The 230686-nt window shown below is 52.0% G+C and carries 189 protein-coding genes (2 of these 189 running past the window's edge); 66 read left to right on the top strand and 123 right to left on the bottom strand.

All coding sequences use genetic code 11. From position 1 onward, the window contains the following. A protein-coding gene (locus LX87_RS19040; protein WP_111629840.1) for a hypothetical protein crosses the window boundary here: on the top strand, positions 1-95 show its final stretch. 196 nt of this gene lie to the left of the window's left edge; 95 of the gene's 291 nt are visible here — the last part of the coding sequence; its start codon lies beyond the left edge, outside the window; the stop codon is at positions 93-95. 73 nt (positions 96-168) lie between these two features. On the opposite strand, the gene LX87_RS19035 is transcribed toward LX87_RS19040, so the two are convergent. The 8 genes from LX87_RS19035 to LX87_RS18990 form a co-directional block, all read right to left on the bottom strand. Continuing rightward, a complete protein-coding gene (locus LX87_RS19035) occupies positions 169-648 on the bottom strand; it encodes an FKBP-type peptidyl-prolyl cis-trans isomerase (RefSeq protein ID WP_111629839.1) in 480 nt (159 codons plus the stop codon). Positions 649-772: 124 nt separating this feature from the next. Continuing rightward, positions 773-1705, bottom strand: coding sequence for a caspase family protein (locus tag LX87_RS19030; RefSeq protein ID WP_111629838.1), 933 nt, complete (start codon positions 1703-1705; stop codon positions 773-775). 33 nt (positions 1706-1738) lie between these two features. Further along, positions 1739-2671, bottom strand: a complete 933-nt coding sequence (locus LX87_RS19025) for a caspase family protein (protein ID WP_111629837.1) — start codon at positions 2669-2671, stop codon at positions 1739-1741. A gap of 15 nt (positions 2672-2686) precedes the next feature. Then, positions 2687-5059: a hypothetical protein gene (locus LX87_RS28830; protein ID WP_170139391.1), complete on the bottom strand. Its 2373-nt coding sequence runs from the start codon at positions 5057-5059 to the stop codon at positions 2687-2689. Positions 5060-5094: 35 nt separating this feature from the next. Continuing rightward, a complete protein-coding gene (locus LX87_RS19005; protein ID WP_111629834.1) occupies positions 5095-7368 on the bottom strand; it encodes a hypothetical protein in 2274 nt (757 codons plus the stop codon). 83 nt (positions 7369-7451) lie between these two features. Continuing rightward, the gene (locus LX87_RS19000; RefSeq protein ID WP_111629833.1) at positions 7452-9668 is read right to left on the bottom strand and encodes a hypothetical protein; all 2217 of its coding nucleotides are present in this window, start codon (positions 9666-9668) and stop codon (positions 7452-7454) included. A gap of 245 nt (positions 9669-9913) precedes the next feature. Then, positions 9914-12571 (bottom strand): hypothetical protein, encoded by a 2658-nt coding sequence (locus tag LX87_RS18995; protein WP_111629832.1) that lies wholly within the window; start codon positions 12569-12571, stop codon positions 9914-9916. A 41-nt stretch (positions 12572-12612) separates the two neighbouring features. Beyond that, positions 12613-14829 carry a hypothetical protein gene (locus LX87_RS18990; RefSeq protein ID WP_111629831.1) on the bottom strand — a complete coding sequence of 739 codons (2217 nt, stop codon included), beginning with the start codon at positions 14827-14829 and terminating at the stop codon, positions 12613-12615. 568 nt (positions 14830-15397) lie between these two features. Between LX87_RS18990 and LX87_RS18985 the strand changes: the two genes are divergently transcribed. Next, complete coding sequence (locus tag LX87_RS18985; protein WP_111629830.1) at positions 15398-16051, top strand: DUF4142 domain-containing protein; 654 nt, start codon at positions 15398-15400, stop codon at positions 16049-16051. Between the two features lie 132 nt (positions 16052-16183). Here LX87_RS18985 and clpB read toward each other — a convergent pair whose 3' ends face one another. Beyond that, the gene (clpB, locus tag LX87_RS18980) at positions 16184-18829 is read right to left on the bottom strand and encodes an ATP-dependent chaperone ClpB (RefSeq protein ID WP_111629829.1); all 2646 of its coding nucleotides are present in this window, start codon (positions 18827-18829) and stop codon (positions 16184-16186) included. 227 nt (positions 18830-19056) lie between these two features. Between clpB and LX87_RS18975 the strand changes: the two genes are divergently transcribed. Continuing rightward, the gene (locus LX87_RS18975; protein WP_111629828.1) at positions 19057-19839 is read left to right on the top strand and encodes a hypothetical protein; all 783 of its coding nucleotides are present in this window, start codon (positions 19057-19059) and stop codon (positions 19837-19839) included. Positions 19840-19874: 35 nt separating this feature from the next. Here LX87_RS18975 and LX87_RS18970 read toward each other — a convergent pair whose 3' ends face one another. From LX87_RS18970 to pheS, 4 genes are all read right to left on the bottom strand, one after another. Beyond that, a complete protein-coding gene (locus tag LX87_RS18970; RefSeq protein WP_111629827.1) occupies positions 19875-20774 on the bottom strand; it encodes a TspO-related membrane protein in 900 nt (299 codons plus the stop codon). Between the two features lie 38 nt (positions 20775-20812). Beyond that, positions 20813-21790 carry an SDR family NAD(P)-dependent oxidoreductase gene (locus LX87_RS18965; protein ID WP_111629826.1) on the bottom strand — a complete coding sequence of 326 codons (978 nt, stop codon included), beginning with the start codon at positions 21788-21790 and terminating at the stop codon, positions 20813-20815. A gap of 217 nt (positions 21791-22007) precedes the next feature. Beyond that, entirely contained in the window at positions 22008-23273 is a 1266-nt protein-coding gene (locus LX87_RS18960; protein WP_111629825.1) for a DUF937 domain-containing protein, read from the bottom strand. A gap of 216 nt (positions 23274-23489) precedes the next feature. Next, positions 23490-24542, bottom strand: coding sequence for a phenylalanine--tRNA ligase subunit alpha (gene pheS, locus LX87_RS18955; RefSeq protein ID WP_111629824.1), 1053 nt, complete (start codon positions 24540-24542; stop codon positions 23490-23492). Positions 24543-24758: 216 nt separating this feature from the next. Between pheS and LX87_RS18950 the strand changes: the two genes are divergently transcribed. Next, the gene (locus tag LX87_RS18950) at positions 24759-25190 is read left to right on the top strand and encodes a LytR/AlgR family response regulator transcription factor (RefSeq protein WP_111629823.1); all 432 of its coding nucleotides are present in this window, start codon (positions 24759-24761) and stop codon (positions 25188-25190) included. A gap of 272 nt (positions 25191-25462) precedes the next feature. Continuing rightward, entirely contained in the window at positions 25463-25876 is a 414-nt protein-coding gene (locus LX87_RS18945; RefSeq protein ID WP_111629822.1) for a LytR/AlgR family response regulator transcription factor, read from the top strand. A 150-nt stretch (positions 25877-26026) separates the two neighbouring features. On the opposite strand, the gene LX87_RS18940 is transcribed toward LX87_RS18945, so the two are convergent. Together LX87_RS18940 and LX87_RS18935 are read right to left on the bottom strand one after the other, a co-directional pair. Continuing rightward, positions 26027-26707 (bottom strand): porin family protein, encoded by a 681-nt coding sequence (locus tag LX87_RS18940; protein WP_111629821.1) that lies wholly within the window; start codon positions 26705-26707, stop codon positions 26027-26029. Between the two features lie 155 nt (positions 26708-26862). After that, positions 26863-27555 carry a porin family protein gene (locus LX87_RS18935; protein WP_111629820.1) on the bottom strand — a complete coding sequence of 231 codons (693 nt, stop codon included), beginning with the start codon at positions 27553-27555 and terminating at the stop codon, positions 26863-26865. Positions 27556-27757: 202 nt separating this feature from the next. On the opposite strand from LX87_RS18935, the gene radA reads away from it, so the two are divergent. Together radA and LX87_RS18925 are read left to right on the top strand one after the other, a co-directional pair. Next, entirely contained in the window at positions 27758-29131 is a 1374-nt protein-coding gene (gene radA, locus LX87_RS18930; protein WP_111629819.1) for a DNA repair protein RadA, read from the top strand. Between the two features lie 97 nt (positions 29132-29228). After that, positions 29229-30077, top strand: a complete 849-nt coding sequence (locus LX87_RS18925) for a sugar phosphate isomerase/epimerase family protein (protein ID WP_111629818.1) — start codon at positions 29229-29231, stop codon at positions 30075-30077. A gap of 64 nt (positions 30078-30141) precedes the next feature. Here the strand turns inward: LX87_RS18925 and LX87_RS18920 are convergent, their stop codons facing one another. After that, positions 30142-30528, bottom strand: a complete 387-nt coding sequence (locus LX87_RS18920; protein WP_111629817.1) for a T9SS type A sorting domain-containing protein — start codon at positions 30526-30528, stop codon at positions 30142-30144. Positions 30529-30840: 312 nt separating this feature from the next. On the opposite strand from LX87_RS18920, the gene pgeF reads away from it, so the two are divergent. Both pgeF and LX87_RS18910 read left to right on the top strand, forming a co-directional pair. Further along, complete coding sequence (gene pgeF, locus LX87_RS18915; protein ID WP_111629816.1) at positions 30841-31605, top strand: peptidoglycan editing factor PgeF; 765 nt, start codon at positions 30841-30843, stop codon at positions 31603-31605. 78 nt (positions 31606-31683) lie between these two features. Then, positions 31684-31941: a GlsB/YeaQ/YmgE family stress response membrane protein gene (locus LX87_RS18910; protein ID WP_111629901.1), complete on the top strand. Its 258-nt coding sequence runs from the start codon at positions 31684-31686 to the stop codon at positions 31939-31941. A 49-nt stretch (positions 31942-31990) separates the two neighbouring features. On the opposite strand, the gene LX87_RS18905 is transcribed toward LX87_RS18910, so the two are convergent. Further along, on the bottom strand, positions 31991-32758 hold the full coding sequence (locus tag LX87_RS18905) for a biotin--[acetyl-CoA-carboxylase] ligase (protein WP_111629815.1): 768 nt from the start codon (positions 32756-32758) through the stop codon (positions 31991-31993). Positions 32759-32859: 101 nt separating this feature from the next. Here LX87_RS18905 and rsfS point away from each other — a divergent pair, with 101 nt between their 5' ends. Beyond that, on the top strand, positions 32860-33243 hold the full coding sequence (gene rsfS, locus LX87_RS18900; protein WP_111629814.1) for a ribosome silencing factor: 384 nt from the start codon (positions 32860-32862) through the stop codon (positions 33241-33243). A gap of 190 nt (positions 33244-33433) precedes the next feature. Next, positions 33434-35464, top strand: a complete 2031-nt coding sequence (gene ftsH / locus LX87_RS18895; protein ID WP_111629813.1) for an ATP-dependent zinc metalloprotease FtsH — start codon at positions 33434-33436, stop codon at positions 35462-35464. A 90-nt stretch (positions 35465-35554) separates the two neighbouring features. Here the strand turns inward: ftsH and LX87_RS18890 are convergent, their stop codons facing one another. After that, entirely contained in the window at positions 35555-36325 is a 771-nt protein-coding gene (locus LX87_RS18890; RefSeq protein WP_111629812.1) for a hypothetical protein, read from the bottom strand. A 115-nt stretch (positions 36326-36440) separates the two neighbouring features. Between LX87_RS18890 and LX87_RS18885 the strand changes: the two genes are divergently transcribed. Then, complete coding sequence (locus tag LX87_RS18885; protein ID WP_111629811.1) at positions 36441-37217, top strand: UDP-2,3-diacylglucosamine diphosphatase; 777 nt, start codon at positions 36441-36443, stop codon at positions 37215-37217. A 31-nt stretch (positions 37218-37248) separates the two neighbouring features. Here the strand turns inward: LX87_RS18885 and LX87_RS18880 are convergent, their stop codons facing one another. Both LX87_RS18880 and LX87_RS18875 read right to left on the bottom strand, forming a co-directional pair. Then, positions 37249-37980 (bottom strand): carboxypeptidase-like regulatory domain-containing protein, encoded by a 732-nt coding sequence (locus LX87_RS18880; RefSeq protein ID WP_111629810.1) that lies wholly within the window; start codon positions 37978-37980, stop codon positions 37249-37251. 78 nt (positions 37981-38058) lie between these two features. Then, positions 38059-38892, bottom strand: coding sequence for a phosphatidate cytidylyltransferase (locus LX87_RS18875; RefSeq protein ID WP_111629809.1), 834 nt, complete (start codon positions 38890-38892; stop codon positions 38059-38061). Between the two features lie 168 nt (positions 38893-39060). Here LX87_RS18875 and LX87_RS18870 point away from each other — a divergent pair, with 168 nt between their 5' ends. After that, positions 39061-39585 carry a hypothetical protein gene (locus LX87_RS18870; protein ID WP_111629808.1) on the top strand — a complete coding sequence of 175 codons (525 nt, stop codon included), beginning with the start codon at positions 39061-39063 and terminating at the stop codon, positions 39583-39585. Between the two features lie 10 nt (positions 39586-39595). Here LX87_RS18870 and LX87_RS18865 read toward each other — a convergent pair whose 3' ends face one another. Beyond that, positions 39596-39805: a DUF2007 domain-containing protein gene (locus tag LX87_RS18865; protein ID WP_111629807.1), complete on the bottom strand. Its 210-nt coding sequence runs from the start codon at positions 39803-39805 to the stop codon at positions 39596-39598. Further along, positions 39798-40712 carry a CPBP family intramembrane glutamic endopeptidase gene (locus LX87_RS18860; RefSeq protein WP_229310723.1) on the bottom strand — a complete coding sequence of 305 codons (915 nt, stop codon included), beginning with the start codon at positions 40710-40712 and terminating at the stop codon, positions 39798-39800. Before LX87_RS18860 ends, LX87_RS18865 begins: the two co-directional genes overlap by 8 nt. A 171-nt stretch (positions 40713-40883) precedes the next feature. Here LX87_RS18860 and dusB point away from each other — a divergent pair, with 171 nt between their 5' ends. After that, entirely contained in the window at positions 40884-41873 is a 990-nt protein-coding gene (gene dusB, locus LX87_RS18855; RefSeq protein ID WP_111629805.1) for a tRNA dihydrouridine synthase DusB, read from the top strand. A gap of 70 nt (positions 41874-41943) precedes the next feature. Here dusB and LX87_RS18850 read toward each other — a convergent pair whose 3' ends face one another. Next, positions 41944-42750: a glycosyltransferase family 2 protein gene (locus tag LX87_RS18850; RefSeq protein WP_111629804.1), complete on the bottom strand. Its 807-nt coding sequence runs from the start codon at positions 42748-42750 to the stop codon at positions 41944-41946. Continuing rightward, positions 42747-43712 (bottom strand): glycosyltransferase family 2 protein, encoded by a 966-nt coding sequence (locus LX87_RS18845; protein WP_111629803.1) that lies wholly within the window; start codon positions 43710-43712, stop codon positions 42747-42749. The genes LX87_RS18850 and LX87_RS18845 overlap by 4 nt, the downstream gene beginning before the upstream one ends. Positions 43713-43962: 250 nt before the next feature. Here LX87_RS18845 and LX87_RS18840 point away from each other — a divergent pair, with 250 nt between their 5' ends. From LX87_RS18840 to frr, 4 genes are all read left to right on the top strand, one after another. Beyond that, a complete protein-coding gene (locus LX87_RS18840) occupies positions 43963-44886 on the top strand; it encodes a DMT family transporter (RefSeq protein ID WP_111629802.1) in 924 nt (307 codons plus the stop codon). A gap of 20 nt (positions 44887-44906) precedes the next feature. Next, the gene (locus LX87_RS18835) at positions 44907-45407 is read left to right on the top strand and encodes an acyl-CoA carboxylase biotin carboxyl carrier protein subunit (RefSeq protein WP_111629801.1); all 501 of its coding nucleotides are present in this window, start codon (positions 44907-44909) and stop codon (positions 45405-45407) included. A 119-nt stretch (positions 45408-45526) separates the two neighbouring features. Beyond that, on the top strand, positions 45527-46243 hold the full coding sequence (gene pyrH / locus LX87_RS18830) for a UMP kinase (protein ID WP_111629800.1): 717 nt from the start codon (positions 45527-45529) through the stop codon (positions 46241-46243). A gap of 117 nt (positions 46244-46360) precedes the next feature. Continuing rightward, a complete protein-coding gene (frr, locus tag LX87_RS18825) occupies positions 46361-46921 on the top strand; it encodes a ribosome recycling factor (protein WP_111629799.1) in 561 nt (186 codons plus the stop codon). Between the two features lie 66 nt (positions 46922-46987). Here frr and LX87_RS18820 read toward each other — a convergent pair whose 3' ends face one another. The 6 genes from LX87_RS18820 to LX87_RS18795 form a co-directional block, all read right to left on the bottom strand. After that, the gene (locus LX87_RS18820) at positions 46988-47188 is read right to left on the bottom strand and encodes a hypothetical protein (RefSeq protein ID WP_111629798.1); all 201 of its coding nucleotides are present in this window, start codon (positions 47186-47188) and stop codon (positions 46988-46990) included. A 55-nt stretch (positions 47189-47243) separates the two neighbouring features. Further along, a complete protein-coding gene (locus LX87_RS18815) occupies positions 47244-47645 on the bottom strand; it encodes a hypothetical protein (protein WP_111629797.1) in 402 nt (133 codons plus the stop codon). Between the two features lie 7 nt (positions 47646-47652). After that, positions 47653-49152, bottom strand: coding sequence for a RagB/SusD family nutrient uptake outer membrane protein (locus LX87_RS18810; protein WP_170139390.1), 1500 nt, complete (start codon positions 49150-49152; stop codon positions 47653-47655). A gap of 11 nt (positions 49153-49163) precedes the next feature. After that, a complete protein-coding gene (locus LX87_RS18805) occupies positions 49164-51983 on the bottom strand; it encodes a SusC/RagA family TonB-linked outer membrane protein (RefSeq protein ID WP_262511089.1) in 2820 nt (939 codons plus the stop codon). A gap of 262 nt (positions 51984-52245) precedes the next feature. After that, the gene (locus tag LX87_RS18800) at positions 52246-53226 is read right to left on the bottom strand and encodes a UDP-glucuronic acid decarboxylase family protein (RefSeq protein ID WP_111629794.1); all 981 of its coding nucleotides are present in this window, start codon (positions 53224-53226) and stop codon (positions 52246-52248) included. Positions 53227-53355: 129 nt separating this feature from the next. Then, positions 53356-54687: a UDP-glucose dehydrogenase family protein gene (locus LX87_RS18795; RefSeq protein WP_111629793.1), complete on the bottom strand. Its 1332-nt coding sequence runs from the start codon at positions 54685-54687 to the stop codon at positions 53356-53358. A gap of 309 nt (positions 54688-54996) precedes the next feature. Here LX87_RS18795 and LX87_RS18790 point away from each other — a divergent pair, with 309 nt between their 5' ends. From LX87_RS18790 to LX87_RS18780, 3 genes are all read left to right on the top strand, one after another. Continuing rightward, positions 54997-56154, top strand: a complete 1158-nt coding sequence (locus LX87_RS18790) for an acyl-CoA dehydrogenase (RefSeq protein ID WP_111629792.1) — start codon at positions 54997-54999, stop codon at positions 56152-56154. Positions 56155-56530: 376 nt separating this feature from the next. Beyond that, positions 56531-57448: an SPFH domain-containing protein gene (locus LX87_RS18785; protein ID WP_111629791.1), complete on the top strand. Its 918-nt coding sequence runs from the start codon at positions 56531-56533 to the stop codon at positions 57446-57448. A gap of 86 nt (positions 57449-57534) precedes the next feature. Continuing rightward, positions 57535-57984: an NfeD family protein gene (locus tag LX87_RS18780; RefSeq protein WP_111629790.1), complete on the top strand. Its 450-nt coding sequence runs from the start codon at positions 57535-57537 to the stop codon at positions 57982-57984. Positions 57985-58059: 75 nt separating this feature from the next. Here LX87_RS18780 and pafA read toward each other — a convergent pair whose 3' ends face one another. Next, a complete protein-coding gene (pafA, locus tag LX87_RS18775) occupies positions 58060-59721 on the bottom strand; it encodes an alkaline phosphatase PafA (RefSeq protein WP_111629789.1) in 1662 nt (553 codons plus the stop codon). Positions 59722-59820: 99 nt separating this feature from the next. On the opposite strand from pafA, the gene LX87_RS18770 reads away from it, so the two are divergent. Then, a complete protein-coding gene (locus LX87_RS18770) occupies positions 59821-60552 on the top strand; it encodes a fatty acid desaturase (protein ID WP_111629788.1) in 732 nt (243 codons plus the stop codon). Positions 60553-60616: 64 nt separating this feature from the next. On the opposite strand, the gene LX87_RS18765 is transcribed toward LX87_RS18770, so the two are convergent. Further along, positions 60617-61591 carry a polyprenyl synthetase family protein gene (locus tag LX87_RS18765; RefSeq protein WP_111629787.1) on the bottom strand — a complete coding sequence of 325 codons (975 nt, stop codon included), beginning with the start codon at positions 61589-61591 and terminating at the stop codon, positions 60617-60619. 171 nt (positions 61592-61762) lie between these two features. Between LX87_RS18765 and LX87_RS18760 the strand changes: the two genes are divergently transcribed. Continuing rightward, positions 61763-62680 carry a patatin-like phospholipase family protein gene (locus LX87_RS18760; RefSeq protein ID WP_111629786.1) on the top strand — a complete coding sequence of 306 codons (918 nt, stop codon included), beginning with the start codon at positions 61763-61765 and terminating at the stop codon, positions 62678-62680. Between the two features lie 51 nt (positions 62681-62731). Here the strand turns inward: LX87_RS18760 and LX87_RS18755 are convergent, their stop codons facing one another. The 3 genes from LX87_RS18755 to LX87_RS18745 all read right to left on the bottom strand — a co-directional run bounded on the left by LX87_RS18755 (position 62732) and on the right by LX87_RS18745 (position 70544). Next, the gene (locus LX87_RS18755; protein WP_111629785.1) at positions 62732-63598 is read right to left on the bottom strand and encodes a glycerophosphodiester phosphodiesterase family protein; all 867 of its coding nucleotides are present in this window, start codon (positions 63596-63598) and stop codon (positions 62732-62734) included. A 61-nt stretch (positions 63599-63659) separates the two neighbouring features. Beyond that, positions 63660-67052, bottom strand: a complete 3393-nt coding sequence (locus LX87_RS18750) for a TonB-dependent receptor (RefSeq protein WP_111629784.1) — start codon at positions 67050-67052, stop codon at positions 63660-63662. Between the two features lie 192 nt (positions 67053-67244). Further along, entirely contained in the window at positions 67245-70544 is a 3300-nt protein-coding gene (locus tag LX87_RS18745; RefSeq protein ID WP_111629783.1) for a TonB-dependent receptor, read from the bottom strand. A 386-nt stretch (positions 70545-70930) separates the two neighbouring features. Here LX87_RS18745 and selD point away from each other — a divergent pair, with 386 nt between their 5' ends. Together selD and LX87_RS18735 are read left to right on the top strand one after the other, a co-directional pair. Continuing rightward, positions 70931-71965, top strand: coding sequence for a selenide, water dikinase SelD (selD, locus tag LX87_RS18740; RefSeq protein ID WP_111629782.1), 1035 nt, complete (start codon positions 70931-70933; stop codon positions 71963-71965). A gap of 107 nt (positions 71966-72072) precedes the next feature. Further along, positions 72073-72843 (top strand): alpha/beta fold hydrolase, encoded by a 771-nt coding sequence (locus LX87_RS18735; protein ID WP_111629781.1) that lies wholly within the window; start codon positions 72073-72075, stop codon positions 72841-72843. A 52-nt stretch (positions 72844-72895) separates the two neighbouring features. On the opposite strand, the gene LX87_RS18730 is transcribed toward LX87_RS18735, so the two are convergent. Then, positions 72896-73474: a nitroreductase family protein gene (locus LX87_RS18730; RefSeq protein ID WP_111629780.1), complete on the bottom strand. Its 579-nt coding sequence runs from the start codon at positions 73472-73474 to the stop codon at positions 72896-72898. Between the two features lie 217 nt (positions 73475-73691). Here LX87_RS18730 and LX87_RS18725 point away from each other — a divergent pair, with 217 nt between their 5' ends. The 4 genes from LX87_RS18725 to LX87_RS18705 all read left to right on the top strand — a co-directional run bounded on the left by LX87_RS18725 (position 73692) and on the right by LX87_RS18705 (position 79515). Next, entirely contained in the window at positions 73692-74393 is a 702-nt protein-coding gene (locus LX87_RS18725; RefSeq protein WP_111629779.1) for an SAM-dependent methyltransferase, read from the top strand. A gap of 17 nt (positions 74394-74410) precedes the next feature. After that, a complete protein-coding gene (locus tag LX87_RS18720; RefSeq protein ID WP_111629778.1) occupies positions 74411-75052 on the top strand; it encodes an MBL fold metallo-hydrolase in 642 nt (213 codons plus the stop codon). Between the two features lie 127 nt (positions 75053-75179). Beyond that, positions 75180-76121 (top strand): RNA polymerase sigma factor, encoded by a 942-nt coding sequence (locus tag LX87_RS18715; RefSeq protein WP_111629777.1) that lies wholly within the window; start codon positions 75180-75182, stop codon positions 76119-76121. Between the two features lie 241 nt (positions 76122-76362). Next, positions 76363-79515, top strand: coding sequence for an NHL domain-containing protein (locus LX87_RS18705; protein WP_111629775.1), 3153 nt, complete (start codon positions 76363-76365; stop codon positions 79513-79515). Between the two features lie 84 nt (positions 79516-79599). Here the strand turns inward: LX87_RS18705 and LX87_RS18700 are convergent, their stop codons facing one another. Beyond that, complete coding sequence (locus tag LX87_RS18700) at positions 79600-80892, bottom strand: alpha/beta hydrolase family protein (RefSeq protein ID WP_211325329.1); 1293 nt, start codon at positions 80890-80892, stop codon at positions 79600-79602. 194 nt (positions 80893-81086) lie between these two features. Continuing rightward, positions 81087-81281: a hypothetical protein gene (locus LX87_RS18695; RefSeq protein ID WP_146624504.1), complete on the bottom strand. Its 195-nt coding sequence runs from the start codon at positions 81279-81281 to the stop codon at positions 81087-81089. A gap of 151 nt (positions 81282-81432) precedes the next feature. Between LX87_RS18695 and LX87_RS18690 the strand changes: the two genes are divergently transcribed. After that, complete coding sequence (locus LX87_RS18690) at positions 81433-82368, top strand: alpha/beta fold hydrolase (protein WP_111629773.1); 936 nt, start codon at positions 81433-81435, stop codon at positions 82366-82368. 2 nt (positions 82369-82370) lie between these two features. Beyond that, positions 82371-83399 (top strand): glycoside hydrolase family 130 protein, encoded by a 1029-nt coding sequence (locus tag LX87_RS18685; RefSeq protein ID WP_111629899.1) that lies wholly within the window; start codon positions 82371-82373, stop codon positions 83397-83399. Here the strand turns inward: LX87_RS18685 and LX87_RS18680 are convergent, their stop codons facing one another. From LX87_RS18680 to LX87_RS18670, 3 genes are all read right to left on the bottom strand, one after another. Further along, entirely contained in the window at positions 83400-84683 is a 1284-nt protein-coding gene (locus tag LX87_RS18680) for an MFS transporter (protein WP_111629772.1), read from the bottom strand. It abuts the gene before it with no gap. A 27-nt stretch (positions 84684-84710) separates the two neighbouring features. Then, complete coding sequence (locus tag LX87_RS18675; RefSeq protein WP_111629771.1) at positions 84711-85292, bottom strand: TetR/AcrR family transcriptional regulator; 582 nt, start codon at positions 85290-85292, stop codon at positions 84711-84713. Positions 85293-85362: 70 nt separating this feature from the next. Beyond that, positions 85363-86031 carry a DUF6624 domain-containing protein gene (locus tag LX87_RS18670; RefSeq protein ID WP_111629770.1) on the bottom strand — a complete coding sequence of 223 codons (669 nt, stop codon included), beginning with the start codon at positions 86029-86031 and terminating at the stop codon, positions 85363-85365. Between the two features lie 95 nt (positions 86032-86126). Here LX87_RS18670 and LX87_RS18665 point away from each other — a divergent pair, with 95 nt between their 5' ends. After that, on the top strand, positions 86127-89126 hold the full coding sequence (locus tag LX87_RS18665) for a S9 family peptidase (protein WP_111629769.1): 3000 nt from the start codon (positions 86127-86129) through the stop codon (positions 89124-89126). Between the two features lie 139 nt (positions 89127-89265). Then, a complete protein-coding gene (locus LX87_RS18660) occupies positions 89266-90537 on the top strand; it encodes a beta-propeller fold lactonase family protein (RefSeq protein ID WP_111629768.1) in 1272 nt (423 codons plus the stop codon). Between the two features lie 78 nt (positions 90538-90615). On the opposite strand, the gene LX87_RS18655 is transcribed toward LX87_RS18660, so the two are convergent. After that, positions 90616-90909 carry a hypothetical protein gene (locus LX87_RS18655; protein WP_146624503.1) on the bottom strand — a complete coding sequence of 98 codons (294 nt, stop codon included), beginning with the start codon at positions 90907-90909 and terminating at the stop codon, positions 90616-90618. A gap of 763 nt (positions 90910-91672) precedes the next feature. Here LX87_RS18655 and LX87_RS18645 point away from each other — a divergent pair. The 3 genes from LX87_RS18645 (at position 91673) to glgX (ending at position 95251) form a co-directional block, all read left to right on the top strand. Continuing rightward, positions 91673-92404 carry a YiaD family glycine zipper/OmpA-like lipoprotein gene (locus LX87_RS18645; RefSeq protein WP_510186291.1) on the top strand — a complete coding sequence of 244 codons (732 nt, stop codon included), beginning with the start codon at positions 91673-91675 and terminating at the stop codon, positions 92402-92404. Between the two features lie 77 nt (positions 92405-92481). Next, positions 92482-92937: a ferritin-like domain-containing protein gene (locus tag LX87_RS18640; RefSeq protein WP_111629764.1), complete on the top strand. Its 456-nt coding sequence runs from the start codon at positions 92482-92484 to the stop codon at positions 92935-92937. Positions 92938-93154: 217 nt separating this feature from the next. Next, positions 93155-95251 (top strand): glycogen debranching protein GlgX, encoded by a 2097-nt coding sequence (glgX, locus tag LX87_RS18635; RefSeq protein ID WP_111629763.1) that lies wholly within the window; start codon positions 93155-93157, stop codon positions 95249-95251. A gap of 33 nt (positions 95252-95284) precedes the next feature. Here the strand turns inward: glgX and LX87_RS18630 are convergent, their stop codons facing one another. The 5 genes from LX87_RS18630 to LX87_RS18605 all read right to left on the bottom strand — a co-directional run bounded on the left by LX87_RS18630 (position 95285) and on the right by LX87_RS18605 (position 99765). Then, the gene (locus LX87_RS18630) at positions 95285-96013 is read right to left on the bottom strand and encodes a DUF3891 family protein (protein ID WP_111629762.1); all 729 of its coding nucleotides are present in this window, start codon (positions 96011-96013) and stop codon (positions 95285-95287) included. A gap of 76 nt (positions 96014-96089) precedes the next feature. Continuing rightward, positions 96090-96593, bottom strand: coding sequence for a pyridoxamine 5'-phosphate oxidase family protein (locus LX87_RS18625; protein WP_111629761.1), 504 nt, complete (start codon positions 96591-96593; stop codon positions 96090-96092). Positions 96594-96954: 361 nt separating this feature from the next. Continuing rightward, positions 96955-97359: a four-helix bundle copper-binding protein gene (locus tag LX87_RS18620; protein ID WP_111629760.1), complete on the bottom strand. Its 405-nt coding sequence runs from the start codon at positions 97357-97359 to the stop codon at positions 96955-96957. Between the two features lie 509 nt (positions 97360-97868). After that, complete coding sequence (locus LX87_RS18610) at positions 97869-99332, bottom strand: hybrid sensor histidine kinase/response regulator (protein ID WP_111629758.1); 1464 nt, start codon at positions 99330-99332, stop codon at positions 97869-97871. After that, entirely contained in the window at positions 99316-99765 is a 450-nt protein-coding gene (locus tag LX87_RS18605; protein WP_211325328.1) for a response regulator, read from the bottom strand. The genes LX87_RS18610 and LX87_RS18605 overlap by 17 nt, the downstream gene beginning before the upstream one ends. A gap of 334 nt (positions 99766-100099) precedes the next feature. Here LX87_RS18605 and LX87_RS18600 point away from each other — a divergent pair, with 334 nt between their 5' ends. Next, entirely contained in the window at positions 100100-100729 is a 630-nt protein-coding gene (locus LX87_RS18600; protein WP_111629757.1) for a porin family protein, read from the top strand. 64 nt (positions 100730-100793) lie between these two features. Here LX87_RS18600 and LX87_RS18595 read toward each other — a convergent pair whose 3' ends face one another. Together LX87_RS18595 and LX87_RS18590 are read right to left on the bottom strand one after the other, a co-directional pair. Further along, a complete protein-coding gene (locus LX87_RS18595) occupies positions 100794-102245 on the bottom strand; it encodes a sigma-54-dependent transcriptional regulator (RefSeq protein ID WP_111629756.1) in 1452 nt (483 codons plus the stop codon). Between the two features lie 49 nt (positions 102246-102294). Next, positions 102295-102660, bottom strand: coding sequence for a response regulator (locus LX87_RS18590; RefSeq protein ID WP_229310720.1), 366 nt, complete (start codon positions 102658-102660; stop codon positions 102295-102297). 492 nt (positions 102661-103152) lie between these two features. Between LX87_RS18590 and LX87_RS18585 the strand changes: the two genes are divergently transcribed. From LX87_RS18585 to LX87_RS18560, 6 genes are all read left to right on the top strand, one after another. Further along, positions 103153-103320, top strand: coding sequence for a lmo0937 family membrane protein (locus LX87_RS18585; RefSeq protein WP_111629755.1), 168 nt, complete (start codon positions 103153-103155; stop codon positions 103318-103320). Between the two features lie 463 nt (positions 103321-103783). Further along, positions 103784-104071, top strand: a complete 288-nt coding sequence (locus LX87_RS18580; RefSeq protein ID WP_111629754.1) for a YtxH domain-containing protein — start codon at positions 103784-103786, stop codon at positions 104069-104071. 54 nt (positions 104072-104125) lie between these two features. Next, entirely contained in the window at positions 104126-104467 is a 342-nt protein-coding gene (locus LX87_RS18575) for a YtxH domain-containing protein (RefSeq protein ID WP_111629753.1), read from the top strand. Positions 104468-105212: 745 nt separating this feature from the next. Further along, complete coding sequence (locus tag LX87_RS18570) at positions 105213-105890, top strand: response regulator (RefSeq protein WP_111629752.1); 678 nt, start codon at positions 105213-105215, stop codon at positions 105888-105890. A gap of 57 nt (positions 105891-105947) precedes the next feature. After that, a complete protein-coding gene (locus tag LX87_RS18565) occupies positions 105948-107369 on the top strand; it encodes an ATP-binding protein (protein WP_111629751.1) in 1422 nt (473 codons plus the stop codon). A 92-nt stretch (positions 107370-107461) separates the two neighbouring features. Then, a complete protein-coding gene (locus tag LX87_RS18560; RefSeq protein WP_111629750.1) occupies positions 107462-109147 on the top strand; it encodes a proton-conducting transporter transmembrane domain-containing protein in 1686 nt (561 codons plus the stop codon). A 109-nt stretch (positions 109148-109256) separates the two neighbouring features. Here LX87_RS18560 and LX87_RS18555 read toward each other — a convergent pair whose 3' ends face one another. The 4 genes from LX87_RS18555 to aroQ are packed head-to-tail and all read right to left on the bottom strand — an operon-like array spanning position 109257 to position 111736. Then, the gene (locus LX87_RS18555; RefSeq protein WP_111629749.1) at positions 109257-109721 is read right to left on the bottom strand and encodes a pyrophosphohydrolase domain-containing protein; all 465 of its coding nucleotides are present in this window, start codon (positions 109719-109721) and stop codon (positions 109257-109259) included. After that, a complete protein-coding gene (locus tag LX87_RS18550; protein WP_111629748.1) occupies positions 109721-110284 on the bottom strand; it encodes a MarC family protein in 564 nt (187 codons plus the stop codon). Before LX87_RS18550 ends, LX87_RS18555 begins: the two co-directional genes overlap by 1 nt. Continuing rightward, on the bottom strand, positions 110271-111290 hold the full coding sequence (locus LX87_RS18545; RefSeq protein WP_111629747.1) for an aminotransferase class V-fold PLP-dependent enzyme: 1020 nt from the start codon (positions 111288-111290) through the stop codon (positions 110271-110273). Before LX87_RS18545 ends, LX87_RS18550 begins: the two co-directional genes overlap by 14 nt. 17 nt (positions 111291-111307) lie before the next feature. After that, on the bottom strand, positions 111308-111736 hold the full coding sequence (aroQ, locus tag LX87_RS18540; RefSeq protein ID WP_111629746.1) for a type II 3-dehydroquinate dehydratase: 429 nt from the start codon (positions 111734-111736) through the stop codon (positions 111308-111310). Between the two features lie 111 nt (positions 111737-111847). On the opposite strand from aroQ, the gene xerD reads away from it, so the two are divergent. Further along, entirely contained in the window at positions 111848-112744 is an 897-nt protein-coding gene (gene xerD / locus LX87_RS18535; protein ID WP_111629745.1) for a site-specific tyrosine recombinase XerD, read from the top strand. Positions 112745-112829: 85 nt separating this feature from the next. Here xerD and LX87_RS18530 read toward each other — a convergent pair whose 3' ends face one another. The 4 genes from LX87_RS18530 to LX87_RS18515 form a co-directional block, all read right to left on the bottom strand. Beyond that, positions 112830-113366 (bottom strand): DUF8685 domain-containing protein, encoded by a 537-nt coding sequence (locus LX87_RS18530; RefSeq protein WP_111629896.1) that lies wholly within the window; start codon positions 113364-113366, stop codon positions 112830-112832. A gap of 93 nt (positions 113367-113459) precedes the next feature. Further along, entirely contained in the window at positions 113460-114059 is a 600-nt protein-coding gene (locus LX87_RS18525) for a class I SAM-dependent methyltransferase (protein ID WP_111629744.1), read from the bottom strand. Between the two features lie 29 nt (positions 114060-114088). Continuing rightward, a complete protein-coding gene (locus tag LX87_RS18520; protein WP_111629743.1) occupies positions 114089-114307 on the bottom strand; it encodes a hypothetical protein in 219 nt (72 codons plus the stop codon). Continuing rightward, positions 114304-114807, bottom strand: coding sequence for a SixA phosphatase family protein (locus LX87_RS18515; RefSeq protein ID WP_111629742.1), 504 nt, complete (start codon positions 114805-114807; stop codon positions 114304-114306). The genes LX87_RS18520 and LX87_RS18515 overlap by 4 nt, the downstream gene beginning before the upstream one ends. A gap of 180 nt (positions 114808-114987) precedes the next feature. On the opposite strand from LX87_RS18515, the gene LX87_RS18510 reads away from it, so the two are divergent. After that, entirely contained in the window at positions 114988-116583 is a 1596-nt protein-coding gene (locus LX87_RS18510; RefSeq protein WP_111629741.1) for a peptide chain release factor 3, read from the top strand. A gap of 241 nt (positions 116584-116824) precedes the next feature. Next, positions 116825-118063: a peptidase T gene (gene pepT, locus LX87_RS18505; RefSeq protein ID WP_111629740.1), complete on the top strand. Its 1239-nt coding sequence runs from the start codon at positions 116825-116827 to the stop codon at positions 118061-118063. A 74-nt stretch (positions 118064-118137) separates the two neighbouring features. Here the strand turns inward: pepT and LX87_RS18500 are convergent, their stop codons facing one another. The 9 genes from LX87_RS18500 to LX87_RS18460 all read right to left on the bottom strand — a co-directional run bounded on the left by LX87_RS18500 (position 118138) and on the right by LX87_RS18460 (position 125616). Further along, positions 118138-118932 carry an SDR family NAD(P)-dependent oxidoreductase gene (locus LX87_RS18500; RefSeq protein ID WP_111629739.1) on the bottom strand — a complete coding sequence of 265 codons (795 nt, stop codon included), beginning with the start codon at positions 118930-118932 and terminating at the stop codon, positions 118138-118140. A gap of 13 nt (positions 118933-118945) precedes the next feature. Then, entirely contained in the window at positions 118946-120634 is a 1689-nt protein-coding gene (locus tag LX87_RS18495; RefSeq protein ID WP_111629738.1) for a D-alanine--D-alanine ligase family protein, read from the bottom strand. 175 nt (positions 120635-120809) lie between these two features. Next, a complete protein-coding gene (locus LX87_RS18490) occupies positions 120810-121076 on the bottom strand; it encodes a NifU family protein (RefSeq protein WP_111629737.1) in 267 nt (88 codons plus the stop codon). Between the two features lie 65 nt (positions 121077-121141). Continuing rightward, on the bottom strand, positions 121142-122251 hold the full coding sequence (locus LX87_RS18485) for an Mrp/NBP35 family ATP-binding protein (RefSeq protein WP_111629736.1): 1110 nt from the start codon (positions 122249-122251) through the stop codon (positions 121142-121144). Positions 122252-122282: 31 nt separating this feature from the next. Next, on the bottom strand, positions 122283-123296 hold the full coding sequence (locus LX87_RS18480) for a GSCFA domain-containing protein (RefSeq protein ID WP_111629735.1): 1014 nt from the start codon (positions 123294-123296) through the stop codon (positions 122283-122285). Positions 123297-123378: 82 nt separating this feature from the next. Further along, positions 123379-123819 carry a 50S ribosomal protein L9 gene (gene rplI / locus LX87_RS18475; protein ID WP_111629734.1) on the bottom strand — a complete coding sequence of 147 codons (441 nt, stop codon included), beginning with the start codon at positions 123817-123819 and terminating at the stop codon, positions 123379-123381. A 69-nt stretch (positions 123820-123888) separates the two neighbouring features. Continuing rightward, a complete protein-coding gene (gene rpsR / locus LX87_RS18470; protein WP_111629733.1) occupies positions 123889-124140 on the bottom strand; it encodes a 30S ribosomal protein S18 in 252 nt (83 codons plus the stop codon). Positions 124141-124142: 2 nt separating this feature from the next. Continuing rightward, a complete protein-coding gene (gene rpsF, locus LX87_RS18465) occupies positions 124143-124526 on the bottom strand; it encodes a 30S ribosomal protein S6 (RefSeq protein WP_111629732.1) in 384 nt (127 codons plus the stop codon). Positions 124527-124671: 145 nt separating this feature from the next. Further along, on the bottom strand, positions 124672-125616 hold the full coding sequence (locus tag LX87_RS18460; RefSeq protein WP_111629731.1) for a cell division protein ZapB: 945 nt from the start codon (positions 125614-125616) through the stop codon (positions 124672-124674). 178 nt (positions 125617-125794) lie between these two features. Here LX87_RS18460 and LX87_RS18455 point away from each other — a divergent pair, with 178 nt between their 5' ends. From LX87_RS18455 to LX87_RS18430, 6 genes are all read left to right on the top strand, one after another. Beyond that, positions 125795-126457: a YggS family pyridoxal phosphate-dependent enzyme gene (locus tag LX87_RS18455; protein ID WP_111629730.1), complete on the top strand. Its 663-nt coding sequence runs from the start codon at positions 125795-125797 to the stop codon at positions 126455-126457. A 14-nt stretch (positions 126458-126471) separates the two neighbouring features. After that, the gene (locus LX87_RS18450; protein ID WP_111629729.1) at positions 126472-126858 is read left to right on the top strand and encodes a DUF423 domain-containing protein; all 387 of its coding nucleotides are present in this window, start codon (positions 126472-126474) and stop codon (positions 126856-126858) included. A gap of 7 nt (positions 126859-126865) precedes the next feature. Further along, positions 126866-127273, top strand: a complete 408-nt coding sequence (locus LX87_RS18445) for a hypothetical protein (RefSeq protein ID WP_111629728.1) — start codon at positions 126866-126868, stop codon at positions 127271-127273. A 9-nt stretch (positions 127274-127282) separates the two neighbouring features. After that, positions 127283-127948, top strand: a complete 666-nt coding sequence (locus tag LX87_RS18440; protein WP_111629727.1) for a hypothetical protein — start codon at positions 127283-127285, stop codon at positions 127946-127948. 109 nt (positions 127949-128057) lie between these two features. Continuing rightward, positions 128058-129398 carry an ethanolamine permease gene (gene eat / locus LX87_RS18435; protein ID WP_111629726.1) on the top strand — a complete coding sequence of 447 codons (1341 nt, stop codon included), beginning with the start codon at positions 128058-128060 and terminating at the stop codon, positions 129396-129398. 209 nt (positions 129399-129607) lie between these two features. Next, on the top strand, positions 129608-131014 hold the full coding sequence (locus LX87_RS18430) for a hypothetical protein (protein ID WP_111629725.1): 1407 nt from the start codon (positions 129608-129610) through the stop codon (positions 131012-131014). A gap of 87 nt (positions 131015-131101) precedes the next feature. Here LX87_RS18430 and LX87_RS18425 read toward each other — a convergent pair whose 3' ends face one another. Next, the gene (locus LX87_RS18425; RefSeq protein WP_310587919.1) at positions 131102-131764 is read right to left on the bottom strand and encodes an NIPSNAP family protein; all 663 of its coding nucleotides are present in this window, start codon (positions 131762-131764) and stop codon (positions 131102-131104) included. Between the two features lie 252 nt (positions 131765-132016). Here LX87_RS18425 and LX87_RS18420 point away from each other — a divergent pair, with 252 nt between their 5' ends. Further along, a complete protein-coding gene (locus LX87_RS18420; protein ID WP_111629723.1) occupies positions 132017-132979 on the top strand; it encodes an alpha-E domain-containing protein in 963 nt (320 codons plus the stop codon). A 67-nt stretch (positions 132980-133046) separates the two neighbouring features. Here the strand turns inward: LX87_RS18420 and LX87_RS18415 are convergent, their stop codons facing one another. From LX87_RS18415 to LX87_RS18395, 5 genes are all read right to left on the bottom strand, one after another. Further along, positions 133047-133814 carry a hypothetical protein gene (locus LX87_RS18415; protein ID WP_111629722.1) on the bottom strand — a complete coding sequence of 256 codons (768 nt, stop codon included), beginning with the start codon at positions 133812-133814 and terminating at the stop codon, positions 133047-133049. Between the two features lie 118 nt (positions 133815-133932). Next, positions 133933-135927, bottom strand: coding sequence for a 1,4-alpha-glucan branching protein GlgB (glgB, locus tag LX87_RS18410; RefSeq protein WP_111629721.1), 1995 nt, complete (start codon positions 135925-135927; stop codon positions 133933-133935). A 79-nt stretch (positions 135928-136006) separates the two neighbouring features. Next, the gene (locus tag LX87_RS18405; RefSeq protein ID WP_111629720.1) at positions 136007-137680 is read right to left on the bottom strand and encodes a putative maltokinase; all 1674 of its coding nucleotides are present in this window, start codon (positions 137678-137680) and stop codon (positions 136007-136009) included. Positions 137681-137760: 80 nt separating this feature from the next. Next, entirely contained in the window at positions 137761-138363 is a 603-nt protein-coding gene (locus tag LX87_RS18400; RefSeq protein ID WP_111629719.1) for a hypothetical protein, read from the bottom strand. 94 nt (positions 138364-138457) lie between these two features. Next, positions 138458-138847, bottom strand: a complete 390-nt coding sequence (locus LX87_RS18395) for a hypothetical protein (RefSeq protein WP_146624502.1) — start codon at positions 138845-138847, stop codon at positions 138458-138460. A 440-nt stretch (positions 138848-139287) separates the two neighbouring features. Here LX87_RS18395 and LX87_RS18390 point away from each other — a divergent pair, with 440 nt between their 5' ends. Continuing rightward, positions 139288-139767, top strand: a complete 480-nt coding sequence (locus LX87_RS18390; RefSeq protein WP_111629717.1) for a response regulator — start codon at positions 139288-139290, stop codon at positions 139765-139767. 56 nt (positions 139768-139823) lie between these two features. Here LX87_RS18390 and LX87_RS18385 read toward each other — a convergent pair whose 3' ends face one another. From LX87_RS18385 to LX87_RS18315, 15 genes are all read right to left on the bottom strand, one after another. After that, complete coding sequence (locus LX87_RS18385) at positions 139824-140654, bottom strand: response regulator transcription factor (RefSeq protein ID WP_111629716.1); 831 nt, start codon at positions 140652-140654, stop codon at positions 139824-139826. A 116-nt stretch (positions 140655-140770) separates the two neighbouring features. Then, positions 140771-142810, bottom strand: coding sequence for an alpha-1,4-glucan--maltose-1-phosphate maltosyltransferase (locus LX87_RS18380; RefSeq protein ID WP_111629715.1), 2040 nt, complete (start codon positions 142808-142810; stop codon positions 140771-140773). A gap of 271 nt (positions 142811-143081) precedes the next feature. Next, positions 143082-144260, bottom strand: a complete 1179-nt coding sequence (locus LX87_RS18375; protein ID WP_229310719.1) for a DUF3179 domain-containing (seleno)protein — start codon at positions 144258-144260, stop codon at positions 143082-143084. Positions 144261-144270: 10 nt separating this feature from the next. Then, positions 144271-144828, bottom strand: a complete 558-nt coding sequence (locus LX87_RS18370; RefSeq protein WP_111629713.1) for a carboxymuconolactone decarboxylase family protein — start codon at positions 144826-144828, stop codon at positions 144271-144273. Between the two features lie 92 nt (positions 144829-144920). Continuing rightward, positions 144921-145481, bottom strand: a complete 561-nt coding sequence (locus LX87_RS18365) for a carboxymuconolactone decarboxylase family protein (protein WP_111629712.1) — start codon at positions 145479-145481, stop codon at positions 144921-144923. A 14-nt stretch (positions 145482-145495) separates the two neighbouring features. Then, on the bottom strand, positions 145496-146722 hold the full coding sequence (locus LX87_RS18360) for an MFS transporter (RefSeq protein WP_111629711.1): 1227 nt from the start codon (positions 146720-146722) through the stop codon (positions 145496-145498). Position 146723: 1 nt separating this feature from the next. Beyond that, a complete protein-coding gene (locus LX87_RS18355) occupies positions 146724-149522 on the bottom strand; it encodes a TonB-dependent receptor (protein WP_111629710.1) in 2799 nt (932 codons plus the stop codon). Positions 149523-149669: 147 nt separating this feature from the next. Then, complete coding sequence (locus LX87_RS18350; protein WP_111629709.1) at positions 149670-150230, bottom strand: carboxymuconolactone decarboxylase family protein; 561 nt, start codon at positions 150228-150230, stop codon at positions 149670-149672. A gap of 59 nt (positions 150231-150289) precedes the next feature. Beyond that, a complete protein-coding gene (locus tag LX87_RS18345) occupies positions 150290-152503 on the bottom strand; it encodes a TonB-dependent receptor family protein (protein ID WP_111629708.1) in 2214 nt (737 codons plus the stop codon). A 10-nt stretch (positions 152504-152513) separates the two neighbouring features. Then, positions 152514-154061, bottom strand: coding sequence for a vanadium-dependent haloperoxidase (locus LX87_RS18340; protein WP_111629707.1), 1548 nt, complete (start codon positions 154059-154061; stop codon positions 152514-152516). Positions 154062-154134: 73 nt separating this feature from the next. Continuing rightward, positions 154135-155025, bottom strand: coding sequence for a hypothetical protein (locus tag LX87_RS18335; protein ID WP_111629706.1), 891 nt, complete (start codon positions 155023-155025; stop codon positions 154135-154137). A 57-nt stretch (positions 155026-155082) separates the two neighbouring features. Beyond that, positions 155083-156204 carry a hypothetical protein gene (locus LX87_RS18330; protein WP_111629705.1) on the bottom strand — a complete coding sequence of 374 codons (1122 nt, stop codon included), beginning with the start codon at positions 156202-156204 and terminating at the stop codon, positions 155083-155085. A 271-nt stretch (positions 156205-156475) separates the two neighbouring features. Then, positions 156476-157027, bottom strand: coding sequence for a hypothetical protein (locus LX87_RS18325; protein ID WP_111629704.1), 552 nt, complete (start codon positions 157025-157027; stop codon positions 156476-156478). 83 nt (positions 157028-157110) lie between these two features. Next, positions 157111-157905 carry a hypothetical protein gene (locus LX87_RS18320; RefSeq protein WP_111629703.1) on the bottom strand — a complete coding sequence of 265 codons (795 nt, stop codon included), beginning with the start codon at positions 157903-157905 and terminating at the stop codon, positions 157111-157113. A gap of 42 nt (positions 157906-157947) precedes the next feature. Further along, positions 157948-159411 carry a sodium:solute symporter gene (locus LX87_RS18315; protein ID WP_111629702.1) on the bottom strand — a complete coding sequence of 488 codons (1464 nt, stop codon included), beginning with the start codon at positions 159409-159411 and terminating at the stop codon, positions 157948-157950. Positions 159412-159545: 134 nt separating this feature from the next. Between LX87_RS18315 and LX87_RS18310 the strand changes: the two genes are divergently transcribed. Then, positions 159546-159824: an ATP-dependent Clp protease adaptor ClpS gene (locus tag LX87_RS18310; protein WP_111629701.1), complete on the top strand. Its 279-nt coding sequence runs from the start codon at positions 159546-159548 to the stop codon at positions 159822-159824. Positions 159825-159929: 105 nt separating this feature from the next. Then, entirely contained in the window at positions 159930-160541 is a 612-nt protein-coding gene (gene recR, locus LX87_RS18305; RefSeq protein WP_111629700.1) for a recombination mediator RecR, read from the top strand. A gap of 63 nt (positions 160542-160604) precedes the next feature. On the opposite strand, the gene LX87_RS18300 is transcribed toward recR, so the two are convergent. Beyond that, a complete protein-coding gene (locus LX87_RS18300; RefSeq protein ID WP_229310718.1) occupies positions 160605-161570 on the bottom strand; it encodes a c-type cytochrome in 966 nt (321 codons plus the stop codon). 201 nt (positions 161571-161771) lie between these two features. On the opposite strand from LX87_RS18300, the gene LX87_RS18295 reads away from it, so the two are divergent. The 4 genes from LX87_RS18295 (at position 161772) to LX87_RS18280 (ending at position 166495) form a co-directional block, all read left to right on the top strand. Next, positions 161772-162482, top strand: coding sequence for a superoxide dismutase (locus LX87_RS18295; protein WP_111629699.1), 711 nt, complete (start codon positions 161772-161774; stop codon positions 162480-162482). A 138-nt stretch (positions 162483-162620) separates the two neighbouring features. Beyond that, positions 162621-163577, top strand: a complete 957-nt coding sequence (locus LX87_RS18290) for an isopenicillin N synthase family dioxygenase (RefSeq protein ID WP_111629894.1) — start codon at positions 162621-162623, stop codon at positions 163575-163577. A gap of 257 nt (positions 163578-163834) precedes the next feature. Further along, complete coding sequence (chrA, locus tag LX87_RS18285; protein ID WP_111629698.1) at positions 163835-165046, top strand: chromate efflux transporter; 1212 nt, start codon at positions 163835-163837, stop codon at positions 165044-165046. Positions 165047-165103: 57 nt separating this feature from the next. Next, complete coding sequence (locus LX87_RS18280) at positions 165104-166495, top strand: Gfo/Idh/MocA family protein (RefSeq protein WP_111629697.1); 1392 nt, start codon at positions 165104-165106, stop codon at positions 166493-166495. A gap of 44 nt (positions 166496-166539) precedes the next feature. Here LX87_RS18280 and LX87_RS18275 read toward each other — a convergent pair whose 3' ends face one another. Continuing rightward, positions 166540-168399, bottom strand: a complete 1860-nt coding sequence (locus LX87_RS18275; protein ID WP_111629696.1) for an ABC transporter ATP-binding protein — start codon at positions 168397-168399, stop codon at positions 166540-166542. Positions 168400-168779: 380 nt separating this feature from the next. On the opposite strand from LX87_RS18275, the gene LX87_RS18270 reads away from it, so the two are divergent. Further along, positions 168780-169271: a low affinity iron permease family protein gene (locus tag LX87_RS18270; protein WP_111629695.1), complete on the top strand. Its 492-nt coding sequence runs from the start codon at positions 168780-168782 to the stop codon at positions 169269-169271. On the opposite strand, the gene LX87_RS18265 is transcribed toward LX87_RS18270, so the two are convergent. The 27 genes from LX87_RS18265 to LX87_RS18135 all read right to left on the bottom strand — a co-directional run bounded on the left by LX87_RS18265 (position 169263) and on the right by LX87_RS18135 (position 212579). After that, the gene (locus LX87_RS18265) at positions 169263-170135 is read right to left on the bottom strand and encodes a glycosyltransferase family protein (protein WP_111629694.1); all 873 of its coding nucleotides are present in this window, start codon (positions 170133-170135) and stop codon (positions 169263-169265) included. The two genes, LX87_RS18270 and LX87_RS18265, sit on opposite strands and share 9 nt — an antisense overlap. Positions 170136-170159: 24 nt before the next feature. After that, entirely contained in the window at positions 170160-171083 is a 924-nt protein-coding gene (locus tag LX87_RS18260) for a PorP/SprF family type IX secretion system membrane protein (RefSeq protein WP_111629693.1), read from the bottom strand. A 39-nt stretch (positions 171084-171122) separates the two neighbouring features. Then, positions 171123-173504, bottom strand: coding sequence for an OmpA family protein (locus LX87_RS18255; protein ID WP_111629692.1), 2382 nt, complete (start codon positions 173502-173504; stop codon positions 171123-171125). A 76-nt stretch (positions 173505-173580) separates the two neighbouring features. Further along, positions 173581-174570 (bottom strand): PorP/SprF family type IX secretion system membrane protein, encoded by a 990-nt coding sequence (locus LX87_RS18250; protein ID WP_111629691.1) that lies wholly within the window; start codon positions 174568-174570, stop codon positions 173581-173583. 5 nt (positions 174571-174575) lie between these two features. Further along, on the bottom strand, positions 174576-183380 hold the full coding sequence (locus tag LX87_RS18245; RefSeq protein WP_170139388.1) for a T9SS type B sorting domain-containing protein: 8805 nt from the start codon (positions 183378-183380) through the stop codon (positions 174576-174578). A 521-nt stretch (positions 183381-183901) separates the two neighbouring features. Further along, complete coding sequence (locus LX87_RS18240) at positions 183902-187126, bottom strand: hypothetical protein (RefSeq protein ID WP_111629689.1); 3225 nt, start codon at positions 187124-187126, stop codon at positions 183902-183904. Between the two features lie 81 nt (positions 187127-187207). Then, positions 187208-188284, bottom strand: coding sequence for an NAD(P)/FAD-dependent oxidoreductase (locus LX87_RS18235; RefSeq protein ID WP_111629688.1), 1077 nt, complete (start codon positions 188282-188284; stop codon positions 187208-187210). Then, positions 188281-188997 carry a (d)CMP kinase gene (cmk, locus tag LX87_RS18230; RefSeq protein ID WP_111629687.1) on the bottom strand — a complete coding sequence of 239 codons (717 nt, stop codon included), beginning with the start codon at positions 188995-188997 and terminating at the stop codon, positions 188281-188283. The genes LX87_RS18235 and cmk overlap by 4 nt, the downstream gene beginning before the upstream one ends. Positions 188998-189026: 29 nt before the next feature. Beyond that, positions 189027-189590: a GNAT family N-acetyltransferase gene (locus LX87_RS18225; RefSeq protein ID WP_229310717.1), complete on the bottom strand. Its 564-nt coding sequence runs from the start codon at positions 189588-189590 to the stop codon at positions 189027-189029. Positions 189591-189646: 56 nt separating this feature from the next. Then, entirely contained in the window at positions 189647-190237 is a 591-nt protein-coding gene (locus LX87_RS18220; protein WP_111629685.1) for a LutC/YkgG family protein, read from the bottom strand. 70 nt (positions 190238-190307) lie between these two features. Then, a complete protein-coding gene (locus tag LX87_RS18215) occupies positions 190308-191675 on the bottom strand; it encodes a lactate utilization protein B (RefSeq protein ID WP_111629893.1) in 1368 nt (455 codons plus the stop codon). A gap of 97 nt (positions 191676-191772) precedes the next feature. Further along, positions 191773-191973 (bottom strand): helix-turn-helix transcriptional regulator, encoded by a 201-nt coding sequence (locus LX87_RS18210; RefSeq protein ID WP_111629684.1) that lies wholly within the window; start codon positions 191971-191973, stop codon positions 191773-191775. Continuing rightward, the gene (locus LX87_RS29130) at positions 191970-192281 is read right to left on the bottom strand and encodes a hypothetical protein (protein ID WP_229310716.1); all 312 of its coding nucleotides are present in this window, start codon (positions 192279-192281) and stop codon (positions 191970-191972) included. Before LX87_RS29130 ends, LX87_RS18210 begins: the two co-directional genes overlap by 4 nt. Positions 192282-192562: 281 nt before the next feature. Beyond that, complete coding sequence (locus LX87_RS18200; protein WP_111629682.1) at positions 192563-193300, bottom strand: (Fe-S)-binding protein; 738 nt, start codon at positions 193298-193300, stop codon at positions 192563-192565. Positions 193301-193376: 76 nt separating this feature from the next. Further along, positions 193377-194150: an endonuclease/exonuclease/phosphatase family protein gene (locus LX87_RS18195; protein ID WP_111629681.1), complete on the bottom strand. Its 774-nt coding sequence runs from the start codon at positions 194148-194150 to the stop codon at positions 193377-193379. Positions 194151-194225: 75 nt separating this feature from the next. Further along, positions 194226-194552 carry an L-rhamnose mutarotase gene (locus tag LX87_RS18190; RefSeq protein ID WP_111629680.1) on the bottom strand — a complete coding sequence of 109 codons (327 nt, stop codon included), beginning with the start codon at positions 194550-194552 and terminating at the stop codon, positions 194226-194228. A gap of 56 nt (positions 194553-194608) precedes the next feature. Next, positions 194609-195901 carry an L-fucose:H+ symporter permease gene (gene fucP, locus LX87_RS18185; protein WP_111629679.1) on the bottom strand — a complete coding sequence of 431 codons (1293 nt, stop codon included), beginning with the start codon at positions 195899-195901 and terminating at the stop codon, positions 194609-194611. Between the two features lie 51 nt (positions 195902-195952). Beyond that, positions 195953-196735, bottom strand: coding sequence for an L-fucose dehydrogenase (locus LX87_RS18180; protein WP_111629678.1), 783 nt, complete (start codon positions 196733-196735; stop codon positions 195953-195955). Positions 196736-196840: 105 nt separating this feature from the next. After that, the gene (locus tag LX87_RS18175; protein ID WP_111629677.1) at positions 196841-197665 is read right to left on the bottom strand and encodes an amidohydrolase family protein; all 825 of its coding nucleotides are present in this window, start codon (positions 197663-197665) and stop codon (positions 196841-196843) included. A gap of 19 nt (positions 197666-197684) precedes the next feature. Next, positions 197685-198089, bottom strand: coding sequence for a four helix bundle protein (locus tag LX87_RS18170; protein WP_111629676.1), 405 nt, complete (start codon positions 198087-198089; stop codon positions 197685-197687). Between the two features lie 26 nt (positions 198090-198115). Further along, positions 198116-198970: a fumarylacetoacetate hydrolase family protein gene (locus LX87_RS18165; RefSeq protein WP_111629675.1), complete on the bottom strand. Its 855-nt coding sequence runs from the start codon at positions 198968-198970 to the stop codon at positions 198116-198118. A gap of 118 nt (positions 198971-199088) precedes the next feature. Next, complete coding sequence (locus LX87_RS18160; protein WP_111629892.1) at positions 199089-201545, bottom strand: carboxylesterase family protein; 2457 nt, start codon at positions 201543-201545, stop codon at positions 199089-199091. Between the two features lie 54 nt (positions 201546-201599). Then, the gene (locus LX87_RS18155) at positions 201600-203039 is read right to left on the bottom strand and encodes an alpha-L-fucosidase (protein ID WP_111629674.1); all 1440 of its coding nucleotides are present in this window, start codon (positions 203037-203039) and stop codon (positions 201600-201602) included. 78 nt (positions 203040-203117) lie between these two features. Beyond that, complete coding sequence (locus LX87_RS18150; RefSeq protein WP_111629673.1) at positions 203118-204434, bottom strand: vanadium-dependent haloperoxidase; 1317 nt, start codon at positions 204432-204434, stop codon at positions 203118-203120. 1 nt (position 204435) lies between these two features. Continuing rightward, complete coding sequence (locus LX87_RS18145; protein WP_111629672.1) at positions 204436-207720, bottom strand: VCBS repeat-containing protein; 3285 nt, start codon at positions 207718-207720, stop codon at positions 204436-204438. 151 nt (positions 207721-207871) lie between these two features. Then, positions 207872-209470 carry a SusD/RagB family nutrient-binding outer membrane lipoprotein gene (locus LX87_RS18140; RefSeq protein WP_111629671.1) on the bottom strand — a complete coding sequence of 533 codons (1599 nt, stop codon included), beginning with the start codon at positions 209468-209470 and terminating at the stop codon, positions 207872-207874. Positions 209471-209477: 7 nt separating this feature from the next. Next, complete coding sequence (locus LX87_RS18135) at positions 209478-212579, bottom strand: SusC/RagA family TonB-linked outer membrane protein (RefSeq protein WP_111629891.1); 3102 nt, start codon at positions 212577-212579, stop codon at positions 209478-209480. Between the two features lie 552 nt (positions 212580-213131). Here LX87_RS18135 and LX87_RS18130 point away from each other — a divergent pair. After that, positions 213132-214700, top strand: a complete 1569-nt coding sequence (locus LX87_RS18130; protein ID WP_111629670.1) for an FG-GAP repeat domain-containing protein — start codon at positions 213132-213134, stop codon at positions 214698-214700. An 87-nt stretch (positions 214701-214787) separates the two neighbouring features. Here the strand turns inward: LX87_RS18130 and LX87_RS18125 are convergent, their stop codons facing one another. From LX87_RS18125 to LX87_RS18110, 4 genes are all read right to left on the bottom strand, one after another. Next, the gene (locus LX87_RS18125) at positions 214788-216386 is read right to left on the bottom strand and encodes a SusD/RagB family nutrient-binding outer membrane lipoprotein (RefSeq protein WP_229310715.1); all 1599 of its coding nucleotides are present in this window, start codon (positions 216384-216386) and stop codon (positions 214788-214790) included. A gap of 20 nt (positions 216387-216406) precedes the next feature. Next, on the bottom strand, positions 216407-219730 hold the full coding sequence (locus tag LX87_RS18120) for a SusC/RagA family TonB-linked outer membrane protein (RefSeq protein ID WP_111629668.1): 3324 nt from the start codon (positions 219728-219730) through the stop codon (positions 216407-216409). A gap of 337 nt (positions 219731-220067) precedes the next feature. Beyond that, a complete protein-coding gene (locus tag LX87_RS18115) occupies positions 220068-220841 on the bottom strand; it encodes an SDR family NAD(P)-dependent oxidoreductase (RefSeq protein WP_111629667.1) in 774 nt (257 codons plus the stop codon). A gap of 110 nt (positions 220842-220951) precedes the next feature. Continuing rightward, positions 220952-222619 (bottom strand): UxaA family hydrolase, encoded by a 1668-nt coding sequence (locus tag LX87_RS18110; RefSeq protein ID WP_111629666.1) that lies wholly within the window; start codon positions 222617-222619, stop codon positions 220952-220954. Positions 222620-222743: 124 nt separating this feature from the next. On the opposite strand from LX87_RS18110, the gene ade reads away from it, so the two are divergent. The 3 genes from ade (at position 222744) to LX87_RS18095 (ending at position 226510) form a co-directional block, all read left to right on the top strand. Next, positions 222744-224387 carry an adenine deaminase gene (gene ade, locus LX87_RS18105; protein WP_111629665.1) on the top strand — a complete coding sequence of 548 codons (1644 nt, stop codon included), beginning with the start codon at positions 222744-222746 and terminating at the stop codon, positions 224385-224387. 159 nt (positions 224388-224546) lie between these two features. Next, a complete protein-coding gene (locus LX87_RS18100; protein WP_111629664.1) occupies positions 224547-225137 on the top strand; it encodes an RNA polymerase sigma factor in 591 nt (196 codons plus the stop codon). A 101-nt stretch (positions 225138-225238) separates the two neighbouring features. Then, positions 225239-226510, top strand: coding sequence for a replication-associated recombination protein A (locus LX87_RS18095; protein WP_111629663.1), 1272 nt, complete (start codon positions 225239-225241; stop codon positions 226508-226510). Here LX87_RS18095 and LX87_RS18090 read toward each other — a convergent pair. Continuing rightward, positions 226504-226899 (bottom strand): hypothetical protein, encoded by a 396-nt coding sequence (locus tag LX87_RS18090; RefSeq protein ID WP_146624501.1) that lies wholly within the window; start codon positions 226897-226899, stop codon positions 226504-226506. The genes LX87_RS18095 and LX87_RS18090 overlap by 7 nt on opposite strands. A gap of 146 nt (positions 226900-227045) precedes the next feature. Continuing rightward, a complete protein-coding gene (locus LX87_RS18085; protein ID WP_111629661.1) occupies positions 227046-229052 on the bottom strand; it encodes an alpha/beta hydrolase family protein in 2007 nt (668 codons plus the stop codon). Positions 229053-229172: 120 nt separating this feature from the next. On the opposite strand from LX87_RS18085, the gene LX87_RS18080 reads away from it, so the two are divergent. Continuing rightward, the gene (locus LX87_RS18080) at positions 229173-229994 is read left to right on the top strand and encodes an alpha/beta hydrolase (protein ID WP_111629660.1); all 822 of its coding nucleotides are present in this window, start codon (positions 229173-229175) and stop codon (positions 229992-229994) included. A 51-nt stretch (positions 229995-230045) separates the two neighbouring features. On the opposite strand, the gene LX87_RS18075 is transcribed toward LX87_RS18080, so the two are convergent. After that, positions 230046-230686 carry the 3' portion of a MerR family transcriptional regulator gene (locus tag LX87_RS18075; RefSeq protein ID WP_111629659.1) on the bottom strand. 133 nt of this gene lie beyond the right edge of the window, so the window shows 641 of its 774 coding nt (coding positions 134-774); its start codon lies off the right edge, out of view — the gene reads right to left on this strand; it ends in the stop codon at positions 230046-230048.

Genomic DNA, 230686 nt, shown 5'->3' with positions numbered 1-230686 from the left:
TTCCTGAAAACGCACTAAAAACCAAGAAAATCGCGGTACAAGCGCCGGTTGTCCCCACGCCCGTAACGCTTCAAACCGAACCCGTTAGCGAATAAACGGATGCAGGATAATGACAGAAGCTCGAAAAAATACACTTTCGGGCTTCTGTCATTATACAGGGTACAACCTCTAATTAACCCGGATCAAATCAATTTTAAACACCAGAATTGAATTAGCCGGAATACCGGGTTGTGCCTGTGCGCCATACGCCAGCGTGGGCGGCAGGTAAAGCGTAATGCTCCCTCCGGGGGCAATCAGCGGAATGCCCTCCTGCCAGCCAAAAATGAGTTGATTCAGCCCGAAACTTACCTGGTTTCCACTATCAAATTCCTCACCGTTGGTCAGCTGACCTTTGTAATTAACGGTTACGTTGGAGCAGACGGTTGGCTTGGCACCCGCGCCCGGCGCGTGAATAACGTAATAAAAGCCGCGTTCGTCGGCGGTGGCCGCAATCCGGTTTGAATCAATGTATTGTTTGAGGGTGGCAACCTCTGCCTGTGGTGCTTTGATGCTCACCGGCGTCGGGTCGCAGGGTGTTTGGTCGGTATTCTGCTGGCAACCCGCCAGGAGCAACACCCCGATCAGAAAGGCAAATCCGTATTTTTTCATCAGCAATCGGTATAGGTCGGTTTTATTGCCGAAAACTCTTCCGGCAAATTCGCCAGCGCGAACCTACACCAACCGGGCGTAAACCGCAACTTAAAAACCGTGTTTTCGAACATTCGCACCCGACTCAGGGATTGGCGGGCGTAAAGGTCCACCCGGCCAGCCAGTTTTCTTCCATGCGGTTTCGCTGCCCGAACAACTGGGGCGTTTGCGTAATACCCGGATGACCCGGCAGGATATCCGAAATTATTTTTTCCGAAACCTTCTGCCGAACCTGATCCGCCACCGAATGGTATGAGGCTTCAAAATTACTCTGGTTGACAAGCTCCAGCAGACTTTGCGTGAAAATCATATGGTTATACTTCGACGTGATCCACGATACCTCGTCAAACCGACACGACGAAAGCAGCGTGGACTTGCAGGACGCCACCAGCGTCTTGTTCAGATCCGGGTCCAGGTCGATGGTGTTGTCCGACGTTACCCGGACGTTCGACACGTTGTTGCTCATCTCACTGGGCGACGTCAGGCAAATACCGCACGGAATCAGCGTCTTCATAAAGGTACTGATGGCTTCCAGCAAGTCAATGGCCAGCGGTAACGACGGACATTTGACCGTTGAGTCTGCCACGTGCAAACCGCCCGAAAAACAGGAATCGGTGATAACGGTAAAATTAACCGCATCCGGATACAGGTTCACCGTCAGATCCGACAGGTCGCGGTCGGTAATGACGCCTTCGGCAGCGGGTACGAGGGCTTCGTAGTACAAATCGCAGTCGGGCTGCGCAAAATCGGCCCGCTGCCGGGTGCCATGACCGGCGTAGTAAAAACAAACCGAATCACCGGCCTCCGAAATCGAAAGAACGTGGCGCAGCGCCAGCAGGATACGGCTCCGGGTGGCCTTGAGATCTTCGTAGTAATAAATTTCGGTAAACCCGAAAACGTCCCGCAGCAGGTGGTACATACTGCGGGCGCTGTTTACGCAATTGAATAGGTTATTATTGCCGGAAGGATCGAATATCGTGTAGTTGTCAATGCCAACCACCACTGCTCGTTTAGCCATTTTTAGTCGTGCATTAAGGTCAAAATGATGTAATTAGCCTGGTATGGAGGTCCGCCAGCCGTCCAGAAACGTCTCACCCGACCGGCCAAGCTGACCGAGCAGTTGCGGAGTCTGGGTATTGCCCGACAGCGTCTGAACCCGCGTAATCAACCGGTCAATCAGCCCCTGGTACGTAATCCGGAACGGACAGCTGTTTACGGTATCCAGCAGGGCCTGGGTCAGATACCCGTGATTGGGCGTTTCGCCCGCCGTTTCGTCGTACCGGCAGGCGGCAATCAGCGTCGCTTTGGCCGAAGCAATCAGCGTCTTGTTCGGATCAATGTCGAGATCAACCAACTGCCCATTTTCGATAACGGGATTGCTAACATTCGGAAACAGTTCATTCGAACCGCTGGGCAGACAGACACCAAACGGCCACCAGGTTTGCATGTGCTTGATGTTGGCGGCAATGTCCGGCCGAAACGGAACCGTACGGGGCGTCCCGTGAATGATCGAATCAGCCGCGTGTAAACCGCCCGCGTGGCACGAATCCATGATCAGCGTAAAATTGACGTGATTGGGATTAAAACCGGCCGCCGTGGCGATGGCATCCAGTTGAAAATCGTAAATCCAGTCGCCTTCATACGGAATGATCGATTCGTAAAACCGGTTGTTGTTCGCTTCGGTGCTGGCCGGCAGCAGTCCGCCGTGCCCCGCGTAGAAAAAGGCGATAACATCACCGGCTTCCGAATTGGCGTGCAGGTATGTCAGGGCGCTCAGAATGTTCCGCCGGGTAGCCTGGGCATCCTTCAGCAGAATCACGTTTTCGGACTCGAACCCAAAAGCCTCAATAAACAGGTGGTAAACACTGTCGGCGTCGCGCACGCACCCCTGTAGGGTGGGCCAACTCAAACCGTAAAGATTCTGATCGTGCTGGCTCTGAATGGTGTAGTTATTGATGCCAACGACTAATGCTCGCTTTGTCATAGTTTTAATTGCTGTTTAGGCACCGACCACGCCGATGAGGGTTTCACTGGTCTCCACAAACTCGCCCATCTGGAGCGAATTATCTTTCCCGACAAACGTAAACCGGTACCGGAAAAGGCGCTTTTTGGGATCTTCGACGTTCAGGCGGAATTTCACCGGCTCCGTTTCCGTTGTTAGTCTCAACCGCTCCCGGACCTGCAATTCGTTGTCCGGATCGTCGTACTCAATGTCGATGAATACCATCCGGATAAGGTTGGTGTCGAACAGGGGCACGAAGTCAACGGCAATAACATAGAAGGGATTGGGCACGGCAATTTTGGTGGTTTCGCCGGTAACGGGTTCCATCGTCTGAACCGAACCGTCCCTGAGCCGGTATTCGCAGTGGTAGGTAAACGCCCGGGCTTCTGCATCGCTCAGTCGCAGCTTCCAGGTCTGAACGGCATTTCGGTCCTGGGCAAACGAAAAAGTTTCCTTCGGATTCCAGCCCGTCGGCGACGTGTAGGCCAGATGCACATCAACGGACGAAACCACGGTCCAGTCCACCAGACTTGGCGACACTTCAATTTCCAGGAAACCCAGGTGGTCGAACGGGTGAACCAGCAGGGTCCGGTCTTCCGTCATCACCTCCGGCAGTTCATAACTTTGCTGCTCACCAATCCAGTCCGAATCCGGATCGAAATGGAACTGAATCTGCTGGCTGTAGTCCAGCATACCGGGCGTCATTTTCACCAGCCAGTCCAGCTTTTCAGGACTCGTTTCATCAATGACGAAATCTTTGAATTTCCGATCAGGGCTGCCGGGTTTGCCGTACTGGAGTTTAACGTGAGCCGAAGCCAGCCCAATCCGCTTCTTGTCAAAGGGCGTTTCCACCGAAACCCGGAATTCCCGGAAAAAAGGATCGTCACCGTCCACTTCAAAAAAGTGGCCCTCCCTGGACAAATCCTGCGCCAGCAACCCGAAAAAGCCCTGCGCCGGGTACAGACGCTGTACGGCTTCCGACCGGTTAAACTCGAAGGTTAATTCCTTGTCCTCAATCTGTTTGATAAATTTCAGCTTAAAGGACACCACCGCCGAATCGGCCTGAATGTTGGCTGGGCTCGGTGCCGTGCTGGGCGTGAAATTCAACCCGGCCTGCTGAACCGGAGCCGCCGGGCTGGACTGGGGTGGCATTCCGGTCGCAGCGGTCGCGGCCGCAGCCGGGTTTGTAGTGGCCGGCGGATTGGTCACGCGCGTGGGTTGTTCCGGCGCACCCGACCCCCGGTCAACCGGCGTGGTTATGGGGGGAGTTACTGGCGGAGTATTGCCGCCCGGTGTTGTCCCCCCTGGTGTACCGCCACCCGGCGTGCCACCACCCGGATTGGTTCCGCCGGGTGTACCACCTCCGGGATTGGTGCCTCCGGGCGTCCCTCCGCCGGGATTCGTGCCACCCGGTGTGCCGCCACCCGGATTGGTTCCGCCGGGGGGCGTCCCGTTACCGGGTTGGGGCGGTGTAGGCGTTTGGGGTGGCCTTAGTTTATCGGCGCGGGTTCGGACAGTATCGAGGTTTTCGGCTTGCGCTAAACCACCCGCCAGCTGGCCCGGTGTCAGCGTGGGCTTGAACCAGTCGGCCAGCAGCATTTCCTTGAAGAAATTCAACGCCCAGTCTTCCTTGATCTGGCGATCGGCAGCGGTCGAGAAGTTAATGACATTAATTGTGATTACCCCCTCCTGCTTCAATTTCTCAAACCCGGCATCAATCCCGGCCCGAATGAAATAATACTGCGCTTCGAGGTTGGCACTGAAGTGGTCGTAAACCCGTTTCAGATTCGCTTTGATTTCAACATGCAGCGCAGGCAGTAAGCCACTGTATTTAAGCGAGTACACAACACCAATGGGCTGCCCTTTATCTTTAAACACATTCTCCAGAATGACGGCTCCTGCCTGGCTGAGTCTCAAACTGAAAGCCGCTGAGTTGTCGCCGTGCAGGGACGGTACCGAAGTGCCCAGAATGGCCTCGACGGCCTGAAACGTTCCCTGATCGGTTACCTGAGCGACGGTTCCGCCCCCGCCCTGCAAATCCAGCGCAATGCACTCCACGCTACCGTCGTCGAACGGCACGGCGGCCAGTCGCGGACGATCCGGAGCGATGGACGACAGGCGGGACAGAATTTTACGTTCCAGATCGGGGGTCAGCCGCAGGTTCACTTCAAACATCAGGAACCCGCGTCCGACGACGTTCTCCCCTTCCACATCGCCGTATTTGATGAACGTAAACGCGGCCTGGTTATCCTGCGGTCGGCGGGCCAACTGAACGGGCCCCGGCAGGTACCAGAACTGATTCGGGTCGGCGTGGTCGGCAAATACCGTGATGCCATCGACGGTCATGGTTTTACTTCCAATTTCCAGCATTTTCTAGTGTTTTTTGGTGTGATCAAAAACATCCTCTAGGCCGTCGTAACCGTCAGTGTATCCTCATCCGACGTTTTCCAGTCGCTGACGCGCTGTAAACCGTTGGTGTGCAGGTAGGTAATCTGGTACTGACAGCCTGTATTGTTTGGATCGGCGTAATCATATTCAAAATACCGGGGGCGGTCCTGATGAGAAGCAAACCGGAAGCTGTCGGTAAAACTCAGCCCGGCCTGAACGTCCTCGTACTTCACCAGCACGGTAAACTCCTTGATGCCGCGGTCGGCAAACGGCACGGCTTCCGGCAGAACGGACAGGATTTTATGGCCCCGCATCTGGGGTGTAATGATGGCCCGCTCCGCCAGCGTTACCGACGAGGGCGTTTCCCGAACGGTTCCGTCTTTGGAAATGATCGTGGTTTTGTAGGTCATAAACCGGTGTTCGGGATTGACAAACTGCCTGACTTCGACCGTCTTGACATCTTTGGCGTTCGGATTGAAATTCACCGACTGGTCCTCCCGGATGCTGTTGGCACGGTCTTCATAAGTCACGTCCACAAACACGTTTTCAACTTCAGTCCAGTTGAAGGCGGGCACCACCTGTAGCCTCCGTTTGACGGGATACGGGTCGCGAATGATGATTTTCTCGGTATCGTTATCCGCCCAGGGCCGTTCGACATCGCGGTGGTCGGCCGACCGGAAAATCAGCTTGTATTGAAAACTCCGACGGGCGGGGTCCAGCGCGAACAGATTCCAGATATCCGAGGTTTTCTGCTGATTCAGCAAAAACGTTTCGTTGATGTTGATCTGATGGGCGGCATCGGCATACCGGACCTGTACTTCGACATGCGGGTAGACGGTCCACGGAAAATCCAGCGCAATGATCGACACCGGCACCAGGCTGTAAAGTTCGTGTGGCCGGATTTCATAATTCTCGGTATCAATCACCACCTCCGGCGACGATAGACTAACCGGCCGCTCCGACGCATCGACGTTTTTGAAAGACACTTTGTAACTGGCTTTCACGGCTTTAATCTCGGCACCGTTGACCAGTTCGCTGTTCCATTTCAACGTCTTCTGGGGATTGGCCGCGTCGAGAATGGCGTTCTTCGCGTCGCCATCATACTCCAGCCGGACGTTGACGGATTCGACATTATCCGTGGAAAAATTGGCCCGGGCGATCACGTTAACCCGCCGTTCGCGGAACCACGGATCGTCCAGATCTACCTCCGTCACAAACCGGCTCATGGTAACACCACCGTCGCGGAGCAGTTGAAACAAGCCCTGCAAGTGCCCCTGCGGAAAAATACTGCGCACCACGGTGGTCCGCTCCGTCATGTTGACATCCAGCCGTTTACGATCAATCCGGGTAATATCGACCTTCTTCATCGTGAACAATGGCTGGTGTCCACCGCGCGCGTGCATCAGGGCAATCCGCTCGGCAAAACCGGCAGCTTTGTCCCAACCGTCTTCCTCTTCTTCGTCCGTAATTGGCTGCACCGACGGTTCAAAGAAGTTTTCCAGCACCATATCTTTTACCTCGTTAATGGCGCGGTCCAATCGCCCCAGCAACTCGGCGGCATTGTCGCCCGGTGGAATAAAGCTGTCAATTTCCAGTTTGATGGCCTGCGACTCGATCAGCTCATCGACCACTTTGTCGATTTCGGAGGAAAAAACAAGGAAGTTGGTCCCGAAGGAGTCCTGCAAATGGTGCTGAACCCGGTCCCAGTCCGCCGACACCCGCACCGAGTAGGCCGGGCGCAGAGCCAGGTAATCCAGCGAATAAACCACCCCAATGGGCGACATTTCGCCCTGCATGGCTTTCTCCAGCACCGTCACGCCATTTTGATCAAGGGCGACCGAAAAAGCCGCCTGATTGTCGCCGTACAGCGACGGTTTGGCGTAATGGCTGATTTTCTGAACAAACCGGGGGCCTTTTTCCGAATCCTCCGGTGGCGTGTCGCCCGTTTCGCGGTCGAGCAGCATCAGTTTGACGGTTCCGTCGATGAGCGGCACCGGAACCACGCGCGGTTCGGCGGTCAGGTTGTTTTTCGTGCGTAATTTCCGGGCAATGGTTTTTAACAACTCCGGATCAATGCCCAGGTTGACATCAAAATTCAGGAAACCGCCATTTCCGGCGTCACCTTTGTACTTAATCAACTGAAGTTGAGGCACCTTCACGCCTGACACCGAATCCTCGATGGTCGTAAAATGAGGCATCAGCGGCATGTAGTAAAACTGCAACGGGTCGGCATGGTCACTAAAAATAGAGATGCCTTCAATGACTTCGAAGGGAGCTTCTAGATAAAGCATGAGAATAAGGGAGTCTGGATACGTGGATCGGATAGAGAAGGGTCAGGCAACCGGACGGCGTCGGGCCGCCTGACCCGGAGCGTTTAAGCCGGACTGGTCAACAGCAGGTTCATGCTGTCGGTGGTAACCGGCCCAACCAGTTTCTGCGTATCATCGTTCATAATGTACGTGGCCGCCCACTCGTAATTGATCACGGTTTTGTCCTTCAGTTTCAGGTTCCAGAGCTGATCTTTCGGACGGGCACTGGAGAACACAAAAGCCTTGCGTTCCAGAATGTTGTTAATCGGATCGCTGTATTTCATTTGCAGGCTGACCAGTTTCACCTGTGTAAAATTCAGGGCTTCGGCCGTAATGAAGATGCTCAGACGGTCCTGAATGTCCTCCCCGATCAGCGGGGTGCTGGACGTAGTTTCCGTTTCCGGAATTGGCTCAATCGTTCCGTCTTTGTAAACAATGCTGCCGCTGTAGATAACCTTACCGATGTTTTCGTCGATAACCGGAAACGACCAGTCGAAGAAGGGCTGCGTCTTGCTCAGGGAAAGAGACGTTTCCTGGGTATACTGGTTTTTCTCGTCGGTATACTTCAGGTCCACAAAAATGTTGGCAATTTCATTTTCCAGATCGCCAGCCGCCCGAACGCCAATCCGTTTGGTATTGCTGAAAGGATCGTTGATATACAGCCGTTTGGAATGGCTTTCCTTCATGTCCATCTGAAATTCCTTGCCGTCTTTCATGAAGTACTTGCACTGGTAGCGGAAAGGTTGCGACCGTTTGGCATAAATCACGTTCAGGAACTGGAAACTCCGCTCGGTGGGCGTCATGATATACTGCTGCTCAATCAGATCAACGCCGTTCTGCTGATCCTGGTACTGGAGCACAACCTGCACCTGTTTGACCTGGTCAAAGTTCAGATCGCCGGGAGCCACATCCACCAGCAGAATGCCGGTATCGTCGACGTTCACCTGAAGCGTTCCTTCGGAAATATCCATTGCTTTCTCCTCCGACTGAAAAGCCCGGGCCGCCCCTTTAAAGTTGACCTGATAGCTGTACGTATAGGTATTCTGGCCTTCAACCCGGAAGCTGGCAAACCGGGCCACCTGATCGACGCTCGTAAACCGGAACTCGCCGTTGATCTCGCTGCCAATGACATCCATCGGCAAGCCGTTGTATTTCAGCCGTACTTCCACGCTGCTGATCGGCAACTGATCGAAAGGCGCGCTTACCTGCACCGACACGTTGACCTGCTGGAAAAACGGGTCATTCAGGTCGATAGTCTGCGAGTAATCCTCCCATTTAATCGGGTTACCGTCTTTGTCAACCATGTTGGTGATGTTCAGCACCGGGCCCTGCGGAGCAATGGGCTTCTCGATGATCATGTCTTCGGTGTACTTGAACGAAAACGTGGACACCTGATGACGCATCACTTCCCGCCGGACGTCCTCAATGTCTTCCTCCTTGTACCACTTCCGGGCTTCTTCCGGATTCTCAACCGGCAGGGCCTGAATCATCAGCCGTTCTACCGCGCTGGTCAGGGCCTGCTGCGCCCAGCTTCTGACTTCATCAAGCGTTTTGGGGTCCACTTTGGAGCTTCCTTTGATGATCTTAACGTCCTGCGACTCCGACCGGCGCATAATTTCGGTCAGGGTTTCCTTGTAGTCGTCTTCGCTGCAAAGCCGTTCTTCCACGTTAATGTCCTGAACGTAGCTGTAGAAAGCACTGGAATTGAAGGTCGCAATGGCCTGCAACGGCGGAAGCTTGGCCTCAAACGTCAGTTCATACACAACCACCACACTCCCGCCCTTCCCCTGCAAGGCCGACTCGAAAAAGGTTGCCCCTTCCGGCGTCAATTCAAGGCTATAGGCGGCCACGTTGTTGCCGTACAGCGACGGTTTTCCGGCATCAAACACCTTTTCGACAAACAGGTTGTTTTCTTTGGTGATGTTGATGCGCGACGTTCCGGCGGTGTAGTTAATGGGCGCAATTTTCACGGGCGGGGCCGGATTGATCCCTTTCTGGGCAGCTTCCTGGTTCACCCGTTCCTGCAATTTTTCCTTGATGGCTTCCACCTTTGCGGGGGGCGTGGTAAAGCTGACGCTAAAGGCCACATAACCACCTCCTTTCCGGCCATCCGGACGGTCGATCGGCAGCGTATACTTTATAAACTTAAAAAGCGGATTACCGTTGTCATCGACCTGGATGGTGGGCTGTTGAGGAGGCAGCAGATAAAAAGTGCTGAAATCGACATCATCGCGGTGAACCACGATTCCTTCAACCGTGTCGTAGGGTTCGAACTTGATCATTGTGTTTTGAATTTTAAGTGAAAAGATTTGTTGAAAAGGGCGTATACAATTGAAAAAGAAAATAGATAACTAGTTGACAAACTGAACATTACACTCACCGTAAGGGCAACCACTCCCCTACCCAGAACCGGATAAGGTTCTGGCCGATTTTACTTGATTCCGGATTTGATCTGGGTGAGTTTTGGGGCAGCAATTCTGGGGCTACCCAGCGTTTTTTTGAACGTTATGCGAAGTTGTAAAGCGGTCTATCCGCCAATCCGGATATGGGAATTGCCCTCATTCCCGGAGAACCAGGTGCTTACATCCGTTGAAAAAATAACCGGCGTTGACGCCGTCTCCGATTTCTCGGAGACGACGTTTATCTGGGCCTCATCGGCCTGAAAAACCGTTCCCCGTACATACCGTGAAACTTGTTCAGCCGCAGCCTCCAGGGCTTCTTCTTCGGCTGTCTGCCACAACTCACCGGACGCTTTTTTACTACCGGTTTTCACCATGTGCAGTGTTTCTGATGCCACGGCAGCTACCACCCACTCTTTACACTCCTGCAACGACGCATTCTCGGCCAGACCGTCTGGAGCCTGCTGAATACGTCCCCGAATTGTTACGGTCACCGACTCGTCCGTTTGCCGAACCGTGTGGTAATCAACCCGTAATACATCCTTCTGCTGGTGTAAAGCCGCCACAACGGCATTCTGATCATCTTTTGTAACCGCAGCACTGAAAATGGCCGAAAACGGCGGATAACCCGAGGAACTGGAGGTTGCCAAAACCTTTTCCTCCGACCCGGTTTTAAGCACGACCTCCACTTTTTCGACTTCCACCGGCGCAAAATTTAATTGAATCGCAGCCGCCGGTTCGTTCCGTTCGTTGGCAATGTGGCTTCGCAGTTCTTCCAGCGTCACCGCGTCCGCTTCCCAAACCGTTCCGAGCTGCAAAAAACCGTTCCCGCCCATCACGATCAACGATAAGGTCGGTTTTCCGTCGGGGTCGGTCTGCGGTTTCGGCTGCTCCGGGAGGTAGTAATACCCGTTTTCCTCATCGGGATTTTTGAAGTAGCGTAAGCCGTTAAAAAGCTGATTACCATCATACATATCTTCTGAATCTTTTTGGTGTGGATCAACACGAACGGTCCCTGTATACGGCGATTGAATCTCCGACCAGGGCAGCAACTCCTCCCCGCCCCCATTCAGAACCCGGTAACGAAAACCGGGGTGAAACATGCTGTCGGCAAACCATGACCAGCTTTTTCGGGGCTTATCCATCGTCAGCGTCAATACCGTTGGGCTCGACCCCTCCGGCGGCTCTTCTTCCGGCAGGCAATGCAGCACGATGAGCGCATCCGGCTCTTTCCACTGACCGACAAATTCAACGCTGTGCGGCCCGTACCCGGGAAACGAAAACGAATCCAGGCGCAAACTGCCGTTCGGGTAAAACTCGGCCTGCACCCGTCCGTCCGAATCGACCGCTACGGCTTCTACCACGCAGGTTGGCAGACCGTTGACTTCGGCAGGGACCACCAGCGTCGTTTTCGGCTGACTGGCTGATAAATTGAAGGCCATAGACTTGGCGTTACCGGCCATCTCCCATTGGTACAATCCGTGCAGGGTCGCTTCGTTGAGCAAGTCCGTTGCGGCTTCGATAGCCACCAGCGTAACCGGCAAATCGCGAATTCGCAGGTGCTGGTCTGCCGATAGCCTGGATTCGCCGGTTAGCTCCTGCGTGCCGGCGGCGGTTCGAAACACCACAAAGGGCGCATACGAATACTCTTGCCGTTCAACGGGCGAAAACTGCAATTCAGCCACCTCACTGCTTTGACCGGGCGTAAAAACGACGGTTTTGTTAATGGCCTGCAACCGGTGGGGCGGGTTGGGCGGTGCCTGAAACCGAACCCCAACCTGAAGCACGCTATCGGGCAACTCCGGTAGTTCGTGCGTCACCAGAATCCGCAGAAAACCCGTTTGCAGGGGCGGAATAACCCGTTCGGTATAGACGGTATTGAGTCCGGCCATCTGCACAAGTTTCCGGGCTTCGGCCAACGCGTCGAACTGAAACGTCAGAATCCGGGAGGTTTCCAGCGGGTCCGAGAACTTCCAGATAAATCGCCCTTGCTCGCTGGATTCCGGCAGGTGCCAGTACGGCTGCGGATCGTCGTCGGGCGACGGGGTAAACCTCCCGAACCGGGCCATAATCCAGTCGGCCAGCGTAGTACCAAATTCATCTTCCGTAAACGGTCCTTCCGCCTGAATCGACAGAAACGGAAACGCTGAACGGTCCTGACGGAAAAACTCAACCAACCGGCTAACGGGCATCTGCCGACCGGGATTCAGCAGCGGTTCAACCGTCCGCATCAAATCACCGGGGTTGAATTCCACGGTTGCCGGCAGACGGGGCGCTACGCCTTTTACTTCCAGTTCAGCGAAGGCATCGAGCACCAGCAATTCCTCTTGCAAAGCCTGCTTTATGGCCGTCAGGGCTTCCAGCGACAGCAACCGCGTATACCGCAACCGCGACACGAGCAGCCCGCCCATCGTCACCGGTGCCAGCAGGTCGGCCCCAGCGTTATCTACCCGGTCTGACAGGGACCGAAACCGGAAGAACCCCTGATTAAAAGACGGTTTTATCATCGCCCGCTCCGGCCACCGGTTTCGGACGGTTTCCAGAAACGACGTTTCTACAGAACCAACGTCCAGCCGAAGGTCGATCATGCCGTGTGGTTTGGGCAGCGAAAATGGCGTGACACCCCGGATTAATTCCAGAAAAAAAGCCGGTTTTCCATCGTCCTGACGGGCGACTTGCAGCGTCAGCGGAATCACCGAAACATCGCCTATGCCCTGGTAAGGCGCGTAGGCAATGCCGTTTTCTCCGCCAATGACCTGACTAAAATCGGGAAGACCTTTTTTCATTGGATTGGTGACTGGATACGGAACAAGGAGTTTATTAATTGCTATCCGATAACCGGAACCGGTAACTTATCCGTCGTAATATTGATGAAGTCACTGCTCTCCAGTGTCCACACCCCCGTTGCATCGCCCGAGGTCCGGTAAACCGTAATCTGATACCAGTATTGTCCAAACGTGGGCAGATTTCGGACGTAATCCTGAAGGGGCAGCGGCAAATTGATGGCCTTGCCCACGGTTTGCATCAACTGATCTTCTTCCACCTGCTGGGGCCGTGAAAAAGTGGTTGAGGTCAGCACCGGGCCGGTTTCCGAACTTTTAAACTTGATACCGATGTCCAGAATCGTCGGATCGTCACCAAACGCGTGGACCTTGATGGTAACGGCTTTCTCAAAACTCGCGTTAACGGTTTTGCTCACGATGGCGTCGTAAAGCGCTGCGCTGTCGGGCAAAATATCCAGATTCTGCCAATCCAGAATAACTTCGGCGGCCTGCAAATCGGCAAGTGGTGTTTCGGGAACGACGGTAAACACCACGGTTTCGCCCGCAGCAATCTGCCGGGGAAAAACCAACCCGTCTCCTTCGGCCCGGGCCGGAACAAACTGCTTATCGGCCTGAATTTCAACGTTCAGCCCCTGAACCGACACCGGACTTTCGATGGCATTTTTCACCGATACGGCAATGGTTCCGGCGGCTGCATCAACGGTTCGGGTACTATCGAAAACATCGCCGGCACTATCGCCCAGACGGATAGAAACCGGAATCGGAGGAATCAGCAACCCGCCCAGTTTAAGATTCACCTGACCGCGCAGGGTAATATCCCGTTCGTCGGTGCTCAACAGCAGGTTGAAAACGGTCCGAAAATCATCGATCGATAAGGCGGGCAGAGCATCTTCAATATAATTTCCGGGGTCAATGATGGCATCCGGGCGATCCGACGAACCGCCAACACCCGGAAGGGTGAGTTTGTACGTTGCTTCGTCGGCACTATCCAGCAGTTCAAAAACCAGCCCTTCAACGGTTTCTCCCTCTACTTTATTAATTAGTTTTTTGGCCGCATCCTGAATGCGTTGCAGGTCAACAAATCCGGCTAGACGGTATTGAATCCGGGCCTTTAAATCCGAAAGCGTTTTTCCTTCAAAATCGACCCGCAACCAGGGCACCCGAACGGGGCCTTCTACCTGCGCCAGCTTATACGAATCGGGTAAATACAGGAAATGATCCGGGCGGGCTTCGTCCTGAAAATAAGTATATTCTTTTTCTTCCCAGACAACGGTATGTTTAATAAAACCGCTTCGGCCCGGCCCGTGCCCACCGGCTTTTCTATACATATAACTGTGCAGCGTTTCGGGAAATACAAAATCAATTCGGGAAGAAAAACTCTCCTTAGCGTTTACATATAACCGCTCACCGGAAGTAATTTGATCCGCTCTTAATGCAACTTCAGTAGAAAAATATTGCTGCCCTTTACGCCGATCATTCAGCGCTATATAAACCGATACTGGCATGGGCTGCCCTTTTTGAAAAGCAACCCACAGATCATCCAGATTATCGGCCTTATTGAGAGCGCAAAAACCGTATATACGTTGATTTAAATTATTGTAAATATCGACCCATGTCCTGGATGAATTTGTATTTAAACCGCAGGGCGGCAAATCGGGTGAAGGTTGGAATAACTCGTCCGGATAAATCTCCCGGTTCCGAACCGAAAGTGACGCACGGTTAAACCAGTTGCCGCGCACTTCATATTCTTCCAATCCTTTCAAAACCAGCTTAGGCCGATGAGTTTCGGGATTTAGCTGATTAATATCCACCGGCATATTGGCCGGATAAGCCAGACTCACCAGGCTGTTAACCACTAATTTCGTTTCATAAGAACTGGTTGTCAGCGCCTGAAACAACTGATTAAACTCGGCAAAGGAAGTTACTTTCAACACGGCTTTAATTTCATCCGCTTGCTGATCCACTTCCGTAAAAGCTAACATTTTCGTAATTGCGTCAACCTTAAACTCGATTGCTATAGAAGGCTGAACCTCAACTTGTCGGGCATTTATAACCGCATTTTCAATTGCTGGAGCGGGAAACTTAGCCAGAAAAACAATCAATTGTCCACCATCGGCATCAATGAACTGCTCCAGCGATACCCGAAATTGCTGTTGCAGATCAACCCGTTGTGTAGCCAGTTTATAGCGGGGGATGTAATACCTTATCGAAGGATCGGCGGGCGCTTCCAGTAACATTTCATCGGTAACGGGCTGTACCATCGAAATAGGAACCGTAATGGCGGATCTTGGAAATCTAGGCACCCTGACGATGGGCGGCTGCCGAGGCCTGGGCGGATCCTGTCGCATTTCTAGCCCTGGACCATTCAGAATCCGACCGGTTAATCCGACCGACAATCCAGTTGGGGCCACAAAAAGAGCCCTTTTTGCCGTAGTGATTTGCGAGGAAAATGTTTTGACCCTTGCCATAAGTAGCGCTTCTAAAAATGGTGTGTGTTCAATGAACGAGATAAAGCTAGAAAAATAGAATACAGGCTTATCTGTCTATTTATTTAAAGGTAGTCGGGCTTTTTTTAACGGTAATAAGGGCTTAAAATGCTGGCAATCCGTAGAAAACCAATCACATGAAAGCCATTTTCTCCATCGAACTTATTATGAATAGCTGAGTCGCTTTTAGTAGAAATTATTGATCACATAATCGTAAACACTTTACCTCATGTGTCTTCACATGGGCCGTAGACTTATTGGTTTCATTCCCTCGCAAACAGTTTTCGAAACAAGGTGTTATCTCAGGAAACTAATCGAATATCCAACCAAAAAGCACAAAACGATGCGAACACTTTGGAGTGCAGTAGGGCTGCTAGTGGCCTGTATGATGACAACGCCTTTGCTGGCACAGCAGGGTCAGCAGGGCCGGGAGACGCGTTCGGGATCATCGGCAATGGTCGGTAAACTCAGTAAGGCAGACTTTGACAACCAGAACAAGCAGGGTGCCGCAGCGGTGGCCGCCATCGCCCCTTCTAAAAACGCTCTTTCTCAGGCCGATAACGCCCTGATGATGGAAGTAGCCAAAGGCGGCATGATGCAGCTCGAACTCAGCCGGATTGCTATGCAGAAAGCCACCAGCGACCAGGTGCGGCAACTGGCTCAGGCCGAGGTTGACGAGCAGACGGGATTGTCCAACAAACTCAAAGAGGTGGCATCGGCCAAGGGTGTAACCCTGCCGACGAGCGTAGACCCTCAAACTCAGGAGATGCTGACCAAAATGCAAAGCCTTTCGGGTGAAGAATTTGATCGGTTTTACGTCATGGAAAGCGGTGTGAATGGCCACCAGAAACTCGATCAGGTGATGGCGAAAGTGGAAACAACAGCATCGGACGCCAGTTTGAAAGGCATAGCCTCGGCTGCTCATCCGCTGGTTCGCACGCATTTACAGGTTGCGCAGGATGTGCAGAACAACATCAAAGGCGGAAGCGCCAAGTAGCCTGATTAACGCTAAAATATTAGACACTTGCTACAAAAATAGCCCGGCTTTCGGTCGGGCTGTTTTGATTTAATACTGAAAACAAAAATGCCCGGCTTTGTAGACCGGGCATTTTTTACGCAATCCTATACCTTAGTCCAACTCCGGCACGACCTTATCGAGGTTGTAAAAGATAATGTCGTCTTTGCCGTCTTCGGTTTCGTTCAGCATCATGCCAACAATGGCGTTTTTCTGAATCCGGCCCGCCAGAATCTCTTTCGAGAGGGCGTTCAGGATGCGCCGTTGCATGACGCGTTTCAGCGGGCGGGCACCAAACTGCGGGTCGAAACCTTCTTCCGCCAGCTTGTTCAGAACTTCCTGGTCGGCTTCGATGGTAATGCCCTGTTCGGACAACCGGTCCTGAATGTGTTTGAATTGCAGACCGACAATCTTACGAATCTCACGCTGGGTCAGCGGCTGAAACATCACCAGTTCGTCGATCCGGTTCAGAAACTCCGGACGCAGCGTCTGTTTCAGCAACTCGAAGACTTCTTCCTTGGTATCATCAATGATCTGATCGCGGTTCCAGTCATCCAGTTGCGCAAACCGCTCCCGGATGATGTGGCTACCGATGTTCGAGGTCATGATGATGATCGTATTTTTAAAGTTGGCAACCCGGCCTTTGCTGTCGGTCAGACGGCCATCGTCGAGCACCTGCAACAAGATGTTAAACACGTCGGGGTGCGCCTTTTCAATCTCATCCAGCAGAATGACGCTGTACGGTTTCCGGCGCACGGCTTCGGTCAGCTGACCACCTTCGTCGTAACCGACATAACCCGGAGGTGCCCCAATCAACCGGCTAACCGCATGGCGCTCCTGAAATTCCGACATATCGATTCGTACCATCGAGTTCTCGTCGTTGAACAAATAATCGGCCAGGGCCTTCGCCAGCTCGGTTTTACCAACCCCGGTCGTACCCAGGAAGATAAACGAACCGATGGGCCGTTTGGGGTCCTGCATCCCGGCGCGGCTCCGGCGTACGGCATCGGCCACCACCTGAATGGCTTCCTCCTGACCGGCCACGCGCTTGGCAAGTTCGTCCTCCAGATGGAGCAGTTTTTCACGCTCCGACTCCATCATACGAGTTACCGGAATACCGGTCCATTTGGCTACGACTTCGGCAATGTCATCCGCCGTCACTTCCTCCTGCAACAGCGTTTGGGCGTCGCCTTCTTTCTTGACAAGCTCGTCCAGGCGTTTCTGCATTTCGGGCAGTCGACCGTAGCGAATCTCGGCCACCTTGCCGTAATCGCCGGAACGTTCGGCGTGCTCGGCTTCGGATTTCAGCTGATCGAGTTGTTCTTTCAACGTCCGGACCTCGTTGACCGACTGTTTTTCTACTTCCCAGCGGGCTTTCAGGCTATTACGCTGATCGTTCAGGTCGGCAATCTGCTTGTTCAGCGCACTTTCTTTTTCCCGGTCAGCTTCCCGGCGGATGGCTTCGCGTTCGATTTCCAACTGCATGATCCGGCGGTTCAGTTCGTCGAGTTCTTCGGGAACCGAGTCAATTTCGAGCCGCATTTTGGCAGCCGCTTCGTCCATCAGGTCAATGGCTTTGTCGGGCAGAAACCGGTCGGAAATATAGCGGTTGGAAAGCTCAACGGCCGCAATCACCGCATCGTCCTTAATCCGGACCCCGTGGTGCAGTTCGTATTTTTCCTTGATACCGCGCAGAATCGAAATCGCATCCGGCACATCCGGCTCGTCGACCATTACGGCCTGGAACCGTCGCTCAAGCGCTTTATCCTTTTCAATATATTTCTGGTACTCTTTCAGCGTTGTGGCCCCAATGGCGTGCAGTTCTCCGCGTGCCAAAGCCGGTTTCAGCAGGTTGGCCGCGTCCATCGCACCTTCTCCGCCCCCGGCACCCGCCCCGATCAGCGTGTGAATTTCGTCAATGAAAAGAACGATTTCCCCTTCGGAATCCGTCACTTCCTTGATAACGGCTTTCAGTCGCTCTTCAAACTCGCCTTTGTATTTGGCACCGGCTACCAGCAAACCCATGTCGAGCGACACGATGGTTTTCGACTTCAGGTTTTCGGGCACGTCGCCCTGCACAATCCGCTGCGCCAGCCCTTCCACAATGGCCGTTTTACCGACACCCGGTTCACCCAGCAGCATCGGGTTATTTTTGGTCCGGCGGCTCAGGATTTGCAGCACCCGGCGAATTTCCTCGTCCCGACCGATTACGGGGTCAATTTTCCCCTTCTCGGCCAGTTCATTCAGGTTCTTGCTATACCGTTCCAGCGAACGGTATTTAGCTTCTGCATTTGGATCTTTCACTGAATTATTTTTTCCGCGTAATTCTTTGATCGCTTCGTTGAGGCTCTTTTCGGTAAAACCGACATCTTTCATCAGGCTGGCAACCGAGTCATTTCCAGTAACCAGTCCTAACAGGATGAGTTCGATGCTGACATACTCATCCCCAAATTTTTTGAGATAGCCCGTAGCGCGTTGCAGGGCTGCGTTCAGGTCGTTCCCCAGGTAGATATTGGAAGTTCCCTGCGCCCCCACCGACACCTTCGGATAGCTGTTGACGATAGCATCCAGCGCCAGTGTCAAGCGGCTGGCATTCACGCCGGTTTTCTTCGAAAGAAAGCCCATCGTGTTTTGGTCTTCATCTAAAATAGCTTTCAGCACGTGGCCGGTTTCAACCGTCTGCTGCTGATTGCCCTGCGCGATTTGGGCCGCCTGCTGGATAACCTCCTGCGCTTTAATCGTGTATGAATTCAGGTTCATGGTCGTGGGTATGTTGTACCGGCTAGCCGCCGGTGTTCAATATTGTTTGACAACCAGCTTATCAACAAACAACAGGCCAATGGCACTTCCCGGACAAAATGACCGGATTTCAATAAAACAACCTTACTTTCTTGCCATTTTGACATTTATGCAAAACTAATTCGTCCACTATGAAATAACCGATACAATCCCGTATTTTACCCTACTGAACCCGAATTTTTGATTGTATGAACGTAAAAATCGGCTTTCTTATTGGTGTAGCGGTTTTCTGTCTGACGGCCTGTGGGGGAAGCAATAATGGCGAGCCGGACCCGCAGACGGAAACCTGCCGGGTGAGTGAAGTAACCGATTTATATTTCGACTCGGAATCCGTTACGGTCGTCTACGACGCCAATAACCGGGTTTCGGCCATTCGGCAGTTTGCGTTTAATGTCTTTTCGTTTACCTACGACGGTAACGGCCGGATTACTAAATTTCTGGTCGGTGTTTCGCAACTGGAGAATCTGGGTGCGGAAGAGCATACCGTCACCTATGATGTCAGTGGCCGGATTGCTACCATAAAAGCCACCGATAACGGCCAGACCATCACCGCAACCCCCACTTACGACAGCAACGGCCGGGTGACCAACATTGCGGTGGTTGATCCGCGCGGTTTACGCACTTATTCCAAACGCATGGAATACGATGAAGCGGGCAATGTGATAAAAGTTTTTTACACTGAAGGAAGCAAACCCGAAGAGCTACGCGCCGAATATAAATACGATACCAAAAAATCGCCTTTCAGCGGCCAACCTGCTTTTCACCTGATTCCGCTTATTTCATCCCTGACGGACAAAAGCCATTACCTGAGTACCAACAACCCGATTCAATACAAAGATTTGGGCTATGGCTATACAGCAACTTATCAGTATGTCAATGACTTACCGACGGAGATGTCGCTGCTGCTCCAGCAAACCGGTAACCCGGGGGCGGTCAATAAAGAGAAGACGTATGGCTATAGCTGCCAGTAAAAAGCCGGGGGCCTGATGTCATCGGCCCCCGGCGATCAGATTGACGTGTAGGAATACGACTCCACGTCACGATTCGGGCTTTCGTGTTCCCACCCATAGTCTTCGGCTTCCGCATCAGGGTCCACCTCCTCGGTTTCGCGCTCCACAGGTTCAAACTCCCCCTTCGGCAACCATCTAATCAGCATACCACTAACCGCCAGCGAACAGACAGCCGCCGTCAGGGCAACGGCGTTATTTTTACCGTATTGCTTCGTCGCGATTCCGGCAAAACCGGCCACAAACGGCAGCATATAATACGGATCGTTAAGCCGTCGGGCCACCGCATAAGCCACTCCCGTTGTGGCTCCCAGCACCCCGACAAAGATCGGCGTATCCCGACGCGGCTCCGGCTTCCAGAGCTTCAGGTTCAGCAGTAAGTTCGGCGTACCCACTACCGAAGCCGTCGTGAGCCAACCGGCATACAGGCTGAACGGTATCCGAAGGTATCGTTCCGGACTTCCGACGGTGGTTTTGCCGATTTCCAGTTGCTGGTGCAGCGCCAGGGCTGCGGGCAGGCTCGCTTTCGTCACCAGATCGGAACCAATCATGCTCTCCCGACGTGGGTCGGAAAAAAGTCGGCCAAAAGCAGCATTCAGCACATAACTGATGGCCAGCCAGGGCAAAGCGTTTTGATAACGCGGGTTACTTTGCTGCGAAGGTAGTGCCTGGTGAATGGCGTAGGCCGTTGTTCCGGTATAAATCGTTGACCAAACCGTACCAAACGTCCAGCCATCCGGCACAATCGGGTTAGCATCAAAGACCCGCCGGTATTCGGGCGATACATTATCACTTTGCTCCTCGTTCTTTCTTTTCCTGAAATTCGCCGTTGCCGTATAAACAATACTGCCCACGACCAGGGCTGCTGTTCCGATACGCCAAAACAAGGAATTTTTCATCCTGAATTAGTTAAGTCTATGAATTCCTGACAGGAAAATTAATTTAAGGACAATTTACCAAACAGAGACTCGCCCGTCGATTTGGCCTTCCGCCGAACTTTGGCGGCCTCGCCTTTCCAACCGTTTTCCATTGTCCCAAACGCCCACAGCAGCGTGGTTGCCGCTACCACCCCGACCGCAATGGCCGTGATAAGCATCGAATGGTCCTGCTCTTCGGATTCATTCGGGCGTTCCAGTTGCTTTCGCATCGAACCGGTCACCATTTCGTCGGGCAACACGTGCGCCATCGCAACCTGGGCTTTATTCATCAATCCGGATACAATCTTTTCCTTCCCCTTCATCAGCGCGTTGTAGCCATCCTGCGCTACCTTAGCGGCCTCGGTTGTCTGCGCTATCTGGTGAACACGCGTTCCTTCGGCTCCGGCTTTGGCAAAAAAGTCGGTATTGGTCGGACCCGGCATCAGGGCTGTCAGGGTGACGTTGGTATCTTTCAGCTCGTTCTGCAAAGCCTCGGTGAACGACAGGATGAAGGATTTGGTCGCTCCGTAAACCGCCATAAGCGGGTGGGGTGCCACCGACGCGACGGATGCCAGCATCAACACCTTGCCGTCATTACGTTGCACCATATCTTTCAGATACAGCTTCGTGAGGTGAACCAGCGACGTAGCGTTGATCTGAATAATGCTCAACTCCTTTTGCAAGTCGGTTTCGTTCGCAAACATACCGTACTCACCCATCCCGGCGTTGTTGACCAGCACATCGACGCGAATACCGTTCCGCTGCGTTTCGTCGTAAATTTCTTCCGGTGCTTTCGGATCGGCCAGATCTTTGGCGATGGAGGTTACTGTAATTCCAAACTGCTGTTCGTATTCACCAGCGATTTCCTTCAGACCATCGCTGCTGCGTGCGACCAACACCAGGTTGTACCCATCTTTCGCAAACAAGTTTGCCAGTTCACGACCGATACCGCTTGTAGCGCCGGTAACCAAGGCCGTTTTTGCCGTTTGTGCTTCCATACCGTAACGTTGATTAGTCAATTAAACAAACAGACAGGAAGCGTCTCGACGGCTTGCCTGCCCACTGTCTGCTAACAACCAAAATCGGCAGATGTTGGAAAAATCTTTGTGTGTGGGCGGTCGAACAGGACAAAAAAGAGACAGCCCGAAAGTCAGGCCAACATGCTGTTACCTCACCTCCGGGCTACCTCCTTTACCCTACTATCTTTTCTGGCTTTTACTTTGTAACGACTTTCACGTCGATCTGCTTTAACGGTGTTTTGCCCACAGCCGTTGTGTCGCCGGGTCTGACGCCCGTACCAAGACCGATGGCATCTACCCGCAGATAATTAATACCGGCCCTGACCAATCCGGTCTTGATGGCCTGCACCCGCTTGATGGACAGAACCTTATTGGTTACCGGCGGCACGGCGTCGTTGGCGTAACCAACCAGGCGAATCTGCATGGTCGGATTGGTTTTCAGCAAGGTAGCCAGTTCGGTAACGGTGGCCAGTCCGGCTGGTTTTAACTGATCGGTACCCGGTTCGAAATCCAGCGCGGGAATTCGGAAACTTCGTCCGGCCGGGGCCTGTAGATTCGTTACATAAGCCGCCAGGGCCGTTGTTGACGTTTTGGCAGCCGAGGTGATCAGCGCAGCCGAATCAGGCCGGGCGGGGGCCGCCGACTTAGTGGTATTGGCCGGGCTGGTGGCCGTTGAATCCACAAATTCGGTGGACATGACTTCTTCTTCGGCAGCCGATGAATACGACTGCGTATTGTTCCAGATGTAATAACCAGCGCCGGCCAGTGCTACCAGCACCAGCGCACCCACACCCCATTTGACCAGCGAACCGTTGCCTTCTTCCTCCGCTTCGGCCACATACCGCGGGCGCTCCTGGACGGGTGCGCGCTCGACATAAGCCGTCCGCTTGGCAGGCTGAATACCAGTGGTCAGCAGTTGCTGAATGTTTAGACCTTCCGCAATCCGGTCGAGCAGTTTTTCGGGCGTTGTGTCAATCAGGTAATCGCGCTGATCGGCCAGAACGATCGCCAGGGCGTCGGCATCCAGCTTATTATCCACCACCAGCCGGTTGAGCGTTCCCAATACCAGGGGCGTTACCAGGCCCAGCAGCGTGATGGCGGCCGAGTTTTTAATGTTGGCATATCCGGAGATGGCGAGTCCAATGGCGCTTTTCATGGCTGGCAGCAAATGACTAATGCTGTTACTGCCCGATTCGACCAGCCGATTGGTCTGCTCCGTATCGCGGAGCAATTCAGGAAATGAATTGACCAATGTGCCGTCAAATTTCCCTTTTTGAATCGAATTATATAATTGATTAACCCCAATTTCAGTGGTTGTCCGTTTCATCAGACCAGCAATGACCGTATGAACGAGTCCTTCCAGAGCAATCCGGGTTTTTTCCGGATGTTCGTCCACGTAGTAAGCCGCACGGGAAACAACTGTATCGGTTAGGTTTTCTTTTAATTCAATTAATAAATTCATAAAGACGATATTGCATGAGGACTATCTAATCACCACATCCGCAAACGCAACGTTGAGGGGTACAATACAAGTGATAAAGTTAGACAAAAAAAAGAAGTGCAAAGCGGCTAGTCAAAATCAGGGATAAATTATAGACAAAAAAAAGAAATAGGGGAAACCGAATGACTGATTAAATCTACTTCTTTTTTGCTAGTAATGTCCTCTTCCTTCGTTGTATTACGCTCCCTGAAACTGCCGAAGAAACCGAACATCATTTTCGGTATACAACCGCAAATCATTAACACCGTAGCGAAGCTGCGTAATGCGTTCAACGCCCATCCCAAAAGCATAACCGGTATACGTTTCGGAGTCAATACCGCAGTTTATCAACACATTAGGATCCACCATGCCGGAACCGCCAATTTCAACCCAGCCGCTGTATTTACAGATATTGCAACCCTTGCCGTGGCAGATCTGACAGGAAATATCGATTTCGGCGCTTGGTTCGGTAAACGGAAAGTACGACGGCCGGAAACGAATCTTCACATCCTTGGCAAACATCTCCTTCACGAAGTGATAAAGCGTATCCTTCAGGTCTTTAAAACCGACGTTTTTATCTATGTATAAGCCTTCGACCTGGTGAAACATACAGTGAGCCCGGGCCGAAATGGCTTCGTTTCGATACACTCTGCCCGGCATAATGGACCGGATAGGCCGGAAAGCGGTGTTATTTTTCTGATGCTCCATCAGCCGAATCTGCACATTGGAGGTGTGCGTCCGCAGCAGCAGATCCGCCGGTGCCCCTTCGCTTTTCTTTTCTACGAAAAACGTATCCTGCATATCGCGGGCGGGGTGGTTATCTGGGAAGTTCAACGCGCCGAAATTATACCAGTCGGTTTCAATTTCGGGTCCATCGGCGACACTAAAACCGATCCGGCCGAAAATGTCGATAATCTGTTGCCGAACCACATTAAGCGGGTGCTGTGCGCCGTATAGATTCGGCACAACGGGCAGCGTCAGATCAACCGGCGGCTTAACGTCTTCCGTCTGGCTGTTTTCCAGCGACGTACTGGATTCTTTAAACCGCAGTTGGGCAAAGTCCTTCAGTGAATTCAACTCCTGGCCCACGGCCCGGCGGTCTTCCTGCGGCACCTGCTTCAATTGTTCAAACAGATCCGTAATAATGCCCTTGCGCCCTATATACCGTAGTCGGAACTGCTCCAACTGATCTTTAGATTGAATTTCACAGTGTTCAATCTCCTGATAAATTTCTTTGACTCTATCCAGCATACGTATTGTCATCAATCCAGCTCACCGCAAAGATAACCAAATTCCGGGCTCCGGTAAAACAAACATTTTGACGCCCCGATTTACTCAGCGGTACGGTTGTTGGGCACGGTAATGACGACAGGTTAAGTGGCATCCAGCCTGAAAAAGCCGCTCCTCAAAAACTAACCTGTTCACAATCAACAGTATCCATTGTTACACTATCTTACTCGATCTATTATGGAATCCATCCTGAAGGAAAACGTTTTTGACCAAGTGTCCACAAAATTCCCCAAAAGTGTGGAAAAAAAGTCCACCTCCCCAATTTCTCCGAAACTGCTCATCCCTTTTTACGATCGCAAAAGAACTATTTCATTGGAAGAAATTGTCCGGCTGGAAGGTTCAGGTAATTACACGAATTTCTTTCTGAAAGATGGCACTCGCATGCTCGTATCCCGTACGCTGAAAGAGTACGAAGACTTGTTGGATGGTGAAGCCTTCGTGCGGGTTCACAAATCATGCATCGTAAACCTTTGCTATGTACGCCGGTTCTATGTAAAAAAAGAGGGCGAACTGGAATTGAATGATGGGCAACAAGTAAAGATTTCGCGTCGCCGGGCGCAGAACTTTGTGGATCGCATCCGCAACTTCCTGCCCAGCACCGTTCATTAAGGTAATCCGTATCCATTGTAACCCTGATATAACCCGTATCGTACCGTGTAGTTTACGGGTGCACCCACCACGTAGAAATACGTAATCGGTCGAGGAGATATACGGGAAGTACACCAATCAGTAACATCATAAAGGCTTGATTTTCAGTCGCTTAACCTTAATAGTAAGCCACTCAAAGTCAAGCCTTCTTTATTATCGAACGGCGAATTAAAGTAGTTTTGTCATGTCAGTAACAACAAGTAACAGAAACAAAACTCTAATCGCCATTCGCTATGGAAACGTTAGCTTATCCTTCCTCTTCGACATTACAACCGTTGTTTCCCCGGATGTACCAGCGCAACGCCAACCGCATCGCGCTGCCATACCTCAACCGCAACATCATGATCTCGGTCGATGATATAGTCAGTCTGCACGGAGAAGGCAACTATACGTTTATCACGACGCGCGATAAAAAACGTTACCTGGTTTCAAAAACGCTGAAGGCTTTCGAAACCATGCTTGATCAGTCGATGTTTCTGCGGATTCATAAATCCACGATCATCAACCTGGCTTACGTGCAGTTCAGTGTTTTCGCAACGGAACGGATTGTTCGCCTTACCGACGGCCAGGAAGTAACGATCTCCCGGCGCCGGATGAAGGAAATCAGCCAGCGGCTTAACGTCTTCATGCAGTCGCTTTTCAATTAATCGATTACTACGGTTTTACTTATACGGTTTATTTTGGGTTAGTTGAGCAGAACAGCCGTTGTCGGCTCCCTTGAGGGACGGGACAACGGCATGTTTTTTTTATGGAGTCAAGGGCCGCCAACGCATAAAACCGCTGGCGACCCTATTTATTTAAAAAGCAAAACCCGCCGTCAATTGCCAGAGGGAGGCTTTGGTCGAAAACCGGGCGTCGCTGCTAGACGTTTTAATGCCGATCTGCGACAAATCCGACAGATTCCCCTCGTACCGCAGATCAAGTTCAAAGCCGCCCAGATTCAACCCCGCTCCGGCCTGATACCCGAATACCGCCTGTTTAAACGTCTCCTCAATGGGCTGGCTGGTATACTGGTTAAAAGAATCTTTCAGGCCCTTATCCTCCGAAATTGTCAATGACATCAGCGGCCCCGCATTCAGGCGCAGCGGCCCGAGCTTGAACCCTACCAGGACCGGCACATCGAAGGTGGTAAATTTCACATTCACGGATTGAGTTGTTAAACCGGTTTGGATCAGGTCGAATTTGCCACCTTTCGACGACACCAGGACCTCGGGTTGCAGGAAGAGCTTGCGGCCAAACCGGAAAAAAGCGCCCCCCACGATGCCCGTCGTCCGGCTGTCGTTATTCCGGAAAAAATCGTAGACAATCTGACCACCCGACAGGACCGGGATGCCCCCCGCCGTGAGCCGGGGCGTTTGCATTTCGAGGGTTTTGAGTTGCGAGAAGTTGGCCCCTACTTTCAGACCAACGGTGAGAAATTTGCCCTGGGCATAGGTCAACCCCGGCAGCAGGAGCAGCAGCACTAACAGTCGTTTCATTCGTATTGTTGTTAAATGTAAAAATTGAGGAGCAAGTTAGCAGAAAGACCGGCACGGAAAGTCAGGAACTGTGCGAACGGTATTTCTACGCTTTTCCCCATAAAAAAGCCGCCCGGCTTCGTTCAAAACCGGGCGGCAGTGTTCGCGTCTTACGTTTAAAACAAGCGCAGGGCCAGCGTCACCTGCCAGGATTTGAGCTTCTGGCTAAACCGCTCGGAATTACCCTCGGTGCCCAGATCTACCGCCGACACGTTGGACAAACCGCCTTCCCGCCGGACATCAATGCCCAGCCGACCCAGATCCAGGCCAACACCAACCTGATAGCCGTACGTCGCTTTGGCCAGCGCGTTATTCAAACTGCCGGACGTATAATCCTGCAAGGCGTCGCGCAGCGACTGATCATCACTGATCCGAAAAGAAACGATGGGACCGGCCACAACCCGGATGGGGCCGCCTTTCAGGCCCAGCAGAATCGGTACGTCAAAATTGGTGGTGTTAATGGTAACGGTTTCGGAGGTTGGCTGCCCGTCGATGTCGCGGACAATCTCGAACGAACCGCCTTTCGACGATACCAGCAATTCAGGTTGCAGGTAAATATTTTTTCCAAACCGGGTGTAAATACCGTAGGCCCAGCCCGTCCGGCTATCGAAACTTTCTTTCAGGTTGTCGCGGATGGTCCGACCGCTCACGCTGACCTGCGGAGTACCATTTGCATTTAAACGGGTTTTCACAAATTCCCCCATCGTAAACTGCGATAGGTTCACCCCGCCTTTCACACCGATACTGAATTGTGCAAACGTTAATACGGGCAGGCACAGGACCAGACCGAGCAACAGGAGTTTTTTCATTTGGAAGAGAAGTTAGAATGAATGATTAACGAGATCGCTGGCGATAATGCTATGAAAGACCGGCTTTTTTTAGTATATTGTTAGTTTATGAGCACCTCGCTTTCTTTGCAGAATCGGTTTTTGGATAGGACACTCCACGGACAATTTACCCCTATTCTTTTACGGCACGCTGCTTAGAAGCGCGATTGTAACCAAAGGTTTAATGGCAAAAACAAAAACAACATTTTTCTGTCAGAATTGCGGTAATCAGGCTCCCAAATGGCTGGGTCGCTGCCCGGCTTGTGGTGAGTGGAATACCTTTGTGGAGGAAGTGGTGACAAAAGACGAACCGGTTGCCGGCAACTGGCGCCCCACCGCCACCACCAAAACGGCGGCCAAACCGAAAGCCATCCACGCCATCAATTATGAAGAACAGGAACGAACCCTGACGCCCGACAGCGAACTGAACCGGGTGCTGGGGGGCGGTATTGTGCCGGGGTCGCTGGTGTTGATCGGCGGTGAACCGGGCATCGGCAAATCCACCCTGCTGCTCCAGATTGCACTCGGCCTGAACGATATGCGGGTTTTATACGTGTCGGGAGAGGAAAGCGAACAGCAGATCAAGATGCGGGCCGAGCGGTTGCCTACGCCCATCAGCGACTGCTACATCATGACCGAAACCTCGACGCAGAATATTTTTCGCACCGTCGAACATTTTGAACCGGAAATCCTGATTATCGATTCGATCCAGACCATGCACTCGTCGCTGGTGGAATCGGGTGCGGGCAGCGTTTCGCAGGTCCGCGAGTGTACCACCGAGTTTATGAAATACGCCAAGGAAAGCGGCACGCCGGTTTTCATCGTTGGCCACATTACCAAAGATGGTTCGCTGGCCGGACCGAAAGTACTGGAACACATGGTCGATACGGTATTAACCTTCGAGGGCGACCGGCACACCACCTACCGGATTCTGCGCACGACGAAAAACCGTTTCGGCAGTACCTCCGAACTGGGCATTTACGAGATGCAGGGCACGGGTTTGCGGCAGGTGACCAATCCATCGGAAATCCTGATCTCCCAGCGCGACGAAGCCCTGAGCGGGATTGCCATTGGCTCAATGGTGGAAGGAAACCGTCCGCTGATGATCGAGATTCAGGCGCTGGTGAGTGTGGCCAATTACGGAACCCCACAGCGCAGCAGCACCGGTTTCGACGCCAAGCGGTTGCAGATGTTACTCGCCGTACTCGAAAAACGGGGCGGTTTCCGGCTGGGCCAGCAGGACGTTTTCCTGAACGTGGCCGGTGGTCTGAAAGTCGAAGACCCGGCAATTGACCTGGCGGTTTGTGCGGCCATTGTTTCGAGCTACGAGGACATTGCGATTCCGTCCAGCTCAGCGTTTGCGGCTGAGGTTGGTCTGGGTGGCGAGGTCCGCGCCGTACACCGGGTCGAATCCCGGATTTCGGAAGCCGAGAAGCTGGGATTCAAGGAAATTTTCATTTCCAAGTACAACATCAAAGGGCTGGATACGAGCAACTTTAAAATCAAAATCCGTCCCGTCAGCAAACTGGACGAGGTATTTCAGGGCGTTTTGATGTAAAGGTCATTTGCCGAAGAAATCATATTAAATCATTGAATTGACGCAATGGCGGGCCAGATTTCTTTTACATTTACAGCATCAAAAAAATCCTTACTAAATGAAACGCATTAACAACCTTTTGCTGATCGTTGGATTACTGGCTTTCTGTGCCTTTTCCGCAAACGCCCAGCGCAATCCCGAGAACAAAGCCGGCTGGAAACTCGGCGCTCAATCCTACTCCTTCCGTTTGTTTACGTTTGCCGAAGCCATCCGCAAAATTGACAGCTGCGGACTAAAATACGTAGAAGCGTTTCCAGGTCAAACCATCGGTGGCGGCATTGAAGGCAAAATGGATTTTAAAATGGACGCAGCCACCCGTCAGGCTGTTAAGAAACTGGTAAAAGACAAAGGCTTATCTTTCTCGGCCTTTGGCGTGGTCAATGCTCCAAATGAAGCCGACTGGAAGGCCCTGTTTGAATTTGCCAAAGACATGGGCATCACCAACATCAATACCGAGCCCAAAGTGGAGCAGATTCCGTACATCGCCCGGCTGGCCGACGAGTATAAAATCAACGTGGCCCTGCACAACCACCCGAAACCGTCGCACTACTGGCACCCCGACTCGGTGCTGTCCGTGATCGGTACGAGCAAGTACGTGGGTGCCTGCGCCGACATCGGCCACTGGGTTCGCTCCGGTCTGGACCCGGTTGATTGCCTGAAAAAACTACAGGGCCACATTCTGGGGATGCACTTCAAGGATGTGAAGAAAGACTCACCGGACGGCAAATACCACGACGTGATCTGGGGAACCGGCGACTGCAAGGTCGATGCGGTGATTGCCGAACTCAAGCGCCAGAAATTTAAAGGCCCGATCTCGGTGGAATACGAATACCACTGGGAGAACAACGGTCCCGAAATTGCTGAAAGCGTCAAATACTTCCGAAGCGCCTACAACAAAGTACAGTAAAAACGAAAAAGCCCCGGTCGCAGGACCGGGGCTTTTTCGTTCTGGTGTGGAAAAGGCCGGAAGATTAGCGCAATGAAATAGAACGCTCCGCTTGAACCGGTTTTTTGGTTTGCAAATTAAAATCTTTGATAATTTTAGAAGAACCGTCGCTTACGACAACGGTATAGGTTCCATCCTGCAATTGATTCAGGTCAAAGCGGGTACGGGTAGACGTTTCGTTTTTGGCTAACCGGTGCGTGGCTAAAACTGTGCCCTGACCATCCAGCAATAAAACATCCAGTGCCGTGCCTTTTTCTTTGGCAACCATTACGTTTACTTTGGCGGTTTGAACGGAAGGATACAAACCAACGTGGTACGAGTTAGCCTTTTTTTCGTTGTCGCTGTTGGCAAATGTTGCGGTGGATGCACTGAGAGCCAGCGCTACCAGTACGGAAGAGATGAACGTTTTCATGGTGTGTGATTGTATGTGTTCGTATTTGTTGTTGTTTTGTCTTAATTGACGGTTCAAAGATAGCGTCCAGGGCCCATACCGTCCGAAACATAGTACGGCAACGGTTTATGTAACTGGCCGAACGGTCTGAATACTGGATGAGCAATTAAACGGCAACACGCCAAACGCCACCATAACACCCAGACTACCAAGCAATTACCAGTCAAAGAAAATAGTATCTTTTTACTTTCAAATGAATCTGCCTGACAGAATACGGGCTATAAGCCGAATAAAAAAGGTACAAAATCAGCGATTACAGTATAAAATTTCGAAATGATTGTTTCAGAATCCCTCTACCGGATTCCCCCGGTTTTTGACTCTTTTCCGAACCTGATTGCCGCCGAAAGCACCCGTCATGGCGGGGTCAGCTCCGCGCCGTTCGCTTCACTGAATGTTGGGATTAATACGACCGATACGCCCGAAAACGTAGCAGAAAACCGTCGGCGTTTATTTTCCAGTCTCCAGGTTGATCCTCAGCAGGTGGCCTCGTCGTATCAGGTGCACGATGATCGGATTCTGACGGTTACCCAGCCCGGACGGTTTGAGGGCTACGACGCCCTGATCACCAATCAGCCTAACCATTTTCTGACGGTGACGGTAGCGGACTGTACGCCGATTCTGATCTATGACGCCGGACAACAGGCCGTGGCGGCTATTCATGCAGGCTGGCGCGGAACCGTTGCCCGCCTTGTCCAAAAAACCGTCAAGGCCCTACAGGAACAGTTTGGCACACAGCCCGCAGACTGCTTTGCCTACGTCGGCACCTGCATCGATCAGGATTCTTTTGAAGTAGGACCCGAAGTAGCCGGGCAGTTCGATGAGGTCCACAAACGGTTTGACGCGGATCGGCAAAAATTTTTGATTGATTTAAAAGCGGCCAATGCGGACCAACTGATGAGGGCCGGTATTCCAGCCCCCCAGATTGGAATTTCGCCCTATTCGACGGTTTTGCATCATCAGGACTATTTTTCGTTTCGGGCCGAAAACGGCAATACGGGCCGGATGCTGGCACTGATCGGGCTGCGTTCCAGTCATTAAAAGCCAACTCAGGATCAAGCGGGTAAACAAAGCCGCCCGAACCGGGTTTTATATCCATACACTTAAATGCACAAGGATATGGGACTCTTGATGACAATACTGGTCGGAGCCATTGCCGGTTGGCTGGCAGACCTTGTTTTTAAACGGTTTTCGTTTTCACTGTTTACGGAAATATTGCTCGGCATCGCTGGCGCTTTTGTCGGCGGATGGATTTTTGGAAACACCTTTTCAAGCGGAGCCGGCGGTATGCTCGACCGGGTTCTGACGGCTTTTGTTGGGGCGGTTATCATTCTGGGTATTGCCGCGCTTATTAAAGGATCACGGAGGACGGCTTAACCGACTCTGAAACTGCCCGGATAGGTATAACAATACCGTCCGGGCAGTTTTATTCAATGACAAACTCCACTTCCTTAAACGCAAAACTTCTCAGCTTCTCTCCTACCTGAATGGCCAGTCGGCCACTTTCCTCAACGCCGACAATCATACCGCGAAAGCGTTCACCCCCGGATATAAAATCACTTTCTTCCTGATAGCGGAATAAACGTTGCAGGTAATTCGTTTTTAAAACATCGCGTTGCCCGGCCCGCAACGACAAATACCGTTTTTCGAGCGATTCTAATAACGATGGTAATGCTTCCGGGAGAACGAAATCATACTCATTTGGTGTTTCATTAATAAGGGAGGTTGCCGTAGCGGTCTGGAAGCGCGTTTGGTTGATATTCAAGCCAATTCCAACCACCGACCAGGCAATTGAATACCCATATAACGTGTTTTCAATCAGAATACCACCGATTTTACGCTGTTCTACGTATAAGTCGTTCGGCCATTTAATTTTCAGCCGATCGTTCAGATGAGTGGCCAGCCAGTCGCTAATCCCCAGCGATATGGCAATATTAAGCCAGAATTGTTCGTTTGGCTGCAAAAATGAAGGTTGTAAAATAACGGAAAAGGTCAGGTTTTGCCCGGGTTGGGCTTCCCACTGATTGCCCCGCTGCCCCCGGCCCGCCGTCTGTTGATCAGTTATCACAACGGTTCCGTCCAGAGAGGTTTCGCCCGTAATCAGACTAGCGGCAATGTCGTTAGTAGACTGACAAGTTGGCAGATAATTAATTTTTTGGCCAAGAAATAACGTTTTGGGTCGAAACTTGTACAAATTTTTAATACATTTAGTTGGATGAATACCGAATTATGGCACAAAACCTTGTTTATAGCCTGTACCCGCTAATTTCGGTCTGTGCAATTTAAACCAGTAGCATGAGAATTAACAAACCAAAAGAATTATCATCCGAAGAACTATGCAAACTCGTCGTGAAGGGAATGCAGGAGAAAAAAGCCATTGACATTGTTGTCATGGATCTTCGCGAAGTTAAAAATGCCATTTCTGATTACTTTGTCATTTGCTCCGGTACCTCTGATACACAAATTGACGCAATCGCCGATTCTGTTGAAGAAGAAGTATTTAAATCCAGTCAGGCCAGTCCCTGGCACGAGGAAGGCAAAATGAATCGGGAATGGATTCTTCTTGATTATGTGGATGTCGTTGTCCATATTTTCAAAAAGGAACGCCGGGTTTTTTATGACCTTGAACAACTTTGGGGCGATGCCGAAATCCACGCCGTGGAGGAAACCTTTGCCTGATCGATAGAACGGAATAAGGGAGCAGATTCTCATCTGCTCCCAACGCAGTAAACGGACTGAGTGTTTATCCGCTCTTACAACCACCTGCCCCGGAAACTCTCCGTTTATCGAAACCAAAGCCCCACAGAAACAATCCATTCACAAATGGTGTTTCCTCTTTTATCTATTTAGCCGTAATTCTGTTGCCAAAATGCCTGATACTAATAGAAATCCACTAACACCCAGAACGCCCCGTCGGCCCAACTTCCAGGGCTGGATTGTAGCGATCCTGATTGCAGCGATCCTCGGGATAACCTTTTTTAACCGCAGCAGTGCCGTTCGGGAGACCACGATCCGCGGCTTTGAAAAAATGGTTAAAAACAAGGAAGTCGAAGAGGTTGTCATTGTGAACAATGATGTTGTTGAAGTAACCCTGACCCGGCAGGCATTACAGCAGAAATACCGGAATCTGTTCCAGGACAAATCGTACTTTAATTCGGAATCCGGCCCTCATTTCCAATTCCGGGTTTCGTCCGCTGAATCTTTCAAAAAAGATCTGGACCGTATTCAGGAGGGCGTGCCTGATAATGAGAGAATTGATTATAAAATTGAACAACGAAGTGACTGGAGTGGCTTTCTGTCCACATGGGGTTTCTTTATTATCATGATTCTAGCCATGTATTTTCTCCTGGGCCGGATGTCAGGTGGTGCCGGACCGGGTGGTCAGATTTTCAACATTGGGAAATCCAAAGCTGCGCTGTTCGATGCTGAAAACCGGGTTAAGATTACGTTCAACGACGTAGCGGGTCTGGACGAAGCGAAAGAAGAAATCAAAGAAATTGTTGATTACCTGAAAAACCCGACGAAATTTACCAAACTGGGTGCCAAAATTCCGAAAGGCGCTTTGCTGGTAGGCCCTCCGGGGACAGGTAAAACCTTGTTAGCCAAAGCCGTAGCGGGCGAGGCCGGTGTACCGTTCTTCTCGCTGTCGGGTTCTGACTTTGTGGAGATGTTCGTTGGTGTGGGTGCTGCCCGCGTACGTGACCTGTTCAAGCAGGCTAAAGAGAAGGCGCCCTGTATCATCTTTATTGACGAAATCGATGCCGTGGGTCGGTCGCGTGGCCGGGGTTCGATGCCCGGTGCCAATGACGAACGGGAAAATACGCTGAACTCCCTGCTGGTTGAAATGGACGGTTTTGCCACGGACTCCGGAATCATTATCCTGGCAGCCACAAACCGCCCGGATGTATTGGACTCAGCGTTACTGCGTCCTGGCCGGTTCGATCGTCAGATCAGCATTGATAAGCCCGATATCGTGGGCCGCGAAGCTATTTTCCGGGTACACTTGAAGCCTATCAAACTGGCAACGGATGTTGACCCGAAAGAACTGGCCACCCAAACGCCGGGTTTTGCCGGTGCTGATATTGCCAACGTTTGTAACGAAGCGGCCCTAATTGCCGCCCGCCGGAACAAGGAATCCGTTGATATGAGCGACTTCCAGTACGCAATGGACCGCGTTATTGGTGGTCTGGAGAAGAAAAATAAACTCATTTCGCCGGAAGAAAAAGAGATCGTAGCGTACCATGAAGCGGGCCACGCTGTAACGGGCTGGTTCCTCGAACACGCCGATCCGCTGGTGAAAGTAACCATCGTTCCCCGCGGTGTAGCAGCTTTGGGTTATGCGCAGTACCTGCCCCGTGAGCAGTATCTGTATCGTACCGAGCAGCTCATTGACGAAATGTGTATGACGCTCGGTGGCCGGGCGGCTGAAGAAAATGTATTCGGCAAAATTTCGACCGGTGCCCTGAGTGACCTCGAACGGATTACGAAGCTGGCCTACAGCATGGTAACCATGTACGGGATGAACGACAAAATTGGTAACGTTTCGTTTTATGATTCGAAACAAAGCGAATACCAGTTTAACAAACCGTATTCGGAAGCTACGGCCGAAGCCATCGACGACGAAGTTCGCAAGATCATTGATGCAGCTTACTCACGTACGAAGGATCTGCTTGATAAGAACCGGGAAGGTCTGGAAGCCGTAGCGAAAGAACTGCTTGAGAAGGAAATTCTGTTCCAGAAAGATCTGGTTCGGATTCTTGGTAAACGTCCGTTCCAGAAAGAAACGACTTACCAGGCCTATAAAAACTCAGGGGAAATCGTGGAGGAAGAAATCGGTACCAACAGCAAGCCGGAACAAACCCAGCCGCTGCCTACGCCGGATCTGCCCGCGCTCTCATAACATAGAGTTAACTGAATCAAAAAAAGCCGACGTTCGTCGGCTTTTTTTGTACCTATTAATAGGGTCATCCCCCATTCATAACCGTTACGATTACTTAAACCGGTAGCCGGTCACATCGAAGGAATAATTCGTAGGGCCAAAATGAATGAGTTTTAATGTGCTGGTGGCGGGGCGTCCGTTTACTTTTTCGGAGTAATATTCTTTTTTCGACTGGACCAGCAACTCATTGGGACCCAGCGACGAAGAGAAGTTGATGCTGTGGGCATCAGGTAATTTGGCTTCCAGCGCCAGTTCGTTGAACAGATACAATGGGTAGGAGTTGAACGGCACCTCCGCAACCCAGAGCCACTCCGTATCTTTTGGCCCCAGGCTGGCCCGGTATTCCGTTGCGGTCAGGCCGTATTGCGTCCCTTCACGTCCCGTAGCCCGATACCGCTGATTGAAACGGTTATGGCAGGCTTCGGCACGGTTGGGTGAGTAAAACGACTTGCCAACATGGTACTGCATGATTACCTTTCCTTCGTACTTGTCGGCCACATAGACCCGGTAACTCCCATCCGGCTGTCCGGTTACAAACGTGTATCCTCCCACAACGCCCGGAAAACTCAGATTAGCCAGCTTGCGGTCGAAACCAAACTGGCCCGTTTTTGAATTCAGTAACACCTGATAACGGACCACCGAACCGTTGTAGTCGGTTTGTTCATAAACCAGGATTCGATCAAATACCAGTTTCTGGGGCGCTGCCGAACGGTTTTTCGTCACCATCGCCAATTCCGGCTGTGCGTGAACCGGCAGTCCCCCCTCTCCCCATAGCCCCATAAAGCCTACCATACCGGCTAAAGCAATAAACCGTTTTTTCATAGCATTGTAACGTACAAGTTTTTCTTAATCAATGGTCTTCTTTTTGATCCTGCAATATGCAAGTTTCGGAGGTAATGAAGCAATATGTTACTTTTGTATTCTTGAAAAAATATTCATGTTTCCCATTGAACCAATAGCGCTCCCACCGGGTCAAGCCGTATACTTTGCATCTGATTTTCACTTAGGCATTCCCTCTCCAGTCGCCAGCCGCGAACGAGAACGCCGGGTTATTCGCTGGTTGACCAACGCACAAACCGATGCCGCAGCCATTTTTCTGGTTGGGGATGTATTCGATTTCTGGTTTGAATACCGCAATGTAATTCCAAAAGGCTTTAGCCGTTTGCAGGGCAAGCTGGCCGAACTGGCCGATAGTGGACTCAAAATTGTCCTGTTCACCGGAAACCACGATATGTGGATGGCCAACTACTTTGCCGAAGAAATGGGAATCCCGACCTACCGGCGACCCAAATCGTACGAAATTGGCGGTAAACGGTTTCTGGTAGGCCACGGCGACGGCCTGGGGCCCGGTGATTTTAAATACAAGCAACTCAAGAAGCTTTTCGAAAACGGGATGGCTCGCTGGTTTTTTCGCTGGCTTCACCCGGATATCGGCATGGACTTTGGCAATGGCTGGTCGCGTAAGCGGAAAGAATCCGAGCAGCACCGAACCGAAGAATTTAAAGGCGACGAACAGGAATGGCTCTGGCAGTATTGCCGGGAAGTAGAAACCCGTCAGCACCACGATTACTACATTTTTGGGCACCGCCACCTTGCCCTGGATCTGAACGTAACCGAAAACAGCCGGTACATTAACCTGGGCGAGTGGATCAATCTAAACACCTACGCCCGGTTTGACGGACAGGACACAAAGCTGCTGACGTTTGAAGGCTAGCGAACGTTGGCTTATTAATGGAACGGGAAGATCAGTTATTTTTTAGAATATCCTGACGCGAGATTCCTTCCGGCGGGGTCGCATTGAGTTCCTGCCGGAAATCCTTCTTCTTCATATCACCGTTTTTAACGGACTTAATGAAGTTGGCCCAGGCAAACGGATTCAGAAACGGAATGGTTGTCATCTGCGACCGGCCCGTCATGGATTCGCGGCCATACCACTGCTGATTGAGGTAATACCGGTAGTTGCCGGCGGCACTCATGGGCGTCATGGCTGCCAACCGCTGCATAGACTCCTCGCTGAGGTTACGCGCCATGTTCTCGCGCTCTTTTTCATCCGGTAACTTCATGTTAACGAAAGCCTGCTTGAACAATTCTTCCGTTGGATAGGGATATACTTTTACCTCCGTCAGCATCTGCACATCTTCCTGCATGGCTACTACCGCTGAGTAGGAAGTTTCCGTTAACCGCCGGGGAATGATGTGGTATTGCTTCTTGTAACCGACGTAACTGAACACAATGCTGTCGCCGGGTAAAACCGGAATGGCAAAGTATCCGTTTGTGTTGGCTAACACCCCCCGACCGGCCCGGGGGATGGAGATATAGGCTTCCGGCAACGGTTCCGATGTTTTTCCAGCGGTAATAATCCCGGTAAACATGATCAGCTTCTCCTGGCCCTGTGCCCGGGCGGTTTGCAGAGCAGCGACCATCATCCCCAACGCAAGGGCCAGAACGGTTATTATTTTTATCAGCAATGTCTTCATATCCTCCTTTTAAAACGCCTATCTGAAAGGCGTATTGTCCAAATTCTGTAGGCTGATTGAATAGTTCTTTATTCAGAATCAGGCAAACAGCTTCAAAAAAGTAATAATAAACGGAGCCGCCAGCAACAAACCGTCAAAACGGTCGAGAAAGCCACCATGCCCCGGAATCGACGATCCGGAATCCTTAATGGCAATGCTCCGTTTGAAGAGCGATTCAACCAGATCACCGTAGGTACCCGTCACCACAATAATTGCCCCCACGCAGTACCACTCCCAGGGGCGCAGGTCATCTACAAAAATAGTCAGAAAAAAAGCGATGATGGCAGCCGCCATAGCCCCGCCCACGGCCCCTTCCCACGATTTTTTGGGCGATACCCGCTCAAATAACTTTCGACGGCCAAATTTAGTGCCGGCAAAATAGGCCCCGATATCGCTGGCCCACAGCAGCACCAGACAACCCAGCATCAAACCCGGATGATAGACTCCTCCGCGCAGCGCCAGCACGTTCAGCAAGGCAAACGGTACGGCCACGTAGATAAGCCCCAGGAAAGTAAACCCGATGTTGGTAAAAGGTTTTAAATCCCGCTTCTTGTATAACTTGATTAAAAAAATCATGGAAGCAGCCGGGCAGATCAGAAAGTAGCTATCATAACCAACAATCTGTTTTTCAATTAAGTAGGTAAGCAAACAAATCAGACACCCCACGGCTGTTCCGTAATACGTCAGCGGCTGATTCCCATCCAGACCCAGCAGCTTATAAAACTCCAGCTGCGTCAGCGCACTGATAATGCAGAACAGCAGCGCAAAGGTCCAGTCACTATACCAAATTCCAAATAAAATGATGAAGACACCGATAGCAGCCGTAATGACACGCTGTTGTAGGTTCGACATCCGATTCAAATGTGCTTTCATGTAGTAAGGTAACTACAAACCGGATTGGTTTATCTGGCGAAAATAACAAAATACCGACAGGTCATTCATACATCGGTTTCGCTTTCCGTCTATTTTTATCTTTATTTACAGTTTATCTCACGTTTATAGAGTTGCAGTTTCGGGCAATCTACTCGCCGATTCGTACCTATGTTCTTTGTTCTGCTCAGCCTGTTCTTTCAATTGGCAGGAAACGGTCAGCAACCGGATTATGATCTTCGTTCCCTCCGTTGGGATATGACCAGCAAGGAAGTTCAGGCCGCTGAACGATCGGCGCCGTTTTTGAAAACCGACACCACCCTCCACTACCGTGGGCGCTGGTTTCATAGCTTTCCGGTTTCGGTAAAATTTGCTTTTGCGAAAGATCAGCTGGTGGGGGCGCAGTACATTTTCACCGAACGGCATGTTCGCGCCCAACAGCATTGGGATGACTACGAAGCTGTCGCCAGGATTTTAACGGATCGGTACGGAACCCCATCCGGCGACTACTGGAACTGGAACTCTGAATTGTATAAAGGGCGTAAGGAACGCTACGGCGACGCGGTGTTGCTGGGCCACCTGACTCGTTCCAATGTCTGGGAAAGCGCCCGGACCATCGTCACGCTCGAAATGTCCGGCAAACCAACGGAAGGCATTTATACCGTGGTTTCGTATGCCAAAAAAATTGACAGCTAAACCGGGTCACTTAGTATTCCAGATCCGCCGTAATCAAATGAATTTTGGCGAGGGCGGCATTTTCGGCCTGCACGTATACTTCGCAGTTCCCTAACAAATAGTTACTATCTTTTTTATTAACGACAACGGCGTTAATGGCGTGTTCGGCTAACAGGACTTTGGCCAGTTCGGCGCGGTGCATGGTCGGTGTCACCAGTACTTTTTCCCACTGATCAGACATACGGCTGGGACGACGATTGATTTGATTTTCGAAAAAAAACTAAAAAACCTATCGTTAAAATTAGGGAAATTACTGCGCCGGTCCAAGGAACACTATTGGTATTCTCAATGTCAATCGAAATCATTTTACGGTGGTACAGCCAGACCATAAAAACCGTAAACCCGTTGTTTACCGCGTGGGCCAGAATAGCCACCCACAGGTTACCCGACCAGACATACAGGTAGCCAAACAAAGCCCCGAGCAGAACCCTCGGCACAAAACCGTAAAACTGAACGTGAATGGCGCTAAAAATGATGGCCGCCACCCAGATGGCCACGTGTACATTGCCGGTCCACTGCGCCAGTTTCCGTTGCAGAAGGCCCCGAAACAGCACCTCTTCGCCAATGCCCGGAATAATGGCAATGACCACCAGCGCAATCACTAATTCCAGCGGTGAGGAGAAATTCGTCAGAAAGGTGGTCAGTTCGGAAATCTGGTCCTCCTTCTGTTTCATCCACTCTTCCAGACCCCGTAGCGCATCCGGGAAATCGAGGTTCTGATTCCATTCAATAATCAACCCGTTGAAGGGCATAAACGTAATGGTCAGCAGCGCCACCAGCCCCACGGCCTGAACCGCACTGAGTGGTCGGGCGTTGAAGTCGGCCCACCCCCGGTGTTCGATCCAGCGCAGATACAGCAGGCTGGGCAGCAGAAATGAACAAAGATGGCTAACGGCCTGAATCAGCATCAGCAGCGGCCAGCTGCCGGGATAATCGGCGGGATTGCTCAGCACATCGGTAATCTCGCCCACATCATGCCCGCCCGTCGTGGCCCAGCCCGCCAGAAATAGTCCGGCCAGCAAACCGCCCAGCGACATGCCCAGCAAAATAAAGCCCAACAGGACCAGCAGACTACGAAGGGGATGCAAAGGATTCGTTGACGGGGACGTAGAGCGGAAGTCTTCCATAATTGCTGTAAATTTACGGCCAAAACCGTGAGGTTCTTACAAGTAGGCAATTTTTTATCCCAACGCTCTAAGATTTTTTGGGTCCTACGGTTTTACACCGAACATCTTTAGAAACCGTGTTGTTAGCGATATATGGTTAAAATTGGAACAATTGAACTGGGCGACTTTCCGCTGCTGCTGGCGCCGATGGAGGATGTAAGCGATCCGCCGTTCCGGGCAGTATGCAAAGCAAACGGCGCCGATTTGATGTATACGGAATTTATTTCGTCGGAGGGCTTGATCCGCGACGCGGCCAAGAGCGTTCAGAAACTCGACATTTTTGAATACGAACGCCCGGTGGGAATTCAGCTTTTTGGCTCAGACATCGAAACCATGCGGGCCTGCGCCGAGATTGCAACGCGGGTAAATCCGGACCTGATCGATATTAACTACGGCTGTCCGGTAAAGAATGTGGCCTGCCGGGGTGCCGGGGCGGCTTTGTTGCAGGATATTCCGAAGATGGTCAAAATGACCGAAGCCGTCGTGAAAGCCACCCACCTGCCCGTTACCGTAAAAACCCGTCTGGGCTGGGACGAAAACACAAAAAATATTCAGGAAGTAGCCGAGCGCTTGCAGGACATTGGTATTCAGGCCCTGACCGTTCATGGACGGACGCGGGTGCAGATGTACAAAGGTGAAGCCGACTGGACGCTCATTGGCCGGGTGAAAGAAAACCCGCGCATTACGATCCCGATTTTTGGCAACGGCGATATTGAAAGTCCCGAAAAGGCACTGGAGTATAAAAACCGGTACGGTGTTGACGGTATCATGATTGGCCGCGCCAGCATTGGTTATCCCTGGATTTTTAACGAAATCAAGCACTATGTGCGGACGGGTGAGCATTTAGCCGCTCCCACGCTGGCTGATCGGGTAGCGGTCTGCAAGCAGCATCTGGAGTTTTCGATTCGCTGGAAAGGTGAGAAAACCGGCATCTTCGAAATGCGTCGGCATTATACCAATTATTTCAAGGGCCTCGACAACTTCAAACCGTTTCGGCTCCGGCTGGTGCAGGCGGATACACTGGCGGAAATCAACGGTATTCTCGACGAAATTATCGAGACGTACGAGGTAGCTCTGATCTGATTTCCCGCATCCCGAGGTACGGTTATTTTGCTTTCACACCGTAAAATCTCCGGTGCCTCGGGAAAGCTCTTTACTCAAAAACCAGTACCGGGCTGGGTTTCGACTCGCCAACCTGATTCTGCATTTCCTGCAATTTTGAATATTTAATAACCGGATAAACCGCCGACAGCAGCGCCCACATAAACCCCGGATAACCGTCGAGCACCCCGCCTTTCAGCAGGTAGATCTTCACAAACGTAAACAGAAACCGAAGCCCCTGGAGTCCAATATGGGCTTTTTTGTGCCGCACAGCCATTTCTTTAGCACTCAGGGTGGTGTACTGATTCATTTTCTGGACGTAATCGTGCAGCGAACCGTAGCTATCATGAATCAGAATACCCGATAGCGTTCCAGGAGTGCCTTCGACCTGAATGGACTCGTGAACCGCGACCGGGGTAACGTCGCCTTTCCGGCGATTGAACAGCCGCACAACCGGTTGGCGATTCTGACCGCTATACCGCAGCACCCGTCCCAGAAAAATCAGGTTTCGGGGCAAGGCATAACCCGCCGGTCCGGGCAATCCGTCAGCAAACAAGGCCGTAATTTCCTGAGCCAGTTTTTCCGAAACCAGTTCATCGGCATCGAGCACCAGCACCCAGTCGTGTTTGGCCTGGTTGACAGCAAATTGCTTCTGTGGGCCAAAACCGTTGAATTTCCGGTAGAAAATCCGGCAATTAAACTGCTGGGCAATGGGCAGTGTGGCGTCCGTGCTTCCTGAATCAACTAAAACAATGTCGTCTGCCCAGTCATACACCGTCTCCAGTACCTTTTTCAAGGTCCGTTCAGCATTCAGCGTTATCATCACAACGGAAAGCGGAACTTTCGTGTGCCTATTCATGGTGTTATGAGCGATTGGGTTAGCTGATAATCTTCAACGGGCTGGTGCGGACTCACGGTTGATCCCTGTCTATACCGAAGGCTTTCCCGACCGGGCGCCCCTCGCAGAATAAACCAGGCTAATTGGGCAAAATGTTTATTTTTTAATGCTTTTCGTCCAATTTTTATCGTGTAATATAACTGAAACAGGCTCCGCTTAAACACGTTTTCATTTTTACGGAGGTAATAAAAGAGCGAAATGTAATATTCTTTATCAGTTTGCAAATTCCGATGTGTACTGCCACCGCCGATGTGCAGATACCGTACATCCGGAACCAGCATGGCTTTCCACTTCCCTTCGCGCAACCGCAGGCACAAATCCTCTTCTTCACAGTACAGGAAATAAGCCGGATCAAAACCACCGACCTGCCAGAGAGCCGTTGCCCGCACAAACATGGCACTTCCCGTAATCACCGGCACCACCATCGGATGGTCGTAAACCCGATGACGCGACATATACTCCGCCGGATTAAAAACCCGCATTACGCTGTGCCCCAGCACCTTCATTCCTAACGTGGGAAAATGATTAAAAGACGGTTCGTGCCCGTCATGGCCGTTAATGCCCTGCCCTGTGCAGATTCCCACGGCGGTGTTTTCTTCCATGAATGCATACAGTCGACCGCAAACGTCATCGAGCAACTGACAGTCGTTGTTCAGAAAAAAATAGTAGGTGGAGGATGGATCGGCGATCTGCAATCCAAGCATGTTACCGCCCGCAAAACCAAGGTTGATTCGGCTCCGGGCGATCTTTACATTAGGCAGTTTGGTCAGAGAATGTAACCGCCCCAGGTCCCCAGGGCGTGAGTTATTATCAACAATTATAATTTCATAATCAGCTAGTTGTGTCCGATTCCGAATAGAAGCCACACAATCCAGGGTATAGCTGCTGGAATTGTAGTTCAGTATAATTATCGATAGTTTCATACCCTGTCGGATGCAGATTCGTTGCGGCTCACCAGTTGCCCGGTGCCAGATTCATTGCGAAATGGGCCTAAAAAAGTAAGACAGGAATCCGGCTCCTATCGTTGCATTCCAATAAATACTCAAATGCCAGCAGGATCGTTGCGTATTGTATGCTTGTCCCTGTTAAACCAGCTATCGATCAATAAGTTAGTGTGGAAGACTTTTTTGCAATCACCCGAACCAAACCTTGTTGCCCGGTGGTTTTGCTGATATGACAAGACAATTTACCGAAAAATCATCTACCCTGCACGAACCGGTCCTTTCTTCTTCATCCAGCCGCCGGTTTCTAGCCTGGGTGCTCCTCCTGCTGGTAGCCCTTATCTGGGGTACTTCTTTCATTCTGATTAAACACAGTCTGACGGCTTTTTCAGCTATGCAGGTTGGCACTGGCCGGATTTTCCTGGCGCTGGTCTTTTTTCTGCCGTATCTGCTGATTCGCTGGAACCAGTTTCCGCGCGACCGCTGGCTGCCCCTCCTGGGGTCCGGAATGCTGGGCTACCTGATTCCCGCCATGCTGTTTGCCACCGCCGGGGCCCACTTGAACAGTTCGCTGGCCGGAACCCTGAACGCCCTCAGCCCCCTGTTCACGTTTCTGATCGGCATCGCATTATTCGGTAAACGGGCCAAACTACAGCAGGTAGGCGGTATTTTGCTGGGCTTTGCGGGATCGGTCTTCCTGGTCTTTTTCAGTGCAACGGGCTCGTTTTCGTACAACGGTTACGCTTTTCTGCTTGTTCTGGCCACCCTTTTCTACGGTTTCAACATCAACATTGTTTCCCGGTATTTATCGGATTTACCGGCTCTCCTTTCCACGGCTTCGACCTTTGCAATGGTTGGCCCCATTGCGCTGGTCGGTCTGGCTACGACGGATTTCCCGACCCGGGTAACGGCCCCGGGTTCGACGCCCGCCCTGCTGATGCTCGTCACCCTCGGAATGATCGGTTCGGGCTTTGCCACCATTCTTTTTAACCGCGTCATCCAACTCACCTCCGCCGTTTTTGCCTCAACGGTAACGTACCTGATTCCGGTGGTGGCCGTCTTCTGGGGATTGTTCGACGGCGAACCTCTGCACTGGCCGCAGGTGGCCGGTATGGGAATTTGTCTGCTAGGTGTATATTTGATCAACAAAAAATAAGACACCTTAGCCCCTGCTTCATGTTTCGTGCTTCCGTCAATGATCAGCCGCCTTTTGAAATTGATTTTTCGGGCAACCAACCGGTTTTAAACGGCCAGCCCTTTGCCTGGGATGTGGTCCGGCTGAACGACCGGATGTTTCATATCCTGCATCAGAACCGTTCGTATACCGCCGAACTGCTGCATCTGGACCCTGCGGCCAAAACCGTTACGCTCAAAATCAACGAGTCGATTCATCAGGTTCAGCTGAAAGACCGTTTTGATCTGCTCCTCGAACAAATGGGCATGAGTACGGCCAGCCTGACGAAGATCAACGAGATCAAAGCACCGATGCCCGGCCTGATTCTAAGCCTGAGCGTGCAATCCGGCGATGTGGTTCGGAAAGGCGACACGGTCCTGATTCTGGAAGCGATGAAAATGGAAAATGTCATCAAATCGCCCGCCGACGGCACCGTCAAAACCGTCCGGATAAGCCGCGGCCAAACCGTTGAAAAAAACCAGGTTCTGGTAGAATTCAATTGAGCGTCAGGAATCAGGAGCAATGAATTGGCTGCGCATTCTCCTAAGCGGAGCATTTTAACTCTTCACTCTTCACTCTTAACTCATCACTGTTCACTATATTTGCCGCCAAACTTTCCTTCATGGCTCAACTAAAATATAAACGAATTCTGCTGAAGCTTAGCGGAGAAGCGTTAAGCGGAGAAAAAGGGTACGGTATCGACCCGACGGTTTTAGAACAGTATAGCCTGGAAATCAAGCGGGTTATTGAACTAGGCGTCCAGGTTGCCATCGTTATCGGCGGGGGTAACATCTTTCGCGGTATTCAGGGCGAACGCAGCGGCATGGACCGGGTTCAGGGCGATTACATGGGAATGCTGGCGACGGTCATCAACGCCATGGCCATCCAGAGTTCGCTCGAACAACACGGTTTGTATACGCGCGTGATGTCGGCCATCAAGATGGAACAGGTTTGCGAACCGTACGTCCGTCGGCGGGCCGTTCGTCACCTCGAAAAAGGCCGTGTCGTAATCTTTGGCGCCGGAACCGGAAACCCGTACTTCACGACGGATACCACGGCCAGCCTGCGCGCCATCGAGGTCGAAGCGGATGTGGTTCTGAAAGGTACCAAAGTCGATGGGGTGTATACCGCTGATCCGTTCAAGGATAAAACCGCTACCCGGTATACAACCATTTCGTTTCAGGACGTTTACGAAAAAAAATTGAACGTAATGGACCTGACAGCCTTTACGTTATGCAAGGAAAACAACCTTCCCATCATCGTGTTCGATATGAACCGTGCCAACAACCTGGTTAAACTGGTTGAGGGCGAAGATATTGGCACGCTGATTACGGGATAATTTTATGTGATGGATGATGACGATGACGTATACTGTATGGTCAACAGGTCCGTTGCCGGTTTGACCGGCTCATAAAGTCATTATTCATCATTCATAATTCATCATTATTTAAAGACGATGGAAGAAATTGAGCTTTATCTCGAAGACGCCCGGGATACGATGGAAAAGGCGTTGAAACATTTGAACATCGAATTATCTAAAATCCGGGCGGGCAAGGCATCTCCTTCGATGCTGGACGGTCTTCAGGTGGAATATTACGGCGTGAATTCACCCCTTAACAACGTGGCTTCCATTACAACGCCCGACGCCCGGACCATTGCGATCAAGCCGTTCGAGAAAAAGATGATTGCTGAAATCGAAAAGGCCATTCGCAACAGCAATCTCGGCCTTTCTCCGACCAACGACGGCGAAAACATCCGTCTGAACATCCCCCCCCTGACCGAAGAGCGTCGTCGCGATCTGGTCAAAAAGGTAAAGCAGGAAATTGAGGTGGGTAAAGTCAATATCCGCAACATCCGGAAAGACACAAACGATGACATTCGGAAACTGACCAAAGAAGGCGTTTCGGAAGATGATGTAAAGAAGGGTGAAGAACGCGTTCAGAAACTGACGGACGGTTTTATCGCCAAAATCGACAGCATTTTCGTCGCAAAAGAACAGGATATCATGTCGGTGTAAGCCGTTTTGTATGCTTTGCTACGGGATTCTCATCAGCAACCCTTTTGAGAATCCCGTAGCTTTTTATTAAGGCCTATCCTTCTCTTCCTCAGCGTTTTCTTCTTCCTCCCCATTTTTAACCCACGCTGTTTTTATTCCATTCTCTGCATACCGTTCCCGGTTTGCCGACAGGATCGGTCCTACCCCACCCATACCAATACCGAGTAAGGCTAAAAGAAGAAGTGCACCCAGAAAGAGCAGCCGGAATAATTTCTTAATGTTTTTCATTGAACGATAAGGTGACTGAAGATTGCCTGAAGATGCTGAATGAAAGCACGAAAAATTACTTCTGACAAAAAGTCACCGGTTCGTCAACGGGGCCTTGCGGAATCGTTTTTAGGCGCAGAAAATGAGGTACGAATTTTTGAAAAGCAACAAACTTGGAGAGAACAGTCAGTTTAGTTTTTACGAGACGGTTATAAGCAAACAGAGTGTTGAGTCCGAAGGCAAATCGGTCTAACGTATTCTTTGCCTGAACCGATTGTCCTGAAGTGGAACTTTCGGCTCCATCAACGCTTTCCGAGACCGCGAATCGGCTTAAAACACTCCACTCTGTTTTGGTTCGTGTTCCAGCCAAAACAGAATCATGACTGCCTGAAAAGAGAAACAACCCACAGAATAGTGCTACAATCAGCAACCATTTCGTGAAGCCGTTCCAGCCTTGTATTTTCTGGCCGTTGCTCATTTGTCATTTACCAGCCCGGGTTTTGCGTCAGGTTTGGATTCAACTGGCGTTCTTTGGCGGGAATGGGAAAAAGATAATGTTTCTTCTCGTCAAACGGACGGCCTTTGGAAGTTAGTTCCAGATAGGCTTTTTTCCAGCGCACCAGATCGCGCCAGCGGTGGCCCTCCATGCCCAGTTCAACCACCCGTTCGTGCATGATCCAATCCATAAAGGCGGCTTTTGAAAGGCCCGGATCCAGCGGTTTCAGATCCGCCCGCTCCCGTACCCGGTTGACGGCAGCATAGGCTTCGCCGGTCGGCCCCTGCGCTGAATTGACGGCTTCGGCATACATCAGCAACACATCGGCAAACCGCAGCAGCCGGATATTAACGTCCGAACCCGTCGTCCAGTCAAATTCATTACCCGCATCTTTCTGGTATTTGCGAGTAGCATAATCCGTCGGTTTAATATCAAACCAGGAATCGTATTCAAGCACCCGAAAGTAATCCAGCCCGTCGAACTTGCTGCCCCGTGGGCCAAAAACAGACGCCAGAAGCCGTGTATCACCGGTTTCAAACTGCTTAACGTACCACTCCGACGGGATAACGTTGTTGTAGGCCCGGCCCCGCACCCCCATTTCAAGCGGTCGCAGACCACCCGTACCGCACTCGTCGCAGAAAGCACCGGGGTCCACAGTGGTTGAGAACTGCACTTCAAACAGCGACTCCCGGTTATTTTCGTTTATGTTCGTATGGTTGTCGCGGTAGTCGGGCATCAGGTTGTACACATTCGAGTCGATGATTTCCTTAAACAATTGCGCGGATGCGGCATAATCAGCCTGGTTGTTGGTCAGATTAGCTCGGTACAGCAGGGCTTTAGCCCGAAATCCCTTAGCCGCTCCGCGCGTGGACCGGCCAATGTCGTCCTCTTCGTACGCAACCGGAAGCCGCTTTTCGGCCTCCTCAAAATCTTTCAGAATGGCCGCATACACCTGCGCCGTCGCGGTTCGGCTGGGTTGTTTTTCCACCGGATTGCTCACATCAACCACTTTCAGAATCAGCGGCACGTCCCCAAAATTGGTTACCAGCGTGAAATAATATAGCCCGCGCAAAAAATACGCTTCGCCCAGCAAACGGCTTTTTTTATCCTCATTCATCGGAACGCCCGGAATTCGGCTGATCGCCAAGTTACTCCGGTAAACACCCTGATAACAACCTGACCAGAGAAAATTGAACACTTCGTTGGACGCGTCAGCCTCGGCTTCGCGCATCTGCACCAGACTCGGGCTGGTCGATGCCGTCGCGCTGGTTTCGTCAGACATCAACTCCTGCGTCAGATGGATCATCTGCGAGTACAGTTCCGGTGATGCCAGCGTCGCATAAGCCGCGTTGACGGCTTTCATCGCGTCTTCTTCCGTTTTGTAATAATTATCGGTGGTCAGCTCATTGACATTCTGAACATCCAGTGCCTTTTCGCTACAACCGGCCATCAGCCCGGCCACCAGCAACAGGGTGCTTATCTTTTTCATACAGTAGTTCATCAAAAGTTGAGTTGAATCCCGCCCAAAAACATCCGTGACTGAGGTTGCTGCGCCCGATCAATCCCTTCGGCCACGGCCTGATTGCTGGCGAACTCGGGGTCAAAACCGCTGTATTTGGTTTGGGTAAACAGGTTTTGCGCACCAACGTACACCCGCACGTGACTGGCGCCAAAGCGCGACGTTAATTCCTTCGGCAAGGTATAGCCAAGTTGCAGCGACTTGACCCGGAAATAACTACCGTTCTCGATAAAACGGTCGGACGGACGGAAATTGCGGGTGCCGGACGCATCCACGCGGGGCTCGGTCGTCGATGGGTTGTCGCGGGTCCAGCGATTGAGCACCTGCGTTCCGGCATTGTATCGTCCCTGAAAACCGTATAACCAATAGGACGTGGCATTATACAATTGCCGCCCCGATTCGCCCTGTAACAACACCGACAGATCGAAGCCCAAACCGCTGACGGAAGCCATAACACCGTAATAGAAAGTCGGAACGGGGCTACCCAGAAACGTTTTATCGTCGTCCGTAATCCGTTCATCGCCGTTCAGATCGGCGTAGCGAATATCGCCGGGTTCGGTGCCGGTCAGGCTCGGGTTGTTGATGATTTCGGTGCGGTTCTGGAAAATCCCTTCCCGCCGAAAACCGTAAAAACTGCCAACCGGCTGCCCAACCGCCGTGGCCGTTACGTTTTCCTCCTGAACCAGACCGGAGAAAGCCGGGCCGGGCCGTTCGCCCAGCGAAACGACTTTGTTTTTTTGCCAACTCGCAAAACCGCCGACACTATACGTAATCAAATCTGTGCTTTGCTGCACCGCCAGACTCAGATCAATTCCGGAGTTATCAACTACCCCGGCGTTGGTCAGCGGAGCCTCAGCCCCTACCGATGCCGGCAAGGGAACCTCTACCAGCAAATCCGTTGTCCGTCGCCGGAAATAATCGACCCGTATCTTTATCAGGTCCTCCAGTGCGTTCACATCCAGGCCCACGTTGCTGGTCGTCGTGGTTTCCCAGCGAACGCCGGGGTTGGGCAGCGTACTCGGAAAAGCACCGACACCCAGAAACGAATTAGTTGGGCCAAACGGGTAATTGTAGTTTTGAGCAATCAGCGATGCGTACTGAAAATCGCCCACGTTGTCGTTGCCGGTTTTGCCCCAGCCCGCCCGCAGTTTGACGGCGTTCAGGTAGGGAACGGCTTCCATAAAGGCTTCTTTGCTGATGTACCAGGCCCCGCCCACCGACGGGAATACGCCAAACCGGTGCCCCGGCCCGAAACGCGACGAACCATCACGCCGGATGGCCGCCGTTAGCCAGTATTTTTTGTCATAATCGTACGACAACTGGCCCAACAGGCTCACAATCCGGTAAAAACCGTAGGTGCCGCCCACGGTCCGGTTCCGCGACGATTGCCCCGCCGTCAGCGACCGAATGTCGTTACCGGGCAAATTATCCGCCGAAGCCTGCACATCGTCGCTGCGGTAGGTCTGACGGCTTCCGGCCAGCAAAATTCCAAACGAATGAACGTCCTGGGTTCGCGTGTAACTTACCTGATGGTGCAGCAGCGTGTTGTAATTCGTCTGTTTGGCCCGGGCCAGCGATGCCGTGAGGTTCAGATTATACTCGCCCATGTTGAAGGCCGGGCGGGAATAAACCCGGTCAGCATTACGCACGTCAAACCCCAGAGTAGCGCGGTAAGTCAGGCCCTCCAGCAGCGTCCATTCCCCGAACAAATCGCCGGTCAGATTCAGCGCCGTTCGCCGGTCGTTGGTCAGGGCCGCTAGTCCGATGGGGTTGGGCGTATCGTTGTTGGCATCCAGATAGGTCGTCCCGTTATACCCACCCACCCATCTGGGATTGGTAATGGAGAGATACGGCGCACTTTTCATCGCCAGTTCGATGGGCGTCCGGCCACTGGCACCGTCGTTGGCGTGCTGAACCGACTGCCCGACCGTCAGGTGCTGCCCGACTTTCAGGTTTTCGGCCAGATCAAAGTCGGTGTTAAGCCGTAGCGATAACCGTTCAAAATCGGAACCCCGAATGACACCATCCTGCCGGAAGTAATCGGCGGCCATCAGATACCGGGCCGATTCGTTGCCACCCGCCACCGAAAGATAGGCACTCCGAACCGGGGCCGGGCGCATCAACGCACCCAGCCAATCGGTACTGGTGCCCAGCAACGTATCGAGTGATGACTGGTTGGTCAGCTTAAAGGCCGGAATCAGCCCGCCGTTTGAACGGCTGTCGTTGATGAAGTCAATGTACTGGCGGGTGTTGAGAAGTTGCGGCCCCTGACTGGCCCGCCCAACGCCCGTGTACACATCCAGATTAACGCGGGGGGCGCCTGTCGTTCCTTTTTTGGTGGTAATGAGAATAACGCCGTTGCTGCCCCGCATTCCATACAGCCCCGTTGAAGCCGCATCTTTCAGCACTTCGACCGATTCAATGGAATTCGGCGTGAGCCAGTTCAGGTTGTCCGACTGTCCGATAATCATCCCATCAACGACCACCAGCGGGGTGGTATCTCCGAAGCGACCGGGACCGTGAATTTGCAGGGTAGCCGCCCCGCCCGGTTCTCCGGAATTAGACCGAACGAGCAGGCCCGCGACCTGGCCCTGTAACGCCTGGAGAGCATTTGCCGTCACGATGCGCCGGAGCTTTTGGGCAGAAACGGTATCGTTTGAACTGATAGACTGCGGACTTACCAGCCGTCCACTCCGAACCGAAAGAGAATCTTCCGCAGGGGGGGCAGAGGTAGCAAAACTGGGTGTTTGAGCAGCAAAAAATAAGGATAAACAACTAACTGCCAAGCTATTGTATCGCATCCACAACGTTGAGTAGCACCGATTCAGCGGTGAATTTATCATACCTGAGATAGGGTTAGAGAAGGTAACGCCAAAGGTAAACCAACTCTTTTAATTCAGGAATAATACCAGACAAAAAATAAAAACCTCCGTGATCTTCACAATCACGGAGGTTTAAGGGCTCCACGAACCGGGCCGCGCGGGCTTCAGTTCATTCAAATCTATGATTCCGGCGAAGGCGACCCCTTGCGGGCTATCGTCCGCAGGTTCGGAACCGCGTTCGTTATTTCTTCACAAACTCGCGGTGGTGAGCAGCTTTGAAAAGCTCTTCTTCGGGCAGGCTTTTGAAGTATTCATACGTAATCCGCAAGCCTTCTTCCCGCGACACTTTCGGCTCCCATCCCAGAATTTCCTTCGCCCGCGTAATGTCCGGACGGCGTTGTTTGGGGTCGTCGGTCGGCAACGGTTTCACCACCAGTTTTTGGGTAGTGCCCGTCAGTTTGATGATTTCCTCGCCAAACTCCCGGATCGTGATTTCGTTGGGGTTACCAATGTTGACCGGATAAGCATAGTCGCTCAGGAGCAACCGATAGATGCCTTCGATCAGATCATCTACGTAGCAAAAGGAACGGGTCTGGCTACCGTCACCGAAAACCGTCAGGTCTTCTCCGCGCAGGGCCTGACCGATGAAAGCGGGCAGTACCCGACCGTCGTTGAGCCGCATCCGGGGGCCGTAGGTATTGAAAATCCTGACAATCCGGGTTTCCAAACCGTGGAACGTGTGGTACGCCATCGTCATCGCTTCCTGGAACCGTTTGGCTTCGTCGTAAACGCCCCGCGGCCCCACCGGGTTAACATTGCCCCAATAGTCTTCGTTCTGTGGGTGAACCGCCGGATCGCCGTATACTTCCGAGGTTGACGCAATCAGGACCCGGGCGTTTTTAACCCGCGCCAGTCCCAGACAGTTGTGAATCCCCAACGAACCTACTTTCAGCGTTTGAATCGGGATTTTCAGGTAATCGATGGGGCTGGCGGGCGACGCAAAGTGCAGAATGTAATCCAGTTCACCCGGAACGTGAATAAATTTCGATACGTCGTGGTGGTAGAACTCAAAATTCGGCAGGTGGAACAGGTGTTCGATGTTGCGGATATCGCCCGTAATGAGGTTATCCATCGCAATAACGTGATACCCTTCCTTGATAAAGCGATCGCAGAGGTGTGATCCGAGGAAACCGGCCCCACCCGTTATTAGTACGCGTTTCATAGAGTCGTGACTGTTGTTTTAAATGAAAGGTTTATAGCCCAGGTTTTGTGATGAAAACCGCTCAGGCAGCCCCGCCTAAACCGCAGGCTAAAACCGTTGCTCGTATTTTCAGGTCTGTTTTCGTTTGATCTAGGCACTCTGATGAACTTCCGGCATTACTGTTTCGCGCCCGATGCTGTAGTAGGTGTAGCCCACTTCTTTCATCTGGTCGAGTTCGTAGACGTTACGCCCGTCAAAAATCACCTTGTTTTTCAACAGCAGATTCATTTTGTTGAAATCGGGTGTACGGAACAGCGGCCATTCGGTCATGATCACCAGCGCGTCGGCATCGTCCAGAGCCGCATACGAGGTGTGCGCGTAGGTAATCTGATTACCAAGTAGATTCCGCACGTTTTCCATCGCTTCGGGGTCATACACCGTCACTTTCGCCCCTTCGCTCAACAGCGCCCGGATGTTTTCCAGCGCCGGCGCTTCGCGGATGTCATCGGTATACGGTTTAAACGCCAGCCCCCAGATGGCGATGGTTTTGCCTTTCAGGTTACCGTCAAAGTGATCTTTAATCAACGGCAGCAGTTTGCTTTTCTGCTGGGCGTTCACGTCCATCACCGACTTCAGAATCTTGAAATCGTAGGCGTTATCCTGCGCCGTTTTGGCCAGCGCCTGCACGTCTTTCGGGAAGCAGCTTCCGCCGTAGCCAATTCCGGCGAACAAAAACCGTTTGCCGATGCGGCTGTCTGTTCCGATGCCCCTCCGAATGTCATCGACGTTAGCACCTACTTTCTCACACAGGTTGGCAATTTCGTTCATGAAGGAAATCTTTACGGCCAGAAACGCATTGGCGGCATACTTCGTCATTTCCGCCGAACGTTCATCCATGAAAATCACGGGATTGCCCTGCCGCACCAGCGGAGCATACAGCTTATTCATCACCGTTTTGGCTTTCTCAGATTGCGTACCAATCACCACGCGGTCGGGTTTCATGAAATCCTCAACGGCCACCCCTTCGCGCAGAAACTCCGGGTTTGATACCACGTCGAAATCAACCTGAGCGCCTTTGGAAATCATATTGCGCACCTTTTCGGCGGTTCCAACCGGAACAGTACTTTTATCAACGACCACCGCGTACTGCTTCAGCAGCGGGCCGAGGTCGTCGGCTACTTTCAGAATGTATTTCAAATCAGCGGAACCGTCTTCACCCGGCGGAGTAGGCAGGGCCAGGAAGATGACCTCCGCGCCTTCGATGCCTTCGGCCAGGTTGGTCGTAAATTTCAGACGGCCTTCGGCAGTATTTCGGTTGAACAGTACATCAAGACCGGGTTCGTAGATCGGAATAATACCGTTGTTGAGTTTTTCAACTTTTCGTTCGTCGATATCAACGCAGGTTACCTGATTTCCGGTTTCCGCAAAACAGGTACCGGTCACCAGTCCGACATACCCGGTTCCTATAACAGCTAATTTCATAGATCAAATGGTAGATATAATAGAAGGTTGTATTTCAGCAGATTTGTACTTTTTATATACGTTGCTTGCAGAACACAAAAATAGATTTTTTTACGTAATTCCGACGGTCCGGACCCTGTTTTGTATCAACCGGTCTGAAACACGCGGCTAGTAGGCTGGTATTTTGCCTATTACGCTCTTAAGCCGTTGATTTGCCAGACGCAGGAAAAGGATTTCCATTGGATTTTCAGAAGGACTTGAGACTGTCGATTTAAAGTTGTAAATTATTACGAGGATCACTTTAAAATCGCCGTTGCGCGAAACTTGTCCATGACGTCAGAAATTGGAGAAAACCAAGTAAACGATATTTCCCAACTGATTGCACAAACGGTTCGTGACTTTGCCCTCCGCCAGATTCAGCCGTTTGTTCGGGAATGGGATGAGGCTCAACACTTCCCGATAGAGCTAATGCGGCAGTTGGGCGAGCTGGGGGTGCTGGGCGTTCTGGTCCCGGAAGAATACGGCGGGGCCGGACTGGGCTACCGTGCGTACGTTAGTGTCATTGTCGAATTGGCTAAAATCGACGGCGCTATCGGCTTGTCGGTAGCAGCCCATAACTCCCTGTGCACCAACCACATTCTAAAATTCGGTACTCCTGAGCAGAAACAACGGTATTTGCCCCGATTAGCCACTGGCGAGTGGATTGGCGCCTGGGGACTGACCGAACCTAATACCGGCTCCGACGCGGGCAATATGCGAACCATCGCCGTCCGGGATGGCGACGAGTGGGTACTGAATGGGGCCAAGAATTTTATCACCCACGGCAAAAGCGGGCAGGTGGCCGTGGTCATCGCCCGAACCGGCGAACCCAATACACCCCACAACGCCACGGCTTTTGTGGTTGAGCGCGGTACACCCGGTTTTTCGGGCGGTCGGAAAGAAGACAAACTCGGTATGCGGGCATCGGAAACCGCTGAAATGCTTTTTGAGGATTGCCGCATTCCGGATAATCAGCGGTTGGGCGACGTGGGCGACGGCTTTGTTCAGGCCATGAAAATTCTGGACGGTGGCCGGATTTCAATTGCCGCCCTGAGCCTGGGAATTGCGCAGGGAGCCTACGAACACGCGCTAAAGTACGCTCAGGAACGCCAGCAATTCGGTCAGTCAATTGCCCGGTTTCAGGCCATCGCCTTCAAACTCGCCGATATGGCCACGAGCATTGAAGCCGCCCGACTACTCACCTATCAGGCTGCGGATCTGAACGATGCGGGCAAACCCGTCACAAAAGAATCGGCTATGGCTAAGCTGTACGCATCGGAAGTGGCCGTTAAAACCGCCGACGAAGCCGTCCAGATTTTTGGCGGGTACGGATACACGAAAGACTATCCAGTCGAGAAGTTTTACCGCGACGCCAAGCTCTGCACCATCGGCGAAGGAACCAGCGAAATCCAGCGGGTGGTGATTTCGCGGTTGCTGCTTTCCTGCTAAGAGAAAAGGCGGGGAAACCCCGCCTTTCTGTCTTTCCACAATTAAACCTAAAATTAGCTGATTACTTTTTACTTAAGCTCCAGTACTGTATAAAGTCGCCGTTCCGGTTTTGGCCATTGCCATGCTGGCTTATTTTCTCCTCTACCGGGCCGCTGACTTTACACAGGCAAGATTACCCCGGCAGATTAAACCGGTATTAATTCCGATTTAAAAATTCGTTAAAGCATACAAACGGTTTTTGCTCAGTGATTCTTTATCCATCTACCCCGGCGACCTTTCATTTATGCTTTTTTCTGTCTATCATCACATTACTTGGGGTATCTCATTAGTTATCCGAGATTTACCGCATCGAATTTAACTTAACCTTTCAAGTCTCATGGGATACGTATTTCTTACGCTCGCTTTTCTGGCGCTGGTTGTGGTGTTTGCTACGGTCAAGGTCGTTCCTCAGCAAACGGCTTACGTCGTGGAGCGGCTCGGCAAATTCTTCGCTGTGCTGCAACCGGGCGTCAACTTCATTATTCCGTTTTTCGACCGCGTTGCCTATAAACACAGCCTGAAAGAAACCGCCCTGGACATTCCGGAGCAGATCTGTATCACGCGTGACAACGTACAGGTGCGCGTCGATGGCGTTATTTTTATCCAGATCATCGACCCCATGAAAGCCTCTTACGGTATTTCGGATTATAAATTTGCCGTCAGCCAGTTGTCGCAGACTACCATGCGGAGCGAGATGGGCAAAATTGAACTGGATAAAACCTTCGAGGAACGCACCACGATCAACCAGGCGGTGGTCCACTCGATCGACGAAGCCGCCATTGGCTGGGGTGTCAAGGTGTTGCGTTATGAAATCAAGAACATTACGCCCCCCCAAACCGTTCTGAATGCGATGGAGAAACAGATGCAGGCCGAACGCGAAAAGCGGGCCGTCATCCTGGAATCCGAGGGGCAGAAGCAATCAGCCATCAATATTGCCGAAGGCCAGAAGCAGAAAGTCGTGCTGGAATCCGAGGGGATTCGGTTGCGGCAGATCAACGAAGCCTCCGGTCAGGCGGAAGCCATCAAATCCATTGCCGACGCGACCGCCGAAAGCATCCGCAAAATTGCCGTGGCGATTCAGGAAGATGGCGGGATGAATGCCGTTCAGCTGCGCGTGGCCGAGCAGGTGGTCAGTCAATTCGGGAATCTGGCCCGCACCAACAATACGCTGATTCTGCCCGCTAACTTCGGCGATCTGTCGTCCATCATTTCCACGGCGATGACGGTGGTGAAGCAGCAGGAGAAAACCGTTTAACTTTTCCCGATTCACCGACCCTGACGCGAGCGTAAAGGCCAATAACTTGAGTACGGAATACCGAAAGCCATTAACCGTCTACCGTTATGACATCATCACAAATCTGGGCCGTGCTGGGCCTCCTGTTTCTGACCGCTGAGCTGGTCAGTATTTCGTTTGTCTTCGCCTTTCTAAGCGTGGGGGCCTTAGTGACGGCCCTGCTGACCGGGCTGGGCCTGACGTCCGACGTCAGCGGTCAACTGCTTTGCTTTTCGGTTGTGACGATCATCACCCTGGTTGCCGGTCGGAAACCGCTCCGGCGCTGGTTTGAGTCGCGGACCAAAAAGCAGGAATACACCGAATACGTGGGTGACCGGGCGAAGGTTATCCTGACCATCCCGGCCCACGGTGAGGGCCGGATTTTTTACCGGGGCACCGAATGGATTGCCGTTTCGGAAACCGAAGAATCGATTCTGGCCGGAAAGCAGGTGGTCATCAAGCGGATGGACGGTATTCGGGCGGTGGTCAATCTGGTTTCTATTGAAAGTGTCTTGTAATCGTCCGCAGCCTAATTTACCGAAATAAAAAACCGGCTTCCAGGGCCGGTTTTTTTATTCTAACGGTATTAGAGGTTACTTAATCGCTTCGGCAATCGGGTTACCGATGTTTCCGCTGGGCTCCAGGATGTGCAGGAGCGCCGAAACCGTAGAAGCAATGTCGGCAATGTGCGTCCGGCGGGTTGTTTCGCCGGGTTTGATGCCCCAGCCGTAGAACAGCAGCGGTACGTGCGTATCGTAGTTAAAAAGCGTACCGTGCGAGGTACCGCCTTTCTGGTAGCCTTCCAGCCAGCCGGGCTGGATAACAATGTACAAATCGCCACTCCGTTTGGGATGGTACACGTTGCGCAACAGGGGCAGCCAGTACTCCGGCACCGAGTTACCGTTGATATCGTGCAGGTTAAGCACGTCCTGAACACCCGGTATTTTCAGCAGCGCAAACCGCACCGCTTCGGCAGCATCGGCTACTTTGATTTTTTTCTCCCGCAACAGGTCGTGGTTCAGGTAGATCTGTCCATTGGCGTCTCCGGAAATCCATTTGCCCGGTCCAAAAGCATCGGTCAGGGCTTTTTCGGTAGCCGCGCCCACTTTCTTCCCGTCCAGAAAACCACCCGGCAGGTTGAGGCTCATCGAATAAGCCGGATTGTCGGCGGCTCCGTGGTCAGCCGAAAGAAACGTGAAATAATTTCCCTTGCCTACCTGCGCATCCAGCGCCGTCAGCAATTCGGCAATCACTTTGTCCAGCCGCAGGTACTCATCCTGGGCCTCCACCGACGACGGGCTGAAGCGGTGGCCAATGGCATCGGGTGAGGAGAAACTCACGCACAGAAAATCGGTTTCGGTACCTTTCCCCATGTTCTCGCCTTTCAGGGCGGCCAGGGCCATTTCCTTCGTCAGAACATCGCCGAAGGGGCTGGTCCGCAGGGCTTCGTATTTACTGCCCAGCGAGGCCACCGCCTGGTGCGGAAACACGGCTTTCTGCTCCCCGGCCAGCGGGTTTTCAAAGGGCGTATCATCGGCTGTACTTTCGATGTATTGATCCAGCGGCAAGATGGTTTCCCAGGCTTGTGTCAGGTATTTATCCGACAGCTTACGGGCATTAAATTCCTTGGCCCACTGCGGCTGCTCTTTCATGTAGAACGAACTGGTAATCCAGCTACCGTCTTTCGAATCAAACCAGTAAGCCGCATTGGCAGCATGACCTGCGGGCAGAATAGCGCCCCGGTCTTTCATGGCAACCCCAATAACTTTGGAACGGCCCTGGGTAGCCGTTTTTAACTGATCGGTCACGGTGGTAACCAGCAGATTGCGCGGTGACATTTTACCCGCCGACGTTGGTGTTCCGCTTGCCGTAACCGCTGAAACCGTGGAATCTTCCACGCAATACATATCGCGATCCAGACGCCGGTCGTACCAGTCGTTGCCCACAATACCGGAAATGGCGGGCGCAGAACCCGTGTAAACGTGGGTGTGGCCGGGCGCTGTGATGGTAGCTGCGTAATGATAATGATTGTTGCGGGCGTTAAAACCGTCGCGCATCATCCGCTTGAAACCCCCTTCGCTGTATTTGTTGTAATACCGGTACAAATAATCGTACCGCATCTGGTCAACGATAATACCAACAACTAGTTTCGGACGGCTCAGGGAAGAGGAAGCAGGGGCTGCTTTCTTGACGGTCGGCTGTCCAAAGGACAGGGCGGGTGCCAACAGGAATGCCGCAAAATAGAGTAATTTCATGCTATTAGAATGGAACTGTTAAAAATCGGTCGGGTTACACTCCCAAAAGTAATGAACATTTCTGGTACACGTGTCGTTAGCCGTTAAATGAATTCATAAATGACGCCATCTGCCATTTCGTTTAAACCGGCCCAAATCGGCAACCGGGGCCTGATTGCGGCCACCGTCATTCTGCTTAGCTGGCTGGGAATGCTGATTTTTCTGCTCAATTTCCCGATTGACTGGAAAAATCCGCTGGTTTATATCTTTGTGCTGATTCAGACGCACCTGTACACGGGCGTTTTCATTACGGCCCACGACGCGATTCACGGTGTGGTTGCTCCGCACAACAAACGGCTCAACTACTGGATTGGCTTTCTCTGCACCACGCTGTTCGCGTTTAATAACTACAACCGGCTCAGCCGCAAACACCACCTGCACCACAAGCATTCGGCCACCGGCGACGACCCGGATTTTCACGACGGAAACCCCAACTTTTTGGCCTGGTATTACAGCTTCCTGAAAGAATACATTTCGGTGATCCAGATTGTGCTGATGGGCGTTACGTATAATATCCTGAAAATCTGGTTTCCGATGGAGAATCTGATTCTGTTCTGGATGGTCCCGGCCATTCTGAGCACATTCCAGCTATTTTATTTCGGAACCTATCTCCCCCATCGCGGTGAGCACCACAATCCGCCCCACAACGCCCGCAGCCAGAAACTAAACCACGTGACGGCTTTCCTGAGCTGTTACTTCTTCGGCTACCATGCCGAACACCACACCTGGCCTTACCTGCCCTGGTGGAAACTCCCCGAAGCGCGGGAACTGGAGTTAAGAGTTAAGAATTAAGAGTGATGAGTTACAATGCGTCAGCCAACTCTTCACTCCTAACTTATCACTCTTAATTCTTAACTCACTTGCTTCGTTCGATGGTGTATTGAACCAGTTGTTCGAGAGACGTGCGGTAAGCGGATTCGGGCAGCGTAAAGAGCAGGGCTTTGGCTTCGTCGACGTAGCGGGTCATGACCGTGGTGGCGTATTGAATACCGCCGGATTTTTTCACAAAGTCGATCACTTCCGCGACCCGTTTGGGGTTCTCGCTTTCGTTTTTGACAATGTTAATCATCCGCCGTTTTTCGGTCCAGCCCGCGTGGTTGAGCGCGTAAATCAAGGGCAGCGTCATTTTCTTTTCCTTGATGTCGATACCGAGCGGTTTACCAACCTCCACCTCGCCGTAATCAAACAGATCGTCTTTGATCTGAAAGGCTATGCCTACTTTTTCGCCAAACATCCGGGCGGTTTCGATGATGTCCTGCGAAGCATCTACCGACCGCGCTCCCACGGCGCAGCAGGCCGATATCAGCGATGCGGTTTTCTGGCGGATAATTTCGTAGTAAACGTCTTCGGTAATGTCGAGCCGACGGGCTTTTTCAATTTGTAGCAATTCGCCCTCGCTGATTTCGCGCACGGCGGTGGAGACGATTTTCAGCAGGTCGTATTCGTTGTTATCGACCGAAAGCAGCAATCCGCGCGACAGCAGGTAGTCGCCCACCAGGACGGCGATTTTGTTTTTCCAGAGGGCATTGATGGAAAAAAAGCTCCGGCGGTAATTGGAGTCATCGACCACATCGTCGTGTACCAGCGTAGCCGTGTGCAGCAGTTCGATCAAAGCCGCCCCCCGATGGGTTGATTCTGTGATGGTTCCGCACACGCCCGCCGTCAGAAAAACAAACATTGGCCGGAGCTGCTTGCCTTTCCGGCGCACAATATAGTTCATGATCTGATCGAGCAACATAACTTCGCTTTTCATGAACTGCCGGAATTTGTGCTCAAATGTCTCCATTTCGGCAGCAATCGGCGCTTGTATGTCCCGGATCGATAGTGGCATCAGTGCAGCTAGTCCGTCAGCTTGGACGGACCGTATTCAGGGCGCAAGTATACCACCGAAACGTGAACATCAGGACAAAACTTCAAAAAATTATGGGTGAGGATGTATGAACGCTGCCCGGAAAGGTGTTATTTGAGCCCTGTATTCATCATTTATCTCTAGAAAAGTTCCATGCGTGCACTGGTATTAGGGGGCGGCTCCCTGAAGGGCGCATTTCAGGCAGGAGCCATTCAGGCCATTCTGGAAGCCGGTTTTGAACCCGAAGCGATTTACGGTATCTCGGTTGGCAGCCTGAATGCCGTTTTTCTGGCGCACGAAGCCGGAAAGCAATTCGCAGAACACGGTGCCATTGACTGGCCTAAAGCCGGGCGGCAACTGATCGAATTCTGGATTCGGAACATTACCAAACCCGAAGATGTCGCCGAAATCCGGTCGCGGATTATGATGGGCTACAACACACTCATGAGCCGTTTCGACGGCTTGCTGGACAACACCCCGCTCCAAACGCTGATCCGGACCCACATCAAACTCCCCATCCTCATCAACAGCCCCGTCAAACTGAAAGTGGGTGCCGTTGATATTATTAAGGGCGACCTGGTATATGCTACCAACGAAGACGAATGCATTCTGGATTACGTCATTGCCAGCAGTTCGCTGCCGTTTCTGATGCCCGCCGTCTGCATCGGTGGCGATCGCCAGAAAATGTTTCTGGATGGCGGTTTGCGGGAAGTGGCTCCGTTGCGGGAAGCCATCGACGATGGAGCCGACGAACTGGTCTGTGTAGCCTGTCACGCCAAGCGGATCTTCACCGAAAAATTCAATTACCGCAGCCTGCTGAACCTCGTCGAACGGGTGAAGGATATTACCGTTAACCAGATCGTCAACAACGACATCGCCTGGGCCGAACGCTGGATTGAGCGGGAGAAACTCCGGGGCAACGACATGCGCCTGACGCTTATCCGCCCCCACGAGCCGCTGTACCTGAACCTGATGAAATTCTCCTCCGACGACATTGGGCGACTGATTGTTCAGGGCTACCAGCACGCGACGGAAGTCCTGCGGGCCGAGGGAGTCGGGCGAAAAGTATAATGTCATAGACTGGCCAGCCTTTCCGGCCAGTCTCCCAAAAGTGTAAACCGACTACTTTTTAAACAACGTGTTGACCTCCACGGGCCGGTCCGTTGTCAGAATATCCGCGCCGGTTTTGACAATCTTACGGTATTCGTCGGCCACCTCGGCAATCGGTTTATCGTCCAGATTTCCCGTACCGTACGTGCCCGCTGTGCAGGGAATACCGTCTCGATGAAGCCGTTCGTAAAAACCGCTTTCCTGACGCGAAGCCAGCGCAATCAGGTGATGCAACGAAAGACCGGCTTTGCGGAGCGTTTCGCCATGATCGGCTTGATTAAAACCCACTGCCACCCACACATCCGGATACTGTTTCCGCAACCGGATCGCGTCGGCCGTCGAGTAGCAGATGATAAACACACTGTGCTGCGCCTTGCGGTCGGTAATGGCTTTCATCACCTTTTGCAGATCAACATCCGGTTTGGCATCAATCGCCATGACGACCTTTCCGGCACCCCATTGCAACACTTCATCAAACAGCGGAATGCGCTGGCGGGTGGGCTGACCGCGTAAATCGCGCAGAAAAACCGTTTGCAACTCCGCCCACGACATGGCTTTCAGCGAGCCTTTGCCCGTCGTTGCCCGGTCGATTCCGTCATCGTGCAGCAACACCAGTACACTGTCCCGCGTCATCCGAACATCCATTTCGATGATGGCGTCCGGTACCTGCTGGTAGGTGTGCCGAAACGTCTCCAGACTATTCTCCGTTTCCGTTGCTTCCGGACCGCCCCGGTGCGCCAGAATCAGCGGCTGGGGTCGATTGGGCCGGTAAGCCAGTACTTTTTCCAGATCCCTAGCCGTCGAAAACTTCGACCGCTGCTGAGCAAGCAGGTTTACGCTGTTCAGCAGGAACAAACTCCAAACAAGGTATTTTTTCATATGCTGCAAAAAAATACCCCGCCGAAAGCTTTCGGCGGGGCAGGAATACTAGTTTTCACCATTAGTTAAAAATATACCGGATACCAAGCTGTGCCTGATACACCGCATTCAGGTTCTGAGCGGGCACAAAGGAGTCTTTGAGCAGCCCCACCTGACCATTAACGGTCTGGGTAGCCAGCCGGTACGTCGGCACGCCCGTGGTGGTATTAACCGCCACCGTCAGCGGGCTGGACGTGGATGTGCTCGTAGACGCCGTCAGGGCATTGCCCAGGCCCCAGCCGTTGTTCAGCAGGTTGGCGAAGTTCAGAATGTCGGCGCGGAGCTGGATGGTGTTGCGTTTGCCTTTGTTGCCAACGGCTACGTAAAACTCCTGCACTACCGAAAGATCGAACCGGGTCAGCCAGGGGTATTGGCCCCCGTTCCGTTCTGCATACTGGCCACGACGGGTTTTCAGGTACTTGTTGCTCTCGATATACGATTCAAACGCGGCCGCCTGCTGCTCCGGTGAGTACGTTACGGCGCTGGCACCGGTTCCAACGGTCAGCGGAGTAAACGTCAGTTCAGAAGCATTACGGGGCACATACATCAGGTCATTCGAGTTTTGACCATCGAAGTTCACATCCTGGTTGTAAACATACGAGATTTTGCTTCCGCTGTTTCCGAGCAGACCCAGCGTAATGGCCGTTGAACCGCCAAACTTACCGCCGTAATTCAACCGGTATGTAGCGTAACCAATGACGCGGTGCCGCATATCCTGATCAGAATACGAAGTGGTCAGGTAGTTTTGACCCAGCACGGTCGGCACGTTACCGATTACCGTACTACCCACGACCGCCAGATCACGGGCCTGTCCGTAGGTATACGCCAGCGAGAAGCCCAGACCGCGAACCGCCGGTTTCTCCAGTTTCGCCGTAACGATATACGAGCTTCCCTTGTTGGTATTCCGCAGCACGAAAGCGTTAGCGATTTGCGGATTGTAATACCGGGCCGCCGTAGCCGCCGAACCGGTTAACCCGAAAGCCGGGAACAGCGGGCGATCATCCGGTCCACTCAGGGTTTTGCCTCCCTGCGGTGCGCGCAGGTTTGCATCGATATACCGCAGCGCCTGAATGTTTTTGTTATACACAAATTCCAGCGTCCCGATCAGCCCCCAGGGCAACCGTTGGTCAACGGCAATGTTGGTTTTCCAGATTTGCGGGTATTTCAGGTTCTGATCCGATGCGTTGATTACGTAAGGGGCCAGTTTAGAGATGTCAACCCGTGTTGGATCAGGCCGGATGGCGGCTGGCAGCTTGCTGGGGTCCGTTACGAACGGAACCGCCGTGGTGTCGGTCAGGTTGATTACCGCCGTGTTCACCCCGTTGTTACCCAACTGGTTGGACACCAGCACTTCCGGGATACGGGATACGAAAACACCGGTACCACCCCGAACTTGCGTTGTTTTGTCACCTTTGACATCCCAGTTAAAACCGATCCGGGGCGACAGCAGCAAACGCGGTTTGGGGAACGTACCAGTTGTAATTTTGTAATCCTCGCCCTTTTCGTTTTTGAACGTCAAACCAGCCACGATCGGGTTATTGAAGTCTTCGGCGGTGCTGTTGTTGTAATTGAAGACATCAAACCGCAGACCCGCCGTTAGCTTGAAGTTCGGCGTTGCCTGGTATTCGTCCTGCACGTAGGCACTGTACAAACTCCGTTTCAGCGTTTGCAGCGGTTCGCCACCACCCGGAATCAACGAATAGCGCAGGTTGTAACGGGCTACCCGTACCGGTGAAACCGGGTTGTTCGGGTCGTTGATAGAAGCCAAAGCGGCCTGTTTGAAATCTTCGATGGAGTTATAAACATACACCCCGTTCGACGACGGGAAGAACACGTTGTTCGACGTATAATGCTCATACACCAGCCCCGCCGTGAACGTATGTTTGCCCAGGAAGAAGTTGAAGTTGTTCGTAATATTGAACGTCGAATAGTTCAGCTTGTTATTCGGCGTAAATGGGTCAAAACCGATCGACGTATAGGTGCTTCCGCCTTTCAGAATATCGATGCTCGGGAAAAGATCGGTTTTGTAGGCCCGGTCTTCCAGTTGTTTGTTGTACGTAACAATCAGGTTGTTGGCAAACTTTCCGCCGAAGTTCGAGGTCAATTCTGCCGCCAGCGAACGGGTATTGTCCGCAATGTTGTAACCCGAATTCTCCGGTGAAAGGGCAAACTGGCTGTTGGTCCGGTTGCCGTTTCCGGCCGTGTTACTACTGTTGCTGTTGCTGATGATCTGGTCGGAATCCGAGTTGTGGTGCGAATACCGTACCGACAGTTTGTGCTGATCGTTGATGTTGTAGTCCAGACGGATCAACCCTTTGATGCTGTTCACTTCGTTGTTAAAACCGTCCAGTGCGCCCAGGCTGCGACCGAAGTTGGTCTGCATAAACGAAGCGAGGTCCTGCATGTCGGCCAGCGTCACGCGCGAAACCTGACCACTGCTGCCCTGACCCCGGTCGAGGCCCCAGAGCAAAGCTGGTGTGCTGCTCTTGAACATCTCGCCATTAACGAAGAAAAACAGTTTGTTTTTAATGATGGGGCCGCCCAGCCGGAAACCGTATGTTTTCTCGTTGATGTTTGGTTTGGGCATAATTTCTGTGCCATCCGCTTTTTTACCCACCAGGCTGTTGTTCCGGAAGAGGTGATATACCGAGCCCGAGAATTCGTTTGTACCCGAACGGGTAACGGCGTTGATACCGGCCCCGGTGAAACCCGACTGCCGAACGTCAAACGGTGCTACGTTTACCTGAAGCTGGTCGATGGCATCGAGCGACACCGCCGTTGTTCCGGTCCGGCCACCGGCCAGCGCCGAGCTACCCAAACCGAAACCGTTGTTGAACACCGAACCGTCGATGGTGAAGTTGTTGAAACGCGGGTCCTGACCGGCAAACGACTGACCATTCCCGTACGGATTGTACTTGGTTACGTCCGTCAGCGTCCGGCCAATGGTTGGAATGCTGTTGATGGTTTCCCGCCCGAACGAAGCAGCCGCCCCGGTCCGGTCCGAGCTAAAGATATCGCTGCGGTTGCCCGACACCACGATTTCCGACAGTTGCGTACTTTCGTCCACCATGGCAAAATCTACGTTGGCGGCCGTACCCAGGCTGGCTTCAATGCCGCTTTTCACCTGCTCCTTAAAACCGACAAACGTTGCAGTGACGGTATAGGGCCCGCCCACCCGAATGTTGGGAAATGTATACCGTCCTTCGTTATTGGTAACGGTTCCGTACCGCGTTCCGGACGGCGTGTGTACGGCAATAACGGTTGCCCCGGGGAGGCCATCGCCTTTTTGGTCACTTACCTGCCCCGCCATGGAGGAGGATGTCACCTGAGCCTGTACACTCCCCCCGCTAAACACGGTCATCGCCAGACCCAGCAGTAAGGCAAAGAGGGGTAAAAACTGTAAACGTTTGTTCATGAAAATTTTTGGTTGAAATTGGTTAATTGAGAAAAAAAATAAACCCGGTCCTTCAGGAAGGACCGGGTTATGATCAGGTATGATAAAGTACAACCCGCTTGACACCGGCTAAATTAGTAGTGGCTACCTGTTTACAGGAGCTATTTTTTTTAACGGAAAGCATGGCGGCAGTCTTCATCAGAAAGTAATGCATCAGAAAGTATACCGTAAACCCAACTGCATACGCCAGGTATTGGCAACGTCAAAGTAGTTGCGGTACGGGCTGGTCGGCAATACCGTCTGTCCATCCCGGTTAATGGTAACCATGTTAAAGCTTGGTACCCCCTGCGCCGACACATTCGCTACGTTCAACAGCGCGTAGTTATAAATTGAACCGCTGTTCAGTTCCTGGCGAACGCCCCAGTTGGAATTCAGCAGGTTACCGGCGTTGGTAATATCGATGCTGAATTGCAGGCTATGCCGTCTCTGTCCTACGTTGGTAAAGATGTCCTGCAACAAACGGAAATCGAAGCGGTGATACCACGGCAGAATACCAGAGTTCCGCTCGACATAACTGCCTTTGGCTCCTTTTAACGCCGGTGTGTTTTCGACAAACTGATCATACGCTTCCCGTTGCTGCTGGGCCGTAAACCGGACGGTTCCCCCGCTCACGATATCCACAAAGTTGATTTCCGAAGAATTTTTTGGCAGATACAGCAGGTCAAGGCTTACCCCATCGCGGTTGATGTCTCCGTTGTAGGTGTACGCAAACCGGCCCGCGCTCGATCCCTGATAGAACAGCGAAACTGTGGTGGCCAGGTGCCGGATGTACTCAAAACGGTAGGACAGGTTCCCCACCAGACGATGCGGAATGGCGTACTGCGACTGACCCAGCAGCAACTCGTTCGGGTCGTTGATCGAATAGTTGTTCGACCAGGCCGAGTTCGCTGCCGAACCGGGGTTGCCCGATACGTCTTTGGCTGCGGTATAATTGTAGAAAAACGAACCGTATAATCCTCGGCGGGCAGGCAAGGAAACGCCCAGCGTTGCCGCCAGTGAATTTCCTTTTTTGGTATTCGCCAGCACCGGAACAATGGCACCCGTGGCCGGATTATACGTAGCGTTGGCTGCACCGTTCCAGAAATCACGGTTATCGGCGGAGTAATTCAAGGTTTGCGTGGCCGGTTTACGGTTGGCGTTGAACTGATAGGTCGCGTTCAGGTCCTTCGTATAGATCACATCAAAGCTGGCAACCAGGGGCGTACTCGGGATTTTGTAGTCGGCACCAATATTGGTTCTCCAGACCTGCGGCATCCGGTAATCCGGGTCCACCAGGGCAACGGTTCCGGGAGCGGTGGCTCCGGCGGTTTTCGGGAAGCGGTTGGGCAAGCGGTTCACCCAGTAGTACGGATCGGCATTGAAGTTGGTGATTTCTCCCAGCGTAGCCGCGTTGACTGGCTCGAATGTGTTCTGCAACACCCCGGAGTTCGTCGGCATATTGGTGAACCACACGAACGGAATCAGACCGGTAAAAATCCCGGTACCACCGCGTAATTGCAGCGAACGATTGCCAAACACGTCATAATTAACACCGATGCGGGGCGAGAACAAGGGCCGTGATTTTGGCCAGGTCTGGGTGCTGTAGGTAGTAGGGTTACCATCCTTGTCCAGCAGGTTGAGCGCGTCGATGGCCGGGTTGTGCAACGGTTTATCCAGGAAGATCGGCATATCTACCCGCAGACCAATCGTTGCATTCAGCCGGTCGTTGATGGCAATTCGATCCTGCGCATACAGACCCGCCAGACCAAATCTCACTTTAGCCCAGGTGTCATTCTGGAACGGATACGTAACACCGTATACCGACGGCGCCCGGTCGTTCAGGAAATCTTCCACCGAGTTAAACCGGTAGTACGACGTTCCCAACCGAACGTAGCTGTTGTCGAAATTCATGATTTCGAAGCTAGCTCCGGCCGTAACCGTATGCTTGCCGGTCTGGTACGTCACGTTATCAATAAATGACAGGTTGGTGTTCTTCAGGCCGTTGTTATACGAAAACAACTCCGTTCCGAACGACATATAGTTCCGGCCATCTTCCCAGATATCCACAAACGGAAACAGGGCGCCCGGCGTTGAACGCAGGGATTCGATGTAGCTGTAGGTGGCCAGAAACTGATTCGAGAACTTGGGCGAAAAGTTGCTGTTCAACTCGGCGGTTACGGAGCGAACAATGTTTTTCTGCACATAATTGGCGTTCTCAAACGCAATGGATTCAGAGCTGATCCGGTTGGCACTTGAGCGCGGGTTTGGTCCGGAGTTGTTGTTGGTTCCGGCGTCACTCGTTCCAACCACCTGGTTGTAGCGCAGCGTCAGTTTGTGCTTGTTGCTGATGTTCCAGTCTAAGCGGCCCAGAAACTTGGTGCTCAGGTTGGCGTATTTGTTGGCGTAATTTTCGTAAGCGCCGGGATCATACCCGTACTTGGTGCGCAGGTGCGAACTAACAGCTTCCAGATCAGCCGCTGTGGTCCGGGCCACACCGGGTTGTCCGGCGTTGTCACCCCGGTTGGCTACCCAGATATTACCGGGATACACGTAATTTTCGCGTTCGAAATTGGCGAAGAAAAAGAGCTTGTTTTTGATGATGGCTCCACCCAGCCGGGCACCGTACACTTTATTGGACGATTTCGATTGCTCGGGCAGATCAATTCCGGCTACTTTTTTGCCGTTAAAATTCTGGTTGCGGTAAAAACCGTATACCGAACCCGTCAGTTGATTGGTTCCGCTGCGGGTAATGGCGTTGATACCGGCTCCGGTAAAGTTGCTTTGGCGCACATCGTACGGTGCCACGTTTACCTGCACCTCTTCAATGGCATCCAGCGAAATGGGCTGGGCATCGCCACCGGGCAGCAGGTCGTTGCTCAGACCAAAACCGTTTGAAAAGGAGGCTCCATCAATCCGGACGTTATTCAGACGCGGATCCCGGCCGGCAAAACCCGTACCGTTGGCCTGCGGAGTAAGCCGGGTGAAATCCGTCAGACTCCGGGTAACGGTCGGTAAGGTTGTCAGTTGCTTGGCGTTAATGTTGGTCGAAGCCCCCGTCCGCTCGTTGTTCAGAATAGAGTTGCTGGCAACCACCTGAATCTCGGCCAGTTGCTGGGCGCCTTCCCCCAGTTTCTGGTTCAACACGTACGGTTCTCCCAATACCAGCGTAATGTTCTCCACCACTTTCGGCTCGAACCCGACGAACGTGATCTCGACGGTATAAGGGCCTCCAGTCCGCATACCCGGAATCGTAAACCGGCCGGTTGTCTGGGTGGTGGTTCCGTATACCGTTCCGGATGGAACGTGCGTTGCTTTCACCGTTGCACCGGGCAGTCCCTCCCCTTCCGAGTCGGTAATCAAACCGTTTATTGATGAATTGGTAACCTGAGCCACCGCCTGATTGCTAGTCGCAACCGCAAAAAGTAGCCCGAAAAAAATGCCTACCACGTGAACCCACAGTAGCCCTCTACGCATAATCCAGTTTAGTTAGGTTAAAATAATTTGAACTGCTTCAGCTTCAACTGAGCCAATTCCTATACAAAGGAACGACATTTTTCTTTGCGACTCAACCCCCCGTTCTTAGGAAAGTACTATAATAGCCGTTTAACAGCCAAGGTTTCTATAAAAACTCCACAAATCTGTTTTTATCGTTCAATTTCGTGTCAGGATTTTTTTATCAAAAACCGATCCAACGGCCCCCGCTTTTTGCAATAATCCCACATAATATTCTACTATACAGGCAATTAGTAATTCACAACGCCTATTTGTCGACTTGGCGATTTGCACTTTTCCGAACGATTCTTTTTACCTTTAAGTAGTGCAAAAAGTAAAACTATTATCAGGTTATTACTTCGACGGACATGATTCAACAAACGGAAATATACAAACTGACTCAGTACAACCGCACAGCGGATTCTCTTCAAAAAATCGAACCGGATGTCTTCCGCATCCCGCCAGCGTCACTGCCCGATTTCCCTCATCTGCTGATGGATGCAGCCTCATCCGGCCATACCACCGTACTGGAAATCGGCCACGGCGACGTCCTCATCAGCACCACCGCGCTCTCCGCCCCCACCGTTGATGACCCCTACGAATTTGGGCGCATCGCGTCAGCCAACGCGCTGAACAACGTGTATGCGACGGGTGGTGAGCCACTACTGGCAACCGCTATGCTGGGCTGGCCGACGGAAAAAATTCCCGCCGAAGCTGCCCAGCTCGTGCTGGAAGGCAGCCGGGCGCTTTGTGCCGAAGCCGGGATTCTGCTGACAACCGGACACCGGATTGAAAGCGCCGAGCCCTTCTTCGGCCTGACCGTAACGGGCAAAGTCCGACTCAACCACCTGAAACAAACCAGCACGGCCACCGAAGGCTGCTGTCTGTACCTGACCAAACCGCTTGGCTTCGGCATTTTGTCCACGGCCTTACAGTTGAAAACTGTACAACCCGAACAAGCCGAAAGTGTTTTAAACCAGATGGCTAAGCTCAACCAGTTTGGTACTTTTCTGGGCAAATTACCGTACGTCAAAGCCCTGGCGCACGTGTCTGATTCGGGCCTGCTGGGGCATCTGATCGAAATGGCCGAAAGCAGCGGTTTAAGCGCCGACATTGACTTTCATAAAGTGCCGGTCCTGCCGGCTGTGGGTGATTATCTGGCCCCCGAAAGTATTCCGGAAGCGACGCACCGCAACTGGGAACGCTTCGGTGAGAAAACCAATGAACTACCCGATGAACAGCGGCTGGTGCTGGCCGATCCCCAGATCAGCGGGGGCCTATTGATTGCCGTGGATTCGCGCAGCGGGGCAGAATTTGAACAGGTTGCCTTCGAACATAAATTTCATCTGAAATCATTCGGCCAACTGATTGGAAAGAGCGAAAAGGTCGTTTATGTACGCTAAACCGGACGAGAACCGGGCCAGCAGGCGACGTCCGTAAGGGATGTGAGCAAGATTCCGTACTTTAGCCCCCTGAACAAGTACATGGGCTTTAGCCCGTGGATACGGATATGAAGCTTTATTATCGTCAGACCGGCGAGACCGGTACTCCTATTATCATTCTGCACGGCATTTTTGGCTCGTCAGACAACTGGCTGACCATCTCGAAAACCATTGCTGAGCATAATCACCGCGTGTTTCTGGTCGATCAGCGCAACCACGGACGTTCTCCGCGGAGTGAGGTATTTGATTATGACGCCATGGCCGCCGATTTGCAGGAGTTTATTACCGACCACCAGCTGGAAAAGCCGGTGGTGATTGGGCACTCGATGGGCGGCAAAACCGTCATGCAGTTCGCGATGGACTACCCCGGCCAGTTTAGCCGGTTGGTGGTGGTGGATATTGCGCCCAAATTTTACCCCATTCACCACGCCGAACTGATTCGGGGCCTGAAAGCCATTGATCTGCTGAACATCAAAAGCCGCAACGAGGCCGACGAAATTCTGAGTCGGTACGAACCCATCCTGCCGGTCCGGCAGTTTTTGCTCAAAAACCTGTACCGAACCGAAGCCGGTCAGTTCGACTGGCGGCTCAACCTGCCGGTCATCGAACAGGAACTACACGGGATTGGCGGTGAATTGCGCAATGTCCGGATCATTACCGAACCGACGCTGTTTATCCGGGGGAGCGAATCGCCTTACATCAAGGACCAGGATCAGGCGGAAATCAAGCGAATTTTTCCTAACAGCACCCTCGCAACCATTGAAGGGGCCGGGCATTGGGTACAGGCCGAAAAACCGACCGAATTTGTGGAGGTTCTGATGTCGTTTTTAAATAAATAAGGAACGATGAATGGTTTGGCTAAGGCCGGGCCATTCATCGCCCATTGTTCATTTAGTCTTCAACCCAGGTCAGTTTCTCTTCAATGGGTTTACGAACCGCCGGTTTTTCGCCGGGCTGGTGATACCCCATGTAAAAGAGTCCAACGCATTTCTGCGAAGGTTCGAGGTTTAAAAACTCGCCCAGTGCTTCCAGACCGCCGGGGGTACTCCAATAGGCACCCACATTCATGGCTGTAGCCGTCAGCCACATATTCTGCACGGCGCAGGCTACAGCTGCCAGTTCTTCCCATTCCGGCACTTTGTCGGAATGCAACTGCATGTTGATCGCCATCACGCACGATGCCCGCAGGATTTTGGTGCGGGTTGTTTCGTATTTCGCATCCGAATAAAGCGCAGGCGGTGTATTCTGGCGGTACTGGTCGCCCAGAAAATCGGCCAGTTTTACCAGGCCATTTCCCCGGAAAATGGTAAACCGCCAGGGTTGGGTCAGGCGGTGCGTGGGGGCAAAATTGGCGTTCTCGACGATGGCTTCAATCACCTCGCGGGGAATCTCCTTATCAATATACTCCGGCGGGAAAATGCTCCGGCGTGTTCGAATAATCTGGTTGATGAGTTCAACAGTATTTTCCATAGGTTAATCAGAAACCGTTTTGATTGAAACTGCAAAACTAACCCAATCAACGGTATTTAGCCGACCAAATCTGGAAACTCTCGCGGAGATCGACCCAGCGGTATGTATTTTAAGCGGATTGCCCCTTATTTTGCAGGAATATTCTTTCCGGATCACCAACCCTTTTTTGTTGTCTGGGTTTGTAAGATGTAGATGTCCGGACGTTCCCTTATAACAAATGCCGACCTTGTTTTTGATTCCGACCGTACTGGCCGAGCAGACCGCCGACCAGGTATTATCCCCGCAAATCCGCGAGGTTATCAGCCAGACGAAGGTCTTTTTTGTGGAGAACGTCCGCACGGCCCGGCGGTTTATCAGCAGCCTCAAAACGGGCCTGATCATTGACGAACTGACCTTCTACGACCTCCACAAAGACACGCCCGAAACCGAAACCCAGCAACAGCTTAAGCTGCTGAAACAGCAGAATCAGGATGCGGGCGTGTTGTCGGAAGCGGGTTGTCCGGGCGTGGCGGATCCGGGTGCGGTGGCGGTACGGCTGGCCCATCAGTCGGGCTGGCAGGTTCGGCCGCTGGTCGGTCCCTCGTCAATTCTGCTGGCTCTGATGGCGTCGGGCATGAGCGGGCAGTCGTTTGCGTTTCACGGTTATCTGTCCATCGACAAACCGGCGCGGCTTCAGCAAATCCGGCAGTTGGAGCAGGACGCCCGCAAGCGGCAGCAAACCCAGATTTTCATGGAAACACCGTATCGGAATAACCAGATGCTGGCCGATCTGCTGGCGGTTTGCCATCCCGAAACCCGTCTGTGCGTAGCCTGCAACCTGACGGCTCCCGACGAACTGCTCCGAACGCTGAGCATCCGGGAGTGGAAAGGGCAGACCGTAGACCTGCATAAGAAACCAAGCCTGTTTTTACTTCTTTAACCCGTTGCTTTTAAGGTATGGCCCAGATAAAATCCTTTGTTTTTAATCCATTTTCGGAAAATACGTACGTGCTGTACGACGAAACAGGCGAAGCCGTGATCATCGACCCCGGGTGCTACGAACAGCGGGAGAAAGACGCCCTGGCCGATTTTATCGAGCAGAACAACCTCAAACCGGTGAAGCTGCTCAACACCCACGCCCACATCGACCACGTGCTGGGCAACGCCTTTGTGAAACGCAAATACGGGATTGATCTCTACCTGCACGAAAGTGACCTGCCGGTACTGAAAGCCGTTGCGGTGCTGGCTCCCAACTACGGTATGGCGGCCTACGAAGAAGCCGAAGTCGATCATTTTCTGGAAGCCGGGCAGACCATCACGTTCGGCAACACGGAGCTGGAGGTCCGCTTTGTGCCGGGGCACGCACCGGGTCATGTGGCGTTTGTCAATCACGCCGACCGCTTCGTCATTGGGGGCGATGTGTTGTTTCGGGGCAGTATCGGACGCACGGACTTTCCACTGTCGGATTTCGAAACCCTGGCCCGCAGCATCCGGACCCAGTTTTACACCCTGCCCGACGATTACACCGTCTATCCGGGTCATATGGGAACGACCACCATTGGTCAGGAAAAGAAAACCAACCCATTTATCAGACTGTAACCCACGGGGCCACGTATCTAAAAACCGGCTCATTTTATAACTATTTTTACATACATTAAAAACTAATTAATAATACTGTATATTTGACGGTATAAGGTTTACCAAAAAACCTAGGTAGGCGCACGTTGTGAAACAAGTAACCCTAAATTCAGCTTTGTCAAGAGAGCTTCATTGGTGGCACCAACTCCGAAAGAGCAACATAGTGGCATTCAAAGGCTTGGTCTCTGACTATAGCCCGCTACTTTTTTCGTTTGGCACTCAATACACGACTGATGCCGATCTCGTAAAAAACTGCATTCAGAAGTTATTTCTGGAAGTATGGGACAATCGGGATAGCCTCACTGCCCCTGCCGGAATGAAAGCCTGGTTGTTTGGTTCGCTTCGTCAACGCATCCTGCATTCGCCTAAAATCAGACAAGGAGCGTTGGAGTCGGCTACCAATCCGGCCCATTTTTTCATTGAATTCACCTTAGATACTGGTCTGACCCAGGACAAAACGACGCGCGGTGTAGCCGACACCCTGAAGCGCCTGATCGAGCAGTTGCCCCAATGCCAGCAGGAAGTCGTTTATCTGAAATTTTTTCAGGAACTGAACAGCGACCAGATTGCCCACGTAACCAGCCATTCGGCCCAGACGGTTTCTGACCTGTTGCAGACCGCCATCCGACAGTTGAAATTGCAATGGAAAGTGGTTTTCTCATCACACCCCACGCCCCCGAACATCGAGAAGCTGCTCTGGAATGAATCGTTTCGGAAATGGGTGTCAAAGCCAAGTCAGGAAAGCGATGCGTTCTGGCACTGCTGGCGCATCTCGAATCCCGAACGGGTGGCCGATCTTAAACTGGCCCGAACCGTTGTGTCGGCCTTACAGGTACGCCACCGGCAGATGCCCGAATTCGAACAGCAACTTCTGGTGACCCAAACACTCGCCCAGATCAACGTTCCGGCTCAACCGGCCCCTTCGCTCCTCTCTTTCTTTCGCTGGCAACCCGTAAGCTGGCCCTCCTTCCCGGTCTTACTCGCCAGTCTGTCAAAGCGTTTCCGGAAAAACAAAACCTCCCTATCATAACTACCCTTCTATCAGCCACATCCGTCTGTAAAGTACGTAACTGCAAGTAGTGTTTTTCACTTTACAAGCCCTTCCCCGGTGTTTAAATACTATAACCACCTGCTCAAATAAACTTTCTATCCATTCATGCCGGCAACCCATAATCTTGTCGGTTGGGTACGACAGCATGGCTCGCCGTTCCGTTACTAAATGATTGTCAAAATGAAAAGAAATTCGCAAATCAACCCCATTACTCTCTTTCATGGCCTTTTTTCTACGCCCCTGTAGTAGCCTGCCTATCAAGACGTTGATAGCTTGTCTAAGTCTGATTTACGGATTACTTATCCACCCGAACCAGACAGTTGCCCAGATCATTACGACCATCGCCGGTTTACCTAATCAGGGCGATGGTGGCCCAGCTGTTCAGGCCAACTTGGGCTCGCCCTATGGCGTGGCCGTCGATAGTCAGGGAAATATTTTTATTGCTGATCGGTATAACCACCGCATTCGCAAGGTGACGCCCAACGGCATCATCTCCACGGTAGTGGGTACGGGTACGCAGGGTTTTACTGGCGATGGTGGCCCGGCCGTTCAGGCTAACCTGAGCTCGCCTAATGGTGTGGCCGTGGATACCCAGGGCAACCTCTTCATTGCTGATTTTGGCAACAATCGTATCCGTAAGGTAACCGCCAACGGTACGATCAGCACTGTGGCCGGTACGGGTACGCAGGGTTTTACTGGCGATGGTGGCCCCGCGACTACCGCCAGTCTGCGCCACCCCCGCGGAGTCGCCGTGGATACCCAGGGGAACCTCTTCATCGCGGACCTGGATAATCAGCGAATCCGCAAGGTATCCTCCGGTGGTATCATCACGACCGTGGCAGGCAATGGCACGTATGGCTCCGGGGGCGATGGCGGTCCGGCGACCAGTGCCGGTATTGGATCTCCTTACGGTGTAGCCGTGGATAAACAAGGGAACCTCTTCATTGCCGATGGGAGTAACAACCGCATCCGTAAGGTAAGCCCTACTGGTATTATCACCACCGTAGCGGGCAATGGCACCTACGGTTTTAGCGGGGATGGCGGACCTGCAACCAGTGCTCAACTATCCTCACCCAGTAGTGTAGCCGTGGACGCTCAGGGGAATCTCTTTATTGCCGACGCCAGTAACTACCGCATCCGCAAAGTGGCGACGAATGGATTAATTTACACGGTAGCGGGTAATGGACCAATCGGTGACGGTGGCGACGGAGGTCCGGCCACCAGTGCTCAACTGAACCTGCCCACGGGTGTAGCCGTCGATAGTCAGGGTAACCTCATCATCGCCGATATGGGAAATCGGCGTATTCGTAAAGTATCCGCTAATGGGATCATCAACACGATAGCGGGCAATGGTACCGAAAACTATGGTGGTGACGGCGGCCCGGCCACTGAGGCTCGCTTTCATTTTCCCACGGATGTAGCCGTGGATGCTCAGGGCAACCTCTTTATTGTCGATCAATTTAACAGCCGCATTCGTAAGGTAGCGCCCAACGGCATTATTACTACTGTCGCGGGTAATGGAACAAGCGGTTTTAGTGGTGATGGCGGCCCCGCTACCAGCGCCCAACTCGGTTATCCCACTGGCATAGCGGTAGATACCCACGGCAATCTCTTCATTGCAGAACAGGGAAGCAGACGGATCCGGAAGGTTGCACCGAACGGTATTATTACCACGGTAGCGGGCAACGGTGCGCAGTGCGATGACTCAAACATATGCTTTAGTGGCGATGGCGGTCCGGCTATTCATGCCAGCTTATCCTCCCCGTACGATGTAGCCGTGGACGCTCAGGGGAACCTCTTTATTGCCGATCACCACAACGGACGCATTCGGAAGGTAACCGCCAACGGCATGATCAGTACCGTGGCCGGAAATGGCGAAACAGGCTATAGCGGAGACGGCGGTCCTGCCACGAACGCCCAAATAGGATTTCCGGTGAGTATTACGGTGGATGGACAAGGGAATCTCTTCTTTACGAATCCGACAAGCCAGCGCATCCGTAAGGTAACCCCCAGCGGCATTATTACTACTGTTGCGGGCAATGGCGTGTACAACTTTAGTGGTGATGGCGGCCCGGCCACCAGTGCCAGCTTCAGAAATCCTCATGACGTAAAAGTAGATGCGCAGGGGAATCTCTTCATTGTCGATCAGGATAACCAGCGCATTCGTAAGGTATCTCCCAGCGGAATCATCAGTACCATTGCAGGGAACGGTTCGGCCGGTTTTAGCGGGGATGGTGGTGCGGCTACCGGCGCCCAGCTCAACAACCCCATTGCGGTAACTATGGACGCTCAGGGTAACCTCTTCATTGCCGATTACAGCAATAACCGCATTCGTAAAGTAACCGGGTTGTCTACCACGCAATCGCTCGCGAGTTTCAGTCTGATCAACGCCGACACGGAGCAGGAGATTAAGGTCCTCGCTCCCGGTGACCAGTTGAACCTGGCTACGTTACCCACACGAAATCTTAACATCCGGGCCAACACGGCTCCGAGCCAGGTGGGGTCGGTCGTACTGATGCTTGGTGGTCAGCAGATCCGGAACCAGACTGAGACGGGGGCACCCTATTCCCTGTTTGGCGATACCGACGGAAACTACAAAAGCTGGACGCCCGCCGTGGGGAATTATACCCTGAAAGGCATACCCTATACCGAAGCCGCTGGAAAAGGTAGCGCTGGCACACCCCTGACCCTAAACTTTACGGTTATTGATCAAGCCCCTACCAATCAGCAGGCCGTGGTCAGCTTCAGCCTGATGAATGCGGACACCGAACAGCCGATTAAACTGCTCACTCCCGGTGAGACGCTGAATCTGGCAACCTTGCCCACGCGCAACCTGAACATTCGGGTGAATACCAATCCGGCTGCGGTGGGGTCGGTGGTTATGGCGTTGAGTGGTAAACAGAACCGTACGCAGACCGAGACGGGAGCACCCTACGCCCTGTTTGGCGATAACGCTGGCAACTACAAAAGCTGGACGCCCGCCGTGGGGAATTACACCCTGAAAGCCACTCCTTATACCGAAGCCGCCGGGAAAGGCACCGCCGGTACGACTTTAACGATCACTTTCAACGTAGTAGATCAGGCGCCAGCCGCCCGCCTGAGTGCTGAAGAGAACCCGGAAACCGCCGGAATCCGGTTCAAAGCCTACCCCAACCCGTTTACGGAGACATTGACACTCCAGGTGCGGGGCCCAAAGCCGGATCAACTGCCGGTGATTATCTACGATGCTTCCGGACGAATCGTTGAGCAACTGGCCGATGTGCCGCTGGAGCAGGACATTCAGTTAGGCAGTCAGTTTGCCCCGGGCTTATACCTGTTGCAGATTGGTCAGGGAAAAATGGCAAAAAGGCAGAAAGTGATCAAGACCCACTAAACCCGGACCACGTTACACGGCTTTAAGAAATCCATCAGTCAGGTAGTAAACTGATGGATTTCTTTATGGAGCATAAACCGTCTTTTATTTCAGCCACCGGTCAAACCAGTCGAAGGCATCGAGCTGCATCGCTTTGTCGAACTTGTGATCGCCGTCATAATACCGTCCCGCATACCGGTCCTTCGCCCCCGCTTTCGCAAAAACTTCCTGTAGAATCCGGTCGGCGGTTTTCATCTCCGGCAACGTATACAATTCATCCTGGTTGTTGTTCTGAACCATCGTCGGAAGCGGTACGCGTATTCCCAGAATCTCCGGAAAATCAAGGTATCTGGGCAACACGGGAACATACGTCATCCAGGTATGCGTATACGATTTGTTAAGTGTAAAATCATCCCAGGTCGTCATAAATCCAACGCAGACACAGCATTTGATGCGCGTATCGAGGCCCGCCAGATAAACGGTTCGAAGTCCGCCACCCGACAGTCCTCCGCAGCCCACCCGTTGCGGATCAACATCTTTTCGGGCGCACAAAATCGACAGGGCCACCTGATCTTCGGACAGAAAAACGCCCGGCCACGTGGTTCCGGCACAGAACAGCGACTTGGACATGACGTGTTCATGGTCGGAGGACCATTGATTATAGACTTCGATATTCTCTGCTTTCTCCGGGTCCGCATCCGTCTTGTCTTTCGTGCTCAATGGCCCGTTCGGTAGTCCTGCCGTATCTTCATACATAACCCGCCGGCTGCCAAACGCGAAGGCATCATTCACCAGAACCACATAGCCTCTCTTGGCGATTTCGTTGGCCCAGGCCCTGCCCTCGTAATCAACAAGCTGGTGTTCGGCGAGTAACGGATGCTGATCGTCCCCGGTTTTAACAATTTTCCGGTACCCGAAATATTTCTTACCCGCGTGGTCGTGAAGCGCCAAGATGGCGGGCAGGGGCCCTTTGGCGCCCTTTGGCTTTAAAACAACGGCCTTCGTGGGGCTTCCGTACGGGAGTTGCCAGGTGAGTTCTTCGATGATCAAGCCATCATACTCGTACGTTCGGTCAATCTGTACCTTGGGGGTAGCCGGTTGTGGAGGAGCCGCCAGAAATTCCCGGGTCTTGCTGATGGCTTCCTTTTTCCAGCTAGCCAGTTGTTCGGGTTTCCACCGGGCGTTTCGGAAGGAAAGCGAAGGCTGGGCCTGAAGAGAAGCCGCCCAGGGGCCGTACGATCCAATAATGCTTTTTGTTTGGGCTATCGTTTTACGTGGCATTGCCTGCTCGTGGCTTTCATCGCCTGCATCAACCGCAGTCAGGGGTGGCAAAAAAGGAACGGTACTGGTCAGTAAAGATGATTTGATAAATTTTCTGCGGGTCTGGCTAGCTTTCATTTCGGGTTAAAGGATCTCGTTTTACGTTGACCAAAGATATTCTTCCTGAACCAGTAGCCAAGAGATTGCCCCATGAATTTGAAAAATCGCCCCGTTTACATTTCCATAAACATAAAAACCACCCTGCTTAAAAAGAAAAAGGGAATCGCAGGATTCCCTCTGGTCAGATCGGTTCGCTCGGGCGCCCGTTATGCTCACCCCGGGTTGCCAATGGCAATGTCGTTGCCCGGCTCCGTATCGTTGGTGTTGGTTCCTTTGTCGGGTTCGAGCGTGTCGTTTTTGTCTTCCTGCGGGTTGTCCGTCGGATTCATCAGTTCCGGTTTGGTTTCCAGGCCGATGGCGTCCTGGTGCCCGCTTTCATCAATTCGTTCCGGTCGATTCGTATCCATAAGTTCGTAAGGTCTTTTCTCAGTAACCGTGCCCTCATCATAATGTTTGGCGGGCATTTGCGAACACTGCGACGTTCTGAGCGGTTATTTGGCTTATACGGATTACTAGTTGGGCCGAAACCTCCGTATGGGGTCAGGCGTTATAGAAAATATGAAGTTAGTATTGCGCGTATTACGTTGGGCTTTTATCATCATTGGTGTCCTGTTTGTTGGTTTACTAACCGCAGCTCACTGGGTCGAATCGCGGGATAGCGACGCCGAAATTGCTGAAAATTTTCGCGACGCCCCGGTTCAGCCCGTCGTTCGCCGGTATACGGTGGCTAGCCGTACCATCCGCTACATGGAAACGGACGGAGCCGGTCGGGATTCTCTGCCGGTGGTGTTGTTTGTGCACGGCGCACCGAGTTCGTCCTCGTTTTTTAGTAATTTTTTCAAGGATACGACCCTGCTCAACCGCGCCCACCTGGTGGCCGTTGATCGGCCGGGCTACGGCTATTCGGACTTTGGCCGGGTCGAAACGTCGATTGTCAAACAGGCGCAGTTGCTCCAGCCGCTCATTGACCGGTATCGGAAAGCTTCGTTTATCATGGTGGTGGGGTCCTCCTACGGCGGCTCGGTTTCGGCCCGGCTGGCCATGAACAATCCGGACCTGATCGATCATGTCGTTTTTGTTTCCTCCGCGCTGGGGCCGGGTCTGGAACGGACGTACCCAATTAGCTACTTTATTGACAAACCACCCCTGCGCTGGATCATGCCGCCCCTGCTGATGCTCGCCAACGACGAAAAACTGGCTCACCGGAAGGCCCTGACCGAGATTTTGCCCGACTGGCCCAAAATCAAAGCCGCCGTGACGTTTCTGCATGGGCAGCGCGACGAACTGGTCTATCCCACCAACGTATCCTTTGCGCGTTCGCAACTGGTCAATGCCGAGTCGAAAGAGTTTCTGCTGCCCGAAAACCGGCACGACATTGTGTTCAACAAACGGGAGTACATGACCCAAATTATCGTCAACATTCTGGATTCCTACGCGCAGTCGATTAAACCCCGAAAAAGTCAGCCGAAAGAATACCTGACGGCCACGCGTTGATCATGAAAAACTACCAGCTCCGCCGACTCTCCGACCAGCCCATTCTGACAGCCGCCGATGTCAAACCCTCGCATCCGCAGTTTCAGGTGATGGGTGCGTTTAACCCCGCAGCCTGCCGGTTTGGTGACGAGATTCTGCTGTTGCTGCGGGTGGCCGAAGCCGTGGAAGCCCAATCAGGCAAGATTCATGTACCGGTTGTGCAGGCTCAAAATGGCCTGTTTCAGTTGATCATCAAGACGTTTCCCGAACCGGAAGGCGACTACGATCCGCGCCTGATTCAGATTGATGATCAGGTTTACCTGACCTCCCTGAGCCACCTGCGACTGGCCCGCAGCACCGACGGTATTCATTTTACGGTGGACGAAAAACCGTTTGTTTTTCCGGAACGGGCCGATGAATCATTCGGCGTAGAAGATGCCCGAATTACGTTTCTGGACGGGAAATACTGGATTACCTATACGGCGGTTTCGGAAAACGGTCCCGGCGTTGGGCTGATTATCACACAGGATTTTGTGACCTTCGAACGGAAAGGCATGATTTTGCCGCCCCCCAACAAGGATGCCTGTCTGTTTCCGCAGAAAATCAACGGTTATTATTACATGCTTCACCGGCCGATGGTGTCGGATATAGGAAAACCGTCGGTCTGGCTGGCCCGTTCACCAGACGGTATTCACTGGGGAGACAACCGGTTTCTGTTCGGGGCCGCCGGTACGGACTGGGAACACCTCAAAATCGGGGCCGGTCCTGAACCGATCCTGACCGACGAAGGCTGGCTGGTCTGCTACCACGGCGCCAGCGTTGACCATACCTATTCGCTGGCGCTGGCCCTGCTCGACCGCGACGACCCCAGCCGTGTGCTCGACCGCTCCACCGCCCCGCTCCTGACACCGGAGCTGGACTGGGAACGCGTCGGTTTTTTCCCAAACGTCGTGTTTTGCAACGGCTGGGTTCAGATGCCGGATGGCCGGATTCTGGTTTATTACGGAGCCGCCGATTATTGCGTGGGCGTGGCCGAACTGGTCACGGTTTAGCTAGCGCGTGGGCATCACCGGACCGCCCGCCAGAGACGCGCCCTGCGCGGCCTCAGCCGCCTGTTTTCGGGTGACATACTGATTAATGCTGTACATCATTACGATGGTCACCAGCATGGTAGCCGCAACGATGTAACCCAGCCAGTCATACCGTTCCAGTCTCCCGCTGGCCGACTGCACCACAATCATACCGGCCACCAGCGACGCGATACCGCCGGAAATCTGCTGCACCGACGAGTTGATGCCCATATAAGCACCCCGGTCCTGCGGATCAGGCACCGCCGAAACCAGCGTCCCCGACGAGACCATCCGGGCCGAAATACCGGCAAACAGCAACACGTTAATCACCATGATTTGCCAAAGCGGGGTAATACCGAGATTGCAATACACTATAGTCACCAGCATCCCCCACAAGGATGCGTAGAGAAACAGCGGAAACTTGCCAATTTTATCGCTGAGTTTACCCGCCAGCGGCCCGATGATAATGGCCGAAATACCGGTGACCATGTAAATCAGCGGCAGTTCATCCTGGGAAATTCCCAAATTAAAAATGGCAAACGCACTCCCGAACGGCATCATCATAAAACCGCCCGTCGCCAGAAGGGTTGTGCTGGCAAAGCCGCGCAGGTAACTCGGCCGCGAAACCGTGTGGAGCAAATGCTGAAACGGATTCCGGTCCGATTTGAGTTTCAAATGAGCATTAACCGGTTTCATGTAAATCACAATGGCAATCCCGACCAGCACGCTGACGCCCACAATCAGCAGAAACGGCGCGTGCCAGCCCAGGTTATTGGCCAGATACAGCCCCAGCGGAATACCCAGCACCTGACTGGCCGCAAACGCCGTCTGAATAACGCCCATCACCCGGCCGCGTACCTGCCACGCAAACAAATCGGTCACGATGGCAAATCCGATTGAGCCAATGACCCCGCCGAAAAGGCCGGTGATGATCCGGGCCACCAGCAGAAAATGATAGTCGGGCGCAATACCGCACAGCAGCGTTCCGATCACAAAACCGCTGTAGAAAAACAGCAGCAGCTTTTTGCGGTCGTAGCGGTCGGCAAATCCGGCCGTCAGCAAACCCGCCGTTCCGGCACTGAAGGCGTAGGCCGACACAACCCAGCCAAACTGCGCGGTGGTAATGTTCAGTTCGGCCAGCAGTTGCGCGCCCAGGGGCGAAAGCACCATAAAATCCAGAATGACCGTAAACTGGATAAAAGCCAGCATCCCGATGATGGCCTTCTCGTAGGTTGTAAAAGCGGTTTTTGGTTCAGCGGTTTGCATATCCGGCGTATTGGTTATTGCTTTTCATCAGGGTTTCAAGGCTTTCAGGACCAGCTTCAGGGCTTCATCCAGCCGTTTTTCGTCCAGCGTAAACTTGCCCCATCCTGGCGACTGGTGAAACTTAATCAGTTGGTATAAAGGAGCGTAGGCAATGGACCAGTAAACTTCTATCGGTAGTTTCACCAGTTCTTTCCGCTCGATGGCGTTCGACACAAACACCCTCATCACCGCCGAAAACGGATTCTTTGCGTCGCCCTGAAATTTTTCATGGAAAGGCGAATGCCGCATTTGTTCCATAAAGTGCATCCGAAGCGGGTATTTCAGGCAGTAATTGACTCGGTTAATCCACTGGATACGTAACCCTTCTTCGAAGTGCATCTCCGGATTAAACCCTTTCAGGGTTTCGGCGCTCATGAGCTGCATTTCTTCGTAATAAATCTGCCGGATCAAATCTTCCCGGTCTTTGAAGTAAATGTAAATCGTAGCCGGAGACACGCCCGCTGCCTTCGCCAGCTTCTGCATACTCAGGCCGTCAAAGCCTTCGCGCACGATCATTTCAATCGCTTTCTCCCGGATTGCCAGTTCTTTTGATTCATCCCGTAATCGCATGATACCTCAAAAATAAACGAACGTTCTTTTATTTAAAATTAAAATACCGTTAATTCACACGGTTCAGGTATTAGAATCGATACCGTTGGGTTACCTCTTCCATCGTCAGCACGTTGTATTCCAGCCCCAGCCGTTTGGCGTTTTCTTCGACGGTCTGCATAAAACCGGCTTTTTTCCGTCGCTCGTTCACCGCCGACGGGTTTTCGATGGGCCAGATGAAACACTCCTGTTTGGTTGGATCGGCTTTCAGCGGATAACAGGTCGCCTGTGTGCCGTAACGCTGGGGTTTGTGTTGTTCGGTCAGCAATCGGTCGTGCATCATGGCCACCAGCGACATCGGCAGTTCACCGGCCTGCCCGGCTTTTTCGATAATCGGAAAATACACGGCAATTTCCGGTGAATGCTGAATAATGTGCCAGGCGGCTGCGTTTGTGGGTTTTCCGACTAAAGAGCTTCCCGGATAGCCGTGCGTTTTAATGATTTCCTTTACCCGAATCAGATTGAGGCTGTCAACATGGTTCTGAAGCTTCCAGAGCTTGCCAGACAGGTTTTCTTTGATCTCAAAAGCCGCCATCAGGCTGTCGGCCAGTTTCTGATTTTTGGGATACTCCATAAAGTAAGCCCGATACCGTTGATCCAGTACATACATGCTGTCCAGTTCCCGTTTCAGGGAACCATTGACCTGACCCAATCCAAGCAGGGGCCACGCACAAAGAATACTGAGTAGGCTATATTTCATAAAGTGGCTAATTTTTACGGTATTCTACGCATTATACCCTGCAAAAACTAATGCACATTTCGTAAATTAGGCAGTTGTTAACCCATTTTTGCCTCATGCATCAACGTGTTTTTAGTTACGTTATCTTCTTTCTTTCCTTTTCAACCTTTTTAACTACGCAGGCTCAGAAACGCCCCCTGACCCACGCCGACTACGACCGCTGGCAAAACGTCCGTGCCGAAAAACATTCCAACAACGGGCAATGGCTCAGTTATCAGATTGATCCGCAGGAAGGCGATGGCCGGCTGGAGTTGATCAGGGTAACCCCCGATGCAGAACCGCAGACGGCTCATCCCGTGGAAGCAAAAGCCGGTGGTCCCAACCTGCCGACTGACCTCCGGGCGGCTCGGTCAGCTTCAATTCCAAACGCACGGACTTTACGCCGGTACGTATTCCCGCGCGGTTATCTGGCGCAGTTCACCCCCGACAGCCGGTTTCTGGTCATGCGGCTGAAAGCCCCTTACCAACTGATGCGAACGGCCCGAAAGAAAAAGGTTAAAGCCGATCAACTGCCGAAAGACAGCCTGCTGGTGTTTAACCTCGAAACCGGCAACCGCATCGGTTTTGCCAACGTGAAATCCTACATCATACCGAAGGAAAGCGGGTCGTGGGCGGCTATTCTGCTGGAACATCCGGAAGAAAAAGGCGTCAAGAAAGACTCATCGGCCTCAGCGAACAAACCGGCCAGCCGGACGCGGGCGTCGGTTTCGGCCAAAAAACCGAAGGGCGACGATATGATTCTGCTGAACCTGGAAACCGGCCTGACGCAATCATTCCGCTATGTGACCTATGCAACGGTTTCCGACAACGGTCACACGTTTTTCTACAACAAGGACGCCGTCAACGACACACTCAAAAAAGGCGGAGTTTTTGTTTTTGATACCCGCAATCAGCGTGAAACGCTGATCGATACCAGTTCGAAGCATAAACTGTACAAAGGTCTGGCCGTTGACAAAACCGGTTCGCAATTGGCCTGGATGGCCACCGCCGACAGCGCCGATGCAGACGTTCGGGCGTATGCGCTATACTACAAACGCCTGATTCCGGCCCCGGTTCCGAAATCCCGCAAACGCAACGCTCCGGCGGTATTTGCAGGCTTAAGTAGCCAAACCGTTGTGCTGGCCGATACCCTCACCAACGCCTATCCAAAGGGTTGGAACGTCAATGAATACCGTACCCCAGGTTTCTCTCAAGACGGCAAACGGCTTTACTTCGCCACCTCCATCCTGCCGCCCAAGCCCATTAAGGACTCGACGCAACTGGACGAAGAACGGGTCAAGGTAGACATCTGGAGCTGGAACGACCCGATTATTCAGCCCATGCAACTCCGGCAGTTGAAGCAGGAAAAAGAGCGGGGCTTTCTGGCCGTTTGCGATCTGGCAACGGGCGGCATTACCCAACTGGGTAACCGGGACATTCCGAATGTTCAGGTTGACACAAAATATGACCACCCGTATTGGCTGGGTCTGAGCAATTTGCCGTACCAGATCAACAGCATGTGGGACCCCGGCCAGGTCGATCTGTACCTGATTAACGCCAAAACGGGTCAGAAAAACCGGATTGCCAACGACGTTCGGGTGTCATACGCTCAACTGTCGCCGGGCGGAAAATACGCCTGGTGGTACGACGAACGGGATTCACTCTGGCGGGCGTGGTCGATTGCCGAAAACAAACGGATTGATCTGACGCGCGGCATTCCGGCCCGCTTCTTTGACGAAGAACACGACACGCCCGACCTGCCCGGTAGTTACGGAGCCGCTGGCTGGAGCAAAGACGACCGTTATGTGCTGATCTACGACCGTTTCGATCTCTGGCGTATTGACCCGACGGGACAGGAAAAAGCCGTTAACCTGACGGCGGGCTACGGACGTAAAAACGGCATCCGGCTCCGTCGGGTCGATTTTGACCGGGAGGAAAAATACGTCAATCTAACCGGCGACCTCTGGCTAACGGGCTTCTGGGAAAAAGATAAATCGACCGGTATTCTCCGGAAATCCATCGCCAACCCGGCGGCCGAACCCGTGGTGCTGACGCAGGGCGCTTACCGCTACGCGAGTTTGTCCAAAGCCCGGAATGCGCCGACCCTGACGTTCCACAAGGGCAATTTCCGCGAACCGATTAACCTCTATCTGACCGACACGACATTTGCAGAACCGCACCAACTGACGCGCATCAATCCGCAGCAGGACAGCATTCGCTGGGGCAGCGTCGAGCTGGTCAACTGGATTGGCAACAACGGTGTGCGGCTGGAGGGGCTGCTCTACAAACCCGAGGATTTTGATCCGAAGAAGAAATACCCGATGCTGGTCTATTATTACGAACGCAACGCCGAAACGCTGAACGACTACAAGGCCCCCGCGCCCAGCCGGTCAACGATCAATATGGCGTACTGCGTCTCGAACGGTTATCTGGTGTTCGTGCCCGACATTGTGTATACGACCGGAATGCCGGGGCAAAACGCCTACGACTGCATCGTTCCGGGCGTGTTGAACCTGATCGAAAAAGGGTTTGTCGACCGCGAACGCATCGGATTACAGGGGCAAAGCTGGGGTGGTTACCAAACGGCTTTTCTCGTCACCAAAACCAACCTGTTCAAAGCGGCTATGGCGGGTGCCCCTGTGGCCAACATGACCAGTGCCTACGGCGGTATCCGGTGGGGTACGGGCATGAGCCGGATGTTCCAGTACGAAAAAACGCAAAGCCGCATCGGCGGAACGCTCTGGGACAAACCGATGAATTACATCGAAAGCTCCCCGCTCTTCTACGCCAACCGCATTCAGACACCCTTGCTGCTAATGGCCAACGACCAGGACGGAGCCGTGCCCTGGTACCAGAGCATCGAGTTTTACTCCGCCCTGCGCCGACTACGTAAACCGGCCTGGTTGCTGGTATACAACGGTGAAGATCACAACCTCACGCAGCGCCACAACGCCAAGGACCTCAGCGTTCGGATGTATCAGTTCTTTGATTATTACCTGAAAGAGGCACCCGAACCCGCCTGGATGAAACAGGGCCGGTCGGCGGTGGAAAAAGAACTGGGAATTATGAAGTATTGAAAATGAGTGACTGATGCGGGATTTTGCCGCCTGGACACGATTCAAAAGAAAGTTTTTGTTAACCGGAGATCCATTTATGAAAATTGCTGCATTCGTCTATATTTGTGTAACCTCTAAGCTTTAACCTTCTACTAACAGCATGAAAAAACCGAGTTTAATTGCGCTTGCCACCGTCATAACAACGGGGGTTTTTGCCCAGCAGGAACCCATCCAGTTTACCGCCAAAGGAATTGTCACCCTGTCCGACGCCGATATGTCTGCATCTGCTTTGGCTGACGGTAACTTGTACAGGAGTAAAACCAGCCGGGATGTGCTGACGGTTATTAAATTCCCGCTCGACCGCAGTGGTCAGAATATGGCTACCGCTCCGATTTCCAACTCATCGGCCCTCTACGATAAAGCCGCCGTCGTAACCCCGAACGGACGCTTTGCTTTCGTGCTGGAAGGGCACGGACCGCTGGGCGATAGCGTATCGACCCTGAAAGATGGCGTGAAAGGTTTGCCCGCAGCAGCCCGGATGTTTATTGTCGATCTGGCTCCGGCCAAACCCACAGCCAAAGTTGTAAGCGTCGGAAACCTGCCAATGGCCATTACCATCAATCCGCAGGGTAATACGCTGGCCGTTGCATCCGGTGATGCAGGGAAGGAAATGCGGCTGGTCGAAATTGATAATACCGGTACGCCCAAACGGGTGGTGACGGCTCCTTCCCCCGTACCGAACGCACGGATTACCGATATGGTCTGGAGCCCGAACGGTAATTTCATTGCGTACATCATGGAAGATACCCAGGAAGTAGGACTGATGAAATACTCACTTGATGCCTCTAAAAAGCCAAACCTCGTTCCGCACGGCAAACCGATTAAAGTAGGCGGTTTACCGGCAACCGGCCGATTCTCACCCGACAGTAAATTCTTTATCGTATCTGATATCAAGAAGGGCGCCAACGCACAGGGCGCGGGCAAGGGCGAACTGTTTGTCGTTCAATTCAGCACCGAAGATACGCCTGCCGAGCATAAGGTGGTTTCGCAGTTGGCCGCCGGAGAAAGCGGAGAAGCCATGACGGTTAGTCCGGATGGTTCGATGGTGATTGTCGCCAACGCGGGTCAATCGTACCAGCCCTTCGGCAACGCAGGTGCCGGAAAAAGCTCGCTGTCAGTCTATGCACTCGACAAAGAAGGCAAATTAACCCTGGCGAACGAATACCCGTTTGACGGTATTATGCCACAGAGCATCGAGTTCGACAAAAGTGGTAACGCCATTGCGGTGGCCGTCTCCGAATACCTTGACTACGGTGACCGTACCGGAGCCATCGAATTCTGGAAAGTAACCAAAGGTGATAAACCGTCGCTGGAAAAAATGGCCGGCAAAATCAGCGTCCCCCGCGGCTGTCATACGGTACGCGTTTATTGAGTGATGAGTTAGGAGTGATGAGTTAAAAGTTGGAGAACGCATACAATTCTTAACTCATCACTCCTAACTCTTAATTCTCTACGTTCTTTCCCAGCGGAATTGCTTCTTGGCTTTCTTTTTGCCGTCTCCTTTTTCGCGTTTCGAGCCTTTTCGATCGCTGGCCATCGAAGCCGAGGCTCCTTCTCCTTTGCGGTTTGACAGCCACCAGCCGGGGCCGTGCATGGTCCCGAAAAATGTTCCCCGATACGTTCGTCCCCCATGCTGATGTTCCTTTTTCACATGGCAGCTTTTGATGGGACAATTTGATGCCATACAACCCATCATCAGCCAGCTAATGAGGGCTCCTACCCACAAACCATGAATTCTTCTCATGGAGCTAATTTAAAAGCAAAAGGGATGAAAACGAAAAAGTTCTCGACTTCCCCGTTTCCATCCCTTCTATCTGTAGGGCTTTTTCCTTATCTACCAAACGCTAATTCATACCCGGCATTGACCAGATACTCAGCCACTCGGGGCCGAACTACCCAGTAAACTCCGTTGTCGCCACGTACAATCCAATTGTCACTGCCTTTTACGTAGCGGTTATTCGCACAGTCAATTGCCTGCATCAGGGTTTTAAATTCCGACTGCCGTGCTTCTCTAAGCATTTCAGCAAGGCGGGGGAAGGCCAGGCTCCGGCGTAAGCCAAGTGGAATAATGGAATCTCGAGAGTACATACACGTAGAATAAACAGTACAAATTACGGTTAATCTAGTGCAGAAATCAAGCCAAACCTCGACTTCCCGTGAACCGTTAAGTAAAAATAAGGCAATATTATATAAAATAGTTAAATGACCAACTACCGAATACTAACATTTTTTAAGTAAATGTACCTAATAATCCGATGGTAAAGTCGAATATAACTATTCTAATAATCCGCTTTACCTATTGTAGAAAAAATTCTACAAGTTCAGGACCACTTTCCCCCAAAATTTTCAGGAAAACAATTCTTCTTTTATAGTAAAAATTTCGTACAAATGTCCACAACCAACTGAAAGTTAACTTTCTATCAACCGTAAATTTTCTGACTATAAACACCAAAAATTACTGGTATGGCTTTTGGACTTATACGCTACAAACCAATATCATAAATGCTATGGTAAGACACAGCCAATCTTTTGGACTTATCAGGATGCGAACATGGGCCTTTGTTCTGGCTGGTAGTATGCTACTGACTGACACAATGACGGGATGTAAAGCAATCAGAGAGAAAACCAATAAAACCCAGCGGGGAGCTATCATTGGAGCCGGTGCGGGTGCCGTAGCGGGCGGACTGATCGGCCGCAAGTCCGGAAATACCGCCATTGGTGCTATTCTGGGGGCCACCGTCGGTGGTGCAGGGGGCGCTCTAATCGGTCGGCGGATGGACAAACAGGCGGAAGAACTGCGCCGGGGTCTTGAAAACGCCCGGGTCGAACGGGTAGGCGAAGGAATTAAGATCACCTTTGCTTCCGACTTTCTGTTTGATGTCGATCAGGCGGATCTGAAAAGCGGCAACAACGAAAACATTGCTAAACTGGCCGAAACGCTGAAAAAATACAACGATACGGAAGTGCTGATTGAAGGTCATGCCGATAACACCGGATCGGACGAACATAACCAGAAACTGTCGGAACGCCGGGCTAAAACCGTGGCTAAGTTAATCCAGTCGCAGGGCATCAAAGGCAACCGATTAATTGAGAAAGGTTACGGCGAAAGTCAACCCATTGCCGACAACAGCACGGTATCGGGCCGTCAGCAAAACCGTCGGGTGGAAGTGGCGATTTATGCCAATGATAAATTGCGCAAAGCCGCCGAGCGGGGTACCATTGGAAATATCAACACGTAATTACGGAACGGCAAAACACTCTCCCCTCTTCCGGGTTATTGATTGTGAAGTTTTCACATTGGACACTAAAAAACGTTATGGAAGTAGGAAAGACCAACGGCGAAATTCTCGATCGCCTGAATACGCTGTTAACGCGCACCCGCGACGGAGAAAGAGGCTATCAGGAAGCCGCTGAAAACGTAAAAGATACGGAACTGAAGAGCCTTTTTCTGGCCCAATCGCGGCAACGGGGCGAATTCGCCATGGAAATCGACCGCGAAGTCCGGACACTCGGTGGCGATCCCGAAACAACAACGAGCCTGGTGGCCGATCTGCACCGCGCCTGGATTAACATCAAATCGACGATTACCGGCCACAGCGACAAAGCGATTGTGGAGGAGTGTAAACGGGGTGATGGGCAGGCACTGGATGATTACCAGGAAATTCTGAAAAATACCAGCCTGATGGCCAGCACCCGCGAGTTGCTGCTCCGCCAGAAAGAGCGGATTGAATCGGCTCATGCCTCCATGGCGCGGCTGGCCGATGTCGTCTGAGACAGTGTAGTATATCCCTCTGCGTTACACGCAGAACTAGCCTCTGGTCCGTTGGATTAGAGGCTTTTTTACTTTTTTGTGATTTCAAAAACAATCCAAATGTTTACCGAGTTGAATAAAAGGCTGGCTAACTACTGGTTTAAAACCGTTTAAGCATCCACATCAACCCATTTATTGCTACGGATTGGGTCGTTAGGCCAGTAATTACTTATTTTATATGGAACTCACAAATACTGTAGAAAACTCGGAAGATATCCGCTCCCGGCCAGGAAAACCGTATCCGCTGGGCGCAACCTGGGACGGCGAAGGTGTTAATTTTGCCCTTTTTAGCGAACACGCTACCGGCGTCACTCTTTGTCTGTTCGACGCTGAAGACCCAACCAGAGAAACCCAGCAGATTCCGCTGATCGAACGTACCGAACACATCTGGCATATTTATCTGGAAGCGATTCAACCCGGCCAGCTATACGGTTATCGGGTTGATGGGCCGTTCGAACCCGCGCGGGGATTTTTGTTTAACCCCAAAAAACTCCTGCTGGACCCTTACGCCAAAGGCATCAGCGGTCCCATTGATAGCCACATTGCCCAGTTAGGATTTAATCCGGACAATCAGGATGAGGACCGGTATTCGAAACCACAGGAAGACGACAGTGCGCCGTACGTACCGAAATCCATCGTTATCGATCCGAACTTTGACTGGGAGGACGATCAACGACCGGATATTCCGCTGAACCGTACGATCATGTACGAACTGCACGTAAAGGGCTTTACGAAACTGCACCCCGATCTGCCCGAAAAAATCCGCGGAACCTACGCGGGCCTGGGCAGCCCCGAGGCCGTCAACTACCTGAAATCGCTTGGCGTTACTACGGTTGAACTGATGCCGGTTCACCAATTTACCAGCGAAAGTTACTGGGGCTATAACTCCATCGGCTATTTTGCTCCGCACAGTGAATATGCTTCAAAGGGGGAAATGGGCCATGCCGTCAATGAGTTTAAAGCCATGGTGAAAGCCCTGCACAAAGCCGGTATTGAGGTCGTTCTGGATGTGGTTTACAACCATACCGCCGAAGGCAACCACAATGGACCGACGCTTTCGTTCCGGGGTATTGACAACCCGGCTTACTACTGGCTGGTTGAGGGTAACGAACTGTATTATATGGACTATACCGGTACTGGTAATACGTTCAATATGAGTCACCCCCGGACGCTGCAACTGGTGATGGACAGCTTACGGTATTGGGTAACGGAGATGCACGTTGATGGTTTCCGGTTTGACCTGGCGACGGCCCTGGCCCATAGCCTCAATGCGGCTGGTCAGTTGTCGGCGTTTCTGGACACCATCCAGCAGGACCCGGTTCTGTCGCAGGTGAAACTGATTGCCGAACCGTGGGATATTCAGTCGTATCACGTGGGCAATTTTCCGGTCAACTGGTCGGAATGGAACGGCAAATACCGCGACTGCGTACGGGGCTTCTGGAAAGGAGATGAAGGGCTGGCACCTGAAATTGCCACGCGGATTATGGGCAGCCCCGATTTGTATGACGATGGTCGCCAGCCGTCCAACAGCATTAACCTCATTACGGCCCACGACGGTTTTACGCTCAACGACCTGGTAAGCTACAACGATAAGCACAACGAAGCCAACGGCGAGAACAATCAGGATGGCGCGAATGACAACCGGAGCTGGAACATGGGCGTGGAAGGTCCCACCGACGACGAAGAAATTGTCCGGGCCCGGGAACAGCAGAAACGGAATTTTCTGGCCACGCTCCTGCTCAGTCAGGGAACGCCGATGCTCGTGATGGGCGATGAATGCAGCCGCACGCAGCAGGGAAACAACAATGCCTACGCGCAGGACAACGAGATTGCCTGGTTTAACTGGCAATGGACCGCCGATCAGCAGGCGCTGTTTGATTTTACGCGGCAACTCACCGAGTTACGCCAGGAGTATCCGCTGTTGCGCCGACGGAAATTTTACAGCCCCGAAGAAGCCGTCTGGTTGCGAAACGACGGCAAACCCATGAAGGAAAAGAACTGGCACGACGGTATTACCCGCTGCCTGGGCGTTCTGATCGACGGTACCAAAGTGGATGAGCAGGACGAAAACGGCGACCCCATTGGCGAAGGCCGGTTTCTGCTTATATTCAACGCTTTCTGGGAAACGGTTCCCTTTAAGTTACCCAAGGTAGGTCGTAAACATACCTGGACGGTATTGATCAATACGGATCTGGACGCTAAAGTCCCCTACGATGTTTCGGCCCGGGACCCGTTCGAACTCAAAGGCCGGTCGCTGGTGCTGCTCAAAATGTAGACAAAATAAAAAAGGGGCTGGATGCCCCTTTTTTTATTCCTTTCTAAACCGCCACTCTTTCTCTTCAATCGGCGCTTTCTGAATACATTCGTATAATTCCTGATCATCCTTAAAACTCAGTTGATGCAATTGGTAGGCTTCGATCTGCACCATAAAGTCCGGCGGATCGAAAGGCCACGGATCAACGCCGACGGTCTGGTCGGCCCGCTGGAAAACGTAATAGGAAATACCGTCCGGACCGGGGCTAATCTCCAGTCGGCGGCTCTTCTGGGGTAAATCGCCCTGGCAAAGAATAAGTGATAAGGCATCGCACCATTGAATGAAGGCGTAGGCATAATCTACCTCCTTAACCGAAAGTTTCATTTGCCTGATCCAGTTTTTCTGATTCTGTCGCTGCTCTTCCAGAAACCGGGCCAGTTCCGCGTTCTGCTCTTCCAGCTCCGTGTATAGAAACGTACTGTGCATCGAAACCATCAGGGCATTCCAGCGGCTTTTTTCCAACGCAATTTCAACCATGCGTCTGGCCTGCCCGACAGAATATTGATCAATACGAAAATCCTTCGGCGCTCCGGCTTCGGTCAGGTGATTTTTGGCTTCCCAGGCATCCTGCCCGTCGTCGTGTTCGGTTAAAGCCACCAGCGTCTCAGTCCAGCGATTCGTTCGCTTTACAGCCTGCCATTGCATAGCAATTTTAACGGCCAGCAAGCCATGAGCCTGTTGATGAATCAGCTCCCATCCGAAATCTGTACTTTTTACAATCATGCTCGTATCCGCTTAGTACCTACGCAAAAATGCCGACCTGATCAGGTCGGCATTTTTACAGACCGGAAGATATTCGTTACCGGTTTTCCACTATTTTATTTTCGCCTTCCTTGTACGTATCTCCCGTCAGGGCGGCCCGGGCCATTTCAAAAAGCCGTACCATCCGGCTGGAAGTCGAATCCCAGTATTCGGCGGTATCGATATGCACTTTCAGAATCGCCAGTTGCGGGTCATCCTTGCCGTCGGGGAACCACGGTTTGGCCATCGGTGACCATAATTCCTCAATTTTTGCCCGGTCGTGGAGTTCCTGGGCGGTACCGCTCACCGACACATACGAAGCGTCGGACACGTCAGCAAACGCTACATTGACTTTATAATTGTCGTTAATTTGATCGGTTTTCGGAGAGTTTTCTTTGGTTAAAAACCATAGGTCGCCGTTTTCGTCAAGCTGCATGACCGCCATCGGTCGACTGACGAGGTTCCCATTTCCGTCCTGCGTGGTGAGCATCCCAATCCGAATTCCTTCGATCAGTTTGCTTACTCTCGCCATCTCCGTATTCTGTTGTTCTTTGGTTTCCATGGCTACTAAAGATTAAACTAAAAATGAACAGCCGACGGAATTAGTATACACTAAAACAATCGGCTGTTTACAACTAATATTTATATACGGTGCCGATTACCGGTCCAGGGTCTTCATCCGGTTAAACCATCTCAGGGCTAACGCAGTGGCTATAGTTAGCTAGGGGATGTTTACCACATTGGGGATTCACAGTCAGGTCTACGCGTTGGATATCATTTTACTCCCGGACTATTTTTGCTTCCGCTTCTTCCGCGCTGCCTACAAGGGCGTAGTTTCTGACAGAATTTCCCGATGGCCGATGGCCCGGCCGGTTAAAAACCAGCACCGTTTTTTTTGATTGATTCCAGCGTCCAGTGACGGCTTAGTTGTAAAGCATTTCCTGACGACCGAGTGCCACAAACAGGGAACGGGATGTTTCCGTTTCTTCGTCGTGGTGAATGCCCATTTCCAGGATTGCCATACACGCCCGGATGCACTGCCGACAGGTAGAGGCAATCTGGCAGGCCCGTTCGGCGCTCATCTGCTCGCATTCTTCGGCGCATTTTTCACACACTTCAATGCAGGTGCGTGCCAGAAGCCGGGTATTTTCGGAACCCCGAACGTAGAGAACGGCCACCTGACGGCATAAATCGGCGCAATCCAGACTCAGGAAAATGCAACGGTATAATTCTTCAATATCCTGTTGCCGGGAACATTCCGTCGCGTATTCATCACAGGTTGAAGCGCAAGTTACCAGCGTGTCGTAAATGTTTTTTTTCCAGATCATGGTGGTTCAAATTATATGGGTTGGGATTGGATTGATTAACTTAACTGGGTACCGGCAGATTCCATAAATCGTCGGCGGGACCAACTGCGGGCTTCCTGGATACTGGTCGAAATCACCTCTCGCTGATCCGACACATACTGACCTTGAAGCGAATTGGCAATTTCAATCGCCTTGGCCCGAACACTAGGCGGAAGCGATCGCATCGCAGCCGGAAAATGAGTTTGAGTCCAGAACATTTGCTTTTTTGCGTGTTGATGTCAATCCTATTGAGATAATTATGCCATTTTGAATTCTACATCTCATCCACACGGCATACGTTTGTACAATACTGACGATCAGCGCTTTATTACAATACATTTTTCTGCCCTGCTTTTTAAAACAAACCATTTAGCGGGTAATCCTGTAGAAATTGGCAGTCTGAGTGTGTACCAAAATCCACAGCCAGATACACAAAAAATGGCCACTGAATCTTCAGTGGCCATCGTCTGGCTTCATTATTAAGACCGGTATTATTTAGGGAAAATCAACCGGAAGGTCGTTCCCACCCCTTCTTGGCTGTCAACTTCTATTGAACCCCGGTGGCTATTGATAATGTTTTGAGTGGTTGTCAGGCCAAGTCCCATACCGCCCTGTTTGCCGGTAAAGAACGGATCGAAAAGACGTTGCCGATTCTGCTCGGAAATACCGGCTCCATTATCTTCCACACATACCATAATGGCCCGATCGCCCAGTGATACGGTTTTAACGGTTAAAATGCCGGACATCTCCTTCATGGCCTCCACGGCATTGATCAGAATGTTCAGCAAAGCCGTTTTAAACTGTTCTTTATCGAGCCGCACCTCACTGTTGTCGGTCGTGAAATCGGTAATCAGCTTCATTCCCTTGAGCTGAAGCCGGTCATGAACCAGGTGCAGCGTTTCTTTTACGGCTTCATTGAGGCTGTACGGTGTTAATTCCAGATCACGGGGTTTCGACGAGTTGAGCATTTCGGTGATCAACTGGCCGATCCGTTCCGCATTCCGACGGATAATATTTATATAAAGTGTTAGGCCCGGGTCTTCCGGTGGTAGTTCTTCGCGTAGTTGCTCCAGCGCCAGGTGCAGGTTGGTCAGCGGATTGCGAACTTCGTGCGCAATACTGCGGGCAATCTGGCCGGTCATGCTTAATTTCTCAGCAATCAGCAGATCCCGCTGTGCTTTCTTTTGCTGTGTCACATCCCGCACAATGGTTTGAAACCAGTTGGTCACCCCGGCTTTATCCGGAATGGCCACCACCGAGAGCAAACAGTCTATTTTCTTCTTATCTTTACTAACCAGCACCACTTCCGTGTCCTTCACGCGTACCGGACCGTCGATTTGCTGCCGCAGAAGGTCATACACCTCCGGCTTATCAAACAAATCTCGAACGCTCATCGTACGCAATTCTTCACTGGTATACCCCGTCAGATTGACCATAGACGGGTTAATTTCCTGGAATTCGAAATTACGGTCGGTAATAAAAATGGCGTCGATTGACCGCTCAAACAGCGAACGGTACCGGTTTTCTTTTTCGGCCAGTTCTCCGACGGTATGCGCCTGCCGCATGGCGTAGCGAATGCTCCGTCCGAGCAATTGGGCGTCAATTCGTCCTTTCACCAGGTAATCGGCGGCCCCCAGTTTCAGAGCCGAATAATCGACCTCCAGATCATCCTGCCCGGTCAGCAGAATCATGGGCGTTTGAAAACCGGTGTTAAAGGCTTCCTGAATCAGCTCGATCCCCGTCCGTTCGCCCAGACGGTAATCGACGAGATACACATCGTACGTATTCTGGTAAATATGTTCCAATGCCGAATTGAAGTCACTGACCCAATCAAGCATAATATTGGCGTTGTCGCGGGTAGAGAGCAGCGATTTTGTCAGGACAAAATCATCTTCATCATCTTCAACCAGCAAAACCCGGATGTTTTTTTCCGATAATTCATCGGGTTGAGTCATCAGGTAAGGAAACGGTGTCAATCCAGTATTTTTTTATGGTGTTTGTAATATCAAGCAATGTGCTGTAATCAAATGGCTTCGAAATATAAGAACTTACGCCCAGATCATAGGTACGCAGGATATCTTCTTCGGCGGTCGACGTTGTTAATACAACGATGGGAATTTGCCGCAATTGTTCATTCGCCTTGATTTCGCGCAATGCCTGAATACCATTTTTGCGGGGCATGTTCAGGTCCAGAATAATCAGGCTGGGCCGGATAACCGATGTATACGGTTCCCGCTGAAGGAGAAAATCAATCAGTTCCTCCCCATCTTCGACAAAATTTAAAGTTGCGGTCAGATTATTCTCGCGAAAAGCCTGTTCGATCAACATACGATCATCAGCATCATCGTCCGCGATCAATATACTGATGGTTAGTTGCTTGCTCATCATTCTTATCTATAAATTGTTGAGTGCTCTTTTAAGTACAAGTACAGTTCCATTTATCTTATGAATTACCTTTCCTTTTAGTTTTCTTCGAAAAAAGAGACAAATACTCGATAAGACCGTCGTTAAATTCCCATAATCTTACTCATTATCTTCTACATTTTGAGAATTATCTTCCACATTATCGAAAGTTTTTTTTTGGACACTTTGTTTTACAACCAACAAAAACCCAATATAAATTTCTGTTAAACAGCCATTTACATACCACCTATCATAATAAATTCAGGATTGGCACAAATTTGTTAAGGAGCGTAAGGGTAAATTTAACTTTATTTAGTACATGAAAAAGCAGTTCATTAATCTGTTGTTTTCTTCTGCTGTGATCAGCAGCCTAACGCTTTTGGACGCTGCTGCCCAGACAACTCCGCGCACCGGAATTAAAGGTGGTTTAAATGCCAGCACATTGTATCTCGACAATGTAGAGGATCGCAACGAGCGTATCGGTTTTCACGTTGGCGTATTTACGCAAATCCCGGTAAGCAGCTTCTTTGCAATCCAACCTGAATTGCAATATAGTATGAAAGGCGTCTCGGCGGATTATAATTTGCTGGGTGCGAGTGGCCGCAACACGTTTAAACTGAATTATGTGGAATTGCCCGTTCTGGCAACCTTCAAACTAGGCAACTCGGTCGACTTGCAGGCCGGACCGTATGCTTCCTATCTGGTTAGTTCCAAAGTGGCCTCCGAAGGCGATCTTGGTTCTGATTACCGAAGCATTAACCGGGATAACTTTAATACGTTTGATTACGGTTTAGCCGGTGGTTTAAACATCTATTTCGGAACGGTTCTGCTGGGCCTGCGTTATGGACAAGGGCTGCAACCGGTGGCGAAAGATGGGGCGGCCCGGCTAGTGATGGGAAAGGCTAAAAATGCGGTTGGCCAGGTTTCAATTGGCTTTACGATTAAATAAAAAATGCACCCTTACGAACGAGTTGGCATAACCGCTTTATTCGTTTGTAAGGGTGCATCCTCTTTTAAAGATGAATATCGTACGCTTTGAGCTTATTATAGAGGGTTTTTCGGTCGATATTAAGCACTTCAGCGGCTTTCGTTTTATTATAGCCGGTTTTTTCAAGCACCTTAATAATGGCTGCGCGTTCTGCGTTTTCGGATACCGATTTTAAATTATTGGCCGGAGCAACCGTCGATACCACCGTGGTGCTATCTTCCATCGAGTAGCTGGGCGAAATAATTTCAAACGGCAGACAGTCCAGCGTAATGACATCGCTCTGCGCCAGCAGAACGGCCCTTTTCACAACGTTCTGAATTTCGCGCAGGTTACCGTGCCAGTAATATTCTTTCAGCTTCTCTTTTACGTCATCATCAAAGCCCTGCACATTCTTTTCCAGTTGCTCGTTGGCCAGGTCCAGAAAATGCTCGGCAAACAGAAGAATGTCGGCTTTACGGTCGCGGAGGGGGGTCAGCTCAATCCGGAATTCATCCAGACGGTGAAAAATATCTTCCCGGAAACGACCCTGCCGAACCGCTTCCCGCAGGTCTTCATTGGTTGCTACCAGAATCCGGACATCGACCACAATATCCGTGTTACTGCCAATGCGCCGGATTTTGCGTTCCTGTAGGACGCGCAGGAGTTTAATCTGATTCTCGTACGAGAGGTTTCCGATTTCGTCCAGAAACAAAGTTCCGCCGTTGGCGTACTCAAAACTCCCCATCTTGTCGGACGTGGCCCCCGTAAAGGCTCCCTTCACGTGACCAAAGAGTTCACTTCCGGCCAGCTCTTTCGAAAGGGCTCCGCAGTCGATAGCAACGAACGGTTTACCGGCCCGTTTACTTTTCTGATGAATGGCATTGGCAACAAACTCCTTGCCCGTACCGGTTTCACCGGTTATAATAACCGACATATTCGTCGGAGCAATCAAATCAATGTGCTTCTGAAGCATTTCAGCGGACCGGCTCTTTCCGAAAATAAAACGCCGGCCTCCCGTCAGGATGGTTCCCGCTTTGGGTGAACGGGTCACCGGTTTGACAGGGTTCACTTCTGGCACATCCTCCTCATGATCATCTGCGGCTCCGACGGCAACGGGACGGCCCTCAACCAGTTGGGTCCGGCGGTCCAGCGCGCTTTTGATGGTATAGAGAATTTCGTCCGGATACAGCGGTTTGGTCACGTAATCATAAGCGCCGTGCTTAACCGTTTGCACGGCCATCCGGACGTCGGAGTAACCCGTAATGATAATAACTGCGGTAGTTGGGTCCAGTATTTTGATGCGACGCAGCATTTCCAGGCCGTCCACATCGGGCAGCTTGAAATCACAGATAACCAGTTCGAACGAGTCTTTTCGCAGAAGAGTCAAGGCGTCATCTCCTCGTTGAACAGAAGCCGTCTTATATCCTTGTTTTGACAGAAAGCGTTCTAAAAGCAGGCATATATCCGTATTATCGTCAACGATTAAGATTCTTTCCATAAAAGGACAGTTACAGTGTCCGGTATAATAAACGTGGGTATAAAGTTAACTAAACTTGGATATATTGTAAAGCCTGTTCGATGGTCTTACGATTAAAAGGTTTGCCAATAAAGTAATCGGCTCCTTCCTGTGACGCTCTTTTTCGCTCCGCAATTCCATCAAACGCACTTATCATAATTACCTTGGTTTTGTCAGCCATGTTTCGGATATGAGACAATAGTTCAAATCCAACACCGTCAGGCAGACTTAAATCCAAAAATACCGCATCATATGTTTGCTGCGCCAGTCGCTGTCGCCCTTCTTCCAGGAAATTGGCGCAAGTAGGCTGATAGCCCATTCGCATTAACAAACCGGAGAGTAATAGACATATATCGGCTTCGTCGTCGACTATTAACACTCTTTTTGTATTCATCATATTTGATATAACCGGCTTATATTGACTTCCGGTTTGCCAGCCCCTCATATGCTATACCGAGTTTTACCGTTTTTCATTCATTCAAAAATTACCTCATATAGTCCTATAGATAATTATGTGCCTAAAATCCTCTATTGGCCCGTTTTTCGCATAATCATTTGAATTTGGGGTAAATTAAGGGGTATTTATAAAAAAATATAAAATAGGCAGCTTTAAAAAGCCGTATAAATAATTTCATATTTCGTTAAAAGGTGTGTTTTTCTCTACAACTTTATTCTACAACTGTGCATTTTTCTCCACACTTGTTTGGCTAGTATTCGAGTCTCATAGCAGAATGTCCAGCTCGTTTTTCGAGAAATGGTCCTACAAATATGCCATTTCTTGTATTTTTCAGTGTTGATGTTTCCTTATTATACTTTTGGCATAACATTTTCATATTAGATTGACACAAGCAGCCACTACGTAAATTACTCGGGTTGCAAAGCGATAACAATGGGAAACTTGCTCTACACAATTGCTGTCATTCTGATCATCATCTGGGCGCTAGGCTTTTTTGGTGTACTCGGAGCGGGCCTTGCAAGCAATAACCTGATTCACATTCTATTAGTGATTGCTATCGTTGCAATTTTGCTTCGGGTAATACGTGGACGGGGTGTTTAATCATTCGCACATCATTTAAAAATGCCGTTGACCCGATGGTCAATTGACTGTAGATATTTCGCTATTCACTACCCTAGCGATACGTTTAGGTTTAGGTGGTTTCATTTTAGGTTAAGTACAAGTTACGGTGGGTACGGAATCCCTGCACCAGATTTGAGTGCAGGGATTTTTTGTTATTCAGCTCCTTATGCCTTCTTCCCTGCTCCACCCGGACGATAGCCCGGTCAGATAAATGCCTATACATGTCCTCAGTGCGGTTCTACAGTTTGTAGAAAATATTCCTCATCTCCCTCTGTTTCAGATCACTGGCATATAAATAAAGAGGAACCTTAAACATTCTGATTAACAATAAGTTAATCATATACCCGGTGGGTAATAACGGAGTATGGTACAGATTTTTCTTACTACTCGTCGTAATCCGCCGTGTGCGGTCTCATTTTTCACTTAAACCGTTTGAAAGGGTATGAAATCGAATTTCAGTGGACTCGTAGTTGCAATATTAACAGGGGCTGCCCTGGGTTTATTACTCGCTCCCCGCAGCGGTAAGGACACCCGTAAAAAAATTACGAATGACTCCGACAAGTTTTTGAAAGACCTACAGGATACCATCACCAACGGGTTTAACAGCATTCGCAGCCAGTATGATGATGCGAAAGATTCACTGACTTCGAAATACAACGATGCAGTTGATACTGTCGCTTCACGGTCGAAAGATGCCGTTCAACAGGTTGAACGGAACACTAAATATTAATTAGATACATTTGCCAGTAGTACCGGCATTTAACAATTTTAAAATCGGAAACCCATGAGAAGTTCAAGAGATTTTTTGTTAGGATTTATTACCGGCGTAGTCGCAGGCATTTTGACAGCCCCGAAAAGCGGCCGGGAAAGCCGTCAGTGGATTCAGGACGAAGCTGACAAACGCACGAAGGATTTACAGGACCAGTGGAGTAAAGGAGTGGAACAGGTCAAGTCACAGGTTGATCAGGTTAAATCACAGGTTAACCAGCAGGTTAATCAGTGGACTGACAAACTACAGGACAAGGGTGGCCAGAACAAAGACGAGTTCAACAACACGGTTGATAACGTGGCCGACAAAGCCCATTCTGGTGTAGAATCTGCAAAGCAGTCCGTTAAAACTGAGTAAAGAGTACATAGAAGACTCGGTAAATCATTCCGCTAATTCTGTTTAATTTGCTCAACGTTATGATAAAAAGGCGAAACGTTTGTCAGTCAGGCGTTTCGCCTTTTTGTAACCGTTCTCTAACATAGTTCCTTCTAAAAGTAACGACTCTCTAATTTTAATGACAAAAATTTTGTCATTTGACTAAAAACTGACAATTTAATGGCTCAAAGGGATGATTTATCCTTGTTAGCTCGTGCCAAAGAGACCGTTTATAAAATAACTAAGTAGTTTTCATTGATTTTTTAGACTGACTTGGTGCTGTTGCTGTAAACAACTGCTATATTTGCAGATAAATTTGAGAATCAAGACATAAAGACATAGACCTGCTCATCAGGTCATTGATAAAGGCAGCCTAAGCCTGAACGGGCGGCTGTTTTTAAATGGTGTGGATATAGTCGGAAAGCTATTCGGGTACTCCCGGATAGCTTTTTTGTTTTGATACTCAGTAATTTTAGCTGATTTTAACCTGTCTTTAACGCCGGTTTAATCTATCTCTTTTACTTTTGAGAAGTTAAATTTTCCCTGACATATAGTTAATCCTTTATACAGGGAGGTTGAACATCAGAGCTGATGCATACATTAGCTTTGAATGGTGTGGATAGGATGAAAAAAGCTACCTGAAGGTGTATTTCGGGTAGCTTTTTTGTTTTATTGCTTTATATGTAGTATTTCGCTGGCAAATTATCCACTTCCTGAAAAAACAGTTATGAAAATTTTGGTGGTAGAAGACGAACCTAAACTCGCTTCATTCGTTAAAAAAGGACTTGAAGAACAATCATTTGAGGTGGATGTAGCCTATGATGGCCAGATTGGGCGCAACATGGCATTAAGCGTTAATTACGATGTGATCGTGCTGGATGTAAATGTTCCGAAAATAAACGGGTATGATCTGGCCAAATCCCTGCGCTCGGAAAACATTAAAACGCCCATTCTGATGCTGACGGCTATGGGTTCACTCGACAATAAAGTAGCCGGATTTGAAGCCGGAGCGGATGACTACCTGGTCAAGCCATTTGAATTTCGGGAATTGCTGGCCCGGCTGCGGGCATTGAGTAAACGGACTATCGACACCAGTATGCAGGCCAATCTGCTCCGGGTGGCCGATTTGGAACTGGACCTAAACGAAAAGATTGCCCGGCGGGGCGGAAAACGTATTGAACTGACCGCTAAAGAATTTGCCCTGCTGGAATACCTCATGCGTAACCGAAACCGGGTTGTTTCCCGCATCGATATTGCCGAAAAAGTTTGGGACATTCATTTCGATACCGGTACGAATGTCATTGATGTCTATGTGAATTTTTTACGCAAAAAAGTTGATAAAGATTTCCCATTCAAACTGATTCATACGGTAATCGGCATGGGTTATATGTTAAAAGAAGAGTAGGGAAGCCAGGTAAATACGGGTTTGTTCAACCTCTCTCCTTTTCTGTCTGCTACAGCTATGAACATCCGTACTCGCTTAACTGTACTCTTTGCGCTGCTGGTTGGCTCAATCCTCCTGCTGTTTTCGCTCTCCATTTACTACCTGTTCGATCAATACCGTGAACGGGAGTTTTATGAACGGCTCCGGCAGAATGCAGTTGCCACCGCCAAACTGCTGGAAAACGTTGAAGTAAGCGGTATCACGGAGGAAATGCTTCAACAGATTGAAAAGAATTACATGTCTTTTTTCAAAGGACACGTAACCATTTATCGGCCCGATAATAGAATCCTCCACTCAACCGATTCAGACCATGAACCGGTTCCGCTACAGTTTCTGGAACAGGTACGGAACGGCCAAGAAATCTTCCAGCGCCAGGGCGAAGTCGAGACCCTCGGTGTTCGGTATGACGATAACCACAACCGCCGTCTGGTCATCGTGGCTACAGCCATCGACCGGTATGGCTTCACCAAACTGCAATCGCTGCGGGACATTCTGTTTTTTAGTTGTCTGGGCAGCATGGTGATTGTTCTGCTGGCGGGCTGGTTTTTTGCGGGCGATGCACTCAAACCCGTGTCCCACATCATTGATCAGGTAAACGCCATCTCGGCCACCAATATCTATGCCCGGCTGCACGTTGGCAGGCCCAAAGACGAACTGGCCAAACTGGCGGTCACGTTCAACGAAATGCTGAACCGGCTGGAACAGGCCTTTATTCTCCAGAAAAATTTTGTCTCCCATGCCTCCCACGAACTCCGAACGCCCCTGACGGTGATGATGGGCCAGGTGGAGGTCGCGCTGATGCAGAATCGTACCCAGGCCGAATACAAACAGGCGCTGGAAAGTGTGCTCGAGGAAGGAAACAAGATGAATAAACTGGTTAACGGCCTGCTCGAACTGGCCCGGGTTAACGCCGACGCGGGCACGCTCTCCTTCAAACCCGTACGCATAGACGAACAACTTTGGCAGGCCCGTAGCCAGTTACTGAAAAAGAATCAGGAATACCGTATCGACATCGAATACGAAAACCTGCCCGGTACGGAAGAAGAACTGATCGTGATGGGCGAAGAAGCGCTGCTACAGATAGCTTTTCAGAACCTGATCGAAAATGGCTGCAAATACTCGAAAGATCATACCCTTATCGTCAACCTGAACGCGGGCGTTGACTACATCCAGCTAACCTTTATCGACCACGGCTACGGCATACCGCCGGAAGACATTCCCCATCTGTTCGAACCCTTTTTCCGCTCCGAAACGACGTCTGGTATTATTGGTCACGGTATTGGCCTCACCCTCACCCAACGGATTATTACCATTCACAAGGGGTATATTCGGGTAGAATCAGAAATTGGAAAGGGAACCTGCTTTGAAGTCACATTCCCGGTACGGAAAACAACCCCCGTTGAAAAATCCGTAGCCTTTGAACTGGACGATAAGCCCTAAGTCCCTCTGATTTAACCAGTTTTTAACTCAGCCTTAATTTACTTTTAACTAATCAGCAGGAATTTTGCTCCAGCCTTACGCTTACCTTGTGCATGGAGTCTGCTGTTTTAATTTTTACGGCCCTGAGTGGCTTCGGAGTGTTTTTATTCCGGGCGCAGACGAAATATTTTTTCAGTCTCTTTCTGCATACCCTGCTGATTGTTACGGCTTCTTCCTGGGCGTTCCGGGCGCTATCGACCGGTGGGTTGATGCAGTTTAATCTGCTCGAACTGGCGGGCTTCAACCTCTCGGCAAATATTGACAGCCTATCCGCTTTTTTTCTGACGATTATCAGCCTCACGCTCCTGATTGGCTTACTGTATGCCAACGGTTATTTGAAACTCTACCGTAAAACCCTGTCGGATGTTCGGTTGTCGTTGCACCATCTGGCGCTTTTGTGGCTCCATATTTCCCTGATTTTAGTAAACACCCTGCGCGAGGGAACCGCGTTTCTTTCGGCCTGGGAGCTTATGACGGTTTCGGCCTTCGGTCTGGTGGTCTTTGAAGCTGAGCGAAAGGAGATCCTGAAAACCGGCTTCAAGTACCTCCTCCAGATGCAAATCGGGCTGGCACTGATCACAACGGCTTTCCTGATTGCCAAATCAAACGGTTCGGTAGCTGGTTTTGAAACCCTCGATGCGTATTTCGGTGGCCACGGTTCACTCCCGGTATTTTTCCTGTTCTTCGTCGGATTCGGGATTTACGCCGGTTTTGCCCCGCTCCATACCTGGCTTCCTCCTACGCATCTGACGGCCCCCTCCCATGTTTCCAGTATCATGTCCAGCATCCTGACGCAAATGGGAATTTACGGTATTCTTCGGGTCCTGGTTTCGGTTCACACGGATTTGTTCCCGGTCGGCCTGCTGATCCTGACGGCATCATTCATAACGGCTTTTGTGGGCCTCCGGTATACCTTTACACAGCAGGATGGCAAGCGGTTGCTGGCTTACAGCAGCATCACGCATACGGGGATCATCGGCATCGGGATTGGGATTGGCGTGCTGGGTCTTGCCTTCCATACGTCCGCACTGGCGGCTTTGGGCTTTACCGGCGGTATTCTCCACATTCTTACCCATGCCTTGTCCAAATCGCTGTTATTTCAATGTATTGGGTCTATTTACCGGGCTACTCGCACCCGCCACCTTGAGCAATTGGGCGGACTGATGCAAACCATGCCGAAAACCTCGATGCTGTTTTCAATTGGCTTGCTGGCGCTTTGCGGAATCCCACCCCTCACTATATCCATTTCCGAAACTTTGCTTTACGCCGGTCTGCTCAAAGGACTGACGGTTGACAACTCCCTGCTGCACGTGTTGATCTGGACCGTGCTGCTGAGTCTTACTTTTCTGATTAGCTGGAGTATGTTCGGATTTATCAGGGTATTCCGGAGGACATTTTTAGACGCTGTCCGGTCTGAAGCCGCAGCGCAGGCAACGGAAGTATCTGATGACATGATTCTGCCCAAGGCCATCGCGGGCCTGAGTCTGCTTTTGATGGGTCTGTTTCCCAACGTCGTTTTAAAACTGGCCACGCAGGTAACGGCGCTCTTTGTTACGGACCTGCATTCGCTCGATGACATTGCCCCCGTACTGACGTATCTCGGAATCGGCGGGGTGGCGCTGGCCGGATTCCTACTCTGGACAATAAAGTTTCGCGGCAAAATTCAGAAACCGGTTAGCCTGAACTATCGCCGGCCGAACACACTCAATAAACCCAATCCGGAGCCTGAATTTGGATGATACGGCTTTTGTCGTATGCACTGACTTCGGGTAAACCGGTCGCTTTTTGTTATTTATTTAGGTTATTGTAAGCTCCGGCCGGTTGATTAACCGGCCGGACTTTTTTAAACTATTTCAGAATCGCTTCCAGACTGGCCGGTGAGTAATTGACGTTTTTCAGCGTCTTGTTATCAGCGGTCCGGTACACCAGGTACTTTCCGTCCGATTCGACGTAGTGACACTCAACGCCTTTCTCCTGATAATGCTGCACCGTGGCTTCGGCTTCTTCAACCGTTAAGCAGGCTTTGCTGAGGTTCGAGCGCTGCACCTCGTCGAACAACGTTTTGAATTTTTCGCCCAGACCAAATTCCAGAATCGCTCCGGCCAGGACATACTGCAAATCGCAGAGCGCGTCGGCTACTTCAACAATATCTTTTTCCAGAATCGCCACTTCCAGTTCCTTCAACTCCTCCGCCAGCAGGGCCACCCGGAGCTTACAGCGGGTTTCGGACGGTATCTGGGGAGCATCCAGCACCGGATGGTGAAAAGTACGGTGAAATTCGGCAACAGCATTTAATGAATCAGGTGTCTGCATCAGAAGTTATTTTTAAACAATTTAATGGCAATGGCAAGTAAAATGATACCGAAAACCTTCCGCAGAATGTTCGTGCCACCCGGCCCAATGCGGTTTTCGATCCATTCCGACGATTTCAGCACAATGTAAATCAGGACCAGGTTAATGAGAATACCAACCAGAATGTTGGCGGTTGCGTATTCGGCTTTCAGCGACAGAATAGTGGTCATGGTTCCCGCTCCGGCAATGAGTGGAAAAGCAATGGGCACGATGTGGGCCGACCCGGTGCTGTGCTCATCGGATTTGAAAATATTCCGGCCCAGAATCATTTCCAGTCCCAGCAGAAAAATAATTAACGCACCGGCCACCGCAAAGGACGATACGTCTACGCCGAATAACTTCAGAATCGATTCGCCAATGTACAGAAACGAAATCATCAGCAGCGCCGACGCCAGCGTAGCTTTCTCCGACTCGATTTTACCAACCTTTCGGCGCAGGTCGATAATAATCGGCAACGATCCGATGACATCAATCACCGAAAACAGAATAAGCGTAACCGATATGATTTCCTTAAAATTCAGCATCCGTCCGATAAGTCCGTAAAAACGCTTTCAACTGTTCAATTTCCCAATCCTCAATAGCGGGAAAGTTGGCAATCCGGAACGTTGTGGATTTCCACTCTCCGTAGCCGTTGCCCAGCGTAATACCGGCCTGCTGTGCAGCGGTTTTTACGGCCCGGATTTCCGCTTCACTTCCCCGCACGGCAATAACCGTGTCCGACCGTTGTTCGGGGCTTTCGATCAGCAGCTTCCAGGCGGTTTCTTCGCCCATAAACCGGTACCAGTCCGCAGCCCGTTTCCGAATCAGTTCGTCGGTTTGGGCAATGGGCGGAACCTGCTGCAACACCCGCATCAACAGGTAGATTCCCAAACCGTTCGGGGTAAACGGCGTCTGGTACTTTTCAATGTTTTCGTGAACAAACAGCAAACTGTTGTAATACTGCCGGTCGTTGATGATTTGGGCCTGTTTCAGAGCATCGGGTGAATAAATCAGTACCGCCAGCCCCGCCGGTAAACCCAGGCATTTCTGCACCGACGCAAACCAGACGTCGGCCAGCGTCCAGTCGAACGCCAGCCCACCCAGCGACGACACCGCATCGACCGCTATCAGTCCGCTGAACTCCTGCCGGAATTGGGCCAGCGTATTCATCCGGACCTGCGTACCGTTCGATGTTTCATTCTGCACCACGCACAGGACATCGGCCTCACCGGGCATAATCATCGGTTTGATGCGGTGGGCGTATTCCATCCATTTTTTCCCGAAAGCCCCGCCGTAGGGATGCAGGCTCGTTGTCACCGTCAGCGATTGCGCCACAATCTCCCAGCACTCCGTAGCCGACGACACAAAGGCAATGTGGTAATCCGCCGGAATGGCCAGTTTTTCGTGCAGCAGCTGGACGGTTTCCTTCACAATATCCATAAAACCGGCGCTGCGGTGGTTCAGGCTTACTACACCCGAGCGTATGGCTTCCTGCGCATAATCGGCCACCTGCGGATAGACTTTGGAAGGACCGGGATAAAAGGTAATCATTGGCGATAGGTTACGGGCTAAGCGCCCAGACTTACTAAATACCGTACGGCCAGATCGTACCCCATCAGGCCCAGCCCAACAATAACCCCTTTGCACTTGGCCGACAGATAGCTGTGGTGCCGAAAGGCTTCGCGGGCGTGAACGTTGGAAATATGCACTTCAACCGCAGGTGCTGTCACGGCCGCCAGCGCATCCGCCAGCGCAATGGACGTGTGCGTATAAGCCCCGGCATTGATCACAATACCGTCGACGGTAAAGCCCAGTTCGTGAATTTTATCAATCAGTTCACCCTCGTGGTTCGACTGAAAATACCGGATCTGCACGTCCGGGAAAGCCTGTTCGATGGTTTCGAGGTAATCGACAAACGTACGGCTTCCGTAAATTTCCGGTTCACGCTTGCCCAGCAAGTTTAGGTTAGGACCATTTAAAATCAGAATCTGTTTCATAGCCAGTGGTTTAAGGGAGGAAAAGCAAGACGGTTATGAAATACGGTTTTGCATTCATTGCGTTTGTCCGGATTAAACCGTAATTCGCAGGCAGGAATCCGTACTGATACCGTGTGGCAAAGTTACATTAACGCATTTAAAAATTACCTGAACCTGGAACGTTCGCTGGCCGAAAATTCCGTGGAAGCCTATCTGCGCGACGTTACCAAGTTGCGCGAATTTGTGGAATTATCGGGAGAAACAGCTTCTCCTACGGTGGTCACCGAAGACTTGATCTTTGCTTTTCTGGCCTACCTGACCGATCTCGGGTTGTCGGCCCAGTCGCAGGCCCGTATTCTATCCGGCCTGAAAGCTTTCTATAAATTTTTGCTGCTGGAAAACGAGATCCAAACCGACCCGACGCAACTCATCGACGGTCCGAAGCTCAGCCGAAAACTGCCGGATACGCTCAGTTCCCCCGAAATTGAAGCCATTCTGGCCGCCATTGATCTCTCAACGCCCGGCGGCACCCGCGACCGCGCCATGATTGAGATGCTGTACAGCTCCGGCCTGCGTGTGTCCGAACTGCTCGATCTGCGGCTGACCAACTGTTATTTCGAAGTGGGTTTCATCCGCATTACCGGAAAGGGCAACAAAATGCGGCTGGTGCCCATCGGCAAAGACGCCATCAAACACACGACGCTGTACGTCGAGCATATCCGAAGTCAGCTGGACGTTCAGAAAGGAGCGGAAGACACGGTTTTTCTGAATCTGCGAGGGGGCACACTCTCGCGCGTATCGGTGTTCAAAACCATTAAAAAACTGGCGATTGAAGCCGGTGTTCAAAAAGAAATCAGTCCGCACACGTTCCGGCATTCGTTTGCCACTCACCTGATTGAAGGGGGCGCCGATCTGCGGGCGGTTCAGCAGATGCTCGGCCACGAATCGATCACAACGACTGAGATTTACACCCATCTCGACCGGGACTATCTGAAGCAGATTATTACGGACTTTCATCCCCGCTCCTAGCAAACAAAAGTGCCCGCCGTTAAAAACAGCGGGCACTCCTTCGTCGGTTAACCCTAACCCAAATCACATTTATTATTTTTAGTATCTACGATTCCACGGCGGCTTTGTCGCCGGTGAAATACTGTTCTGTTTGTTTAAACAAGAAGTTAAAAGAAGTCATGGTTCCGTAAATACGGGTGATATACTGCTGAAGGTTGATTTTCTCTTCCTCGTCGAGCGAACTGGTGTTGATCCGTTGCTCCAGTACCCGTAACCGATCGCGCATCATGACAATCTTGTGAAAAAACACTTCAATTGCTATTTCTTTGGAAGCCAGATTCGTCCGTCCCGGCTTTAAAATCAACTTCCCGCCTTTCCATTTGTCACCAAGGGGCACCACTTCCGTTACATCCACCCACTTTTGCAATACCCGGACCAGAGATTGCTCCACATCGAGCAGACTGACCAGATCACGATCCGGCTCTACCTCTTCAATCACTTCCAGAGGAGTATTGAATTTTATTATTTTGACACCGGTTTCGATAAAAGTCACAACATATCCGTTCGATTTTATATTGATAATAACCCCGACACCAAATTCGCTATGTTTCACCCGCGATCCGATTCCTAAAACAGTCTCCATCTCCATTCCTTTATTTGTTTGTACACAAATAATGTGCCAAATAAAATCAAGGGTGACGCGATAAAACAGAAATATTCGTCGTTTTTTATCTCATTATAGTTCGCTTTTTGCCCCCTTCGGGAGAAGAACTTTACAGACGCAGGTGGATTTGGCGGTGATGGTCGTGGCTTCGTCCAGCAGATCAAAGCCGTCTCTAATGCGATGCCAAAGTTCATCGCTATGCTTATGGTCATTGATCGTAACAATTAGTAAACCATTCGCTTTCAAGCGCGTAGCATACCGCTGAAGGGTTTCGAGCGGATGACGGCTGTAATAAATCGATTCGTTAAAAATAATCAGATCGAATGATCCTTCGGGCTGGTAGGTATCCATATCGCCTACGCGATAGGTACATTTTCCGTCGGCCTGCGCCTGCGCCGTCTGGATGGCCCTGTCCGAAATGTCCAGCCCTACATACCGCCCGTAATTCTGGGTCTGAAGCCGTTGTTGTAAAAGACCTTCCCCACACCCGATCTCCACAATTTCGGGCTGCCCGGGTTTAAGGTATTTAATGTAACCGATGATGACGCTGAACCGGGCCAGTTCGTCAAGCCCCTTCAAGCCCTCCCACAAGCCTTTGTCATACTGGTAATTCCAGCGGTCGCGGTTCATGCGAAAAACCTTGCGTTTAATAAACGACGTAATACGGCCCATACGGTTTGTTTAATGCTGAAAATGCCTGATTAGCGGCTGGTACTATCTTCGACAAACACGGTGTCCGACGTATCCAGCACCGAGGTGTCGATGTCCGTACCATCCGGTTCGACGGGCAAGGCCCGTTCAAGCTGCCGTTTTTTATTCCAGGGCGCCGTTGTGCGTCGGCCCATGTCGATGGCCAGCAGGGCTATAATAACGGTAAAAATCAGGGCGACTATAAAAAGAATACGCCGGTTTTGCTTCATGATTCTTTCAATTTTTTCGGCACAATCAGGTCCACTAATTGCCCCGTCCGACCCGACACTTCCGCCCACTCCAACCCATCAAATTCAATAATGGCAACGGCTCCTTTGCTCATTGAACCCACGTCGGCATGCGTCAGAAACTCGGCAAAATAGGAGATGTCGGGATTATGGCCAAAAAGCATCACCGACTGGCACTGGCTGCTGACTTCGTTGATGGCGGCCATGTACGCTTTCGGCCCGCCATCGAACAGCCTGGCTTCCAGCACCATCGAGTCCGGATCAAGGTTCAACTGTTCCGCTATCACCTTCCCGGTGTCTTTGGCGCGATTGGCCGTACTGCTGATCAGACAGTCGGGTTTTATACCCATTGCTGCCAGATGACGCCCCATCCGGGCCGCGGCCATAATCCCTTCCGAAACCAGGTCGCGGTCGTGGTCACGCTGGAAACTGGCCCGATCTTCAGCCTTTGCGTGCCGGACAAGGTAGAGTACTTTCTTCATATGTTGTAGGTTAAGAGAAGCCGTTTTTTTTCAAAACTACTAATTCTCGTGAAAAGACCATGTCTCAACCCGCCGAGTTGCCGGATTGTTCCTCAGCCTGCCCTAAAAATTTCGTATCTTTGTATTTTACAAGAAGCATCAGACGAAAAGAGGCCAACCATACGGGCCGTTTAGTATATAATGAGTACGACACAGGAAATTAGCCGTCGCCGGACCTTTGCGATCATTAGTCACCCGGATGCCGGGAAAACGACACTGACCGAAAAATTGCTGCTCTTTGGGGGCGCTATCCAAACCGCCGGAGCCGTTAAGTCCAACAAAATCAAGAAGTCGGCCACCTCAGACTTCATGGAAATTGAAAAGCAGCGCGGTATTTCGGTGGCCACGTCGGTTATGACGTTTGAATACCGTGACCTTAAAATTAACATTCTGGATACGCCGGGTCACAAAGACTTTGCGGAAGATACCTACCGGACACTTACCGCCGTCGATAGTGTAATCCTGGTTATCGACTGCGTAAAGGGCGTAGAGGAACAAACCGAACGGTTGATGGAGGTCTGCCGGATGCGCGATACACCGGTTATTATTTTCATCAACAAACTCGACCGCGAAGGCCAGAATCCGTTCGATCTGCTGGACGAACTGGAAGCCAAGCTTAACATCCGCGTCCGCCCGCTGACGTGGCCGGTCAACATGGGGTCGGATTTCAAAGGCGTTTACAGCCTTTACGACAAAACCATGAACTTCTTCCGCGTCAACAAAACGAAGGTAGAAGACGATATTCTCGAAATTGACATCAACACGCCCGTGCTGGACCAGAAAGTGGGCGAGCGCGATGCCGCTCAACTCCGCGAAGATGCCGAGCTGATTGAAGGCGTCTATGACCCGTTCGACCGGCAAACGTACCTGGAAGGCAAAGTAGCACCGGTATTTTTTGGCTCGGCGGTGAATAACTTTGGGGTTAAAGAGTTGCTCGATACGTTCTGCGACATCTCGCCCGAACCCATCGCCCGCGCCACCGACAAACGGGTCGTTAAGCCGGAAGAATCGAAGTTTACCGGTTTTGTCTTTAAAATTCACGCGAACCTCGACCCGCGTCACCGCGACCGGATTGCGTTTCTGCGGATTTGTTCCGGCACATTCGAACGGGGGAAATTTTACCACCATACCCGCCTGGACAAAGACGTACGGTTTTCGAGTCCGTTCAGCTTCATGGCCGACAGCAAAAGCATTGTTGAAGAAGGTTACCCGGGCGATGTGGTTGGTTTGTACGATACCGGCTCGTTTAAAATTGGCGATACGCTAACCGAGGGCGAAGAGCTGCAATACACCGGAATTCCGAGTTTTTCACCCGAGATTTTCAAAGAACTCATCAATGCCGACCCGATGAAATCCAAGCAACTGGAAAAAGGGATTCAGCAATTAACCGATGAGGGTGTCGCGCAGTTGTTTACCCTGATCAGCGGAAACCGGAAGATCGTCGGTACCGTGGGCGAACTGCAATTTGACGTTATTCAATACCGTCTCGAACACGAATATGGTGCCAAATGCCGCTGGGTTTCCATGCCGGTATCCAAAGCCTGCTGGCTCACCTCGGACGACAAAAAGAAACTGGATGAATTTATCCGTCTAAAAGGACTCGCCATTGCGTACGACAAAGATGGCAACCCGGTTTTTCTGGCCGAATCTGACTGGATTCTGCGGATGAACATTCAAAATAACCCCGACATTAAATTCCACTTTACGTCCGAATTCAAGACGGCGGTGGAAGCGTAAGCAATGTCTTTCAGCATCAAAAAGCCGGAATCTGACTGGATTCCGGCTTTTGCTATTTAAAGCGAAAATCCAAACCAACTGACCTGAAAACCGGCGTTGCTACTGGCTGTTGATCCGTTCAGGCTTGTTTATGAGCCAAAAGCGCCTGACACGATCAGTTTTTTTGCGGTTATTCTGGTAAAATACCGTTCTTAACCGTTAAAATGGTAATTATACGGTTTGAAGTTACCCCATACTCCTTATGCAAACGTCCGTTACTGAGCGATTTCTGCGTTACGTTCAGATTGATACGCAATCCGATCCCCATTCTACAACCAATCCGTCTACCGAAAAACAAAAAAACTTAGGCCGTTTACTGGTCCAGGAACTGCACGAAATCGGTATTTCTGACGCCGAACTGGACGAGTACGGGTATGTGTATGCTACCATTCCGGCGAATACCGACAAACCGAACGTGCCCGTGTTGTGCCTCTGCGCCCACATGGATACGTCGCCGGATGTAACCGGTGAAGGCGTCCAACCGCTTATCCACCACGGCTGGGACGGTTCTGACATCGTACTGCCCGACGATCCCACCCAAATCATCCGCCGGGCCGACCACCCCGACCTGAATGATCAGATCGGCAATGATATCATCACCGCCAGCGGAACCACCTTGCTAGGCGCCGACAACAAAGCCGGAGTGGCCGAAATCATGGCGGCCGCCGAGCTGATTATGAAAGAGCCGGTTATTAAACACGGGAAAATTCGCCTGCTTTTTACACCCGACGAAGAAGTTGGACGCGGAACCGAGAAAGTTGATCTGGAAAAACTAGGCGCGGATTTTGGTTACACGATTGATGGCGAAATGCGCGGCACGCTGGAAGATGAAACGTTTTCGGCGGATGCCGTACGAATCACCATTCGGGGCGTTAGCACCCATCCGGGCTTTGCGAAAGGCAAGCTGGAAAATGCGTTAAAAATTGCCGCTGACCTGCTGGCTGCCCTCCCGAAAGATTCGCTCTCGCCCGAAACCACCGAAGGTTACGAAGGCTTTATTCATCCGGGCCATCTGGAAGGCAATCAGGATCAGGCGGTGGTTGACTTTATTATCCGCGATTTCAGCGTCAGCGGATTGCACCAAAAAGAGCAATACCTTCAAGATCTGCTGAACACGGTCCTGGCTTCGTACCCTAATTCCAGCGCCACGTTCGACGTGAAGGAGCAATACCGCAACATGAAGGAAGTGCTTGACCAGCACCCCCCCGTAGTTGAAAATGCGCTGGAAGCCATTCGCCGAAGCGAACTTACGCCCGAGCGCCGGAGCATCCGGGGCGGTACAGACGGTTCGCGGTTGTCGTTCATGGGTCTACCCTGCCCCAATATTTTCGCGGGCGAACACGCGTTTCACTCGCGACTCGAGTGGGTATCGGTTCAGGATATGGGAAAAGCTGTAGAAGTAATCGTGAACCTGTGTCAGGTTTGGGAGGAAAAAGCCTGAATGAATGACTAACATCATAAAAAAGCCGTCCGGAGGGTTACTCAGGACGGCTTTTCTGTGCGTTTTAGCGTACGTCAGGCAATTGTCTTGGTCACGCCCCCATCCACCCGGATCGCGGCTCCGTTGGTGGCCGATGCCAGCGGACTGACGAGATAAGCCACCATGTTGGCGATTTCCTGCGTGGTGGCAAACCGTTTTATGATCGACGTTGGGCGGGCATTTTTAAAGAAATCTTGCTCCATTTCTTCTACCGACACATTACTTCTTGCCGCCATGCTGCCGATAAAATCACCAACACCTTCCGAAAACGTTGGGCCGGGCAATACGGTATTGACCGTCACCTCTGTGCCGGTTGTCAGTTCGGCCAAACCGCGCGAAATAGCCAGTTGGGCGGTTTTTGTGGTGCCGTAATGAATCATTTCGGTGGGGATTTGCAGCGCCGATTCGCTGGACACAAAGATGATACGCCCCCAGTTTTTTGCCAGCATTTTCGGGAAATAATGACGAGAAAGCCGCACCCCGCTCAGTACATTTACTTCGAAAAACCGGAACCAGTCTTCATCCGGGATATCCGCAAACTCTTTCGGTTCGAAAACCCCGACGTTATTGATCAGAATATCCACTTCGGGCAAGGCCGCCAGCAAGGCATTGACTTCCTCCACCTTGCTAAAATCAGCCGCGATGCCACGGAATCGGGTCCCGGGCAACTCTTTCGACAAGTGCTGTACCAGGGCTTCGACCCGCTCTTTATTTCGACCATTAATGATGACTTCAGCACCTTCCTGAGCCAGCGTTTTGGCAATTGCCAGGCCAATTCCGGCGGTTGAGCCCGTTACCAGAGCGGTCTTTCCGCTTACTTGTAAATCCATGAGGCAGTTGTTTTTAAGAATACCGTTCCGTAATCGCTTTGGCCCGTTCCCGGGTCTCGGCAATCAACGGATGCATCGGTTGGGCTAACGCTTCCAGCACGTCGGCAACCGTGTCCTTGAACAACAAATTAAGCGGTAATTCGTGCCGCTCCTGCGCGGTTTTTAACACAACAACCGGTTTGGCCTGTCCCTGTGCGGCATGATGTCCGTACCAGGTTTTTGCTTCCTGCCAGGAGGCTTCTATATCCTCGTGGGTCATATCAACTACAAACTCTTCAGTCGGCAGGTGTAAATTTTTCCGATCCGCCATGCGAATATCCAGGTCCGCCAACTGCTGACGCAAGCCGATGATATCCTTGCCGGTCCGGATGCGTTCGCGTAGTGACTGACGGATAAAGTAGGTGATAGCCTGTGTTACATTCAGGCCAATCTCCGCCATTTGTTTGAAAATGAGCGACGTTGGCGACATACCGGGAATGGTATTAGGATCGTGGAGCAGTACCCGCCCCGGTTTGTCGGCTTCGTCCGGGGTCAGAAAACCGTCGATGCGGGCGCAGACGTTCATGCCCAGTTTTGTAAACACTTCAGTTACATTAACCTGAATTTCCCGGTTGTGTTCCAGACTGGTACCGACCGGAATCCGCTTCCGGGTCGTGCTGCCCGACTGGTATTTTGATTTAAAATCGAAACTCGTGACGTTGTAAATTTCGGTTGGCGGCAGGGCCACCGCCGTTCCATCGTCGTCCTGAATCACCCCACACGAAAACTCCTGCCCGCTGATAAACTCTTCAAACAGCACGTCATCCTCCGAATTGACCGATGCAATCATCAGCGATTGATAACCGGATTCGGCCCAGGCACTGGCTTTTTCCAGCAAATCCTTTGGATGGCAGATCACCTCGCCGGTTTCTTCGATCACCACGGGAAAGCCAATGCCCGAATCCAGCTCCGTAATGGACTGAATAGAAGCCACCTGCTCATCTTCTGAAAGTGCTTTCCAGCTTTCCAGATCAATTTCCTGCCGAAAAAAACATTGATCAACGGCCCGGATAAATGTATCCAGATCGTTTTCCCGAACAATCACCACGCCGATAGACGAACCCTGATGGGGGGCTTTCACAACAATCGGCAGGCCCAGCAGACTTTGCAGCGATTCAAAAACGCTGGCTTTATCGGCCTGATCCCAGGCCGGGCGGCTGATGGTGGAGGCCTTTTTCTCCTGGTTATTGACGAGCGCAATCAGTCCATTTTGCAGAATTTTATTAATCCCCACAGCCGACCCCATCAAACCCGGTCCGCTGTACGGTATTTTGTACCATTCCAGCAGGCCCTGAATGCCGCCGTCTTCGCAGTCTGGGCCGTGCATTGCCAGAAAAGCAAAATCAAAATGCTGCTTAAATTCCTGCGGTTGAATCCGCTGACCAATTGCGCTGATTTGCGCTTCGATCTCTTCGGCGGGCAGGCCGGCTAACGATTCAATATACACGCTGAAACGGCCGTCTGTCTGCTGCGGATAAAAAGCCCGGATTGAGCTTCTGGAGAGAAATTCTTCCCGAATCAGGATGAAGTTACCCAGTCCGTCAACAAACACCATGACGGGCTGGAATAATGTTTTATCGATATGAGTCAGGGCTGTGCGACCGCCGGCAAATGAGACTTCCCGTTCGCGCGACGGGCCTCCGAAGAAGATTCCTATTTTCATTTTGACACACCCACAGATTTTAGTCTGCGAGATTCTGGTAAGCTTATGGAATGAATGTACGACCCAGGTTGAAGCGACCTGCGCGGTCTGTGGGCGCAAAATAACAAAAAAGCCGCTAATCCGACGGACTAACGGCTAAACTCTTCAAACGCGAATTTTATAGACGATTTATCTCTTAAAACGCCGGGGTCAAATTAGTGGCTTCTACCCGCGAAACCTCCGGAACGGCTTTCAGAATGGCCTCTTCCAGACCCGCTTTAAACGTCATCGCCGACATTGGACAGGATCCACACGCGCCGACCAGTTCCAGACGAACCACTTTGTCGTTCGTCACTTCGAGCACTTTCACGTTGCCACCATCCGCTTCCAGATAAGGGCGAATACCGTTCAGTGCCGACTCTATTCGGTTTATTAATAATTCGTTATCGGTTGCAGTTCCCATTCTCGACGTAGTATATGACTGATGGTAAAAATACGCATTTTCCTCTTTTAATCCAATAAGATGGCTTATTGGCGGACAATTTCAACCGGCCGGGTCTTGTCCTGCGTGGCATTACGGACCGAAATCTGCTGCGCCAGGGCTTCAGCCACCGACCGAAATGCGCCCGACGTAACAGGATCGTTTTCGGTTACAACGGGTTTTCCGTCGTCGCCCGCTTCCCGAATGCTTTGCACCAGCGGAATCTGGCCCAGCAGCGGCACATCGTACTTGTCGGCCAGTTCCTGACCGCCCCCCTTGCCAAAAATAAAGTATTTTGAATCGGGCAACTCGGCGGGAGTAAAATACGCCATGTTTTCGATGACGCCTAATACCGGCACGTTAATTTGTGGCTGCCGGAACATGGCCAGCCCCTTGGTGGCATCGGCCAGCGCCACTTTTTGCGGAGTCGTTACAATAACGGCTCCCGTCACAGGCACGGTTTGCACCAGTGTCAGGTGAATATCGCTCGTACCGGGAGGAAGGTCAATCAGCAGGTAGTCCAGTTCTCCCCAGTGGGTATCGGCAAAAAACTGACGCAGGGCCTGACTCGCCATCGGTCCCCGCCAGATGATGGCATTATCCCGGGGCGTCAGAAAACCGATTGACATCAGTTTCACCCCAAACTGTTGAATGGGTTGCAGCATATTTTTGCCTTCTACCTGCCCCACTGCCGGTTGCAGTTCTTCCGCGCCAAACATAACGGGAATCGAAGGGCCGAAGATATCAGCGTCGATAATGCCCACTTTTGCGCCGGATTTGTACAGGGCTACCGCCAGGTTGGCCGTAACGGTTGATTTACCAACCCCACCTTTTCCGGAAGCAACGGCAATGATATTTTTAACGCCCGGTAAAACCGGTGTATTAAAACGGGTTGAGCTGACGTCGGCCGTCAAATTCACATTTACCTCGATATCGGGGCCAATATACGTGTGAATGGCATCAACGCAACGTTTGCGGATCAGTTCCTTCAACGGACAGGCGGGTGTGGTCAACACCACCGTAAACCGAACCTGATCTACTCCTAATTCAATGTCTTTCACCATATTAAGCGTAACTAGGTCACGCTTTAAATCAGGTTCTTCAACATGCCCAAGGGCGTTTAATACGGCTTCTTTTGTGAGTCTATAAGTTGACATACTGTGCAGTTACTGTTGGGTGAACAGCGAATCAGGCAGCCTGGTTCGCACCGGGGTCAATCGTTTGAAAAGCCCGTAGGCGTCGCTCTACTTCTTTAATCTCCTGACTGACATCCGTCTTTTTGGAAAATGCATCCAGTTGTTTCAGCAAGTTTTCCAGGAACCGCCGGTGTGACTCCGTTCCTTCGTGGAAAGGCCGGTGCGCCAGCGCTTTCCGAAGGCTCTGCCAGCCGGTGATGAATCCGCGAAGTTCGTCATCAAATGCGCATCCGGCAAATTTTTCAAAAATATACGTCTCGGCAACGGCGTTAGGGTGGATCAGATCGGCTTCATAAAACCGGTAATCCCGCAAATCGTCCATCATGATTTCGTAGGCCGGGAAGTAATGGACCTGCTCATTCCAGACCGTCAATTCATGGCTAACCGCCCGGAGAATCGACTTGCTAGTCTGATTAACGGGCAGCGAATCTTTGGTGTGGCGAACCGGACTGACCGTCAGCAGAATTTGCAAACCCGGATTTACCTGCTTTAAGGTCTTCACCAGACCGGTTAGCGTTCCCTGAATATGCTCGTAGGCATACAGGTACTTTTCAAACAGGAAACCCGGCATTTTCTGGCAGTTCGCTACTACCTTTCCGGCTTCCAGATGCCGGTAGACAACCGCCGTTCCCAGCGTCAGCACCAGCCAGTTGGCGCTTTTCAGCGCCTGACCGGTCTGAGTCAGGCACTCCGTCAGACGGCAGTGAAGTTCGTCGCGGGTATGGCCCCAAAGCGACGAATGAAAGTCATAATGGAACCACAGACCGTCGCGGTCAATGTATAAATCCGGATCGGGCTCCCCCTTCAGCAGAGCCGCCCGCAGCAGTTTATCAATCGATACCGGATTGAACAGCGTACCGAACGGATTGCTCAGTACGTTTACTTTGTTATCGGCCAGTTGGCGACCCAGCACTTCAGCAAAACAGGATCCAATAGTCACGATCCGGTCCTCGGGCCGGATCAGAACCGGGAGTTTTTCCGGTGTTAGTTCAGTACGAAAGTCCATACTGTAACAACAAAAAAGCGGCCCGAAAAAGTCCGGACCGCTTCAATTTATTTCATAAAACAAGCTACTGAGAGCCAGCAACTTATTCAGCTACTACTTCAAATTTCACCGTCTGTTTTACATCCTTGTGCAGGTTAACAACGGCATTATACGTACCCAGTACTTTGGCTTCGTCGATCGTGATTTTTTTCCGGTCGATGTCATAGCCTTTTTCTTTCAGCGCATCCGCCACTTGCGTGTTGGTAACGCGACCGAAGATTTTTCCGCTTTCGCCCGCTTTGGCCGGAACCGTCAGCTCCAGTTGACCCAATGCTTCGGCCAGCGCCAGGGCATCGTTCTTCAGTTTTTCGGCTTTGTGAGCAGCTTGCCGAATGTTTTCAGCAACCACTTTTTTATTTGATTCCGTTGCCATGACAGCATACCCTTGCGGAATCAGGTAGTTACGGCCGTAGCCAGGTTTTACGTCAACCGTATCGTTCTTAAAACCCAGTCCGGCAATGTCGGTTTTCAGTATGATTTGCATGATTGTGAATGAGTTGTCAGTTTTTAGTATACGATTAACGGGTTAAACCGAAAACCGTATACCATCAACTTATTTCAATGAATCGCCTACGTAAGGTAACAGAGCCAGGTGACGGGCACGCTTAACGGCCTGACCCACTTTACGCTGGAATTTCAGGCTCGTACCGGTAATCCGCCGGGGCAGAATTTTACCTTGTTCGTTCAACAACTTCAACAGGAAGTTGGGATCTTTGTAGTCGATGTATTTGATACCGGACTTTTTAAAACGGCAATATTTCTTGCGGTTTTCGTTTTTGCTAACGGGTTCGTTTTGCAGACTCATGATTATTTGGCCTCCTCTCCTGCTTTTTCAGTTTGTTGTTTGTTTTTACCCAGTTGACCTTTCCGACGACGCTCGTTGTAAGCAAGGGCGTGTTTGTCGAGAACGGTAGTCAGGTAGCGAATAACGCGCTCATCCCGACGGTATTCAACGTCCAGAACATCAGGAATTTTCGTCTCAGACGAAAACTCAAACAGGAAGTAGTAACCCGTATTCTTGTGTTGGATCGGGTACGCCAGTTTGCGCAGACCCATACTTTCTTCATTAACAATTTCCGCACCGTTATCGGTCAAAACTTTGCGGAACTTGTCGACAGTGTCCTTTATCTGAGCTTCAGATAAAACGGGAGTTAAAATGAACACGGTCTCATAGTTCTTTGTGAACTGCATGATAATTGTGTTAAATGGATAAAGATTTCAAAATGAGGACGCAAAGGTAAATAAAAAGCCGGAAAGGAGAAAGTGCTGCAAGGATTTTTTTAGCGTCCTGTTTGTCTTCTCCATTCCGGCCTCCGGTTTGTCGATTCGCCGGTAGTTACTTCACCGTAAAATCGCCCTGCCCAATCTTAAACCCTTCCGAATACAGCTCAATCTGATGCGTTCCTTCCTTGAAAGGAATGTTGCCGCGCCCATAAATAAAGGTGACCTGCTGGCCCAAACTATCGTAAGTAATGGTTTGCCTGGCCGTATAGATCATTTCCTGTCCGCTGTAGATAAACTGGCCCGAGCCAGTGGCCATATCCGCAATCACGGAACCGCTCGGATCCAGAATCCGGAGGTAGATTTCCTTTTCATTCTGCTGCGCCAGTGGGTTGGTCGCCAGACGAAACGTAATCTTCACTTTATCAATCCGCTTCGCCCGATACTCGCCCCCGTCACTTTCCTTCCCGCGCCGGTTGATGGCATTGACCACCAGATTTTCGGCCTTCAGAGCCGATGCGAGGGTTACCTTTTCCGTCAACTCCCGGTTTTGCTCCGAATACCGCGAAACCGTATCGGTCAGCGCCTGTCGTTCGTTTTTCAGATTGGTATTTTCCTGCGTCAGTGTCTGGTTCTGGGAGGTCAGGATGCTATTTTCTTCTTTTAACTGTTCAATTTCCTTATCTTTTTCGCCCAGTAACGCCAGGTACTTTTTAATTTTGGCTTCATACCTTTTTACATCGAAAGCCGCCACATTCCGCAGGTTTCGTTTGTCGATTTCCAGTTGTTCTTTTACTTTCAATAAGGAATCTACCCGGCCTCCCAACGATTGAATCTCCGAAATTTTAGCGTCCAGCTGAATGGATATCGAATCCAGCCGGGTTTTGGTCACCAGCATTTCCTGCGTTTTATCGCTTAAAGTGGTTTGCTGGGTTTTATTGATTTGTCTTTCCTGGTAATAAAAATAAAGCAATAATAAATTGAGGGCGGCCAGGATACCCAGGGCCACTAATAAGTAATTTTTACGGTTGTTACGTCTGTCCTGGTTATACGATTCCATGGAGATATTACTTAATGGGATTGGTATTAGGAGCCGTAAAGTACGGGTTTCCGGGGCGTTTTTCAATGAAACCGCACATTATTCTTCATAATTTCCAGCGGGTCAACGGGGTTAATTTCCTTCCGGATCGAATTGGTTGCATCCACTATCTTTACGGCCAAACTAAGTAACACTTCCAATGACAATTGCCGCCAATATCCAATCAATCGAAGACCAGTTACCGGCTCATACGAAGCTCATCGCCGTTACCAAAACCAAACCCGTTGCGCTGCTTCAGGAAGCCTACGACGCGGGTTGCCGACGCTTCGGCGAGAACAAGGTTCAGGAGATGACCGAGAAGCAACCGCTTCTGCCCGCCGACATTGAATGGCACCTGATTGGTCATCTGCAAACCAACAAAGTAAAATACATGGCTTCGTTTGTGAGCCTGATTCACTCGGTCGATAGCCTGAAAGTACTTCAGGAAATCAATAAACAGGCCGCCCGTCACCAGCGCGTCATCGACTGCCTGTTGCAGATTCATATTGCGCAGGAAGAAACAAAGTTTGGTTTTGATGAAACGGAAGCCGAAGCCCTGCTCAATGGCCCGGAACTGGACCAACTGCCAAACGTCCGGATTGTGGGGTTGATGGGCATGGCGACCAATACCGACGATGAAACGCAGATTCGCCGGGAGTTCCGGTCGCTCAAGCAGCTTTACGACCGGCTGGGCAATATTCAACGGCCTAATGTAGCTTTTACGGAGCTGTCGATGGGCATGAGCAGCGATTATTTGATCGCAATTGAAGAAGGGAGTACGATGGTACGGGTTGGAAGTGCGATATTTGGGACGCGAAACTGACAAAACCGTTCACGATGTATAAATTTTTCATTCAATCCGGTGCCATACTGGGTTTCCTGGGCGTTGCTTTAGGAGCTTTCGGAGCGCACGCACTGCGGGCCACGCTTGCACTTTCGAACCGGGCCGACACGTTCGAAACCGCCGTTAAATACCAGTTTTACCATGCTCTGGCCCTCGTGGCCATCGGTATTCTGCTTCAAGTACCGGCAACGTCGGCGGATTCAGCAAAATTTTACGGCTGGGCAGGCTACGCCTATCTGTTCGGCGTTATTATATTCAGCGGGTCGCTCTACGCAATCTGTTTTACCGGCATCACCAAGTTCGGGGCCGTTGCGCCCATCGGCGGATTGCTGATGCTGGCGGGCTGGGCGCTGTTGCTGGTCGGTGTGCTGAAAAGTTAACGTGGATATGAAAAGTCATAGAGCAATTTTAGGTTTGACGGTATTGCTGGCGGGTTGGCTGACACTCTCGGCGTTAACCGTGCCTTCGGTTTCGTCGGTGTTGCACCCGACAGAAACCGTGGCCGATTCGCTGAAACATGACCCCAACACCGGTCTTGTCGTGGACGAGCGGCTGACGCTGGTAACGGCTCAGTGTACGGCCTGTCATTCGAGCAAACTGATTTTGCAAAACCGGTTTACGCGCGATGGCTGGAAGGAAAAAATTCGCTGGATGCAGCGGACCCAGAAACTCTGGGACCTGGGCGAATCCGAGCCGGTTATCCTGGATTATCTGGTAAAATATTACGGCCCCGAGCAAAAAGCCTTTGACGGACGCCGGAAACCGCTCCCGACGGTGCAGTGGTATAAATTGTAGGTACGGAACATGAAAAAAAACGCTTACCACTATCTTTTTGGGCAGGACACGCTGTATCAGACGGCGGACCCGGAACCGATTATCCGGAAACCGTCTCAGCCGGCTGCCCCCATCGTTCTGCCCGAGCCCGTGGCGGAGCAGCCCGTAGTGGAGCAAACCATTGCCGAAAGTGTCGTAGAACCCCTTCTTCCCCAAGCTCAACAGCCCATTTTAGCGCCGGAACCGGAGCCAGCCCCGGAGCCCTTTCCGGCACCCGAACCCGTAGTGGCTCCTGCCCCGCTTGCGGTTGTCGAAACGCCCGCTCCACAACCCGCAGCCGAGAAACCTAAAGTGCTGCTGTTGATCGACGAGGAACTGATGCCCGGCGAACTGATTTTCCTGGAAAACATCCTGAAAGCCATTAATCTGAGCCTGAACGACGTGGATATGCTGAACCTGGCCGGATCCGGTCTGGTGGATTTTCACGCGGTTCTGGAAAACAAGACGCTCCACCACTTTATTTCCTTTGGGGTTCCGTTCAAAACCATTCACCTGAACATTCAGATGGACCGTTACCAGCCCATCCGGATTTTTGGTATCACCTTCCTGCTGGCTGACCCTCTCTCCGCCATTGAAGCCGACCAGAAACTGAAACGCAAATTGTGGGCGGTGCTGAAACAGGTTTTCTTGGATTAATCCCCGGAATGACTTTTATTTAGAACCCAACCCGAATCCTGGCCGTATCGGGTTGGTTATTAGCACTTTTCCCACTTCTTTTTTCATTTACATGATGGTTGAGTCTCCTATGGGCTCTGCACCGATTCGCGCGGGCGAATCGGCAGGTCAACCCGGTTTACGGAAAGTAATCACGACGGCCCAATTGTGGTCCATTGCCGTCGGCATGGTGATTTCGGGCGAATACTTCGGCTGGAATTATGGTTGGGCCGTTGCCGGAACCATCGGTTTTCTGGTGGCCACGCTGCTGGTCACGGTCATGTATCTGGCGTTTATTTTCAGTTATACCGAACTCACCACTTCCATTCCCGACGCGGGTGGCCCGTTCACCTACGCCAACCGCGCTTTCGGGTCAACGGCGGCTTTTATTGCCGGTTTTGCTACGCTCGTCGACTTTCTGATGGCCCCGCCCGCCATTGCAGCCGCCCTGGGCGCCTACGCCAATTTTCTCAATCCGGAGCTGCCCGTGCTGGGGGTGGCCGTAGCCACTTACGTCGTTTTTATCACCATCAATATTCTCGGTATTAAGGAATCCGCGAATTTCTCAATGATCGTTACCGCGCTGGCGGTGGTGGAACTGGTGGTGTTCATGCTGCTGGTGATGCCCGCCTTTGAAGTTAAAAACGTAGTGGCCCACAACGAATCATTCGGAGCAGGCGGGGTGTTTGCGGCCCTGCCGTTTGCCATCTGGTTTTATCTGGCCATTGAAGGTGTTGCGATGGTAGCCGAAGAAGTAAAAAACCCGAATAAAACCATTCCCCGCGGCTACCTGCTCAGCATCGGAACGCTGGTGGTGCTGGCCCTCGGCACCATGCTCCTGACCGCCGGAGCCGGTGACTGGCGGCTGCTGAGCGAAATCGATTACCCCCTGCCCGAAACGCTGGCGATGGTGCTGGGTCGTACCAGTCCGTGGTCGAAAATCTTTGCCAGTCTGGGTCTGTTTGGTCTGATTGCCTCCTTTCACTGCAACACCATTGGGTACTCCCGTCAGATTTTTGCCCTCGCCCGCAGCGGGTATCTGCCCGGTTTTCTGGCTCAGGTGAACCGTCGTTTCCAAACCCCACACTGGGCGCTGATTGTGGGCGGTCTTGTCGGTTTTCTGGCCTTATTTTCCGGCACTACCGGCGAAATCATTATCCTGTCGGCCCTTGGAGCGGTTATTATGTACATCAGCAGCATGGTAAGTCTGTTCCAGCTGCGTAAAAAAGAACCCGACCTGCAACGCCCGTTTGTGGCTCCACTCTACCCTTACGTTCCGGCTATTGCCCTCATTTTGTCCGTGGTTTGCCTGATTGCCATTATTTATTATAATATTGGGCTGAGTTTGCTGTTCGCTGCCCTGCTGGCGGTTTCGTTGCTCCTCTTTCGGATGATTGGTGTTCGGGGAGCCGGTTCTTCAGTCATTCGCTAACTTGATGCGTTCGAACCATTCATAAATACCGTTTGTTAAACAATATTATCGTGGTTAAACCGGTTTTGTACCAAAGTAATTGAAACGACGGTAACCAACGCCCTGAAAGCTGTATATGGTTCAGAATGTACGAAGGAGAAGTAATGGAAATCGTTGAAAACTAACAGGCCATTTGGGTAGGTTAACGAACGGCCTGAAACTGAACGCATATGAATGAACAACAGCCAGGGAACAGCCAGGATTTTGAGCACGGATATACCAGTGGAATCGAAGGCACCGACCGCCAGAATTACGAAGGGTATCTGTCGAGCCAGGTCAACGACGAATGGATCAGAGAACGCGTTGAGCACAAGCGCGACGAAATCCGGCAGATTGACAAGCAGTTAGCGGATACCACCGCTCAGCGCCGTTCGGCTTATGACCGGTTGCAGGATCACATCATGCAGACGACGCTGGCGGGCAAAGGCGTTGAGCACCTCGAAGCTGAAATCAAAGCTGTTGAGGACGAACGCCAGAAGCTGAAAGAACGGCGGCAAAACTCGGCTTCGGAATACTCGCTGTTTGCCGGTCTGATCTTCGTAGCCGCCGGTATCTCTTTTGTGGCCGGTGACCTGATTATCTCGCACGAAATCGTTGCTTATGCCCTTAATATTCGCAACAACACCGAAGCCTGGATGTTTGCGGTGGGTCTGGCGATGGTTTCCATCCTGCTCAAACCGGCTTACGACCGGCTGGTGGAAGAACCGTATCTCTCCAATTCGTCGCCCGAAGCCACCAAACGCTACGGCTGGTTTAAAATAGGGCTGGCGATCCTCTCGGTGGTTACGCTGGTGATTCTGGGCTGGTTCCGGTACGACGCCTACCGCACCGATAAGCTCAAGGAAGCCATCAACAAAAGCATTAAGAATATTCAGTTAAACGCGACGCCCCTCGACCCGGCCAACCCCAATCCGGTGGCTGATCAGAAGGTATTGCAGCGCATTGAACAACAGCTTCAACAATCCGACGAACTGAATCTTCAGTTGGTCAACAGCCCGTGGGCCTTGTTGTCGTTTGTGCTGAGTGGGGTGCTGTTTGCCCTGGCGGGGGCGGTTTGTTTAGGCATCGGCTTGCCGGTCTTGCAGAAATTCTGGTTTCGCTGGCTCCAGGCCGATCCGCGCCTGTGGCGATTGCGACGTCGGCGTAAAAAGCTGGATAAACAGCATCAGGCAGCGCAGCAGGAAGTAGCAAAGCACCTGACGCAGAAAAACATCATGGAGCATGAACTGGATGTGTTGCCCTCGCTCGACGAACTGCGGCAACGCAAACAACAGCTTACAAACGAAATTGACCAGTTGCTGGAAGATCATAAACTGGCCCGTACCGACAGCCGGATTGCTTCGTACAATGACGGGTATGAGAAAGGAATGGCCGCTCGTCAGGCGATGAGCGAAGAAGAATATAACCAGTTTCGCAACGGTTATTTCTCCGTCTCCAACCTGGCCACCAAAGCCCGTTCCTCCTCCGATCAGGATCGGATGCCGTCGGACAAAACGTACGCCAATCAACGTCCCGTCAACGGTTTACGTCCCCGCCGTCAGCCCACCAACGGCTTTGATCGCGACGAAGAACATTAATTTTATTCATCAGAAAAAGCGAAAGAGTGATCGTTCCGCTGGTACGTTCCGGCAGCGCGATCACTCTTTCGCTTTTTTGGTCTTTCGCTATTGAATCGGCGAGTAATCCGTCGGTTTCATGTACACCGACTCTACTTTCGTCGTCAGCGGACCGTTTTTCTCCGACTCGGCTTTCGCTTTCACCCATTTCGGGTCTGTGCGAAATTCATCGAAATGTTTCTTTCCTTCGGCTTCGCTGGGGTGCGACAGAATGTACACCAGTTTCGACTGCCCGGTTTCGTCCGGCTGCGTCGTCAGCCAATAGCCGATGTTGGTCATACCGTGCTTCTTAAACAGGTTGACCGTGTGGTTTTTAAAGCGGGCAATCAGATCGTTCAGCTTGCCGGGGGCCGCTGAGTACGTCCGCAGTTCGAACACCCGACCCGGTTTTTTAACCGCTTTGATTTTGGGTGAAATTTCGGCTTCGGTCATAAAAATCTGATCGACTTTCGCAACGATTCTGCCATTCGCTTCAGTTTTGGCGACCACTTCCTTCCATTCAGGGTCACTGCCAAACGCTTTCCAGGACGCATCACGGGCTTCGCGGCTCGGGTAAGAAAGGATGTAAATAATCTTTTCCTGAGAAGCGTCGGTTGGTAACCAATATCCTACATTGGTCATGCCGTGTTTTTCGAAAATGCGGCAGGTGTATTTCCGGAAACGATCCACAATGGCTTCATAATTACCGGGTGTTGGGTAATAAATCCGCATTTCATAGAAGCGGTTTGGCTCAGCGGCTGTCTCCGGCTTTGGGTCTGAATTAGCGACAGCAAAACTCAATGCAGTTACAATAAGGCTACAGGTTAACAAAAATTTTTTCATGGGTAAGCGTTTAATGGAGAAAGTACAAAAATAGCCAGAGATCCGACAGTTTTAGCCGTTATACCATAATTTCGGTATTCAATCTTTTTTCAGATAAAACTATATATTTACGTGATTATACTCCATATATAATTTTGATTTATGTTAAGCCGTGTTGCAAATTCTATTTATTGGATGAACCGCTACATCGAACGGGCCGATAATTATTCCCGTTTTATGAGTGTTAATTTTAACCTGGCTCTGGATTTGCCGCCTAACGTTGACGAGCAATGGGAACCGTTGCTGATTGCCACTGCCGATAACTATCTGTTTTATAACTATTACCAGGAACCAACCCGTGAAAATGTCATTGATTTCATGACGTTTGACAAACGGAACCCGAATTCGATTGTCAGTTGCCTCAACAACGCCCGTGAGAACGCCCGCACAATTCGGGAAAGCATTTCGAAGGAAATGTGGGAGAACATCAACGAATTGTATCTGCGCGTGCGGGACACCACCACCAAGGGGCAATCGAACCTGAACCGGTTACAGGATTTTTTGATCAACGTTAAAAACGGTTGTCAGCAGTTTTATGGGGTGATTGACTGCACCGTCACGCGGAACGAAGCCTGGCATTTCGGACGCGTGGGTCGTTTTCTGGAACGGGCCGACAAAACGTCCCGCTTTCTGGATGTCAAATATTTTACGCTCCTGCCCGACCTCGACGCGGTGGGTTCAACGCTCGACCTGATGATCTGGACTGCCGTGCTGAAATCAGTCAGCGCCTACAACATGTACCGCCAGCAGTACAAAATGATCAGTTCCTCGACGATTGTGGAGTTTTTGATTCTGGACAAGCTCTTTCCGCGGTCGGTCGCTCACTGCATCCGGCAGGCCGAACTTTCCCTGTACGAAATCTCGGGGAATATCATTACCAACGGTTTTAAAAACGACGCGGAAAAAGCCCTGAGCAAGCTGCGGTCGGAGATTGAATTCACGGAAACGTCGGAACTCTTTAAAACGGGTTTGCACCAGTACCTTGACCGGTTCCAGCTCCGGACAAACGAAGCCGCTCAGGCCGTTTACGATGTTTATTTCAGCCTGAAACCGGTAGAGGCTTAATTAAGAAGAGAAAATGGCTGTACGGGTTGGAGAACCGGATCAAACCGTCGGTTCTCCAACCCGACTTTTATTTAAAGAAGGGAAAGGTCAACGCTACGTAGGTCATCGACGCCCGGTTGCGGAAACGTCGGTTGTCATTTTCAAGATTCTCATTACTAGCTCGCATTTCGGTAGTAATCCACTGATAACCAGCCTTTATACCCATCCGACGCATAACTCGTAATCGAACGTATACTTCGCTGGATAAAGCTCCCCGGTTGTTATCACCCAGTAAACGAGCGTTGATACGCTGGGGCTGGGCGTACTGGAGGGGAAATTTCACAAAGCTAACGGTATCCACTACATTGTTTTTGTTGGTGTATTGAAAAGTACCCGTGCTGGACTTGTAGTTTCCTTCCCGGTTTTTGCCGAACGCTATTCCCAGCAGATCCGTACCGGCTCCTATTTCAACGGGTCCCAGTTTCACCTGAGCCCGCAATCCAAAATTGACAGAAGTAACCGATACCCGGTCAAACTGCATGGTATCGATGTTTGCCGGTACCAGCGAAGCACCCAGCGCCTGGAATCCCGTTTTTTCGCGCGTTAGTTTGGCGGGAGCGGTCAGGTATTCCAGATTACTGCCGTAGAAAGCACCGGCTTTTACCGTCCATCCAATGGAAAAAATCTGATTGGCATCCAGATTCAGCATTTCGTAATAGGTGATGGATGGAACCAGGTAATCTTTTTTAAAGGCGGCTCCGACATCAACGCCACTGCTGAGACGACTGGAAGTAGGTGATTGTGAGAAGGCGGCAGCAGAGATGAGGGTAAATAGCAGTGTTACTGTTTTTCTCATGAGGTGACTTAACTTTGTAATGCAAAGTTAATCGGATAATTGAAAAAACGCGTATTTTGTTTTGGAAAGGCGCTTTTGCTGCCATAGCGGTTAGCCGCAGCAAAAGCGCCGGAGTTATTTACGTGTTCTGGTATTTCAGTACCACCGCTCCCAGGGGCGGAATGGTAACCTGCACCGAAGCCGCACGGCCATGCCAGGTTTTCGGCTCTGATTCGAGCGGTTTTTCATTCAGCAACCCACTGCCATAGAAGGCTTTATCGTCGCTGTTAAATACCTCCACCCAGGTACCTTCCAGCGGTACGCCAACCCGGTAATCGGTTTGGGGGACCGGCGTCACGTTCAGAATAATAATCACCTGCTCTTTGATACGGGTGCCTTTGCGGGCGTAGATGAGGATGCCGTTTTCGCGGTCCAGCGTATCAATCCATTCAAAGCCTTCCTGCACAAAGCTCAATTCGTAGAGCGCCGGTTCACTGCGGTAAAGTTTATTCAGGGCTTTCATGCAATCCTGCATCCCCTGGTGGGGGGCGTGCTCCAGCAGGTGCCAGTCCAGACTCCCTTCAAATTTCCATTCGGACGTTTGCCCAAACTCGCTACCCATAAACAACAGCTTGGTGCCGGGGTGCGTAAACATATAGGTATACAAAAGCCGCAGGTTGGCAAACCGTTGCCATTCGTCGCCCGGCATTTTACTCACCAGCGACTTCTTCCCGTATACCACTTCGTCGTGGGAAAACGGCAGCATAAAGTTTTCGGAAAAAGCATACACCGCACTGAACGTCAGTTCGTCCTGATGCCAACGGCGGTAATACGGATCGCGCTGGAAATACCGCAGCGTGTCGTTCATCCAGCCCATCATCCACTTCATACCAAAGCCCAGCCCGCCGGTATAAGTAGGGCGCGTCACGCCCGGAAAAGCCGTTGATTCTTCGGCGATGGTCTGGGCATCCGGGAATTCTTTGTAAACCGCTTCATTGAGTTCCTGAAAAAGCGAAATGACCTCCAGATTTTCCCGCCCACCGAAGACGTTTGGCTCCCACTCGCCGTGGTTCCGTGAGTAATCGAGGTACAGCATGGAGGCAACGGCATCCACCCGTAAGCCGTCGGCATGAAACCGGTCCAGCCAGAACAGGGCATTACTGAGCAGAAACGCCCGAACTTCGTTGCGCCCGTAATTGAAAATATAGCTTTTCCAGTCGGGGTGATAGCCCTTCCGGACGTCAGGGTGTTCGTACACGTGCGAACCGTCGAATTCGTAGAGGCCGTGCGCATCGCCCGGAAAGTGGGAAGGCACCCAATCCAGATACACCCCGATATTTTCCTCGTGTAGCCGTTCAATCAGCTTCATGAAGTCCTGGGGCGTGCCAAAACGGCTGGTCGGCGCAAAATAACCGGTTATCTGATAGCCCCATGACGGATCGTACGGGTGCTCCATGACGGGCATAAATTCGATGTGGGTGAAGCCCATTTCTTTGACGTAGGGCACCAGCGCATCCGCAATCTCGCCATACGATAACTGCCGCTCGGGGTTGGATGGGTCCCGGCGCCACGAATTCAGATGCACTTCGTACACCGACATGGGCTTGTTGAGGGCGTTGAATTTACCCCGGTTGCGCATCCAGTAATCGTCTTTCCACTCGTACCAGGTATCCCAGACAATCGAAGCCGTTTGGGGCGGAGTTTCCCACCAGAGTGCAAACGGATCGCCTTTTTCAAGTTCGCGGCCACTTTCGTGGGTAATGGCATATTTGTAAATTTCACCCCGGCCAATGTGCGGAACAAACCCCTCCCAGATGCCCGAACTATCCCAGCGAACCTTTAGTGGGTGGTTGCCTTTGTTCCAGCCATTGAAATTCCCGATCACCGACACATACCGGGCGGCCGGTGCCCAGACGGCAAAATACGTACCGACAACGCCGTTTACCTCCACCACATGCGAGCCCAGCTTTTCGTATAATCGGGTGTGTTTGCCGGCCCGGAAAAGATAGATGTCAAAATCGGTAAGCCGACTGTAGGACCAGTTTTCCGGCTGTGCCGAAGTTTGCACAGTTACTTGCGTTTCCGGTGTTGCTTCCGGAGAAGTGGATTGGTTTTTTGTCGTACGTTTAGCCATAAGAAAGCTATATCAATTAGCGCGTGAAAGATAATTTTAACCGGCGAGCATCCCAGCAACTTGTGCGTTTCCCACAAACTTACTGTTTTTTCGTCTCCAACAAGCCCATTTGCAGCCGCGGAACCTCTGAATCCCGGTTTGGATCGGCGGTCTGGATTTTCTGGATTTCCCGAATCACATCCATAATTCCTTTCAGCGGAATTTTAACCCAGGCTGGCCGGTAGCTGATTTCGTAACCTAGCTCATAAACGGCTTTTTCCAGCAAATAAACCAGCAGCAAAAAGTTAAACTCGTTGCTGTTTTTATACAGAGGATGCGGGTTGCCGATTGTTTCCAGGTACGCGTTCATATACGTATCCCGAATCAGGTTGTACCAGCGTTCGGAAACGCGCTGAAGGTGATCGGGATCAATGTTTTCCGTCTCGGTGCTGCCAAACAGCTTGGCCGAAACCGCGTAGTGATACGACCGAATCATCCCGGCCACGTCTTTCAGCGGAGAGTGCTTGATTTTGCGCTCCGTAATGCTGCTTTCGGGCTCGCCCTCAAAGTCAATGATAATGAAATCGTTGTCGGTTGCCAGCACTTGTCCCAGGTGGTAATCGCCGTGAATCCGGGTGCGGAGCGATTCGAGCGGGCGGTGGCGAAAATCCTCGATAAACTCATCGATCATTTCCTTGGCTTCCATAAACACCCACGCCAGCCGCTGCGCCAGCGGGTCTAGCTTCGTATAATTGTCGATGAGCATGGCATACCGCCGTTCGAGCAGAGCCTCAATCCGGCGGATAATAAACGCCCGGTATTCGTCGGTAAAGGCTTCGGGCTTAAACGCATTATCGTCTGATTTCGGGCTATAAAGAGCCAGGTGCATCTGCGCCGTTCGCCTTCCCAGCAGCTCAACCCGGTCGAATACGTCTTCCCGGATGGTGAACAACCGGTTCGGCACGGCATACAGGAAGTCGTTGAGGTAATCGCCCGTCTGGCTCCAGCTATCTTTCTGGTTCTCCACCATCAGTTGCATCATCCCGAGCGTTATATCCGGTGTATGTTCCTGCTCCCAGACAATGCTTCCGGCGTAGGCCGGTATGTGAGAAAACTGGCTTTCTTCGGTTAAAAAGCTGACCAGATCGACCTCCGGATTGGTTTCCTGAAAAAGTTTGCGATAGAGTTTCAGGAAATATTTTTCCGGCTGATGGGGCACGCCATAAGCCAGAGCCGAGTTGCTCGAATCGACCGGCAATACCCGACTGATGATGGTCGTATCCACATCGTCAGCCGCCAGACCCCGCCCCCGGTAGAACCGCACCTGACCGGCTTTCTGGGGCATCACGTTCTCCCCGGCCAGGTTGGCATACAAGGCCAGCCGGAACCGTTCGTCGTAAATGCCATCCACCAGCAAACCACTTTTCTGATCAAACTCCGCCGGGGTCAGAATACCTTTGGACGGAATTTCGGATGCATCGGGCTGGTCGGTTTCGATAAAGGAAAGCGGCAGGAGATAGCGTTCGGTTTCGCCGTCTGCATACACCACTTCCACGATGGCCAGAAAAGCTACCGCATCTGCACCGAGCCCAATACCGTGCATGACCGCAACCCGAAACGCTTCCTGCTGGCGGGCTTTCCCGGCAAACCACCGGCACGTACTCAGATACGGAGGCAGAACCGTCGATTCCAGCCACCGTAAAGCATCCTGATCCTGATCCAGTGTTTCCCAGCTATACCGACTGGTCAGGTTTGAAGTCGTTAAATCAAGCATGCAACTCGTGTGGTTACTGGTAAAATTCCTGTTACCGGCATGAAACTCGGTCCGCTAAGATAAGACGCTGGCCGGATGCGTTATAACCCGACCAGATAATCCGTCAGCGTCTTCCACTGGATTGATTGATAAAAGAGCCAGCCGGTTCCGGCCACGACGGTATTAATAGCGCTCCGGTCGCCAGCCTGCTCCTGGTTGTTAGCCCGCTCGTTTTGTCCAATTTCGGAGGCCGTGACGGTATTGCCCTCCAACTCCACGCGGAACGTGCTGGTAGCCTCTTCGGTGAAGAAATGTTGGGTTTCACTGCTTTTATCGTTTGGATCGGCGCAGGGCCGGACCACAAATTCAGCCCAGTCATTTTCCTCAGACAACTGCGTTACCTGGACCCAGTTTTCCAGGGGTGGAGCGGGCAGCACAATTTTAATGTAATCGCCCACGGCAGGCTGGCCCTCCGGCTTCGGCTGACCCTGCGCATCATGGAGGGAAAAATTAGCCGTAATGCTCGAAATATCCGACCAGCTATTCACTGCAAACAAGCGTTCTTTGGCCCGAACAAGCGCTTCCCGGGCCGATTGCTCATCCGGGAGGGTATTGTCGCTGCGGTAAACTTTGTCCAGCTTGTCATCACCTTTTAAAAGGTCAATACCATGCTGAATGGCATCGGAAATATCTTTAAGTTTCATGGCTTTAAGGGGAAACCGTTAATCAGAAGGGTCAAAAACCCATCCCGGTCAGGATGCCGAAATGGGTTTTATCCGTTCATCAATCAAAATGGCATCAATTCGGTCCGGTGTTTCCAAACGACCGGCCTTCGCCCCGTTTCTTCTTCGTTTTCGGGTCGGCTTTTGGCCGGACCCCACCCACGCTCTTTCTTCCGTCAGCATCCGACGAAACGGTCGACCGTTTTTCCCGGTTGGGCATGTTGTCGGTCCGGTAGCGATCCGATTTATCCGATGCGCTGTTAACCTCAGGGCGCGAACCCGTCACTTTGCGCTCGATTTTGGCGCGATTTTGCCCGGAATTCGGCTGCTGAGCTGTTCCAGTACCGGTTTTGCTCTGTGCGGTATTGGCCGCATTGCCTTCCGAAGAGGTGGTCTGGGCCTGAGTCTGTAGGGATAGGGCTATCACTGTTACCAGGGCCGCTACCGTCATTCGTATCGTTTTCATACTCCTCTCAATTAAATTATCGCTACTTAACTTTTGATCAGATCCGGAAAGCGGCTGCTTTCCGTCTGACTATCCAAACTGTTTTTTATTTAACTCAATCGTTTTGGTATTGTTAGAAACTGTGCCGACTTTATATCCAGGTGGGAACGCTTTACCGAAGCGAGCGGTTAAAGATGAATAGCTAAACAAAAGCGGCTGCCACCATCCCGGAGAATAATCACAGCCGCTGTCCATATACGTGCAATCCCTATCTCGTTATAAATAAATTAGTTAAAAAGATTAGACGATTTATCTAAAACATTAAACAGTAAACCGACCTTTATAGGTATATTCGCTATTCAGTCTGCCGATGTCCGATAATATCCAGTTTATTTAACAACATATGGGTTTTCAATAACCTTATTTTTACTAGTTACTGCGGAGACGTAAATAGAAAAACGATGAACTTTTCAAAATCCAAGACTAGCCCTAAACGGAACCAAAATGCTCGTATTCTGATCATTGAAGACAACTCTGACCACATGGTATTGATTAAAAGTGCGGTTCAGAAATGTTTTACCGACATTGAAGTGGTCATGGCAAGCGATGAGCAAACGGCCATTCACTACCTGGATGAATGTATTCAAACAGGCTTGCGGCCTCCTCAATTTATTTTACTGGATTTATATTTACCGGAGCGGGAAAACGGATGGCAGATCTTAAAATCGATCAAAAATCTTAATCCTGAGATCGGACAAATTCCGATTGTTGTGTTCAGTAATTCGGCTTGTCACGAAGATATTACTGAATCGTATGACCGGGGAGCTACTTCTTATGTCGTGAAGCCAACAGACTTTACGGAATGGGTTGATTACTTTCAGACCTTAAAGGATTATTGGTGGGAAACCGTTACGCTGCCCAATCATCAATCCATTTATTAAAGAGAGATTTTATTGTTCAAACGTCCGGCATACCGGACGTTTGAACAGTGAATACCTTATCCCAGCGCGGTAGACATACGGGCGGCCCCATACGGAGCGGCCGCCGTTGAAAGCCAGTACCGAAATGTTTTTTCTACGGCCTGAATAAACCGGGTCAGATCAGTCGAAAGTACAATGACGGAGTTCGCCCCCGACGCATAACTCTGTTCCGCCAGATCCGGATTTCCGGCCGAAACCAGCAACAGCGTAGGGATAAACCGAAACCGGGTATTCCGTTTGATCGCTTGCAGCGCCCGGACGCTTTTGTCCTGATTCCCGTCCAGAATAATCATAGCTGGCATCTCAGCCTCCCGCTCCTGCTGGAGGGCGTTCTGAAGCCTGGTGACGGTTTCAAACACTTGCAGATGCCACTGGGGCCATTTTTCGCTAATAATCTGCCGCACGAGGCTTCCCTTCATTTCATCGGCCATCACCACCCAGACCTGCCGCATTCGACGGGACGATGCCGGGCGCTCGGCCGAATCGATGGCAGCATACGACGGGTCGGCTAAAAGCCCGTCCGTTGCTTTTGCCTGCACCGTAATAGTCTGTAGCGAGTCCACAAGCTGGTTCCACCGCCGACGGCTTACGGGCAGCGTCAGGTCGTCTTTCAAGAGCACGGATCCAGACATTTTATGACCCGGAGGAGCTTTGAAATCCGTGATGTAATGCGGATTCACCAAGGCGGTTTTATGTACCCGGAAGAAGCCGGGCAGCTTTTTTTCGAAATAACAGAGCGACTTGGAAAGCAACACCTTGCGGCCATCACAGTAGTACAACCAAGTGTAATTACTGAACCCCTTCAGATACTTAATCAACGCCGGATACTGAATTGCTTCTTCAATCATGAGTGGTTAGAGTTAAGAACCGGAGTGTCCGCCAACAACCAATCGGGGCACGTTGGCGGACACTCCACTAAAATAACCTTATTGCGGCAGACTTTACAGATTTCTTAGGCAATGGCTCAGCTTTCAATCTTCAGCAAATGCATCGGCAGCAGATACGGATCAAGTTCAACGTAGTTCCACTGTCCCCGCCACGTATAATGCGCTCCGGTCAGCAGATCATGAACGGAATACTCCTGATCGTCGCCAATGCCCAAAAGCCAGGTCGGCACCTGCACCATACCGGCCCGCCGGTTGTAGGCATCGGTATTGATCACCATCAGTAGCCGGTTGTTGCCGCTCACTTTCAGATAAGCCAGCAGCGCATCGTCGTCAATCCGGCAGAACGTCAGGTTGTTGGTGGTTTGCAGCGCCGGATTTTCTTTCCGGATGCGGTTCACCAGCCCAATGAGGTAGGTCAGTTTGTTGGTACGGTTCCAGTCCCAGTGGCGGATTTCGTATTTCTCCGAATTAAGATATTCTTCCTTACCCGGAAACGGCACGTGCTCCATCAGTTCGAACGACGGGCCGTAAATACCGTAATTGGACGACAGGGTGGCCGCCAGCAGATACCGGATCAGAAACTGCGGTTCGTGGCCCGTTTGCAGAACATACGGGTTGATGTCGTGCGTAGTCGGCCAGAAATTCGGGCGGTAATAGTACTTCATCTCACTCTGCGTCAGCTCCGTCAGGTATTCCTCCAGTTCGTGCTTGTTGTTGCGCCAGGTGAAATAGGTGTACGACTGCGCAAAACCGCGCTTGGCCAGTTGCTGCATGACCTTCGGCTTGGTAAAGGCTTCCGACAGAAAAATCATATCGGGGTACTGCTTCTTGACCTCCGAAATCAGCCATTCCCAGAACTGGAACGGTTTCGTATGCGGATTATCGACCCGAATAATCCGAACGCCCCACGACGCCCAGGTCAGCATAGTTTCCCTCATTTCGAGCCACAGACTCTGCCAGTCGTCTGTTTCGAAATAAACCGGGTAGATATCCTGGTATTTCTTGGGCGGGTTTTCGGCGTACTGAATCGTGCCGTCGGGCCGTTTTTTAAACCATTCCGGGTGGTCTTTGGCCCAGGGATGGTCGGGAGAAACCTGAATCGCGAGGTCCATCGCCACTTCCATACCGTGGTTGCGGGCAATGGCAATCAGGTGTTTAAAATCATCGAGTGTGCCAAGATCCGGGTGAATGGCCGTGTGACCGCCCAGTTCCGAGCCTATACCGTAGGGCACACCGGGTTCGCCCGGCTGCGCAACCACGTTGTTGTTTTTCCCCTTCCGGAAGGCGTGACCAATCGGGTGAATCGGCGGCAGATACAACACATCAAAACCCATCGCTTCCAGACGCGGTAAAAGCCGTTCCACATCCCGGAATGTGCCGTGTACGGGCATTCCGTCGGGTCCTAATTCCGGGGACGCTGAACGCGGAAAAAGGCAATACCAGGTGCTGAAACCGGCTTTGGGCCGATCCACCTCCACGCTTAGTTCCCGACTGTAGCGCGATGGATGCTTCCGCTCCGGATACCGGTTGAACAGCTCTTTAAACGGCTCACCGTGAACAAACTCTATCACCTGACTATATTGCACTTCGTTGTATTCTTCGGCGGCTTCTTCTAACAGTCGGGTGAGCCACTCCAGCGTCGCTCGGTCCTCACCGGCAGCCCGTTCCACCATGCCCCCGACGTACACCGCTCCGGCTTTGAGTTCGCTGGTAATGCGCTGACCAGCCGCCACTTTCAGGTGTACTTCGTGCTGCCAGGACGCAATGTGATCCGCCCAGCCTTCAATGGTATAGGCATAATAGCCCTGCTTCTCCACCGTAAACGAAGCGCCCCAACGGTCGTTATCAATGAAAGCCATCGGAACTTCGCTCCATTCTGGTTCGTCGGTGTGTTTGTAAAGCAGTCGGGCGGCCAGTTTATCGTGTCCATCCAGAAAAATATCGGCTTCCACGGCAATGGTGTCACCGGGCACGGCTTTGATGGGAAAGCGACCGCCATTTAGTTCGGGCGTAACCCGTTCAATAACCACCCGGGTCTGCCCATCGGCGGGAAGGTTAGCAAGTTTATAAGCCGAAGCGGCCGATTTCGTTTTTTTGGTGCGGGTAGTCGTGATCATGATATGATAGCAAGCTGAGACGTTTAGTCGTTAGCCGGTTTCGGAAAGCCTGGTAACCGACCGGTATGAAGTCCTCACAAACATAACCGAAATTAGTAAATGAGTGTTTTAGCTGCCTTATTCTGCTTGAAAATCCAACCCCGTAAAAAATAAAGGATAGAAGCAAAGCCCCTATCCTTTACGGCTTTGTTAACCTATTAATTTATCTTTATAGAAGTAAAGACGCAGGAAATTGGCGATGATACTGCCTCATTTTCATGGCCTGTACGGATCATAAATACCGTGTTGAAGTGGGATGAAACGTTTCCCAGGAATGCAGATATTCCTGCGATGCCGGAATCGGTACCAGCCGTCTGCCTTTTAGCGGCCCTTCCAGACAGACGCCCTGCCGGTTCCAGACCGATCGGGTTTCCGTATCCAGAAATGAGTCATCGGTGACCGGCACAAATCGCAGGGACCGACCGTCAACCGTTCGGTCCCAGACGTGGAACGAAACGCTATCGGCGGCAATCATCAACACCACCGGGGTTCTGGCCAGTTGATCGTTCGTGATTTTCTGTTTCTGCAACCGGTTCCAGTCATAGGCCCGCGCAGCTTTTTTGTACTCAACGCCCACCACCCACGATTTGGGTTTCCAGGCCAGGCTGTCGCGCCGGGTTAAATCCCCCTGACTCCTGCCGCGTTCGTACGGTTCCATATTGGCATATTGCTTCCTGAACGCCGAATCCGGCTGGAGTACCAGCGTCTGCGGATACCGTTCGGCCCAGGCCCGCAAGGTCATCTGCTCAGCGGGTAAACTGGCCAGTTGATGGCCTTTTAGCGGTCCGGCGATGGCTTCCCCGCTCACCTGTCGCCACCAGCTACCGGTGGTTTTGTCCTCAAACATGGCGTTGAAGTGGTCCATACCGACCAGCCGAAATTCGTCCGGCTGACGGTCAACCAGAGGCCGGAATATGCGTCCGGTTCGGCAAACCGTGCAGTAGGTCACCATCACCGGCTCCCCGCCCACCGTATCCCGAACCTGATGATGATAGCCGATGAGCTGCACCGGATACGCCCGCGCCTGCCCGTTCACGACGAGCCCCAGCACCACCTTATCCTCCGGAATTTTGTTGTTCTGAAGATTCAGCATGACCGTTTCCTTCGGCTGATAAAACATTTTGTCGGCCAGAAACCGGAAATTGAACAGGTAGACTACCACGCCGTACCCAAACAGCAGGACCAGCGTGACGATTTTGCGTTTCCCGTTCTGGTGATCCGCCAGAAGCCGGTATGTTGGGTAGGCAATCAATAACCAGCCCAGAATCCGCAACAGCCAGATATGCTGATGAATCCAGTAGGCCAGCTCTATCGTATCCGCTTCCTGACTCCCCGGCATGGGCATAATAAAATACACTTTTGCGGCTTCTACAGCCGCCAGCAACAGGATTCCAATACTGAGAAATACCATTCTGCTCATTTTATTTCGGCATGTAGTGATCGTCGGCGGTGTAGCCGTATTCGGCGATTTTCGTCGCCCGGAATTTATACAGGTCCGGATTTTCGGGCGCCCAGGTTGCCAGACCGTCAACGTAGCGGTTGAACATACAGAACGCAGCCGCAATCAACACCGTATCATGAATGTCTTTGTCGGTAGCGCCCTGCTCCCGGGCTTCCTGAACCTGTTCGGGCGTGACGTGTTTTCCCCCTTTCTGCACGCTCCCGGCAATTGCCAGCAGGGCTTTGAGTTTAGGCGAAATGGCCGTTACGCCATAATTTTCCTTGACGGCTTTGACAAATTCGCCATTTTCGTCGCCCCAGTAATGGCTGGCAACCGCACCGTGAATGGTCTGGCAGAAAAAGCAATCGTTTTGCGACGAAACGTAGGTGGCAATCAACTCGCGCTCGGCCCGGCTCAGGCCGTCGTCGGTCTGGAGCAGCGCGTTGGCTAACTCATTGAGCGGTCGGGCGGTTTCGGGACTGAACGCCATCGGCCCGCGAATACCGGGCAGTCCTTCGGGTAATTGGATATGAGCCATCTAGTGTAGCGTTTAAACGTGTTTTACGAGCTAAAAGTCAGGAGCATATGTCCCTGGCCGCAGGGCGGCCAGGGAATACATCAGCTAACCTATTATGAATTGTCTATTGGTACAGGGGCAGAGGGCATGACATACCCGACGGTTCCCATTCGTTCGCCCATCGCTTCGTAGGCCGACGGATCAGGCGTCAACGTCGCCAGTCCATCGACGTAGCGGTTAAACATGCAGAACGTAGCCGCAATCAACACCGTATCGTGAATGTCACGGTCGGTAGCGCCCTGCCTGCGAGCCTCGGCTACCAGTTCGTCCGAAACCGTGCGGGCGTCCTGCTGTACGTGTCGGGCAATGGTGAGCAGTGCTTTTAGTTTGTCGGAAATGGGCGCGGTCTGGTAATCGGCGATGACCTGATCGACCAAATCCTTATCCTGCCCAAACAGAAACCGGGCCGCAGCCGCGTGGCTCCCGGCGCAGAAATTGCAGTCGTTCAACGCGGAAACAAACGTTGCAATCAACTCGCGTTCGGCTTCGCTCAACGGCGATTCGTTACGCAACAGCGCCTGCGCCAGCGCATACAGATGCTGACCGGTATCGGGCCGGTACATAACCAGACTGCGAATACCGGGAACACCTTCGGGAACGTGTATATGTGCCATAAATCTTGATTGTTTTACTTTTTGTCATGTGAACGTGGGCCGCTCCAGATGGCCAGAAAGCCGATTACAAACGTCCCGGAAAAGGCAAAAATGGCGGACCCATAACCACCCAGCACCGTTACCAGCGTACCGACGAAAAATACCGCCGTGGCCGTCACCAGCCGCCCGATGTTGAAGCAGAATCCGGTGGCCCGGCCCCGTAATTGAGTAGGAAATAAGTCGGGCAGGTAAGCCGACATCGTTCCCTGGCTAATGCCGAACAGCAGGGCCAGCACCGCCATTTCGAGGTAGACGACCGGCGAGAATACGGTATTGGTTTTAAACACGATGCCAGCCATGACGAAGCAAGCCGCAAACACAAACAGCATGGTGCACCGGTGACCCACGGCTTTGACGATGAAACCGGACAGGATGCCGCCAATAACACCCCCGCTCCCCATCAACACCATCGACAGCCCCCGCTCCTTCTGCCCGTTGCCGATCACCAGGGTTTGCACCCAGGTCGGTACCCACGAAAAAATCGCCCACAGACCAACCAGCATGGCCCCAAATGCCAGCGAACCCAGCCACAGCGACCGCCGGTATTGAGCATCAAACAGACCGGGGCCCGCCGTAGCCGGCTGTTGCCGAACCCGTTTCCAGCTATCCGGTTCCTGCACGAATGCCGCAATCAGAACGCCCAACGCCAGCGGAACACCGCCGACCCAGAATGCCTGCCGCCAGTTGGGCAGAAAGTAATTGACCAGCCCCGACAGCAGAATGCCAATTGGAAACGCAACGGCCAGAATGCCCAGCGCAACGGGCCGGTTACGCTCCGGCCAGATTTCGGCCACGATCACGGTCGTCAGGACCAGCACCCCCCCGATGCCGAACCCGGCCGCAAACTGGAGTACGACGACGATGATCCAGTTGGGCGCAAAAACCGTCAGCAGCGTACAGCCGCCGTACAATACGACGGCGCCAACCAGCGAACGAACCCGCCCCAGCCGGTCGCCGAAGTAGCCGAAGCTCATGCCGCCGAGCATCCAGCCGTACAGAAACGTGGCCCCTACGTAGGCGCTAACCCGGCTAAGTTCGGCTTGATCGGCCCGCCCCAACAGGTCGCCAACCACCACCGGCAAGTACGTGGACATCAGGGTCGAAACCGTTCCGCTAAAGACATAAACCAGCATACAGAGCGCAAAAACCTGGCTGCGGTAGGCCGTGGTCGGCTGGGTGGTCGAGAGTTGCATCGTTTCCATCTCAGCGCATATTTTGATCAAACGTTAACGATACGTAGTACAAACCGCCCACCGCCGGCGAACCGTACGCCTGCACGATGTACCGGTTGGTCAGGTTGCTGGCTCCCACTTTCAGGGCGGTTTTGAGGGCCGGAAGCCGGTAGGTTACCTGAGCATCGAGCAGGTGATAGGCCTGAATCCGGCCCGGTCGCAGGTCGTTGAACGAGCCCACCCAGTCGAACGAATCCTGCCAGTGCCAGGCCACATTGAAACCGATGTTTTTACCAATGTTGCGATTGCCGACCGTCACGTTGGTTTTGTAACGGGGTGTGTTGAAAGCCGGAATGTTGTTTGGATTCGCCCCTTTCAGGTCGAAAGCCGACCAGGTACCGTTTCCGCCGATGGTGTAGCCGCCCGGTACGAAATACGTCAGCCCAAGCGTGGCGCCCTGCGCCGTTACGCGGTCAGAAGCGTTGGTGTAAAGCTGGAAAACCTGGTACTTGCTATTTAGAATATCCTGCGCGGCTGCGGGATTTATCTGCCCGTCGCTGCCCAGCACCGGACTGTCGGGCCGGATGACCACCTGGTTCAGGATGAAATTCTGGTACTCACCAAAATAGTAATTGGCGTCAAAGGCTACCCGGTTGTTCAGCAAGCCCCGATACCCCACCTCGAAACTCTGCACTTTTTCGGGCTTGATGTAGGCAACGTTCGATTTTTCCAGCTTGTCTTTGTTGGCCATAACCGCCTGCTGGGGCGTTTTACCCGCCTGCATATCGGCCAGAAACCCGTTGACAAAACCGCCCACCGTCGGTGAATTAATCGAGTTTTCGTAGACGTTCATGCCCGCGCTGTTGGAAGGAGCACCGCCCAGAATGGTGATCGGACCAACGTTGAGTTTGATGAACTGGTCGCTGGGCGTCGGATTACGAAAACCGGTCTGGAACGATGCCCGGAAGTTATGCGCCTGCGTGGGCGAGAAAACCAACGACGCGCGCGGGGTAAAATAGCCCGCGAAATTCTGGTTTTTGTCGTACCGGCCCGAAACCGTCAGCTTCAGCTTATCGGCAAAAAGCCGCTGGCTGGCCTGCAAAAACACGCCGTATTCGTAATATAGAATCCGCCCACCCCTGTCGTCGAACAACGTTCCGTTGGTAAACAGGCTGTACTGCCGAAAATTGCCACCCGCCAATACCTCGGTTTTGGATAAACCGGCTTTTTCCAGGGCCGATGAGAAGTTGTACTGTGCATCGGTATGGTGCATTTTTGTCTGGCTCATGATTCCGGCCCCGGCCAACCCCTGAATGCCTTCCAGTCGAGTTTTTTCGCGTTCAAACTCCGGCGAACCGGGCAAATACCGTCCCTGATCGGCAAAGGCGCGGGCGGCTCCGTGGTTGGAAGCCGTTACGCCCGGAGCCTTGCCCTCATAAGCCGTGGTGTAACGCGTAAACCACATCTCGTCCGCCTGATTGGCCGGAACGGCGTTGCCGTTCAGATCGCGCACCCACGTCCGGTTAATCTGCTGGCCCAGCGAACGGGTGTTGTAGGAATCGTGGGAATCTTCCTGGTTGGTGTACCAGCGAACGAAAAAGTTAGCGCCCCGCAGTTCAATCCGGTGCTGGAGCAGCGAAAAGCCGTTGACCGAAAACCGGTTGCTTCCCGTGTAATTGGCGATGCCTTTGGCGTAGTTGTACGAATAAATGGCTTCCAGATTGGGCGTAATCCGGTAGTGCAGGGCACCGTTCAGTTTCAGACTGTAGACATTATAATCGGTCAGAGCCCGTTCTTCGTAGCCAGTGCGAGCCACTTTACCGATGCCGGTGATCGTCCGGTTTACTTCATCACCGTATACGTTCAACCCGTTGTAAGCCGGGTTGTTGCGGCCTTTTAACTCGTTGGGCGTGGTGGCATCCACATCCGTATAATCTGTCGCAAACCAGTCCAGCCCACGCATATAGGAGACGTTCAGCTTGAAAGCCAGTTTGTTCTTAAACGCCCTGGCATACCGCACCGCATAATCGTGGTAGAGAGCCGCACCGGTATTCGGATCGTTGAGGTGATTGACCCCGACTTTCGCCTGGGCGCTGAGTCCCTGATACTGAAACGGGTCCTTCGAATGCATCAGCAGCGCCCCGTTGAATGCCGCCGGTCCGTACAGCGCCGAAGCCGCTCCGGGCACCAGTTCAACGCTTTCAGCATCCAGGTCCGACAGGCCAAACATATTGCCCACCGAAAATCCGAAACCGGCCGGCTGGTTGTCGATACCGTCGATAAGCTGCAAAAACCGGCTGTTGCCCGTGCTGGCAAAACCGCGCGTGTTAATCTGCTTGTACGTCAGCCCACTGGTGACCATATCGACGCCCTTGAGGTTATTGATTCCTTCGTAAAAACTGGCGGATGGCGTTTCCCGAATGGCCCGGCCATCCATTTTCTCAATGCTTACGGGCGCTTGCAGAATGTTTTCCTCCACCCGCGAAGCCGCCACCACCACGTCCTGCAACACCTGCGTGCTGGCTTTCAGGGTTACCGCAAGGGGCTGATCGGCATTGGCGACCGGAATTTGCCCTTTTTCATACCCCACCATCGAAATAACCAGCGTCCACGGCCCCCGGCGGTTGGTCAGAATCGAAAATTGCCCCGCTGCGTCCGTCACGGTTCCGCTGAGTTGATCTTTGATTACGACACTGGCTCCGACCAGCGGGGTTTTGGTTTCGGCATCGGTCAGCGTGCCCAAAAGGCGAACCGACTGGGCATAAACGGCCCCGCTTAGAAGAAAGAGCAATAAGAATGTATATAGATGGGTAAGTAGTTTAGACTGCATATTTTGTCGTGCTTTGTAGGTACGGTGCTTTTCAAATTTTCATTTCAACCCGTTGAGTAGCAAGCATAAAACCAGAACAGAACTATGATTTCCGGACGGGCGGGGCGTACCTCTGTCAAAGACTAGCCGTCCAAATCGCAAAAAATACTAGGTTGTTGGCCGAACCGGGAAGCCCTTTTCCGGGCGTCGGTAGCCCTTCATGATGCGCTCGCCCAGTTGCTGGTAATAGGCCGGATCGGTCGGTGTAACAGTGGCCATACCATCGACATACTTGTTGTACAGGCAGAACAGGCCCGTAATCAATACCGTATCATGGATTTCCCGGTCGGTGGCTCCGGCCTGTTTTGCCCGTTCGACGGCTTCCGGAGTAACCTCTTTCCCGCTGTTTTGCGCGCGGGCCGCAATCGCCAGCAGAGCTTTCATTTTCTCGCTCACCGGTGCGGTTTCGTAATCCTGCTTCACCAGCCGGGCGGTTTCATCTTCGCCCAGTAACAGGTCCGCAGCTTTGGTATGCGCGGCTGTACAGAAACGGGTCTGGTTTCGCGCCGATACCAGCGTGGCAATCAGTTCGCGCTCGCCCGGCGTCAGGGTCGATTCTCCACGCAGCAAAATCTGGGTTAATTCCCGAATCGGCAAAGCCGTATCCAGACGGTATTCGAGCAGTCCGGTGATGCCCGGCAGATGGTCAGGAAGGGGGATGTGTGGCATAGTCGAAAAGGTAAAAGATGATTAGGAACCGTGGCCGAATGGGTCCGGCCACGGTTGGTTTATAACTTAATTCCCAGCGTCAGCACACCCGTCCTGCCGTCGGACGGCCAGATACCCGGCCCCGGATAGAAGGTTGGACGTTTGGTAAAATAGGACTTGTCGAGCAGGTTATTCACGCTGCCCCGCAGGTTGAAGCGCCGGTTGACGCGCCAGGTTGCGTTCAGATCCCAGATGCCGTAGGCTGGAACCGGGCCTTTCGAGCCATTCGGCAGGGCCACCGGTGTGTTCAGGGCGTCGGAGAACGTTTCACTGACGTAGCTGAACTGGGCAGTCAGGCTGAGGGTACGGTAACGGGCAGTCAAACCATTGCGGCTGGTCCAGCGCGGAGCCGATTCCACCTGATTGCCGTTGATGGTATTATTGTCCATGCCGGTCGAAACACGGGCGTTCGTGTACCGCGCATCCACATAAGCCGTTGACGTAAAGCCAGTCAATGCGAATCGGTTCGTCTTCACAAACTGTGCTTCCACCAGAGCTTCCACGCCTTTGGTTTTACTATCCCCGACGTTCGTCCGAAATACGTAACTCTGCCCCTCCGGGTTATTCAGCACCAGACTCCCCAACCGGTTGCGATACGGTAGGTAAAAAGCACTGACGTTCACGTGAAGCCCGCGCCAATAGCCGTCCATCCCGATTTCAGCATTGTAGCCGGTCGCATCTTTGAGGTTTTTATCGACCTGCTCGTACACCGATGTCGGAATAATATCCTTGAAAATCACCGGCCGATATGCCTGCGACCAGCCGCCGTAGAACCTGACCTCCGGGCTAAGACGGTATTGGGCGTTGATCCCAAGCAGCGCAAACCGGTGGTCGATGTTGTTCGGCAAATTCAGCGGATCGTAATAACTGATGGTTCCCCGGAGTCTGGTCAGGCCATTTTCTACCCGAATGCCGGGCGAAACCGTCAGTTTGGGCGTCAGGTGAAACTGGCTTTCGGCAAAAACCGCCACATTGCTGGTGTAAAAATGCAGATCACGGCTAAACGGACCGACCAGCGACAAATCGAAGTCGGAACCCGTCGTCCCTTTCCCCATCTGCCGCCGGTTCAGATCGTTGTTCATCACCTGAACACCCACAACACCTGTCGCCGTCACGTTTCCGATAGAATAATTATGCAGCAGACGCAGTTCGGAGGTATAACTGTGGAAATTATCCATATCGACCTGCCGGTTTCGGGGCTGTCCGGTGGCCTGAATCAGCGTATCCGGCACGTTTGCCAGCGCGTCGAACATCACGCTGTTGCGCGCCCCCAACACCGCCGACGCCAGCCACATCAGTCGCGTCCGGTCGGTAATCTGCCAGTCGAGCCGCAGCGACGGCACCCAGATATCGGGATTGAAATAATTCCGGCTGCGGGTGGCTTGTCGTGGATTCCTGGCAAACATTTCTTCCGTTAGCGGCCCCGGAATGCGGTAAACATACGCCGAACGACCGAGTTCCGCACTCAGCCGCAGCCTACTAGATGCCTGGTACTGCAAGCTGACAAACTGAGCCTGTGAGTTCGATATGGCATTTTGGCGGTAGCCGTCCGAGTGCCGCCGGTAGTAATACCCGTAATACGTCAGTTTCCCAACCCGTCCGCCAATGGCGTTGTAGGTGCTCCGCAATCCGTAGGAGCCTACCGAGTTGATGGTTTCAAAGCCAAACCGGCGGGTGGTGTCCGCCGACTTGGTGACGTAATTGAGCATTCCGCCAAACTGCGCACCGTATTGCAGCGAAGCCGTGCCGCGCACGAGTTCAATGCGTTCGATGCTTTCCATCGGGGCCGAATAGTGGCTGGCCGGGTAACCGTACATATCCGAGTTGGTCAGAATCCCGTTCTGGCGGATGTTGTACTCCCAGGACCGGTGCGGATCCAGGCCGCGCGTGGCGACGTTCATCTGGTTGCCGGTGCCGTCCATGTCGTATACGAACAGCCCCGGAAGCCGGGCGAACACCTGCCGGGCGTTTTTCTCGGCAATATTAGCGTCAATCTCGCCCAAGCGCACCACTTCACTCCGCTTGCCGCCCAACAGATACGTTCCGTGTACGTCGGGCAGTGACTGGGTATACCCCTGCCGAATCTCCGTCACCTTTACCTCCTCCAGGGTGCGGCTGCGCAGGGTGTCCCCGCCCGATTTCTGAGTTTTTGATTGAGCCAGACCCATCAACGAAGTGTTTATACTAAAGGCAATACAGGCAATGACACTTCCTATACTCCTGAACTTACTCATGACGATTTGTTTAAAGAGTCGCCCCGTCGGCTCTAGCCCGGGCGATAGCATACTTCCCAACTTCCTCGCCCGCTTTCAGCCCTACTTCACAATCGAAACGGTAATGAATAAGGCCATAGATACGCGATACCGATGCTTCCTCCGCCTGCTTCTGGAAGGTTTCCGCCTGATCGGGAAACAGATAGGCCAACACCGTTGCGGCCGCCCCCGAGAACGTCGAGTGACCGGAGGTGTAGGAAGGGAAGTTGGGCAAACCGACGGAGGTTTTCACGCCAAACTGCTGCGGACGCGGGTAGTAGTAATAGTATTTCGTGTCCCAGCAGACAATGGCGGCATCCATTTGGGACGTCCCCAGCAAGGCCAGCGTCCGCGCCATCCGCACTTCGCTGTGCCGGGCTTCGTGGCTTACATTGGCCGCCGTGCGGTGCCAGTGACCGGGTGGGGTGTAGCTGCCCGCACCGTCCGACCAGTAGTTGGCAATCCGGGCCTGTTCGCGGGTCTGGTTTTTCTGAATCTTCCTTAATTCTTCCAGATTTTGCTTAAACTCTTCGCTATCGAGCGCCGGGGGTGGTACGGCCCGCAGAGCAACGACGGTTGCCAGATCAAAATTCCAGGGCAGAACGGCGCCGTAATTGGGCAACATCGGCGGGCGGACCGGTAACTCCTGACTAACCCAGGCTTCGCGCAAGCCGCGTTCTTTGGCTTTGGCAATCATTCCGGCGGTTAATGTCTGGTTGTTGGCCGCACCCATTCCGTCGGTTTTGGCGCGGGCCATTACCTTGGCGGCTACGGCATTCCCGAGGTCAGCCCCGGCCAACAGATCACTTTCCACGTTCATTCCGGCCCACAGACGGCTCTCCCGGTGCTGCTTCATTTTCGCTTCCAGAAAAGGCACCTCGCCCGGAAACATGGCCTTCAAAACCGTAAACGAAGCGGCTGCCACGACGGCATCTTCGGAGGGATACGTCGGAATATCCGATACCGGCAAAGCAGCTTTGATGGTGGCATCGGTTCTGGATGGCGCTGGCCGTTTAAACTGGTATTTGTAGTTCCAGGCAGCTACCAGCGCATCATACTGCGCCACACTCAGATACGCCAACGCCCGGGAGGTGTACGGCGGATTGGCAAACGGAAATTTTGGATCAGCCAGCGGGTTGGCCGCGTCGGGAACCGGGTATTTTCCTTCGGCATTGTAGGCCGGGGGAATGTTGTAGCGGGCCGAGAGTTCGCGGGCGATCTCGTTCCAGCGGTATACGGCTCCGGCTCCCCAGTATTCAACCGCTTCGCGCTGCTCTTTGGTTAAATTGGCCGACTGCTTTTTCAGACTGGCCAGTTCGGCGATGTATTCCGGCGAGGAAACGGCTTTGGGTTCGGCCACCGGTATTTCAGTAGCCGAGGAAAGCTGGTAGGTTTTCCAGGTTCCGGCTTTTTCGTCGGTCGATACAGGTACGTAACTGTCGCGCTGGGGCTCATCAATTGTTTTGTCGCAGGCCACCAGCAACGTTGCCAGACCCAATACCCAACCCGCTCTTTTAATTTGATTTATAGACGTTTTCATCTTTGATACTATTTCATTAAGCCTTTGAACGACCCGGCTCGCTTCCGGGTCGTTCGGACTTTTTTACTAATTTTTATAACTTAAACAGATACAGTACCCCCACCGAGTAGCTGGTGCTTTGCCCGACATTCCGACCATCGGTCACGTAGCCCACCCGGGCATTGACCCCAATCTTGTTCGGCTGAAACTTGCCGTACCAGCCCACCGTTGTCGCCTGCATGTTGTTGGTCGGGAACGGCATGTCGTGCCGACGGATGTAGTCGCCGTGGGTGCAGGAAGTCCGCTCTGCCCAGAGTTCGGTCTGCCACTTTTTCCGCAAAATGCCCAGCCGCAGCCCCATATCGTAAGCATTCGGAACGCTTATTTCGTCCGTATTGTACACCCGGTCGTCGGCCTGGTAGGCATCCCGGTCCGATTTGATGTTGCTACGCCACATATACGTGCCGTGAGCCGTGGCATAAAGCCCCGTCTGAGGGTGTTTATAGCTGGCAATCAGTCGCCCGGAAACCGTGCGGCACTGCAATCCGATCGACATCGGCATAAAGTCCGGCACGTAATTACCGATGGGTAACGAAGCCCCGGCTACGGCATGCAGCGAAAAACCGTGCGTATTCAGCACCCGGTATTTCAGCCAGCCCGAAAGGTCCTGAAACCCTTTCTGACCCAACAGGTTGCCGGCGCTGGTCTGGGTCCAGACGTACGGCAGGCTCAGGATAACGTTCAGGCGGTTGGTAATGCCGATGGCGGGCATGACCATTATATTCTGGGTCGTGTGTGTCCCGATGTTGAAATTCGAGCGTTTGAGCGAATTTTCCCAGTAATCCGACCAGGTGCTTTTGCCATACATCGTGGCTACACAAACCGCTCCTTTGCCCATGTAAATGGCGTCGTGCGGCATCTGAGCCATTGCCTTACCGACGAGCAGCAAGAGACTGACCAGTATACAATTGGTAATTTTTTTCATCTTTCAGAAGTAAATTAATAGGTATGGTTGATATGGCCGGAAAGGCAGCAATACGCCTTAGAACCAGCGACTCAGCGAGATCGAGACGGAATAATCGGCAAAAGCCGCATCCCCGTGGCGCACTCCCTGCGGATCGAGCTTGTCGTAATAACTTTTAATCCGGTTGCGGTAAAGGGCCACTGGTACGGTTGCGGCTGCGGAGAACTTGCCCTTCATGTAGTTTAAACCGGGCTCCACCGAAACGATGTAGCCGGGCCGACGGTAACCGCTGCTGCCGCCAAAAACGTCCGACGACGGAATACCTTCGACCCGTCCGCCCAGCATCACGGCCAGCCCCGGAACGAATGATATAGCCTGACTCAGTCCCAACCGCGCGGCAAACTGGTCGGCAACGGAGAAGTAGCCGATGACGGGGTCAATCGTTGTGGCTTCGGGCGTACGGAGCACGCGGTTGGTTTCACGCGGATTGAACAGGTAATAACCGCTAACATAAGCCGCCAGACCGCCCGTAATCTGGGCGTATCCCTGACCTTCTACGCTAAAGCCAACCCCGCCATCGCCTAATTGAATGGACTGATCGACCGGTTTGTTGATCACGTAATCCCGTTTTTCTTTATCCAGCTTGTGGAAATCGTCCGTGACGCCGGGGTTGCCGGTGGGCAATTTGACACCCAGACCCAGCGCAAAATTGGCTTTCGATAGTTTCGTGGGATCAACCAGCCAGTAGCTTCCCGAAATCCGAATATCACCGATGCCCTGCGAATACGTATGGAAGCGCTTCTGTTCGGGATTGGCCGAGACGGCATTGCCATAGTGTTCGTAGAGCGAAGAACGGTCGTTGTATTGGAGGGGCAGATTCACCGAAAACGACAGCCGCGGGGTGGCCAGGTACGTAATGCCGAGGTCGAGCGCGTGGGAGAGGTTGATCACTTCCGTGTTTTGCTCCAGGCGTTCTTTCTGCTCAACATCGCCTTTATAATGCCGGAACGACCGAAAATACCGGTAGCCCGCGTTGACCTGCCAGTGACCGGTCCGCTGTTTAAAAAAATCCGCCGATGACGCCGAGCCCTGCACCGCGCCACTCATGTGCCGAACGGCGACACACCCCTGGGCCGAAGCCCGGAAATTCAATAAAGACAGGCATAGCAATGCCCCTACAAAACCATATAGTTTTTTCATTGGAGTCTGAAGATTATTGTCCTGAATGGATAATGATCATAGGTCAAACGTCCGATACAGGCGGCATAAGCCGTATCGGCGATTCTATGAATCTGCTTGTGAACAAGAAATTGTGAATACGAACACCCCGGCGACATAGCCATCAGCCAGATACGCTGAAAGGCATGGCTAAACCGTCTGGTGACCGCTTCGTTGCGAGGAGCACGTGTACAGACGCCTATCCGCTGTAGCCTAAAGCCACGCGTAAGTCGTCAGTTCTCGCGTTGTTTGTTCAGGACAAAACCTCAGGGGGAGGAGAAAATACCGGCAGGCTCCGGGTAGAGAGGCACGAAATAAACGAAGGAATGCGCACGGCTTTTTCGGTCCAGTCGTACAGAAAGAACCAGGTTCGGGCTCGGCTAATGGGGGAATATTCTTTTAAAAGCAGTTTGAGCAGGTTGCTGGCTTTTTTGGCCGTTTCGGACGTACCGGTTGCAAACTGCTCTTTTACAAACGAAAGCAGATCCCGCTGGAAAAACGATTTGGTTTTGTTGACATAGCCCGTGATGTGCAGCGTATCTCCGGACACATCCAGGTCAACAATTTCGTAATAACTACCCCGGTATTTGAAGCCTTCCTGCTTTTGCTGGGTCAGAATGGCTTCATTCGGGTGGTTCTGGAGGGGAATCTGAAACTCGACGATGTGATCAACAGACGAATACATGGTCAATCGCTCCGATAATTCATGCTCCTCCTGGTACTGCACACTGAGCAGTACCAGCAGCTGCCCCATCATGTGATAGAGCAGTACGACGAATAAACCGAAGCAGATTAACCGTTTCACAAACGTTTTGTTTGGAAAAATTTACTCAAATATACAATTCCCTTGAAATATTTCTACTAAATGTAAAAATTTTAAACAATAGTTTAGGGAGCTGCCAACTGCACCGCTAGGGCAAACCGGGTTGGCGCAATAGTCGGTCCGCTGAACCCTCTACCCCCGCCGTACATCCCGCGCCGACCGTACATCCCTCCGCCGTACATCCCGCCCATGCCACTCATGCTTCCCGCATCCGACGAGGTTTGCTTGGGTTTTTCGGGTACACCGGTTTCGAAAGCAATCGCCAATGGCTCATCCGAACCCGGTTTTCCGTTGATCAGCGCCAGCGGAATAGCCAGCTGATACACCAGACGACCGGCTTTTTCCTCGATTTTGCCCGTAATGCCCGACGGATCACCGCTGGCCGATACCAGCATTTCATCTTCGGCCACCAGATGAATCAGCTTCATTTCAATTTTTCGACTGAGCAACTGCTTCATCATCATGCCACGGTCCGTCGGTCCGGTCTGGGCGGCCATCGACAGCGGTTTTCCGGTGGCCGGGTCCAATTCTTCGGGCAGCGGGAATTGAATACCGCGCCGGGATTTTTTCTTGCTTTTCTGATCGAGCCAGATGGTGCTGCCGAACAACAGGGCTTTGAACTGGTCCGAGTCGTTGTTGAGCTGAATAGTCAGAAACAGTTTGTCGGCGCTGTTGGTTGCCAGGGCGTGAATTTTGGCATTTTCCAGATACACCTCACCCGGCGCATTACTGCCGATGGATGGCTGGTCGGCAAAGGTGGTGGCCGTAGTCCAGGTGCTTTTGATCGGCACGTTTTTCTGCCCGAAGGCCACTCCTGCGGCTAAAAAGAACGCTGTACTTAATATGATTAGTCGTTTCATGATTCTTGCTGTTAACCCTTTGTTAAAACCCTATTGCTGCTATTATGCCGCGACCGGCTCGTTGACCGTTTTCTTCCGCGATACCGCCCACAGTCCCATAAATGTAATCACGCCATTGAGTACCAGGCGTTCGAAACCAAATTTATAACCGTTGAACCACTCCGCCGAATGATTGTTGACGTACAGGGTCAGAAACGGCGAAGCAAGGCAGATCAATGGCACCCACCCATCGCGAACCGGGCGTTTGGTAAACATTCCGAACGCATACAACCCTAGCAACGGCCCGTAGGTGTAACCGGCCAGATCGAAAACCGCCGTCACAACATCCTGGCTATTCAGCCGGTTAAAGATAACGATAACTACAAAAAACAGGACCGAAAACCCGATGTGAACCCAGTGCTTGATGCGGGCGCGCTCGGTTTCCGGACGCCCTTCCACGTTCATAAAGTCGATACAGAACGAAGTGGTCAGGGCCGTCAGAGCGGAGTCGGAACTGGCGTAGGTGGCCGCCGTGATGCCTAGCAGAAACGTAATACCGACCACCATGCCGAAGTGGTCGAGGGCCAGCATCGGGTACAAATCATCCGTTTTAACCGGGGTCTGAATGCCCTTAGAATTTGCGTAGATGTAGAGCAGCGCCCCCAGCGACAGAAACAGAAAAACGACAATGGAAAACGTTACCGTAAACCAGAGCATATTTTTCTGGGCTTCGCCGATGTTCTTGCAGGTCAGGTTTTTCTGCATCAGGTCCTGATCCAGACCGGTCATGACAATGGCGATAAATACGCCGGAAATAAACTGCTTGAAAAAGTTTTTAGGATCGTTGGCATCCCAGAAAAAAATCTGCGAGTAATCACTTTGTGAAATGGTTGAAACCATCTCGCCAAAGCCCAGCCCCAACTCCCGCGAAATCAGGATGATGGTCAGCACGACGGCGGTGACCAGAAAGGTGGTCTGGAGCGTGTCGGTTACGATGATGGTTTTCACGCCCCCTTTGAAGGTGTAGAGCCAGATCAGCAAAATGGTGATGGCCACCGAAACTTCAAACGGGATGCCGAAGCTGTTGAAAATGGCAATTTGCAGCACCCCGGCCGCAATGTACAAGCGAATGGCCGAACCGATCGTCCGAGCCAGTAAGAAAAAACCCGCTCCGGTTTTATACGACCAGAATCCAAACCGTTTTTCCAGATAGCCGTAAATCGAAATCAGGTTCATCCGGTAATAGAGCGGCATCAAAACCGTGGCAATGACGTAGTACCCGACGATGTTACCGAGTATGACCTGAAAATACGAAAACGCTTTTCCGCCGACGGCGCCCGGCACCGAAATAAAAGTGACACCGGACAGGGACGTTCCGATCATCGCAAAGGCTACCAAATACCAGGGAGTCTGGCGGTTGGCCGTAAAAAAGGTGTTCGTATCCGCTCCTCTGGCCGTGTACCACGACACCACAATGAGCATGGCAAAATAAGCAATTAATATGGTTAACGCGATGTTAGGATTCATACCGTCGGCGGCAACTTTTTAGGTAAACGATGGGTTATTATTCTGGCGGTTTATGTTAGGCCACCGCTTTAAAAAAACGTGGCAAAAGCGGCCAAAATTTCGTAAATTTGCAATCAAACAAGAAATTTCGTGTAATGCAACCGTTCGAAGAAAACGACGTCGAAGTATTGGAAGAAGTCATTGACACCGACCTGTTTAATCTGGTGGTTTTCAACGACGATGTAAATACGTTCGATCACGTCATTGACACGCTCATTGACGTGTGTGACCATACCCCCGAGCAGGCCGAACAATGCACGATCATTATCCATTACAAAGGCAAATGCCGGGTGAAAAACGGATCGTGGGAAGAGCTTGTTCCCAAGCGTAATGAGATCTGCCGCCGGGGCATTTCCGCAGAAGTCTTAAAATAGTTATGAGTTATGAAGTAAGAATTAAGAGTTGGCCGCCCGTGCGGTTGGCTAAGACGCCCTCTTTCATTCTTCACTCTTAACTTTTCACTCTTAACTCAACTTACCTTGGAGTTTCCTTCCAAACTGATAGAAGACGCGGTTAACGAAGTGGCGAAACTGCCGGGCATTGGAAAAAAAACCGCGCTCCGGCTGGTGTTGCATTTGCTGAAGCGCGATGAAGAGCAAACCCAGAGTCTGGCCGAATCGCTGGTGGCCATGCGGTCGAAGGTGAAACACTGCCGCAAGTGCCACAACCTGTCCGACAACGACCTGTGCAGCATCTGCGCCAGTCATAAACGGGACCGTTCGCTCATTTGTGTGGTCGAAGATACGCGCGATGTGCTCGCCATCGAGAACACGGCGCAGTACAAAGGCATGTACCACGTGCTGGGCGGCATCATTTCGCCGGTTGAAGGCATCGGCCCGAGCGACCTGCACATCGAATCGCTGATCGAACGGCTTCGTGATCCGGATGGCGATGCGATTAAAGAAGTCATTCTGGCCCTGAGCCCAACGATGGAGGGCGACACAACGGCTTTTTACCTTCAGAAAAAGCTCAGAATGTTCTCCATCAAAATCTCGACCATCGCCCGGGGTGTACCCATCGGTGGTGATCTTGAATACGCCGACGAAGTCACGCTGGGCCGGAGTATCCTCAGCCGGATTTCCTACGAATAAACGACCCGTACCCACAGCCTGGACCTGCGCAGGGCAACCTGCACGGCCTGATCTGTGGGTATGTTATTTTTTGATCCTTGAGAAAATCACCACGTTATTCCGCACCGGTTTAACGGTTTTCAGGTACTCGTAAATCGCTCCTAAATCCTGCTCCGACATTCCGGCGTACATCGACCACGGCATGACGGTATTAAAACCGCTGCCAACTTCGGGTGCGCTGAACGTTGCCGGATCGTAGGTTTTAAAACGACGAATGAAGGCGTCTTTCGTCCAGGCACCAATTCCGGTTTCCAGATCGGGCGTGATGTTGGCCGTCCGGAGCGTGCCGCCTGCCATCCTGATTTCGGTTCCACCGGCAAAAGCGGCTTTTTTAGCCAGACCACCCATTGCCCGTTTCGTGTGGCAATCCGCACACCCCGCCATTGTAACCAGATACCGGCCATATTCTACTCCGGTTTTTTGCCTGGGCATGGGTTGGAAACGGGCTTTGTGCGGCATCATTTTCATCGCCAGTTTCAGCGGAGCAATCGGTTTCGATTCCGGAACAATGTTTTCTACCGGCTCGAGTGTGCGTAGGTACGCCAGAATCGCCAGCGCATCGCTTTCATCCATCTTTCCGTAATTTGCGTAGGGCATCAGCGGGAACAACGGTTTGCCATCCTTCGAAACCCCCGCCGTCATCGCCAGCAGCAGTTCGGTATCGCTCCAGTTTTTCAGCGCAAACGGCGTGATGTTTTTAGCATAATACGTACCGGGCAAACCGTAATTCTTGCCAAACTCTTCGCCCCCACCCCCGACGGTTCCGGACACGACCGGCCCGCCCAGACGGTTATAATCCCGTCTGGAATGGCAATCCATACAGACAGCAACGTGGTTGGCTAAATACCGACCGCGCTCAAGCTGGGCCGATGTGGTAGGCAGGGAAACCGTGCGAATCCGGCCCGTTTCGGGCGAATACGCTTTGGGGTGTACGCAGCCGCTAAAGACGACCGAAAAGGTCGCCATCAGCAGGAACAAAAAACGATTCATTTCAGGAGTTGTTTACTGTGGGGCAAAAATAGCGAACGCCCTTTGTTTGTCCGCCATTGAAATGATGCTCTTGAGCGAACGGAAACCGGCCGGGGTACCATTTGTTCCAAAAAAGTCGCTTTCTTTGCGCTCGACGAAAAACATTGCCGTTTTGGGCGTGTTCTTCAACAAACCAAGTATCTCACCTCAAACCATTTGGATATGAATCGCAGTGAGTTCTTAAAGCTGGCTTTTGGCAGCGCCCTAACCCTGACAGCGTGGCAGTCATCCGCTTTTGCCGGATCCGCCCAGGCCGAAGGCCCTTTTAAACTTCCCCCCTTGCCCTTTGACGCCAGTGCGCTCGAACCGCATATCGACAAGCAAACGATGGAAATTCACCACGGCAAACACCATAAAGCCTACGTCGATAACCTGAACAAAGCCGTTGCCGGGTCGGCGATGGCGTCGTTGTCGATTGACGAACTGGTGAAGAAAATTGACAGCAGCACCCCCGCAGCCATCCGCAACAACGGCGGTGGTCACTGGAACCATACCTTTTTCTGGAATATTCTCGGTGCCAGCGGTGGCAAACAGCCATCGGGCAATCTGTCGGACGCCATCACGAAAAAATTCGGTTCTTTCGACAAGTTTAAGGAAGAATTCGGCAAGGCGGCTGCCGGTCGGTTTGGCTCAGGCTGGGCGTGGCTGATCGTTAGTGGGAAAGACGTTGAGATTGTTTCTACGCCAAACCAGGACAATCCGCTGATGGCGCTGGCCGAGAAAAAAGGCACGCCGATTCTGGGCCTGGACGTCTGGGAACACGCCTATTACCTGAAATACCAAAACCGGCGGCCCGACTATGTAACGGCTTTCTGGAATGTGGTTAACTGGAGCAAGGTCAACGAGTTATACAATGCCGCCATGAAGGCATAAGGCAACGCGTATCAAGCTTTCAGCTTTATCGGTTTTCAGTTTTGCCGGAATCAGACCCATTCCGGCATCCTGATGACCGGTAAATTTGAAAGCTTTTTTTGTAATTTAGCGGCCAATTACACGAAGAACATCAACACCATGAGCGATATCTTATACGACCAGATTCCGTCGCTGGATCTGGCCGATTTCAAGTCGGACGACCCGGAACGGAAAGCCAGGTTTGTGCAGGATCTGGGCGCGGCTTTTAACAACATCGGTTTTGTCGCCATCAAAAACCACGGTTTAACCGATGAATTGACGGCGAACTTATACAACTCGGTGAAGGAGTTCTTTTCGACCGATACCGCTACTAAACAGAAATACGAATTTCCCGAACTCCACGGCCAGCGCGGGTATGTGGGCAAGAACAAGGAAACCGCGAAAGGCTTTAAAGTCGCCGATTTAAAGGAATTTTATCACATCGGCCAGCCGGATCCCATCAACGGGATGCCAGACAACGTTTTCCCTGACGAATTTCCGGATTTTAAGGAGAACACCTTAACAACGTACACCACGCTGGAAAATGCGGGTCGGATGCTGCTCCGGGCCATTGCGCTATACCTGGAGCTTCCGGAAGATTACTTTGAGGATAAAGTTGCCCACGGCGACAGCATTCTGCGGGCCATTCACTACTTCCCGCTGGACCCCAATCTGGTGCCAGAAGGTGCGGTTCGCGCGGCTGCCCACGGCGACATCAACCTGATTACGCTCCTGATGGGAGCCAGCGCCGAGGGGCTCGAAGTGCTGCGTCGCGATGGTCAATGGATTCCCATTACGGCCCTGCCCGATCAGATCATTGTGAACGTGGGTGATATGCTCGACCGGCTGACCAACCACAAGCTGAAATCGACGATTCACCGCGTAGTGAACCCGCCCCGCGAGAAAATGAACAGTCCACGGTATTCGATCCCGTTTTTTATGCACCCCCGCAGCGACATGGACCTGACCTGCCTCGGAAGCTGCATCTCGACCGAACACCCCAAAATTTATGAAGACATGACCGCCGGTGCGTTTCTGGACGAACGGCTGCGGGAACTTGGGTTGAAAAAGAATTAAACATTGGTATCAATAATTTGAGTAAACGGTTCTATCTTGTCGCATTGCGATCTGACCTATGCAGCTACTGCTCAAGGTCTTCGCAGTGCGACTTTTTATGTTATCAACCCGGCAATTCGTTGGATAAACGGTGCCGGCTGAAAATAGCCCCTTTCGCTCAACGACAGAAACTGCAAATACCTTTTGAGTTAACGGAGTTGCCATCGCCCCAATCAGGGCTGGCCGTTTAGCAAACCGTTTACAAGAAACCTCCCCGTATGGCCTCTTACCTTCCGACACTCTCTCCCATCGCCCCGGTAAGGCGCATACGCTTCCTGATTTTCCTGAAAGACGTTCTGATTCTGGCCTGCACCACCTTTGGCGGCCCGCAGGTGCATCTGGCCATGATGCTCGACCGGCTCGTGGCCAAACGGCGCTACCTGACCGAAGAAGAATTGATGGAACTGAACGCACTCTGTCAGATTTTGCCCGGCCCCACCTCCACCCAAACCATTACGGCGCTAGGGTTTAAAATTGGCGGCCCTAACCTCGCTTACCTGACCCTGCTGGTCTGGATGCTGCCGGGTGTTCTGATCATGACGGCCTTCGCAATCGGGATGTATTACGTGCAACAGCGTTCCATTTCACTGGCATTTACCCGTTTCATTCAGCCGATGGCTGTTGGTTTTCTGATCGTGGCCGGTTACCGAATCGCCAGGAAAGTGATCCATAACCAGATGGGGCTGGTTCTGGCCATTATATCTACCTTAACGGCTTATGCCTTTCCGTCGCCCTATATCACGCCCGTAGTGATTGTGGCAGGGGGCCTGACCACGGCTTTTTCGTACCAAAAGCAGAAAATCATGGAGAAAACGCCCATCCGAATCCAGTGGGCCAATTTCTTTCTGTGGCTGGGGGTCCTGATCGGCGCGGCCATTCTGGGTGCCGTTACGCAGTCACTGCCGATCCGGATTTTCGAGAACTTCTACCGCAACGGCAGTCTGGTGTTTGGAGGTGGTCAGGTGCTGACGCCCATGCTGTATAACGAGTTTGTTGAATTTAAACACTACCTGACCCGGCAGGAATTTCTGTCTGGTTTAGCCATTGTTCAGGCAACGCCCGGCCCTACATTTTCGTTTGCGTCGTATATCGGTGCTCTGTCTCTACGCAACGACGGCTGGAGCGGTCAGCTACTCGGTGGGTTGATGGCTTCCGCCGGTATTTTTCTACCCGGTACGTTTTTTATCTTCTTTGTATACCGCTTCTGGAATCAATTAAAACGGTATCGCGCCGTGCGGGCCTCACTGGAAGGCATTAACGCAACCAGCACCGGCCTGACGATTGCAGCGGCCTTTTCCTTGTTTCAGCCCATGTCCGACCAGTGGCCGTCGGTATTGGTTGTTGTTGCTACCATTCTGTTACTGGAGTATTCCAGGATTCCGCCTTATGTACTGATCATCGGCGGGCTGTTCATGGGTTTTCTGCTCTGACGCAAACAATGCCCCTAAACGGTCGGTTGCCCGTAGAGCATAATCAACTCTACGTTTATGAAACAACTTGATCAGTTTATCGAATGGATGCACGGAAGTGTTCCCAAGGAAGTCTCGCGTCAACAGTTTTTACAATGGGCTGGGCGGGGTATTACCGCGGGCGTGGTGGGCAACTTTGCCGCTTCGTGCCGTACGGGACAGCCAACTACCAACTCACCATCAATTACTTATACCGCTTCCGACGGCACACGCGTACCGTCTTCTTCCTGGCAAACACCGCCCGCCAAAGTTCCGGATAACCCGGAGCAACCCATTCAACTGGAAGAGTGGAAAGCCAAAACCGAGAAGGAAACCGACACACCGGCACCCCTGCCGAACGATCAGCGCGTTGGGTACGCCATCGTCGGTCTGGGCCATTTGTCGCTGGACGAACTTTTACCGGCTTTCGGTGAGAGCAAGAAATCAAAAGTGGTTGCGCTGGTCAGCGGAAGTCCGGAAAAAATGCGAAAAGTGGCGCAGCAGTACGGGGTTAAACCCGAAAGTTGCTACAGCTATCAGGATTACGACAAGCTAAAGGATAACAAAGAAGTACAGGTCATTTACATTGTGTTACCGAATTCCATGCACGCTGAGTACACCATCCGGGGTGCGCAGGCCGGGAAACACATTCTCTGCGAAAAGCCAATGGCTAATTCGGTGCAGGAGTGTCAGGCGATGATTGACGCCTGTAAAAAAGCCGACCGGAAACTGATGGTAGCATACCGGATTCAATACGAACCCAATAACCGGATGATCCGGCAAATGGTGCAGGACCAGAAATACGGAACCGTAAAGTTTATTGAAGCCGTCAACAATCAGAACTCGGCCAATCCGCAACACTGGCGGCACATCAAGGCGCTGGCGGGTGGCGGTGCGCTGCCTGACATTGGCCTTTACTGCCTCAATACCATCCGGTATCTGCTGGGCGAAGAACCGACCGAAGTGTTTGCCTACCAGTACAGTACGCCCGGCGACCCCCGTTTTCGGGAAGTGGAAGAACTCATGTCATGGCAGATGAAATTTCCGAGTGGCGTGTATGCCAGCTGTGCCACTCACTACGGGGTTCACGAAGCCCGGCGTTACCGGGTCTACGGCGAACGGGGATGGATGGAATTATCCCCGGCTTTTTCGTACAAGGGAATCCAGATGCAGACCTCCCACGCCGAAGGGAAAATTGAGCGCGTTGAACAACCTAAGTTGACGGAAAAGAACCAGTTTGCAACCGAAATGGACCACTTTTCGGAATGTATTATGCAGAACAAACAGCCGTTTACGCCCGGCGAAGAAGGCTTGCAGGATCAGCGGATCATGGAAGCCATTTACCAGTCGGCAAAGGAAGGGAAGCCGGTTAAATTACCGGAAATCAAAACAAAAGATACGTTCCGGGGCCCCATGCCGAAAGAAGCTTAATTAAAATCCCTGACAGCACATTCCGATCTGTCAGGGATTTTACCTTACTGGTATCCCCGCGCCTGTAACTGAAACAATTCGGCATACCGCCCGTTCTTTTCCAGCAATTCGCTGTGACTGCCGATTTCCAGTAGTTGACCACCTTCCAGCACCAGAATCCGGTCGGCCATGCGAACGGTCGAGAAACGGTGGGAAATAATAACGGCGGCTTTCCCTTCGGTCAGGCGGGAAAACCGTTGGAAAACTTCATATTCAGCCCGAGCGTCCAGCGCTGCGGTCGGTTCATCGAGAATCAGCACCTGTGCGTCGCGCATGTAGGCCCGGCCCAGAGCCACCTTTTGCCACTCCCCGCCCGACAGTTCAACGCCTTTGCCGAAACTACGGCCCAGTTGCTGTTCGTAACCACCCGGCAATTTGGCAATGACGGTATCGGCCAGACTCCGCTGGGCGGAACTTTCAATGCGGGGCTGGTTGGTCCGTTCGTCGATGTCGCCCACGGCAATGTTGACACCCGCCGACATTTTGAAACGAACATAGTCCTGAAAAATCACGCTAACGTTCCTACGCAGATCAAGCAGATCGTAGTCGCGCAGGTCACGGCCATCGAGCAGAATCCGTCCCTCCGCCGGATCGTACAGACGGGCCAGCAGCTTGACCAACGTGGTTTTTCCGGCGCCATTTTCGCCCACCAGGGCCAGTTTTTCACCCGGTTTCAGCGTAAAACTCAGGTTGCGCAACGCCCACCGTTCGGAGTTGGTGTATTTGAAACCCACATCTTCAAACGTAAATCCCTGCTGAATCTCTTTCGGAAACGGCAGCGGCTGAGGTGTGGAGTGAATCAGCGGTTTAATCTCGAAGAAATCGAACAAATCCTGCAAATAAACCGCTTCCTGCGTCAAGCCACTGAATTGCAGGAGAATACCTTCCATCGACGAGCGAAGTTGCCGAAACGAACCGGCCAGAAAAGTCAGATCGCCAATAGAGATGGTACCATTAACCGCCCGGGCCACAATCCAGAGGTAAGCGCCGTAGTAACCTGCCGTTCCTATTATGGTCAGGATCGTTCCCCAGCCCGCCCGGTGAATGGCCAGCGAACGGTTTTTGAGGTAGTACTCCCACGAAAGATGGCGAAAGCGGTCAATCAGGAAGTTCGACAGGCCAAAAATTTTCACTTCTTTGGCGGTTTCGTCGCTGGCCCCTACGAAGCGCAGGTAATCCAGTTCACGCCGTTCGGGCGTCCAGCTTCGCGACAGGGAGTAACTTTTCTGGTTAAAATAGTTGTCGCCAATAAACGCCGGAATAACCGCCAGCAGGAGCAGCACCAACAGCCACGGATTATACACGGCCAGACCAGCCGCCAGAAAACCGATGGAAATCAGTTCCTGCACCTGCCCGAAAACGCCCGACAGCAAAAATGACCGCCCCGTCGTTTGGCGCCGGGCGCGTTCGAGTTTGTCGTAAAACGTCGCATCCTCAAATTGTTCCAGGTCCAGCGTAGCCGCGTGTTCCATGAGCCGGATGGACGTTTTGTTGGTCACCAGATCGCCCAGCAACCCGTCGATCAGGCTGGTTAGCCGTCCCAGGGCAGTGGCTAAAATGGCAAGGCCAAATTCGGCCGCCACCAGCGTCCAGAGCTCCCTCGTATCTGCACCGGGTTGGTTTGCCAGCCGAATGACCTCATCAATAATCAGTTTACCAATGTACAACGTCAAGGCCGGCAGGGACGCCCGTACCAGCCGAACCGCAGCATTGCTCAGAAATAAAGCGGGAGACGCCTGCCAGATCATCTTGAAAAAACCGGGCAGGTTTCGGAGAGCCGCAAAACGGTCTTTCCACGAAAGTTCCGATTTTTCCTGACCGTTGGTTATACGTCCGGGAAAGTCAGGTACTGGAGTTTTTGCCATACCTTACATACATCGTCCCCAAAGAATTGGTTCTGTTTCCAGTTGGCAGCCGTTCCGGTACCGGGCTGGCATTGATTCGTTTAGGAAAAGCAAAGAGAGAACAACGAATAAGAATACTCTAAGTCCCAATTCAACCAGAAGCCGGTTGCTATTCAACCCAGAAAAAGACATCTTTGTCTAGTCAGCGTTGCCGCTATGCTGGTCATTCCAATCGTTTATGCTCTGCTGATTGTCCTGTCGGTTTCGGTCAGCAGACGACGCCCAAAACGGCATGCCTAAACCGTTGGTTACCCGCCTTTTCAACGGACCGATACCGCCCCAATCCTATCCAATCACCTATCTATCCGAAAAAACTTTCAACTTTTACTTTACTTTTACCCATGAGTCAGAAGGGATTTGCGGCTTCTTTCGAACATTTTTCAACCGCCGTTACCAAAGCTACCGGCAGTTCTTCGGCCTTTTTGCTGGCCTTCCTAACCATCATCGTGTGGCTGGTCACCGGACCGGTTTTTCACTATTCCGACACCTGGCAATTGATTATCAACACGAGCACTACGATTGTTACGTTTCTGATGGTTTTTCTGATCCAGAAATCGCAGAACAAGGATTCGATGGCGATTCAGCTTAAACTTAACGAGTTGATTGCGGCTCAGGACGGAGCCAGTAACCGGTTTCTGAACGTAGAGGATTTATCTGAGGAAGAACTCCTGACCTTACACCGGTATTTTGCGGTATTGGTCGAAAAAGCAAAAAAGGATACGAAAATTACCGCTTCGCATTCGGTGGAGGAAGCCGAAGAACGGCATGAGGAAAAACTCGAAACGCAACAACAGGGAAAGCCCCAGAAAAAAGTCGCTAAATCTTCAAAGTAACTTATAGTTCCGATACTCCCCGACCCGCCAGCCGGTCAGGTTTTCAATCCATTTCAGGAAACGGTTTTTGGCCGATAATTTCTTTTGCCGGATATCGAAGTCAAACTGCCAGTTCACCCGGTCGATGCGGGCCTGCATAACGGCCGGATGCGTTCCGTTAAACAGCGCCAGCGAATCGACTCCGCTGTAATCAAATGCCTGTAACTCCCGGCGCGTGAGGGCCATGTGTTCGTCGTTGTGCCAATACCGTCCGAAGTTGCTTAATTTGTCGGCCTGTTTGTCGGGCGGTTTTACCCAGCCATAATGGTACATCGTTGCCTCAATGAGTTTCACCGTCAGCTTGCGGTTATCGCGGGTTCGAAAGCCCTGCGCATCGCGGTAAGCGGCTACATTGCCATTGTTGCGGACAATCCGAATCTCCCGGCGGTACCACCGGCGCGAATCGCCCACGTACCGGTATGAACCATAAAAGTGCAGATAGTGGAATAATAACCCATCGACATCCGGATCATCTTTATACCGGGCCATAGCCTCCTGAACGACGGGCAGGTATTTCTCGTGCAGCACTTCATCACCCTGAATGTAAAACGCCCAGTCCGAATCCGGGGCCACAGCAGCCAGCGCCTTGTCGGTTTCCAGGGCCAGAACCCGTCCGCCCTGCCGTAACGAATCATCCCAGACGGTTTCAATAATCCGGATTTTGTCGGACGGAATGGATCGGATCAGGTCCAGCGTCTGATCTTCTGACTGACCAACGGCTACGACAAACTCATCGCAAAGAGGCAGAATCGACTGGATGGCCTCGACAATCGGGTAATCGTATTTAATGGCATTTCGGATAAAGCTAAACCCGGAAACTTTCATGATAAAACCGTATGCGCGAACCGATTACCTGTACTGAAATTTGATGGGGCTGGGCGTGTAGCGAAACACCAGTTCGTGAACGCTTTTCTGAAAATAAAACGGATTTTCGACCTGCTGGCTGTTATACGTGTACCCAACCCGAATACTACCCGACAACTCGTACTCCGCCAGCGCCACAAAGTAATTCTGAGTGCTGATCTGCGTGCTGCTATTGGCCCGGTACGACAAGCCCAGTCCTAGTTTTTCTTCAATCCAGAATTTAGCGTTCAGGTCGATACCGAGCGGGTACCCCGTCTGCTGGGTTAGCAAGAGAGAAGGCAGAAAGTCAATGCTTTCACCGGCGTCGATGCGGGTTCCCAGATTGACAAACAAGGGTCGCTGGTAACGCTGGATAGGAATACCCTGAACACGCGCCAGGGTGATGGGACGGCTGACCACTTCGGGCATCGAAACACCGGCCCAGAACCGTTCGGCTTCGTAGTAAGCCCCGACGCCCACGCTGGGCATGGCCCGGTTGATGCTCGTGACGCTAGCAGGGTCGTAAATGGGAATGACATTGACTCCACCGGAAGCGCCAAACGATAACTTTGCCATTGATGGTAACGTCACCCGATAGGCCAAGCTTCCGTAAACACCGGTTGCTGAATAAAATCCCATCCGGTCGTTTAGCGCCTGAAGGCCAATGCCGACTTTCCCGCCAGCTACTGCGCCATCTGCGCCAAAACTCTGGGTGATACCGATGCCCGGTCCCCGCAGGCTAAACCACTTCCGGCGAAAAATGGCCGTCATGGTCAGACTTTCGCGGCTTCCCGTGTACGCCGGATTGATGGTCAATGGGTTAGACAGGTATTGGGCGTAAAGCACTTCGCGCTGTGCCCACACAGTTTGACTTCCGGCGACCAGCAGGGTGGTGATGCTGGCTATTTTCCAGACAAGGTGTCGAATCATTCCCGAGGAGAGTTGAGTACACGAAGGTACAAAGAAAGCTCATTCAACCTGAAGTATCTTAATTTCTGTTCGGCGATTGCGTTGCTGTTTAGCCTCCGGGCACTCAACGCCGTCTTTGCACTCATTCAGCAGCATACTTTCGCCATAGCCGGTAGCTTTCGCCCGGTGGACTGCAATACCGTTTCTGGACAGGTAAGCGACGGCCGCCCGCGCCCGTTTTGTCGATAACGTTTTGTTGTATTCTGCTGATCCACGGCTATCGGTATGCGACCGCATTTCAATGCGCATCGCCGGGTATTTTTTCATCAGCGCAACCAGTTTATCCAGTTCCCGGCCCGCGTCCGGACGGATGGCCCACTGGTTGAGGTCATAATAAATATTCTGAATTTCAATGATATCGCCTTTGCGAAACATGGTCAGATTGGTAGCCGAGTCAACGTTTGATGAAATGTGGGCACCGGTAGTTCCCAGGCAATCTTTCAACGCTTCAATGGTGTATTCACAGCCCGGATCAACTGTAAATTCATAGTTCCCGTCGGGCCCCGTTACCATCGTTAAAACCGTGCTATCGCACAGATTTCGTAAAATCACCTCGACGCTATCAATGGGCAGACGCCCCGTATGTGTTAAAACCTGACCCCTTATTTTCGATTTCAGCAGTTGTGTTGTCAGAGCCGGAGCGGTATAAAGCGGTATGTCCAGACGGAGTGGCTGGTCATCTGACAGGGCCCGTGTTGAAAAACCGACGCGGTTGGATGCGTACCCGGCCATCGATGCCGCCAATCGAAAATCGCTGTCTGGGTCCAGGCAAATCCGAATGATTCCCTCGCTATCGGTCTGGACCTGTCGTTTCTCCTGCTGGCCGTCCTGCTGATCTACATCCAGTTGAGCGTTGGCAAGCGGCTGTTGCGTTTGGCCGTCAAATACATGCAGCGTCAGTTCGCGGCACGCATACAAAGGACCTTCGCGCCGAAACCGGTAAATATCGTCATCACTCCCACCCCGCAGCCGATTGCTGCTGAGGTAGCCCATCATCCGCACACCGTCGGTTACAATACCAAAATCATCTTTCGACGAGTTGAGCGGTTCGCCGAGGTTTTGCACGGATTTTACGGCGGTCCCGTTTGTTAGCTGGGCGTAGAAAATATCCAGATCGCCCAAACCGGGGTGGCCGTCCGAGGAGAAATAGAGGTTTCCACGATCATCAACAAACGGGAATAACTCGTTTCCTTTTGTATTGATGTGATTTCCCAAATTGACCGGCTCCGACCATTTTCCGTCCGCAAAACGGGAAACGTATAAATCTGTTCCGCCAAAACCACCGGGCCGATCCGAGGCAAAGAAAAGCAGTTTATCGTTCGGACTCAGCGCCGGATGTCCAGTCGAGTATTCATCACTGTTAAAGGGCAATTCCTGTGCATTTCTCCAATTACCGCTGTGTTCCTCGGCCACATACAATTTCAGTTTATTAATATCGTCAGAGCTTTCCCGATATTTCCCATTATTGTAATTATTGCGCGTAAAAAACACCTTTGTGCCGTCTTTGGTAAAAGCCACAGGCCCCTCGTGGTATTTGGTGTTTAATGTCCGGCTGAACTTCTGCGTTTCGTCAGATGGCGTTGTTTCGGAGTCAGACAGGTTATGGGCTGCCGTTCCGGTTTGAAATCCCACCGTCCGGGTGTCGTTGGCGGTGGGGGCAGTATAGTGGTCTTCTCCCAACATTCGCTGATGCCGAAGCTGTTTTTTCTTCCGGCTGGCCGATGCGCCCCCCAAACTAGCTACGGTTTCGTCCATTTCCGGTGTTTGTGGTAGGTAATACAAATCCAGAAACGCCGAATCATCCCAGTTAAATACGCGCTTCAGGGCGTTACCGGATCTCCTGTTCGTAACAAAAACCAGCCCATCCCTGTAATACATCGGACTGAATTCCGCCTGGGTAGTATTTGTTTCCAGAAATTGAATCCGGTAACTCCCGGCATTTCGCGATAAAATACTGACGTCGTTATAAAGTTGGGAGAACTGTTTTCCCCGCTGATCGGTCGGCTGGAAGGTGCTGTACAGCTCGTAAATCTCCTGCGACTCCCGGTATTTCCCGTTACTGGCCAATGCCTGCGCATAATACAGGTAACAGGGCACATAGTCGGTTTTCGGTTCTTTGAGCTGCTCCAGCAGAGTCCGGTAGACCCTTTCGGCATTTTGTGTGTCGCGCACCTGTCGGTAACTATAGCCGAGTTTTGACAACGTAGCCAGACGCTCTTCTTCCGATAACTTGGAGCGGTTGAGTACCTGCTCATACAGGTCAATAGCATTGCTATACGCCAGCAGATCGAACTGGCGATCCGCCTGTTTCAGTAGCGATTGCGCCCGGGCCGACCCGACGAAACAACCAATCAGACAACACAAGAGATAAAAGCTGCGCATGGTCCGAACCAAAAAATAACAAACTGGCGTTCCCGGTAGCTGACTTGCAACCGCGAACTGCCAGCCGCTTGACGAATCAGAAATACCGGGGTGTCAGAATCTTGTTTTTGCCAAAGCCCAGCTCATACCGCAGCATAATTTCGTGGGAAGGCAGTTTAAACGTCTGCATTTTATTCAGCATCTGATCATACGCATATCCCAGCCGCAGTTGATCGGATAGCTGCACTTCAATAATTCCAACAATCGCGTCCTGGTTATAAACCTGTCCATTATCCAAGGCGCTTTCATAACTGTTAAACTGATTCCGACGGTACGAAACACCCACGGCGATGCGGTCGGCAATCCACAGGTTTAAGTTTCCATCAATACCGAGCGGAGAACCTTCGACATATTTCACCAGCGTCGAGGGCTTTAACTTCAAGGCTGAGCTTAACCGAACCACAAAGCCCGCCATAGCGTAAGCGTGACGACGCTGCGTAGCCCGCTGTACACCGGAATTATAGTCGGTCAGCTTGTTTTTAATCAACTGAGGCACCGATACGCCGATGTAGGACCGGTCGTTGCTCAGGTAAATACCCGTTCCGAAGTTCGGCAGTAGTTTGGAAACGTTCTGCGAAAAGGCCGGATCGCCCCCCTGGTCGGTTTTTACCTTTGCCAGATCGGCCTGAAAACTGCTGGCACCCGCCTGAATACCAAGACCGAGCGTCGAACGGCTGCCCACTTTAATACGAAAAGCGTAGGAAGCATACGCCCCCGTGGTGTTATACTCGCCGATCCGGTCGTTGAACAACTGCAAACCCAGACCAATCCGTTCGCGGTTGAGGGGCATGTCGATGGTAAAAGTGGTTGTCTGTGGCGAGCCTTCAATACCGCCCCACTGGTTACGGTACAAAGCCGTCATACTCAGCACATCGCGGCTACCGGCATACGCCGGATTCATGGCCATCATATTGAACATATACTGTGAAAACATGTGGTCCTGCTGAGCCTGAACCTGACTACCACCGGCCATCCCGGCCAGAAAGAGTGCCCATCTTCCAAATTTTCTGGTAAACCTGCGTATCATTGGTTTTAGCGATTAATCGTCATAAATCGGATAAACTTGCGGCCATCGCTCAACTCAACGATGTAGAAGTAGGTGCCCTCGGGCAACCCTTTCGAATTCGAACCAACCCGTACACCGGTATTGGTTGTGCCGTCCCAGTCATTCTTGTAATCGTGGTTGCGATAAACCGTATGGCCCCAGCGGTTGAATACCTCAAGCGATACCGTAGCGCCACCGGTGTTGCGAATAATGAACCGGTCATTGATGTTATCGCCATTGGGTGAGAAGCCTTCCGGAATAATAACCTCGTCTCCCTTCCCATTCAGGATCAGCGGAGTAGCCACGCTTTCGTCGATTTCAGTCGGATTGCTGTTGCCGTTCAGATCCGGCTCAAAGCCGTCGGTTGACGTGTCATAGAGGGTATCCGAACCGACCACGGCCTGGGCGTAAGCGGTATGGAGGTATGGCGTCGTGCGACCATCCGTTTTTATGTTCAGCGGCAACAGCAGGGTGTCGCTTCGGCCAGCCGCCAGTTTGCTTTCCGGCATCAGCAGGTGGCTATCGGCATCACCGTCGTAATTCGTATTAACCAGCAACTGACTACCCCCGGAACTAGCCGGTTTATCAAGCAGTTTGTAGCTGGCCCCGGTCGTACTGTTGAACACATCGACCAGTTTGCTGCTCACCTGCACATCCGTGAAGTCCTTCGATCCGTAGTTTTTAACAATGATCTGGTAGGTCACGTTATAACTGCCATCGGCCTGGCGGGCCGTATCCTTCACGGCCATTGCGACCCCGATATGTGAATCCAGTGGGGTACCCCGCAGCGTTACGTCCGTTGGTATACTGTTATTGCGTGGATCAAGATCGTTGTCAGGATCGACATTGGAGCCTTTTGTCGATGTATCGCTCAGCATTGTATTTCCATCCAGTGTCACGGCTTTCGCGATAGCCAGGTTTTGATAAACTTCGCTGGAACTATTACGCACATCGACACGCACCGTCAGATGAATGTTGCGGACAGTACCTTTCGGTAGCGTACTCAACGAATCAACCAGCAGGTTGGTCAACATCCCTTGTCCGGTATAGGTGGTATCGACGATCAGACCGGCATCGGCCACCAGCTTTGGCTTGTCGGGGCCAATAAGTACATCGTTTCCAAAGGTTTCGGTCAGGTTATCGACCACCTGAACCTGCTTCAGGTCCTGTGATCCCAGATTCGCGACTTTAATCGTGTACGTGACGTTGTAAACCCCTGCGCCAAGATCTTCCAGCTTGCTGACTGACTTGGCAACCCCGAGCAACGACGGGGGCAAATCAAAGCGGATTCCGGTCGGAACACTGCCGAAGGGAGCCGGATTGAATCCATTGTTGGAGAGGTCGGTGACTACCGTATCGGCGTGGATAGCCGTGCCAACCACCTGCGTATAGAATAGCCCGATTACGCTGTTCGGCTTGATGTTCACCATCACCTGAACCGTATCGGAAGCCCCAACCGCCAGACGGCTGTTGGCCGCATCCAGCAGCGACGACAAGCCACTGCCGGCAAATTCAGGATTCGGCGTTAGCGTGCTGCCAGCGCCTACTACCGGCGGACTGACCACTCGGTACGAAACGGGTTCATCGAAGCCGGCAATCAGGCTGTCGGCCAGTTGTACCTGCGTCAAATCCGTTGTACCGTAGTTTCTAACCGTTACTTTATAGGTTACGTTGTAGCTGCTGTCAGGTTGGACTTCCACATTTGCAACGGCCAGTGCCACACCGATCTGTGAAGGCGGATTCGAGTCGAACCGGGCCGGAGTGGGTTCGTTGTTATTTTTCGGATTACCGTCGTTATCAGGATCGGCGTTGCGACCGTTCGTAGAAGCGTCATCGACTGTATCCCCATTTACCTGGGCCAACAGATAAGCCTGGTTCAGGAAGGTTGTCGTCAAACTACCGTCCGGATGGGTCCGCACATTGACTTTCAGCAGCATGTGTTCCGTAGCCCCGGCTTTCACCAGGCTTTCGGTCGTCAGCAACTGCGTATGACCAACCCAGCCTGAATAATCGGTATTGAGCCTGAGCGTCGATGCGCTGTCGATCACCACCGAAACCGATTCAATGACGTGGGGATCAAATACCGACTGCACATCATCCGTCACCTGAACCTGCGTGGCATCCTGATCGCTGTAATTCGTTACGGCAATGTCGTACGTGAACTCAAACAGGGTTTCTTCCCGCTGTACAACGCCTTTCAGCGACTTGGCCACCCCCACCGCCATCGGATGTGCTCCCGTGCTGTCGCCAATTGTAACCGTAGCCTTATTATTTGAAAGCTCCGGATCAACCTGATCGAGGTACGTTATTTCAACCAGGTTAACAATCGGCCCCTGCGTCAGCACACGGGCGGTGTACTGGTACGAAACTTCATTATGTTCCGGCAGAACCGTTACCCAGGCGCCCAGGTGACCGTGTGCGTCGACAACCAGATTTCCCGGTGACACCAGTTCCAGACCCGGCGGGAGAATAATCCGGATGTCGCTATGGGTAGCCGCGCACTTGCCGTTATTCCCAAGTTTAACGTCAAACGTAACAATCTCACCTGGCCTGGCATTGGGCTTGTCAACCGTGTAGGTGACGTACAAATCCGTCCGACACGTATCGGTATTGCAGTCAAAAATGGCGACATCAATCATCGACGGTTCGCTGTAACAGCCGGAACTGGTTCGTTCAAAGGCATAAAAAACACCGTGACCTACCGAATCGGGCCGCATCACAACCGGGCTATCCGGTTTGTCGCCAATGTGGAATTCAAATACGCCACCCGCCGTTACCGGGTTGCTTTCAATCAGTTGGGTCAGATTGACCGTATGCTCCGGACAGGCGTTTCGGGCCATCATCGGAACAACCGGCGATTCGATTGACTCATTAATCTGTATGGTTACGGCTTCCGAAGCAACGGACGTACAGCCGTTATTATCGACCAGTTGTACCGAATATGTACCGCTGGTTTTAACCACAATGCTCTGTGTGGTAGCCAGTGTGCTCCACAGGTAGTTATAGCCATCGGGCAATGCCTGGAGAACCACGGAATCACCGTGACACAAGACGGTATTGACCGCACCAATGGTCGGCTGCACTTTCAGCCCCTCAATCGTTAACTGCATTGCATCCTGGGCAGCCTGACAGGGACCGTCTCCGTCGGGGTCGTTCGTGGTGAACGTCAGGGTAACGAATCCGGCCTCAACATCAGCCAACGAAGGTGTATAGATGGCATTCAGCAAAGCCGCATTGTCGAATGTTCCGGTCCCGCTGCTGGTCCAGACGGCACTGGTAGCTGCTCCGCCAATGGTTCCGTTCAACTTGTATTCCTTGGCTGCACAAATGGTGGCATCCGCGCCCGCCGATGCCGTTGCCGGGTTAGTCGTGCAAAGTGTTACGTCATTGCAGTCGATGATGGTCACCAGCACCTGACTGGGCAGGCTGTAGCAACCCGTCGCCGTTTTTTCCACTACATAGTAAGTTCCAGCTGTAACGGCATTGGGGTTGCTTACCTTCTGCGCCGGATCAAGCGTAGCGCTGGTGTAAAACTCAAACACACTTTCCGGTATGGACACCGAACCACTAACGGCTTTGGTCAAATCGGCTGTCGTGAGCGGACAGGCGTTGGTCACGTTGACGGCAACCGGTTTGCTTACTTTGGGGCGGACCGTTACAACCAGATCGTTTGATTTACCACTCTTGCACGCATTTGAAGTACAGCAGACGGCCGAATACGTCGCTGATAAAGCCGGGGTAATAATGATCTGAACGCCTACCTGGTTGTTTGACCAGATGACATTACCATCCGGGCAACCGGCGGCCGTCAACGTTACAGCCTGGCCGAAACATACGGTTGTCGAACTGGCGGTGATGGTCGGCGAAACGGGCGTTCCTACGCTGACCGTGCTCAGTGGTGATCGCTCACTCACGCAGTCGCTCAGCGTGCAGGTAGCCCAGTAATCGGTGGTTGTGGTGGGCTGAATATCAATGCTGTTTCCGGTAGCACCCGTTGACCAGATAACCGTTCCCGCACAGCCAACGGCGGTCAGACGGGTTGCTTCGCCCGGGCAAAGAACTTTATTATCAGCCGCAATTGTAGGCGGATTAAGCATTATTACCGATACGCTGATTGGTGCCGATGCCGTACTCTCACAGGTATCACTCACCTTGCATATAGCGGTGTAAGGCCGGTTCCCGGTCATATTTCCAATGGAAATGCTGGTTCCCGTTTCGCCGTTCGACCAGATAATGGTTCCATTGGCACAGCCGGTTGCCGTTAGCGTTGCCGAGCCGCCGTAACAAACCACGGTCGTCGAAGCCGTTACGGTTGGTGCTGGCACATCACACTCGCCCTTTATTTTGATGGTAATGGGGGTTGGATCGCTCAGACAGCCGTTGATTTTGCAATGCGCGTAGTAACTCGTAGTCGTTGTCGGATTCACGTCGATGCTGCTGCCGGTCGCTCCCGTTGACCAGATAATTTGGCCCCCTACACAACCCGTGGCCGAGAGCGTAACCGTTTCGCCCGGTTCGATTTCTGTTTTTGATGCCCAAACTACCGGCGGAGTCGGCATATCCACGACCACGGTATAGGCTTCTGAAGGTGAACTGGTGCAGAAACTGTTCTGACAAACAACGGTGTAAGCGGTAGTATGAACAGGTGACACCAGAATACTAGTTGACGTTGCGCCGTTTGACCACAACGGTACGCCCGAGCAACCGGTCACCGTCAGTTGAATTTCATCACCCGGACAAATATGCCCATCGGTACACTTACACACCCGAATCGTCGGCGTTGGCGGTGTATTGACCCTTACTGTCACTTTAGCGGGCGCACTGTTACATTCCGCACTCATTTTACAGGCGGCATAATATTCCGTTGTCTGACCCGGATTCACGACCAGGCTATTGCCGGTCGCGCCCGTCGACCACACCACCGTCCCTGTACCGCATCCACTGGCCGTCAGGGTAACCGGCTCGCCAGCACAAATGGCGGTTGCAGAGGCTGTTAGCGTTGGTGTTGGAGCGCTACTGTTGGTGACATTGACTGCAATGGCATTGGAAGCAACGCTGGTGCAATTGAACTCCCGGCACTGAGCGGTATACGTGGTGGTAGCACCGGGCATTACCGTAATGGCGTTGCCGGTGGCTCCCGTTGACCAGATCACCTGACCACCCGCACAACCTTCGGCGGTCAGGGTAACGTTATCTCCGGCACAGATCATGGTTTTATCCGATTTAATAATCGGAGCGGCTGGATTGACAACCGTAACGGAAAGCGGTTGTGAAAGGTCACTGGTGCAATTGCCCACTTTGCACGACGCCCGGTAGGTGGTATTGCTGGTGGGTGAAACGCTGACACTGGCCCCCGTCGCCCCATTTGACCAGATTACGGTTCCTGAACACCCCATTGCCGTTAATTGAACGGAACCTCCCAGACAGACCACATCAGCACTGATATCGACCATCGGCGGTTGCGGTTTGTCAACTGTAATGGTCTGGCTAGCCGACACCGGGCTTACGCAGGAACCCTGCTGGCAGACAACGGTGTAGGAAGTTGTCTGACTCGGAGAAACGAGAATGCTGGCTGTTGTTTCGCCGGTTGACCACTGGGGAATACCGGTGCAATTTGAGACGGTTAGCGTAGCGGTTTCGCCCGGGCAAACCGTGTTGGTGTTACTGCTGATGTACGGAGTCGGCAACGGACCAGGCCGAACTGTAACAGAGCCTGAGGGGGCACTGATGCAATTGTGTATGCGACAGTTAGCATAATATGTTGTAGCTTCTTCGGGACTCACTGTAATAATCGAACCCGTTTCGCCCGTCGACCAGATCACCGTCCCTTCGCAACCGGTCGCCGTCAGACTGACCGTTCCTCCCACGCAGATGGTTAAAGCGTCCGCTGTAATGACCGGTGGTTGTGGATCAGACACCCTGATCACAATCGGTTTTGATGGTGCGCTAAGACAATTCGGCAACTGGCATTGGGCCGTATAGGTCGTTGAAACGAGGGGAGAAACAACAAGAGTCTGTCCGGTCGCTCCCGTTGACCAGACTACGGTTCCCGCACAATTTGAAGCGCTCAATTCAACCGCATCACCCGGACAAATATCCGTCACATTGCAACTGATGATGGGTGGTTCGACAGTACAGGTTGTACACCGAACACCGGTAATAGTAACGCTCAACGACTCTTCACTCGTACAACCGTTAACGATTTGGCGTACTGAATAGGCTTGAGTGCCCTCCACCGTCGGGATAACACGTACCACCGCGCCCGTTGACGCCGACAGGCCCGAACCTGTCCACTCGAAGACGGCTCCCTCCTCGCCTGTTGCTGTTAAGGTCACGGTTTCACCCAGGCAGGTCGTAACGGAAGGCGAAACGGAAATCTGTGGCCTTTCAGGCGTTTCCGGAGTCGTCAGGGTTGCCAGTATTGGATCACTGCTGCACGAGCCTGTGGTGACCGTTATGCTGTATGAACCGGCGGCAAGAGCGTTCAGTACAATTTCGCCGTTGTCATCGGCATTGAATGTTTCTGTTATTGCGGCCTGGTTGTTACCGCTATAGCTAATCTGGTAAGGTTGATTGGCTGAAAGACTTCCTAAAGTAATACTACCTGTCTCGCTATCCGTACAAGAACCCGGATCTGAGGTTGCAACCAGCGTTACCACCGGCTGCGGGCTGACCTGCACGGTAACGGTGCGAGTGATGGAGCAGTTGCCTGCCCCACTATCGGCGATGGTTACCGTGAAGGTCGTCGTCGCCGTCAGGTTACCAGCCGTTACACTACTGCCATTCGTGGACGATAAGCCCGGTCCACTCCAGGTGTAACTGACATCGCCCACCGCACCGGTGGCACTGGCCGTTAAGACTGCACTGCCCCCCGGGCATACCGCTGGTACAGACGATGTCACCTCCCCGACCAGATTACACATCGGTGGAACTTGACAAGAACCCACCGTTACCAAAGTCGTCGCAGTTGCCGTACAGCCACTGGCGTTGGTGACCACTACCGTGTAACTGCCCGTGTTTGCCGCTGTGGCGTTAGGAATAACTGGTGTGGACTGGTTGCTATTGAAACCGTTGGGACCTACCCAAACATATGAGCTTCCCCCTGAGGCACTGAGTTGAACTGAAGCGGTTGTTCCACTGCAAACCGTCGCCGAAGACGCCTGGGCAACGGGTAGAGAATGGATTGTGATGTCGATGGTGGCCGTACCGGTACAATTAGGCCCTGATACCGTTAGTGTATAAGTACCACTCTGCGTTACTTGTGCGCTGCTGATGACCGGGTTCTGCGCTATCGAACTGAAGTTGTTTGGCCCCCGCCAGGTATACCTAGTAAATCCGCTAGGGGCAATCAGGTTGACTGTCTCGCCAGCACAAATGCTGGACGACAAAGCAGAGGCTATTGGATTACAGGCACAAGCGCTGACGGTTACCGGTGCTGTAACGGCTGTAGAGCTACAGCCATTTGAACTAAATACCGTAAGGGTGTAACTGCCTGCGTGGGTTAGTTGCGCGTTATTGACGGCAACAGTCTGCCCCGTTTCGTAAAATCCGTCCGGGCCGGTCCAGACATATTGGTACGGCTGTGACGCTCCAGTGACGGTAGCCGACAAACTGAAATTCCCGCCCACACAAGCACTAGGGCTAACGACTGCCTGGATGATCGGTTTCGGCAGAACCGTTAGCGTGGTTATGGCTGTTCCGGAACACGTTGTGACGCCGGTTATGACAACCGTATAACTGCCTGCGTGGGCAGTCGTTGCATTCGGAATCGTGGGACTTTGCAGGGAACTCGTAAACCCGTTCGGGCCGTACCATTGGTAGGACGCTCCTCCGCTGGTGGCCGAAAGTTGAATGGTTTCTCCTTCACAAACCGGTGAGTTACAAACCGCAGTTGGCAATGTTCCAACCAGCACGGTTGTACTGGCGACGGCGGTGCAGTTGTTGGCATCGGTTACCATTACTGTATATACACCGGCATCCGCAACCGTTGCCACCGGAATGGTCTGACTCTGACCGGTTTTATTAAATCCGTTCGGGCCGGTCCAGACGTACTGATAGGGTTCGCTTCCTCCCTGGGGTGTAGCATTCAATACCAGCGGGCTGGCTTCGCAGGCAGGGCTGGCAACAGCGGTCAGGCTCAGTTGACAATCCGGTCCGGGTATAACTTCAATCGCACAACAACCGCCCACCGGACAGCTTCCTAATATTCCTGAAAAAGAATAATTACCGGGCGATTTAATCACAATGGTACTACCGGTAGCAATAGCCTGGTCAGCAGAAAACTGCGTCTGTCCATTGCGGGTCCACTGAACGTTGGTAAGCGGAATCGGGATAGCAACGGTATATTCGTCACCCGGATACCAGTGAAGCGGCACAGAGAAACACGTCAACGCCAGATCATCTTCCGACACGTCCTGATTATTGGGTACCGAGTTGGGATCCGTGCCCTGGCTGGCAATCACTTCGGCGGTATTAAACCACACCCCTCTTTCGACCACCTTTGCTTTCAATTCCAGCACCGCCGAATCGCCAGTAGCAATTGAGCCAATATGCCAGTCACCGGTAGCCGGGGTAAACGAATTAGCCCCTCGCAGAACCGTATGGGCACTGTATTGGGCTCCGGCAGATAAGGCATCGTTCACCACCACATCCGTCGCTGTTCCACCCCCATCATTTCCCACAACAAGGGTGTAGGAAACAACATCGTTTAAGGCAGGCCGGGCATTATCGATTTTGGCGCGAATGTACAGATTTGGACTCTGAGCAAACGCCACCCCGACGCTGCACAGCATCAGCGCCAATGTTTTTATGATCCAATATGCTGTAACGGAGAATAATTTATTTTGCTTGAGCAAGCACGATTTTGAATATAATAAATCAGAAAAGTTACCTGGAGAATAAAGAGCGGGCTGCTTCAGCTTCAACACATGCATGGTCAGGCGTGGATTCTGGGAAGGGACGTCAATGAGCTGTGGCCTCACAGCCGGTACTTGGTAATGCGTCAGCTGCCTTGCCCGAAGATCATCCCGGCGGTTAATACGAACATTTTGAGTCCGTTGCCCAAGTATGTCTTTTCCCAAAGTAAATGTTTCTTTCATCTGACGACCTGTTATTCTGTTTGAGACGGGCTCTACCTGTAAACAGAGTTTGCCAATCATTCAGACTTCTTATCCGAATAAAGGTCACTTCAGGCCGTCAGGATTTCTGTTGAAATGAAAATCCTTTCAATCGTGGCTATCGCTTCAGAAAACATAAGCTATAAACGCAAAAACCCCGCTTTAGCGGGGTTTTACGTCAGGAGTCTCTTTAATCGTTAGAAATCGTAGCCGAGTGTCAGATACGCAATGGGTTTTCCAACCACATCATTTTCAACACCCCAGGCATAATCAAATTTCACGTAGTAACCGAACAGCATCGTCCGTGCACCGGCGCCGTAGCCAAACAGGAACGGATTTTTGAAATTAGTCACTATCGCCTGGAAGGGGTCACCGGCTCCACCCACAATTTCTGTATTCAGGCTATTCTGGCGGCTAAACGGACCCTTTCCGGCCCAGGCCGTACCGATATCGCTGAATGCCACCAACTGGAAATTACGGAGGAAATTGGAGGTTACCGGACCACGGTGCAAATACCGGATGATTGGTAAACGAAGTTCGGCATTACCCAGCATATGACTGGTTCCCGTCAGTTTACCCAGCCGGAAGCCACGCAAGGGAGCCGCCAGATCCAGGAAGAACACATCCCGGTTGTCGCGATTGGCAGGCATCAACAGCGGATTGTTTGCTCTGGTTTGATCTCTGGTTCCTTCCGAAATACCAATCCAGTTTTCCATGCCCCCCAGCGTACTTTTCTTCGGAGCGCGACCCGCCGAATGGCTACCCGAAAACCGTAGGGCCAGCGTAATATCACGGTGAATCTTCTGATAATGCCGCAGATCAAGCGTAATCCGGTCGAAGCTACCCGCTCCCCGACGAACACCGCCTTCAACCCGTTCCGTCAGCCCGACGTAATTTTCGTACCGGATTTTGAAACGCGTTCCATCAATCATGTTCATGCCGTTGAGGGTCGTATTATCAAACACATACTCCGCGCGGGCACCCGTATAATCGGAAGAGCTACCACCTGGTTGCAACAGGTCCAGATACCGGGTCACCACGTAAAATGGCGCAATGGTAAACCGGCTGTTAACCGAGATCGGATACGAAGCCGATAAGGTTACTTTGTTGAAACGGTATTTCTGATACTGGCCTTCAGGGGAGAAAATGGTCTTCCGGTCGAATCGGGCGCTGTAATCAATCCGGTTTACCAGTTTGTGGTATTCGGCAAACAGATCGCTGTTGCGCAGGTTGGTGGTAATAAACAAACCGGCCCGGATGATGTGATTTTCCAGCAGATCATTCATCGTGAGCGACTGGAAGTAACCGAACCCACGGATTGGGTCAATTCGCCAGTCGGAACTGGCGTCACTGGCAACAAATAGCCCCTGATAGTTGTAGGGCCCGCGAATGGTCACGTTCTCCCGACGACGCGTACGCGGGATGGTCACCGAAGCCGTCGTACTCTGGTTGCGCCGTTGCCGGTATTCAATTGATTTGGCTACGTCGCTGTCAAACTGGTAATTGTCGGTATCGACTTCACCCGGCTCGAGTTTCAGTTTGGATGCGGTCGAGATGGAGTCAGCCGTTTTGTTGGCAGGCGCAGCGGAATTAGTGACCGGTGTAGCCTGCTTGCTGGCAACTTCCGCTTTCGGCACATCCAGAACCGTGGCCCGGCGCGTCAGCGGCAACTGCTGGCTTTGGCTCAGGTTGGTTCGGCCCCGAAACCCAATCACTTCGTTTCCGTTTTTCAACTGGCTGTATACAATCGCGCCGGAAGTTGGATTGAGGTCATACCGGCGAATGTTCTGACTTAAACCGGTAACATAAGCTTTGGTTTTATTCTCCACATCCAGCCGGGCCAGGTTACGCACCCCACTGGCATCATCGAGGAAATATACGGTATTTTCAGTACCCGCAACCGGGCGCATGGCCGTACTCAGCGAATCGGTCAGCCGGGTAACGGCTTCGGCACGGGGCGTTCCGTCGTGCAAAAACAGACTAAGCTGATTGCGAATGGTTTTGTAAGTTCCTTTATCAACACCCAACGAGTCGATGTGGCGGTTGGACGAAAAAACAATCTGCCGCGAACGACCCACAAACTGCGGATACAGATCATCGTACAAATCGTTGGTCAACTGCTGAACGGTTCCGCGCCCCATGCTGAACAGGTACAGATCGCTCTGGCCCCGGCGGTCGGCACTAAACACCAAACTGGCCCCATCGTCGGAGGCATCCATATCGGTTACCTGATTCACACCCCGCACCACCATGCGTTGCTTGAGCTTCGGTTTCTGAGCCAGATTACTGTATACATACAGGAACGTCTGACCGCGTTCTTCGGTCAATACCAGCAGGTTGTCCCGCTGGAAAGTCACCAGCGGAGTCGCCATTTTTACGGGTGATTCTTCCTGCTTATAGCCCCCTTTCCGAATAACCTGCTTTTTCTGCGTCTGTGTATTGACCAGCGTTACTTCAAATTTGCCGCGCCAGACCGTTGCATAGGCGTAATGGTTCTGGTCGGGGCTGAGTTTCAGACTGGTGAGCTGTGCCGGTTCTTTCAGGGTTGATATAGTCTGCTGGAACGTGTCTTCACCGGGTTTGTAGGCATCAACAACCGGTTTTGCCATCGACGCATAATAGTCGCGCCATTCGCGCAGAAACCGGGAGTACGGAACGCCCAGCGTGCTGGCAATGCTGCTTTGTTCATTCCGGATAATCCGGGTAAGGTTCAGAATATTGGAAATGTTGTCTTTGCCATACCGTTCGGCAATGTAATTCCAGATGGAATGGCCTACATACCGGGCTTCGTCACCTACGAGCGTAGACGGTTTGCGAACAGGACGTGTCAGCGCCACATCGCGCATGTAATCGTCCATCTCGACGCTCCAGCCCTCCGCAATGTACGAGGCAATACCAGGCATATACCATTCGGGCAGCGACAGCAGCAGCGAGCTTTGCAAGGCATCTTTCAGGCTACCGCCGTACAGCATGTCGTACACAAACAGCATCGACACCTCCCGAATCAATTGCTTACGAAAACTAATCTGATCGCCCGTAAAAGCCAGTTCCAGCCGGGATTTGGACAGGCTCAGTTCTTTGTAGTTGGTTCCGCTGGGAGCACTCAGACCGATGTTGCTCTGGGCTAATTCCTGCGGAGAATTGTAAATAAAAACCTTGATGCGGTTGTAAGGCGTATAACCCAGAATTTCGGTAATCCGGTCGAAATCCGTTTCGGCGTATTGGGCCGTCAGGTTTGCAATCTGATTGCCTTCCTGATAAAAGTAAATTTCAAAATTGGAAGTTTTAATTACTTTCCAATCAAACTTGCGGTACTGAATGCGGTTTCGTCCAAACTGCTCCTGCGATGGATAATTCTGGGCAACGGCTCCACTCGCAACCAGCAACAATCCGGCAATACACAGTATAAATTGCTTACTCATAATAACACTATATTAAGGATTGTTTCGGCCTGCCGTCTGGCTTATTTTGTCAACTGGCATCCGGGCCAGGATTGTCAAACGTTAGACAGGATTTTTTCCACTGTAATATAACGAAAAGGTACGCTCAATATTAACCTCCGGGTCTAATTCTTTGTGGTCTTCCAGAAAGTCAGCAAATCGATCCGCCCAAAAAGGAGCCAGAGATACACCCTTGGTACCCAACCCGTTGAAAATTCCGATTGCTGGATGAGCCGGATGCAAACCCATCAAAGGCCGTCGGTCTTTGGTCGCCGGACGAATCCCGGCCCGTTGCCCGATAATCCGGTACGGAACTTTCAGCACCGCCTGTAATTTCTGCTCTAAAAACGCTTTTCCGTCCTCGGTTGTTTGCCAATCCAGATCGTGCCAGGTGTAGGTGGCGCCAACCCGGTAAAGATTTGATTCAACGGGCATTATAAAAATCCCCTGATTAACGATATGGGTGACGTGATAATTGTCCATCACGACATCCAGCACCTGCCCTTTCACGGGATTATACGGCAGCCAGTCAAACAGGGGATTATCCTTCGCGTGCGGCCCTTCGCAAAAGAGCAGCTTTCCGTAAGCCTGCCCCCGCCATACTACGTTATCCCTACTGATAACTAACTCATTATGATTAAAATCCGCTTCGATATACTGATCGCTTTGCCGAAAAAACTCCTGAATTGCGTGTAGAAATACCGGCACATCCACCCACCCCGACCCGGTTACTTCCAGACCGCCGTACGGGTTCTGAACATAGGGAGCATATTGTTGATTATCAACCGGTTCGGCAATGTATTGATAAATGGAAGGATCGGCGGTTAAGGCCATATACGTATTTTGCTCTTCAACGGAGCGATACGGCCGGTAGATATTAGTAAAATGCAAAAAATGAGTGTTGAGTTTTTTTTCGATTTCGCCGTAAAAAACCGTCAGGAAAGGAAATAACTCGTCGGCCTTCCAGGTGCGAACGAGTTTCCGGCCAGTCAACGGATTGAAGATTCCCGCAGCCACCAGCGACGCCGAGGGCCGCTGTGGGGCATTCACCAACACCACTTTTTTACCGCGCTGGTGCAACGTCCAGGCCAATACCGAACCGGCAATTCCCTGGCCAACAATCAGATAATCGGCACTCATGCATTCTGTGTTTTGAAATGCCCTTTGCGGTGGAGTTCAGCGATTTTCTCGTCGGCCAGTTGAACCACCCAGTCGGCCTGTTCGTCCAGCGTAATGTACGAGGTGTCGAGTTCAATGGCATCATCGGCTTTACGGAGCGGCCCTTCGGAGCGGTTACTGTCAATAAAATCCCGCTTTTTAAGGTTGGTAAGAATTTCATCCAGTCCCACCATTTCACCTTTTTGCAGCAATTCAATTTGCCGGCGCTGCGCCCGGATTACCGGATCGGCCGTCATGAAGATTTTCAACTCGGCGTCCGGGAATACCTTGGTTCCGATGTCTCGGCCGTCCATCACGACGCCCCGCTTGCGGCCCATTTTCTGCTGCTGGGCCACCATGGCATACCGCACCTCCGGAATCGCGCTCACCTCGCTGACAATATCGGAAATATACATTTTCCGGATTTCCTCTTCAATATTCAAACTATTCAGGCAGGTTTCGTTGCGGCCTGTTTTAGGGTTGAAATTGAAGCTGATATGAATATGATGGAGCGCTTCCTGAACAGCTTTCGGATTGGTCAGCGCAATGTGGTTTTGAAGCAAAAACAAGCTAACGGCCCGGTACATGGCCCCCGTATCGATATAGGCATACCCGAGTCGGGCTGCCACCTGTTTGGCCGTCGTGCTCTTTCCGCAGCTGGAATAGCCGTCGATGGCAATGACAATTTTTGGCATGGTGCAAAGAAACAACTTTCCGAAGAACCCTACTGCTTTCCGGCCAGAGAAATCTGTCCCTGGCGAGTCACAAATTCTTCCCGGAGCAGGGCAAAGATATGCTCATCGAGGTACTGGTTATTCTTATAGGCGGCTTTTTTCAGAACCGCTTCGGCCCGAAAACCCGCCTGTTGTAGTACCCGCATCGATACGGTATTGCCTTCCAGCACACAGCCGAAAAGACGGTTTACCTGAAAATTGGAGAAGATATAATTAACCATCGCCGGCAGCACTTCGCTCATAATGCCCTGTCCCCAGTGAGCTTCCCCCAGCCAGTACCCGATTTCGGCGTTATGACGGTAAATGTCTTCCTTGATGGTAAAACCGACGTTGCCAACGGCCCTTCCGCCAATGTCGATGGCCAGATTGACCGGCTGCTGGTATGACCGATTCATTCGAATCCACGAGCTGGCATCCCGCACGGTATAAGGATGCGGAAAAAAATCCCGAACCCGGTCCCAGATTTTGCGGTTATTGGCCTGCTCTGACAGCGAAAATTCATCGCCATCCCGCCACGGCCGCAGAGTGCAGGTATCTAAATAAATCGTTGTCACGTTGCTGCCCGTTTTCGGCCAAGATACGCTTTTTACGATATGGCCTATCATTTTTATTAGGTATTTTGCAACAACACTACCGAAAGGCTCCGGGCACCGTGGGCGCCAATAACCAGCGCCTGTTCAATATCGGCGGTTTTCGACGGCCCGGCAATAAACACGCCGAACCCCGCTTCTCCTACGTTGAGTCGCTGGTAGGCATCGTGCATATTCGGCACCAGATCCGATGCGTTGAGAATCAGGACCAGGTGCTGGCAGATAAACGGCAGCACGCGATGTCCACCCCGCTCCTCCGGCACCCAGATGGCCGAGTTTTCGGCCACGCCAAACACCCCCTGAATGATGGCTAAATCAACGGCTTCCAGTTGGTGCGGATCCTCAACGTCCCACTGTGTAGTTGCTAATGACTCTAAAACCGGAACTTTACTGACAATGTTTGACAAATCGCCATACGTCTGCCGGATGTACTGCTCCGCTTCCTGATAATTGGCAACAACCACCGGTGTTCCACCAATAAACCGCAGGATTTCACAAAATTTTGCAACAAGATCCGGAAAGTCTGACACAAAAGTGGTGGTTTCCGGTAAAGGCTGGAGTTCAGGTTTATTCTGACGGACGGCGGCCAGGATGCGTTCGCGACTGTTCATTTTTTATGAATAACGAACCGCACGGACGCTGTCTGAATAAGAAGCCGTCCGTGCGGTTTATCACGTTTCTTTATTGTTCTTTACTAGATCTCTTCATATACCACTCCCGGAAACTTTCCTTCGGTGGTTCGGGCATTTCGCGCTGTTTGTACCAGGGATTCAGCGGATTGGAAACCGAGAACGGAACCAGACGCATCATGGTCCGGCCCGCCTTTCCCGAAAAACGGAACAGCTTCGGATTGGCAAATACGCTGGCCATCACTTTCATTCCCTGTTTCTTGCTGCTGTCTACGTACCCTTCAGCCGCCAGAACCTGCCGCCATTTATAGAGTTGATCGTGAATATCAATCTTGACCGGACATACATTTGAGCAGGAACCGCACAGCGTGGAAGCAAACGGCAAATCAGCATTCTTGCGCATATCCAGGTTCGGGGCCAGAATGGAGCCAATCGGCCCGGCAACGGCATTGTGGTAGCTATGCCCCCCGCTTCGGCGGTATACCGGGCAGGTATTCATACACGCACCGCAGCGAATGCACTTCAGCGAATTCCGGAAATCCGGCCGGCCCAACTGCGTCGTCCGGCCATTATCGACAATAATAATGTGCATCGCCTGACACGCGCGGGGCCGGTGGAAGTGGCTCGAATAGGTCGTAACGGGTTGCCCGGTGGCACTACGCGCCAGGAGCCGTAAGAAAACACCGAGGTGCTGGGCTTTCGGAATGATTTTCTCAATACCCATGCTGGCGATGTGCACATCGGCCAGGTGCGCGCCCATGTCGGCGTTCCCTTCGTTGGTACAGACCACAAACCCGCCCGTTTCGGCCACGGCAAAGTTGACACCCGTGAGTGCGGCCCGTCGCGTCAGAAATTTTTCGCGCAGGTGCTGGCGGGCGGCTTCGGCGAGGTATTTCGGGTCGGAAGCGCCTTTTTCGGTACCCAGGTGTTCGTGGAAAAGCTCACCGATTTCCTCCTTCTTCTTGTGAATACATGGCATCACAATGTGGCTGGGCGGTTCTTTGGCCAATTGCACAACGCGCTCTCCCAGATCCGTATCCACCACATCAACGCCCTGTTCAATCAGAAACTCGTTCAGGTGGCATTCCTCGGTCAGCATCGACTTGCTTTTGACCATCTGCGTCGCGCCGGTTTCCCGCAGGATTTGCAGCACAATTTCGTTGTGTTCCCTGCCGTCGGCGGCCCAATGCACCTTTACCCCATTATTGATGGCATTTTGCTCAAATTCAAGCAGGTATTCATCCAGATTGGACAAAGCGTTGTGCTTGATCCGGGATGCGGCTTCGCGCAGTGCCTCCCACTCCGGAATTTGAAAAACAGCCTTGTCGCGTTTTTCGCGCACAAACCACAGCGTTTTATCGTGCCAGGTCGTCCGGTCAACGTCGTGGGTAAATTCCTCTGCGGCCTGAGAATGGTTCATCATATTTTGGCGACTTGACAGCTATCAGGGTTAATTCAGGATTCTCCTCTTTTATAAACGTATTAATCTACCGATCAATTCCTTCTTTTTGGCCCGTTCAATCCGTTTCATCCAACTGAAATAGCTCCTCGACGGGTTTCTCAAACACCTGCGCCAGTTTCAGGGCCAGGATGGTGGAAGGGACATAACGGCCCGTTTCAATGGAATTGATCGTTTGTCGGCTGACACCAATCCGCTCGGCCAGGTCCGCCTGCGACAAATCCCGCTCGGCCCGCCCTACCTTAATCCGATTTTTCATAACGCCATCAACACTGTTCGTTCATTTCGGCGAATGGCCAGGCGAAACCGGATGATGAACATGAGCAAAACCGTAAACATATTGTAAACCATCACTTCCAGAAACAATCCACCGTGTACTAAAATGATCAGCACACCGAGTACGATGTAATTAATATAAACCGCCCACTGCAACGATTCCAGACGCAGTCGGCTAATCATTTCGTCCTCCACTTTCTCCTTGGAAAAAGCGATAAATAATAAGCCTATTATAATTCCAATAGCAGCTACCTCGTCGGTAAAATTTACTGCATTGTAATTGTTATTCATAAATGTTCCCCCTCCCATCAACTCCCATAACAGCTTATCAAAAAAACTACCCTCCGATCCGGGAGCTTTGGTAAATGAAAAGCACAGAAACTCAAAACTAAAATCAGCGTATCGGGCAGCAAGGCCCAAAATTGCCGACGGAACAAATAACAACCAGCCAATCAGCCGGTAATGATGCGGTAATAGCCCCTGTGCTTTCATAGATATATAAAGTTTAGTTGACCAAAAGTAAAGTTAGCTTTACAAATAGTCAAATAAACTATATACCTATTATTAAACGGTTATTCCTGGTTCAGAATCTCCGCAATGTGCATCACCTTCACCGGCAACTTCTGCCGCCGGACAATGCCTTCCAGGTGCATCAGACACGACATATCGCCCCCGGTCAGCACCTCCGCGCCGTTCCGCACGTGGTCTTCGACTCGATCGACGCCCATCCGGGCCGATACGGCTTCTTCAAACACACAGAACGTTCCGCCAAACCCGCAGCACTCGTCCTTCCGGTCCAGATTAATCAGCTCCAGCTCGTCGACCATATGCAGCAGTTTTTCCGGTTTGGAAAACGGAGCCGCCACCAGTTCCGACATCTGCGACAGGTGTAACCCACGCTGCCCGTGGCAACTCTGGTGCAGACCGACCTTGTGCGGAAACCGCGCCGGTAGTTGCTCCACGTTCAGCACATCCGTCAGAAACTCCGTCAGTTCGTAAATATGATTGCGAATATGGGTGGCATCGCCTTCGCGCTTGTCCGAATGCAGGTGATGTTTGATATGCAACGCGCAACTGCCTGACGGACAAACGATGGCGTCGTAATTATCTCCAAAATTCTCGACAAACAGTTCATTACAACCGTGGGCCATACTCTCAAAACCCGAATTGGCCATCGGCTGCCCACAACAGGTCTGGTTGAGCGGATACGTAACCGTACACCCCAGTTTCTCCAACAATTGCAGTGTCGCAATACCAACTTTCGGGTAAAACTGGTCAACGTAGCACGGCAAAAAAAGTGCGACTTTCATGCGTAGTGAGTAGTTACAAGGGCCTTTCCGGTAGCCGCAACGGTTTTTGCCCGCTCACAACCAACGTCAACACCCTTCATTTTTTTGGGTTTCGGAAACGATATGTTGCCAATACCGGCAGATGATTCGAATATTTCGGCACATTCAGCACCCGGTACCGAACCAGTTGCAATTCACTTTGTTTCAGGGTCAGAATGTAATCAGTCCGCGCTCCGGTTCCTACCAACGTCGGCGTCTGCGAATCTTTTCCGGCATCGACCCAGCGGTCCATCAGCTTTTCAACTTCCGGGTCGTCGGGATCAGTGTTAAAGTCACCGCACCATATTACGGGCTGAATGCTGTTTTCCAGCGCCTTATCAACAGCCGCCAATTGCACATCCCGATTCAGGGGCGATTTGTTGTCGAGTTGAGTATTGCAAAACCGGATTGTTTTCTCGTTCGGCAACTCCACATACGCACACAACAAAGCCCGTGGCTCGGTTTTGTCCGGATTGGGCAACATTGCATTCTGACTGGCAATGATAGGATACTTTGACAAAATAGCTATCCCGTACTTACCTCCTTGAAAATTGATGGTTTTCCCGTAAAGCGGGTGCATGGATGTCAGCCGGGCCAGTTGCTTAAGGTGGTCGAAGCCGCGGCTGCGGGTAGTGGCACTGTCAACTTCCTGCAAAGCGACCAGATCCGGGCTATAGTCCCGGATCAACCGCCCGATCTGTACAAGGGTATTCTGCTCCTTCTCGTTGGCACCGTGGTGGATGTTGTAGGTTAAAACCGTAATCGTCGATTGAGCAATCGCTTTCCGAAAAAAAACACTCAACACCACAACAAGCAATAGACGAATTCGCATGGATTGGTCAGGTTGGTTCCGGCCAAAAATACGCACAAATCCGTTTTCCGGCAGTAGCTGGTGTCCAACGCGCGGTTAAAGCCGGAAAATGTTATCCAAAAGAAGCCATTTTTCGCCCGGTTTCGCCATCGGCAGCGCCTGCTGGTAGGTCCACATCAGATTTTCCCATTCCTGCACCTTTGGGTTGCTGGCGTCCATTTCGGCCTTCCGCTCAAACGAAAACGTGTCGTCGGTTTCCATAATCATAAACAGACGGTTTCCGATGCGGTAAATTTCCATCTCCGTGATACCCGCCGACCGGATACTTTCTTCAATTTCGGGTCGGAGTTTTTCGTGGTATTTCTCATATTCGGCAATCTTCACCGGATCATCCACGAGATCAAGAGCAAAACAATAACGCATAAGGAGTGATGAGTTAGGAATGAAAAGTTAAGAGTTAAAATGGCGAGTCTGTTAAGTTAACTCTTCACTTTTAACTCATCACTCTGCACTTTATAGCCTTTCCAGCCGTAGTAAGCGACCACTAAAAAGCACAACAACGGGATGATGTAGGCGATTTTGATGTTGCTCTGGTCGGAAATATAACCCATCAGTACCGGAAACAGGGCCCCGCCGGCAATGGCCATCACGAGCAGCGACGAACCCAGTTCGGTATCTTCTTCCAGTCGGGAAATGCCAAGCGAAAAAATGGTAGCAAACATGATTGACTCGAAAAACGGAACGGCAAAAATGGCCCAGACCGCAACCTGCGATTGCATGGTCATCGCGACCGCCAGCAGCCCGGCGCTGATCAGCGAGTAAATGGTTAGAAGACGGTTGGCGGCAATAAACCGCGAAAGATAGGTGCCGATAAACCGGCCAATCAGAAAGCCCAGCATGGCCCATCCCAGCCACTCAGCGGCTGTTTTTTCGGGTACATCACTGGAAAATTTGGCAAACCGGATAAAGAAGCTGGTAACACACACCTGCGCGCCCACGTAGAAAAACTGCGCGATGACGCCCCAGCGCAAATGCCGATGCCGCCACACGGAGCCCAGGGTCGAAGGCGCTTTTTTCTCGCTTTCGCTGATGTCCGGCAGCTTCGTAAACATAAACAGGGCGGCCACGGCTACCACCACCACGCCGATGATGATATACGGCATTTTGACCTGATCGGCTTCGTATTGCAGATAGCTGTTTAGCTGTTCCGACGACATGGCGGCAAGTTCGGCGTCGGAGTGTTCAATACCGCTCAGGATGACGCGCCCACCTACAACCGGAGCCAGAAACGCGCCCAGTCCGTTGAACGACTGGCTAAAGTTAAGCCGGGTTGTTGCCGTGGATGGGTCGCCCAGAATGGTAACGTACGGGTTAGCGGCTGTTTCCAGAAACGCACAACCCGAAGCAATGATAAACAACGCCCCCAGAAAAAAGCCGTACATCCGCGTGTCGGCAGCCGGGACAAACAGAAATGCGCCCGCTGCGTACATCACCAGACCGGCAATGATGCCCCGCTGGTACCCGTATTTCTTCATCACGTACCCCGCCGGAAGCGCCATCAGAAAATACCCCAGATAAACCGCCGAGTCGATCAGCGCCGACTGCAAATCCGTCAACTGGCAGGCTTTTTTGAGGTGCGGAATCAGAATGGGTTCCAGATTATGGACAAAGGCCCACAGAAAAAACAGGCTCGTCACCAGCGCAAACGCCAGTGTGTAGTTGCGCGTCGAACCGGTTTTCGGAGCCGTGGCAGAAGAAGGTACAGTTGCCATGAGGGGTTACAAGAATTGGGTATAAAATTTTATTTGCTCAATCGCAATGGGTTAGGTCAGCGCCCGATCCAGATGCACGTAACCGCCATCGACGTAAATCATCTGCCCGGTGGTGTGACTCGATTTGCTGGAGAGCAGAAAAACCACCATGTTGGCAATTTCTTCCGGGGTGGTCATTCGTTTTTCCAACGGTATTTTGGAGACAATGCTGTCGAGCTTGGCCTTCGGATCGTCAAACGTGTTGATCCAGTTTTCGTACAGGGGTGTCCACGATTCGGAGACGACCACGGCATTGACCCGGATGCTGTACGGCAACAACTCCACGGCCCATTCACGCGTCAGGGCATTCCGACCACCGTTGGCTGCGGCATAGGCCGAGGTGTTACCCTGCCCGGTTTCGGCGGTTTTTGACGTGATGTTTACAATCGCGCCTTTCGACGCCTTGAGGGCCGGCAGGGCATGGTGCGCCATCAGGTAATAATGAACCATGTTTTTATGCAGCGACTGCATAAACCGTTCATAATCGCCGTTTTCCAGCCCAACGCCGTCGTTTACGCCCGCGTTGTTGACCAGGCCATCGATGCGTCCGAACCGAGCCAGCGTTTGCTCCACGGCTTTTTTGCATTCGTCGGGCCGGGTTAATTCAGCCACAATCTGGAAGGACTGCGCACCGATGGCCGTAAGTGCTTCGACGGTCCGCTGATTATCCGCTTCGTTGCGTCCAACAATCACCGGAATGGCTCCTTCGGCGGCCAGCACGGTCGAGATTCCCTCGCCAATGCCCTTGGCTCCGCCCGTTACAATAATTACTTTTTCAGTCAGGTTCAGGTTCATAAATGTGGGTATGGACCGGGCAGGCTTACGTCCGGGTCGGTTTTAATGAAAAGAAATTAACTCTGGTGGCACTACAAACACCGGCTTTGGTTTGTAACACCTGCATTATAGACTATAAAACTTAACGGCATTATCGCCAAAAACCTTCTGCCGCACGGTTTCACCCCACGGTCTGACGTACTCTTCGACAATATTTTTCATCGCATCGTACTCCGCAGCCACCAGACACACGGGCCAGTCGGAGCCAAAAACCAGCCGGTCGGGGCCGAAATGCTCGAACACCACATCCAGATAAGGCCGGAAATCGTCCGGCTGCCAGCGTTGCCAGTCGGCTTCTGTCACCATGCCCGACACCTTGCAGTACACGTTCGGATTTTTAGCAATTTCGGCCATGTAATTCGACCACGTATTGACCTTCTGCTCCCTGATATACGGTTTGGCGATGTGGTCAACGATAAACTGCACTTCCGGAACCGTACGCACCAGATGCAGCGCGGCTTTCAGTTGATTGGGGTAAATCAGAATGTCGTAGGTAAAATCAAAAGCCGCCAGTTGCCGCACTCCGCGAATGAATTCCGGCTGCATCATAAAGTCTTCCGGCTCCGCCTGGACAACGTGCCGGAATCCTTTCAACTCCTCGTATTGCGAGAAATATTCCAGCCGGTCGTAAAGTTTGGCCGACCGCAGATCGACCCAGCCAACCACGCCTTTGATAATATCATACGCTTCGGCCAGTTGCAGCAAAAACGTGGTTTCGGCTTCGGATTGATCGGCCTGCACGGCCACGCAGCCGTCGATTCCGTTTTGTTTCAGAACCGGCTCCAGATCGGCAGGCAGAAAATCCCGCCGGATCCGCTGCATGTCTTCCGTAATCCAGCCGTCCCGCTCCGGGTCATAAAACCAGAAATGCTGGTGCGCGTCGATTGTCATTGGAATGAAGAGTTATGAGTTAAGAGTTAAGAATTGAGTAATCGGGATTTTCTTCGCGGACCATTCCGGCATTTTCCTGGGTCGTCAGCAAAATCGAACTCAGGATTTTTATTAATTCTTCACAGTCATTCAGCATAGACGTGGCCATGCGCTCGTTCAGATAATCAGTAGCCTGAAGTAATCGGAGCCAATAACGCGTTTCACGGGCTTCTTTGTAAGCAATCCCTATTTTAGCCGAAAAGTCTTTCCGGCTGTACCCGCCCGTCGCTTCCTCAACATTTGCTCCGATTGATGTACCGCTTCTTAGCAACTGTTCAGCAATCTTATAAGGCACTTGGTTATCGACCAGCCACTTATAAAGATTAACCGTCCTAACGCCAAACGCAAAGGTCTTCCCCTGAATAATGCTCTCCTTCCGCTCCATAACTCTTAATTCATAACTCTTAACTCCTAACTAAAAGAAACGGCCGTCTGCTTCTGGGTGCCCAGGCCCTCGATACCGAGCTCGACTACGTCGCCGGGTTTCAGGTAACGTTGTGGTTTGAGGCCCATGCCGACGCCGGAGGGGGTGCCGGTCGAGATCACGTCGCCGGGGAGCAGCGTCATGAACTGGCTGATGTAGCTGACCAGCGTCGGCACGTCGAAAATCATATCGTCGGTATTGGAATCCTGCAAGGTTTCGCCGTTCAGACGCAGCCAGAGGCCCAGTTTGTTGGGGTTCGGCACCTCGTCTTTGGTGACCATAAACGGCCCAAGCGGTGCGAAGGTGTCGGCACTTTTGCCTTTCACCCACTGCCCACCACGCTCCAACTGGAAAGCCCGCTCGCTGTAGTCGTTGTGAACGGCATAGCCCGCGATGTAGTCGAAGGCGTCTTCCTTCGAAACGTACGTAGCTTTTTTGCCGATAATAATGGCCAGTTCAACCTCCCAGTCGGTTTTCTCCGACTTTTTCGGAATCACCACGTTATCATCGGGACCAACCAGCGCCGTGGTTGATTTAAAGAACAGAATAGGCTCCGTCGGAACGGCAGCGTTGGTTTCGGCGGCATGTTTAGCGTAATTCAGACCCACACAGACAATCTTGGAAGGCCGCTTGATACACGATGCCCGCCGAACATCACCCGGCACACTGGGGCAACTCGACTCGTTGGCTTTCAGCCATTCAGCCAGTTTTTCCAGGCCATTGTTAGCAAAAAAATCTTCGTCGTAATCCTGGCCGAAAGCCGATACATCCAGACTGGCACCCGAAGGCAACATAACACCGGGGCGCTCATTGTCCGGCGAGCCAAAGCGAAATAGTTTCATTGTAGAAGGGTTACTGGTTACTTTTTAGAGTAAAGGGAAAAATAGGCTGCTTATAACCTTTTTGCGCAAAAATAAGGCGTTGGCGGCAGATCGCAACAGCCGCCGACCATCTTAATTCTTACGGCTGCCCAACAGTCTCCCGGCTTTCCAGTTTCCAATCATTATTGAAGAACCCGGCTTTTCGCACACCCCGGATACCGTCTTTTACCATATCCAGGCCGAAAATCATGTAGTCTGGAAAACCGCTACCACCCGCAAAATACTGGTTGGCATCGGCGGCTTTCATGCCCGCCAGGCCGGTTCCGCTCACCACGGCGACTGACGCGATTTCGCTATCCGGGCGCGGCCACGCGAAATACGCACTCACATCCTGGCCCGTGTAACGCTCGGTTCCAACCGTCAGTTGCCCCCGGCTTACCTGAATGGGGCAATTGGCCAGCAAACCGTTCCAGGCCCGGTTGGTGGTCGCGTTCCCGTAGATCACCACGCCCCGGTCGGCGTACTGGGCCGGACTAAACGCTTTGTCCGGAACGATGTCAACCGCGCCGTTGCCCCGGTAATACCAGGTTTCGGCGTCGTAGCGGGCTTTGTTGTAGGCCCATTCGTTTTCGGCCGCCGTACCCGCCGTTCCGTACACAAAGACCATCCGGTGGTTGAACGGTTCTTTAAAGGTACCGTTGCGGTGCGCTCCTTTCTGCGTCAGGGCCGGTTTGGTGCTCATTTCCCACTGTCCGTTTTTCGCCAGATACAGCCTTTCGCCCGCACTTTTAACGGTATGACTAACGGTATTCAGACTATCCAGCGTGATGCTGACGGTTTCGCCCGGCGCAAAATCAGACAGATTGAACGACAGCAACTGGATGTTTTCGGTTTTTCCCGAGATCGTTTTCGCTTTCTTATCCCGCTTCAACTGAACGCGGCTGTACTCCAGCGGGTGCTGTTGCTGCTCGACGGACACCCAGCGCATAGTCGAAGAAATACCGGGATTGGCTGTGGTAAAGTCGATGGTATGAACGGCGCTGTCGGCGGCAATTTTGTGCCATTTGAAATAATCGAAAATAGGATTCCAGTCCACACTTTCGTTGCCGTACCAGTGCGAGCCGCCCGGGTATTCGTAGTGCGTAAAATCGGGGTGAAACGTGCCCAGCAATTTCCGCATCTGGCGGGCATACTCTACCGAAACCGTGCGGTCGGCATCGCCGTGCAGGATGTACACGCCCAGCGGTTTGTAGTTGGAAGCCAGCTTGATCACATTGCTGGGATTGCTCGAACGCAGCAACATTTTCTCCAACGCCGTTGCGCCCTCTTCCGGAATTTTGCCGTCGTGCGAACCGTAGCCCGCCAGTGTCGGATACCCGGCGCAGGGCGCAATGGCGGCCCAATTGCCGGGGAACGTCGCACCCAGGTACCACGTTCCGTGTCCACCCATCGAGTGACCGGTCAGGTAAATTCGCTGCGGATCTGGCTTGAACTGCTTTTTTCCCAGATTAAATACCTCCAGCGCATCCAGTCGGCCCCAGTCTTCCCAGTTGAAGCCCCTGGGCCGCCGGTTGGTTGGTGCCACCAGAACACCCCAGTCTTTGGGTTGATAGGCCCGCGCCTGCCCGATGGCTTCGACCCCGGCCCCGTGTACGGACAGAAACAAGGCCGGAGCCTGTCCATCCGGTTTGCTCTGCGGGGCCACGCCAAAATACTGCACGCTGCCGTCGATGGTACTGACAAACGTCTGGCTGTAATGCTCGCCCGGTCCGGCCACGCTTAGCGTCAACTCTTTTTCGTCAACGGCCTTGCCAGTCTGTAACAAACTGATAACCACTTTGCCATTCTCTTTCCCCATAACGCCCGACGCATCCATCCGAAAGCCCACCTTGCGGGTGGTCATGGCCGGAACGGTGGGCAACTCCGTCACGAGTTCTTTACCGGCCAGACGGCTTTTCATTTTCAAACCGTTCAATGCCTTGTTCGTGGTGTTGACAAGCACCACTGCGCCCCAGATTGGTTCGCTCTGGTTTCCTAAAACCACACTGGGCAAGGTCGGGTCTTCCGTGTTCAGTGCTACGGGTTTTTCCGGAAAAATCAACTTGGCCGTCAGACCCTGATACCGCGAGAATTGCGACGTGCGGAGGTAGATTTCGTTCACTCCTTTTTTAAGCGGAACCGGGATATACAAATAGCCGAGGGCGTACGGATCACCGGCATGGGGCGTTCCGTTGACGTAGACCATGTTCGGGCCGGTTGCGTGCAGCAAAGCCGTCTGATCACGGTCGGCGGTGTAGGTCAGGTATAAATAACCGTTGCTGAACAACCGCCCCCGAAATTTGCCCTGCTGATCGGGCGTGACGGCCTGCCAGCGCAGCGAATCGGTGCTGGTGGTGGTCAGCCCCTGCCCTGCCACCGGCTTTTGCAGATCACCCCGGTATAAGTGATAGGCCAGCTGATCGGTATACAGAGCCTCCCGGCCATACTGGTGACACGGCCCAATGGCCAGCCCCTGCGTAAAATTATAAATGCGCTGCGCCTGCACACTCAAAACTGTAATGAGCAAGAACGCGATGAGAAGAATACGGTTTTTCATTAAAAAAGAAGTAACCTGGATGATGAGCAAACAGACGGTGATTTCAGTTACCGATTAACCCATTTTAAAGACCCAAACCGGCTGTCCGGCCAACTGCTGACGAAGTTTCTCCGGAATGCTTACTTCCATACCGTTCCCGGCTTTTTTCCATTTCAGGGTTTGTTTCGTGCCCAGAATCGTCAGCTTTGCTTTGGATTGAGCCGGAGCGATGGGCAGGGTAACCGTTGCAGGCAATACGGTTTCTTTTTCGGTGGGCAGGTAGGAAGCGTACGAGGTTTTGCCGTTGGTCGTGAACGCCCACTGGTCCTGGCGGTAGGGCGCCAACGGTTTAGTGCCGTAAATGGATTCGCCATTGACCTGCATCCAGGCACCGATTTCCTTCAGCCGGGTGTAGGCTTCTTCGTGCCATTCGCCGTCGGGGCCGGGTGCGATGTTCAGCAGCATATTGCCGTTTTTAGCGACGATATCCACCAGCATCTGCACCAGTTGGCGGGCCGGTTTAAAGTTTTCTTTCGGAATGTACGACCAGCTTGCGCCCATCGTCAGGCAGCTTTCCCACGGAATCGGCATGTAATGATCCGGAATCTGCTGCTCGGGCGTCGCGTAGTTTTCAAATTCGCCCGCTACGGTCCGGTCCACCACGAGCAAACCGGGTTGTTTTTGCCGACCCATCCCGGCAATCCGCGCCATGTCAATGTCCTGGCTGTACGGAATGGTCCGCTGCCAGCTTACCGTTGAGTCAATCGTGCTGGCCGGGCGCACCCAGCCGCCGTCCAGCCACAGGATGTCTACCTTTCCGTAGTCGGTCATCAGTTCCTGAATCTGGTTGTAGGTAAAGTCCTGATACTTCTTCCAGAGGTCGGGGTATTTTTTCGGATCGTAGCTCACGTTGCGGTCTTTCGGCGGGAAGTAGGGCCACCAGTACGAATCAACGTTCCAGTCGGGTTTTGAGAAATACGTGCCGACCATGAAGCCCTGATTCCGAAAGGCGCCCAGAATCTCCTTGGTGACATTGCTGCGCGGGTTCGACGAAAAGGGCGACTTGCTGCTGGTGATCTTGTAATCGGTCTGCTTTGAATCGAACATGCAGAAACCGTCGTGGTGCTTGGTCGTAAAGATCATGTACTTCATCCCGGCGGCTTTGGCGGCTTCGGCCCAGCGTTCGGGGTTGAAGCGCGTCGGATTGAAGGTGGTTTGCAGGTTTTCGTAGGCTTTTTTGTATTCGTACCAGTTGCCCGCGTGTGGCCCCCGACGCACGGTCCAGCCTTCATCTTCCGGGCACAGCGACCACGATTCGACTACGCCCCACTGGCTGTAGGTACCCCAGTGCATCAATAAACCGAATTTAATGTCCTGCCACTGATCCAGCTTTTTCTTTACCAGGCTGTCTTTGGGCCATTCGTATTTGGAGTGATTCTGTTCGGAGTGCTGCTGCGCGAAAACGGGGGTTGATAAAAGGGCCGCCAGACCCAGACTGAGTAATTTTGACTTCATTGTGAAACGGTTTGATCCGCTGGATTATGGTTGTACTCGATTAAATGCTATCTTCTTATAAATTGTCAATACTGACTATCATTGGTTTGCTTCAACGCCCGCTCGTTTTATTCTGTCAACTACGAACTCCCCAATGGCTTTGCCCTGCTGCTGTCCGTTTTCAATCGCGTCACGGTAGTGAATGCCCCCGTAAAGCCGGGAAATGGCCGCTTCTTCAGCCGCCTGCCGGAAGGACTTAAAATCACGAGTCGGCAACTCGAATAAGACTTCGGTGTCGTCCGTAAACGCAAAATCGTCGCCAATCAGGTACGTTAGCACTTCGGCAACGGCCGTCGAGATGACACTGTGACCGCTGGTATACTCCGGAAAGGGGGGTGTTTGCAGCAACGGTTGCCAGCGCGCGTCAATGTAGCGGTTTATGACCGTTTCGGGCCGAATCCGGTTGCTTCGGTATTTTTCGTCCCAACAACTGATGAACGCATCCATCAGCGTTGCCGCGACCAGCGTATGCACCATCACGGCTTTATCGAAGCCCATTTTAGCTTTTTTGGTAGCGATGCTGGTAATATTCATCCAGTGGCCGCCCGGACTAATCTTTTTAAAGCCGATCGACATATGCCCGGACGTATTAATTGCGAACGGGTTACAATCCCAGTAGGACGCAATAAACCGTTTTTTCTCATCCAGATTTTTGCCTTCCGAATAGACCTCGTACGCCAATTTGTAGAAGGCACTCGTGGAGTCTTTGCTGAAAGCAACGGCAGGCTGCGGTGTAAACTGGCTACAGGTATCGATAATCATCGGGCGGATCGTACGCCAGTGGGGTTCGATGGCTTCGATGTAACCGGGCGGGGTTGGAAACCAGTATTCGTCTCCTTTTGTGGGCCGGTAGCGCAGCCGGGTGCTTAGTTTCAGGTAATTATCGGAAGCCGCAAAAGCCACCACCTCCTTGGCCACTTTCTGCGCTAAAAGCCTCGATTGTTCGATGACATTAGCATCATAGCCTTCTTTCCTCAGCGCTGCGAGCAGTTTTTTTTGGTCTTCCTCCAGCATATACCCCGACGGCAGCATGAGCCGACCCGTTTCAAGCATACACAACAAAGCCGCAATCTGGTGGTTGCAGGAGGTCGGCGCTTCGATCCGGAGTTTTGGGAAACGGCTTAAAAAGGATGTTGATTGCGGAATCGAAGCATTTTGCGTTGCAACGATTTCGTAAGCACCCAATAAACAATACGTATAAAAGCGACTGGCGGCTGGCGGGTTGGCCACGTCATGAATCATGACCATCGTCAGCGAAAAAACCGCTGGTTGCAGATGACGCCCCAGATCCGGTTTGGCTTTCTGCGCCTGTGCCGTATGAAAAATAAATAAACCGATGAGTAGGCAATACCGCATTTTAGTTAGTTCTATAGACCTGAATGGGTTCGTTGAAAGCGCCAATGACAATATACCGGGCCTGCTGAACCTGTAGCTGAACGACTGACTGAACGTCGCCGATTACCGACAACCCGGCTTCCGGCTGAGGTACATAGCTAAAATTACCTTTGCCGTCTCCCTTCATCAGGCAGCCGTAATTCGCATCAATGCTCCCAATTTTCAGCCGGTTGTTCGACTTGTTACCCAGCAGGAGCAAATCCATAAAACCGTCGCGATCAAAATCATCGACCAGCGATTTGGTAACGGGAGAAAACTGGGCCTGAAGCGGCAGCGTACGCTTTTCAAAATGGCCGTTCTGAGCCAGGAAGCAGACCGTATGGCATTCCGTTACCGATAGTTTCCTGGCTTTGCTCAGGTCTTCGGCTGAGAATATTTCGTTGATGGTAGCGGTTGAGTAGTCTTTGTAATACCCGAACTTTCGGCGCATCGGAAAAATCTGGTCGTTCAGTTCATCCCGGCTCACAAACGGATAGGAAGTACCCTGAACGTAAAAACTAAAGAAAGGGTCCAGCGAACCGTTGTTGTCGAAGTCCGCGTAAACCAATTCGGCGGGTTCTTTTTTTGAGAATTTAATCTGTGAATTCTCGCCGAGATTACCCGCCACAATATCCTTTTTACCGTCCCCGTTCACATCCGCAATGGTCAATGAAAACCAGAAGCCGTTTTCCTCGTTCGGGAAGTACTGACTGGTTTTATCGACGAAACCGTCTTTGGTGTTGGCATAAACTTTAATTGGCATGAATTCGCCACAGAGCACCAGGTCTTTCCGGCCATCCCCATCCAGATCTTCCCATTGCGCATCGGTGATCATGCCACTGGTAGAAAACGGTATTTTCACCGTGTTAAATTGCCCTTTGCCATCGTTCTCCAGCAAATAGGACGTAGGAGGCTCCGGATAACGCCCCGGAATGACGCGACCGGCGACAAACAGGTCCAGATCACCGTCGTTATCATAATCGGCTACCCGCACGCAGGATTTACTACTCGCATGCAGGGCGGGTAAAGCCGTCGTAACCCGCTTTAAATGGCCTTTTCCATCGTTTATGTGCAGTTCGTCCTGCAACGAAGGCGTGTTGGGTTCAAACAAGGAATACCCGCCCTTGGCTACGTATAAATCATCAAACCCGTCGCCGTTGGCATCAAAAAAAACAGCCGCCGAAACCGCCGAAATCTCCTCGTTGCCGATGGTCGTTTCTTCGTCCTTTTTGAAGGTCCCATCCTTTTGCTGAATCCAGATTTTGCCGTTCGTGTTTTTATCCCCGCCAATAAACAAGTCCTCCAAACCGTCTTTGTTCACATCGCCTTTCGCCAAAACCGGTCCGACCTGCGAGTACATAAAAAGCATCAGGGGCTGCCGTTTGAAATCGTTTTCGTTGTAGCCTTCGTGAACAACCGGAATGAGCTTTTCGGTTTTCTGGAAAATACCGGAGTGGCTTTTTTGAGCTACCGGATTCCTGGCTTTGGATGCCGCATCCTTCTGATCAACCACCAGCAGTTGATTGGCCGTTACCTGCGTCAGTTTCTGCTCGGTCTGGTCCGGCCAGACTATTTTGATGGAATCAACGGTCGTTACCTGATCCAGTCCAAAATGAAGCCGGGCGGACTGAGAAGAAAGATACCCCCGGACGGGCTGGACTTCCTGGTACTGGAGATTGCCTTTGGAGTAGACCGTTACTTTCCCCCCAACGGCATTGGTATTCCTGCCCTTCGCCACCAGTTTAAGCTGAATGTACGAGGTCTTGTGCTGTTCGCGGCTGAGATTCTGATAAATAAAAGCCGGTTCGTTGATGTTGTTGATAATCAATTCCAGATCGCCATCGTTGTCCAGATCGGCATAGACGGCGCCGTTCGAAATGGTGGGCGTCTGAATCCCCCAATCCGTTTGTTTGTTGGTAAAAGTCAGATCACGGTTATTTTTAAAAATGTAATTGGGCAACTTGGTTGACGGCATCGCCCGGATCAGATCCATCAACTGCACCGACTCCCGGTTAATCGCCTGTTTTACTTTGTAATCACCCCAGTATTTCAGAAAGTCCTTGTTGGTGTAGTCCCGTAAATAGCCGTTTGTAATAAACAAATCCTTGTAACCGTCATTATCAAAATCGGCCAGCAGCGGGGCCCAGCTCCAGTCGGTATTCGATACACCCGCTACCTGCGCAATCTCGCTAAACGTTCCGTCGCCGTTATTCAACTGCAACATATTGCGCATATACTGCTTGTAAAGCTGCTGCCGCACCATCAGCTCAAAAGATTCGTAATTTTCCTGAAGCTGCAATAATTTCTGCCGACGATTGTCTTCCGGCAGCATATCCAGCGACATGATATCCGGAAAGCCGTCGTTGTTGTAATCGGCAATGTCGATGCCCATTGAAAACTGGGCCAAATGCCGGAAACACATCTGGGTTTCGTCCTTGAACGTGCCGTTTTTCTGGTTGATATACAGATAGTCGGACTCGTTGTAATCGTTGGTTACGTAGATATCCTGCCAGCCGTCCTGGTTTATATCGGCGATGGCGATGCCCAGACCAAACGTGAGCGGATATTGGTGAATACCGGCTTTTTTTGAAACATCGACGAAACGGTTATTCCGGTTTTCGTAGAGTTTATTTCCGGCCAGCTCGTCCGTTTCGTTCCGCAGTTTAGCCAGTTCCATGTTGTCGTACTTCTTGACGTTGTGATTCAGGAGCATCATATCCAGATCTCCGTCATTATCGTAGTCAAAAAAAGCCGACTGGGTGCTGTATCCCGGATCGTCCAGCCCATACTGTTTGGCCTGCTCCAGAAACCGGACCGTGCCGTCCTTCGAAACGCCCTGGTTAATAAACAATTGATTCCGGCGAACCTCGTCGCCTACTTTTCCCGAATAACATACGTAAATATCCAGCCGCCCGTCACCGTTCACGTCGGCCATGTTCGCACCGGTTTTCCAGCCACCGGAACGACCGGCAAGGCCAGCCCCGGCACTTTTAGTCACGTCTTTAAACTTCAACCCGCCCAAATTCAGGTAGAGTTTATTGGGCTTCATGTTGGCGGTAAAAAACAGATCGTCCAGCCCGTCACCGTTCAGATCCCCGACGGCAACTCCCCCACCATTGTAAAAATATTCGTAGGCCAGGACATTCAGGTTTTCGTTTTCGTCGATGTCGTTGCGGAAGCTGACGTTTGTCTGACCAGGCGGCAGCAGTTGAAACAACGGTTGGGCACCAGCGCCCGTAAGGGTGCAAAGCCCCAGTGCGATGGCCATACTACCATAACGACCGATTCGAGACAGACGTGCAACCAACTGGTTTATAGACGTGAAGAAAGACATACCGATGCAAAAAAGTAGGCAATAAAAATACGCAAAAAGCCGAAGGTCCCGTTACAAGACCTCCGGCTTTTGCACAGTTTAACGGTTATTTATCCCACCAAACACGGGATACCCAGTTATCACCAGAACCAAGTCTTGCGGCTGCTGACTGGTAATTAGCCGTATTCAGCGTTGCTTCCGTCGTTGGATACGGTTGCCGGCGCGGAATTTGACCACCGGAGAAGTTACCCGTGTAGTTTACCGGCGTAAGTGCCGGATAGCCAGAACGTTTCCAGTTGTTCCATGCCTCGCTGTTGTTCATCAGCAAACCATTGGTGGCCCAGTACTGCTCGTTGATCTGCTTCAGGGCATTGGCCGCTACCAGCGGATGAGCATCGGCGTACGTAGTGGCCGTTGCCGCGTCAATGGCAGCTGCCGTGCCCCATCTTGCCAACGCTAAAATACCCCCAACAACCCCATTCTTATAGTGTTGAGCCGCCGTACCCGTGACGTTGAAACCGCGCGTGGCCGCTTCGGCCAGCAATAATTCGGTTTCGGCGTAGGTCAGGACAAAAATTGGAGCGTTCCGGTTGCGGTAAATCATGGTTGGGCGTGAGTATTTGCCGATGGAAGTCACCTCCGCTCCCGTACCCGTAGGGCCAGGATAACCAGCCGATCTGCTGATGTCGGTGGCTCCGCCGTTCAGATCATATCCATTCGGTAAACCAACCTGCACACTCGGATCGGTATTGCCGCCAGTGGCCATATCCTGATTCGCCGTCAGACCAGCAGGCGGCACTTCGGCTACTTTGCTCAAGCGAGGGTCGTTATTGGCTTTCAGGTAGTCAATCATGGTTTTGCTCCAGCGAACCTGATACACGTCAGCCAGCGTCGCCAGGGCCGCAGCGTTTGCGTTTCCGTAGCTGTTTGCGTTATCGGCCATGATGTAGGCATCATCATCGACACCACTGAAAACACCGCCAGCAGCCGCTTTTTCGGCGTACGTCTTCGCCGTTGCCGCGTCAACTTTTACCAAACGCATCGCCAGCTTCAGCATAAGCGAGTAGCCAAACTTTTTCCACTTCGCCACATCACCCTTGTAAGTAAACGCATCATTGGTGGGCAGGGCAGCCGCCGGGTTCAGGGCCGCCGTAGCGGTTTCAAGCCGGCTCAGGAGCGACTTGTAGATGCTCTCCTGCGTGTCATAAACCGGCAGGCTCGTACCCGCTTTCCCTTGTAATGCCTGGGAGTAGGGGATATCGCCGTAGGTATCGCTGATGGTTGCAATACACATTGCCTGCATGATAATCGCAATGCTGTTCAGGTTGACCCGGGCGGCATCTTTCGTCAGCTGCTCCATCTCGTACGCGAAGCTGGCCGCCCTATAGCCCTCGTTCCAGGTGCTTGCCAGGTACGAGTTGGTATTGCTCGAGATCACATACTTATCACCGTTGGAGTAGTAGTTAGCTGCGCCAGAGGTTGTAGAGGCCAGCACCTGTGCCCACATGCTCTGGAACAGAATGGGGCCATTGTAACCGGCAGTGGCATTCACGTAACTCCACTGGGCGCTGGGCAATAACAGGTTCGGGTCAAATGTAGCGCCCGATGCTTTGGTGGGGTCGGTATTGAGTTCGTCGAAATTATCTGTACACGAGAATTGCAATGCTCCGATGAGGAAGACTATTGCGATGAGTCTCTTCTTCATTGTTCTTTTATTTAAAGCGAATGTTCAGGTTAACACCGTAGTTACGGGTGGCTGGCAAATTGGCCCCTTCAATACCGGAGTAGGTCAGGTTAGAGCCAAACGAAGCCTCCGGATCGATGTTGGTGGTCTTCTTCATGATGTAAAACAAATTCCGGGCAACGAGCGAAACGTTTACCGTACGGATCAACGGCAACTTTTCCAGCAGACGGCCCGGCAAATTGTACCCGAAGGTTACCTGACGCATTTTAATGAAATCGCCATCAACTACGCTGATCTTGGTCACATTGTTGGCCAGTGCCGTATAATAATCCTGCGCCGTAGCCGTAACGGTATTGGCGGCTCCGCCTTCCACAACGCCTACTTTAACTCCTCCTTCGCGACCTACCAGGGTTTCTTTGTGCAATCCCCGGCGATAGGCATAGTTTTCCGTGGCGGAAAGAATTTTGTTGCCGTAGTTATAGTCAACCAGGAACGACAGGTTGAACCCTTTGAACGAGAAATCGTTGTTCAGACCACCGTACAAAGTAGGCAGTACCGTTCCCATATTAATCAGGTCGCCCCGAATCGGCAGCCCCGATGCATCGACCATAATTTGTCCATTTGGTGCATACTTGTAATCGTAGGCCCGAATCTGCGGCCCGGACTGACCAACAACAAACGCGGTAATGGCGTTACCCAGTGTGGCCCGGTTTGAACCGAGGGTGATTGGGTTATTGTTCGCGTCGGTTTGTAGAACTTTGTTACGCACCGAGGTCAGGTTAAGCGAGACATTCCAGTTCAGGTCCGCTTTCCGAATCGGCGTACCCGTTATCTGCAATTCAACCCCTCTGTTCTGAACTGAACCGGTTCCGACCACACCACTGGCGTAACCCGTTGCCCAGCTATAGTTGGCGGGCATGATTTCATTCTGGGTTTTCTGGGTGTAGTAGGCCACATCGAAGCCCAGGCGGCTACCGAAGAAGCGCAATTCCAGACCAAGCTCAATTTCTGATTTGGTAAACGGTTTCAGGAACAGGTTGGGCAGTCGGTCGCTAAAGTTACCCGTCGCTACGCCATTGAGTGCGTTACCAACGCTATAGTAGACACTGGTTCCGTAAGCCGTAGTGGGTTCACCACTGGTTCTGGCGTAAGCGGCCCGGATTTTACCAAAACTCAGGTTCGGCACTTGCACCAGATCCGAGAACACGAACGCACCCGTTACCGACGGCGTAAAAATACTCCGGTTGGCGCTGGGCAGCGTTGAATACGTATCATACCGGCCCGTTGTGCTCAGCGTCAGGAAGGATTTGTACGCCAAATCAACACTGTAATAAGCCGATTGTACTTCCGTATTGGCTACCTCGTAGTTGCGGTTGTAGTTCACAACGTTGTTCCAGCTATACAGATAAGGCAGTACGAAAGGACCACCATTCAGCCCTATTTTTTCGTAATTGTTTTTCCGGATGTTACCACCCAGCAACGCATTGAGCGAGAGGTCAGTCGTAATATTCCGGTTGATGCCAATTAAAGCATCCATGTTGAGTTCGGTACGCTGGGCATTGGAGAGTTCCTGTAGACTTCCCCGCGCGTTTTGCGTGTAGGCCGCTCCCCAGGGTTCGGCTCTAAGGACGCGGTCGTTCGCGTTGTCATAGCCAACGCGGGCCTGTGCGTAGATCCAGTCGGCGAACTGATACTTGGATGAAACCATGGAAATCAGTCGTTTGCGGCTCACGTTGTTTACGAACTGATTAACCACAAAATAAGGGTTCGTTACGTACTCGTCGTCGCTGAAAACAATTTCCCGACCGGTTGTCGTGTTGTAACCGGGTGCCAGAATCCGCTGGTCAATATTGGTTGCCAGCATCAGACCATTGTTGGCGTTCATGGGCCCATCGCTCAAAATGGGCTTGTTTTTAACCTGTTCGTCGATGTAGTTAGCCAAGACGCTAAAGCTCAGCTTGGAAGTAATGTTCTGATCGGCCGTCAGGTTGATGGTTTTCCGGGTCAGGCCCGTGTTTTCGATGATGCCTTTATTGGCCAGATTCGACAAGGACAGCCGGAAAGAGCCGTTATCTCCTCCACGCGTTACCGAAACGGTATTGGTGAAGTTCGACCCCATTTTATAGAAATTTTTGATGTTGTTCCGCTGCGCCGAGTAGGGATACTGCTTGCCATCAAACTGAATGACATTGGTTCCGTCCAGCTTCGCCCCCCAGCTCATCCGGCCGGTCTGCTGCGCTATCGCCTGCGTAGCGGGTTTAACCCCACCGAGGCCCTGACCGTATTCATACTGAAAATCCGTGAAATTAACCGGCTGATCAGTCGTCAGGTTCATGTTATAATCAACCGCGAAATCGCCTTTTTTCCCTTTTTTGGTGGTAACCAGAATGACACCATTCGATGCCCGAGCACCCCACAGAGCCGATGCAGACTGACCTTTTAATACCGTCATGGTTTCGATGTCATCCGGGTTCAGGTTTCCCAATCCATCGCCACCATCGGCACCACCCCACTCCCCGGCGCTTCCCCGCTGGGTATTGTCCATCGGTACGCCATTGATCACAATCAGTGGTGATCCGCCCGAGTTCATGCTGGGCATACCGCGCATCAGAATTTTAGCCGTACCACCCGGACCGCTGCTCGTTCCTTTTACGTTCAGACCGGCCACCCGACCAGCCAGCGAGTTACCGATGTTTGTTTCACGGGCCCGCGTCAGCGCGGTTCCGTCAACGGTTGTGACAGCATAACCTAAGGTCCGGGCTTCTTTCGATACGCCCAATGCGGTCACAACAACCTCGTTCAGATTGACATCACCCGGGTTTAATTTTACGTTTATAACGGATTGAGTGCCAACTACTATTTCCTGAGCGGTATAACCGATATAAGAGAATACCAGAACGGCATTGTCATCCGGTACGGCAATCCGATAGCGGCCACTGCCGTCGGTATTCGTACCTCGGCTGGTTCCCTTGATGGTAACCGTAGCACCCGCCAGTTCATTGCCTTTCTCGTCGGTGATGGTTCCGGTGATATCTTTATCGATAGCAAAACAGGGCAAAGCAGCACAGACGATCCAAGCTCCCAGGAAAAGCAATACCCTGGGCATGGCTTTGAGTAACTTTTGTTTCATAAACTTCATTATTAGATTAGGACTGTTTTTTAGGTATACGATTAAAAAGTGAACTAGGGGTAAGCGGATGCAAATTAAATTCTTCCAACACGGCTGTCCAAAGAAGGCTTCTTCAATATTGGCTACACTTTAAGAAATTACTGCATTTCGCAGAAAACTGCAAAGAACATTCTCCGCAGGCTAAAAGGCACGCAAATATATTTTTTTATTAAAAAATTTAATATCTATGTCCCTAATTTTAAATAAATGTTAAATTAAACGGTACTACCTAGAGCTATATTTGTCTTTGACAGCTCTGTCTGTTCATCCAACTTCTGCCTCCCGGCAAGATTGTCGTCAGCGCAGGGTAACTCTTAGAGATGTCCCGTTCATAATGGGGAATCGGGGCGGTCTCCCATCCCAACATCCTGGGTGAGTCCGTAGCAATTTCCCAGGCAGGCAACCGAAATCGGGCGAATGACTTCAAAAGTCCGTATCTTTAACTAGCCTGGAGCACCTGAGTCTTCATGGAGACCCTCGGCTTTTTCATTGTTTATAGTAATCAACCTTCTAATGCCATTACTGAAAACCGGCCTGATTATCGGTCTCTTCTTCTGGATCGCTTCTTTTTGCTTCGTTGAACGAAATCCTCCACTTCCTGAAAGAGAAATTACCAACACGTCAACCGATTCAGACCGGCAACTGGCCCAACGGTATTGCGGAACCTGCCACCTGTTTCCGGAACCGGAACTTCTGGATAAAAAGACGTGGGTAACGGGGGTACTCCCCAACATGGCCATGCGGCTCGGGCTGCGATTGCCCGGACAGGACACGCTGAAACCGCTTCCGCCGGAGGAAGAAAAAGCCGTGAGTGAACTCCACGTTTACCCAGAAACCGCCCTGCTTTCAATGGATGAATGGAACAGGATCGTGGCTTATTACGAAAGTCAGGCGCCCGCCGAACCGCTGCCACAAAAACCGACTCCTCCCGTTTCCAATCAGCTCCCGTTGTTTAAAGCGAAAGAAGTGACACTGGGCGATAAACCCGTCCCGCAAACCACCCTGTTAAAGTATGACCAAAACACCGCCCAGCTCTACGTGGGTGATGCCCAGAACGCCCTGTATGTGCTCGACGGCCGGTTGCAACCGGGCGAAGCCGTACTAAAAGATACTTGGTGGATTGATACGCCCCCCACCGATATTGACTTTCCTAAGAATGCGCCCCCCCGGCTGCTCACCATCGGAATGTTCAGTCCATCGGATCAAAAACTGGGTCGGCTGATGACGCTGGAAAGGGCCTCGAAACCCGGCTCTGCGGTTGTTAACATCCGGGAGTTGCCCCGTCCGGTGCAGTTTGCATCCGGCGACCTGAATGGCGACGGCAAGGACGATGCGGTGGTTTGCGGATTCGGCAATAATGCGGGAAAATTATTCTGGCTCGACGGTTTTGATCCGGCCAAAGAGCACATTTTAAAGGCGCTTCCCGGTGCCCGAAAAGTCCAGATTGCGGATTTCAATGGTGACAAAAAGCCGGATATCATGGTTCTGATGGCTCAGGCGCGGGAGGAAGTTGCCATTTTTTATAACCTGGGGAATGGGCGGTTTAAGGAAAAAACCGTTCTGCGCTTTTCTCCGGTTTTTGGCTCCAGTTACTTTGAACTGGCCGATTTCAACAAGGACGGTTTTGACGATATTCTGCTCGTCAATGGTGATAACTGGGACTATTCGTCTACGGACAAAAATTACCACGGCGTTCGCATTTACCTGAACGACCGGAAAGACAACTTCAAAGAAGCCTGGTTTTATCCTTTATATGGGGCCAGCAAAGCCGTAGCCCGGGATTTTGACCAGGACGGTGATCTGGACATTGCCGCTACCTCCTTTTATTCAAATCTGGCCCAGCCGGAGCAGGGATTTGTCTATTTGTCCAATGAAGGCAAACTAGCCTTTAAACCGTTCACGACGCCGGAAGGTGCGGACGGAAAATGGCTAACGATGGAAGCAGCCGACTTTGACGGGGACGGCGATGTGGATATTGCATTGGGCTCCTATTTTCACACCGTTGGCGAAATGACTCAACTCCTTTTTAAAGGAATTACCTCGTTCCCTCAACTGCTGGTGCTGGAAAATCAGCGAAAGTAAAAGCCACTCATCATAGAAAAAGGCAGCCCATTGGGCTGCCTTTTTCTATGTAATCAAACAGGTGATTCTTGTTATCGAGACCCCGACTTATTTCACGTCCCAGAAAACCCTGGTTTTCAGGTTGTCCGAGGCCCGTACAGCGGCATAATTGGCGGCATTATACGTAATCTCGTTACCGGGGATTGTCCATCTCGACGGCGGCAGCGTTTGAGCATTGGCATTGTCTGTCTGGAAATTCAACACCGGCATATCCAGCCGACGGATATCGGCCCAGTTTTCGTAGGGCTGAACCACATTATAATGCAGCCATTTCTGCGTAGCGATCAGGCTCAGTTTCTGGGCTGGCGTTGTCGCCTTGCTCCAGTTTACGCCCTCACCCGCAATGTAAGCCGCGACAGAAGCCGGAGTAGCCGGAGTAGGGATAACTGATCCCGTAATGCCCCGCGCATTGGTAATCGACAGAATGTTATTGTAGAACTCCACCGATTGTGTAATGGCCGTTTCGTAGGCGGTTTTGGCGGCCGCATCGTTTCCGGACCGCAGGTAATGTTCCGCTTTGATCAGGTTCATTTGCGGAGCGTTAATCAGAACGCCCGGGAAAAACTCATTGTGGCTCAACGTATAGCGATTATAAATGGCCACCTGTCCGGCATTGAACTGAGCCGTTTGAACGGCTTCGGTTGCCATCGGATCGATACCGTTATACTTGCCGGCGGCATTGGCACCAGGTTCAAACAGAATCGGCAAGCGTGGATCTTTATTGGCATTCATGTGATCGATCATCGCCTTACCCGCCGTATTGCCGTACCAGCCGTCTGATGCCAAACCTTCCCGGAACCCTTTCGAGTTAATATCCGTGTTGATGTCATACACATTCACCTGGATATTCTGGGCGTTGGTTTCAACAATCGGATAGGTAGCTGCGTTGCCCAAAATCTCGGCCATTTCGGTATTGACCCGGGCCTTAAAACTTTGCACATCCGAAACGCGGTTCAAAAGGCGCAGCCGCAGGGAGTTAGCATACCGTTTCCAGGCCATGATATCGCCTTTATTCAGGAAATCCTGGGTCTGGAACGCTTTCTGATAACCGGCATTTAGGGTAATGCTGTTCAATTCGGTCGCAATCCGCTTGAGGTCATCCAGCATGAAGGTATAGATTTCTTCGGCGGTATCGAACTTTGCTACCGATCCAGCATAATCTCCTCCATTAGTGCTTAGCATTCCGGCCTGACTGAACGGAATAGATCCGTGCACATCCACGATCCGCTGGGTGTGGTCGTATACATAAATCGGTGCGGCCAGCATGAAAATTTTTAGACCCGCCTGTTGTTCCGCCGGTTTAGAGGCATACACTTTTTGCAGTTCCCGATACTGAGCCATCATATTGTAATAGCCGTACCATACGTTCTCGACCCCGGCCGAACCCGGAACATACCGACCCGACTGACTCAGCGTACCCGTAGCCTGCGTATAAGGGTTCAGGGACGTCCGTAGGGTGGTAAAATAGTGGGTGTATCCCGGAAGTACATACTCCCGGTTTGAATATAACACTCCGGTAAACTGCTTTTCAACAGTGGTTTCCGAAATCTTGGACGGGTTGGGATATGATGTAGCAAACTCTGACTCCTGACAGGAGACGTTTACCAGCAGCATCCCCGCTAATACGAGAGTTGATATATTTTTCATTTTCAGGATTGAAGCTATAATTAGAAACTAGCGCGCAGCATCACACCCATCGTGCGGAAAGACGGGTTGTTTCCGGCGTTGTTGACGTTATCGTACCACCGCGTACTTGAGTTGGTCTGCTCGGCATCCAGATCTTTGATGGTCCGGTAGAAGAAGAACAGGTTCCGTCCGAATACCGACAACGTCAGGTTCTGCGTTCCGATCCGCCGGGTAATGTTAGCCGGAATCCGGTATCCCAGGGAGATTTCACGCATTTTGATATAGGTGTTCTCCTTCACGAACAACTCGTACCGGGCGTTACCGTACTGCGGGCCACCCCAGTTGTAGGTAGCATTATAGTAGGTGGCCTGCGAAACGACGTTCGTGTTGGGTTCGCCATTCGCCAGCACGCCTTCCATCAGCATCCCGTCGTGGTATACCACTTCGCCATTCGGACCAGCAGCCGCTGACGTTTGAATGCCATTTCCGCTGGCATCTTTATAGTAGCTCAACCCGCCGTGTTCGGCATCCATCGCCGTCAGGCTCTCCTCGGTCAGACCGCGTGAGGTCATCCAGTTAATACCGGTCGGCATAATGTGTCCGCCAAACCGGAAGTCAGCCACCAGGTCCAGGTTAAAGCCTTTATAGCTAAAGCTGTTGATAAAACCACCGGTCAGTTTCGGCATGGCGTTTCCGGCTTTAATCCAGTTTGCACCATCCAGTTGATATAGACCATTCGGGCCAACCACGTTCCGTCCGTTGGCATCTTTCAGAATACCGTGAACATAAATATCACCCAGAGGCTGCCCTACGACCGACCGCAATTGAGCCGCGTTTCCGTCATAATCTGCGTGGAGCAATTCCGTGGAGTTGTTGGCCAGCTTTTCTACTTTATTGCTGTTTCGAGCCAGGTTCAGTGTAATATCCCAGTTCAAATCGTTAAGACCCGTTCCGGCGATTGGTGTTGCGTTCAGGGCCAGTTCAACCCCCTGGTTCCGCAGCGTACCGATGTTCGTCAGTACGGTTCTGGCACCTGAGCTAGCTGCAATGGTCAACGGCAGAATCTGGTCAACGATTTGCGCGTTGTAATACGAGAGGTCAAACCCTATCCGGTTTTTGAAGAACCGGCCTTCCAGCCCAAGCTCAAATTCGCGTTTTTGTTCCGGACGGATTTTATCGTTCCCGAAGTCGGTGCCGATGTTTGTATACAGAACCGAGCTACCGCCGGTTTGCTGGATGTTCAGGTTACCCTGCGTGTAGGCGTTGTTGGCTAAGTAAATACCGGGGTAGTTACCCACGATACCCCAGGAAGCCCGCAGCTTTCCATAGCTCACGGCTTTGGGCAGCGTAAACAGATCGCTCAGTACCAGACCGGTATTGACCGAAGGATACACAAATGCATTGTTCCCCGTGATGAGCGTCGAGGTGCGGTCCCGGCGGATGGTTCCTTCTACAAAGAAGAAATTCTTATAATCGAAATTCAACGAACCGAAAAAGGCATCACGAACCCAACGTTCGCGGAAGTTGGTTCCGCCCGCCGTGTTCACCGTCGCCGAAATATCAAAGAAGTTCTCCGTGCTCAGACCGCCGTTGGTTGAACGGCCCATCAGGGTGTTCAGCATGCGGTTTGCGGTATATCCACCCGATGCTGTCAGCGTAATATCTTCCTTCAGCTTCTGCGTATAAGTCAGCAAAAGGTCGGTATAGGTGTTATTGTACAGGTTGTTGTTCATGCCAAACTCCCCGGAATACCCGAAGGCCAGCGGAATGGTATTGGGCTTTTTGTCTTCAATGCGCTCGGCAGTAAAGTCCGTACCGACCCGGCCCCGGAACCGCAGATTGTCCAGAATCTCCCAGCTCTGCGTAATGCTTGCAATGACCCGGTTGCTATATTCATCATAGGTGTTCTTCCGGGTATTCCACACATAATCACCAATATCCGATTTGAAACCGTTCCGGATGATGTTTTCGTTCGGGGTCAGACTCTGGTTCGTTCCCGTTACAAACTTGTAGCCCAGGCTAGTCTGGTAGGTGTTAAAATACCAGTCGGCCGACTCAAAGCGGTTCATCATCCCCGTAAAGTTGTTGATCATACGGTCCACTTTAAACGGGCGGTTGTGCGTATGCTGGTTGATGAAGTTAACCACCAGATCCGTTTTCAGCTTCTTATGCGGATTGAAGCTGGTGTTCAGACTCATGATGTTCTTGCTGTTCTTGGCATTGTAGCTGATCATCCCGTTGTCCTGACGCGTATACGAAAACCGCAGGTTCGAGTTTTCCGATGATTTCGAAATAGCCAGGTTGATGTTGGCACTGCTGGCGTTCTCGAACAGATCGGCGTAGCTGTTACCCGATGGCGAGTATGGCCGAATTACACCATCAAAACCCATCACCGGCTGGCCGTCGAATTTCGGACCAAAGTTAACCGTGGCATTCAGCAAACCGCGCGTATCGCCCTTGCCGTCGCCGTCCGTATCGTAGTAGATGAAACCGTTGGCATCCTGACCGCCGTCTGAATAATTACGCATGTAACCCGGTCCACGAACGTTCTGATAGCGGGGCAAATAGGCAATTTTGTCAACGCTATAGCTTGCGCTGAAATCAACGCCCAGACCTTTGCGGCCTTTGCCGCTTTTGGTCGTTACCAGCACCACCCCGTTCACAGCTTCAGAACCGTACAGGGCAGCCGCTGAGGCACCTTTCAGAATGGAGATGTTTTCAATATCGGCGGGGTTCAGGTCGAGCAGACCGTTTCCGCGGATGCGCTGGTCACCCCAGTAGTCGTTGTTGCGAGCCTCGCCGTTCCGGATGGGGATACCGTCCATAACGATCAGCGGCTGCGTATTTCCAGTGATGGAGCTAAATCCCCGGATGTTGATGCTCACCGCACTGGTGGCACCACCCGGCGTTGCGTTAATCACTACCCCCGGTGCTTTTCCGTACAGGGCCGTTGCAAAGTTGGGAGAAGCGGCCTTCACGAGCGCGTCATTCTTGACCGTCACGGTGGCATAACCCAGCGAACGCTGCTCTTTGGCAATACCTAAAGCCGTAACCACGACTTCGCCGAGCATATTCTCATCTTCTTCCAGCGCAACATCCACAGCAGTGCGGTTAGCAATAGCTACCTCCTTCGTCTTGTAGCCAATGAAGGAGAAAACCAGTGTACCGTTTGATCCGGCGGAAACGCTGTATTTTCCATCGGCATCCGTTGTTGTCCCGGCGGTGGTGCCTTTTACCACAATGGATACCCCGGGCAAAGCCTGCCCGTCGTTGCCTGAAGTAACTCGTCCCGAAATCGTTTGCGCGAATGCGGGGGCAGTTATCATCGAAAACAGGATGATAAGCCTGAGTAAATCTTTAACCATACAAAATTACAGTGAAGTTGAATTTACATGAAATTTAACACAACATTAATAAATTTTTTTAAAATATAAACTTCTAAAATAAAATTAATTGTCAAATTATTTAGCTAACGTGAAAGAGATTTGCCTGGTACAAGGGTAATTTTTAAAATTATTTAGACTGTTGGAAATTGTAATGAGTAACAATGTGAAGCAGTTAAGACAGAATAACAGGTCAAGCGTGACCAATGATCAAAAAAACGGGCGCCCTGGATCATCAGGGCGCCCGTTGTAAAAATGATTTAGATAGAAAACGTCGTTGTTAACGATTTGGTAAAGTACTGTCCTTCCTGGCAGTCTATCAATTATTCAACCGAACAAAACCGCCGTCGATCGGATAGTCGCAACCCGTGATGAAACCGGCTTCGTCAGAACACAGATAGAGTGCCAGGCCCGCCACCTCGGTTGGTTTTGCCATCCGGCCAATGGGCTGGGTAGCGGCCAGTTTGGCAAACATTTCGGCTTCCTGACCGGGGTAATTCTTTGCCAGAAAACCATCGACAAACGGCGTATGCACCCGGGCGGGCGAAATGCAGTTGCAGCGGATGTTATGCTTCAGATAATCTTTCGCCACCGACAAGGTCATCGACACCACGGCTCCTTTGGTCATCGAATAGGCAAACCGATCCGGAATGCCGACCGTGGCTGCAATCGACGCCATGTTTAAAATGACGCCCCCCCCGGCCGCTTTCAGATGCGGTATGGTGGCATACAGGCAGTTGTAGGCGCCTTTTACATTCACCGTAAATACGCGGTCAAAATCCGCTTCGGCGGTGGTTTCCACGGTTCCGATGTGCGAAATACCGGCGTTGTTGATCAGAATATGGATTGGGCCACTCGCGGCAATCTGGTTAATCACCTCAACCACCTGCGCCTGATTCGATACATCGACAGCATGGGCCTGAGCCCGGCCACCGTTGGCATTGATCTCCCCGGCCACCTCCTGCGCCAGCCCGGCGTTCAATTCCAGAATATGCACCAGCGCACCGGCCTGCGCAAACGTCTGTGACATTGCCAGTCCAATTCCGCTGGCCCCACCCGTAATGATGGCAACTTTATCTTTTAAGCTGAACATGTTTTTGAATGAGCGATTGAGTGGATGAGTGAATAAGTGAATAGCTCCGCAGGAAGTATGTAGGTTGCGGAGCTATTCACTCAATCGCTCATTCAATCATTCACAATTAGTTAAAGTGAAACTCCCCGTTTCCAGGGGATGAAATCGTCCTGACCGAGTTGCTGGGCTTTGGTTTTGACGTCTCCACTGGCGAGCCGAATGACGTATTCAAGCATTTTTTCGGCGTTTTGCTCGATGGTTTCCTCTCCTTCGATAATCGGGCCGCAGTCGAAATCAATCACGTCGGGCATCCGTTTAGCGAGGGCGGTGTTGGTCGAGATTTTGGCCACGGGGCAAATCGGGTTACCCGTCGGCGTGCCCAAACCGGTGGTAAACAGAATAATGTTTGTGCCGGAACCGGCCATCCCCGTGGTGGCTTCCACGTCGTTACCGGGCGTACAGAGCAGGCTTAAACCAGGCGCGGTGGCCGGTTCGGTGTAGTTTAAAACGTCGGCAACGGGTGCAGTTCCGCCTTTTTTGGCTGCGCCCGCCGATTTGATGGCATCGGTAATCAACCCGTCACGGATGTTACCGGGTGACGGGTTCATGTCAAAACCGGAACCAACGGCTTCGGCCTTGGCCGAGTAATCCTGCATCAGACGAATGAATTTCAGGGCTTTTTCGTCCGACACCGCGCGGTTGACCAACTCCTGCTCTACCCCGTTCAGCTCCGGAAATTCGGCCAGCACGGTTTTAGCGCCCAGCGTCACCAGAATATCCGATAAGTGTCCAACAGCCGGGTTCGCCGAGAGGCCCGAAAAGCCGTCTGAACCACCGCATTTCAGCCCAACGGTGAGCTTGCTCAGGGGTGCAGGCTGCCGTTCCATTTTATCCGCTTCAATCAAACCCAGGAACGTTTCGCGGATGGCGTTGCTCAACATGGCAAATTCGGTGCCCTCCTGCTGCTCGAAAATCAGCATGGGTTTGTCGAATTTCGGATTGCGCTTCTTCACCTCATCAACCAGCATCGAAGTTTGGGTATGCTGGCAGCCCAGACTCAGAACCGTCACACCGACCACGTTGGGGTTATTGATGAAACCGGCAAACAGGCCGCAAAGCGCTTCCGAATCCTGCCGGGTGCCGCCACAGCCCATTTCGTGGGTCAGGAACTTAATACCGTCAATGTCTTTAAAGGGCCTCTTTACGGGCGTCTCATCCACAGTCCGCATAATCGACGGGTCAACAAACGGCTCCATTTTGTGAATCGTACTGACGTCGCCCGCTTTGTAGAGTTGCAGCAGTTCATGTACCTGCTGCCGGTATATTTCTGATTGTGCGTAGCCCAGTTCCCGCTCAAAAGCGTCTTTCAGGATCAGGATGTTACGGTTTTCGCAAAAGACCAGCGGCACTACCAGCCAGTAGTTAGCCGTTCCGACCATACCGTCAGCGCGGTGGTAGCCCATGAACGTCCGGTCGCGCCAGGCCGATACATCGGGCGCCTGCCAGTGGTAGGGCTGCTTTTTTTCAAGACCGTACTGCCCGGCGTCGTGCTTGAGGTTGAACGTCGTGATGGGTTCGCCCCGTTTGATGGGTTGCGTGGCTTTTCCGACCAGCACCCCGTACATAATCACCGAATCGCCGATTTGCAGGTCTTCGGTTACAAATTTATGTTTGACCCCAACACCAATGGGCAGGGCATACGTTTCTCCCTCAAAATCAATCTGTTCTCCGGGTTGAAAATTTTGCAGGGCAACAATAACGTTATCGGCGGGGTGTACTTTCAGGACTTTATGCTGCATAGTTATATAGAGTAGGAATAAAGGCGGGATTTTGGTCAATCGGGATCCCGGTGTAATTCAGGCACAAAAGTCTGTGAATTATCACTAATATTGAAAGAAAAAAAGCAAGATTCTTTACCTATTCATGCAAATTTCCGGCAATCTCCTTAACCTTTTCGACCGCACCATCCGTTTCAGCCAGTTGACCATCGAGCAGGGACGAATTCACCAGATTGACGAACTGGGTCCGGAGCGTCCGGGCGAACCGTATGTGCTCCCCGGCTTTGTTGATGCGCACGTTCATATTGAAAGCTCGCTGCTGACCCCCGCCCAGTTTGCCCGGCTGGCGGTGGAACACGGCACGGTGGCAACGGTATCGGATCCGCACGAAATCGGAAACGTACTCGGTGTCGACGGGGTGGAATACATGATTACCGATGGAAAACGCACGCCTTTTAAATTCTGCTTTGGCGCCCCTTCCTGCGTACCGGCAACGACCTTCGAAACCGCCGGGGCCACCATCGGGGTGCGGGACATCCGGCGGCTTTTGGGCCTGAAAGAAATTGGGTATCTGGCCGAAATGATGAATTTCCCGGGCGTGCTGAACCAGGACCCGGAGGTGATGGCTAAGATCATGCTGGCCAATGCGTTTAACAAACCCATTGACGGGCACGCACCCGGTCTGCGGGGCAACGACGCTCAGCGGTATATTGATGCCGGGATGAGCACCGACCACGAATGTTTTACCTACGATGAAGGGCTAGACAAAGCCCAGCGCGGCATGAACATCCTGATTCGGGAAGGCAGCGCGGCCAAAAACTTTGAAGCGCTGATTCCGCTGCTGGCCGAGTTTCCCGAAAAAATTATGTTCTGCTCCGACGACAAACACCCCGACAGCCTGATTGAAGGCCACATCAACCTGCTGGTCAAACGGGCGCTAGCGAAAGGGCACGATATTTTTAACGTCCTGCGGGCGGCCTGCATGAACCCCGTGCTGCATTACCGGCTGCCGGTGGGGCTGTTGCGGGAAGGTGACCCCGCTGACTTTATTCTGGTGCAGGATCTGAATGAATTCACCATTCTGAAAACCGTCATCAATGGGGCCGTTGTGGCCGAGAACGGTATTTCCTCCCTGCCAGACCTGCGCAGTGAACACGTTAACCAGTTTAACTGCCTGCCGAAAAAGCCGTCGGATTTTGATGTTTTGGCAGACAGTACAACCTCCGGCCAACTCCAGGTTATTGAAGCACTTGACGGGCAATTGATTACCAATAAGCTGCTCCTGCCGCCGATGACCCGCGAAAACCGGATTGTTGCCGATGTGACGCGTGACATTCTGAAAATAACCGTTGTTAACCGCTATCAGGATGCTGCACCCGCGCTGGCGTTTATCAAAAATTTCGGTTTACAAAAAGGCGCCATCGCTTCTTCCGTCGGGCATGATTCGCATAACATTGTTGCGGTTGGCTGCGACGATGAAAGCCTTTGTCGGGCTGTTAATCTGGTCGTTGAAGCCCGGGGTGGTTTGAGCGCCGTGGCCGGTCCGGATCATCACCTGTTGCTGCCCCTGCCCATCGCGGGTCTGATGACCGACGCCGACGGTTATACCGTAGCCAGACAGTATACCGCCATTGACCGCTTTGTAAAAGAACAATTGGGCAGCACGCTCACCTCGCCCTTCATGACACTTTCCTTTATGGCCCTGCTCGTGATCCCCTCGCTCAAACTCAGTGACAAAGGCTTGTTTGACGGGCAAACTTTCCAATTCACCTCCCTTTTGGCTCCCTGAGGACGGATTCCGTATGCACGCATACTAAAATAAAAATAATCCTATTAAACCAAGTTTTTGTAAAAAAATGCATTAACCTTTTTTATTAACAACATTTGTTAATAAGTTTACATTCCTTACTATGAGTGCCTAGTATAGACCCCATCCTAAACCATCATTATGCCTCGTTACCGCACCCCGTCCGGTATAGACGAAGAGCAACTCTGGGACCAGTTCCGGAGTGGCGATGAAGTAGCCTTCGCACGGCTTTACAAGGAATATGTGCAGGTGCTTTACCACTACTGCGCTCACTTTACTGCCGATCGTGCCTTAATCAAGGATTGTATTCACGACCTGTTTGTCGAATTGTGGAAACACCGGCAAACCATTGGCCAGACCACTTCCGTCCGGTTTTATCTGATGGCTTCCATCAAGCGCAAGCTGGTTCGCCATCTGAACGCCGAATTGAAGTTCAGCAGTCAGGACGATGTTGAAAACGACCGTGAGTGGCTCCCGGGCTGCGCTCCTTCCTACGAATCGACCCTGATTTCGTTTGAGGAAGACGATCACGTCAACTCCTGCGTAGCCAAGGCCATTGAAAAACTCCCCCGCCGTCAGCGCGAAGCCGTGTATCTGCGGTATTATCAGAATCTGAGCAACGAAGAGATTTCGTCGCTGATGAAGATCAATATCCAGTCGGTTTACAACCTGATTTTTGGCGCACTGACCAATCTCAAAAAATCTATTTCGCCGGAAAAAGTGGTGTTGTAATCCCTCGGTGGCTTTAACTATTGCAGGCCGTTTGAAGTTTACCCAGTCAGGTTGTCTACCTTTGCAGCCTGATTTGGTAACCTTCAAACGGCAAATTCTGCATGAACCCCATTACCACGCCCCTACCCGAACGGATGCGTCCGCGCACCCTCGACGATGTTATTGGCCAGAAAAAGCTGATTGGTCCCGGAAGCGCCCTGCGCCGGGCAGTCGAATCGAACCGCATACCGTCGATGATTTTATGGGGGCCGCCGGGCGTGGGCAAAACTACGCTGGCCCAACTGATTGCGGAAGCAACCAAACGGCCGTTTTATAGCCTGAGCGCCATCAGCTCCGGTGTTAAGGAAGTGCGCGACGTATTGAGCCGCCCCTCGGGTTTGTTTCCGCCCATCGTTTTCATCGACGAAATTCACCGCTTCAATAAAAACCAGCAGGACGCCTTGCTGGGAGCCGTTGAGAAAGGAACCATTACGCTCATTGGCGCCACCACCGAAAACCCATCGTTCGAAGTCAATTCGGCCCTTTTGTCACGTTGTCAGGTATACGTTCTGGAATCACTCGGGGTCGATGAACTGAAGCAACTGGTGGACAATGCGCTTCAGAAAGACAGTTACCTCAAAGAGAAAAAGATTACCATCCAGTCGTACGATGCGCTCATGCGGCTTTCGGGAGGTGACGGGCGTAAACTCCTGAATCTGCTGGAAATGGTGGTCATGTCCCGCCCGGATAACCAGGAAATGACCCTCGACGACGAACTGGTGACAAGCGTGGCCCAACAGCAGATTGCCCGCTACGACAAATCCGGCGAACAGCATTACGACATCATTTCGGCCTTTATCAAATCCCTGCGTGGCAGCGACCCCAACGCAGCCCTCTACTGGATGGCCCGGATGCTCGTAGCCGGTGAGGACCCCGTATTCATTGCCCGCCGGATGCTGATTCTGGCGTCGGAAGACATCGGCAACGCCAACCCCACGGCCATTATCATGGCTACCAACGCCATGCAGGCCGTCAAAGCCATCGGTTTTCCCGAATGCCGGATCGTGCTGTCACAAGTGGCGGTTTATCTGGCGACTTCGCCCAAAAGTAACGCGAGTTACGTGGCTATCAATGAAGCCATGGCCCTGGCCGAACGAACCGCCGATCAACCCGTACCGCTGCACCTACGCAACGCGCCAACCAAACTGATGAAGCAGATTGGTTACGGTCAGAATTACCAGTACGCCCACGATTACGAAGGCAATTTTACCCCCCAGGACTTTTTGCCCGACGCACTGAAAGGCACGAAATTATACGAACCCGGCCAGAATGCCCGCGAAAACGAAATCCGCAAACAATTGCAGCGGTGGTGGGGCGACTGGTACGGTTACTGATTGGTCGGTCGGCGAAAAAACAGGGGCTGCCGGTTGTTTTCCCGGTTGTACGTATGGATGGAGCGGAGCAGAACCACAATGAGAACCACGTCGAAGAGTTGCCAGGTTTGGGCCGTAAAAATTTCGCCAACGATCTTGGCGTTTACTTTAACAATGCCAAACAACGCCCAGAGCCATTTATAAAAATACCGGGGTGTTTCGCTCTGCCCCTCCCGCACAAAAAGCCCAAAAAAACACACGCATAATATGGCCCCCGATACCTGGTACACCATCAGGGGCCTCCTGGGCATGGCCGCAAAGAAGATCAGCGTTAAGCTCATGGCAAAGATAAGCCATTCGCCGACTGTCGGTTTTCGCAGAAATATTCCCCAAATACGTCTGTTCTTCATTCGCTTAGCGGGCAGGATACGCACCTGCTTTCCAATTCGAATGTAATTACACGAAATTATTTCATATGAAATACTATTTTCTAGCTTATGGAACCAAACAGTTACAACCCTATCTTTTTAAATGTCAATCGGTTGTCTGACAAGCCCTACGGTTTTGTAGCCTCTAAAACCGCTACTGACGATTTTAGATAATGATCAAACCACTTTAAATACCGGTCAAAGCGATCAACCTGGTAGGTCGGCACCGAAAGACCGTGGAACTGATTCGGATAAATGATAAGCTGCGTTGGCACGCCCAGCGACTTCAGCGCCTGGTACATCTGCTCGCTCCCGGCAATGGGCACATTGAAGTCCTTTTCCCCACCCATGAAAAGCGTCGGGGTTTTGATGCGGTCGGCTTTCAGAAACGGGTACGAAACCTTCAGCCACTTCTCGGTATTTTTCCAGGGAAGTCCCAGTTCATTTTCGTACTGGTTAACGTACTGATCCGAACCGTACATCGTGATCTGCAATGAGCTTCCGGCCCCGCTGGCGGCTGCCTTAAACCGTTGATCGGTTGTGATGGTGTAGTTGGTCAGAATACCGCCATAACTCCAGCCACCGATACCGAGTTTAGCCGGGTCCGCAATACCGTTGGCGACCAGATAATCCGTCGCGCCCAGAATATCAACCACTTCCTTATTGCCCCAATCGCTGTAAATCGTTTTGCAGAACGCTAGCCCGCGCCCGCTGCTGCCGCGATAATTGACACCCGCTACGACGTAACCGCCCCCCGCCAGCAGTTGCCGCGACAGGTCAAAACCGAAATTATCCTGCCCCACCGGTCCGCCATGAATGAACAGAATGGTGGGCAGCTTCTGCCCCGCCGGAACATGAGCGGGCCGGAACAGCATATTCGATACCTGGGTGCCGTCTTTGCTGCGTGAGGTAAATCCTTCCACATTCGCCAGCAGCAAGGGAGCCACAAAAGCATCCTGAATAGTCGTCAGCCGACGCGCATTGCCGTTCTCGACCACGTAGATCTCGGCCGGCAGTTGCGGTTTACTCATGAGCGTAGCCCAGCCGCCTTTCGGATTTGATTCCAGACCGGCGTACGCGCAATCACCCCCGGCCAGTTTGTCCAGTTTACCACTGATCAAATCATACGCACCTACATACGTCCGGCGGTCGTCGTCCACCAGCACCGCAATCGTTTTTCCGTCGGGTGCCCAGCGCGGGTTACGCACGGGCCGATCCAGGGTAACCGACAGCAATTTAGGTTCACCACCCGTAGCCGGAATAACCGTCAGAATAGGCTGGTCGTACATAATAAAAGGGCTCGAAGCCGTCGAACGAAGGTAGGCAATCTGCGAACCGTCGGGGCTCCAGACCGGGCTGCGGTCGTAACCGGCCCAGTTGGTCAGTTGTTTTGCCGTGGCTTTCGGCCGGGCGTCGATCACGAACAGATCGGTGTTTTCGTTTTTGTCGGGGTCCGCCGTCCGGTTGCTGACAAACGCAATCTGCTTGCTGTCGGGCGACCAGACCGGCGAGGTTTCGTCGAACGTGCCGGTGGTCAGCGTATCCAGTTTGCGGGTTTCAACATTGAACAGGTACAGGTGAGCGGCCCGGCGGTCGAGATAGCCTTTCCGGTCTTCTTTGAAATGATACCGGTCGATGACGTAGGGCGTCCGGACTTTGGTTTTGGCCGAATCCGAATAATCCTTATCCCGAATCACGAGCGCCAGGGTTTTGCCGTTGGGCGCCCATTCATATTCTTCCAGTTCGCCTTTGAGTTCGGTGATCTTTTTGCCTTCGCCCCCGCGCCGGTCGAGGAGCCACAACTGGCTGTCTTTGTCGCCATTACGGGTGGCTACGAACGACAGATACCGTCCGTCCGGACTCCAGCGGGGCGACGACTCGCTCTCGGGGCCACTGGTCAGTTGGACCGACTCCTTACCGTCCCAGCTAATCATCCAGAGATCGGTATTCCGTTTGTCTTTTTCCTTGTCTACCGACGAGAGTGTATAGGCCACCCAGGCACCATCCGGCGACACCTGCGGGTCCGCGATGTTTTGCAGTCTCAGAATGTCGGACGGCTGCATGGGGCGCTTGGCCGGGAGTTGCGCCAGAACGGTGCTGGTGGTCAGCAGGCCAAGAAAGAAAATCGATTTCATGCGTTTGTTTTGAAGAGGAATGCGACCCTGAAGATACAAAAAGTTTGGAAATGGTTTTATTTTGCACCCTGTTCCAGACACATTATACCCCAAACCGCATTTCTTTTCTGAAATAACCTTATGCCAGCAAACCGCATTGTCTGCCTCCTAACCTTTCTCGTTTTTGCCTGTCAATTGGTCTGGGCGGCCAAAATTGATACCGTTCAGACTTACAGCCCGTCCATGAAGAAAACTATCAAAGCCGTGGTGCTGACGCCGGATTCGTATACAAACGGGCAGGAATTTCCGGTGGTGTACCTGCTGCACGGCTACAGCGGCAATTATGCGGATTGGGTCAAGAAAGCACCCGCCGTCCACAAAGCCGCCGATACGTTTCAGACCATCATTGTGTGCCCGGACGGCAATTACTCAAGCTGGTATTTCGACAGCCCCGCCGACCCGACCTCCAGGTACGAAACCTACGTGGCGACGGAGCTGGTGAACTGGGTGGACAGCCATTACAAGACCATCAAAAACCGTAAAGGCCGGGCCATTACGGGCCTCAGCATGGGCGGACACGGAGCGTTGTACCTCGCCTTCAAACACCAGGACGTGTTTGGGGCCGCCGGAAGCATGAGCGGGGGCGTCGATATCCGGCCTTTTCCCAACAACTGGGACATGGCGAAAAAGCTTGGTCCGTACGCACAGTATCCCGACCGCTGGGAGCAGAATACCGTCATTAATATGCTCCACCTGCTTACGCCGGGTTCGCTGGCCCTGATTATCGATTGCGGAACGGAAGATTTCTTCTTCCGGGTCAACAACAACCTGCACCAGAAAATGCTGGACATGAACGTTGCCCACGATTACATTACGCGTCCCGGTGCCCACAACTGGCCCTACTGGAACAACGCCCTGCCCTACCAGTTGCAGTTCATGCGGCAGTTTTTTGATAAGCCGTAGCAAAGCAGGCAGCGGGTTCGGGCTGATGCCGTCCCCGCTGCCCGGTTCTCCCTACCCCTTTTGCGAATCCACAAAGTGAATCATGGCTTTACTCAGGAATTGCGCGTAGTCGGGATTGGGCTGGCCGTTCTGGCTGGTGTAGCGTTGGTCATCGACGTACAATTGTGCCAACCCCCGGTATGCACCCATCGTATCGCCGTTGCCGACGGATGGCCCCCACATGGCTTTAATCAGGGCAAAATGCCGGGCAATCTGCTGCTGCACCACCGGATCGGCGGGGTCTTTCTGCATCAGTCCGCCCAGCGTCCGGTAAATAGCCTCCCCCTCGGCTTTCAATTGCTCAAATTCCGCTTTCGTCAGGTGGCGGAGTTTGTTTTCTGATTCTTCAACGACCTTTTCACCGTATTTTGCAACGGCTTCCTGTCGGTAGGCTTCCGCTTGCTCTTTCGGAAAACCGGCATACAATTCTTCGTCCGTTAACATGGTTTGTTCTCCTTTTAGTTTTGAAATGGTTTTGTCAATCGTGCCCAGCAGGGTGGTGAGTCGGTCCCGACGCTCGCGCAGCGCGGTTTTGTGACTCTGAAGAGCGGTTACCAGGTCAAAGCTGGGATCTTCCAGCACCCGCCGGATTTCCAGAAGCGGAAAATCCAGTTCCTTGTAAAAGAGAATCTGCTGGAGCCGGATTAGCTCTT

This window comes from Larkinella arboricola, assembly GCF_003259745.1.
GTDB classification, from domain to species: Bacteria; Bacteroidota; Bacteroidia; order Cytophagales; family Spirosomataceae; genus Larkinella; species Larkinella arboricola.
The sequence above is the reverse complement of the archived record's forward strand: the minus strand, read 5'-3'. Positions and strand labels throughout refer to the sequence as shown.

Bases quoted from the DNA above. Each gene is read 5' to 3' on its own strand.
- LX87_RS18370 (WP_111629713.1), bottom strand. From the start codon at position 144,828: ATGGCTCATATCCAATTACCCGAAGGACTGCCCGGTATTCGCGGGCCG.
- LX87_RS18925 (WP_111629818.1), top strand. From the start codon at position 29,229: ATGAAACGCATTAACAACCTTTTGCTGATCGTTGGATTACTGGCTTTC.
- LX87_RS18455 (WP_111629730.1), top strand. From the start codon at position 125,795: ATGACAATTGCCGCCAATATCCAATCAATCGAAGACCAGTTACCGGCT.
- LX87_RS18320 (WP_111629703.1), bottom strand. From the start codon at position 157,905: ATGAAACGACTAATCATATTAAGTACAGCGTTCTTTTTAGCCGCAGGA.
- LX87_RS18590 (WP_229310720.1), bottom strand. From the start codon at position 102,660: ATGATGAATACAAAAAGAGTGTTAATAGTCGACGACGAAGCCGATATA.
- LX87_RS19035 (WP_111629839.1), bottom strand. From the start codon at position 648: ATGAAAAAATACGGATTTGCCTTTCTGATCGGGGTGTTGCTCCTGGCG.
- frr (WP_111629799.1), top strand. From the start codon at position 46,361: ATGGAAGAAATTGAGCTTTATCTCGAAGACGCCCGGGATACGATGGAA.
- LX87_RS18140 (WP_111629671.1), bottom strand. From the start codon at position 209,470: ATGAAGAAGAGACTCATCGCAATAGTCTTCCTCATCGGAGCATTGCAA.
- LX87_RS18550 (WP_111629748.1), bottom strand. From the start codon at position 110,284: ATGCTGAATTTTAAGGAAATCATATCGGTTACGCTTATTCTGTTTTCG.
- LX87_RS18720 (WP_111629778.1), top strand. From the start codon at position 74,411: ATGGCCCAGATAAAATCCTTTGTTTTTAATCCATTTTCGGAAAATACG.
- LX87_RS18360 (WP_111629711.1), bottom strand. From the start codon at position 146,722: ATGGAAACGATGCAACTCTCGACCACCCAGCCGACCACGGCCTACCGC.
- LX87_RS19005 (WP_111629834.1), bottom strand. From the start codon at position 7,368: ATGCTTTATCTAGAAGCTCCCTTCGAAGTCATTGAAGGCATCTCTATT.
- LX87_RS18485 (WP_111629736.1), bottom strand. From the start codon at position 122,251: ATGTCAACTTATAGACTCACAAAAGAAGCCGTATTAAACGCCCTTGGG.
- rpsF (WP_111629732.1), bottom strand. From the start codon at position 124,526: ATGCAGTTCACAAAGAACTATGAGACCGTGTTCATTTTAACTCCCGTT.
- LX87_RS18145 (WP_111629672.1), bottom strand. From the start codon at position 207,720: ATGGCCATCGCACTGGGGCTTTGCACCCTTACGGGCGCTGGTGCCCAA.
- LX87_RS18745 (WP_111629783.1), bottom strand. From the start codon at position 70,544: ATGCGTAGAGGGCTACTGTGGGTTCACGTGGTAGGCATTTTTTTCGGG.
- LX87_RS18965 (WP_111629826.1), bottom strand. From the start codon at position 21,790: ATGGAAGCACAAACGGCAAAAACGGCCTTGGTTACCGGCGCTACAAGC.
- LX87_RS18110 (WP_111629666.1), bottom strand. From the start codon at position 222,619: ATGCAGCATAAAGTCCTGAAAGTACACCCCGCCGATAACGTTATTGTT.
- LX87_RS18970 (WP_111629827.1), bottom strand. From the start codon at position 20,774: ATGAAAAATTCCTTGTTTTGGCGTATCGGAACAGCAGCCCTGGTCGTG.
- LX87_RS18240 (WP_111629689.1), bottom strand. From the start codon at position 187,126: ATGAGTAAGCAATTTATACTGTGTATTGCCGGATTGTTGCTGGTTGCG.
- LX87_RS19030 (WP_111629838.1), bottom strand. From the start codon at position 1,705: ATGGCTAAACGAGCAGTGGTGGTTGGCATTGACAACTACACGATATTC.
- LX87_RS18625 (WP_111629761.1), bottom strand. From the start codon at position 96,593: ATGGAAACCAAAGAACAACAGAATACGGAGATGGCGAGAGTAAGCAAA.
- clpB (WP_111629829.1), bottom strand. From the start codon at position 18,829: ATGAACCTGAATTCATACACGATTAAAGCGCAGGAGGTTATCCAGCAG.
- LX87_RS18995 (WP_111629832.1), bottom strand. From the start codon at position 12,571: ATGAAAAAAGGTCTTCCCGATTTTAGTCAGGTCATTGGCGGAGAAAAC.
- rsfS (WP_111629814.1), top strand. From the start codon at position 32,860: ATGAGAATTAACAAACCAAAAGAATTATCATCCGAAGAACTATGCAAA.
- LX87_RS18545 (WP_111629747.1), bottom strand. From the start codon at position 111,290: ATGATTACCTTTTATCCCGGTCCTTCCAAAGTCTATCCGCAGGTGGCC.
- LX87_RS18365 (WP_111629712.1), bottom strand. From the start codon at position 145,481: ATGGCACATATACACGTTCCCGAAGGTGTTCCCGGTATTCGCAGTCTG.
- LX87_RS18520 (WP_111629743.1), bottom strand. From the start codon at position 114,307: ATGAAGCAAAACCGGCGTATTCTTTTTATAGTCGCCCTGATTTTTACC.
- dusB (WP_111629805.1), top strand. From the start codon at position 40,884: ATGGTTAAAATTGGAACAATTGAACTGGGCGACTTTCCGCTGCTGCTG.
- LX87_RS18870 (WP_111629808.1), top strand. From the start codon at position 39,061: ATGTTCTTTGTTCTGCTCAGCCTGTTCTTTCAATTGGCAGGAAACGGT.
- LX87_RS18750 (WP_111629784.1), bottom strand. From the start codon at position 67,052: ATGAACAAACGTTTACAGTTTTTACCCCTCTTTGCCTTACTGCTGGGT.
- LX87_RS18950 (WP_111629823.1), top strand. From the start codon at position 24,759: ATGGAATCCATCCTGAAGGAAAACGTTTTTGACCAAGTGTCCACAAAA.
- LX87_RS18420 (WP_111629723.1), top strand. From the start codon at position 132,017: ATGTTAAGCCGTGTTGCAAATTCTATTTATTGGATGAACCGCTACATC.
- LX87_RS18100 (WP_111629664.1), top strand. From the start codon at position 224,547: ATGCCTCGTTACCGCACCCCGTCCGGTATAGACGAAGAGCAACTCTGG.
- LX87_RS18765 (WP_111629787.1), bottom strand. From the start codon at position 61,591: ATGCCACTATCGATCCGGGACATACAAGCGCCGATTGCTGCCGAAATG.
- pheS (WP_111629824.1), bottom strand. From the start codon at position 24,542: ATGCTGGATAGAGTCAAAGAAATTTATCAGGAGATTGAACACTGTGAA.
- LX87_RS18235 (WP_111629688.1), bottom strand. From the start codon at position 188,284: ATGAGTGCCGATTATCTGATTGTTGGCCAGGGAATTGCCGGTTCGGTA.
- LX87_RS18210 (WP_111629684.1), bottom strand. From the start codon at position 191,973: ATGAAAAATCGGATTAAGGTAGGGCGGGCCGAGCGGGATTTGTCGCAG.
- LX87_RS18865 (WP_111629807.1), bottom strand. From the start codon at position 39,805: ATGTCTGATCAGTGGGAAAAAGTACTGGTGACACCGACCATGCACCGC.
- cmk (WP_111629687.1), bottom strand. From the start codon at position 188,997: ATGCCAAAAATTGTCATTGCCATCGACGGCTATTCCAGCTGCGGAAAG.
- LX87_RS18850 (WP_111629804.1), bottom strand. From the start codon at position 42,750: ATGAATAGGCACACGAAAGTTCCGCTTTCCGTTGTGATGATAACGCTG.
- LX87_RS18115 (WP_111629667.1), bottom strand. From the start codon at position 220,841: ATGTTCAGCTTAAAAGATAAAGTTGCCATCATTACGGGTGGGGCCAGC.
- LX87_RS18385 (WP_111629716.1), bottom strand. From the start codon at position 140,654: ATGATTGAAGAAGCAATTCAGTATCCGGCGTTGATTAAGTATCTGAAG.
- LX87_RS18630 (WP_111629762.1), bottom strand. From the start codon at position 96,013: ATGATTGTAAAAAGTACAGATTTCGGATGGGAGCTGATTCATCAACAG.
- LX87_RS18395 (WP_146624502.1), bottom strand. From the start codon at position 138,847: ATGAAAACGATACGAATGACGGTAGCGGCCCTGGTAACAGTGATAGCC.
- LX87_RS18680 (WP_111629772.1), bottom strand. From the start codon at position 84,683: ATGCAAACCGCTGAACCAAAAACCGCTTTTACAACCTACGAGAAGGCC.
- LX87_RS18735 (WP_111629781.1), top strand. From the start codon at position 72,073: ATGAAGCTTTATTATCGTCAGACCGGCGAGACCGGTACTCCTATTATC.
- LX87_RS18275 (WP_111629696.1), bottom strand. From the start codon at position 168,399: ATGGCAAAAACTCCAGTACCTGACTTTCCCGGACGTATAACCAACGGT.
- LX87_RS18495 (WP_111629738.1), bottom strand. From the start codon at position 120,634: ATGAAAATAGGAATCTTCTTCGGAGGCCCGTCGCGCGAACGGGAAGTC.
- LX87_RS18220 (WP_111629685.1), bottom strand. From the start codon at position 190,237: ATGAACAGTCGCGAACGCATCCTGGCCGCCGTCCGTCAGAATAAACCT.
- LX87_RS18515 (WP_111629742.1), bottom strand. From the start codon at position 114,807: ATGAAGAAAGTACTCTACCTTGTCCGGCACGCAAAGGCTGAAGATCGG.
- LX87_RS18940 (WP_111629821.1), bottom strand. From the start codon at position 26,707: ATGAAACGACTGTTAGTGCTGCTGCTCCTGCTGCCGGGGTTGACCTAT.
- LX87_RS18195 (WP_111629681.1), bottom strand. From the start codon at position 194,150: ATGCGAATTCGTCTATTGCTTGTTGTGGTGTTGAGTGTTTTTTTTCGG.
- LX87_RS18260 (WP_111629693.1), bottom strand. From the start codon at position 171,083: ATGATTCGACACCTTGTCTGGAAAATAGCCAGCATCACCACCCTGCTG.
- glgB (WP_111629721.1), bottom strand. From the start codon at position 135,927: ATGGCTAAACGTACGACAAAAAACCAATCCACTTCTCCGGAAGCAACA.
- LX87_RS18640 (WP_111629764.1), top strand. From the start codon at position 92,482: ATGGAAGTAGGAAAGACCAACGGCGAAATTCTCGATCGCCTGAATACG.
- LX87_RS18990 (WP_111629831.1), bottom strand. From the start codon at position 14,829: ATGGTACAGCCCGTTACCGATGAAATGTTACTGGAAGCGCCCGCCGAT.
- LX87_RS18415 (WP_111629722.1), bottom strand. From the start codon at position 133,814: ATGAGAAAAACAGTAACACTGCTATTTACCCTCATCTCTGCTGCCGCC.
- LX87_RS28830 (WP_170139391.1), bottom strand. From the start codon at position 5,059: ATGCTGGAAATTGGAAGTAAAACCATGACCGTCGATGGCATCACGGTA.
- LX87_RS18180 (WP_111629678.1), bottom strand. From the start codon at position 196,735: ATGAACCTGAACCTGACTGAAAAAGTAATTATTGTAACGGGCGGAGCC.
- pgeF (WP_111629816.1), top strand. From the start codon at position 30,841: ATGATTGTTTCAGAATCCCTCTACCGGATTCCCCCGGTTTTTGACTCT.
- LX87_RS18445 (WP_111629728.1), top strand. From the start codon at position 126,866: ATGAAAAGTCATAGAGCAATTTTAGGTTTGACGGTATTGCTGGCGGGT.
- LX87_RS18500 (WP_111629739.1), bottom strand. From the start codon at position 118,932: ATGGATTTACAAGTAAGCGGAAAGACCGCTCTGGTAACGGGCTCAACC.
- glgX (WP_111629763.1), top strand. From the start codon at position 93,155: ATGGAACTCACAAATACTGTAGAAAACTCGGAAGATATCCGCTCCCGG.
- LX87_RS18700 (WP_211325329.1), bottom strand. From the start codon at position 80,892: ATGAAAGCTAGCCAGACCCGCAGAAAATTTATCAAATCATCTTTACTG.
- LX87_RS18215 (WP_111629893.1), bottom strand. From the start codon at position 191,675: ATGAACCATTCTCAGGCCGCAGAGGAATTTACCCACGACGTTGACCGG.
- LX87_RS18610 (WP_111629758.1), bottom strand. From the start codon at position 99,332: ATGACTCAACCCGATGAATTATCGGAAAAAAACATCCGGGTTTTGCTG.
- LX87_RS18135 (WP_111629891.1), bottom strand. From the start codon at position 212,579: ATGAAACAAAAGTTACTCAAAGCCATGCCCAGGGTATTGCTTTTCCTG.
- chrA (WP_111629698.1), top strand. From the start codon at position 163,835: ATGGCCTCTTACCTTCCGACACTCTCTCCCATCGCCCCGGTAAGGCGC.
- LX87_RS18670 (WP_111629770.1), bottom strand. From the start codon at position 86,031: ATGAAATATAGCCTACTCAGTATTCTTTGTGCGTGGCCCCTGCTTGGA.
- LX87_RS18795 (WP_111629793.1), bottom strand. From the start codon at position 54,687: ATGAAATTAGCTGTTATAGGAACCGGGTATGTCGGACTGGTGACCGGT.
- LX87_RS18095 (WP_111629663.1), top strand. From the start codon at position 225,239: ATGAACCCCATTACCACGCCCCTACCCGAACGGATGCGTCCGCGCACC.
- LX87_RS18190 (WP_111629680.1), bottom strand. From the start codon at position 194,552: ATGCGTTATTGTTTTGCTCTTGATCTCGTGGATGATCCGGTGAAGATT.
- rpsR (WP_111629733.1), bottom strand. From the start codon at position 124,140: ATGAGTCTGCAAAACGAACCCGTTAGCAAAAACGAAAACCGCAAGAAA.
- LX87_RS18910 (WP_111629901.1), top strand. From the start codon at position 31,684: ATGGGACTCTTGATGACAATACTGGTCGGAGCCATTGCCGGTTGGCTG.
- LX87_RS18555 (WP_111629749.1), bottom strand. From the start codon at position 109,721: ATGCAGACACCTGATTCATTAAATGCTGTTGCCGAATTTCACCGTACT.
- LX87_RS18300 (WP_229310718.1), bottom strand. From the start codon at position 161,570: ATGAATCGTTTTTTGTTCCTGCTGATGGCGACCTTTTCGGTCGTCTTT.
- LX87_RS18080 (WP_111629660.1), top strand. From the start codon at position 229,173: ATGCCAGCAAACCGCATTGTCTGCCTCCTAACCTTTCTCGTTTTTGCC.
- LX87_RS18350 (WP_111629709.1), bottom strand. From the start codon at position 150,230: ATGCCACACATCCCCCTTCCTGACCATCTGCCGGGCATCACCGGACTG.
- LX87_RS18310 (WP_111629701.1), top strand. From the start codon at position 159,546: ATGCAACCGTTCGAAGAAAACGACGTCGAAGTATTGGAAGAAGTCATT.
- LX87_RS18800 (WP_111629794.1), bottom strand. From the start codon at position 53,226: ATGAAACGCGTACTAATAACGGGTGGGGCCGGTTTCCTCGGATCACAC.
- LX87_RS18665 (WP_111629769.1), top strand. From the start codon at position 86,127: ATGCATCAACGTGTTTTTAGTTACGTTATCTTCTTTCTTTCCTTTTCA.
- LX87_RS18400 (WP_111629719.1), bottom strand. From the start codon at position 138,363: ATGAAACTTAAAGATATTTCCGATGCCATTCAGCATGGTATTGACCTT.
- LX87_RS18790 (WP_111629792.1), top strand. From the start codon at position 54,997: ATGACGTCAGAAATTGGAGAAAACCAAGTAAACGATATTTCCCAACTG.
- LX87_RS18780 (WP_111629790.1), top strand. From the start codon at position 57,535: ATGACATCATCACAAATCTGGGCCGTGCTGGGCCTCCTGTTTCTGACC.
- radA (WP_111629819.1), top strand. From the start codon at position 27,758: ATGGCAAAAACAAAAACAACATTTTTCTGTCAGAATTGCGGTAATCAG.
- LX87_RS18130 (WP_111629670.1), top strand. From the start codon at position 213,132: ATGCCATTACTGAAAACCGGCCTGATTATCGGTCTCTTCTTCTGGATC.
- LX87_RS18645 (WP_510186291.1), top strand. From the start codon at position 91,673: ATGGTAAGACACAGCCAATCTTTTGGACTTATCAGGATGCGAACATGG.
- LX87_RS18490 (WP_111629737.1), bottom strand. From the start codon at position 121,076: ATGGGAACTGCAACCGATAACGAATTATTAATAAACCGAATAGAGTCG.
- LX87_RS18580 (WP_111629754.1), top strand. From the start codon at position 103,784: ATGAAATCGAATTTCAGTGGACTCGTAGTTGCAATATTAACAGGGGCT.
- LX87_RS18290 (WP_111629894.1), top strand. From the start codon at position 162,621: ATGAGCGATATCTTATACGACCAGATTCCGTCGCTGGATCTGGCCGAT.
- LX87_RS18660 (WP_111629768.1), top strand. From the start codon at position 89,266: ATGAAAAAACCGAGTTTAATTGCGCTTGCCACCGTCATAACAACGGGG.
- LX87_RS18565 (WP_111629751.1), top strand. From the start codon at position 105,948: ATGAACATCCGTACTCGCTTAACTGTACTCTTTGCGCTGCTGGTTGGC.
- LX87_RS18335 (WP_111629706.1), bottom strand. From the start codon at position 155,025: ATGAAAAAAATTACCAATTGTATACTGGTCAGTCTCTTGCTGCTCGTC.
- LX87_RS18785 (WP_111629791.1), top strand. From the start codon at position 56,531: ATGGGATACGTATTTCTTACGCTCGCTTTTCTGGCGCTGGTTGTGGTG.
- aroQ (WP_111629746.1), bottom strand. From the start codon at position 111,736: ATGAAACAGATTCTGATTTTAAATGGTCCTAACCTAAACTTGCTGGGC.
- LX87_RS18600 (WP_111629757.1), top strand. From the start codon at position 100,100: ATGAAAAAGCAGTTCATTAATCTGTTGTTTTCTTCTGCTGTGATCAGC.
- LX87_RS18875 (WP_111629809.1), bottom strand. From the start codon at position 38,892: ATGAAAGCACATTTGAATCGGATGTCGAACCTACAACAGCGTGTCATT.
- fucP (WP_111629679.1), bottom strand. From the start codon at position 195,901: ATGGCAACTGTACCTTCTTCTGCCACGGCTCCGAAAACCGGTTCGACG.
- pafA (WP_111629789.1), bottom strand. From the start codon at position 59,721: ATGAAATTACTCTATTTTGCGGCATTCCTGTTGGCACCCGCCCTGTCC.
- LX87_RS18090 (WP_146624501.1), bottom strand. From the start codon at position 226,899: ATGAAGAACAGACGTATTTGGGGAATATTTCTGCGAAAACCGACAGTC.
- LX87_RS18595 (WP_111629756.1), bottom strand. From the start codon at position 102,245: ATGGAAAGAATCTTAATCGTTGACGATAATACGGATATATGCCTGCTT.
- LX87_RS18425 (WP_310587919.1), bottom strand. From the start codon at position 131,764: ATGCGGATTTATTACCCAACACCCGGTAATTATGAAGCCATTGTGGAT.
- LX87_RS18675 (WP_111629771.1), bottom strand. From the start codon at position 85,292: ATGCGATTACGGGATGAATCAAAAGAACTGGCAATCCGGGAGAAAGCG.
- LX87_RS18975 (WP_111629828.1), top strand. From the start codon at position 19,057: ATGAACGTAAAAATCGGCTTTCTTATTGGTGTAGCGGTTTTCTGTCTG.
- LX87_RS18810 (WP_170139390.1), bottom strand. From the start codon at position 49,152: ATGAAAAAGATAAGCACCCTGTTGCTGGTGGCCGGGCTGATGGCCGGT.
- LX87_RS18570 (WP_111629752.1), top strand. From the start codon at position 105,213: ATGAAAATTTTGGTGGTAGAAGACGAACCTAAACTCGCTTCATTCGTT.
- LX87_RS18430 (WP_111629725.1), top strand. From the start codon at position 129,608: ATGAATGAACAACAGCCAGGGAACAGCCAGGATTTTGAGCACGGATAT.
- LX87_RS18380 (WP_111629715.1), bottom strand. From the start codon at position 142,810: ATGATCACGACTACCCGCACCAAAAAAACGAAATCGGCCGCTTCGGCT.
- pepT (WP_111629740.1), top strand. From the start codon at position 116,825: ATGCAAACGTCCGTTACTGAGCGATTTCTGCGTTACGTTCAGATTGAT.
- LX87_RS18280 (WP_111629697.1), top strand. From the start codon at position 165,104: ATGAAACAACTTGATCAGTTTATCGAATGGATGCACGGAAGTGTTCCC.
- pyrH (WP_111629800.1), top strand. From the start codon at position 45,527: ATGGCTCAACTAAAATATAAACGAATTCTGCTGAAGCTTAGCGGAGAA.
- LX87_RS18085 (WP_111629661.1), bottom strand. From the start codon at position 229,052: ATGAAATCGATTTTCTTTCTTGGCCTGCTGACCACCAGCACCGTTCTG.
- LX87_RS18200 (WP_111629682.1), bottom strand. From the start codon at position 193,300: ATGAAAGTCGCACTTTTTTTGCCGTGCTACGTTGACCAGTTTTACCCG.
- LX87_RS18815 (WP_111629797.1), bottom strand. From the start codon at position 47,645: ATGAGCAACGGCCAGAAAATACAAGGCTGGAACGGCTTCACGAAATGG.
- LX87_RS18450 (WP_111629729.1), top strand. From the start codon at position 126,472: ATGTATAAATTTTTCATTCAATCCGGTGCCATACTGGGTTTCCTGGGC.
- LX87_RS18575 (WP_111629753.1), top strand. From the start codon at position 104,126: ATGAGAAGTTCAAGAGATTTTTTGTTAGGATTTATTACCGGCGTAGTC.
- LX87_RS18125 (WP_229310715.1), bottom strand. From the start codon at position 216,386: ATGAAAAATATATCAACTCTCGTATTAGCGGGGATGCTGCTGGTAAAC.
- LX87_RS18770 (WP_111629788.1), top strand. From the start codon at position 59,821: ATGACGCCATCTGCCATTTCGTTTAAACCGGCCCAAATCGGCAACCGG.
- ftsH (WP_111629813.1), top strand. From the start codon at position 33,434: ATGCCTGATACTAATAGAAATCCACTAACACCCAGAACGCCCCGTCGG.
- LX87_RS18255 (WP_111629692.1), bottom strand. From the start codon at position 173,504: ATGCGCAGCTTTTATCTCTTGTGTTGTCTGATTGGTTGTTTCGTCGGG.
- LX87_RS18885 (WP_111629811.1), top strand. From the start codon at position 36,441: ATGTTTCCCATTGAACCAATAGCGCTCCCACCGGGTCAAGCCGTATAC.
- LX87_RS18375 (WP_229310719.1), bottom strand. From the start codon at position 144,260: ATGGTATTTCTCAGTATTGGAATCCTGTTGCTGGCGGCTGTAGAAGCC.
- LX87_RS18655 (WP_146624503.1), bottom strand. From the start codon at position 90,909: ATGAGAAGAATTCATGGTTTGTGGGTAGGAGCCCTCATTAGCTGGCTG.
- LX87_RS18755 (WP_111629785.1), bottom strand. From the start codon at position 63,598: ATGAAAAAATACCTTGTTTGGAGTTTGTTCCTGCTGAACAGCGTAAAC.
- LX87_RS18920 (WP_111629817.1), bottom strand. From the start codon at position 30,528: ATGAAAACGTTCATCTCTTCCGTACTGGTAGCGCTGGCTCTCAGTGCA.
- LX87_RS18405 (WP_111629720.1), bottom strand. From the start codon at position 137,680: ATGCTTGATTTAACGACTTCAAACCTGACCAGTCGGTATAGCTGGGAA.
- LX87_RS18805 (WP_262511089.1), bottom strand. From the start codon at position 51,983: ATGCGATACAATAGCTTGGCAGTTAGTTGTTTATCCTTATTTTTTGCT.
- LX87_RS18480 (WP_111629735.1), bottom strand. From the start codon at position 123,296: ATGGACTTTCGTACTGAACTAACACCGGAAAAACTCCCGGTTCTGATC.
- LX87_RS18685 (WP_111629899.1), top strand. From the start codon at position 82,371: ATGAAAAACTACCAGCTCCGCCGACTCTCCGACCAGCCCATTCTGACA.
- LX87_RS18460 (WP_111629731.1), bottom strand. From the start codon at position 125,616: ATGGAATCGTATAACCAGGACAGACGTAACAACCGTAAAAATTACTTA.
- LX87_RS19000 (WP_111629833.1), bottom strand. From the start codon at position 9,668: ATGATCAAGTTCGAACCCTACGACACGGTTGAAGGAATCGTGGTTCAC.
- LX87_RS18960 (WP_111629825.1), bottom strand. From the start codon at position 23,273: ATGAATTTATTAATTGAATTAAAAGAAAACCTAACCGATACAGTTGTT.
- LX87_RS18315 (WP_111629702.1), bottom strand. From the start codon at position 159,411: ATGAATCCTAACATCGCGTTAACCATATTAATTGCTTATTTTGCCATG.
- LX87_RS18690 (WP_111629773.1), top strand. From the start codon at position 81,433: ATGAAGTTAGTATTGCGCGTATTACGTTGGGCTTTTATCATCATTGGT.
- LX87_RS18880 (WP_111629810.1), bottom strand. From the start codon at position 37,980: ATGAAGACATTGCTGATAAAAATAATAACCGTTCTGGCCCTTGCGTTG.
- LX87_RS18730 (WP_111629780.1), bottom strand. From the start codon at position 73,474: ATGGAAAATACTGTTGAACTCATCAACCAGATTATTCGAACACGCCGG.
- LX87_RS18835 (WP_111629801.1), top strand. From the start codon at position 44,907: ATGTTTCGTGCTTCCGTCAATGATCAGCCGCCTTTTGAAATTGATTTT.
- LX87_RS18705 (WP_111629775.1), top strand. From the start codon at position 76,363: ATGGCCTTTTTTCTACGCCCCTGTAGTAGCCTGCCTATCAAGACGTTG.
- LX87_RS18525 (WP_111629744.1), bottom strand. From the start codon at position 114,059: ATGGGCCGTATTACGTCGTTTATTAAACGCAAGGTTTTTCGCATGAAC.
- LX87_RS18620 (WP_111629760.1), bottom strand. From the start codon at position 97,359: ATGATCTGGAAAAAAAACATTTACGACACGCTGGTAACTTGCGCTTCA.
- LX87_RS18155 (WP_111629674.1), bottom strand. From the start codon at position 203,039: ATGAAGTCAAAATTACTCAGTCTGGGTCTGGCGGCCCTTTTATCAACC.
- LX87_RS18695 (WP_146624504.1), bottom strand. From the start codon at position 81,281: ATGGATACGAATCGACCGGAACGAATTGATGAAAGCGGGCACCAGGAC.
- rplI (WP_111629734.1), bottom strand. From the start codon at position 123,819: ATGCAAATCATACTGAAAACCGACATTGCCGGACTGGGTTTTAAGAAC.
- LX87_RS18170 (WP_111629676.1), bottom strand. From the start codon at position 198,089: ATGGAGCGGAAGGAGAGCATTATTCAGGGGAAGACCTTTGCGTTTGGC.
- LX87_RS18120 (WP_111629668.1), bottom strand. From the start codon at position 219,730: ATGGTTAAAGATTTACTCAGGCTTATCATCCTGTTTTCGATGATAACT.
- LX87_RS18175 (WP_111629677.1), bottom strand. From the start codon at position 197,665: ATGACAATCGACGCGCACCAGCATTTCTGGTTTTATGACCCGGAGCGG.
- LX87_RS18890 (WP_111629812.1), bottom strand. From the start codon at position 36,325: ATGAAAAAACGGTTTATTGCTTTAGCCGGTATGGTAGGCTTTATGGGG.
- selD (WP_111629782.1), top strand. From the start codon at position 70,931: ATGATTCAACAAACGGAAATATACAAACTGACTCAGTACAACCGCACA.
- LX87_RS18605 (WP_211325328.1), bottom strand. From the start codon at position 99,765: ATGATGAGCAAGCAACTAACCATCAGTATATTGATCGCGGACGATGAT.
- LX87_RS19025 (WP_111629837.1), bottom strand. From the start codon at position 2,671: ATGACAAAGCGAGCATTAGTCGTTGGCATCAATAACTACACCATTCAG.
- LX87_RS18935 (WP_111629820.1), bottom strand. From the start codon at position 27,555: ATGAAAAAACTCCTGTTGCTCGGTCTGGTCCTGTGCCTGCCCGTATTA.
- LX87_RS18725 (WP_111629779.1), top strand. From the start codon at position 73,692: ATGCCGACCTTGTTTTTGATTCCGACCGTACTGGCCGAGCAGACCGCC.
- LX87_RS18150 (WP_111629673.1), bottom strand. From the start codon at position 204,434: ATGCGGTATTGCCTACTCATCGGTTTATTTATTTTTCATACGGCACAG.
- LX87_RS18250 (WP_111629691.1), bottom strand. From the start codon at position 174,570: ATGATACGCAGGTTTACCAGAAAATTTGGAAGATGGGCACTCTTTCTG.
- LX87_RS18160 (WP_111629892.1), bottom strand. From the start codon at position 201,545: ATGAAAAACCGTATTCTTCTCATCGCGTTCTTGCTCATTACAGTTTTG.
- LX87_RS18760 (WP_111629786.1), top strand. From the start codon at position 61,763: ATGCGTGCACTGGTATTAGGGGGCGGCTCCCTGAAGGGCGCATTTCAG.
- LX87_RS18820 (WP_111629798.1), bottom strand. From the start codon at position 47,188: ATGAAAAACATTAAGAAATTATTCCGGCTGCTCTTTCTGGGTGCACTT.
- LX87_RS18585 (WP_111629755.1), top strand. From the start codon at position 103,153: ATGGGAAACTTGCTCTACACAATTGCTGTCATTCTGATCATCATCTGG.
- LX87_RS18295 (WP_111629699.1), top strand. From the start codon at position 161,772: ATGAATCGCAGTGAGTTCTTAAAGCTGGCTTTTGGCAGCGCCCTAACC.
- LX87_RS18340 (WP_111629707.1), bottom strand. From the start codon at position 154,061: ATGAAAACGTCTATAAATCAAATTAAAAGAGCGGGTTGGGTATTGGGT.
- eat (WP_111629726.1), top strand. From the start codon at position 128,058: ATGGGCTCTGCACCGATTCGCGCGGGCGAATCGGCAGGTCAACCCGGT.
- LX87_RS18440 (WP_111629727.1), top strand. From the start codon at position 127,283: ATGAAAAAAAACGCTTACCACTATCTTTTTGGGCAGGACACGCTGTAT.
- LX87_RS18840 (WP_111629802.1), top strand. From the start codon at position 43,963: ATGACAAGACAATTTACCGAAAAATCATCTACCCTGCACGAACCGGTC.
- LX87_RS18355 (WP_111629710.1), bottom strand. From the start codon at position 149,522: ATGCAGTCTAAACTACTTACCCATCTATATACATTCTTATTGCTCTTT.
- LX87_RS18945 (WP_111629822.1), top strand. From the start codon at position 25,463: ATGGAAACGTTAGCTTATCCTTCCTCTTCGACATTACAACCGTTGTTT.
- LX87_RS18530 (WP_111629896.1), bottom strand. From the start codon at position 113,366: ATGGAGACTGTTTTAGGAATCGGATCGCGGGTGAAACATAGCGAATTT.
- ade (WP_111629665.1), top strand. From the start codon at position 222,744: ATGCAAATTTCCGGCAATCTCCTTAACCTTTTCGACCGCACCATCCGT.
- LX87_RS18560 (WP_111629750.1), top strand. From the start codon at position 107,462: ATGGAGTCTGCTGTTTTAATTTTTACGGCCCTGAGTGGCTTCGGAGTG.
- LX87_RS18390 (WP_111629717.1), top strand. From the start codon at position 139,288: ATGAACTTTTCAAAATCCAAGACTAGCCCTAAACGGAACCAAAATGCT.
- LX87_RS18245 (WP_170139388.1), bottom strand. From the start codon at position 183,380: ATGCTGTGCAGCGTCGGGGTGGCGTTTGCTCAGAGTCCAAATCTGTAC.
- LX87_RS18165 (WP_111629675.1), bottom strand. From the start codon at position 198,970: ATGAAACTATTTCGCTTTGGCTCGCCGGACAATGAGCGCCCCGGTGTT.
- LX87_RS18510 (WP_111629741.1), top strand. From the start codon at position 114,988: ATGAGTACGACACAGGAAATTAGCCGTCGCCGGACCTTTGCGATCATT.
- LX87_RS18845 (WP_111629803.1), bottom strand. From the start codon at position 43,712: ATGAAACTATCGATAATTATACTGAACTACAATTCCAGCAGCTATACC.
- LX87_RS18270 (WP_111629695.1), top strand. From the start codon at position 168,780: ATGAGTCAGAAGGGATTTGCGGCTTCTTTCGAACATTTTTCAACCGCC.
- LX87_RS18345 (WP_111629708.1), bottom strand. From the start codon at position 152,503: ATGAGTAAGTTCAGGAGTATAGGAAGTGTCATTGCCTGTATTGCCTTT.
- LX87_RS18330 (WP_111629705.1), bottom strand. From the start codon at position 156,204: ATGAAAAAACTATATGGTTTTGTAGGGGCATTGCTATGCCTGTCTTTA.
- LX87_RS29130 (WP_229310716.1), bottom strand. From the start codon at position 192,281: ATGAATAACAATTACAATGCAGTAAATTTTACCGACGAGGTAGCTGCT.
- LX87_RS18265 (WP_111629694.1), bottom strand. From the start codon at position 170,135: ATGAAAGTTTCCGGGTTTAGCTTTATCCGAAATGCCATTAAATACGAT.
- LX87_RS18985 (WP_111629830.1), top strand. From the start codon at position 15,398: ATGCGAACACTTTGGAGTGCAGTAGGGCTGCTAGTGGCCTGTATGATG.